The following is a 223,579-nucleotide window of genomic DNA, read 5'->3' as shown; positions in this document are numbered from 1 at the left end:
CAAGCGCAACGAGCAGCGCGCACGCCACGCCAAGTACAACAACACCGAATACAACCTGGAGCCCAACGTGAAGGGCTCTCCAGGCGGCCTGCGCGACATCCAGACCATTCTCTGGATTGCTCGTCGCGAGTTCGGCACCCTCAACCTGCAAGCCATGGTTGACCAGGGCTTCCTTACCGAAGGCGAGCACAGCCTGCTCACCGCGGCCCAGGAATTTCTCTGGAAGGTCCGTTATGGCCTGCACATGCTTGCCGGTCGCGCCGAAGACCGGCTGCTGTTCGACCACCAGCGCAGCCTCGCCGCGCTGCTGGGCTATGAGGACAACGATGCCAAGCTGGCCATCGAACGCTTCATGCAGAAGTACTACCGGGTCGTCATGAGCATCGCCGAACTCAGCGATCTGGTCGGCCAGCATTTCGCTGAAGTGATTCTCTGGGAAGGTGAATCAGGTCCGATCGTGCCGCTCAACAGCCGCTTTCAGGTTCGCGACGGCTACCTTGAAGTCAGCAACCCCGCCATCTTCAAGCGCACCCCCTTCGCCATTCTGGAAACCTTCGTGCTGCTGGCTCAGCATCCGGACATTCAGGGAGTGCGCTCCGACACCATTCGCCTGCTCCGCGACCATCGCTACCTGATCGATGACGTCTTCCGCCAGGATCTGCGCAACACCAGCCTGTTCATCGAGCTGTTCAAGTGCAAGGAAGGCATCCACCGCAACCTCAGGCGCATGAACCGCTACGGCATTCTTGGCCGCTACCTGCCAGAATTCGGGCATATCGTCGGGCAGATGCAGCACGATCTGTTCCATATCTATACGGTCGACGCGCACACACTCAATGTCATCAAGTATTTGCGCAAGCTGACCAAACCGGGCGTGGCCGAAAAATATCCGCTGGCCAGCAAACTGGTCGAGAAGCTGCCCAAGCCAGAGCTGATCTATATCGCCGGGCTGTACCACGATATCGCCAAAGGTCGTGGCGGCGATCATTCGGAACTTGGCGCGGTGGATGCCGAACAGTTCTGCAGCCGGCACAAGTTGCCGGCGTGGGACACCCGGCTGGTGGTCTGGCTGGTGGAAAACCATCTGGTCATGTCCACCACCGCCCAGCGCAAGGATCTGTCTGACCCGCAGGTGATCAACGATTTCGCCCAACTGGTCGGCGACGAGACGCACCTGGATTATCTCTACGTTCTGACTGTTGCGGACATCAACGCCACCAACCCGACGCTGTGGAACTCCTGGCGCGCGAGCCTGCTGCGCCAGCTCTATACCGAAACCAAGCGGGCTCTGAAACGCGGGCTGGAAAACCCACTTGGACGCGAAGAGCAGATCCGCCAGACCCAGCGTGCCGCGCTCGATGACCTGGTGCGTCACGGCACCGATCCGGACGACGCCGAACAGCTCTGGGCGCAGCTGGGCGACGACTATTTCCTGCGCCATACCGCTACCGACGTCGCCTGGCACACCGATGCGATCATCGAGCACCCGGCCAACGGCGGGCCGCTGGTTCTGATCAAGGAAACCACTCAGCGCGAATTCGAAGGCGGCACGCAGATATTCATTTACGCGCCGGACCAGCATGACTTCTTCGCCGTCACCGTGGCGGCCATGGATCAGCTCAACCTGAACATCCATGACGCACGCATTCTGACGTCGAGCAGCCAGTTCACACTCGACACCTACATCGTGCTGGATGCCGACGGCAGCCCCATCGGCAACAATCCGGAACGCATCGACGAAATCCGCAAGGGCCTGATCGCCGCACTACGCAACCCGGACGATTACCTGACCATCATCCAGCGCCGCGTTCCACGGCAGCTCAAGCACTTCGCCTTTCCGCCGCAGGTCACCATCCACAACGACACGCAGCGGCCACAGACGATTCTGGAGATCATCGCGCCGGACCGGCCCGGTCTGTTGGCACGGGTGGGCCAGTTGTTCCTCGATTTCGATCTATCGGTACAGAACGCCAAGATCGCCACCCTGGGCGAACGCGTGGAGGACGTGTTCTTCGTTACCGATGCAGACAATCAGCCGCTGTCCGACCCGCAGTTCTGCTTGCGCCTGCAACAGGCACTGATCAAGGAGCTGCAGCAAGAGAACGAGCAGCAACCCTCCCCCAGCAGCATCGTGATCTGAGCGAATCTCGCCACCTTCCTGCACGCCCGCGGCGGCAGGAGGGTCGCTCGGCTCAATCCCAGGGTTTTCCGCGGGTCTGCTCGACGGCTGGCAGTTTCTGCTGCATCGCAGCCTTGGCCAGGATATGTGCGCTGACAGGCGCGGTAAGGAAGAGAAACAGCGTGATCAGCAACTCGTGCAGACTCAGGCTGCCATTCTGGTTGCTGAAAAAGATCATCGATGCGATGACGACACCTCCTACTCCAAGCGTCGTAGCCTTGGTCGGGCCATGCAGGCGCGTGTAGAAATCCGGCAGGCGATACAAGCCGATCGCACCGACCAGAGCGAACAGGCTACCGATGATCAGGAAAACGCTTACCAGTACTTCAATCCAAAATGGCATGTCGCCCCCTCAATCAATGATATCGCCGTGCAGCAGGTGCTTGCCGACTGCCACGGTACTGACGAACCCCATCACGGCGATCAACAGTGCCGCCTCGAAAAACAGGTCCGAGGCCAGCCAGATACCGAACAGCACGATGAGCGCAAGGGCGTTGATGTACAGCGTGTCGAGCGCGAGCACCCGGTCAGGCATGTCCGGGCCCTGGACCAGACGGACGACGTTCAACACAGCCGCCACACCCAGCACGGCCATGCAGAGCGGAATTACGTAGGCGAGCATTCGAAGATCTCCAGCAGCGGTGCTTCATAGTTGCGTTTGACGTCGGCGATCAGCGCATCGACATCCGGCACATCCAGCGCATGCACCATCAGCGTCCGGCGATCCGGACTCAGGCACGCCGACACCGTACCCGGCGTCAACGAGATGATGCTGGCCAGGGTAGCCAGGGCAAACTCATTCTCGATCGCCATGGGCACCTCGATGAATGCCGGGCGCAGATTCTTCTTCGGCCCCAACACCAGCTTGGCGACCTGCACATTGGCAATCACGATGTCATAGAGAACCTTGAGCGTGAAAAGGCACAGCCTCAGCGGCTTGCGGATGGTTGGCACCTCGATGAGGAAGCCGCGGACCAGAAGCGGAATACCCCAGCCGAGAAATAGCCCAAGCAGAAGATGGCCAAAGCTCAGCGTGTTGTGCAGCAGCAACCAGAGCAGCGCCAGCAGCAAGGTCAGCGCAGGACTCGGTAACCAGCGGGACCTCATGCCGCACCTCCCGGAACGATCTGCAAATAGGGCGCGACGTCGAGCAGCTGAGCTGCGGTAGCCTGCATGAATGCCTGTAGCGGCCCGGCCGCCGCCACCAGAGCCACGCTCGCAAGGAGCAGCCCCGCCGTGGCGACCACTCGGATCGGATCAGCCACCTGCCCCACCGCTTCCGAAGCATGACGCCAGAACACCAGGCTACCGGCGCGACTGAGCGCGATCAGCATGCCCAGACCACCGACCAGCACGACAGCCCATAGCGCTATGGCGTCCGGACCGACGTCGATGGCGCGCAGCAGCATCACTTTGCCGAGAAAGCCGGAAAAAGGCGGGAGTCCGGCAACCGAAATCGCCCCCATGAAGAACAGCGAGCCAAGCAGCAATGGTTGGCGCAGGGCTGGCGCTGAGACCAAGTCGGTGCCTAGATCGCCGCGCTGGCGAGCGATCAGGTCGGCAAGCAGGAACAGTCCACCGGCAACCAGCGTGCTGTGCACCAGGTAATACAGCGCGGCGGCGAGGCCCACATCGGTGCCCAGGGCGATACCGGCGAGAAGCGTTCCTACCGATACCACCACCAGATACGCCAGCAGCACCTGCAGGTTCCGTGCAGCCAATGCGCCTATCACCGCAGCACCAAGGGTCAGCAGCGCCAATGGCCAGAGCCAGACTTCGACCATATTGCTCAGCTCGCCCGCCTCGCTGCCGAAAACCAGGGTAAACACCCGCACGATTGCGTACAGCCCGACCTTGGTCATGATCGCGAACAGGGCGGCGACCGGCGCGGTAGCCGAGGCATAGGCACGGGGCAGCCAGAAATAGAGCGGCAGGATGGCGCCCTTCAGCGCGAAGACCACCAGCAACAGATAGCCCGCGGCGGCAAGCAACGGCGCATCGGCCGGTTCGGCGGCGCTCACGCGGCCCGCCATATCGGCCATGTTCAGCGTGCCCAGCAGGCCATAAAGCATGCTGACACCAATCAGGAACAGCGATGAACCGAGCAGATTCAACACCACGTAGTGCATGCCGGCACGCACCCGTCTCTGCCCATGCCCGTGCAACAGCAAGGCATACGAGGAGATCAGCAGAATCTCGAAGAAGACGAAGAGGTTGAACAGGTCGCCGGTGAGAAAGGCGCCGTTGATGCCGAGCAGCTGAAACTGATAGAGCGCATGGAAGTTCGGGCCGCGCTCATCGTCACCGCGACTGGCATACAGCACGGCGAAGCCTGCCAGAACAGCAGTCACCAGCAACATGAGCGCGCTCAGGCGGTCGAGCATGAGAATGATGCCGAATGGAGGCTGCCAACTGCCAAGGGCATAGATGCGCAGCTGACCATCATCGGAGAGCAGCACCAGCCAGAGTGCTATTGGCACGAGCGCCCAGGTCGCTGCCAGCGAGAGCAAGCGTTTGGCTGGCTTGCCCATCCGGTGAGCGAACAGCAGTACCGCGCCCACGAACAAGGGCACCAACAATGGAAGGATCAACGCATGATTCATCAGCGGGGCTCCTGCCCATCGACATGGTCGGTGCGCAACTCACCGATACTGCGCAGCGCCAGCACCACTACGAATGCAGTCATGGCAAAGCCGATGACGATCGCAGTAAGAACCAGAGCCTGAGGCAACGGGTCGCCATATTCAGCGCTCTTGCCGATGACCGCCGGAACGCCGGTAGCCAGACGGCCCATGGAAAAAATGAACAGGTTGACCGCGTAGGAAATCAGCGTCAGCCCCATCACCACCGGAAAGATCCGCGCACGCAAAAGCAGATAAACACCGCTGGCGGTCATTATTCCAAGCGTAATCGCAAACACAGCTTCCATCAGAGCACCTCCCTGCTCGTCTCGTCCTGCCTGACCTGGCCGATATTGGAAAGGATCAGCAACGTCGCCCCGACAACCACCAGATAAACCCCCAGATCGAACAGCATTGCGGTAGCCAGCTCGAACTCACCGATAAGCGGCAGATGGAAATGATCGAACGCGGATGTGAGGAACGAGTGCCCGAACAGCAAACTGCCCAGCCCGGTTGCGCCCGCAATGAGCAGGCCGGCGCCGCACATGGCGTGATAGCTGAACGGCTGGCGCGCCTGAGCCCAGGCCACCCCATGGGCTATGTACTGCAGAATCAACGCGACGGCCGTGATAAGACCGGCGATGAAGCCGCCACCCGGCAGGTTATGCCCGCGCAAGAAGATGAACGCCGAAATCAGCAAAGCCATCGGCAGCAGCGCGCGCGCCAGCGCATCGAGCATCATTGGATGCTTGTCCAGCGACCAAAGTCGCCCACCTGCGTCCCGAATCGGATGGGGCAAGCGCAGCCCATAGAGCAGGCTGTAGATACCAACGCCGGCGATCGCCAGAACGGCAATCTCACCCAACGTATCGAAGCCGCGGAAGTCGACCAGAATCACGTTGACGACATTGGTACCGCCACCGCCCGAGACACTGTTCTCGAGGAAAAACGAGGCAATGCTGTCGTAAGGACGCGTTAGCACCGTATAGGCAAGCAGCGCCACCATCGTGCCGCAGCCACCGGCGAGAATGAAATCACGGAAGGCGCGCAGGCTGCTCGATTCGGCAGGCGTGCGATCGGGCATGAAGAACAGCGCCAGAATGAGCAGGATTATCGTCACCACCTCAACCGACAGCTGCGTGAGCGCCAGATCCGGAGCCGAGTAGCGAGCGAAGCCCAGGGCGACCATCAGACCGACAACGCTGAGCACCATCAACGCCACCAGACGCCGGCGATGGAACAGCACCGTCAACAATGAAGTCAGCGCCAGGATCACCATCCCCGCCACGGTAATACCGTCCAGCGGCGTCAGTGCGACCGTGCCGTGGAGCGTTTGCAGGGGAGTCAACGCGAAGACAACCAGCACCAACGTACTGATCAGCATGAGCGCGATGTATCTTTGCAGCGAGCCGTTCTCCAACAGACTGGTGATGTAACGTGCGCCAAGGGTCAAGCCGGCCATGACGCGTTCGAAGACTTCCAGCGAATCGACAGTAGGCAGCCCCTCGTACCAGCGGAACGCCCACTTGCGCAGCGAGTAGATCAGGATGCCCCCGATCAACGCCACGAAGCTCATCGCCAGCGGCAGATTGAAACCATGCCAGATCGACAGGCTGTACTCCGGCACGTTTCCGTTCAGGGTACCCGACACCGCAGCAGCCAATAGCGGGCCGACGGTAAATGCCGGCAGCATGCCCACCAGCAGGCAAAGCAGCACCAGAATCTCCACCGGTATCTTCATGTAACGCGCAGGCTCATGCGGTGGATACTTAGGCAGATTAATGGGTTCACCATTGAAGAACACGTCGTGCACGAAACGCAGCGAATAGGCGACCGAGAACGCACCAGCCAGGGTCGCAGCCGCAGGAATGGTCCAGTAGAAGCTGCCGAGCAAATGCTGATCGAGCGTCTCGGCGAAGAACATCTCCTTGCTCAGGAAGCCGTTGAGCAGCGGCACACCGGCCATCGCCAGGGACGCGACCATGGCCAGCGCAGCCGTATGCGGCATGTACTTCCACATGCCGTTGATGCGCCGCATGTCACGCGTCCCGGTCTCGTGGTCGATGATCCCTGCGGCCATGAACAGCGAGGCCTTAAACGTGGCGTGGTTGATGATATGGAAGATCGCTGCCACGGCTGCCAATCGGGAGTCCAGACCGAACAGCAGCGTGATCAGGCCCAGGTGGCTGATGGTGGAATAGGCCAGCAGCCCCTTGAGGTCATGCTGAAACAGCGCCATCACTGCGCCCAGCAGCAACGTCGTCAAGCCAGTGATGCTGACCAGATAGAACCACCATTCCGACTCCGCCAGCGCAGGATAAAGTCGCGCGAGCAGAAATACGCCAGCCTTGACCATCGTCGCCGAGTGCAGGAAAGCGGACACCGGCGTCGGCGCGGCCATCGCCTGCGGCAACCAGAAATGAAAGGGAAACTGCGCCGACTTGGTGAACACGCCAAGCAAGACCAGGATCAACGCGACGGGGTAAAGGGCGTTGGCGCGAATCAGGTCACCCGATGCCAGCACCGTCGTCAGCTCGAAACTGCCGACGATATAACCGATCAGCAGAATGCCAGCGAGCAGCGCCAACCCGCCGCCTCCCGTTACTGCCAGCGCCATACGCGCGCCCTGGCGGGCATCGGCACGATAATTCCAGTAGCCGATCAGCAGGAACGACGAAAGGCTCGTCAGCTCCCAGAACATAAGCATCAGCAACAGGTTCTCGGACAGCACCACCCCGAGCATCGCGCCCATGAACAGCAGGAAGAACCCGTAAAAGCGCCCCATCGGATCCTTCTTCGACAGGTAGTAGCGCGCATAGAGAATCACCAGCAAACCGATGCCGAGAATCAACAGGGCGAACAGAAAACCCAGCCCATCCAGGCGCAGACTGAGGTTCAGGCCCAGCTGGGGTAGCCAGTCGTAATGAATGATCTCGGTCTGACCGGCGAACACATCGGCACGCTTGGACAGCAACAGGATCAGCGCGGCCAGCGGCGCAAGCCCAGCACCGAAGGCGCAGGCGGAGCGACCAAAACGCTCCAGGAAAAGGGGCAAGAAGATGCCCAGAAATGGCAAAGCGATAATCAGCGCAAGCGCCATGAACGAGACCCCTTAAGCCACCGTTTCGGAGGCGTTCTTATCCTTGCAGGCACAGCAACTGCCTGAAACAGCACACAAATGTGCGCCCGATTATCCATACGGATGATGCCGGCGTCATGGATTCATGTATTACGAAAAACAAAAGGCGCCGCCTCCGTCCCGTTTTTTTCGGAACGGATGGCAGCGCCCAGTTCAGCTCAGGACAACAGTGAAGCAGATCAAGGGGCGACGCGACTGGTGCCACTGACAGTCATGATGCGCACCCGCTGCCCGACCCGGAACACCTGATTCGGCTCGACCGCCTGAACGTAGGCACGCATGTTGCCATCATCCTCACGAACGGTAATCTCGACGCCCTGCGTGCGGGTGATACCCTCCTCCGCAGCCGCGCCGAGCATGCCACCCGCCACCGCACCGATCACGGCGGCGACTGCACTGCCGCGTCCGCCGCCGACGCCGCTACCGGCAACTCCGCCAACAACCGCGCCCGCGCCAGAACCAATAGGCGTCTTGGTGCCTTCGATCTTGACCGGACGCAGGGATTCGATGGTTCCATAGCGCACCGTCTGAACGGCACGAGCCTCGTCTCGGGAATAGGTATCTCCAGTAAGGCTGGACGCGCAGCCACCCATGGCCAAAGCCAAGGCAGTGAAGGAAGCGGCAAAAATGGATTTACGCATTGTGATTCTCCTGCAAGCAGCTGTTTCGTTCCGGGTGTGGCCTGGCGTGACAGCGATGAAAAAGCGCTTGGCAACTCCACCATCCTGACTCAGCATTTGCCACCTTCGAGGCATACATATGCGAGTCGAACCTGGTGCGCCGGGTTCCTTCCTAAGAGACGACCCATGGATTACTTCATCATAGCTATCACCACGGTGGCCGGCCTGGCTTTTCATGCCTGGCTCATAGTCCGCTTCCGCCGCTGGGCCGATCGCGATCTGGCGCTGTCCATGGCCGGCGACGACCCGGCCAAGCGCAGCTGGATGTTACAACGGCTCGCCGATGCAAAGACCGAAAAGATCAAACGGCGGGACCTGGAGAACTGGCTCAAGCAGCAGGCCCAACGTTACTCGGCGGCATAATGAAATCCGCAGCCCAGTCGCAGCAGCACTAGCGCTATCGAGCTGAATCATCAGACCGCAGAACAGGCGCTTTCTCAAAGCAAGGGTGTGGCCTTTGCGTTACGACAGATTACCGATCACAGGGCGACGACGGCGCCAGCGTTCGCCCTACCATGTGGCATCCCTGCAAATCACGACTAGGTAAGACTTGCGCGGCTGCCGTCGCGCCTTGGATCAGGGTGCCAGGCGCTCGCGCTGCCAGCTGTTGGCGACCAGGCGGTAGTCGAGCCGGTCATGCAAGCGGCTCGCGCGCCCCTGCCAGAATTCCATGCGTTCCGGCAGCAGGCGATAACCGCCCCAATGCGGAGGGCAATGCGGAGCCTTGTCGAGGAAGCGCTGCTCAGTCTCGGCCAGCAGACGCTCCAGCGCCGCCCGGTCCGGAATGACCTGACTTTGCGGCGAGGCCCAGGCTCCCAGCCGGCTGCCCAATGGGCGGACATGGAAATAGGCATCCGATTCATCTTGGCTGACCTTCTCCACCCGCCCCTCGATCCGCACCTGCCGCTCGAGCGTCGGCCAGAAAAATGTCATGGCGGCAAAAGGCGTCGCCTGCAGCTGTTGCCCTTTGGCACTGTCATAGTTGGTGAAGAAGGTGAAGCCGCGCTCATCCAGCGCCTTGAGCAGAAGGATGCGGCAGTGCGGACGACCGTCAGCGTCGACCGTTGCCAGCGACATTGCATTTGGCTCTACCGGAGCCTGCTCCGTCTTCATCGCTTCGGTAAACCACTGATGGAACAGACCGAAAGGCTCGGCGGGGGCATTGGCCTCGCTGAGTCCGTCACGGGTGTAATCACGGCGCATATCGGCCAGGGTCTGGATCATCACATGGCTCCTTGTTTTCGAATAAGCAGGCTTCAGCGTACCAAGCGGCTGGTAGCCGGGCGACGGTCGATTACCGAGCCGGCCTGCAAAGTAAAGGTTAGCCGCCTTCCCGCATCCCGCGCTTGATTCAAGGCAACCATGCCGAACGAAAACAGGCCCGCAAGCGGGCCTGTTCGACATCACACAATCTGGGTAGCGTTATTTTGCCACCTCGGCTTGAGCCACCTGGGTTGCAGGCTGCGCGGGCTGCTCATACTGGGCAATCAACGCCAGCATCGTTGTTTGCGGTGCCAGAACCATCTCTACCCGACGATTCAGCGCACGACCTTCCGTACTGTCATTCGCGGCGCGCGGCATGTCGGAACCCAGCCCACGAATGCGCAGACGGTCATGCTTGAGCCCGCTCAGGCGGAAGATGGCCGCTACCGCACCGGCGCGCTCGCGGCTGATGGTGCGATTGATTTCGTCGGCGCCGGTACTGTCAGCATGGCCGAGCACGACGACTGCAGTCTTGTCGTCCTTCTCCACCAACTTGGCTACCCGGGTGATTGGCCCGAGGGTAACCGGCAGAAGCATGCCAGGACGGTCGGGGTTGAACGATGAATCCACCGGCGCGGTAACCACCAGAACACTTTCGCGCCGCTCCACCTCAAAACCTGTACCCACCAGAGCGTCACGCAGTTTCGGCTCATACTCGTCGAGCCAGGCGTAATCGACCTTGGCTGCAACCGGAGCGGCCACTTCGCTGGGCTTTTCGCTTTTCGAGCTACAGCCCGCTACGACGATCATGCAGAAGATCAGGGAGACGCTTTTCAGCAGGTTCATGAGCAAGTTTCCGTCAACCACGAGCGTTCTGGGAGAGGCGACCTGTCGAGGCGAGGCCACTGGTGAGTTCGAGTTGAAATTGTGGACGCAAGTCCTTCTTTTGAAAAGCCTGCCTAACCAGAAGTGACGAGTGGTTCATCGCATGCATTCCGCGACGCAACGCGCCAACGCTTGTGCACGTAGATCCATCAGAACATATGGCCCAAGAGTATTGGTCACAAAGCCGAATGCCAGCTGGCGCTCCGGGTCGGCAAAACCGATGCTGCCACCTGCGCCCGGGTGACCAAAGGCCTGCGCGCCCATGCCGAATGTGGCATTCGCAACCTCCGGCTGATCCAGCCAGCAACCCAGACCGAAGCGTGTGGCGGCCAGCAGGGTGCGATCCTCCCCGGCGCTGTGCTGGCGTGTCATCTCGCGCAGCAACGCCTCGTCGAGCAACTTGCCTTGCAGCAAACCGGTATAGAACCCCGCCAACGAACGCGCATTGCCATGACCGTTGGCGGCTGGCTGCGCCATGCGGCGCCACTCCGGCCTGTTGCCGCTGCTCATGATCGACGGCGGGTTATTGAATGCTTTGGTACTGATCGACTCCGGTTCGCTCATCAGCGTCCTGAACAGTCGCTGCGCTGAAGCATCGCCAAAATCGTTTTTGGTCCGAGTGAGATAAGCGACGCGATCGGCATCCACATCATCCAGGCCGACATGGAAATCCAGTCCAAGTGGTGCAGCCGTGCGGCGTGTGATCGACTCGCCCGGGCCGCAGCCATCGACACGACGCAGCAGCTCGCCCACCAGCCAACCATAGGTCATCGCGGCGTAGCCCTGATCAGTGCCAGGCGTCCACCATGGTTCTTCGGCAGCCAGCGCCGCGGTCATGACATCCCAGTCGTACAGTGCTTCTGCGGGCAACGGTCTACGTATCGCCGGCAAACCCGCTCGATGGCAGAGCAGCTGACGCAGGGTGATGGCGGCCTTGCCATTGGTGGCGAACTCCGGCCATACACGTGCGACAGGTTCGTCCAGCTCCAGCTTGCCCTCCCCGACCAGCTGCAGCGCAGCGACTGCGGTAAACGTCTTGGTACAGGAAAACAGGTTGACCAAGGTATCGCTGTGCCAGACCTGCTCTCCCTGGTTGTCGGCAACGCCCGCCCAGAGATCGGCGACCGTCTCGCCACCAATCTGCACGCAGAGTGCCGCTCCGCGTTGCTGAGTGCCTTCGAACAGTGAGCCGAATGCCTCGCGAACCGCTTCGAAACGAAGATCGAAATAGCCTTGAACCTGCACGTTGCCACCCTCTCGAAGTCTGTGCCTCGCATTCTTGCAACCGTCGCCTGGCAATGGAACCGCCAGGCGGCGCGGTGATGGACGAGCATCGCGCCCGGTTATCGCAGCCTGTTCAGCCGATTTCGCGGCGAAACGGCGGCAACGCATTGAGAATCGCCTTGCCGTAGCGCTGCGTTACCACCCGTCGGTCGAGCAGCGTGATGGTTCCGCGATCCGCCTCGGTACGCAACAGACGCCCACAGGCCTGCACCAACCGCAGCGAGGCATCCGGCACAGCGATCTCCATGAAGGGGTTGCCGCCACGCGCTTCGATCCACTCTGCCAGAGCAGCCTCGACCGGGTCATCCGGCACAGCGAACGGGATCTTGGCAATCACCACATGCTCGCAGTAGGCCCCGGGCAGGTCCACGCCTTCGGCGAAACTGGCCAGACCGAACAAGACGCTGGACTCGCCGTCATCGACCCGCGCCTTGTGTTTGTTCAGGGTTTCCTGCTTGGACAGGTTGCCCTGGATCAGAACCCGGCGGCGCCAATCACGCTCCAGCCCATCGAACACGTCCTGCATCTGCTTGCGTGAGGAAAACAGTACCAACGTGCCCCGGGCGCCCTCGACCAATGCTGGCAATTCGCGAACGATCGCCGCCGTGTGTGCTGCGGCGTCGCGCGGATCGGCCTTGAGGTCCGGCACGTGGAGCACGCCGGCATCGGCATGGTGAAAGGGACTCGGCACTACGGCAGTGACGGCGCCCTTTGGCAAGCCGGCCCGCATGCGATAACGATCGAAGCTGTTGAGGGCGGTCAGCGTCGCCGAAGTCACCAGCGCACCGAAAGCGACATTCCAGAGATTGCGCCGCAGTGTCTCCGCAGCGAGGATCGGGCTGGCATTGACCTCGATATCGAACAGCGCACCACCTTCGGCCAACGTCAGCCAGCGCGCCATCGGCGGACTGTCTTCCGGATCCTCGACGGTGAACGCGGTCCACAACTCCCAATTACCCTGCGAGCGGGTCAGCAAGCTGCCGAACAGGGGGTACCACTCCTCGGCCTGATGGCTGGCGATCCCGCTGCCGGTTTCACCATCCATGGCCTCTTTGAGCAGCTCGGCGATGCGGGTGAACAGGTCGGTCAGCTTGGCGAAACCTTTCTTCAACTCTGTACCCAGCTCGACGAGATGCTCCGGCACCACGCCACCGACGAAGCGATGCCGGGGCCGCTCACGGCCTTCCATGTCTTCGCCAGCCTTGAAGTCGGCAAGCTGCTCGCAGGCGCTGAACATGAACTGCTGCTGGGTACGCAGCTCGCGCGCCAGTTCGGGAATGCCCTCGACCAGTCGACCGAGTTCGCCCGGAAGCGGATGCTGCGCAAGCAGCTTGGTCAGATTCTTTTCTACCTGCCCCAACCAGTCCGCGGTCGAGCGTAGCCGGGTGAAATGGGCGAAATGACCAATGGCCTTGTCCGGCAGGTGATGACCTTCATCGAATACATAGATCGTCTCACGCGGATCGGGCAGCACCGCGCCCCCGCCCAGCGCGAGATCGGCAAGCACCATGTCGTGATTGGTGACGATCACGTCAACCTTGGTCATGCCCTCTCGCGCCTTGTAGAACGCGCACTGCTGGAAGTTGGGACAATGCCGGCCCGTGCACTGACTATGATCGGTCGTCAGCTGCGACCAGTCAGAATCGCCCAGCTCCTCGGGCCAGCTGTCGCGATCTCCATCCCAACGATTGCCGGCGAGCTTCTCGATCATGCTGGTGAAGAGCTTCTGACTACGCTCATCGACCTCGATACGAAAACCTTCTTCCTCAAACAGCTGGGCGGTCGCGCTCTGCGCCTGCCCCTCCTGCAACAACAGGTCCAGCTTGGATAAGCAGAGATAACGCCCGCGCCCTTTGGCCAAGGCGAAGCTGAAGTTCAGCCCGCTGTTGCGCATCAGATCCGGCAGGTCCTTGTGCACGATCTGTTCCTGCAAAGCGACAGTCGCGGTGGCGATCACCAGGCGCTTGCCTGCCGCCTTCGCTGTAGGAATCGCTGCAAGGCTGTAGGCAACCGTTTTGCCAGTACCGGTACCCGCCTCGACCGCGACCACCGCCGGCTCGCTCTCGCGGCGTCCTTCAGCGTCGGTCTTGATGGTGCCGAGCACCTTGGCCACTTCGGCGATCATCAGCCGCTGGCCATAGCGGGCCTTGAGCCCCTTGGCTTCGAGAAAGCGAGTGTAGGCGCCCTGGATCTGGGACTTAAGTTCGGTGCTGAGCATGGGCGCGGAGCTGTATATATTTTCAGTATTTCGATAGGGCGGCTATGATAACGCGCGCTCGCTCAACCGCCACCGGAGATTTGCCCATGACGCCCTTCGCCTTGCTCTACGCACTACACGTACTTGCCGCGACGGTTTGGGTGGGCGGCATGTTCTTCGCCTGGATGGTGTTGCGTCCGGCAGCCGTGGCGATGTTGCTGGCTCCGGAGCGACTGAAGCTGTGGGCTGATGTATTCCGGCGTTTTTTCGTCTGGGTCTGGGTAACGGTGCTGGTTCTGCCGGTGAGCGGAATTGGCATGTGGCACATGCGTTTCGGTGCGCTGGAAAGTGCGCCGCGCTATGTACACATCATGACAGGGCTGTATCTGGTGATGCTGGCGCTATTCCTGCGAATCCAGTTGCTGCAGTTGCCGACGCTCAAACGCGCCGTCGCTGGCGAACAATGGCCCGAAGGAGGCGCAGTGCTCGGCCAGATTCGCCGACTGGTCGGCATCAACCTGGTGCTGGGCCTGCTGGTCATAGCACTGGCCAGCGCAAGACCACTGTTTTAGCGGACTCTAAACAAAACAGCCGGGCGCGAGGCCCGGCTGGATCACCACCTCAGCTGAATCAAGGACGCGCTTCGACTTCGGCCTCTACGCGACGGTTGATGGCACGACCTTCCTCGGTCGCGTTATCGGCCACCGGACGCGATTCGCCGTAGCCAACCGAATTCACGCGACTACCCTCGACACCGTACTGATTGACCAGCACTTCACGCACGGCTTTCGCGCGGCGCTCGGACAGACGCTGGTTATAGGCATCGGTACCCACCGAGTCGGTGTGACCTTCAAGCACGGTAGTGGTCTGGCGATATTCCTTCATGAAATCGGCCAGGTTCTGGATGTCGCCGTAGCTGTCCTGCTTGACTACATCGCGATCGAAGTCGAACTTGACGTCCAACTCGACGCGAACCGGCTCGGACGCAGGCTCTGGTTCCGGCTGAGACTGAGGCATCGGCTCAACCGTTTCGACAACGGCAACGGTTTCCTCCTCCATGCCGTTGGCCCAACAATAGGCCGCTGCGACGCCACCACCGATCAGCGCACCCCAACCGGCATAGGAGCTGCTCTCGATAGCCCCAAGCGCGGCACCGGTCACGCCACCTACGGCCGCACATGTCGGCCAGTCCTGTTTCTGCACGCCTGCACAACCGGCCAGGAACGTGGTCATGACAATAACGGGTACTGCTGTCCGTAATGTACTCATCGATCAAAACCTCCAGTGTGGACATTCAGCCAGAACCGCCGCGTACGGGAGTCCGGGTGGCTCCGGTTACTTTCAGACTAGGCCGACAAACGGCACCGCGCTAGTCTTCACCTTTGAAACGAGGATTCTCGATTGACTGAAAACCCTGTATCGCATACGCCACAGCAAGCGCTTGCGGCGATGCTCGATCACTATGCCCCGGCGCGCCTGTTACACGTGGGGCGCAGCGATCAACCCGCTCTGGCTGCCTACGCCGAATGTCATCCGGAGTGTCAACTCGAGCGCGCCGATGTTGCTCCGCTGCCCGAAGAGCTGGCAAAGCAGCGCTATGACCTGGCGTTGTTCGCCGATTGCCTGGAACATCTGCCAAAACGCAGCGGCCTGGAGCTGCTCGGCAGTGTCCGCAACCTGAACGCCAGCCGCATGGCCGTACTCGTCGATCTCGAAGCCTGCGAATGGCAGACCACCGATTTCTATGCCTTGGCGCTGCAGGTCAGCGACCGCTTCCAGCGCGACGGACAGACCTTGACGCTCTTCACCTACGACCTGCTCCAATACAAGCAGGTTCCAGACTGGCTGAACGCCAGGTTCTGGGCGAACCCAGAAATGTTCGGCAAATACTGGTGGTGACATGAGCGATCAGCAACAACTCGACTCTAACTGCCCGTGCGGCAGCGGCAATGCGTTTAATCAATGCTGCGGCCACTATCATGCAGGCACCCCCGCGCCGAGCGCCGAGCTACTGATGCGCTCCCGTTACAGCGCCTATGTGCTGGGGCTGGTTGATTATCTGCAGGCAACCACGCTGCCGGCACAGCAGACGGCGCTGGATCTGGAGGGGATACGACGCTGGAGCCTGGACAGCACGTGGCTGGGGCTGGAGGTGGAAGACAGCCTGGTACTTGGCGGCAAGCCCGAGCATGCGCTGGTGACATTCACCGCGCGCTGGCACGATCAAGACGGCGAACATGCCCATCAGGAGCGCTCGGCTTTCGTTCAATGCAGCGGCAAATGGTACTTCATCGATCCAACGGTACCGTTGAAGGCGGGACGCAACGACCCCTGCCCCTGTGGCAGCGGTGCGAAGTTCAAGAAGTGCTGTGCCGCCTATGTCTGATCCCTGCCAAGTCGCCGCGACTTAGCGCCGCGGCGACCGAGGAGCATCACTTCTCGACGAAGGCGCGCTCGATCAGGTAATGGCCTGGATCGCCCATGCGCGGCGAGACGCTCAGGCCGAAGCTGTTCAGCACCTGGCTGGTTTCGTCCAGCATGCTGGGACTGCCGCAGATCATTGCCCGATCATCCTGCGGATTGATCGGTGGAAGCCCGATGTCGCTGAACAGCTTGCCGCTTCGCATCAGTTCGGTCAGGCGACCCTGATTCTCGAATGCCTCGCGGGTGACCGTGGGGTAATAGATCAGCTTTTCCTTTACCGCCTCACCGAAGAATTCGTTCTGCGGCAAGTGCTCGGTGATGAACTCGCGATAGGCGACTTCGTTGACGTAGCGAACCCCATGCACCAGAACGACCTTTTCGAATCGCTCATAGGTTTCCGGATCCTGGATGACACTCATAAACGGCGCCAGCCCAGTGCCCGTGCTTAACAGATAGAGGTGCTTACCCGGCAGCAGATCGTCGAGCACCAGAGTTCCGGTCGGCTTGCGGCTGACCATGATCTGGTCGCCTTCCTGCAGATGCTGCAGCCGTGACGTCAGCGGACCGTTCTGCACCTTGATGCTGAAAAACTCCAGGTACTCTTCGTAGTTCGGACTGGCGATACTGTAGGCACGCATCAGCGGACGACCCTCGACTTCCAGGCCGATCATGACGAACTGACCGTTCTCGAAGCGCAGCCCTGCATTACGGGTAGTCTTGAAGCTGAACAGCGTGTCGTTCCAGTGATGCACACTGAGAACGCGCTCAACGTTCAGGTTACTCATGTTGCGAATTCCTCGTGGTGTCGCGACGGGCGTCGTTACGTGGCGTCAGTCTAGCGATAGCCTTAATATTCGTTAAATGGATAATAAAGATATCGGTTATCGGTTATATAGATATGCATTTCACGCTCCGTCAAATCGAAGTTTTCGCCGCCGTCGCCAGACAGGAAAGCGTGTCTCGCGCTGCCGAAAGCCTTTCCCTGTCGCAGTCGGCAACCAGCACGTCGCTGGCCGAGCTGGAACGGCAGTCGGGCTGTCAACTGTTCGACCGGGCCGGCAAGCGGCTCTGCCTGAATGCACTCGGACAACAGCTGCTGCCGCAGGCCGTCGCCCTGCTCGATCAGGCACGCGCCATCGAGGATCTGCTGAATGGCAAGAGCGGCTTTGGCTCACTGGCGGTGGGTGCGACGCTGACCATCGGCAACTACCTTGCGACCCTGCTGATCGGCAGCTTCATGCAGCGCCATCCGGAGTGTCGGGTGAAACTGCACGTGCAGAACACGGCGCACATCGTGCACCAGATTGCGCAACACGAACTTGATCTGGGTTTGATCGAGGGCGAGTGTCAGCATCCGGATCTGGAGGTCCAGCCGTGGATCGAGGACGAGCTGGTAGTGTTCTGTGCGCCCCAGCATCCGTTGGCCGGCCGAGACCTGGTGGATCTGGAGGAGTTGACGTCCGAAGCCTGGATACTCCGGGAAAAAGGCTCGGGCACCCGCTTGACGTTCGAGCAGGCCGTGCGTCATCGACCGGGCAAACTGAATGTGCGACTGGAGCTGGAGCATACTGAAGCGATCAAACGCGCCGTGGAATCGGGGCTTGGTATCGGCTGCATCTCTCGGCTGGCTCTGCGCGACGCGTTCCGCCGCGGTAGCCTGGTCCCGCTGGCGACGCCAGAGCTGGACCTGCGGCGCCAGTTCTACTTCATCTGGCACTCACAGAAATACCAGACCGCAGCCATGCTCGAATTCGTCGAGCAGTGTCGCGCGATGACGTCAGGTGTCCGCCGCAGCGATGAGATCAACCTGCCGCCGATCGCCTGAACGCTGCAGCAAACACGGCCGGCATCAGCTGGTAGGGATGGAGCCCATCTGCTGTAGCAGCAAGGCGGCCTGGGTTCGTGTACGCACGCCAAGCTTGCGGAAAATAGCGGTCACATGGGCCTTGATGGTCGCTTCGGACACATTGAGTTCATAAGCGATCTGCTTGTTCAGCAGGCCATCACAAACCATCGTCAACACACGGAACTGCTGCGGTGTCAGGCTGGCAAGCCCCGCGCTAGCTGCCTTGGCCTCGTCGCTGACGTTCGCCACGTCCTGAATGTTGCTCGGCCACCAGACGTCGCCATCCAGCACAGCGCGCACCGCCTCCTGGATGGTTTCCAGAGAGCTGGACTTGGGAATGAAGCCGCTGGCACCAAACTCGCGGGAGCGCGCAACAACCGCCGCGTCTTCCTGCGCCGAGATCATCACCACCGGCAGATGCGGATATTGCCCGCGGAGCAGCACCAGACCGGAAAAGCCATAAGCGCCCGGCATGTTCAGATCCAGAAGGACCAAGTCCCAATCGGCGCCCTGGTTCAGAAAGGTTTCCAGTTCGGCGATGCTGGCCGCCTCCACCAGACGTACGTTTTCCCCCAGCCCCATGGTGAGCGCCTGCTGAAGCGCACTGCGGAACAGCGGATGATCATCGGCAATGATTATTTCGTAAGCAGCCATTGGCAGACCTGTAGTTTTTATTGGCGCTTTTCATCGGCTTGAGCAGCCGATGCCGACATGATGACGGCAGAACCCCTAGAAATTGCTTCGGGGATGGTCCGATGTGGATATTTCAGCCGGCTGAAACCGAATATCGGCCGCCCGCTACAACAAATCAAGCGGCGCAAGCATGCCCACCGATGAATAAGTGGTCAAGCGCGGCGCTTTATAGCAAAGTTTGCGACTTTTCCCGAACGAGCTGAAACATGCGCAGCCAAGCCCTCCGCGCCGACTTCCTGATGCTGATCACCGCCATGATCTGGGGCACTGCCTTTGTGGCCCAGCGCATCGGCATGGACAACATCGGTCCGTTTCTTTTCACCGGCCTGCGTTTTGCGCTCGGTGCCCTCGCGCTGCTGCCACTGGTGATCTATCAGGGCCGCACCAAGGCTCGCCACGAACCGTTCCTGCAGCGCGGCCTGCTTCTGGGTGGCTTGAGCATGGGCCTTGCGCTGACGCTGGGCATCAACCTGCAGCAGGTCGGCCTGCTGTTCACCAGCGTGACCAATTCCGGCTTCATTACCGGCCTTTACGTAATCGTGGTACCTCTGCTGGGCCTCGCCATCGGCCACAAGACCGGCTTCGGCACCTGGCTCGGCGCATTCCTCGCCGTGGCGGGCATGGCAATGTTGAGCATCGGCGAAGATTTCACCGTAGCCTCGGGCGACTGGATTCAGCTAGCCGGTGCGTTCGTCTGGGGCGTGCACGTGCTGCTGGTGAGTTTCTTCGTCAGCCGCCACGACGCCATCCGCCTGGCCTTTCTGCAGTTCGCCACCTGCGCCGTGGTGAGCCTGTTGCTGGCCCTGGTCTTCGAGGAGATCAATCCGTCCAGCATCTGGCTCGCCGGCCCAGCGCTCATCTACGGCGGTCTGTTTGCGGTTGCGGTCGGCTATACGCTGCAAGTCGTGGCGCAGAAGCACGCCATTGCATCCCACGCGGCAATCATTCTGTCGCTGGAGGCCGTATTCGCCGCCATCGCCGGCGCGCTGTTCCTCGAGGAAAGCCTGACGCTGCGCGGTTACATGGGCTGCGTACTGATGTTCATCGGCATGCTGGCAGCGCAACTTTTGCCACGCAAGCCGGAAGTATCTACGACCAGCGCTGCCGTCAAGGTCTGAGGTGCAAGCGCATCAGGGCGCGGGCTTCAATGCCAGATGTGCCGGATTTTGCAGATCCGGTTGGCGATGGTACTTGGCCCCCAGATAGTGCTCGGTAAACACATCGAGCCAGGCATCCAGGGTATTTGCCGCGGCCGAATCGCCTGCCAGATCCAGGCAGAGAGCGGCGACCTCGGCGGTGCACAGGTGGTCACTGCGGGTCGAACGGCGCAGCCGGTAGCGTGATAACGCCTCAGGTTGCAGGCTTAGCACCGGCAACCCATCCAGATAAGGACTCTTGCGAAACATCTTGCGCGCCTCGGTCCAGGTCGCATCGAGCAGGATGAAGAGCGGACGCTTGTCGGACTGTCGCTCGACCTGACCCACAACCCGATGCGCCTCGGCATATTCTCCGGGAAAGATCACCAGCGGCTGCCATTGCGGATCGGCCAGGAGAGCCAGCAGTCGCGGATCGACACCCGTACGCTGCCAGGTGAAGGCGAACGTGTCGGGAACGACATCGGCGATCAGCCAACCCGTGTTGCTCGGTTTCAGCGGCTCGATATCGTGCATCAACAGGCAGACGCCGCAATCGCTATGGATTTTCGGCAGCCACGCACAGAGACAGTGGCTGAACGGCACACGGCAACGCGCGCAACGCGGAGCACGCGAGCCACGCGCAACGAAAGGCTTGAGGCTTTTAGCCAGGCGCTCGTCGCGCAGACGGGCTACGGCATGGGGCATGGGTTGGGCTCGACGGCTGACGATCAGGCGCGGCAGTCTACAGCGGCCACGCCCCTGCCGGGCAATACCGGTAACTGAACCGCACCACAGCCAGCCGGTCGAAATAGCGCAGTCATAAGGAGACCGCCATGTACCGTCTGACTACCCTGCTCGCTCTGAGCCTCGCCTTACCCGTTGCCCACGCCGCCTCGCTGCAAGAACAGCAGCTGAGCCAGTTGCTCGACCAGGTTGCCCGTGAAAGCAGCGTCGGCACACCCCGCGCGATCAACGAAGACATCCTCGACCAGGGTTACACCGTGGAAAACAACCAGCTGGTCAACCACCTCAGCGTTCAGCCGCGGCATGCAGCGCAGATGAGGGATAACCCGGCCGACGTGCGCAGCCAGCTTGCGATCAGCGTCTGCGGCAATGAGGGGCTACGCAAGCTGATGAGCCAAGGCGCCGTGCTGCGCTATGACTTCAGCGAATATCAGAGCAACAAGCCCATTGCCAGCGAGCGCTACAAGGCGTCCGACTGCGGTCTGTAGCACCGCAACGGCCAGCGGGAGCGGCCTACTGGCCGCACTCCCGCCGCGCCTTTTCTGTCAGGCGTCGCCCCGCAATATCTGCGGATCGCCCTTGCCGGCCACCGCCGCAGCTTCATCCCGCGTGAGTAGCGCTGTGCGTGGAACATTGCGCAACCGCGCGCAGGCGGCCAGCACATTGGCCCAACTGGCACGGTTGGCGAACTGCATACCGAACTCGTCCAGCGTACCGCCACGGTTGCGATAGCCGAGTGCCGAGCATTTGCGTGCATCGGGCAGGATCGGCCAGAGATGACCGCGAGCCACTTCCGGGCGCATATGGGTCAGCAGCACACGCATCTCCATTTCGTCGGGGAACAGACGCTCCGCCACTCCGTCGCTGGCGCGCGCCTCGACTTCCCAATGATCGCGAGGCCCCCGGAACCGACCCGGCTCCTGCAGATAAACCAGGCGATAGGCACATTCGGCCTCCTTCAGACGCTTGGCGGCACGCAGCATTTCACCCAGCTGATAACTGCCGTTGGCGATTAACAGCAACGGCTCACTGCCCGGCTGCTCCTCGACCACGATGGCACCGTCACGTGCCAGCTGTTCGGACTGCGCACGATCGAAGTAGCACGGCCGATCACGCTTGGGCATGACCAGGCAAGCTAGTTCGCCACGCGCCTGATAGATCGCCGGCAGCAAGGCCAGGGCGCTGTTATGGTCGGCAGGAAACAGCACCCGCACCATGTCGTTCATCTCACCGAGCAGCGCCTCGCAGAATGTGGTGTCCTGGTGGGACTGCTGGTTCTTGCCGTTCTCCCAGGTATGCGATGTCGCGATCAGCGGCCAGCCGAGCCAGCCCGCCGGCCGGCCGATTTCTTTCTGCTGACGGGAGAAGATGATGCTCTGTCGCACCACACCAAGCATCTTCACGCAGAAGGCTTCGTAGCTGGCCACCAGATTCAATCCGCCCTGATTGGCCAGGCACGCTGAAACCACAGCCTCTTCGTTGAGCGCGGTGATGATGGCCCCATCTATCGCTTCGAGTTCGCTTTCCGGCTCAATCACCCGGTGCTTGAGCGCTTTCAGCACCCCACCCAGGCGGTTGCTCGCCAGCTCGTCCGGGTTACCGACGCGCGGCCGCAAGGAGGGGTTGGCCGCAGTCAGCTCGACGAAGAAACGATCCACTGCAGCCATCGGTGAACAGGCGTCGTCGCGGTAATTCAGCTTTGGCATGACCGGTGCCGGTGGCCGACGCAACGCCAGCGGGTTGTCACGCTCCAGCACTCGCCCCTGGCGGTTGCGTTCGAACAGTTCCAGTGCGGCCGCCAGCTCCGCCTGCGGAACGAACAACCGTGCCGCATGCTCATTGAACAGATCACGCGACTCTTCATCCTGGCTCGGGTTGCCCGGCAGCGGCAGGTTGTGTGCGGCGTTGCGGCCGGCACCATAGAAGCCGAAGCCCTTTACCGTTTCGGCAATACCGTACGGCATCGGCAGCGGGTAGTTGAGGATGCCGCGAGCCTTTTCCTCCACCCGACGTTCCAGGCGCAGTTCCATCTCCCAAAGGGTCGCAACGAATGCCGCGGGGTCGCGCCCATCGAATGGCATCGGATCGAAACCGCACTGGCTCAGATGCTGGCGGAAATCGGCAAGGCCCTGCTCGGTGCCCAGCGCGGTGCGCTGTTCGATCCGCCGCCCATTGGCGATCATTACCGGCAACGCCACACCACAATCTTCGGCACGCCACCAGCGCGGTATCCAGTCACTGCCGCGTTGTTCTTCCGCCGCACCATCGGAAAGGAAGGCCACCAGCGTCTCGCCGGGCAGCGGCATATGCGCATATTGCAGCTCGGCAAAGCCCAGATAGCCGCCCTCGGCAATCCCGCCAGCGGTATGCGGATTGACGTGGCTACCCAGTGGCGCGAGCGGGCTGCCATCGGCCGCCTGGTGGTAGCCGTAGAAATCCTGCAGCAGGCGATTCATGCCCGTCTCGCCGCCACCATAGGCCTGCGCCTGTTCCGGGTGCAGGTTGCCCGTCAGTAGATTGAGGGCATCGACGGCGGCCACGCAGTGGCCCTGCCCCATCAGCCAGGCTCGGGTACGGCCGGTCAATGCATTCAGCGCCAGATAGCCCGCATAGGCCGGCACCATGTTGAGTGCTCCACCGGTATGCCCCTCAGGGCTGCGCTTGAAATCGTCGACGGCTAGCGGCGTGCCATCCAGATGCACATGCTGCGCATAGGTCATGTGCACGACCAGCCAGAGGCCGGCGCTGGCGACGCGGTCGACCGCCTGCAGCAGGCGATAGACGCTGGCCAGATCCGCTTGGTGTCCCGCCTGCACCAGCTGATGGGCCAGACGGAATACTGCCGCCTGGGTCTCCAGCCCATGCTCGAACGGGCCAAAACCGCCGCGCCAGGCGGCAAATTCCGGTTCGGCTTGTGCGTGTTGATCCAGCTCGACGAGGCTGGGCAGTAGCTGACTCATGGGATCACTCCGTTGGTAAGCGGGTTGTGCTGTAGTCTAGGCAGGGCTCGTTTCGCTATCTCTGATATGTATCAAGTCACCAGGGCAGCCGAGCGGGCAATGTGGACATCATCGTACAGACAGGAAGGCAACATGGCTTTGCTCAGTTTTCTCGGCGCCATTCAGCAGGTAACCGGCTCCTGCTATCTCATTGAGACCCACGACGGCATCAGGGTTCTGCTTGAATGCGGCATGCATCAAGGTCGCCGAGAGGAAGAAAGCGACAATCGCGCAGCGTTCGCCTTCGACCCCACAACGCTCGATGCGGTCGTGCTGTCCCACGCCCACATCGACCATAGCGGCCTGCTGCCACGCCTGGTTGCCCTCGGCTATCGCGGCCCGGTGCATTGCACCGACGCCACCGCCGAGCTGCTGGAGCTGATGCTGCTGGACTCGGCGCAGATTCAGGAAAAGGATGCCGAATGGGAAAACAAGTGGCGCGCACGCATCGGCAAACCGATGATCCAGCCGCTGTATACCCGTGTCGATGCCGAACGCATGCTGAGCCAGCGCGAGCCACACGCGTACGGCGAGACCTTCGAGGTTGCCCAAGGCGTCGTCGTGACCTTCCATGACGCAGGCCATATCCTCGGCTCTTCCATTGTGCAGATGGACGTCAGCGACCACGGCAGAACGCGTCGCCTTGTTTTCTCCGGCGACCTCGGCAACGCCTGCTCGCCGCTGATGCATCCGCCAACCGTGCTCAAGGAAGCCGACGTTGTGCTGATGGAGTCCACTTACGGTGATCGCGACCACCGCAGCCACGAAGACACCGTCGAAGAGCTGGCCGGCATTCTGCAACAAGCGCACCGCGATGGCGGCAATGTGCTGATGCCATCCTTCGCCGTCGGGCGCACCCAGGACCTTATCTACTATCTCGGGCGCTTCTATCGTGAAGGCCGTCTGCCGCAGCAAGCGGTGTTTCTCGACAGTCCGATGGCCATTGGCGCCAATGCCATCTATTCGCACTACAAAGACCAGCTGGACCTCAACGGCATCGACGCTGCCCTTAGCGGGACCAGCGGCAAGCTGTACGCCGAGCGCTGGCTGCCAATCCTCAAGCCCACGCCGACTCCTGAAGAGTCGATGGCCATCAACCGCTTCAAGAGCGGTGTGATCATCATCGCTGGCAGTGGCATGTGTACCGGCGGACGCATTCTGCATCACTTCAAGCACAACCTCTGGCGCGAGGAATGCCACCTGGTGATCCCGGGCTTCCAGGCCCGTGGCACCCTCGGCCGCGCCATCGTTGACGGCGCCGGCAGCGTCAAGCTGCTGCACCAGCGCATCGCCGTGAACGCGAAGATCCATACGCTTGGTGGCTTCTCCGCCCACGCCGGGCAATCGCAGCTGATCGACTGGGTCAGCAACTTCGAAAACCGCCCGGAGCTCTATCTGGTCCACGGTGAGCTGGAGAAGATGCAGGTACTGCAGCAGGCCATACGTGATCGCCTGAACTGGGAAGCGCGGATACCCGAGCCGGGTGATCGAATCGCGCTCTGAAGGAGCGGGCCGAAGCCTCTGCGGTTTCGGCCCGACAGCAGCTCAGCTTGAGCCGGCTGACGGTAGCCTATAGCCTGAGCGCGACGCCCATACATGGAGAAGTTGTATGTCTTTCGATACGGACGACTACCTGTCGCGACATTTCAAGACCAGCGGCGCCGAACTGGAAAGCAAGATCGACGAACTGGTTGCCATGGTGGTTTCCGAAACCAGCCCCAATCTGCCGCTTTACCGGGAAATGCTGGTGACCGTCACCCGCATGGCTCAAGCCGACCGCAGTCGCTGGGATGCCAAGATCCTGCTACAGACCATGCGCGAAATGGAGCATGCCTTCAGCCGCCTCGACCAGTTCAAGCGGCGGCGCAAGGTCACCGTGTTCGGCTCCGCCCGCACACCGGTCGAGCACCCGCTGTATGCGCTGGCCCGACAGCTGGGCGCCACCCTCGCCCACTACAACTTCATGGTCATTACCGGTGCCGGTGGCGGAATCATGGCCGCCGCACATGAAGGCGCAGGACGTGACAACAGCCTCGGCTTGAACATCACGCTTCCGTTCGAGCAACACCCGAACCCGACCGTGGGCGGTACCGACAATCTGCTGTCATTCCACTTCTTCTTCGTGCGCAAGCTGTTCTTCATCAAGGAGGCGGACGCGCTGGTGCTCTGCCCCGGCGGCTTCGGCACGCTGGACGAAGCGCTGGAAGTGCTGACGCTGATCCAGACCGGCAAGAGCCCCTTGGTTCCAGTCGTATTGCTCGACGAACCCGGCGGTACCTATTGGAAGGACGCGCTGCAATTCATGCGCGGCCAGCTGGAGGAGAACCGCTACATTCTGCCCAGCGACATGCGCCTGATGCGCCTGGTCGACGATGCGGACGAAGCTGCGAGGGAGATTGCCAATTTCTATCGCAACTTCCACTCGAGTCGCTGGCTGAAGGACCGCTTCGTCCTGCGCATGAACCACCCGCTCAATCAGCAGGCGATGGAATACCTGAACGACGAGTTCACCGATCTCTGCGTGAAAGGCGTGTTCGAGCAACAGAACTGCTGCGAATCGGAACTGGACGAGCCGGAACTGCAGCGCCTGCCGCGCTTGAGTTTCGTCTTCAACGGCCGCAATCACGGGCGTTTGCGGGAGCTGACCGATTTCGTCAACGAGCCGGCCAACTGGGCAGCACCGCTGGCAACCGAAGATTGACGCAGTCAGCGCAGCAACGGGCTACGTCAGCAGCAGCCCGGCGCATAAATACCTAAGTCGCCGGAACAGCTCTAGCAACCAGGCGGCTGGTTCGCACCACTTCAATCAGCCGAACTACCGCCACGCAACAATCGGCTGATCAGCTCCAGCGGATAACCGCGATAGCTGAGAAAACGTCCCTGCTTGGCCCGCTCCCTCGCATCGGCTGGCAACTGACCGAACTTGCGCTGCCAGAGCTCATGCAGCTGCTCGTTCCAGTCGAAGCCACTGTCGCGCAGAGCCTGCTCAACATCCGCCCGCGGCAATCCGCGCTGGGACAACTCTTCGCGAATGCGCAACGGCCCGTAGCCGGCATTGGCCCGGCTTCTGACAAAGCTTTCGAGGTATCGGGATTCGGATAACAGGCCCTGCTCGCAGAGGCGATCCAGGGCCTGTTCGATCAGATCAGGCGGGGCGCCACGTTGGCGCAACTTGCGGGCCAGCTCGACGCGCCCATGTTCGCGCCGAGCCAGCAGATCCATAGCTACCCGCCGCACCGCGACAGGAGTATCGAGCACGGCTGGCATGGATCAGAGGTCGGCGTCAGCCAGATCTTCGCTGACTACGTTCGCCTTGCTACCGCCCGAGACCACGAGCAGCTTGTCGCGGATCTGCTGCTCGATCTCGCGGCCGATTTCCGGATTGTCTTCCAGGAACTTGGCGGCGTTGGCCTTGCCCTGGCCGATCTTGTTGCCCTTGTAGGCGTACCAGGCACCAGACTTCTCGACCAGACCCTGCTGCACACCGAGGTCGATGACTTCGCCACTGCGGTAGATGCCCTTGCCGTAGAGAATCTGGAATTCGGCCTGGCGGAACGGTGGGGCAACCTTGTTCTTCACGACCTTGACGCGGGTTTCACTACCGACCACTTCGTCGCCTTCCTTCACCGCGCCGGTACGGCGGATATCCAGACGGACCGACGCGTAGAACTTGAGCGCGTTACCACCGGTGGTGGTTTCCGGGCTGCCGAACATCACGCCGATCTTCATGCGGATCTGGTTGATGAAGATGACCAGGCAGTTGGCGTTCTTGATGTTACCGGTGATCTTGCGCAGCGCCTGGGACATCAGACGAGCCTGCAGGCCGACGTGCGTATCGCCCATCTCGCCTTCGATTTCGGCCTTGGGTACCAGCGCCGCCACGGAGTCGACGATGATCACGTCGACCGCATTGGAGCGGACCAGCATGTCGGTGATTTCCAGTGCCTGCTCGCCGGTGTCCGGCTGCGAAACCAGCAAGTCGTCGACATTCACGCCCAGCTTGCCGGCATAGTCCGGGTCCAGCGCGTGCTCGGCATCGACGAAGGCACAGGTAGCGCCCATCTTCTGCGCTTCGGCGATCACCGACAGAGTCAGGGTGGTTTTACCGGACGATTCCGGACCGTAGATCTCGACGATACGACCCTTTGGCAGGCCGCCGATGCCAAGCGCGATGTCCAGGCCCAGCGAGCCGGTAGAGATGGCCGGAATGGCCTGGCGATCGTGATCGCCCATGCGCATCACTGCACCCTTGCCGAACTGCTTTTCGATCTGGCCCAGGGCTGCAGCCAAGGCGCGCTTCTTGTTCTCGTCCATCAAATCCTCACTTGATCAAGAGGGCCGGAGGCCACAACAACTGTATAAGTAGACAGTATTAGAACATAGGCAATTTTACTCGCCTAGCCCCGAACCGGTTTTTCTCCGACCGCCAGGGCGATCAACCCTTGCAGCGCGGCCGCTACCGTCTGCTCGCGCACGGCCTGGCGATCGCCGCTGAACAGATGCCGCTGTGCATGTACCTGGTTGCCATCAGCCCAGGCGATCCAGACGGTGCCCACCGGCTTCTCGGCCGTACCGCCGCTCGGTCCGGCAACGCCGCTGACCGCCACCGCAAAGCGCGCGCCACTGTTCTGCCGGGCCCCATGCACCATGGCCTGGACGACCTCGGTACTGACGGCACCGACCTGCTCGAACAACTCCGCGGGCACACCAAGCTGGCGGGTCTTCTGCGCATTGGAATAGGTGATGTAGCCTGCCTCGAACCAGGCCGAGCTGCCGGCGATACGGGTGATGGCCTCGGCGATACCGCCACCGGTGCAGGACTCCGCCGTGGTGACCTGGGCGCCGAGGCGCTGCAGCTCCTCGCCCAGACGCGCAGCCAGTTCAGTGAGATTCATCAGCGCCTCGCGCAATCCTGAAAGTGGCCAATACCCTACACCAGCAGATCGTGGAGTCCAGCCCGCCTCGACCACGACTGGCCGGGTGGTACCTCATCCGGTTCAGGCGTCCTGGCGAACCGGCAAAACGATGCCCTCACCCCTCCGTCGTCCGCGGCGACCCACAACCGCGTCGCCATAACGCTGAATGGGATCGGCGAGGGTTCGCTTGACGAAGAACCCGAACAACGTCAGCAGAATCAGCATCGCCGCGATATAAAGCGGGCCCGGAACCGCCAGATCGCCAGCGCCGAAGCCCAACAGTTCGACGATGGCGAACACCGATGGATGCGAGAGAAAGATGATGTATCCGACGCCGCCGAGCGGCGCCAGCCAGCGCAGCCGGTTGCCACTGATGCGCGTGGCGCCAAGAAAGAGCGCAACGCCCACGCCGTAGCTGACGAAGTAGCGGTACCAGGATTCACCGAAACCCGTATCGCGCGAATAAGCGAGCACGCAGATCGGCAGCAGGAACAGATAGAACAGTCCGACCGCGATACGCGCGTAGTGCCCGGTATCGGTTGCCCGACCGTTGTCCGTCGCCTTCCACAGTGCGCCGAGAAAACATACGCTCAGCATCAGCGGCAGGGCCACCGGCAGTTTGATCTCCAGCTTGTAGCGCAGAAAGGCCAGTGACAGCGTGAACAGATACTGCACGAGCAGAAACAGCAGATCCCGTTTTGCCGAACCACCGAGGCGCAGCGCGAAGAGCAGGATGCAGAGAACGTAGAAGGTGAGCTCGATCTGCAGCGTCCAGTACAGGCCAATCACATTCTCGACGAGCACGAAGCCTTGCAGCATCGTCGCATTGATGGCGATCACCGCCGGGCTGAACACCTTGGCTGGATCGTCCCAGGGGAACATGACGCCGAGAAACAGCGACAACCAGTACAACGGAAACAGCCTGAAGAAACGCTGGTAGACGAATGCTGCGATAGGCCGCTCGTACCGGCCACGACTCTTGTACAGCGCTGCCACGACGAAATAGCCGCTCAGTGCGAACAACACCAGCACGCTGGTCTTGCCGACATCCAGCACCGCCTTGCTGAGAAGAAACAGCAGGCCGGTCATCTCGTCGAAATGGCCGTCACGCTTCATTTTTGCAATCAGATGGGAATAGGCGACGCACAATGCCGCAACGCCGCGCAGGGCATCGAGTCCGAGTAGTCGGGACATGTCTGCTGCTCACTTTGGACTTGGTGGAGAGTTGCCAGAGTTACTGCAGGGAACTGACGCGAGGAGGTCATGCATGCAAGCACTCGCTGTTCGCCAGCGGTTGCCGGAACGCGAACGATGCGAGGCAGAAACGACGATCAGGCAAGCTACCGCAACAGGCATCGAGGGCCTGAACAGTCGCAAGATCGGATGGCATCGAAAGGTACAACAGAGGTCGCGCACGCGGCGCACCGACAACCGATCGACGGGGCAGAGTTATCGGCAGCGGCGACCGACCTGTCAACGCTTTCGTCGCGCGGCCCGACAGATGACATGCCTTGGTGGATGTCGATCAAGACGCTTGCCGGTCCATTCCCTGCCGCGCAATTCAGCCCGTGGTAACCTTGCCGGCTTTCCGCGGGAATCCCTCTTCCCAACCAAGTGGCAACATAACGCCACCACTGGGACGCATGATCCGGGTTCCCTCGCCCTACAACGAGCCGCGCCGCAACCGATGACCAAACCCAACGCCGACCTCTCCGCCCATACGCCCATGATGCATCGGCGCTAAAGCTTGCAAAATAGGGGCCTGCACGGCATCCATAAGAAAAACCACACCTAGAACCATACTGGTGGACGATGAGCATCTCGGCTACTGCTTCACCTGAGGACTACTTGCGCATGTTGGGGGACTGGCCAACCGCCGTCGGCAGGTTTGTCCTAGCGTTTAGCAGCTGCGAATACTGGACCTACATCTTCCTGCAGCAGTTAGGCTCACCAGCCCTGCGTGGCGAGATGGCAAACGCCAGGTTGAACCTGCGCATCAGCCGCATCGACAGCCTGGCAGTAGCGCACAACCTGCCAGCAGCCGTTCTTGCGCGGCTTCGCTCGAACCTAGGGGCTCTCCGAAGGCTCAGCGATCAGCGCAACCTGGCCGCTCACAATGCGCCGATGGCGCACGTCTTCCAGCACGCCGAGACAGGCGAGCTGTCGATCCGGTGGGAGGTTCGGGGCGCCAACAATCCGGATGTTCTCGTCACACGCGAAGCGCTGGAGCAGTGGTTTACAGCAGCGGTGTCTCTCGATAACGCTCTGGCGGCCATATCGGGGGAACTGAGCCAGGCACTGGCATGACGCCGATTCGTGATTTCTCATCCCAAACAGGATTTTGCTTTGTTCAAAAGAAATGAGCGACTGTTCTACTTACTTCTGCTCGTCGCAACCGCGACCTGTGGCGTCATGGGTTTCTACGCGCTCGTGAGCGGAGGCGATGCCAGTGGCAAATGGTTCGCGTCAATGGGACTGTTAGCCACGGCAGCTGGGGTAGTTCAACTGGAGGTGAGCGGCCTCTTTGAGAAGATCATGGAAGTCTACGGGGACGACGATAAGTACCCCTACGGGCCGCCGTCTTACATCACCCGGCAGATCATCGACAACCCGGACCGGCCTTTCTCAACCTGGACCAGGAACACTTTGTTCTTCAGGGTCTCGACAGGTTTTTGGCTGATCGTACTCGGGACGCTGATTCAGGTCGTTACAGTCTGGATGTAAGGCCCTAGATCCTATCGCTCGTGAGATACAGCGTGCGCAGTCCGCATCAGTGCTGGCCGCTATGAGAAGCCGACTGTACTATCGGAGCGTATAGACACGGAGGGCAACGCGATGCCGGTTATTGATCGAAGAGGTCAACCGCTTCCGGACAACCACCCGCTTAAGGGCGGGGCGATCATGTTCGGCGTGAAACCGCCAAAGAACTGGCCCCGGCCAACGCCGGAGCAAGTCGAGAAGGTTGAGCGGGTAGAACCGCAGCCGAGCAGCACACAGCCGGAATAGCTCCGACCGCGCGTCAAAGTCAGCAGGTGCTGTAAGGGTCGTAGACTTCCTGCGGCTGGCCGGGGTGGTCGTAAATCCGGCGAGCGCGGTCAGCATCCTCCGCCGTTGCCCACCCTCCTCCCATGCTCGGGCGCTCCAAGTAGGCATAGGGCTTGTATATCTCGCCCTGCTGCAGCGGCCTGACGGCCTCACCTGGCCGCACCAGCGGCGCCGTAACGGCAAAGGTCAGCGCGATAGCGTCGGCAATGTCCGGTGACGGCAGTCCTCTGGCTTTAAGCGACTGCTTAGATTCCAGCAGAATCGCGTCGGCAGTCGTGTAGCTGTACTCCACGTTGACCAGGTCGCTGATGATGTCGTCACGATGGGGAAGTGCTCCGCCCTTCAACCATTCCCGCATCAGCGACCAGATCTCGGCACGCTTGTTCGCGTATCGCCGGGGGTCGTTGGCTCGGGAGCCGAACTGAACCTCGATGGGGTTGAAGCCGAGCTGGCGCAGGCGGTCGATGACGCCGCCACCCACGCCGCCACCGTCGATGGCGACGATGACGTTGGCATGCACGCGCTTGAGCAGGTTCACATGGTCGGCAACCACCGAGGCCAGGGTCATCAGGTCGACCTTGTCCAGCAGGATTGGCGGGAAGTGCCGGCCGTCCCGGCCCTTTCGGGTGAACAGGCAGCTCCGGTCGCCGCCGAACCGGGCGACGTCGACACCGACGATCACGGCCTCCTCCCGCTGTACTTCGACCTCTCGCCTCATCGCGTCCTCGACCAAGTCCTGGGGGATGAACTGCAGGCTCGAAGCGCTGGGGAAGATCCCGCGCACGCGAACCTTGACGAAGTCGCTGTCCAGGCCGAAGTCATCAATCCAGTTCTGCAGCTGCACCTTGTTCGTGATCTGCACGCTGCGGCTGTCAACGATCTGCGTGTGCCAGCGGTGACTGGCTGAGTTGAAGGCATCGTAGAAGGTCGTGCCCAGGCGCGTGGGGTTACCGAAGGCGAACCACATCGGCTCACCATCCGTCATACCGCCCTGCGCCACTTCCCAGATCTTGGCCGGGATGGCAGACGCTTCGTCGAACAGGTAGAACGGCGTGGAGTCTGCGGCGTGAAGGCCGGCGAAACTCTCGCTGTTCTCCTCACGGCAGGTCTGGGCATCGCACCGCCAGGACTCCTCAAAGCCCACGGCAACCATCCGCATGGACCCACGCCCGGTGGTAAGGTTGAACCAGTCACCGAACAGGCTGCGCTTGTTCCACTTGCTGATTTCGGCCCAGGTCTTCGACTCCAACTGAGGAGCAGTGTTGGCGGTGACCACACCTCGGGCGTTCGGCCGGGTAGACATGATCCAGCCGACCAACCAACCGGTGATCGCGGACTTGCCGATGCCGTGGCCGGAGCTGATCGCGGCGCGGATCGCATCAACTGCGTTGCGGCCATCGAATGCGCGCTCAACGACCTGACCACCGACGTGATCCAGCAGCTCACAGGCCCATGCGTCCGGCCCGTACTCACTGGCGTAAGCGTCCGCCCAAGGCTCCGGCAACTTGACGACGCGCAGCGAGGGGTCGCGGTCCCAGTCGAAAGCGAACAGTACGAAGGCCAGCGGGCGATCATAGAGGTGCGCCGCCATTGCCGGCAGCACAGTCTCCGGGTCGATCGCCGGTACAGGCCCGGGTGCGCGGGAGGGCGCCACAAAGTTGATCCGCAGCCAGCCACGGGCGATGCGGCCAACGGTGGTGTCGTCCTCCGCCAGCTGCAGTAGCTCTTCTCGGCTATGGCTGGGCGCCAGCGGGCTTTGCCTGGCGCGGTAGATCTGCTGGCGCAGGTCGCCGGCGTTGGCTTGGGCGGCCTCCGCCTTCGCCAGGCGGCGCTCGAATGCTGGCGTCATACCAAGTCCTCGGTGGAGTTGTTCGTTGCGAGCAGCGGCGCGATCTGGCGCGGCGCCCTGCCCTCGATGACCGCCAGGCGCTGCTCATGCTCCGTCAGCACGACGGCTTTCCCGTAGGTGTCGAGCATGCGCAGGAGCTTGTCGCCAGCCTCAGCGCTGATCTGCCCGTCGCCTACAGCGGCCATGATTGCTTGGGCCTTGGCCTGCATCGTCGGTGCGCTGGCAAGGCCGGGCACGGTGACCTTCTCAGCCTCCTGGCGGGGGGTGGGGGCCAAGCGCTCCAGGCACAGCTTCAACGCGTGTGGGTCGCCCAGCTTGGCCAGCTCGACGGCCTTCGCGATGATTTCGGCCTTGTGAGGCTCAATGAGCGCGCGGACCTGCTCGCCTGCGCTCGGGCCTCTCGGTCGACCGGGGCTTTTCGGCGCACTGCCGGCAAGGAATCGGCCCTGCTCGCCCCTGTCTAGTTGTTCACTGCTCAATGGTGGATTCCTCTGGTATTCGGCGCATGATCACGCGCACTGGGTTGTTGCGCCGGCGACCGTTGCACCAGCTCCAGATCGTCATCCGGTGAGGGACACCCAGGGCTGCAGCAATCTGCTTGTAGGAGAGTCCCTGTTCACGCATCGCGCGAGCTTTGGCTACCACTTCGTCGCTGTACCGGCAGGCGTGGTGACTCGTGCCCATGGGCTTGCCTCGGGCGTTGCATTGCACGGCCACGAGCTTGGTCGGCTTGTAGTCCGTCATGCCTGCGGCTCCTCCACTACGCGCTTGAAGCGAACGGGATAGGTAACGCGCCTTCTGTACCGGCAGATGTCCCGAATGGTGCTTTTGGAGACGCCGAACTTCGCAGCAAGCTCGGAATAGCTGAGGCCATGCTCTTCCCTCAGCTCACGCACCAAGTCCACATCCCGGTTGAGAAGTTTCGCCAGGTGGTGGTCCTCGCCGCACCGGTTTCCGGCCTCGGTTATGCCCACGTAGCGCCGGGCCATCTCAGCGCTTCCGGCCGGTGGTTGAGGTGAAGAAGCCGCCGGGGTCGCTGCCGATCGGCTCCATCGGTGGCTGCAACTTGTTGATCTGCTCGTCCAGCTCGCTGGCCAGGTAGTTAATTGCTGCCTGCCTGCGGGTCTCGGCTAGTAGGTCATAGGCGGCCAAGCGCAGCGCTCGACGGGCGTCGCGGTCGAGCGTGTCGACCAAGCCGATCATCGAAGCCGCCTCGTCGAACGCACGAGCCAAGGCCACTGCGGCCAGTTCCAAGTCGTCAGTTTTCATGCAAATTCCTCGAGGCAGGCCAGGGCGAACATTCCGAGCGTGTACAGCAGAACTAGAACGTCCATATCAGCGGCCTCTGGTGAGGCGGCCGGCGATCTTTTCGCGGCGAGCCAGGTCGATCACCATTCGGACCACACGCGGGTGATTGCCACGGGCGCCGTCGTCGAGGAATGCACGCAGCCGAGGGTTTTGGGATACCAGTAGCCGTGCGTCTGCCAGGAGTTCTCCGGCCTGGATACCGCCATACTCGCGGACCAACGACTGTTCGCTCTCGGCCCGCCAGGCGTCTGCCTGGTCGTAGGTCACCTGATCGAAGCTTTCCTGCAGGCCTACGAGCTCTTCTACCTGGCCGTTTCCGATTTGCAGCTCGCCGGCGAGGTCTCGGTATTCCTCGATCTCCTCAAGCACCGCCTCTCGCTGCTCCGGGTCAATCACGGCCCACTCGTCGACCAAGCGATCCGGTAGCGATTCGCGATAGGTGGTCTGCGGGTCGTATAAACGGGCGGCAACCGCGTGGTCGTCGCGCACGTCAAGCTCCCCGCCCTGCCCGTGGGGTTTGGCCTGGCTGGCGCTGTCGTACAGACGGGCGGCCAGCACATCATCCGGGTTGCTGAGCAAACTACGTTGAGCCGGTGCCGGCTTGGGCTGGCTCATGGAGTTGCCGAACAGGGCTTGGGCGCGGGCCTCCTCGGGGTTCGCAGCGGCTGCTTGGCGCTGGGTTTGGGCGGCCTCGGCGGCTGCGCGCTGGTCGGCCTGGTACTTACTCTCGAATGGGAATTCCATGGTCAGAGCTCCTCGTCCAGGTCGTCATCGGTGGGTGCGCTCAAGCACGCGTCGGCCTTGCGCAGTAAGCGTTCGGTTTGCGAGCGAACCCGGTCGATACCACTCGCAAGTTGGTCGGCATCAGTGCGGCTCGCGACGTCGATATGCACGCCGACGGCTGGCAGCCCTGCCTCGATAAGCGCGGTGCCGAGGGCAGCAGCGACAAAGGGCAGCGGAGTTACGGTGCCGCTGGAGGTGACGTTGGCCCAGCTCGGCTTATCGAGGCCTGCCTTCAAGCCGGTGCGTAGTGCGGCGTTGCGCTCGTCGACCGCGTCTTTAAGGCGCTTGGCTAGGGGCGCCAGCTGGTTGATGCCGGCCAGCAGTTGCGCGGTGACCTTGTCGATCTCTCCATCGCGATTGGTGATAGTTGCTCGGGCATCGGCTACTGCGGCCTTACGATCCTCGAAGGTCTGCTCGACCACAGCTTGGGCCTGAGCCTCGACGGCGGCCTTGAAACGCTCGATGGCTGCGGTGTGCAGGTCGAGTTCTTCTTGCAGGGCTTTGATCTCGCGCTCTTCGCGGGCTTGGAGGACCGCTTGACCCAGTAGGGCCTTGACCTCTTTGCGATCGCGGCGAGCGGCCAGCAGGCGGTCTTCGATGCTGTGCGGTACGGGCTTCACTGTGCTCATGCCAGGTTCCCCATGGTGGCGGCCTGCAGTCTTGCAAGCCGTGCGCTGAACTCAGGCAGCGAGACAGTATTGATGCGGGGGTACGAAGGCTCGATCAGCCGCAGCAGTGGCTCGGCAGCCGAGTGCAAGAACGCGCGAGCGATATCCCGGTCTGCGTTGGCGGAAACGGTCTGGGCAACGCGGGCGGGCACACCGGCTGCGGCGAACTCAGCGTGAATCGCGTCGCGTCGTGCCAGCAGGGCGCGGTCAAGATCTGCAACATGCGAGGCCACGTCGGCCAGCAGCGCGTCGATTGCAACTACGGCAGCCTGGACGGCAGCGGTTTGGGAAGTGATGGACATCTTTGGGCTCCATTGGTTGGTGCCCTAAGGATGCTTTGGCGGACGGATTGAACGTGGTCTGGTAGCGCTCCAGTAGCGCAACCAGACCAGATACTTACGGTTGCCCGAGAACAGTGGGGCGCGGCGCCTTTGGGAGGCGCTTAGCTGGCGCCCATGTTGGGGCAGCCGTATCGGCTTTGATCCTGGGAGCATTGCCGGCTGGTTCGTACTCGAATAGCCCACCCTTAAGGTGAATGCACTTGCAGGCCGCCTCGAGCTCAGGGAAACCCAGGTAGGCAAACCAGCTCGCTGCATCCTGGCGAATCGCGCGGCTGACGGCTTTGTCCGTTGTAGCTCCCGGCTCCGCAAAGTCACGGGCCCGGAGGCTATCGCCGAAGCCTCGGTCGGCCATGACGCACCAGGCAGGCCAAACGCCGGCCTTGGTTGTGCGGAAGCGATGGGGCTCGTCGCCGGTGCGGTAGATCTCAAAGCAATCGCCACGCGGATCGCAGGCGCCGGGCACCCAGCGGAAGACAATTTGCTGTCGCTGCTGTCGTGCGCCTGCTTCAATGATCGCTAGCATTACTTCTGCCCGGCTGGGGGTCACCATGAAGTCAGCCCGGACAAGATCGCGTAGCGCATTCCTGCATTGGTTCACGACCCTACTCATGTGCGTGCGCCCACAGCTTGGTCCAAGAACGCATCCAGGGTCGAGCGGCGCCACCCCTTTAACTTCCGGGTGATCGTGATTGGCTCAGGCAAAGCGCCACGCTGCCGCAGGTCGTACAGCGTGCGCACCGGGATGCCCAGGTAGGCACCTGCGTCGCGGACACGGATGAACGGATCTTCATTTGCATTGGTCATGAGAACTTCTCGTTTGCTGTGCGGGTCGGTTGGCGGCAGTATCTCGCCGCTATCCGCTGCTATGCGCACCTGAGGAAGGACCAAGAATGAGTACGAAACCCGGCCTGCAGTTGCCGGTATTGGCTATGAGCCTGGTGGTGCCGGTGGCGGCTTTTCATAACCAACCGGGTTGCGTGGGCGCGTTCATGCGCAAACACGTCGGCCATCCCAGTGGGCTCGTGTTCTTCGCCGCGATGAGCGGGGGCGAACTTCAGGAAGTGGCGGACGCACTGAAGAAGCACCTTGGCCTGGCCGAGGGAAGGGACATCGCCGCCATCGACGGCATGAACGGCCCTTGGACTGAAATCCCCTCAATTCGCTTTGAGGAGCCAGCGGACATGTACCTCCCGTGGTTCGCGTATCTGGTCGAGGAGCCAGGGGAAACACCCCAATCGCTGGCAGCAGTATAGGCAGCGGTATTGATTCCGGTATAGATCTGCCTGAAGACCCCGGAATCCGGCGTATTCGGACCGATAGTAAATAGGTGTATGCTCTTCGCGTACCCCCTCTGGGCGAATGCACAAGGCCACGTTTCTGCGCAGGAGTCTGATTAGCTGCTTCGATAATGGATTACTGTTGCCTACGCAAAACGGAGACTACCCTCCGAGGAGCCTAGGCATTTAACTAGGGAATTACATTGAAGAACTTCTTTATGGTCGCAGGACTCATTGTCTTGCTCGCAGGATGCGCATCGGGCCGGGCAGTGAGGGTTAGTGACACTGAGATTACCGGTCCTCGAGTGGTAGCCCTCAACGCACCAAGCGCGCCATGGGTAATCGAGATCCAGAGTCGCTTGAAACAAAAGGGCTTTCGCGTGCTGCGCTGGAGCTCTCGATCAAGGGTTATGGAGCAGACATCAGGAGCTAGGATTGAGTCATACAACGAGGCTGAAGCCCGCTATGTGCTCGTCATAAATGGGGCTGCACCCTACAACTGGGCACGCCGCTGCTTCGGCGGCGGGTACAACTTCGAGGCTTTAAACGTTGACCTAGTTGATACCCTCACCAACGAGACAATTCTCAACGTTAATGGCTCAGGCTATTCAGAGAATTGCCCTCCGTTAAGTGGGAGCCTCTTTGGCGACGTAGCCAACGCAATTGACGCCGCGTGGCGCCAATGAAATGCGCGGCATCCGGTAGCCCTTGCGCGCACCTCACGATTTTTCGGGGTGGCCGCGCCGTGAATCCGTTTTTCCTGCGTGCCGGTGGCGGTTTGAGGGTCTCCGAAGCGCCCAACCTCTGCCCGGTTACGCTGGTTACGCTGGTTACACCACTTCCATAAGGCTGAGGATATAAAAATGAAAAGTTGATCTTGCCTCTCTCAGAAGGACTGTAACCAGCGTAACCAGCGTAACCGCAACCCGCCTTCCTCAGACCTAAAAGCAAAAAGGCCGCTCCATTGAGCGGCCCCTCCCTTGTTGCGATACGCGATACGCTATCTGGCCGCTCCCTCCTCGTCAGCGGCCAGATTCTCCAGATACTCGCGGGCGCTCATTTCTTCCTGTTCGGCTTTCTGCAGCTCGGCCCTGATCTCGTCACCGGTTGCTTGTTTCCATCGCTGGGCGTTACGGAGAATCACCACACGGGCTGCCCGCCCGCGGATCTTTACCGGCTTGCTCAAGGCCTCGATGCTATGGTCCTCCAGAACGCGGCGATGCCCCGGCGTCAGGCAACCCCGCCCGGTGAAATCATCTCCAGCCAGAACCTGATACAGATCTGCGGAAGTGATCAGGTCACTCGGCCAGAAGTTCATCAGCATCTCGCAGTACATCCCCGCCGGCGTTTGGCTGGCTTGGGTGGCCGCCTTCTTCGCCTCGGTCAGCACGGCATGCGCGCCCGGCTTGAATTGGGAGATGTCTCGATCGCCGAGAAACTTCGCCACCGCCGCAATGAACTGCGGATTGCCCAGAGCTGCGTAGAGCTGCTCGTAGTACGCAACGCCCTTCGGGGCCGCATTGGTGCTGACGACTTCGATACGGCGGTCGCCGTTCTCCAGCGGGATCGCCGAGGTATGGTTGGAGAACATCAGCCACCGGCAGGAGTTGTACTCGACAGACTCACGCCCGAATTTTGGGTTGATGGTCCGCGTCTCCTCGTTGATCGTGCTCTTGAGCTTCTCCGAATGCGCCCATTGCGATTCACGACCACCTTCGCGGATCTCATCCACAACCGCGAGCACTTTGCGGGAGAGGCGCCCGTTGAAGCCGGAACCCAGCATGCCCACCAGGTCCAGGTTCGCAGCCACTGCGCCCGCCCAGACACGGGCAAGCACCGACGCCAGCCAGTTGCGCCCCATGCCGAAGTTCTTCGCGATGTGCAGCCAAGCAGTGTGCGGCAGCTCGCCGGGGCATTGCTCAATGTGCGCAAGCCAGTCGAGGAATCGGCCGGCATCTTTGCCGAACAGGAACTCGACATGGCCCACGAACAAGCCGACCCCTGCCGCTTCCGCATCGGCCACTTCAAGGCTTCTGTCGAATGGCTTCCACAGATTCAGAGCGAGCCGGCCGGAGGGGTCGGGTAGAACCATCTGGCCACCGGCCTTGAACGTGCGGCAGATGACCGTCTTGCGCTCGGGCGAGGCCTTCCACAACCCACTCATCGGCACCTTCTTATCCGGCGCGGGCTTCTTGCTGCCATCAGGCAGAAACTTCTCCGGCTGCGGCACGGCCTCGAACGACGCAGCATAGGTACGGGCCCATTCCACGAACGAGAGGTCGTAGTGCGGGTTGAACATATCTGCCACACGAGAGCCGTCAGCCAGAAACACGAACCGGTTGAGTGCCTGCTGCAGGGTGACCACCTCGGCCCTAGGAATCCGGTGTTCGCCTTCGCCAATGCGTGCGTTCTCTTCCCGTTGGTACTTACGGCGCGCCTGCTCGAAGGCTTCCCGACCGCCACTCTCGATGCGCGCCTTCTCGATAGCATCCATTGCCGCCTGCCTGGCTCGAGCGAATACCGACTGGTTACGGGCATCGATGGCCGCCTGCTCTTCCTCCTCCTCTGGCGTGAAAGGTTCGAGCACATCGAAATGGGAGGCAACGTAGCCCACGGCCTCCATATAGTCGCCCTGGTCGCGATTAGCGCAGTGCGCGTGCAGGCAGTGGAACCGTCCCCGCTCGAAGCCACCGACACCGGCCGGCAGGTATTGCGTGGCAGTGTCGTCGGCGCTCGGTCCGCTGTGCTCGTGCTCGAACGGGCAGGTTACGTTCAAGCGGCCATCGCGCGACTCGCTGAGCACCCAGCCGGTGGCTAAGAGGTAATCCGCCAGGTCATCGTTGGCATCGGTCTTTCGACGTGCGGACTTAAGCTGAGCACCCGCCGAGTAAACGACCTCTTCCTCGACAGCGAAGCAGTGCTTCAGCTCGGCCATGCAGGCCTCGAACGCCTCCACGCTGACCTCAGGGAAGTCATGCGGCATGCCACCCTCCCATTCGTAACGTGCTCCTTTGGGATGTGTGCCAGCGGCGATGAACTGCTGGCCATCCGCCAGGAACTCAATGGCGCCGTGCTTGGCCTTGAGAATGACCTTTGTGAACGCCCCAGGCAGCGTGAACGCGAGCAGGCACTTGGCACTGTCAGCGCGACCCCTTACCGGAAGATTCCCGAGGTGCTTGGCGATGATCTCGCGGATCTCCGCAACCTCGTCTGGCAGATCAATATCGACATCCAATGCGCGCACCGTGCGGGTCTGAATGCAGATGCCCAAGTCGGGATTCTGCTGCCAGCGGTCGATGTTCTTCGGCGTGCTGATCTTCTCAGTCCAGCCGGCAATGCCGACCACCTCGCCGGCCGTGTTGAACAGGCTGGGCACTTTGCCCAGGGCCTTGAGCTTCGATTCAGGCGATATGCGCGCGTTGGGGTTGCTCACTACGGGCAGCAGGTCCGCCGTCAGGCCTGCAACGTCTGCGAGCATGGCCCAATCGTCGGGCGTAGCGCCGTATGCGCTGGTTACTTTTCGTACAGCAAGTGATGTGCTATCGTGACCTTGCATACTGCTTTCCTCTGCTGCGCTTGGGGCGGTTGTGGTGGCCGCCTCGATGTTGTTGGACCCGAAGCCCTCTGGTTGCTCGCCTGAGGGCTTCGTTGTTCCTGGAACCGACTCCCGCATCTGGGAGGCGACTGGGCGCCTGGATGGTCCCTGCATTGCCTCGACGAAGCTGGTCATTCCTCACCTCTCGCCTGCATGTCCGCCTTGGGCTTCACCGCTGGAAAAAGCAGCCGGCCGTTGGCTTGGCGCATGGGCTCAATCCCAAAGTAGCTGCCGGTGCGCTGGATCTGCCTGCGGACGGACTCCGGCCTCAGCCGGTTCAGTGCCGCGAACTCCTCAGTCGTGAGATTGAAATCATCGTCGGTGTAGTTGGATGTGCTTCGCATTGTGTTTGCCTCCGTAGGCATGGGCGTATCGACGGGCACAGGATCGCGCAGAGATCAAGCTGTAAGCGCACCTGAGGCGGCACCAATGAAAAAGCCCGCTGGACGCGGGCTTTGATCGAGTGGATTGAGGACTATGTTTCTCGGTCCGCCAGCGCTTGCGCAGCACCCTGGGCCTGCTGCAAAAGCTCTTGAACCGCCCACAACGAGCTATTGAGCACATGTGGGTCTAGTGTCGAGCCTGTGCCCTCGTCGGTCGCTAACACTGCCGCCAGAACACCCTGAGCCTGATGTAGACGCGCCTGCAGGATCTCTAATCGATCAAAACTCATCAGCATTACTCCGATAGTTGGGTGCAAGCGCAGCAGCGCCGCAGCTTGCCGAGTTGCACACGGAGTCGGTTGTTCTCCTTCTGTGCTTTATCCCGCTCCGCCGTCAGTTCAGATAGCCGGTCCTGCGCGTCGAGGAGCAGTGCGACGGCCTGGCGCAGATCATTATCGTTGGTACGGTTAGCACGTAGCCGAAGTGGGCGCAGTAGCTGTTCGATTCCGCTGGTCATCGGGCGGCCTCCAGTTCACGCAGGGCGTGCGCCTCAATTGCATCCGCACCGGTAAATTCCGCAACCGGTAGCGCGCTCACCCACGCAAAGACTTCGGCGCTTAACCACACCAAGTAGCCGGTGGGTGTGCGGCGTGGGCGGGGGAACGTCTCATCGCGGCGGAGAAGGTCATAGACGGCCTGGCGCGACTTGTACTTGAGCAACTCCATGACTTCGGCCATGGTGAATAGCAGAGGTGCCGGAGGGTTGGCTGGCTTCTTCTGTTTCATTTGGAGGCAACCTGACTTGTTTGGACGCCTCCAAATATCTACACATGCACCCCCAAGCTCCGCCCGCCGAAACCGGAAGATGCGGGCGGACCTGTCACCTTCTGCGGATTCGGTCGACTCGCTTTCGGACTTCGTCATCGGTAGCGAGATCGTCGACAAGCTGCCGCTGGCGCAGCAACTCGACCAACGCTTTTGTCTCATGCCCTCGGCGGACAGGGTCGAGCGCCTCCAGAGCATCGAAGACGCTCACCACGTCCCTGATCTCCGCGTTGCGATCGACAGTGCCACGCAGCCCCAACGCCGCAGCAAGGGCATCTCCACGGTGCTTGCCCCCGGCCTCATCCGCCTGGAGTACGCGCGACGCCACGGCTTGGAGCCATCTCTGCAGATCGGGATCAGTGTCGCCAGCTGCCACGCGGGCCCAGAGGCTCCGCGCTGCGCTTCTGCGGCCTCGTAAAGCCTCGTCTGCGGTCTTCTTCAGGTCGGTCATGCCGTCGCTTCCACAAGCGCCAGCGGGGCCTTGCTGGCGGTCAGCCGGTCAAGTTCTTCGCCCAGCTTGGTGAGCCATTCGATCTTGGCCTCCTCGAAGCGCGCCCGGTTGTAGATGCCGGCGACGCCGGGCAGGGTGTGAGCCAGGATCGACTCACCGACTTCGTAGGGGCAGCCCAACTCGGCTAGAAGCGTCCGTGCAGTACGTCGCAGGTCATGCGGCGCCCAGTCAGCAACTGGGCAGACCCGGCGCGCTTCGTAGGCCTTCGCCTTTGAACGACCGCTGCAGCAATAGACCTCCACTCCGAGCACCTTCTGCTTGAGCGGTGCCTTGCCGGTCTTGTCGGGGAACAGATACCCGGCCTGATCCGGCATGCGAGCCAGAACGATCTGCTCGGCACGGCCAACCAGGGGCACGGAATGATCCGCCTTGCCCTTCATCCGGCCGCCGGGGATGTTGAGCCACAACACGCCATCGCGCCGCTCCAGCTCGCGGCTGTGGATCTCGCAAACTTCTCCCGAGCGAAGGCCTGTGCGAAGCACCAGCTCAAGCGCATCGCGAACGGTGCGGGAGTACGTTCGCGGCTCCGCCATCCATCGCAACAGCAGACCGGCCTCCTCTTTGCTCAACACCCGCTCTCGCTTGCTGTTGGCAACCAGGGCCGCGCCGCCGAGCTTGTCCTTCTTGCCCTGCTTCGCGAATGGGTTCGGCCCAGGAAGACGGCCAGACCCAATGGCATGGTCCCAAGCCGCTCGCAGCTCCTGGCGCACCATCCCGCCCGAGCGGGGCGCCCCTGAGCCAAAGGCGAGCAAGAGCTCATGCGCGCGCTGCAGGTTGAATTCCACTGCCGGCAGGTCCGCCACGTCTTCAAGATCCTTCGGCAACTTACCCCGGCGTCGCTGCCACGCCGCCGTGTTCCGCGCCTTCTGATCGGCTACCCAGGAAGCAAACCGAATCAGCTGCGCCAACAACCGACGGGTCTCATCGGCACCCTTAGCTTTTCGCGAAGGTTCTACCGACTCCGCCAGGTACTGCTCGACCACGTCGCCGACAGTCAGTTGCTTGACCTTCGCGGCCCGCTGCTTGGTCACCGCCTTAGCCTTCGCGGCTTTCAGTTCCTCGCGCGGGTCCGTACCATTGCGAACTGAATCTTTCAGCTCCTGCCAGCGCGAGCGGATCAAGGCCAGCGGCATCGGGCCAAGTACGCCGACTTCGACCTGGCGTAGGGCGCCAGCCGAATTCCGGTAGCGATAGAAGAAGACCTGTTGCTTACCGGTGCCGACCGCCTTGCAGCGGACGCGAAGCCCCGGATGTTCCGGGTCGGCCAGTTCGTCACCAGGCTGCATGGCCTTGATAATGGCGAGCGTTAGGGCCTTGCCGTGCAACTTGGCAGTGCCGCGCCTGGCGGCGCCAGTATGGTTTTCTCCAGCCATAGGTATAACTCCATAGGGGTATGGAGCGATTCTATACTTAAAACCATACTAACGAGAAGACACAAAACTACACTGCTGGTCATAACTAGACAGCCACAGACCAAAGAGAATTCGCCGGAATGTCACTATCCACGGGGCTTAATGGGTTGAAAGGTAGAAAGGACGCGGGTTTGGCTGGAGGTGACTTTTCTTCACATACGCCCATGATGCAGCAGTATTGGAAGCTCAAGCGCGAGCATCCGGACCAGCTGATGTTCTACCGCATGGGCGACTTCTACGAGCTGTTCTACGACGACGCCAAGAAAGCCGCCGCGCTGCTCGACATCACCCTGACTGCGCGCGGTCAGTCGGCGGGTACGGCGATTCCCATGGCCGGTATCCCTTTCCATTCCGCCGAAGGCTATCTGGCGCGTCTGGTCAAGCTGGGCGAATCGGTGGTGATCTGCGAGCAGATCGGCGATCCGGCCACCAGCAAGGGTCCCGTAGAACGTCAGGTGGTACGCATCATCACGCCGGGCACGGTGAGCGACGAGGCGCTGCTCGACGAGCGCCGCGACAACCTGCTGGCGGCGGTGGTCGGCGACGAGAAGCTGTTCGGCCTGTCGGTGCTGGATATCGCCAGCGGCCGCTTCAGCGTGCAGGAACTCAAGGGCTGGGAAACCCTGCTTGCGGAACTTGAGCGTTTGAGCCCGGCCGAGCTGCTGATCCCCGACGACTGGCCGCAGGGCCTGCCGCTGGAAAAACGCCGCGGCGTGCGCCGCCGTGCACCCTGGGATTTCGATCGCGATTCGGCGTTCAAGAGCCTCTGCCAGCAGTTCTCTACCCAGGACCTCAAGGGCTTCGGCTGCGAGAACCTGACCCTGGCCATCGGCGCCGCCGGCTGCCTGCTCGCCTATGCCAAGGAAACCCAGCGCACCGCCCTGCCCCATCTGCGCAGCCTGCGCCACGAGCGCCTCGACGACACGGTGATCCTCGATGGCGCCAGCCGGCGCAACCTGGAGCTGGACGTCAACCTCGCCGGCGGTCGCGAGAACACCCTGCAATCGGTCATGGACCGCTGCCAGACCGCCATGGGCTCGCGCCTGCTGACCCGCTGGCTGAACCGCCCGCTGCGCAACCGCGGGATTCTCGAGGCGCGTCAGGATTCGATCACCTGCCTGCTCGAGCATTACCGCTTCGAGCAGCTGCAGCCGCAACTCAAGGATATCGGCGACCTGGAGCGTATTCTCGCCCGCATCGGCCTGCGCAACGCCCGCCCGCGCGATCTGGCGCGCCTGCGCGACGCGCTCGCGGCGCTACCGCAGCTGCAGACTGGCATGCAGGACCTGGTGGCGCCGCATCTGCTTGAGCTGGCGACCAGCATCAGCACCTACCCGGAGCTGGCGGAACTGCTGGCCCGCGCCATCATCGACAACCCACCGGCGGTGATCCGCGACGGTGGCGTGCTCAAAACCGGCTACGACGCCGAACTGGACGAACTGCAGTCGCTCTCCGAGAACGCCGGCCAGTACCTGATGGATCTGGAGACCCGTGAGAAGGCGCGCACCGGGCTGGCCAACCTCAAGGTCGGCTACAACCGTGTGCACGGCTACTTCATCGAGCTGCCGAGCAAGCAGGCCGAATCCGCGCCGGCCGACTACATCCGCCGGCAGACGCTCAAGGGCGCCGAGCGCTTCATCACCCCCGAGCTGAAGGAGTTCGAGGACAAGGCGCTGTCGGCCAAGAGCCGCGCCCTCGCCCGCGAAAAACTGCTCTACGACGAGCTGCTGGAAATGCTCATCGGCCACCTGGCACCACTACAGGAAAGCGCCGCCGCACTGGCCGAGCTGGACGTGCTGAGCAACCTCGCCGAGCGCGCGCTCAATCTCGACCTGAATCGCCCGCGCTTCGTCGAGCAGCCATGCATGCGCATCGAGCAGGGTCGCCATCCAGTCGTCGAGCAGGTATTGGAGACACCTTTCGTGGCCAACGATCTGGGTCTCGACGACGCAACCCGTATGCTGGTGATCACCGGGCCGAACATGGGCGGTAAATCGACCTATATGCGCCAGACCGCGCTGATCGTGCTGCTGGCACAGATCGGCAGCTTCGTCCCGGCTGCGGCTTGCGAGCTGTCGTTGGTGGATCGCATCTTCACCCGTATTGGCTCCTCGGACGATCTGGCCGGCGGCCGCTCCACGTTCATGGTGGAAATGAGCGAAACTGCCAACATCCTGCACAACGCCAGCGATCGCAGCCTGGTGCTGATGGACGAAGTGGGCCGCGGCACCAGTACCTTCGATGGCCTTTCGCTGGCCTGGGCTGCCGCCGAGCACCTCGCCAAGCTGCGTGCGTTTACCCTGTTCGCCACCCATTACTTCGAGCTGACCGTGTTGCCAGAAAGCGAGCCAGTGGTGGCCAACGTCCACCTTTCTGCTACTGAGCACAACGAGCGCATCGTCTTTCTGCACCACGTACTGCCGGGGCCGGCGAGCCAGAGCTACGGCCTGGCGGTGGCGCAGCTGGCCGGCGTGCCGGGTGAAGTCATCCAGCGCGCGCGCGACCATCTGTCGCGCCTGGAAACCACCAGCCTGTCCCACGAAGCACCGAGAATAGCGCCCGGCCAGCCTGCACCACCCATGCAGAGCGACATGTTCGCCAGCCTGCCACATCCGGTGCTAGAGGAATTGGGGCGGATCAATCCCGATGATGTAACGCCGCGTCAAGCGCTGGAACTGCTATACAGCTTGAAAACTCGCATTTGATACGCCGCGAAAGCTGCTAGAATCGCGCGCATTTTTTTGATAAGCGGCATTTGCCTGTGCCGCCTACTCACAGGGGCGTCACCGTAACGCCTACCTGACACGCCTGAGGAGATAGCTAGATATGACCTTCGTCGTCACCGACAACTGCATCAAGTGCAAATACACCGATTGCGTGGAAGTCTGCCCGGTGGACTGCTTCTACGAAGGCCCGAACTTTCTGGTGATTCACCCGGACGAGTGCATCGACTGCGCACTGTGCGAGCCGGAGTGCCCGGCTCAGGCGATCTTCTCCGAAGATGAGGTACCGGAGGATCAGCAGGAGTTCATCGAGCTCAACGCTGATCTGGCAGAAGTCTGGCCGAACATCACCGAGAAGAAAGATGCCCTGGCCGATGCCGAGGAGTGGGATGGCGTCAAGGACAAGCTGCAGTACCTGGAGCGCTAGTACTTAGCCGAATCCAGACAAAAAAATGCCCGCATCGCTGCGGGCATTTTTATTCGTACTGCCGTTAGGCGGTGACAGATCAGGCCTTGTCGATGCCTTTTTTCAGGGTGTCTTTCACATCACCCTTGACCTGCTGGGCTTCGCCCTTGATCTCTTGACGCTGGCCTTCGCCTTTCATGCGCTCGTTGTCAGTCGCTTCGCCCACGCCTTGCTTGATCTTGCCAACGGCTTCGTTAGTGTTGCCCTTGATCTTGTCTTCAGTACTGCTCATGGCGGACTCCTAGCTTATTCATTGGTGACGTGGAGTGGACCGCCCAATCGAAACGATAGTTTCCCCCGGCCATCGGCCCAGGGATGGTTTAGACGTGACGCGATGGCATCAATCGGCGCAGCAGCGGCCGCCCCGCCAGGTGCATAAACACTGGCGCGCCGGCGATGAGGTAGAAGTAATAGGTCACGAAGCGCCAGATCAGAATCGCCGCTGCAGTTGTCGACTTGCCCACCATCGGCGTCAGCAGCGCCGCCGAGGCCAACTCTGCACTGCCCGCTCCACCCGGCAACAGGCTGAGCTGGCCAGCAGTCAGCGCCAACAGCTGCACGAGGAACGTCCACGCCCACGCCAGTTCGCTGCCCAGCCCCTGCAGCGTCAGGTACAACACGCTGAAACGCAGTAGCCAGTGCAGCGTGGTGAGACCGAATACCGCCAGCAAGATCCGGCGCGGCAGGCGAAAGCAATCGATCAGCGCGTTGCGGAAACCCAGCACTTTGCGAGCCCACCGGCGTTTGCGCGGCTGCTTCATACCCAGGCGGCTGACCAGCCAACCGTTGAGCAGAAACACCTGGCGATGAAAGCGCCCGAGCAGTGCTAGCAGCACCAGTACCCCGATGAGCAGCGCCACACTGAAACCCAGCAGGCTGGCGATATGCTCGTTCAGCTTGTGGGTCAACGCATAGAACAGCACACCTATTAATGCGCAGGCGAAAAACAGCAGATCACTCAGCTGCTCGACGGCATAGGTTGCTGTGCCCTTGGCCGGCGCCACGCCCTGGCGCATCAGCAGTGCCATAAGCGTCAGCGGCCCTCCCGCGCCGCCAGGCGTCGCGCAAATGGCAAACTCGGTTGCGACGACGATGCCGAATGCGCGGCGTTGGCCCAGTAGTCGACGCCCCAGAAGCAAGCGCAAGCGCAGCGCATTGAGGTTCCACCCTACGACTATCATGCCGAGCATCATCGCCAGCAGGCTGCCGGGAAAACTGCGCAGACGCTCGAACAGGCCGGTGCCGCCAAGCAACAGCGGCACCATGGCCGCGCCGAGCAACGCGCCGCCCATAATCCACCAACGGCGGTTCATGCCACGGCGCTCTTCGACCGATACTGGCGCAGCCAATCAATCTTGGTCATCGGTTGCCTACCTTCCTGCAGCAAGCGTTCGAGTACACCGAGCCAGTATCGACGGGAAAACTCATGGCGCATATCCACCGGGTGCAAACCCAGGCGCAGCAATGGCGCGCTGCGACTCTGCCGTAGCTGGCGTTCACTGACCAGCCAGGAAACGCCACGACGCCAAGGGCTGCGAGCGCTCCAGACAAGCCCAGGAGCGGTGATCGCGGAGAAATCGGGCAGCAGATAAAGATGGCCCGGATCGCTGGTATAGACCAAATCGCTGCTGGCCAATGCTCGCCGCGTTCCTTCGCTCATCAGCCAGGCGGGCGCGACGAAGCCGTGCAGCGGCCATTGCTGGCGCCGGAACAACTCCAGGCCATGCGCAAGGCGCTCACCCGCCGCCTGTTCGTCCAGGCCGTAGAACTCGCCTTCATGGGTGTACACCCGGCGCATGAACCAGTCCCGCGGTGTCTTCGGCGCGGGCTCGAGATCGGCGTGATAGCAGCCGTGCAACACCAGTTCATCACCGCGTTGCACGCGTTGATCCAGCAGATGGCAGAAATCCGGTTGCTGCTCCAGCGGATTGCGCTGATGAAAATCCGGGACCACCAACCAGGTGATTGGCACGCCGCCTATGGCGTCCACCGCCTCTACGAAGGGCTGGTAATCCGGCCAGGTTTCCGCAGCCACGTCGTGCAGCACCAGCGTCAGAGCAGCCTCAACCATGTACGGCTACCGGTACGTCCGCCGTTCCCAGTACAGCGTGGTAGTGCGCGAGCAGTCCTGCCACCACCGCATCCCAGGCATGATGAGCTTCGACATGTTGGCGCGCCTGCACGCCCAGCAACCTGGGGTCGTCCTCGAACAATTCACGCACGCTATGCGCCATGGCCCTCGGGTCAAGCGGCCGGCATAGGCGCCCACTGTAGAACGGCACCAACTCAGGGAGCGCTCCGGCACGCGCGGCCACCACTGGAATGCCGCTGGCCATGGCCTCCAGCGCCACCAGACCAAAGGTTTCCTGATTGCCTGCGTGTAACAGCACATCACAGCTAGCCATGTAGCGCGCCACTTCGCTGGCGGAACAGAAGCGGTCGATCACAGCGACATTGTCCGGCACCCGTTGCGGCATACTCGAACCCACCAGCAATAAGTGGTAGGGCCTGCCGAGCTGGCGCGCGGTTTCTAGCAAGATATGCAGGTTCTTCTCCCGCGAACCGCGGCCGGCAAAAATCATCAACCGGGTGTCGTCGGCCAGCCCCAGTTCGCGGCGCAGGTTTGGATCACGACGCTCGGGGCAGAAGGTATCCAGATCGACCCCCAACTGCTGCACGAATACATTCTTGACGCCTAGGTGAATCAGCTTGTCAGCCATTACTTCGCTGGGGGCAAGCACCCGGTCGAAGCTGCCGTACAGCCGCGAGACGTAGCCGTTGAAATTGGGCCCTAGCCAGCCGCCGATGCGGTTGCTGACCAACAGCGGCAGATCGGAATGATAGAAACCGATCACCGGAATATTCAGTCGACGCCCGGCGTCCAGCGCCGCCCAGGCCGTCATGTAAGGGTCACCCACCTCGATAAGATCAGGTCGCAAAGACCGCAACAGGTTGCGCCAAGGCGCACGTCTGATCGGAAAGCGATAGCCCTTGCCGAACGGCAGAATGGGCGCCGGCACTTGATAGATGCCATCGTTATGGTGGTAGTCATCGCCCGGTACCAGAATGCTATGGCGCACGCCCGAATAGAGCAGCAACCTGCGATGCTTGGCCTCGAGGTACGTGCGCACGCCACCACTAGCGGGCGCGTAAAACATGGTCACATCCGCGATATGCAAGGTACTTCTCCGGTCCGTTCCGTTGCAGAACCCGGTCTACCGCCGGCCACGCCGCCCAATGGCGGCCTGCTCCGCATCCTTGCGGAATAATTCTGTAATGAAATAGATGACCGTTACGTACAAGGGTTGTTCGCCGCGGAGCGCCAGACGGCGCCTCAGCTGTCGAGCTGCTTGTCGCCCTCGTCCTTGCCCTCGACCGAGGCGTGCTCAATGACCGCGTTCAACTCGGCACCGAACAGCAAAACAGCAGCGGAGATATACAGATAGAGCAGCAGCACGATGATGGCGCCGATGCTGCCGTAGGTGGCGTTGTAATCCGCAAAGTTTTGCACGTAAATGCCGAAGCCGATCGACGCGATGATCCACACCAGCACGGCCATCACCGAACCGGGCGTGATGAAGCGAAAGTCCTGCTCCACGTCAGGCGTAACGTAGTACAGCAGTGCCACCACCAGCATCAGCATCAGCACGATCACCGGCCAACGCAGCCAGGTCCAAAGCACCACTACCACATCACGCATGCCGACTTGCCCAGCCAGCCACTCCATGGCCTGCGGACCGATAATCATCAGTCCGGCGGTGAACAGCAGCAGTATTGCCACGCCCACGGTGTAAGCCAGTGACAACAGGATCAGCTTCCAACTCGGTCGCCCCTCCTCAACGTCGTAGGCCTTGTTCATCGCGATCATCAGCGAGCGGAAACCGATGGAGGCGGTCCACAATGCCACCAGAATACCGAAGGACAACAACCCGGCCTGTTGCTCCTGCAGTTGCTCAATCACCGGATTAATCTGCTCCATGGCCATCGGAGGCAGTGCCAGCTCGGCCTGCAAGCGCAACCAATCGAAGAAATTCTGCAGGTCGAGAAATCCCAGCAGGGCAATCAAAAACACCATGAACGGAAACATTGCGAACAAGGCGCGATACGCCAGCGCCGAGGCATAGGTCGACATGTCGTCGTCGCCGAATTCCTTGACGGTTCGCTTTAACAAGGTGAAGGCCCCGATGCCGCGGGTGTCCAGCATGGCCATTAGTATTTCCCCAGTCGGTGAATGTGCGGTCTAGAAAATGGGACGACCGCTCTGCTGGAGAGTTCGCTGCTAGTCACGCGGGCCTTGCAGGCGGCCGCGAGGTCGGGAACGATTTTAATGTGCGCCATGTCACATAGGGGCAGATTGGCATCAGGCCGTTCTGGGCCGCATTACGCATTGTGCGATGCCGCCATTACCCGCAGAGGATGACAGGATGTTTTCCAGCTATCTCTATGAAGCCGCACTCATTTATGGCCTGGTTTTCACTTCGGTGGGATTCGTGCTGGGCATGTTCTACAACAATCGCAAGGTCTTCCAACTGGAAGACAAGGTGCAGCGCCTCAAGCGCACGATAAGGCACCTGCAGAGCAAGATAGAGCCGCCTAGCGCAAGGCCGAAACCGGCCCAGCGAGCGCGTAGCGTAGGGCTAAGCACCGCCCGCTAAGGTACTGGCGGTCTCCAGGCCGACTGGCAGACGGAATTCCATCCGTCGCAGTCGGCCTTTTTATTGCTTCGATAAGCGGCGCCGATGCCATTCAAATTAGCCGTGGGGAACTTTACCGACCGACGGGAACAAGCTGCAAGCCGCGCCAGCAAGGGGCTGTTTGCCCTGCGTCAACTGGACGCCCAACGGTACCGCCCGAATCTGAAACTTTTTTTTACATCTTCCAGTCGGAGCCATAGGAGCTCAGAGGATGCCAGTCGAAAGACTGTCGCCCGAGCGATGCATCCACCAAGGGACCGAGGATGCCGCGACACCGGAGCGAGGATGAAATCCCGGTAGCGCGACTGCAGCACACGGACCAGGGAGGATGTCCGCTCCGTCGCATAGACGGCCTGAGCAGCGATGCACGTACGCTGAGCAGGGATAGGGAAAGATGCTTTTCAATTCGATGGAATTCATCGCCGGCTTTCTACCGGTGGTGTTGATTGGATTTTTCGTGCTGACCGGCTCAGGCCGACAACGGCTTGCGGTGATCTGGCTGACCGTCGTCTCGTTGGTGTTCTACGGCTGGTGGAACCCGGTCTATGTGCCACTGCTGGTCGGCAGCATGCTGGTCAACTATCTGCTCGGTGGCTACCTGCGCCGACACCCCTCACGCCTGGTGCTCGGGTTGGCGGTCGCGGCCAACGTGCTACTGCTGGTCTACTACAAGTACACCGGCTTTCTGCTCGGCACGCTGGATGCGGCGCTGGATCTCGGTTGGCGGGTGGAAGACATCATCCTGCCGCTGGCGATCTCCTTCTTCACCTTCCAGCAAATCGCCTATCTGGTCGATGCTCATGATGGCGTGGTGGAAGAGCACGACTTCGCCAACTACTGCCTGTTCATCAGCTTCTTTCCACAATTGATCGCCGGGCCGATCACCCATCACGGTGAGATGCTCGCGCAGTTCCGGGACCGCGATACCTTCCGCGCGCGCATCGACAACCTGTCGCTGGGCGCCACGGTGTTTCTACTGGGGCTGTTCAAGAAGGTGGTGATCGCCGATACCCTCGCACTAAAAGCCACGCCGGTCTTCAGCCTGGCCGCCGATGGCACTGTTCCTGCCTTCTACGACGCCTGGACCGGCGCGCTGACCTACACGCTGCAGATCTATTTCGACTTCTCCGGCTACAGCGATATGGCCATCGGCCTGGCGCTGCTGTTCGGCATCAGCCTGCCGGCCAACTTCAACAGCCCGTTCAAGGCACGCAACGTCATCGACTACTGGTCACGCTGGCACATGACGCTGACGCGGTTTCTCACCGCCTACATCTACAACCCCATCGTGCTGCGCGTGACCCGCGCACGCATGGCCGCCGGCAAGCCGCAGCCACGACGGGGCAAGATGACCGCCGGCACCTTCCTGGCGTTGGTCGCCTACCCCACCGTGTTCACCATGTTCATTTCCGGCATCTGGCATGGCGCCGGCTGGCATTTCGTCGCCTTCGGCCTGCTGCACGGCCTCTATCTGGTGGTCGCGCACGGCTGGCGGGCCTGGAAGGCGCGTCAGGGCTGGAAGCTGGACAGCGACATCTGGTGGCACAAGGCGGCGGCCGTCACGTTGACGTTCGGCTGCGTGGTGGTGGCGATGGTGTTCTTCCGCGCCAGCGACGTGCCGACCGCCATGGCGATCCTCGCCGGCATGCTCGGCCTGAGCCCGACCAGCACGGCGATGGATCGCTCCGACTTCGCCTATATCGCGGCGCTTTTGATCTTCGTCTGGGGCATGCCCAACGTGCAGCAGTGGACGGGCCACTTCCGTACCGCACTCAACTTCCAGGCTCAGCCGCACTGGACCGAGCGGCTTTTGCCGTTGAGCGCCTGGCGCCCGACGGCTATCCACGGCATGGCAGTCGGCGTACTCGGCTTCTTCGCCCTGGCAATCGCCTTTTCCATGGCGCCGACCGAGTTCCTCTACTTCCAGTTCTGACCACGACAAGGAGTCACAGGCATGGCACAACTCCCCTGGCTGCCGCCGCATCCGGATCTCTCCGGCGCGATTGGCCAAGCCAAACGTATCGATGACCCGTTGCAACGGCTACACGAAGCCGCCCGGCTGGCCACCTTTCAACGGGATTTCACCCTGACCGCACGGCTGGACAAGCTCGCCGCCACCGGTATCGAACAGCATGCCGCGGCCGCACGACTGACGCCGCTGCGGCTGGCATTGCTGTCCTCGCATACGGTCGACCACCTGCTGCCGGCGATTCGCGTTGCCGGGCTGCAGCGGCGCCTGGCGCTGTCGCTGCACGTTGCGCCCTACGGCATGTACCGCCAGGCACTGCTGGCCGATGATCCGGAGCTGAACGCCTTCGCCCCGCAGCTGGTGCTGCTGGCGCTGGACGCCCATGACGCGCCACTGCAACTGCCCTTGCAGGCCGGCCAGGCGGAGGTGGATGCCGCCGTGGCGGAGCGCGTCGATGAGCTGCGCCTGCTCTGGCGCCGGGCCCGCGAGCGCTATGCCGCGCAGGTCGTGCAACAGACCCTGGTACCGGTCGCACCGCCACTGTTCGGCTCTTACGAAGCACTGGTGCCGGCTTCGCCGCGGGCAGTCATCGAACGCTTGAACGCCGCAATCCGCGCCGCCGCCCGCGAGGATGGCGTGCTGCTGCTCGATCTGGCCTGGCACGCAGCCGCTTATGGCGACGGCCTGGCCGAACCGGTGCGCTGGCACCAGGCCAAGCAGCTGGTCAGCCCGATCCTGGCACCGCTGTATGGCGAGCATCTGGCGCGGATCGCGGCGGCCACTGCCGGGCTGTCGCGCAAATGTCTGGTGCTCGATCTGGATAACACCCTCTGGGGCGGCGTGATCGGTGATGACGGCATCGACGGTATCCAGCTTGGCCAGGGCAGCCCCAGTGGCGAAGCCTTTGTGGCGCTGCAACGTTACGCCGCCCAGCTGGCGCGTCGCGGGGTGATCCTTGCGGTGTGCAGCAAGAACGACCTGCACGTCGCCGAGGCCGCATTCGCGCACCCGGAAATGGCGCTCAAGCGCAGCGATATCGCGGCTTTCGTCGCCAACTGGGAAGACAAGGCCGGCAACCTGCGGCGCATCGCGAGCATGCTCGATATCGGCCTGGACAGCCTGGTGTTCGTCGACGACAACCCCGCCGAGCGCGACATCGTGCGCCGCGAGCTGCCGCAAGTCGCCGTACCGGAACTACCGGACGATGTCGCCGACTACCCTGCACGCATCGCCGCGGCGGGCTATTTCGAGGCCGTGTCCTTTACCTCCGATGACGCCGAGCGCGGCCGCAGCTATGCGCTGAATGCCGAACGCAAAGCCGCGCTGAACCAGGCCACGGACATGGACGGCTACCTGCGCGGGCTGCAGATGGTCCTGCGCGTCAATCGAATCGGCGCCGCCGAGTTGGCCCGCGCCACCCAGCTGATCAACAAGACCAACCAGTTCAACCTGACCACCCGCCGCTATACCGAAGCCGAAGTCGAGCGCATGGCCAGCGATCCGCGAACCATCGCCCTGGCCCTGCGACTCGAAGACAAGTTCGGCGACAACGGCCTGATCAGCGTGGTGCTGGCCCGTCCCGATGACGCACTGCAAGCCGATGAGCTGCTGATCGACAGCTGGCTGATGAGCTGCCGCGTGTTGGGGCGTCAGGTCGAGGCGGCGGTGCTGGAGGTGCTGGCCGATGCGGCAGCGGCCGCCGGCTGGCGCGTACTGGTCGGCGAATACCACCCCACCGAACGCAACGGCATGGTCGCCGAGCACTATCCGCGGCTGGGTTTCGAGCAGCGCCCCGCCCCTGCCCACGCCATTACCGATGCAAGCTTCTGGCGCTACGAGCTGGCCTCGCGCGCTCCCATCCACCACCACATCCAGGTGCAAGCATGAACGAAAAGGAAATTCTCCAGGCGCTGACCCAGGTCTTCCACGACGTGTTCGACGATGACGATATCGTCCTCACGCCCGAAACCACCGCCGACGACATCGATGGCTGGGACAGCCAGACCCATGTCCTGCTGATCGTGGCTGCCGAACAACGCTTCGGCATCAAATTCCGCACCGCCGAACTGGAATCGCTGAAGAACGTTGGCCACTTCGCCCAACTGATCCAGACCAAACTCGGAGGGCGTTGAGTCATGGCCGGATCCGTCGATACATGCCCAGGCGGCGATGCCGCCCGGGCCGAGGCAGACCGGCGGCAGGTACGCGCCGGCTACCTGCTGGGCCTGTTCGCCGGGCTGTTCGGGATGCTCGGCGGCTTTGCCGCCCTGCTCGCCTGGCTCAACCACACCGACAACCTGCCGCCACCAGCTTTTTCCAACAGCCTGTGCGTGGATGAAAAGCTGCACTTTCTACGGCACAACCCGGTCGCCCAGCCCAACCTGCTGGTCATTGGTTCTTCTGTCGCCTGGCGCCATGTCGATGGCGACGTGCTGGTCAAACAGGCGCCGGGCGTGCGGCCGCTCAACGGTGCGTTCTGTGGCCTGCACGCGAACCAATCGACCTATGTCGCCGACTGGCTGCTGGACCGCGAGCCGACCATTCGCCAGGTGGTGATGATCGTCGATCCGCTGGACTTCGCCGGCTGCTGGAAGGCCCCGGATGCGGTGTTCGACCGCGAACACGCCGACCAGTACGTCTACCAGCAGGCTTCACGCTGGGGTTACTACATGCGCTACTTCTCGCCGCGTTCGCTGTTGCGCAATGCGCAGACGGTCAAGGCGCAACGGGCCAACGAGATCGAATGGGACCCGCTGGTGTTCACCCGCCACGGCGACGGGCCGCTGGAACCCCGGGGTGATCGAGGCCTGTTCTATGGCAAGCCCGACCCGCTGGATAACAGCTGCTTCGCTGCGCTGGGCAAGCTGTCCGACCGCCTGCAGGCGGAGCAACGCCAGCTGCTCGTCGTATCCACACCGCTGCATCCGCAGTGGAAGGCCAAGGTCGATGCCGACGGCAGCTTCCTCACCCGTTTCGACGAGAAGCTGACGGCTGCCATCGCCGGCAATGGTGGCGCGCAATACTGGAACGCCGATCGCGAATGGGTCGCGCCACCGGCGGCATTCGTCGACGCCATCCACCTGCGCTGGTCGGCGGTAGAGCGCTTTTCCGAAGCGCTTGCCGAGCAACTGCGTGAGTCAGAACAGGCTAGGCTTGGCGAATCGGTATTGGCCGGTAGCGGCACATTCGGCGCGCCATAGGGTTCAAGCGAACCGCCATGCGAGGTCAAGGTCCGAGAAAGAACATACAAACAAGAACGTAAGCCAGGAGTCTGACCATGCATTCTCGTTCTTTGCTGTGCTCGTGCCTGCTCGCCGCAACCATCGCCGCCCCTGCCGTCGCCCATGCCGACATCCTTTCGCTGAAGGTGGAGAACGACATCATCGCCAGGGGCAGCGATGGTCATTACAGCAATGGCCTGGAGGTGATCTGGGGCTTCGAACCGGACGACCAGAGCTGGACGCGACTCTTCGCCGATCTGCTGCCCGGCTGGTCGGGCGCCGCGATCGATAACGTCGCCTACCGCTTCGGTCATCAGATCTACACGCCGGAGGAAATCGAAACCCGAAATCTGATCGAAGACGACCGCCCTTACGCCGGTCTGCTGTTTGCCGGCATGTCGATGTTCTCCGACACCCAGCACGACGGCTGGCGGGGCGCGCAGAGTCTGCATCTGGACGTCGGCATCGTCGGCCCGGCGGCCGGAGGCAAGCGCCTGCAGCGCGCCGTGCACAAGGTCACCAACAGCGACGAGCCGAATGGCTGGGACAACCAGCTGGAAAACGAACCCTTCGTCAACCTGGGCTACCAGCACCGCTGGTGGCTACAGGAGCGTCTCGCCGGGCTGGAACTGGAATACGGCCCGAGCGTGGGCTTCGCCCTCGGCAACCTCTACCGCTATGGCTCGGCCGGGCTGGGCCTGCGCCTGGGGCAGAACCTGCAACGCAGCTTCAGCATCCCGGCGGTGACGCCGGCGCAGAGCGGCAGCCAGTTCTTCCGACCGGGTGGCGACTTCGCCTGGTACGGCTTCGCCAACCTGGAGGGCCGCTACATGGCGCACAACATGCTGCTGGACGGCAACACCTTCGAGGACAGCCACTCGGTTGACCGCCGCGAGTGGGTCGGCGATGCCAAGGTCGGCGTGGCACTGACCTGGAGCCGCTGGCAGCTGGCATTCGCCAATGTCTGGCGCACCCGCGAATTCCAGGGCCAGCAGGAACACGACCAGTTCGGCTCGATCACCCTATCCACCGCGCTCTGACGCCCTGACGGCTGGCGTTCGCGCCCGCCGTTCAGTTGCGCGAGATGCCGTGCTTGCGCAGCTTGCGATAGAGCGTGTTGCGACTGATCCCCAGCTCTTCGGCAACCCGGCTGACCTGCCAGTGCCGCTCGCGTAACACGCTCAGCAAAGCCTCGCGTTCGGCCGACTGCAGCGGATCGCGCATTGCATCCGCCTCGCCGATCTCGGCCGGCAGCACAGCCAATACCTCATCGACGGCGATGCGCCCCTGCTCGCTCAGCGCGACCAACGTGCGCAGCAGGTTGCGCATCTGCCGCACGTTGCCCGGCCACCGGTAAGCGAGCAAGGCCTGCCGCGCGGCCGGGTCGAGGCTGATCGATTCGCCCTGGGCTTCTTCGGTCAGCAGATGGTCGAGCAGTTCCGCCTTGTCGCTGCGCTCGCGCAGCGGCGGCAACGCGACCATCAGCCCGCCGAGGCGGTAATACAGATCTTCACGGAACGCACCGCCGGCAACCAGCGCGCGCAGGTCATGATGGCTGGCGCTGATCAGGCGGATATTCAGTTCGGCCGGCGCGGCAGCCCCCAGCGGCGTCACCTTGCGCTCCTCCAGCACCCGCAGCAAGCGCGTCTGCAGCGCCAGCGGCATGTCGCCGATCTCGTCGAGAAAGAGGATGCCGCCATTGGCCTGCTCCAGCTTGCCGACCATGCCCTCGCGCCGCGCGCCGGTGAAGCTGCCGCCGCGATAGCCGAACAGCTCGCTTTCGATCAGCGTCTCGGGAATCGCCGCGCAATTGAGTGCCACGAACGGCCGGCCGGCGCGGCTGCTGGCGCGATGCAACGCACTGGCGAAGGCTTCCTTGCCGGTGCCGGTTTCGCCTTGCAGCAGCACCGGCACGTCCCGCTCGAGCACCTTCAGCGCGCGGCTGAAATCCGTGCGCATCGACGGATCGAGCAGGCACAGACCGCCCACCTGCGCCGCCGCTTCTTTTGGCGGCGCGACCACCACACGCATCTGCGGTCCGCGCAACTGGCAGTACAACCTTTGGCCGTCGTGGGTATGCAGTGGCCAGCAGGTGCCGGGCTGCGGCCTGGCGCGCTGCAGCAACTGCTCCAGACGCACATCGAGCACAGTTTCCAGCGGCTGGCCCAATAGCGCTTCGCGGCTACTGGCGAGCAGGTTCAGTGCGGTTTCGTTGATGGTCGTGATGCGCCCGTCGCCATCGAACGCCAGCAAGCCTTCGCTGAGCAGGCCGATGTATTCGGGCTGGGCATGGAAGCGCAGCAGGTAGTCGCCCTCGCAATGCTGCAGAAAGAAACAGCTCTCGATGAGCTTGGCCGACAGATTGGTCAGCGCCATGGTGTGAAAACGCCGCTGGCGCGACAGGTCCTCACGTGCCGACGACACATTGAGCACGGCGAGCAGACCGCCTTCGGCATCGAACACCGGGCTCGCCGAACAGGTCAGTGCTGCGTGCCGGCCACGGAAGTGCTCGTCACGCCGAATCGTCAGCGCCTGGCGCTCCAGCAGGCACAGACCGACGCCATTGGTGCCCTCGGTCGCCTCGTTCCACACGGCACCGAGCCAGAGCCCGGCGCGCTGAAATTCCGCCCGTTCGGCCTGATCCGCCACGCTGTCGATCACCACGCCGCTGGCGTCGGTCAGCAACACTGCGTGGCCGCTGCTGCCCAGCTGCTGGTGCAGGCTGTTCATCTGCCAGTGGGCAACGGCGATAACCCGGTCCAGTCGCTCGCGATGCTCATTGAGCCGCGGCCGCTCGATCACGCAGGGCGCGCGCGGGCTGGTGGGGTCGAGCTGATGCTGTTCCAGGCAGCGGCGCCAGGAACGCGCGATGGCGGGATCGGCAGCCGGGCCCTGGCTGGCTGCGGTGCCTTCACCGAAGCTGAGGACCTGGTGCGCATGCTGACTCAGGCGAGAGGTCATTCTTGTTGTTCTCCGCGATGTTTCGAGGCGGGTTCGCGCCCAGCATAGGCCAAACGCCGGGCCGCCGCATGCTGTGCCACGGCTGGTACAGAGTGTCACCCCCGCTGTACTGGGGATGGCACAGCGCCGCCTCGACCGGCCAGTCCAGATACGACTCCAGGCCAGCCACGACGCGGCCCAGCGCTTGCTGGCCCGCCGCTTGCTCTGCTGCAAGCACGGTATCCCCGTGAATAACAACAATGACCAGGAGAACCACCATGCGTCCCAGCAATGATGTCCCGTTCGATCTGAAAACTGACGACGGCAGCGACCTCGGCGGCGACAGCCAGGCCACTGCTGCCCGCTCGCCCACCGAACAACTGGCCGCCTGGGTCGAACGCCTCGGCCAGCGCCTGGCCCAACGCGATATCGACGGAGCCCTGGAGCTGTTCGCCGACGACTGCCACTGGCGCGACCTGGTGCTGTTCAGCTGGAACCTGGTCACCCTCGAGGGCAAGGCCGACATTCGCGACATGCTGGAAAGCCGCCTGGAAGCCACCCGGCCGGACAACTGGAAGCTCGAAGGCGAAGCGAGCCTGGCCGACGGCGTGCTCGAAGGCTGGATCAGCCTGGAAACCGAAGTCGCCCGCGGCAAGGGTTATGTGCGCCTGAAGGACGGCCTGTGCTGGACGTTGCTGACCACCATGCGTGAGCTGAAGGGGCACGAGGAGCCGCTCGGACGCCGTCGCCCGCTGGGCGCCGAACATGGCCACGGCCTGGCCGACAAGCGCAACTGGCTGGAAAAGCGCCGCGACGAGGAAGCCGCGCTGGGCATCACCGAACAGCCCTATTGCCTAGTGATCGGCGGCGGCCAGGGCGGCCTCGGCCTCGGCGCACGACTCAAGCGTCTTGGCGTACCGACGCTGATCGTCGACAAGGCCGAGCGCCCGGGCGATCAATGGCGCGGCCGCTACAAGTCGCTGTGCCTGCATGACCCGGTCTGGTACGACCATATGCCTTACCTGCCCTTCCCCGACCATTGGCCAGTCTTCACCCCCAAGGACCAGATCGGCGACTGGCTGGAGATGTACGCCAAGGTCATGGAGCTGAATTACTGGGCGAAAACCGAATGCGTGAAGGCGAGTTTCGACGAGGCCGAAGGCCGCTGGACGGTCGACGTACTGCGCGACGGCAAACCGATGACCCTCAAGCCCGCACAGCTGATCCTTGCCACCGGCATGTCCGGCGTGCCCAACGTGCCAGTCTATCCGGGTGCGGAAACCTTTGCCGGCCAGCAGCACCATTCCAGCCAGCATCCCGGCGGCGACGCCTGGCGTGGCAAGCGCGCGGTAGTCATCGGTGCCAACAACTCAGCCCATGACATCTGTGCGGACTTGGTGGAGAACGGTGCGGACGTCACCATGGTGCAGCGCTCCAGCACCCATATCGTGCGCTCCGACACGCTGATGGAAGTGGTCTTCGGCCCGCTCTATTCCGAGGATGCAATCGAAAGCGGGCTGACCACCGACAAAGCCGACATGCTGTTCGCCTCGATTCCCTACAAGGTGCTGCCGCAGTTCCATCGCCAGGCCTTCGAGCAGGTCAAGGAACGCGACAAGGCCTTCTACGACCGCCTGGCCGCAGCGGGCTTCATGCTCGACTTCGGCGATGACGAATCCGGCCTGTTCCTCAAGTACGTGCGCCGTGGCTCTGGCTACTACATCGACGTCGGCGCCTGCGAACTGATCGCCAACGGCACCATCAAGCTGAAGAGCGGACCCGGCCTCGGCGTCGATCACATAGAGGCGGATGCCGTGGTACTCAATGATGGCAGCCGCCTGCCGGCGGACCTGATCGTCTACGCCACCGGCTACGGCTCCATGAATGGCTGGGCGGCACGGCTGATTTCCCAGGAAGTCGCGGACAAGGTCGGGCGCTGCTGGGGCTTGGGTTCCGGCACCACCAAGGACCCGGGCCCGTACGAAGGCGAGCTGCGCAACATGTGGAAACCCACCCAGCAGCAGAACCTCTGGTTCCACGGCGGCAACCTGCACCAGTCACGGCACTACTCGCTGTACCTCGCACTGCAACTGAAAGCGCGCTTCGAAGGGCTGGATACCTCGGTCTACAAGCTCGCGCCAAGCTACCACCAGGGCTGACACCTCGCCCTTGGACAAACAGGCCCGCAGTTGCGGGCCTGTTTGTGCAAACCGCAAAACCTCCCGGATGCGTAGCACCAGCCCAAGAGGCGCGCATTGCAGCCACCGCGCCCAAGCGACAGCCATGTATGATTCGGTCTGCAGCGCCTGGCTCGCACGGTCGCCCGGCATTTTCAGCCAGCCGATGCCACGCATGGTTCGGAGTAGCGGACGCCTTCATGTACAAGCTGGACCTACAGAAACTCACGCTGCTGCTGGCATTGCTTGCCGGCTTCCTGACCTTCGGCAACAGTTTCTTCGCCGGCTACTTCACCCAGCGCGATCAGCTGTTCGAGCAGACCCTCGAGGCCAATCGCGCCTATGCACGGAAGCTGGCCGACATCACCGACCGCTTTTTCCTCAACAGCCGCCGCGAGCTGGCCTACGCGGCAGAATCGCTGTCGACGCGTTTCGACGACAGGCACTGGCGCGACGCTGAAACCGCCCGCCTGAAGCTCAAGGGCGACCAATTCAGCAGGGCCATCATCGTCAGTGCCAGCGGGCAGATCGTTTCGGCGTCACCAGAGAGCGCTTCGCTGGTCGGCATCAAGGTCAACAGCGTGGGCGCGACACAAGCGCTGACCCTGCGCGCCCCGCTGATAACCGACCCCTATGTGGCCACCGATGGCACCTACCTGCTTGCGGTGTCGCATCCGATCTTCGCACCGGATGGCAGCTACCTCGGTTACATCAGCGCCTCACTGTTCCTCCGCGACCGCAACGTGCTGCATGAGCTGCTTGGCGTGCACTACCACCGCGATGGCTCGTACCTGTATGTCGTCGATACCCAGGGCAACCTGATCTTCCATGAGGAGGGGGAGCGAGTCGGGCAGAACGTATCGAGCAACGCGGTGGTGCAGCGCGTGCTGCAGGGTCACGAAGGTGGTCAGCGCGTCATCAACACGCTGGGAGTGGATATGCTCGCCGGCTACGCGCCAATCCGGAGCACCGGCTGGGGCATCGTCGCCCAGCGCCCAACCGCGGCGATCACGGCAAAGCTCACAGAACTGGCGCGCACGACCCTGCTCAACGCCGTGCCCTTTGCCCTGTTCTCACTGGCGGTATTCTGGTGGCTGTCCAGACTCATTTCCGCACCGATACGGGCGCTGGCCGATACTGCCGAACACTGGGGCGCACCGGAGGCGGCAAGCCGAATATCAACCGTCAACTCCTGGTACTTCGAGGTCTCGCGATTGAAGGTCGCGATGCTCGCTGGCGTTTCCCTGCTGCAGCAGAAGATGGTCGCGCTGGAAGCGGCATCCATGAGCGATCCATTGACCGGCCTGCGTAACCGTCGAGGCATGGAGTTTGCGCTCAAGCAGTTCGATCTGCTCGACCAGCACTACGCAGCCGTGACGCTGGATATCGATCATTTCAAGCAGGTCAACGACCAGCATGGCCACGATGTGGGTGACGAGGTGCTGCGCTTCCTTGCCGAAATCATGAAGGACTGTTCGCGCCCGACCGACGTGCTGTGCCGCATGGGCGGCGAGGAATTTCTCATGCTGCTACCCGAGACCGACGCCTGCGGCGCCAGCACCGCAGCAGAACGTCTGCTCGCCCGACTGCGACAAACCGCAAGCCCGACCGGAACCCCGGTAACAGCCTCCATCGGCATCGCCTGTAGCGACAGCTACAAAACCCGTGATGCGACCTTCAAGGCCGCCGATGAAGCGCTATATCAGGCAAAAAGAGCCGGACGTGACCGCGTCGTCGTTGCCTCCACCTGAGCGCCGAACAGACACAGGTGTGACACCTGAGTCGCATCGCTGCCTCGGCCGTGCGAGAAGGCCTGTATGCGTGGCGCCGCGCACTCGATCCGGCCTGCGCGCTACCCCGCCGCAATCTGCCGTAGAGAGCACCATTTGAGATCGCTTTCTATTTGATAATAGTTTTCGTTGAGATTAGCATGCCCGCCCTCGCCCCCTTCCCTCAAGGATCACTCGATGCGGCGCCTTCTTCTCCCGATGCTCGCGATTCCCGCCCTCACCTGCCCTATCGTGGCCTCGGCCAGCAACGAACCGCCCGCTGAACCGCTGGCACTGGAGGAGATGCAGGTCACCGCATCGGCCGAGCGCGCCGACGGGCCGGTGCAGGGTTACCGGGCAACCCGCTCGGCCAGCGCCACCCGCACCGACACTGCAATCCATGAAACCCCGCAGTCGATCAGCGTCGTGCCGGCGCAGGTGGTCGAAGACATCGGCGCAACGCGCCTGGAAGACGCACTCGATTACGCGGGCGGCGTGGAACGCGGCAACAACTTCGGTGGCCAGGGCCTGACCGAGTTCCTGGTGCGCGGCTTCAGCACCCAGGAGTTCTACCGTAACGGCTTTGCGGTGAACCGCGGCTACCCCAACATGCCCGACGCCAGCACACTGGAGCGCATCGAAGTACTCCGCGGCCCGGCCTCGATGCTGTACGGGCGCGGCGACCCCGGCGGCACCTTCAACATTGTCAGCAAGCAGCCGCAGGCAGAGCGCCGCACGGTGCTCGGCAGCCAGGTGAATACCGACGGCCTTCGCCGCGGCACGCTGGATACCACCGGTGCCCTGGACGACAGCGCAGCCTTCACCTATCGCCTCAACCTCGTCGCCGAAGGCAGCGACAGCTTCCGCGACCACGTCGAAAGCGAGCGCTACAACATCGCACCGGTACTGCGCTGGCAGCTCAGCGACGACACCGCGCTGATCCTCGAAGGCGATTACCTGCACAATCGCCATCCCCTGGACCGTGGCCTGACCCGCTACCCCAACCAGGCCGGCGACCTGCCGCGCGATCGCTTCCTTGGTGAGGAAAGCGCCGGCAAGCTGACCAACCAGAACGCCACCACGCAACTGCGCCTGGAACACCAGCTGGACAGTCAATGGATGCTGCGCGGCGGTATCCAGTACCTGGACGGCAGCCTGGACGGCGGTGCAGTGGAGAACAATGGCCTCCCCACCACCGCTGTCTCCGCCGATGGCCGCACCGTAGGCCGTAACTACAGCGAGCGCTGGCTGAACTGGAATGACCTGGCAGTGCAGGCCAACCTGGAAGGTCACTTCGACGCCGCGGGATTGGCGCACACGCTGCTGCTCGGCGTGGAGTTCGATGAATACAACTACGATTCGCTGATCCGTCGCTCCGGCGGCTCGACCACCGACTTCCCCATCGATCTTTACGATCCGGTCTACGGCCAACCGCTGCCGGCACTGACCCGCACCACCACCTACGATGACGAAAACCTGAAGTCCTATGCGTTCTTCCTGCAGGACCAGATCGCCCTCACCGAGCGCCTGAAGGCCCAGGTCGGCGCCCGCCTTGAGCGCTTCGAGCAGCGTTACGATAACAAGCTCACCCCTGCGGGCAGCTGGGATCAGGCTCACAACGCCGTATCCCCTCGTTTCGGGCTGATCTACGACCTGACTGAAGCGCTGGCCGTCTACGCCAACACCTCACGCTCGTTCAAGCCCAACCGCGGCGCCGACCGCAGCAGCCAGGCGTTCGATCCGGAAAAAGGCATCGCCCACGAAGTCGGTATCAAGTACGACCTGCCGGAACATGATTTAAGCGTCACCGCGGCGCTGTTCCACATCACCAAGGAAAACGTGCTGACCAGCGACCCACTCGACAGCAATTACCAGGTCGCCGCCGGCGAAGCGCGCAGCCGCGGTTTCGACATCAGCGTGGCCGGCAACATCACCCCGCAATGGCGCGTGATCGGCGGCTACGCCTACGTCGATGCCGAAGTCACCGAAAGCTCGAGCGCATCGATGCCGGTGGGCACGCGCCTGGCCAACGTGCCGCGCCACAGCTTCAACCTGCTGGACACCTATGAATTCGCCGAAGGCCCGCTGGCCGGGCTCGGCGTCGGGATGGGCATCAAATACGTCGGCGACCGCAAGGGCAGCGCCTCGAACACCGCCTTCGACATGGACGCCTACACCACCGTCGACCTGCTCGCCTACTACCCGCTGACCGAACGGGTTCGCCTGAATCTGAACCTGAATAACGTCTTCGACGAAGAGTACGAAGAGCGCGCCTGGGGCAACATCTGGGCCTACCCAGGCGAACCTCGTACGCTGCAGGCGGGTATCTCAGTCACTCTGTAACGAAGAAGGGGCGCAGCCCGTGCGGCTGCGCCCCGGTCATGTGCCGATTCCGGCATCCAATCTCTCACATCGCAGGCAGCCCACTTGCTGGGCAGTGCCAACTTGCCCCGATACCCGCCCCCAAAGCGCCACGCGCTTCCTTCCGTGTTGTCGGAGCGCCAGCTGCCGACCAGCCTGTCAGCTGTCCAGGCGAACCAACGCCGCGATGTCGCTCATGACATCCGCCCATTCCCCTTCATCGATGTCCATCAAGCGAAAAAAGCGCAGGGTGAAAATTCCCTCGGTAGCGAAGAACGCCAGCCGAGCGCGACGCCCTTCCTCGGTTGAAGTGTCGAGTCCGGCGAGACGCTCCTGATACCAGGCCTGGGTCGATAGCAGATGCTCGGGCGTTTGCAGCAGAGCGGCCATCAGACTTGCCGCCTTGGCGTGGGATGCGGTATCCGAAATACGAGTCGCCTCCACATGTGCACGCACCGCGGTCAGCGGATCGGGCTGGTCGCCGGCGATGCGCTGGAACTGCTCCGTATAACCCTTACCCCAACGCTCGAACATGGCGTTGATCAGGTCATCCTTGCTGCCGAAGCTGTACTGCACCCCACCCTTGGTAATGCCGGCGGCCTTGGCCACCGCATCGATCGTCAGCGCTGCAGCGCCCTGTCGATTGACGATCCCTTCGGCCACGTCCAGCAGCGCATCGCGATCGATCGTTCTCTTCCTTCCCACACCCGCCCCTTTCAATTAAATACGTATGTATTTATATTTTGCCGCAACGTTCATATTCAGCCAACAGCGCTACACATCCAGACCGAGGCTCGCCCGTGAAATCGTCTCTTCGCTGGCTGGTGCTGGGCATACTGTCCAGCGCCCTCCTGCTGATCGTCATCGACATGACGGTAATCTACCTGGCTCTGCCCAGCCTGACCTACGAGCTGCGTGCTTCCGCCACCGAAAAGCTGTGGATCGTGAACGCCTATGCCCTCACCGTTGCGGGCCTGCTGCCCGGTATGGGCGCGCTGGGCGATCGTTTCGGTCACAAGCGGATGTTCATCTCCGGTCTTGTGGTGTTCGGCTGGGCATCCCTCGGCGCGGCGTTCTCACCGACGCCCGAAATATTGATTGCCGCCCGCGTTGCGTTAGCCGTAGGCGCGGCCATGATGATGCCCGCAACCCTGGCGATCATCCGTCACGTGTTCGAAGACACGCGCGAACGCGCCCTGGCGTTCGGCATCTGGGCCGCTATCGCTTCGGGTGGCGCGGCGTTCGGTCCGGTGGTCGGCGGAGTGCTGCTGGAACATTTCTGGTGGGGTTCGGTGTTCATCATCAACGTACCCATCGTCCTGCTCGCGCTGGTACTCGCGGTGATCTGGGTGCCGTCCAGACCCGGCAACCCGCAACGGCCTTTCGATCTGCTCGCTTCGCTATGGGTCATGGGCGCGCTGGTTGGGCTGACGCTGGCAATCAAGGAGGCCGGCAAGGCGGATCCTTCCCTGCTGCAAGCCAGCGTAGCGGCATGCACAGCGGTCGTTTGCACGCTGGCCTTCCTGCGCCGTCAGCGCCAGACCGCCGTACCGATGATCGATTTCACGCTATTCCGCGATCGAAGCTTCTCGGCAGGCGTGATCACCGCGTCGGTTGCCTCCGCCGCCTTGATGGGCATGGAGCTAGTGGTCAGCCAGCGGCTGCAGTTGGTGGCTGGCCTGTCGCCGCTGCAGGCTGGCCTGACCATTCTGCCGATTCCGCTCGGCGCCTTTATCGCAGGACCGCTTGCTGGGCTGGCGCTGCCGCGCATCGGCGCCGAACGAATCCTCAGCACCTCATTGGCCCTGTCGGCAGTCGGTGCCCTGCTCTATTTGCTGGGCTACGCGGGCGAGCAATGGCTGCAGATCCTATCGTTCAGCCTGCTCGGTTTTGGTGTCGGCGCGGCGATGAGCGCCGCCTCCAGCGCGATGCTGCTGCACGCCCCAGCGGATCGAGCGGGCATGGCCGCATCGATCGAAGAAGTGTCTTACGAGCTCGGGGGTGCGCTAGGCATCGCCATCCTCGGCAGCCTGATGTCCGCGGTTTACGCTGCAGCCATCGTCACGCCGGGCACGATGGCGCTCCCCGACCTGGCACTCGACAGCCTCGATGGTGCCCTGATCGCCGCAGAAGCATTACCCGAAGTCATCGCCGGCCCGCTGATCAGTCTGGCGCAAGGAGCGTTCGACAACGCCTTTGCCGCAGTGATGATCGCAGTCGTCGCCCTGCTGGGTTTCACCTCGGTCGGCATCGCCATGTGCACCCGCAAGACGCGCTAACGTCCGCTCCGACCGCCGGAAACAAAAAAAGGCCCGCATAGCTGCGGGCCTTTGATTTCATTGGTGCCGGAGACAGGAGTCGAACCTGCGACCTTCGCATTACGAAAGATCGGCACCTGTCATCGCAGAAGCTGGAAGCCAGTAAAATCGGGGCCTCCAGCTGGCCTTCGTCGTCGCTCTGCCCCGCTCTCTGTAGATTTCGGCCCGTTTTGGGACACCTCAATCGCGGCGCACATCAAAGGCATAAAGCACATCAAAAAACATCTTACAGAGTGCTTTTCAGAGTGCTACGCTATGCGCGCTTACCCCGTTCGCACAAATGACCTACGAAGACCTTAATTAAGATAGCTCGGCCCACAGTAGAGAACCCTCATTCGCTCAACGAAGCGTGACGGTTCGGCCCATAGATAGAGCTCAGGCACCCTAGAAGCGCGGATAGCAGAGAACAGGTGGATATGGCGATGACTTACACGGTACTGGCTGACGTTGCGGCGTCGGTGACAGAACTAAAAAAGGACCCAATGGGCACCATCCGCGAAGGTGGCGGCGAAACGGTCGTGATCCTCAATCGAAACGAACCAGCCTTCTATGCCGTGCCACCCGCACGCTACGAAGCCATGCTGGAGCTGATTGACGATCTGCGATTGGCTGAAATCGTGCGCGCCCGCGCTGGTGAACCTACTGTACGAGTAGATATCGATGACCTCATCGCGCAAGCCGGCGGAGCCGACTAAGTACGCCCTGGAGTTCAACACTCAAGCGCTCAAGGAGTGGGGCAAGCTGGGCAACACCATCCAGCTGCAGTTCGCCAAGAAGCTGAAAGAACGCCTTAAGAATCCCCGGATCGAGGCCGACAAGCTTAGGGACATGCCCAACTGCTACAAGATCAAGCTCCGCTCCATCGGCTATCGGTTGGTTTATGAAGTGATCGACAGCCGACTCGTCGTCACGGTGATCGCTGTAGGCAAGCGAGAGCGCAGCAAGGTCTATGGCAGCGCCGTTAGCCGCTTGTAAGCCTCCCGCTGGATGCCTGTAAAACCGGGCTTTCGTACACGAGGGCCATTGGCTAGTATCCGTTGCATAGTGTTTTGAGGCTGCAAGGGTCCCTTTCCGTCTGAACAGTGGCGCTCCTGGGTCAGCCAGCACGCCCTCCCCCTGCATGGAAGCTACTCGTATGACCCGCCTCCTCCTTGCCCTTATCGCCATCCTGCCGCTGATCTGCTCTGCGGAAATCTACAAGTGGACGGATGAGAACGGGCGCGTCCATTTCGGCGACAAGCCAAAGGACAAGGACCAAGCCGAGCAGCTCTCGCTCAAGATCAACTCCTACGAAAGCGTCAGCTACGAATCCTTCACGCCAGCTCAGGGCACGACATCGCGGCGCGTCATCATGTATTCAGCAGCCTGGTGCGGCTACTGCAAGCAGGCCCGCCAATACTTCCAGCGCAACGGCATCAGCTTTGTTGAACACGATATCGAACAAAACCAGAGCGCCCGCAGAGCCTATGATGCGATTGGCGGCAATGGCGTGCCCGTCATATTGGTAGGAAACAAGCGATTGAATGGATTTACCGTGGCAGATTTCCAGGGCATCTACCCGTGACATGTCTCCAACAGAAAATAAACCTGCTCCCTTTTTTCATCAAAATTACATCACAGAGGCAAAATGGAATTTAGAGAAATATCAAAGAAGGATGCAATCTACTACTGCACCAGACAAGAAGATCACTTCTTCGATAGAAAAGCTCACGGCATAAAAGGAGATAAAATCCAGCGAATTGCGGTTGCACTAGCAAACGCCGATGGCGGTGAGTTCATAGTCGGGGTCTCCGATGAGAAAGAGGCAGAGGACCCCAGCTTGAGATGGAAGCCCGTAGATAGTGTTGAAAAGTTTAACGAAGTAATACAAAACTTAGGGCTTCCTGAGCCGGCAATCGATTACAGATGTGCATTCCTTCGACAAAGAGGCACGTCTGGATATGTGCTGCACGTAACGATCGAAAAAGGACTTAGCGTTCACGAAACAAGCAGAAAGGAAGTTTTTGTTCGACGCGGAGCTCAGTCCCAGGAGTTAAAGGGTAACTTCAAAATCGCTGAGCTTGCTTACGCAAAAGGTCAGCGTTCATATGAGGACATCATTGTTCCTGATGCGAGCATTGATGAGCTTGAGTCTTCTAAATTCCTGAAAGAATTTGTCGGTTTCTTGCCTGCGGATAACATAGAGAATCTTGACGTTCTGCTTAAGCAGAATCTGGTCGACAAGGATTGGACCCCTCGTGTTGCCGCAGTTTTGCTGTTCTCCGAGAACCCTTCAGCAATCCTCCCAAAACAATGTGCAATAAGGATTGCTCGCTATGATACAACGGACGAAACTCCTGACCGCGACGATCTTACAGACGATGTATTCCCTATAGAAGGCCCCATTTACCAGCAATTAAATGATGCGTACGCATGTATAGAGATGCTTCTTAAAAAGCATGAGGTTTGGACTATGGATGGTTTAAAACCAATGAGCTTTCCCAGAGAAACCATATGGGAGTTATTAGTCAATGCCGTTATTCATCGCGACTACTCTATATCCGACAACATATTCGTTGGTGTTTTCAAGGACCGAATAGAAATCAGAAGCCCTGGCAAACTCCCAGGATTTGTTAAAGTATCAAATATACTAGAAAATCGATTCTCTCGAAATGCAAAGCTGGTCAGATTACTATCACGCTATCCTTCATCCCCCAACCGAGACCTGGGAGAAGGGGTAAACACAGCATTTCAAAAGATGAGAAGCATCGGAAAAAACAATCCCGAGATTATTGAGGACGGCAATTTTGTCAGAGTTTCAATCCGACACTGCCTATCGGGCGAACCAGATCAGCTCATAACAAACTTCCTACAAAAATTTGACTCTATAAACAATAGGCAAGCCCGAGATATTACAGGAATTAGAGACTCATCAAAGATAACAACCATCTTCTCCCGGCTTAGAGAAAACGGAATTCTTCACAAGAACGACGCCCCTTCCGCCGCAAACGTAAGCTGGTCTTTATCGGAGCGATGAGGTCCTCCTACATAGCAAAAGGCGCCTTGAAGGGGGCTTGAAGGCGAGTCTCCTATACCGAGAGGCAATTATTAGAGCTTTATATATCAGCCGAACCATCGCCGGGCCGCTTCGGCTGTTATCTGCTGCCCGCGTTTTGTTCTGCCAACTTTAGGTCCGCTTCGGCGTAGGCCGGGCTGATCTGACCCTTCGCGGGATCTACGTCCCCCTTCCAGATCCACAGCTCGTACTCAGGGAACGCATCTAGCAATGCGTCCATGTCCTCGATGCGCACCTTCACCTTTAGGTTGTGCGCAACAGTCCCCCAGCGTCGCCGGTCAAGGCCTGTCTTTTTAGCAACGACTGCTGGGCTGAGGTATTTCACCAACGCCCTGATGCGCTCTTCTCTCATTCCGAAAAGTTCTAATGCTCAGCGGACAAACAGTTTGTCTGCCAAAATAGTTGTCTGTATAGTCGCCCCGACAGACAACATATTTGTCTGCCAAAACACCCGTTAACCACAGTTTATGAGCATTTCAGAGGCAGGGATAGGCGATGAGTACACAGCATCTGGACCAACCACCTTTCGACGTGAGCTTCGATCTGGACGGCAGACGAGTGATCTACCTCGACTGCCGTAACGCACTCACCTGCAGCAAGGAAACATACGCTGCCATGAATGGCGTTTCGGTAGACACCGTGATCGCCTGGATGCAGAGCGGCACCATTCCCAGCGTGAAGATGGGCCGCCCTCGCCTAGTCAACCTCGCCCAAATCCGCGCCGATCTGGCCCAGGGCAAAACCGTCTTCGTGCCGGGGGATTACAAAGATGAGTAAGCCGAACGCAGACCAAACCGGCAGCAACGTCGTGCCCCTGGGCGCCGCCATCAGCAACCTGTGCAGCATCGTCACCTTCGCCTCGGCCAGTGGCATTCCGGTTGAGGAAGTCACCGAGTGGGTAGAGAACGGCACGCTCCCCAGCGTCACCTTCTCGGACTTCCGCATGGTGAACGTGGGCAAGCTGCGGGCCGACCTGCTGAGCGGCAAGGAGAGCTTCGCCGCGGGGGATTACAGCCATGACTAGCCAGCACGCTGTTGTGGATGCCTCCACCGCCCAGGACTTCATCGGCCAGACCGTGCTCGTCGAGCTGCACTGGGATGATGAGCCGGAATCCTACTGGTACTGCCTGCATATCGTCGGCATGGTGGTGCCGATGGAGGGCGTGTACGACCACGGGTATTTCCTGACCTTTGATCTCAACGCGCAGGAGTCCCACCCCAACGAAGTGTTCTTCTCGGACATTCGCACGATCAGGGCGATGCGGCACCGCGACCGGCATGGTTCCGGCAACGTACTGGGCCGTATCGCCCTTCCCAACTCTGCAAGGTCAAGGGCCGCGCTCCCGGCTCGTCGGAACAGCTTCACCGTTCCGGCGAACGGAAGCACGGGCGCAGCGCACCCTTGACGCTGCACGACCATGAACAGCCTATCGCTGGGAGTGTGGGGTAGCTTTTCCACCCCACGCTCCCGAGCCCTCGGCGGCAAGAGCGGGATGACAAGGGCAGCGCCCTTGGTGTTATTCGTCCTCGCGCGCCGCGCCCATCACTTCCTTCCGCACCTGCTTCTCGGGCTGGCCAGCCTAGTGCTCTGCATCGCCCTTGCCGGCACGCCGCCGCCAAACCGCCCTCACCTTCCCGCCCTCACCCAGGATCAACCCTGCCTGGATGACCCAACCGACCTGTTCGACTCGATTACTGGATTGAAGCTCTCTGGCGCGCGCACGGCTGCACAGCTCTACGCCGAGCGGAGCGAGCGCGTCGCCTGTGCCGGCGTGCGCGCGCCGCCCGGCTGACGTCCCTGTAACACGTCAGATAACCAGTTGTGGGTTCAGTGGCAAAAGCTCAATAAAGGTAAAACCGATGCAAGTTAAAGATTTCATCCGCGTTGATCGAACCACCGGCGAGGAAAGCAGCACCGGCCGGCTGTTTCTGGACATTGGCTATACCGGCTTCAAGGACCTCTCAGGCGTTCGCCTGCTGCGCTGCGGCGTCGATACGGTCCGCCAGCTGTACCGCGGGCTGATTCGCCCCGAGATCATGGCGCTGTTCGAGAAGCCGGGCGCGATGGTCGAGTTTGCCGGGGAAATCTGGCACTCGGGCCGTGTGGGCCGCGACTCAGGCTACCAGTACAAGCTGCAGAACGCAGACCTGGGCTTCATCCTGCTCATCAAAAACTTCAACGCCAAGCTGGAGCACATCGGGCCGCACCTGAAGATCGAGGTATCACCGCACGCCATCGACGCGCTGTCGCCGGAACGGCTGCAAGAGCGGATGGACTACTTCGCCGCTGCCGTGATGACCAACCGCGAACGCAACCAGTGTGCCGTCCACCTCGCCCTGGACCTGCAAGGCTGGAAACCTCCGGTCGATCTGGTGGCACGTCTGCATTGCCGGGCCAGGACGCACCGGGACATATCGGGCATCAGCCAGGTCGAGTGGGCCACCAAGTCCAGCGTCTACGGTCGCGGGGAAACGTCGATGTTCGGCTCGGCCAGTGGCGTTCAGCTCTGCATCTACAACAAGACCGAACAGGCCCGCGCAACGGACAAGCTCGACTTCTGGGAAAGCGTCTGGCGGCGTCGGGATTCGTTCGATGCGGCTGATCCGGACAACTACGATCCAGCCCAGGACGTGTGGCGGGTGGAGCTGCGCTATCACCATTCGGTGATCCAGCAATTCGCCAGCGGCTCGATTGACGTGAAGACCGGGGAAGCCATCGACACGGACTCCTTCGCCGCCTTCTCGGCCCATCTGGACGGCCTGTGGCGATACGGCCTGCGCCAGTTCAAGCTCATTGCTCGCCCTGGTTACTACGAGCCGATCTGGACACTGATGCGCGATGACGTGCGGGTAGATGTGGCCGTGGATTCGCTGGTCGATGACACCGAATACAAGCGGTACTACAAGACCTCTCGAGGCTTCTCAGGCAAGAACGTGGAACTGTTCCTGGGAAACTTCGTAAGCCTGCTGGCAAGGGAGCGGGTGGGCGCAAAAAAGGCGTTTGAGACGCTGCAGCAATGGGACTGTTGGCCGGTGATCCGTGACCACTACGCCGCCAAGGAAATGACCCAGCGTGACCTGTACAAGCACATCAAGGCACTGCTCGAGGAGCGCCACGTTCGCTGGGGGCGTGCTGTTTGATCACCAAAGGACCAACCGGCTGGGACGTGGATTTCTGGCTGGATAGAACAGCCGGCATCCGCAAGCGCAAGCGTGGCTTCCGCACCAAGAGCGAGGCTGAACGCTGGGTGGTCGATATGCGCCGGGAGTACAGCCATCGGGGCCGCGACCCGGGCGAACGCCTCGCCGATCTGGTGCAGGTCTGGTACGAACTGCATGGCGCCACGCTCAAAGATCAGAAGCGCTACGGGCGCACCCTGGCGATAGTCGATGCCCTGGGCAACCCGATTGCCTCCAGCTTCACCGCTCTGGACTTCAGCCGCTACCGGGCCGAAAGGCTCAAGAGCTGCACTCCGGCAACGGTGAACCATGAACACCGCTACCTGAAAGCCGTGTTCAACGAGCTGATCCGCCTGGGCGTCTGGCATGAAGCCAACCCGGTCGCCAAGCTGCGGCAACTGCGGGTCGATGAAACCGAGCTGACCTATCTCACCCTGGACGAATGCCGGTTGGTGCTGGATGAATGCGCCGCGTCGACCAACAGCCACACCCTGCCCGTAGCCAAGCTCTGTCTGGCTACCGGTGCTCGATGGGATGAAGCGGAGTCGATCACCCGTAACCAGCTGCTGAACGGGCAAGTTCGCTTCGCCAGGACGAAGAATGGCCGCGTGCGGACCATCCCCGTGCCGGATGATCTGGTGAAGCTGATGCTTGAGCGTGGCTACCCAGGATCGGGGCGGCTGTTCAGCTCCTGTCGATCGGCGTTCCGCAAAGCCTACGAACGCACCGGCCTGCACACACCCGGCCAGCTGACCCACATCCTGCGGCACACCTTCGCCAGCCACTACATGATGCAGGGCGGCAACATCCTCACGCTGCAACGAATCCTGGGTCACGGCGATATAAAGATGACCATGCGCTACTCGCATCTGGCGCCGGATCACTTCGCGACTGTTCTCAGTCATTCGCCGCTGGCGTTGCTGGAAACCCCTCGAGCGGATCGCTAGCGTTTCGCGGCCAGTGCTATACGATTGGCTGCGATTGAAACGGTGGTTGCAAGGAGGCAGACATGGGAATGGAAGATCGCGAGTGGTATCGCGAAGAACTGCGCCAGAAAGGCAAGAAGCCCTCCTGGGACAACTTCAGGGCTGACGCGGCACCCCAACCACAAGCGACTGAGCGTCCTCGAGGCGAGATAACGCGAATCAAGCGGCCCGCCAAGACACGGACGCCACCTTCCTACGTGCACCTTCAGGCGCAAGAGATTCTCGATGCTCGAGCAGAGGCCAGAAAACGAAGCCTATGGCCGATCTATGGGATCTTCGTCGCCGCCTTTGGCGTCCTGGCTTACGTCGCGTACCGCCTGACAGCGTAATCGCCGCCGGGACAAGAATGGGACACTTGTGGGACACCGGCCCAAAAACAAAAGGGCTAGCCGAAGCTAACCCTTTGATTTCATTGGTGCCGGAGACAGGAGTCGAACCTGCGACCTTCGCATTACGAATGCGCTGCTCTACCTACTGAGCTACACCGGCGCCGGTGGCGGATTATCGGGGGTTATGCGGTTGGACTCAAGCCCGTGCGATCCCCCGAGACGGCAATCCGCCGCTCATGCCTGATGCCCGTCAGTGCGGCCGCGAAGCCGGTTGGCCGTGGTCGCGTTCGAGGTCGTGCTTGACCTGGCTGGCCAATTGCTCACCCTCGGCGCTGACCATTTCGTAGCCTTCGCGGGCCTTGGCCTTGAGCTTGCCGGTCAGCTCGTCGCTTTTCTGTCCCATCAGTTCGTCTTCGCGACGGGTTGGCGGGACGGATGCGGCGAGCAGAGCACCCAGGGCGATGCCCATCGCTCCCAGGGCCAGCGGTTGCTCATTTAGCAGCTGCGAAAAGCCGCCACGAGCGCGATCGGCGGTGTGTCGCAGGCTTTCAGCGGCGTGCCGGCCAGAGTCGCTGACCCGATGGCGGGCGTTGCCCAGGGTGCTGGAGGCATCGTGGCTCATCTGCGCTGCCTTGTCCTTGAGCCCGGTGCCCTGCTGCTTGAGGCCGGAGGCCTTCGCCGACAACTTCTCTGTCATGGACGGACCAGTGGATGCGGTGCTGGCGCTGTAATCCGGGCGACGATTCTGCCCGGCCATCAGCCAGACCAGCCCGATGGAGGTCAGCAGGGTCGGCACCGGATTGGCCTTCACCGTGTCGGTGAGGTTGTGCAGGAACTCGCCACCACCACCTTTGGCATAGCCCAGCGCCGTATCGATCATCTGCCCGGGCGACAGCTTGCTCTCCAGTGCATGGACGATGTTGCCGATCTCGGCACGCTGCTGGTCGATCTCACGCTCCAGGGTGCTCGGGTCTTTCTGCGCTTCTAGGTCTACCTGATTATGCGTACTCATGCGTGCCCCCTGACGGCTTCTTTATCCTTCTGCAGCGAATGGATGGTGCGGTCGGGTTTGAACGAAGAAGCTTCGAACTTCTTCTTGCCCGCCGAAACCATGATCATCCCGATGACCACCACGACGACGCCTACGATCAAGGCGGCGAGCCACAGCTCCATCATCGTCGCGAGGAAGTAAACGGCCGACATAAGCAGAACAATGAAGCCCGCCAGCAGCACCGCACCACCGGTAGCGACGCTTGCCGCACCGGCTTTGGTAGCGCGGAGCGATTCGCTCAGTTCGGCTTTGGCCAATGCCAGTTCTTTAGTGAAAAGAGACGGCACTTCCCGGGTCAGCTGCCGCAGCAACCCGCCGACGGAGCTGTCCTGTTCGGGATTTACCGGTTCATAAGGCGTATTGAGGTTACGTTGCTCGTTCATCGATTTAGCCCTCCGGTTGTGCCCTTGCCATTGGTGCCGATGCCGTTGCTGCTGCCGGTGGTGGACGACATGTTTGCGTTGCTGACACTACCGACCGTGCCGCCAGGTGTGCCGCTGGAAACACGCGAATCGATTTCAGCCTGGCTGGGCATAGTCTCGGCGGTCACATCAGCCGGGACACCCAGCGGCGACGTGGGATGGGGTCGACTGGCGTCGGAATGCCCGTAATCGGTCGTGGGTTCGCGGGCGCCGGCGGTGTCGGCACGATGGCTCGACGCGCGGGCGAATCGGGTCAGCCCGAAGCCGAGCGCCACGCTACCGGCGATGAACAGCGCGGGATTGTTGCGCGCAAGCCGATTGACCTCGCCTACCAGTTCATCGACGCTTTTGCCGCGCAGGTTGTCAGCCAGGTTCACCATGCTTTGCGCGACGTCGGAGACGTAGCTGGAAAGCCCGGTGCTGTCCTGGTTCTCCAGCTCTGCTGCTGCAGCCTTGGCGCTCTGGGCGACCTTCTCAAGCTCGTCCGCCGCGGTGCCGCGGTAGCTGTCCAGCTGCGCCTTGCCCTGATTCTTGACCTGCTCACCGGCGTCGCGCGCCTTGGCTTTGATGTCTTCGGTGCTGGGTGCGGAACCGGAAGTTGAACTACCGGTGGCGCCCGTCTGGGTGGATGGCTGGCCGGACGGAGAGCCCGTCAGCGGGGAGTCGGTTCTGGCTTGGCCGCCGTAACCTGTGATCTCTTCATCGGGTGTCGTCATTTTGTCCACCTTTTATAGGTTCATAGGATTTGGCCGGATGACCACGGTCCGTGAAGCACAGCAATGCGGGGTTGCCGCGGCCGTGCAGTTTCAGTGCGCACACTAATGGTGACCGGACCCCCAAAATCGAGTTCCGTGATTCTCGCCAGGTGGTCGCGCGCATTGGCGCCAGGTTTGCGTGACCGCTTTGGGCGAGACGGCAAAACCGCCTACAGCACTCGCTGATAGCGATGTGCCCGCGATTAGCGCGCAAGCTGCACGCCGCGTGGGCTGCACGCCAGACGACTTCGAACAAGCGAAACGGCGGAGGTTGCGGGCTGTTTGACTAATCGGTCAGCCAGGAGAGCGATAGCGCATCCTTGGCAAGCCGACGAGCTGCACCGCGCTTGGCAAGCAGAACGCAAAAACGGGCCCGAAGGCCCGTTCCTGTTTTGCTGGGTAGTCCTTACAGCGGACCGATGCTGGTGCAGCTATGTGCAGTCTTGGCGTGCTTTTGCAGTACCGGCAGCTGCGGGCGGTGCTTGCCACTGGTGACGTCCAGCGACAGTGCGTACTCACCCCACCAGGGACCTGCTGCCCAGTAGGTGCTGGGGATGCAGTTCTGACGCAGGTAGGTCATCAGGTTGTCAGTGGCGACGATGGCCGACGGCGAGAAGTCCGGGACGCCGTGCTCACCGATGTAACCGCGCAGCTTGTTCTGCTTCAGCCATTCAACGAAGGGCTTGACGCGATTGACACCAATCATCGGATCGAACTGCTCGGTCTTGTCGAAGTAGTTACCCGAGAAGTCCTTGTCGACATACATGTGCGCTTCGTACACCAGGTTGTTCTTCGGATCGCGCATCCACGGATTGGTGATCAGCTGGGTGTTGTAGTACGGCCAGTGGAAGGCACTCGACCAACGATCACCCGCGACGTAGATCCAGCGCTTGGAGTCAACAGTACGGATTGCCTGTGCAGCAGCCAGGGCAGCCTGAGGCCAGAGCCCGTTGGTGGAGTGCGGCTCGTTCATCAGACCGTAGCCTTCGACCGCCGGATGGCTGACCACTTCCTGCACGATCTGCTTCCACACCGCGGCGAAGGAGCTGATGGGTACCTCATTGGAGCCGATCAGCTTGCCGAAGTAACGGTAGTAGTTGTGCAGGTCCAGAATCACCTTGACGTTGTGCTTCTGGGCAAAGTCCAGCGACTGCTTCAGGCGCGCCAGCTCTACTGTGTTGAGCGGAGTGCCCAGCTTGGGCTGGATGCGCTCCCAGAGGAACGGCAGGCGAACCAGCGGCATGCCCAGGTCGGCGTACTTCTTGTAGTACGACTCGGCCGGATAGGTGTAGTTGGTGCCATGGGTGCCCGGAACTACCGAGGGGCCAAAACCAGCACCGGAGAGGTTGACGCCGACCAGCAGTGGTTTGCCATTGGTGGTGTCCGGGGCTGAAGGCGCCGGAGCCGGTGTCACGGTGGTTGGCGGGGTTGTCACCGACGGCGCGGAAGGCGCGCTGCTGGCCGACTCGCTGATCACGGAAACGGTCTTTGGATAACCAACCGTGGAACCGTTGATGGCAGCTCCTTCGAGGAACACGCTCATGTTGCTGCCGACCTGCTGGGCGCGCAGGACCTTGCGCACCTGACCATCAGCGAGCCTTACCGAAGCACCCGCCTTGAACGCTGCGATGTTGGCACTGCTGGCCTGGATCGAGAAACCCGGAGAAGTGCGGTACACGCCGTTCAGCCAGTCGGTGTTCGTGAAGCTGTTCAGATTGCTGGTGGCGACCACTGAAGTTGTCGGGGCAGTGGGCGCAGGAGCGGTCGCAGTAGTAGTAGCCAGCGACAACTTGTTCGGTGCACCGACCACACTTCCATTCACCGCAGCGCCATCGAGATAGACGCTCATATTGGCGCCCGCTACGTACACCTGGGTAACTTTGCGAACCTGGCCATCTGCCAGTTTTACCGAAGCACCCACCTTGAATGCATTCTTGTTGGCGTCATTGGCTGGAATGGAGAAACCGGGTGACTTGCGCCATACCCCATTGAGCCAGTCGGTGCTGGTAAACGCATTAATACTGGTGGAATGCGCAGCGACGGTTGCCGGTGCAGTCAGCGTAGGTGTGGAAGTAGCTGGAGCGGAAGTCGCTGTACCTACGGTACTGACCATCTGCGGAGCACCAACCTTGTTACCGTCCAGCTTGGCGCCTTCCAGAAAGACGCTCATGTTGCTGCCGACGATCTGCTGACGGCTGATCGTGCGAACCTGGCCGTCAGCCAGCTTCACCGAAGCACCCGCCTTGAATGCGGCCTGGTTGGCAGCGCTGGCCGGAATGGAGAACCCGGCGCCCGTGCGCCATACACCATTGAGCCAATCGGTATTGGTAAAGGCGTTGACCTTGGTGGAGACGGAGGCAGCTGCGACAGTGGTCGAAGCAGCAGCGTAAGGAACCGTTACAACGGTGACGCCGCCCATGAGGGCAGCCATGGCGACGGAAGCGACGAGTGCCTTGCGGGCACCGGAAAACAGGTTGGTGGACATTGAGTCTCTCCGGAACTTACTACTTCAAAGGCGGAGCCTTTAAAAAGTGACGGGAGGTCGATAAGTCGTGGGCGATGCTCTGAAAGGAAGCCGCGTTGTCACAACAAACGAACCGTTCTACAAGAAATTTTCCGCCGTCCACCCCCTGAACAAACCGGTAAATCGTCTTGCGTGGCGGCTTTATAATAGGTTCTAAAAAATAATGGAAATCCATGTGGCGTAAAACTATCGCCAATAAGCCGCCATATATTCGTCATCGATATTAAGTTGCCATTATATAAATGGGTGCAGATATCGATCTGATATCACGCTTAGCCCCCTTGCTAGAGGAACTTGTCGCTCTGCCTGCGACGGTTTTTTGAATCCGCCAACTTTCAAGCGGCATTAAATCCTATGATTTTCGCCCGACGAACGGCGCAACTTATTTGCTTAAGTAAGACGGTATTAATCCCTGACGAACCCGAAAAGCCGGGCAACCGTTGGCGCGCTTATGGGGTCAAAAAAGCAAGGTCCAACAGACGCAGACGGAGGTAGCGATGAGCCATAAATTCAAAGTCGGCGATCACGTGAGCTGGAACTCGGAAGCGGGACGGGTTCGCGGTCGCATTACTCACGTTCACACGGCCGACACCGAGTTCATGGGCCGGACCCGGCGTGCCAGCCCGGATGCACCGCAGTACGAGATCAAGAGCGACAAGACCGATCACGTGGCGATGCATAAAGAGTCGGCGCTGACCAAGCTGGACCGATTGCATGACTGACGCGCTAACCGTCTGGACCATCGGCCATTCGAACCGCTCGCTGGACGCGTTCGTCGAGCTGCTGCAGCTGCACGGCATCGAAGCCATTGCCGATGTGCGCCGCTTTCCGGGCTCGCGGCGGCTGCCGCAATTCGGCAGCGAAGCGCTGCGTAGCGCATTAAGTGAAAAGGGCATCGGCTATGCCTGGCTCGAGGAGCTCGGTGGTCGCCGGCGACCTCTCAAGGATTCGCCCAACCTTGCATGGCGCAACAGCTCGTTCCGCGGCTACGCCGATCACCTGCAGAGCGCCGAGTTCGACCGAGGTTTGCATTGCCTGCTGGAGATGGCGGCGCGACAGCGTACGGCCATGATGTGCGCCGAGGTGCTCTGGTGGCGCTGCCATCGCTCGCTGGTGTCCGATGTGCTGAAAACCCGCGGCATCGAAGTGCTGCACATTCAGGATGACAAGCCGCCCGCGGCCCATCCGTTCACCGCACCTGCCAGGCTGGTCGACGGCCAGCTGAGCTATGCGGCGGGGCAAGGTGAGCCTCTGCGAAAGGAAGCTGGAAGCCGGCAGATCGATCTCGATCTGTAACGGCGTGCGCTGCGTGCGGGGGCGGCCATTGCAGCCGCCCTGCTTGGTTTAGCTGCGCTCGATTCGATCTGGATGGATGACGATACGGCCCTGTTTGTACAGGCCGCCGATGGCCTTCTTGAAGTTGCCCTTGCTCACGCCGAAACGGCGTGCGATTTCCTCTGCCGGGCTTTTGTCGCTGACATCCAGTGAACCCTGATTTTCCTCCAGCTTCTGCAGGATCAGCGCCTGCAGGGCATCGGTCGCCTCGCTGCCGACCGGTTGCAGGCTCAGGCTGATCTTGCCGTCTGCACGCAGCTCCTTGATATAGCCACGCTCGCGCATGCCGCCGCGGAGGAATTTGAACGCTTCGTTCTTGTGAATCAGCCCCCAGTGCTGGCCGTTGATGATGGCCTTGAAGCCCAGATCGGTCGCCTCGACGATCAGCAGGTCCACCGCCTCGCCGACCTTGTAGTTGGCCGGGGTCTTGTCCAGATAGCGATCCAGGCGTGCGGTGGCGGTGATGCGTCGGGTGCGCTTGTCGATGTAGACGTAGACCACACAGTAATCGCCGACCTGCAGCGGCCGCTTCTCTTCCGAGTGCGGCAGCAGCAGATCCTTGGGCAGCCCCCAATCGAGGAACAGTCCAACGCGGTTGATCTCGGCGACCTTGAGACTGGCGAACTCGCCGACCTGCACCTTGGGTTTTTCCGTGGTAGCGATCAGCTTGTCTTCGCTGTCGAGGTAGATGAATACGTTCAGCCAGTCATCCACCTCGGTCGGCGTGTCCTTGGGGATGTAGCGGTTGGGCAGCAGGATTTCGCCGTCCGGTCCGCCGTCGAGATAGAGGCCGAAACCGGTGTGCTTGACGATTTGCAGGCTGTTGTAGCGTCCGATTGCGGCCATGTGGGCGGTCCCGAATATAAAGGCGGCGATTCTAGCGCCAGTCAGCGTGGCAATGCATAGGCGATCACCGAATCACCGGCCTTGGTGCCCAGCGAACCGTGTCCGCCGGCAACCACCACGACCATCTGCCGGCCTGAGCGGCTCTGGTAGGTCATCGGCGTGGCCTGGCCTCCCGCCGGCAGACGCGCCTTCCACAATTCGCGTCCGGTCATTACGTCGTAGGCGCGCAGGTAGTAGTCCAGCGTGCCGCTCAGGAACGCGACGCCGCCAGCAGTAAGCATCGGCCCGCCGAGGTTGGGCACGCCCATCTTGAATGGCAGTGGAATCGGCGAGCGATCGCGTACGGTGCCGTTCTTGCGCAGCCAATGGGTTTTGCCGGTGCGCAGATCGGCCCCAGCCACATAGCCCCATGGCGGCGCGGTGCATGGCAGGCCGATGGGCGAGACGAAGGCCTTCAGCTCCACCGCGAAAGGCGAACCGAAATTCTCGTTGAGGAACGGCTCCTGCTCAGATACGTAGGTCGTTTCAGCGTCCTCGCGCGGGATCAGTTTCGAGGTGAAGGCGAGATAGGCCGGGGTGCTGAAGACCATCTGCCGCACCGGGTCGACGGCCACGCCGCCCCAGTTGAACACGCCGAAGTTGCCCGGATGCACCAGCGTGCCCTGGGTTGAAGGCGGCGTGTAACGGCCTTCGTAGCGCAGGGAATGGAACTGGATATGGCACATCATCTGGTCGATCAGCGTGGCGCCCCACAGGTCCTTGCCCTGCAGCTTCGGCGGCTCGTAGGACAGCGCCGACGCCGGCTGCGTCTTGGCGACCCAGTCGCCTTCGGCCGCACCCTGCGGCGCGGGTACCTCGCGCACCGGCAGGATCGGCTCGCCGGTGCGGCGATCCAGCACATAGATGTCACCCTGCTTGGTCGGCGCCACCACGGCGGGAACCGGACCGTTCTCGGTCTGGATGTCGACCAGGCTCGGTTGTGCCGGCACGTCCATGTCCCAGAGATCATGGCGCACGGTCTGGAATACCCAGCGCAACTGGCCGCTGTCCAGATCCAGCGCGACGATGGACGATGAAAAACGCTCGCTGTTCTCGTTGCGCCGACCACCCCACTGGTCCGGCACCTGATTGCCCAGCGGCACATAGACCATCCCCAACGCCTCATCGGCGCTGGAAATACTCCAGCTGTTCGGACTGCTCGCGCTGTAGGTCTGCCCCGCGGCGATGGGCTCGGTGGCATCTGGGTTGCCCGGGTCCCAGTTCCACTTCAGTTGGCCGGTATAGACGTCATAGGCACGGATGACGCCAGACGGCTCCTGAGCACGCACGTTATCGTTCACCGCGCCGCCGATGATGACCAGATCCCGCGCCACCACCGGCGGCGAGGTGGAGTAATAGAAGCCTTCTTTCGCGTGGGGCATGTTTGCCCACAGGTCGATCTCGCCGTTGTCAGCAAAGCCGGGGCAGATTTCACCGGTCTTGGCATCCAGGGCGATCAGCCGCGCGTCCGCCGTGGGCATGAACAGCCGCTGCCGGCAGGCCTGGACATCGCTGCCCTGCGGCGCAGTGTGATAGGACAGGCCACGGCAGGTCAGGTGCTGGCGGTTGACCGAGTGCGGCACCTTGGGATCGAAGCGCCAGCGCTCCTGGCCGGTTTCGGCATCCAGGGCGATCACCAGATTGTGCGGCGTACACAGATAGAGGCTGTCGTCGACCTTGAGCGGCGTGACTTCGTAGGTGGTTTCGTCCGGATCATCCGGACCACGCAGATCACCGGTCTGGTAATGCCAGACCGGTTCGAGGCGGTCGACATTCTGCGGCGTGATCTGCGCCAGCGGCGAATAACGCTGGCCGTGCTGGCTGCGCCCATAGGCATGCCAGTCGCCCGCCGGCACGCTATCGTCCGCAGCAGAGGCTTGGGCCAGCGGAGCCGGCAACATGCCCTTGATGTCGTGGCTGTCGTGTCCCACCGCATACACCGTCGCCACGCCCCAAAGCCCGACCGCCAGCATAAGCGGCAGCGCCGCACCACCCCAGGCACGAAAGCCGAAATGCTGCCAGCCGAGGCGCCGGGCGATCCACGGCGTCAGCAGCCACAGCCCGAACGGCGCGATGATGCTGCCGCGTGGCGCCAGCTGCCACCAGTCCAGCCCCACCTCGTAGACCGCCCAGCCGAGCGCACCAAGCATGAGCAATGCGTAGACCCACAAGGCGGTGCGACGTCGCATCAGCAACAAGACACCCGTCAGCAGGAATCCCGCCGCCACGATGGCGAAATACCAGGTACCGCCCAGGCTGATGACCTTGGCGCCACCGACGCCGAGTGCAATGCCAACGATGATGCAGAACAATCCGCTGATAACCACAGCCACGGCCCATCTCCCTCGATCTTGTTATCGAACCCGCCAGACTTCCGATGGCCAGCAGGCGTGGCCATCAATGAGAGTGGGACAGGCGATGGGCGGGAATGCTCCGTGGGATAAGAAGATTGGCGCGACACAGATGGTCGACGGCGGCACCGACCGTGCCGCCATGCCTGCAGATCACTCGGCCTGCAAGCCCACCTGCAGCAGCTTGCCGTCGCCGGCGTCGGTCAGCAGGTAGAGGTAGCCGTCGGGGCCGACCCGCACGTCGCGGATGCGCGCGCCGAGAGCCTTGAGCAGGCGCTCCTCACCAACGACGCGATCGCCATCGAGCCGCAGGCGGATCAGCGACTGGTCCACCAGCGCGCCGATGAACAGGCTGTGTTGCCAGGCCGCAAAGCGCTCGCCATCGTAGAACGCCATGCCGCTGACGCCCGGCGACTTCTCCCAGACGTGATGGGGCTGCTCGGTACCCTCCACCGCCTTACCCTTGGCCTCGGGGATCGGCAGCATGCTGTAGTTGATGCCGTGGGTCGCCAGCGGCCAGCCGTAGTTCTTGCCGGCCTGGGGAATGTTCACCTCGTCGCCACCGCGCGGGCCGTGTTCGTTAGTCCAGAGCACGCCGCTCCACGGGTTGAGTGCGGCGCCCTGCTGATTGCGGTGGCCGTAGGACCAGATCTCCGGCCGCACGCCCTCCTGGCCGATGAATGGATTATCGTCCGGCACGCTGCCGTCCAGACCGATGCGCACCACCTTGCCCTGGTGCTTGTCGAGGTCCTGCGAGGTCGGTCGCTGATTGTTCTCACCCAGCGCGACGAACAGATGCCCGTCGTTATCGAAGACCAGCCGCGAACCGAAGTGAACGCCGGTGGACAGCTTCGGCAGCTGGCGGAAAATCACCTCGAAGTTTTCCAGCCGGGCACGATCGTCGCTCAGCCGGCCACGGCCCACTGCGGTGCCGGCCTTGCCCTGCTCGCCCGCCTCGGCGTAGGTCAGGTAAACCAGACGATCGGAATCGAAGTCCGGGGACAGACGCACATCCAGCAGCCCGCCCTGGGCCTGGGCGAATACCTCCGGTACGCCTTCAAGCGGCTCGGAGCGGCTGCCGTCCAGCCCGATCAGCCGCAAACGACCGGGCCGTTCGGTCACCAGCATGTGCTCGCCGTCCGGCAGAAATGCCAGCGCCCAGGGATTCTCGAAGCCCCCGGCGATCTCGCGGACCGTCACCTCGCCGGCCTCACTGGGATAGCGCTGCGCTTCGGCGAAAACCTGGAACGAAGCGGCAATGGCGAAACCGCAGAGCGTGGTGCAAAAGGCATGACGCAGCATGATGGTCCTCCGGATTGTTCAACGTCGCGAAACCTGCGTTAGCGGCTTCATTGAAGACCAGACGGCAGCCTTGGTGGTTGCCAAAAACGCATCAAGAAATGACGGGGCACAAATAACTGAACAAAATTTGATCAAATCTGTATAATGCCCGGTTCGACTGATTAAAGGACAAGCGACCCATGGCTACGAAAACCACCAGCGCCAAGCGCAAACCCGAACCCGCCTCTGAAACCAGCCAATCCCTTGCTGCGCAAATGGCGGCATTCCTCAAGGCCGGCGGTGAGGTCCAGACCATCCCCAACGGCGTCAGTGGCCAGACCAACGGTCCGTCCCGCCAGATCACCATCAGCAAGAAGTGATCATCTGAACCGCTTTCGGCGAGCCTGCAGTTTGGCTCGCCGCGTTCAACCCCTCCTTTCTCGTCTTCGAGCGCACCATGACTGACCCCGTACGCCTTGCCAAACGCCTCGCCGAGCAACTCGGCTGTTCCCGGCGCGAGGCCGAGCTGTATATCGAGGGCGGTTGGGTAACGGTCGACGGCGAACTCGTCGAAGCGCCTTTTCTCAAGGTCAGCCCCCAGCAGCGTATCGAGCTGCGCGACGGCGCTACAGCGCGAGAAATCGCGCCTGTAACCCTGCTGCTGCACAAGCCTGCCGGCCTGGCGATCGACGCCGATGCCGACAGCGTGCGCCGCGTCCTGCTGGCCAGCGAACACTGGAGCGACGACCCCAGCCGCATCGAGCCGCTGCAGCGTCATCTGCTCCAGCAGAACATCCTGCTGCCGCTGGACCCCGAGGCCAGTGGCCTGACGGTGTTCAGCCAGCAGCGTGAAGTGATCCGCCTGCTGACCAGCACGCGCGACAAGCTGGAACAGGAATATGTCGTCGAAGTCAGCGGCGAAGCCGAAGAAAACGGCTTCGCGCTGCTTGCCAAGGGCATCGGCCATCGCGGCAAGATCCTGCCCAAGGCCAAGGTCAGTTGGCAGAGCGAGAACCGCCTGCGTCTGGTGATCAAGGAACCCGCGCCCGGCGAAGTCCGCCTGCTCTGCGAAGCCATCGGTCTGCGCGTACTGGCCTGCAAGCGCATCCGCATCGGTCGCCTGTCCATGGCCAAGCTGCCGGTCGGACATTGGCGAATCGTCGGCGAACACGAGCGGTTCTGACGCCTCTGACTACGCCTTCAGCAGCACCGATCGGCGGAGCGCACTTGCGTTACAGGCAACGCTGAATCAGTCTTGAGCGGCTCGTTGCGGCAGATCGCCACGACGGTTCCTTCGCCGAACAGGATCGCGATGCCGAAACTGCTGCTCTTGCTGCTGACCCTGTTTCCACTGCATATCCTGGCGGCCAAGCCTGTTGCCGTCTGGGCATACCAGCCTTCACCGCCTTTCGCCTCCGAGCACAACCCGGGTCTTTCCGAATCCCTGGTGCAGCTGCTCAATGAGCATCCGACGAACCAGGGTCTCTACGACTTCAAGCTGACTCAGCTGCCGCGCAAGCGCCTCGATGCCCGCCTTGCCGCCAACGAGCCTGGCGTGCTGCTGTGGGCCACACCCGAGTTCTTTCCCGAGCGCCTGACCGCCAATGCGAGCTGGACCCGACCACTGCTGTGCGACATTCAGGATTTCGTCTCCCGCAGCGACGCACCTTTCGACTACAAGGGGCCGCGCTCGCTGCACGGTATGCGCCTGGGTGGTGTTCTTGGCCACCGTTACCGGGAACTGCAAAACGACATCGACCGCGGGCTGATCCGGCGCGAGGACGTGCACAGCGATCTGCAGAACCTCAACAAGCTGATGTCCAGGCGCATCGACGTCGCCCTGATGCCCCGTTCCTCCCGACTCTTCTACGGTCTGACCGAGGTCGCGGACGCGCAGCTGCACGTATCGCCCAGCCCACTCTACATTTTCGATCGACATGTGCTGATGACCGCCAGCCTGCCGGCCGAGACCACGCAGTTCGTCCAGCAGCTCATCGCCGACCTGCCGCACAGCGCGCGCTGGCAGACGCTACTCAGACGCTACGGCCTGCAACAGATGAACGCGCCCTGCTCCACCTACTGAGCGAACGTAAGCGGCGCTGGCGAATCGAAGCTGGCACGGCCCATACTGGCGAAAAGAGAACGGAGTACCAATTCAGCCATGAAAAAGGCAATGCTGTTCGGCCTGCTATTGACCCTCGGCGGCTGTGCCAGCCAACCCTGTGATGAGTCCCGTAGCGACAGCTGCCGTGCCGAACGCCTGCTCTATCAGAACGATCTGATGCAGGCGAAGATCCTGATCTCCATCGCTGACGAAGACAGCTACGAATTGGCCCAGGCCCTGCTCGACCGCAGTGCGAAGCTGGATCGGCGTGGCGAGACCGAGTTCTATCAGGCCTTGCTGCTGATTCGCCAGGGCCCGGAGACTTCGGAAGTGCTGGAGCTGCTGGAGAAGGCCAAGCGCAAGGGTCATCCCCATGCGGTAGCACTGCTCTACAAGATCTATCAGGAGCCGTACCTGCTCACCGAAGCCGATGTACTGCGCGCGGAGTACTATCGCGAAGCCTACGGCGAGCTGGACGTCGCTCGCAGCGGCTATCCGTCATTCGACAAATCGCTGGAGCTGGTCAACCAACTGGTCGCGCCCCCGCCGCCATCGGTGCCATACCAGGCGCCGTGCCCGCAGCACTGCCTGGATCAGTCGCGCTAGCTACGGGCTGCGGCGTGTGTTGCGATCAGGGTGCCGGGGTTTGCGAGATGCGTGGCTCTTCCTTGCCTTCGGCCACGGCGCGGGCTTCTTCTTCGGTGGCGTAGGGGCCAGCGACCACGGTGCCGTTCAGTTCCACTACCCAGCACACGGCCCAGGTCGGGCGCCAGGCTTTGGGTACGTCGTCGCCGCTGAGGTGCTTGATCTGAGAGGTCATGGCATTTCTCCATCATTGCTGGGATAAGACGGCCGCCTCGCCGCGACAAGGCAAGCCCCATGCAATGCAGACCACAGGGCGGCGGTCTTTGCTCGTCCGGCACGACGAAATGGCCCAGCGAACGAACCCCTGGCAGCGTCACGGCTCTACACAACAGGCGCCGCACAGCGAGGAGAGACGATGCGCACCACCACCCGCCTGCTACTGCTGACGCTGCTCACCGCGCTGCTGATCTCCGGTTGCAGCCGCGCAACCCTGGTCTATCGCAACCTCGACATGCTGGTGCCCTGGTCGCTGAACGATTACCTGGACCTGGATCGCAGCCAGCAGCGCGACCTCCGCGAACGCTTGCGCCAGCACCTGGCCTGGCATTGCAGCACGCAGCTGCCGGAGCTACTCGCCAGCCTCCAGCAACTGGAACGCGAAAGCGCCAGCGGCCGGCTCGAGCGCGAGGATCTGGCGCCGCATTACCACGGCGTTCGCGAAGCCATGCACAGCATCGCCGTGGAGGTCACCCCCACTGCCACCGACTTGCTGCGTGCACTCAGCGATGCTCAGGTTGACGAGCTGCGCCGCTCGCTGGCAGAAAACCGTCGCGAGCACCGGGAGAAGTACCTGGAGCCGCCCCTGGAACAGCAGATTCGTGAGCGCGCCGAGCGCATGCAGGAGCGCCTGCAGTACTGGTTCGGACCGCTGAACGCGGAGCAGCGCCAGCGCGTACTGCTCTGGGCGCATACCCTTGGCGAGCAGAACAGGCGCTGGCTGGATAATCGTGAACGCTGGCAGCAGATGCTGCTCGCTGCCGTCGAGGAGCGTCACAGTGACGACTTCGACGCTCGCATTGCGCGGCTCTTGCAGGAGCGCGAAGCGCTGATGAACGACAGCGATCGGGCGACCCTGCAACGTGCCGAACGGGCCGGCCTGGAGCTGGTTGCCGACCTGCATACACTCGCCGACGATGGCCAGCGTGCGCACCTGACCAACCGACTCGCACAGCTGCAGACGGATTTCGGCAACCTCAAGTGCCTGCCGCCGACGGCCTGACGAGCGCGCTCGGCGCCCTAGCGTCTAGCCGATAGCAGCAGGCGACGCGCCTCGAGTTGCCCGATTTCGTCCAGCTCGATCAGCCATTGCGGCTTGCCGGCGACCAGCACCGCCAATGGCGTCCCGTCACGGTAGAGAATCCGATTGGCCGCAAGCGCTGGCACCTTGCTCCCGGGCAACAAGGTACCGAGCTGATTCAGCGGATCCACAGCCGATACCGCCAGCATTTCTCCCGTCAGCGGCCGCTTGCGCACTTCGCGCAGCAGGCCGACCGCCTCGGGCAGGGCGAACTGCTCACCGGCCACACCGGCGACAAAGCGCCCGCCGCGGATCTCTCCCCGCGCCTCAAGCCGGTGATAGCCCCGCAACAGTTCGCGCCAGGGCGGCAACCAGTCGGCCTCACGCGCCAGCAAACGCCAGAACACCACGCCGTAGCGGCGCAACAGTACACGAGCGATATGCTCCAGCGCCTCGGCGTCGACCTTGGCCGGGCGCGATGCATCGTTTGCCGTGCCCGACTTGCGCACCAGCGCCCAGCGGCCGGCATCGTCCATGCCACCGATGAAGGCACCGCCACGGCTGCGCCGAGCCGTTCGCGAGCGTTTGCTGGCAGGTGCCAACAGGCTGCGCAGACCGGCGAAGCTGTCCGCATTCACCAGCCCCACCGCCACCAGTTCGCCAAGGGCATCCTCCAGCTCGCTGCGCAGCAAATGCGCGTCATGTTGCAGCTCATCGAAGAACAGCGCGCCGTGGGTCTGCAGGCAGTCGAACACCCGCTGCGCCCGCGATGACAGTTCCGGCATCGGCGCGTCACCTGCCAGCGCGTACCAGGCTGGCAACTGGCGGCGCGGCAGCAGCACGACGGGCGTGCCACGCACCGGTCCGCCGCTAGCCTTGAGCCGACCAGCCAGGCGCGTCCAGACGATGCGCCCGGAGCGGCACAGTTCGTCCAGCCAGGTGCCGCCGTAGTCTTTCAGGCGTGTTGGCAAAAGATCGCCTTCCCAGGCCGCGGCCGCTGCCTGATAGCCCTCCAGCTGCTCCACCACGCTGGCCAGCGCCTCACGACCCTGCATACGCGTGGTCGCGGACAGATGCTGCCAGTCGGCGAGAAAACGCATGAAATCGGCACGCTCGACCGGCTCGATCTCGCGCCGCAGACGCTTGACCGTATAGCGATGGATGCGCGCCAGCAGATGCCGCTCGCACCACTCGTCCTCTACTGCGCCGGCGCTGAAACGGCCGCGCATCACATAGCCCTGACTTTCCAGGCGGATCAGCGCCATTGCGACGGCAGAGGCTGGCAAGGCCAGCGGCCGCGCAATCAACGACACGGGTAAAGGGCCGAAGCCGCTCAATCGCGCGCGGATCAACTCGACCAGCGCGTCCCCTTCCGCGAGCGGTTGGTCGTACCCGACGGGCGCCTGCAGATGCGGCTCGAACGGAGCCTGCGGATAGATCGCGCGCAACAGCGCCAGCCGTTCGAGCGGCAGCCAGAGGACGCGGTCGTGGGCGATCTGCATGCGCGTTGCACGCCGGCCCTGCGCAAGCTGATCCAGCCACGCGCGCCACTGCGGCTGGACGACGGCCTCGGCTTCGGCGATACAGCCCAGGGCCGTTAGCGCTTCGTGCATCTCATCGGCATTGCGCGCCTCGGGCCAGGCCTCCTCGCGCACCGCGGCGATCGCCTCGGGATCCAGCGCGCCGAGGTCATCGCTCGACTCCGGGTCGCTCCAGCGCCGCGCCAGCACGGCCTGAGTACGCCGCTCTTCCAGCGGCGCGTCATCGAGAAAGGCGTAGGGCCGCGCACCGAGAAGCTCCATCGCCAGCGGTGACGGCGCCGGCAGGTCCCGCGCCAACAGCTCGATCTCACCGCGCTCCATGCGGCGCAGCAGCGCGAGCCAACCTTCGCTGTCCATGGCCTCGTGCAGGCAATCGTCGAGGGTCTGGCGCACCAGCGGATGGTCGGGAATTTCGCGCTCGCCGACGATGTTTTCCAGGCAGGCCACCTGATCGGGGAACACCGTGGCCAGCAGGTCTTCACTCTTCATGCGCTGCAGCTGCGGCGCCACCTTGCGCCCGCCGGCCATGCGCGGCAGGGCCAGCGCGGTGGTGGCAATCCAGCGCCAGCGCACGCCGAACAACGGTGCATCCAGCAGCGCCTGGATCAGCACCTGCTCGGCGCTGGCCGAATGCAGGTAGCGCCAGACCTCCGCCAGCGGGAAGCTGTGGCTGGTGGAAAGCGAAAGGATGATGGCGTCTTCGGTGGCCGCGGCCTGCAGCTCGAAGTTGAAGGTGCGACAGAAGCGCTTGCGCAGCGCCAGCCCCCAGGCGCGGTTGATGCGGCTGCCGTAGGGCGAATGAATGACCAGTTGGGTGCCGCCGGACTCGTCGAAGAAGCGCTCCATGACCAGCCGCTGCTGGGTTGGCAAGGCGCCCAGGGCCGAGCGGGCGCGGGCCAGATATTCGACGATCTGCCGCGCGGCGTCGTCCGAAAGGCCAAGGCTGCCAGTAAGCCAGTCGATGGCAGGCGCCAGGCGCGAGCTGGCGCTTAAAACGACGCCCGGCGACTTGGCGGCGTCGTCCGCCGCTGTTGCGGCATCGTGCAGCCGTCGATCGATCTCATCGCGCAACCGCGCCACGGCAAAGGACAGCTCGTCGCTGCGCCCCGGCGCTTCGCCCAGCCAGAACGGAATGCTTGGTGGCATGCCCTGGGCGTCCTCAACGCGCACCCGCCCCGACTCGATCTTGAGGATGCGATACGAGGTGTTGCCCAGCTGGAACACATCGCCCGCCAGGCTCTCCACCGCGAAGTCTTCATTGACGGTGCCGATGTTCAGCCCCTGCGGTTCCAGCAGCACGGCATAGTCGGCATTGTCGGCGATGGTGCCGCCGGCGGTCAGCGCCGTCAGCCGCCCGCCGCGCCGGCCACGCAGGCTTCGTGTAGCCAGGTCGCGATGCAGATAGGCGCCGCGGGTGCCATGGCGGGTGGTGTAGCCCTCGGCGAGCATCCGCAGCAACGCCTGGAAGGTCGATTCGTCGAGCGCGGCATAGGGCATCGCCCTGCGCAAAAGCTGGAGCAACGCGCCCTCTTCCCATTCCCGACAGGCGACCTCGGCGACGATCTGCTGCGCCAGCACATCCAGCGGCACCTGCGGAATCTTCAGTGTGTCCAGCTCACCGCGGCGCACGGCGTCGAGCAGCGCGGCGCACTCGATCAGGTCGTCCCGCGAGCTGGGAAACAGCCGCCCCTTAGACACCCCCGCCACCTGGTGCCCGGCGCGCCCAACCCGCTGCAGAAAGGCCGAGATCGAGCGTGGCGAGCCAATCTGGCAGACCAGCTCGACATCACCGATGTCGATGCCCAGCTCCAGCGAGGCAGTCGCGACCAGCACCCGCAACTCGCCGCGCTTGAGCTTCTGCTCGGCGCTCAGCCGCTGTTCGCGGGCCAGGCTGCCGTGGTGTGCGGCGACCACCTCTGCACCCAGCCGCTCGGCCAGGTGGCGGGTGGTGCGCTCGGCCATGCGCCGCGTGTTGACGAACACCAGCGTGGTGCGGTGTTCGCCAGCCAACGCCGCAAGGCGGTCATAGACCAACGCCCAGACGTCGTTGCTCATCACCGCTTCCAGCGGCACCGGCGGCACTTCCAGCGCCAGGTCGCGGGCGCGGCCATGGCCGATGTCGACGATCTCGCACGGCCGCTCGACGCCGGCCAGAAAGCGCGCCACCGCATCGATCGGCTTCTGCGTAGCCGACAGGCCGACACGCACCAGCGGCCGATTGCAGAGCGCTTCCAGTCGCTCCAGCGACAGCGCCAGATGGCTGCCGCGCTTGTTGCCGGCGATGGCATGGATCTCGTCGACGATCACGCTCTGCACATCGGCGAGCATTTCCCGCCCCGACGCCGAGCCGAGCAGTACGTAGAGCGATTCCGGCGTGGTCACCAGGATATGCGGCACGCGCTTGCGCATGGCATTGCGCTCGGCCTGCGGCGTGTCGCCGGTACGCACCGCCGTGCGGATTTCCAGCGGTGGCAGGCCCAGACGTGCCAGTTCCGCCGTGATTCCGGCGAGCGGCTCTTCCAGGTTGATATGGATGTCATTGGACAAGGCCTTCAGCGGCGAGACGTAGAGCACCCGCGTCGCGTCGGCCAGGCCTCCCTCGGCCAGCCCTTGCTGCATCAGACCATCGATGGCCGCGAGAAAGGCCGTCAGGGTCTTGCCCGAGCCGGTCGGTGCCGCCACCAGTGTCGAACGACCGGCGCGGATCAGCGGCCAGGCAGCCGCCTGGGCCGGCGTCGGCGCGGGAAAACTGCGGGAAAACCAGCCCGCTACGGCGGGGTGGAAACGGCCAAGCGGACCGGCGGATGAGGTGCTCATGTCGATGAATATGGTGGCGCCCCCGGCATTGCACAAGCGACAGCCGGTCGGCGATAGGGAAACGGCCATGACATATGGCGGTCAACTTGAAACATCCGCAACGCAACGGAGACCACCATGACCACTACCCCGCTCAGCCTCGACAACGCCATGCAACTGGCCTCGGAAGCCTTTCTGCCCTGCGGTTGCGTGACCAGCGCCAACGCCGAGGACGATAGCTTCGGCTTCACCGTGATGAACGGCAATGGCGAGGAAATCACCCGTGTGGCGCAGGTGCGCGACTACGCCGACCCAATGCGCGTGGCGCAGGTGATCGAGCAGACCCGCCAGGAGCTGATCGGCAAGGGCTGCACGCTGGAACCCTGGACGATGCCCTTCATCACCGATGACAGCGCCATTCCGGAAACCACGCCGAACTACTGAGGAACGACCATGAGCGATCCAGTGCTGCTGATCACCGGCGCCTCGTCCGGTATCGGCGCCGCAACCGCGCGGCTGGCCGCAGCCGCGGGGTATCGGCTGGCGCTCGCCGCACGCTCCGAGGACAAGCTGCAGCATCTGGTCGACGAGATCGGGCCGCAGCGCGCCCTCGCCATTCGCTGCGACGTGACCGATTACGCCGCGCAGCAGGCCATGGTGCAGCAAGTGCTCGATCACTATGGCCAGCTCGATGCCGTCTACGCCAACGCCGGTATCCCCGGCAGCGAAGGCGGTTTCAGCGGCGCCGATCCCGAGGTGTGGAAAGCCATGTTGCTGACCAACGTCTACGGCGTCGGGCTGACCCTGCGCTGCAGCCTGGCTGCGCTCAAGGCCAGCCGCGGCCATCTGCTGCTCACCGGTTCGGCAGCCGGGCGCTTCGTCATTCCCGGTTCGATGTACAGCGCCAGCAAATGGGCGGTGACCGGCATGGGCCTGAGCGTGCGCGAAGAACTGCGCGGCACTGGCGTGCGAGTCACGCTGATCGAGCCGGGCATGGTCCACACGCCGCTGTTCGACCAGCCGCCGGCCTATGCCCTGCAACCCGAAGACATCGGCCGCGCAGTGGTCTACGCGCTATCGCAGCCGGCGCATGTCGACGTCAACGAAATCCTGATCCGCCCGACACCGCCGGTCGACGATGCTCAATAACCTCAGCGTTCATCGCTGCGCTGCTGCTGTTGTTGCAGACGTCCCGACTGATTGACTTCCGACCGCCCGGCAGCGTCGCCGTGGCGGTGCTCGCCGGCGCCGTGTACCCGCTGCAGCTGAATCACCTCGCCCTTCTCCCAGGCATTAGCCGCCGGATCGACCGTCGGCTGCGGTATCGATTTACGGCTGCGGCGAATGGCCTGGGTATCCACGCCGAGGCGCTGGTCACGGGCCTTCTCCAGCGCCGGATCGAGCTGACCGTCCGCGGTAAAACCCATCATCAGCGCCGGGATGCCGTAGGGCAGCTCCTTGTCGCGGTCGGTATGCCAGGTGTGCCAGGTCTTGCCATAGGTGCTGACCACTTGCTCCATCAGCTGCTTTTCCGCGATCTGCGGCAGGCCGGGGGCGACCAGCGAGCCGGACATCACCTCGTAATCGTGGCTGTGCCAGAGCTTCTTCTCGTCCTCGGGCAGTGTCGCGAACAGGCGCGCGCTGATGATGTATTCGACGCCCATGAGCTTGGCATCGCTGCCGTTGCCGTCGTAGATCAGCGCCTGCATCACGTCTTCATTCAGCCGCGTGACGTAATGGTGCGCCTCCATCTGTCCATCCATGTCGCCGTTATAGAAGTGAAAGCCATTGAGGTACGCGCTGACCGCATTCAACGGCGCCTTGCCCTGCAGCAGCTTTGCACCGGCCTCCAGCGTGCGCGTTTCTGCGCTTTTCGGCGCGCCCGCGGCGGCCGTATAGGACGCCGTATTGTGCTGCCCGCAGGCAGCCAACAGCATCGCGGAACTCAGAACGAATAACTGTCGCATGGCTCGATCCCCTGCTTTGCTCATACAGAGTGACCAGGGCGCCGCCGGTTCTTCTTCAACTTTGCCCGGCCGGCCGGCAGAAACTTTTGCCCGGCGCACCGGGTCGCTATGGGAGGCCGTTTCGGTCGTCAAACCGTAGGGGGACAGCCATGGGCAACCTGGCAGAGCAGCCACATCCGCATCCGGCACTGGCAGAGCTGGATCTCTTGCTGCAGCGCTACCGACAGGTTCGCGCCACCAGCGAGGCGATCTGCACACCGCTGCAGGTCGAGGACTACGTGATCCAGAGCACACCGGAAGTCAGCCCGCCGAAGTGGCACCTGGCGCACGTCAGCTGGTTCTTCGAAACCTTTCTGCTGTTGCCCTACCTGCCCGGCTACCGACGCCTGAACGATGCCTACGACTACCTGTTCAATTCCTATTACCAGACTCACGGCCTGCCGTTTCCGCGGGCGCGCCGCGGTGTGCTGTCCCGCCCGGGGGTAGATGAGATTTATCGCTACCGCCGGCATGTCGATCAGGCCATGGGCGAGCTGCTGAGCAACCCGCCTCGCGAGCAGGCCGCCGAGATCGTCCGTCGTGTCGGCCTGGGCCTGCAGCATGAGCAGCAGCATCAGGAGCTGCTGCTAATGGACATCAAGCACATTCTGGCGCAGAACCCGCTGCATCCGGTCTATCGCCATGACCTCGCCAAGCCGCAGCCAAGCGGCCCGGAGCGCCCGCGCTGGCACGAATTCGCTGGCGGCGTGCAGCACATCGGGCATGCCGGCAACGACTTCGCCTTCGATTGCGAAACCCCGCGCCATCGCCAGTTCGTCGAAGATTTCCAGCTTGCCGAGCGGCTAGTGAGCAACCGCGAATACCTGTCGTTCATCACTGATGGCGGTTATGCCCGCCCGGAGCTGTGGCTGTCGGATGGCTGGGATCTGATCCAGCAGGCCGGCTGGAACGCCCCGCTGTACTGGCTGCGCGAAGACGCCAGCTGGCACGAAATGACCCTCGGCGGCCTGCGCACGCTGGACCTGGAAGCGCCGGTCTGCCACATCAGCTACTACGAGGCCGATGCCTATGCCCGCTGGGCCGGGGCACGCCTGCCGAGCGAAGCGGAATGGGAAGTCGCCGCCGCTGACCAACCGCTGCGCGGCAACTTCCTCGAAAGCGACTACCTGCAACCGGTCGCCGCCCTGCCGGGGCACGACGGCCCAAGGCAACTGTTCGGTGATGTCTGGGAATGGACAGCCAGCGCCTACCTGCCCTACCCGGGTTTCCGCCCGCTGGAGGGCAGCCTCGGTGAATACAACGGCAAGTTCATGTCCGGCCAGATGGTGTTGCGTGGCGGTTGCTGCGCCACGCCGGAATCCCACGTGCGGGTCACCTACCGCAACTTCTTCCAGCCGGCGATGCGCTGGCAGTTCGCCGGGCTGCGCCTGGCCAGAGGGCTCTGAACATGGCGCTGGCAATTCATTTCCACGATCAGCTGCAACAGCCACACGACGCCTCGCTGCGCGACGAAACCCTTGCCGGATTTGCCGCGAAGCCGAAATGGGCTTCACCAAAGTTCTTCTACGATCGCCGCGGCTCCGAGCTGTTCGAGCAGATCTGCCAGCAGCCGGAGTACTACATCACCCGCACCGAGGAGCAGATCCTCGCCGGTGCGGCCAATGACATCCTCGATATCGCCGGCCCGCACAGCGACCTGATCGAACTGGGCAGCGGCGCGAGCCGCAAGGTCCGCCTGCTGCTGGAGGCGCTGCACCCAGCCAGCTACCTGGGTATCGACATCTCCGAGGACTTCCTGCTCAGCAGCACCCAGCGCCTGGCTGCGGACTACCCGTGGCTGGAGGTGCATGCCGCCTGCACCGACTTTTCCAACGAGTTGAACCTGCCGGATGACTTCAGCAGCGAACATCCGCTGATGTTCTTTCCCGGCTCGAGCATCGGCAACTTCACCCCAGGCGAGGCCGCTGCCTTTCTGCAGCGCTTGCACGACGTGCTGCCGGCCGGCGGCGGGTTGGTGATCGGCGTCGATCTGGTCAAGGATCGTGCGGTGCTGGAAGCGGCCTACAACGACCGCGCTCATGTCACAGCCGCGTTCAACCTCAACCTGCTGCAGCGCATCCGCAACGAGCTGGACAGCGATATCGACCCGTCACGCTTCATCCACCGCGCCTTCTACAACGAGGCCGAGTCGCGCATCGAGATGCACCTGATCAGCCCCGAGGCGCAGGACGTGAGCATCGAGGGCCGGCGCTTTCATTTCGATGCGGGGGAAAGCCTGCACACCGAGAACTCCTACAAGTACACGCTCGAATCGTTCGCCGCCCTGGCCAGTGCATCCGGATTCGACTGCCTTGGCCAGTGGACCGATCCGCGCGACCTGTTCAGCGTCAACTACCTGCAACGGCGTTAATCAATGACAACCCGTCAACTCACTGGTCTTGCCCTCGGCCTCGGCCTGCTCAACGCGCTCTATACATTTCCCGCCACCGCGCAAGACCCGATCCGCGTCACCCAGCTCAAGCGCTGCGGCGATCTCTTCGCCGAAGACGCGCAGAACTGGTGCCTGAGCGCCAAAGGCCTTCCACGTGGCGAGGTGCAGCTCTATCTGGATGGCAAGCGGCTGAATGCCGACACACTCCAGCGCGACGGCGACCAGCTGCGCCTGACGCTCGCGCCGGATGCAGTACGCAGCGCTCCGCTGTGGCTGGAACACGATGGCAAGCGCAGCAACCCGGTCTGGCTCTCGGCCGGCCGCAGCCAGGTGCTCGCCGCCACGCCCGACGAAGTGGCGCGCAACATGGATGACCTGACCACCTATGTCGATCTGGTCAGTCTGATCATCGAGGAGGATCACCAAGGCCTGGACAAGGCGCGCCAGCTTGCCGAGAAGTACGGCGCCGAGGTGGTCGGCGCCATCCCGCCGTTGAACACCTACCAGCTGCGCCTGCCGGTGAAGGACCTCACCGAGCGCGACGCCATGGTGCTGCGCCTGGGCAGTGAGGTGGGTGTGGATGCCGTGGTTATCGAGGAATCGGCCGCCGAGAACGACGAGCAGGAAACCGGCAAGAGCGCGGATCAGAAGCGTCCGCAGAACCGGGAGTGGGCCGCCAACCGCTTCCTCGATGCGGTGGACTACTACCGCGAACGCATTCCCGCCGGCCAGCGCGCCGGCGAAAAACAGCCGGTGCGTATCGGCATCATCGAGCGTGCGGTGGACTTCGATGCACCGCATTTTGCCGAGTACCTCGGACCCTGCGATCCACAACAACAGCGCACCTGCCTCTACGCCCGCGACGCCGACCGGCCGGACAATCACGGCAGCAGCGTCGCCGGCATTCTCGCCGCCCACGCCAGCGATGCCCGCGACCAGGGCTTTCTCAGTGCGCTGGACGGCACCGGGCCGGGCTTCGAGGTGATCGTCGAGCGCAATTCGGATGCCGGCATCACCGCCAACGTCGCAGCCTCGGTGAATCTGGTCGAGGACGGCGCGCGCATCCTCAACTGGAGCTGGGGCATCCATCGCATCGGCACGGTGGATGTGGAAGGCGAGCCGGTGGATTCGCTGCTGCGCTCCGGAATTGCCATGAGCGGCTACGAGGAGCTGCTGGAAGAGTTCTTCCTCTGGCTGCGCCGTGAACATCCCGATGTGCTGGTGATCAACTCGGCGGGAAACGGCTCGGCCCACTCCGGGCGCGACGACTATCGGCTGCCTTCCTCGTTCATTACAGAGCAGCTGCTGGTGGTCGGTGGCCATGAGCGCAACGACCAGAAAGAGGTCTCGGTGGAACACCCGGACTACGTGCGCAAGCGCAAGTCATCCAACGTCGACATGCGCGTGGACATCACCGCGGCGGCCTGCACCCGCGCCGCCACGCTCGATCCCGAACAGCGCGGCGACGTGCATTGCGGCACCTCCTACGCCACGCCGCTGGTAGCCGGCGCGGTGGGTGCGATGCTGTCGGTCAATCCCGAGCTGGCACCCGATCAGGTGCGTGAGCTGCTGCGCCGCAGCGCGATGACCATCGGCCGCGACTCGGATTTCGAGCCCGCCGAGGCGGATGACCTGACCGCGCCGATCCTGCCGTCGGAGCGTGGTTACCGGCTGGATGACAACGATGTCGGTCGCTCGGCACGGCTGGACATGCGCAAGGCACTGGAACTCACCGTGAAGAGCCTGGAGAACACCCGCTAGGTCGCTTCACTCCATGTCGCTGCACAGCTCGGCGGCGCGTAGCAGTGCGGCGGTCAGCGCGTGGCGCTCCCATTGCGGCAAGGCGGCGAAACGCGCGCGGAATTCCGGCGCCAGCAACGCTGGCGCCTCCTGCAGCAGTTCCCGGCCGCTGTCACTGAGCAGCAGCCACTGGCGGCGGCGATCCTGGTCATCGCGCTGGCGCTGCAACAGCCCGCGCTCTTCAAGGCGATCGAGCTGGCCGGACAACGTCGCAGCGGTGAGGCTGACGCGTCGGCTCAAGGCGCTCGCGGTCATCTGCCCGTCGCTCGCCAGCACCTGCAGGATCATCAGCTGTACCGGGCTCAGCCCGCCGTAACGCGCCAGCCGTTTGGCATGCACCTCGGCGTCCTGCTGCAACCGGCGCATGGCCTGGAACAGCGGCATTTCGAACGCGTCCAGCACAGCATCATTGGTTTCGCCTGAAACTGTCTTTTCGCTCATTCTAAAGCCTTCGCACGACCAGTAACTTTGACATCAAAGCATTTTTTTGCTTTGGTGTAAAAAGATGACTGAGCCGAGCCAGGCCGGATCGACGCCGCTGCGCTGGTCCGAAAAGCTGAACTTCGCCCGTGACGGGTCAGTCACACTCCCCAACGGCAAAACCGGTAAGGATCTTATGTGTGGCATAGCTGGAGAACTTCGCTTCGATAACCGCCCGGCCGATCTGGCTGCGGTTGAACGCATCACTCAACACCTGACTGCGCGCGGCCCCGACGCCTGCGGTTTCCACAGCCAGGGCCCACTCGCCCTCGGCCATCGACGTCTGAAGATCATGGATCTGTGCGAGGCCTCCGGCCAGCCGATGATCGACTCGGCCCTCGGCCTGTCGATGGTTTTCAATGGCGCCATCTACAACTACCCCGAATTGCGCGCTGAGCTGGAAGGCCTGGGCTACCGCTTCTTCTCCGAAGGCGACACCGAAGTGCTGCTCAAGGGCTTCCACGCCTGGGGCGAAGCGCTGCTGCCGCGGCTGAACGGCATGTTCGCCTTCGCCATCTGGCAGCGCGATACGCAGCAGCTGTTCATCGCCCGCGACCGTCTGGGCGTCAAGCCGCTGTACCTGTCACGCACAGATCAGCGCCTGCGCTTCGCCTCGTCGCTGCCGGCACTGCTCAAGGGCGGTGATATCGCCGGTGTGTTGAACCCGGTGGCGCTGAATCACTACATGAGCTTCCACGCCGTGGTGCCAGCGCCGGACACGCTGATTGCCGGCATCGAGAAACTGCCGCCGGCCAGCTGGATGCGCGTCGACGCCAATGGCGCGACCACCACCCAGCGCTGGTGGGAACTGCAGTTCGGCGCCCGTGAAGAGGAGCGCAACTACAGCTTCGAAGACTGGAAACAGCGCACCCTGGATACCATGCGCGAAGCGGTGGCGATCCGACAGCGCGCCGCGGTGGATGTCGGTGTGCTGCTCTCCGGCGGTGTCGACTCCAGCCTGCTGGTCGGTTTGCTGCGCGAAGCCGGCGTGGCCGACAACCTGCTGACCTTCTCCATCGGCTTCGAAGATGCCGGCGGCGAGCGCGGCGACGAGTTCAAGTACTCCGATCTGATCGCCAAGCACTACAACACGCGCCACCACCAGCTGCGCATTCAGGAAAAGGAAATCCTCGAGCAGCTACCGGCCGCCTTCCAGGCGATGAGCGAGCCGATGGTCAGCCACGACTGCATCGCCTTCTACCTGCTCTCGCGGGAGGTGGCCAAGCACTGCAAGGTGGTGCAGAGCGGCCAGGGTGCCGATGAGCTGTTCGCCGGCTACCACTGGTATCCACTGGTGGATGGCGCCGAGGACCCGGTGGCGGCCTACCTCGCCGCGTTCCGCGACCGCAGCTATGAGGAATACGCCGAGACCGTGCAGCAGCAGTGGGTGCAGGGCGACTTCTCCGGCGACTTCGTCCGCCAGCACTTCGCCCAGCCTGGCGCCGATGCCGCGGTGGACAAGGCGCTGCGCATTGACAGCACGGTGATGCTGGTCGATGACCCGGTCAAACGCGTGGACAACATGACCATGGCCTGGGGCCTGGAGGCGCGCACACCGTTCCTCGACTATCGCGTAGCCGAACTGTCGGCCCGGATTCCGGCGAAATTCAAGCTGCCAGAGGGCGGCAAGTACGTGCTCAAGGAGGCGGCGCGCCAGGTGATTCCCGCAGAAGTGATCGACCGGCCGAAGGGCTACTTCCCGGTGCCGGGCCTCAAGCACCTGCAGGGTGCGACGCTGAACTGGGTGCGCGAGATGCTGCTCGACCCGAGTCAGGAGCGCGGGTTGTACAACCCGCAGGCGCTGGAGAAGCTGCTCGCCGATCCGGATGGCCAGCTCACGCCGCTGCGCGGTTCAAAACTCTGGCAGCTGGCGGCGGTCAATCTATGGTTGAGCGAACAAGGCCTCTAATAGTGGTCGAGGCAGGCGCCCGACCACGACGGCCCCGATAACCCGCTCACGAACGGCTGCGGTTGCCACGCGCCACGGGGGCGAAGACTTCGCCCCACCGCTTGCCGGTTCGTGACTTAGCATCAAGGAACGCACCATGCAGAAGTCCCAAGCCTATGGCCAGCGTCTGTTGCGCGGACAGGCACCGTCCTACCAGAGGCTGCAGGCACGCTTCGCCGAGGACGGTCAGGAAGAACCCTGCGGCCCGGTGGTCCTGCACTGCGGCTGGGGCCGCATCCTGGTCGGCCACACCTATTCCGACCCTGCACAACTCGCCGCCGAATTGCTCAACGAGCAGGCTGGCGAGCGCGACATCGCACTGTATGTCGCTGCTCCGCATCAGGTGCTGTCCTATGCCCCGCAGCAACTCTTTCTCGATCCCTCCGACACGCTGCGTATCTGGTTCACCGACTACCGCCCGTCACAGAAGCGCTTCCGCGGTTTCTGCGTCCGCCGCGCGCAGAGCGATGCCGACTGGCACGCCATCAACGGCCTGTACCAGTCGCGCGGGATGATGCCGGTCGATCCGGAGCGCTGCACCCCGCGCGAACAGGGCGGCCCGGTTTACTGGCTGGCCGAGGACGAAACCTCCGGGCAGATTATCGGCAGCGTGATGGGAATCGATCATCACCGTGCCTTCAATGATCCGGAAAACGGTTCTAGCCTGTGGTGCCTGGCGGTTTCGCCCAGCTGCCCGCGGCCAGGTGTCGGTGAAGCGTTGGTGCGCCACCTGATCGAACACTATATGGGCCGCGGCCTGGCTTACCTCGACCTGTCGGTGCTGCATGACAACCAGCAGGCCAAGGCGCTTTACGCCAAGCTCGGCTTCCGTGACCTGCAGACCTTCACCGTCAAGCGCAAGAACAGCTTCAACCAGCCGCTGTTCCTCGGCCCCGGGCCGGAAGCGAAGCTCAACCCCTACGCCAAGATCATCGTCGACGAAGCCCGCCGCCGCGGCATCGAGATCGAAGTCAATGATGCCGAAGCGGGGCTGTTCACGCTGACCCAGGGCGGGCGCCGCGTGCGCTGCCGCGAATCGCTGTCAGACCTGACATCGGCCGTGAGCATGACGCTCTGCCAGGACAAGCGCCTGACCCACCGCACGCTGGCGCAGGCAGGCATCTGCCTGCCTGCGCAGCAACTGGCCGGCAGTGCTGCCGAGAACGCTGCCTTCCTCGCCGAACACGCCAGCGTGGTGGTCAAGCCGGTGGACGGCGAACAGGGTATGGGCGTTGCCGTCGACCTACGCGATGCCGCGGAAATAGAGGAGGCCATCCTGCGCGCCCGGCAGTTCGACAGTCGCGTGCTGCTGGAGAGTTTTCACCCGGGGCTCGACCTGCGCATCGTGGTGATCGGCTTCGAAGTGGTCGCGGCAGCGATACGTCGCCCCGCCGAGGTCATCGGTGATGGCCGCACCAGCATCGGTTCGCTGATCGAGAAGCAGAGCCGTCGTCGCCAGGCGGCGACCGGCGGCGAAAGCTCCATTCCACTCGACGAAGAAACCCAGCGCTGCCTGCGCGATGCCGGCTTCGACTTCGAAAGCGTATTGCCGGACGGACAGCGCCTGGCCGTGCGTCGCACTGCCAACCTGCATACCGGCGGCACGCTGGAGGATGTCACGGCACAGCTGCATCCCGAGCTGATCGACGCAGCCGTACGCGCCGCCCGGGCGCTGGATATCCCGGTAGTCGGCCTGGACCTGCTGGTGCCGTCCCCGGATCAACCGGCGTACGTCTTCATCGAAGCCAACGAGCGCGTCGGCCTGGCCAATCACCAGCCGCAGCCGACCGCCGAACGCTTCATCGACCTGCTCTTCCCGCTGAGCACCGCCGGCTGATCACACAGGCGTCCCGGCACCGAGCCGGGACGCCTACGCCGCGCGCCGTACCAGCAGGTCGCTCTCCTACATTCACCTCCATTCGGTGGCTGAGAAAGTCGCCGCTCAAAGGAGCTCCCATGACCGCACAACTGCCCGAACCTGATCTCAATTACATGCAACGCGTGTTGCTGGAGATGCTCGCCATCCCCAGCCCCACTGGCTTCACCGATACCATCGTGCGCTATGTCGCCGAGCGTCTGACGGAGCTGGGGATTCCCTTCGAACTGACCCGCCGCGGCACCATTCGCGCCACCCTCAAGGGTCGGCGCTATAGCCCGGACCGCGCCGTCGCCGCGCATTTGGACACCATCGGCGCCATCGTCCGCGAGATTCACGATACCGGCCGCCTGGGCCTGGCACCCGTAGGTTGCTGGTCGAGCCGTTTCGCCGAGGGCAGCCGCGTCAGCGTCTTCACTGACACCGGAGTGATCCGTGGCAGCGTCTTGCCATTGCTGGCCTCCGGGCACGCCTTCAACACCGCGGTGGACGAAGCACCGGTCAGCTGGGACCACGTCGAGCTGCGCCTGGACGCCTACACCTACAGCCGTAACGAAACCTGCGCGCTAGGGGTGAATGTCGGTGACTTCGTCGCCTTCGATCCGATGCCCGAGTTCACCGAAAGCGGCTATATCAGTGCCCGCCACCTGGATGACAAGGCCGGGGTGGCCGCCCTGCTCGCCGCGCTGAAGGCGATAGTCGAAAGTGGCCGCGAACCGCCCATCGACGTGCATCCGCTGTTCACCATCACCGAGGAAACCGGCTCCGGTGCCGCCGGTGCCCTACCCTGGGATGTCAGTGAGTTCGTCGGCATCGACATTGCGCCCGCAGCCAAGGGCCAGGCATCCAGCGAGCACGCCGTGACCGTGGCGATGCAGGATTCCGGTGGTCCCTATGATTTTCATCTGTCACGTCACCTGCTCAAGCTGGCCGGCGAACACGAGATCCCGGTACGCCGCGATCTGTTCCGCTACTACCACAGCGACGCCCAATCCGCTGTCGAGGCGGGCCATGACATCCGCACCGCGCTGGTGGCGTTCGGCTGCGATGCGACCCACGGTTATGAGCGCACCCATATCGACAGTCTCGCCGCCATGAGCCGCCTGCTCTGTGGCTACATGCTCAGCCAACCGGTCTTCGCCAGCGATTCGCAGCACTCGAACGACTCGCTGGAGCGCTTCAGCCATCAACTGGAGCACGACGCGCAGATGGAAAACGATACCCGCGTGCCGCCGGTCGACACCCTCATCGGCCGCCAGGCCGACCCGCACGACCGCAACGGCTGAGCGGCCGCCTTCCGTGACAAGTCGCGTGCTTCGGGCAAGCTGTACTTGCCGCATCACGGGTAACTCGGCAAATATAACCGGACAAGGACGTGCGGCACTCTGAAGGCGCCATGTAGAGCCCGAAGGAATCGGTACCGTCACATCGCTCTACTAATATGTGTCGCCCTGCCGCAGGGCACACACCCTTCCGGAACGAAACATGTTGCCGCGTGCATGCTTGGCTCTGCTGCTGTGTTGCCTGTCGCTTCAAGTCTGGGCATTCACGCCTGTGGTGGTCGATTCCATCGATTCCCGCCAGTCGCTGGGCGGCGGCACCCGCTATCTGGAAGACCCGGATGGCCAACTGAGCGTCGACGATGTCATGGCGCTGTCATCGGAGCGCTTTCGAGCAGTTACGGGCGGGCACGTCAACGAAGGCAAGAACGGCTCGACCTGGTGGTTACGCGCCGACCTGAAAAACCGCCTCGGCAATCCCGTCGGCGGCTTCATCGAGATCAACTATCCCCTGCTCGATCATATCGAGTTGTTCCTGCAATACCCCGACGGCAACATCAGCCGCCAGCTCACCGGCGATATTTACCCATTCGCGCAGCGGCCGGTAAAAGTCAGCAATTTCTGGTTTCCGGTCGAGCTGCCTCCAGGCGACACCACGCTACTGCTGCGGATCAAGACGACCAGCACGCTTTACGTCCCGCTGTACTTCAGCACCTACAACGCCAGCGCCGCCGAGGAGCAGGAGCTGAGCGGCCTGAGCGGTGCGTTCTATGGCGTGCTGTTCGCGATGTTCTGCTACAACCTGTTCCTTTTCGCCTCCCTGCGCGAGCCGGCTTACTTCTGGTATCTGGTCTACACCCTCAATGTCGGGCTGTTCGCCCTTTCCTTCGATGGTCTGCTGGTCAAGTGGCTGGCCGACGATGGCGGGCTGGTGGCGCTTGGCATCTATGCCCTGATGTTCAGCCACTGCCTGATCGCCATTCAGTTCAGTCGGCACTTCCTGCACACCCGCGAGCTATTCCCGCGGCTCGACCTGCTCCTGCGCTGCACCCTGTTGGCTGCGTTGGGCAGCATGATTTCCGGCCTCGTGCTGGACGTGCAGAGCTGGAGCATCCTGGCCAGCGTGACGGTGATCGTCGTGTCTGCCGGGCTACTGCTGGCCGGCGCCTTCGTCTGGCGCCGTGGCGTGCGCTATGGCGTTTACTACACGCTGGCCTGGGGCGTGCTGCTGGCGTCCTTCATTCTGGTCACGGCCGGCTCGCTGGGCTTCGAGCTGTTTGGCCTGTACGGCGCGGCAGTGGTCAAGGCCAGTGTCGCCTTCGAGCTGATCACCCTTTCCATCGGCCTGGCCGACCGCATCAACCTGCTCAAGGAAGAGGGTTACCGTTCGCGTGAGGCTGCCGAGCGGGCCGCCAGCGAGAACGAGGCGAAGAGCCGCTTCCTGGCCAAGATGAGCCACGAAATCCGCACGCCATTGAATGGCGTGCTGGGCATGCTGCAGTTGCTCCGAGAAACGCCGCTGGACCGCAGCCAGCAGTTCTATCTGGACACCATTTCCAGCTCCGGCAATTCGCTGATGGCAGTGATCAATGACATCCTCGACTACGCACGGATCGGCTCCGGCAAGCTGAGCCTGGAAGACATCGACTTCGACCTGGAAATCCTGATTTCCGAAACCATCAGGCTGTTCACCGCACAGGCGCTGGAAAAGCAACTGAGTCTGCACGTCGGACTGGAACCCGGCGTGCCGCGACGTATTCGCGGCGACCCTACGCGCCTGAAGCAGATCCTGATGAACCTGCTGAGCAATGCACTGAAGTTTACCGAGCATGGCCACGTGCTGCTCGAGGTGTCCTGTCGCGAGACACCGGATGGTGCACCGCGGCTGGTTTTTTGCGTCAGCGACAGCGGCATCGGCATGCGTCAGGAAGTGCTGGCGCAGCTCTTTGAATCCTTCTCCCAGGGCGACTCGAGTACCACCCGGCGTTACGGCGGCAGCGGGCTCGGCCTGGCGATCAGCAAAGAGCTGGTGGAAATGATGAACGGCCATATCGAGGTGCAGAGCGCGCCAGGCCGCGGCAGCCGTTTCTGCTTCGAAATTCCCCTGCAGACCGCCACCGACGTTGAAGATCCACTGACCCAGCTGCTGGCAGGCAGGCCTGCACTGCTTGCCTCGCAAGACGCCCAGGGCCTGGAGGCACTCAGCCATCTGCTGCGACGCTGGGGCATGCGCACCGAACGGTGCCTGACGCCGGATCGCCTGCCGGACTACCTCACCGATTTCACCGCCCCGCCGCTGCTGGTGCTGCTGGCGCCATGGCCGGGTAGCCCGAGCCAGTGGCTGGAGCGCCTGCGGCGGCATCTGGAGCCGAATCAGCGGGTGCTCATGCTCTACTCGCCGATTCACGAGCCGCCTCCCCTGACGCCTGATCTGCGTCTGATAAGCCTGGCGCTGCCACTGCAGAGCGCCCCGCTACGCGAAGCATTGCAGGCACTCTACGAACACGAGCCGGCAGCGCTGGCCGAAACCAGGCAGGCCCCGATTGCGCCGCCTCAAAGCGAACCCTGCATTCTGGTGGCCGAGGACAATCCGGTGAACCAGATGGTGGTTCGTGGCCTGCTGAAGAAACGCGGCTATGCCGTGCAGCTTGCCGACAATGGACGTCAGGCCGTGGATCTCTACCGTCGCGACCCGAACGCGGTGCAACTGATTCTGATGGATTGCGAGATGCCGGAGCTGGACGGTTTCGAGGCCAGCCGGCAGATACGCAAGCTCGAAGCTGACCAGCAACTGCAGGCCGTACCGATCATCGCAGTGACGGCCCATGTGCTGGCCGAGCATCGCCAGCGCGGCCTGGAGTCGGGGATGGATGAGTTCATCGGCAAACCACTGGAAAGCCGGCAGCTGTATGCTTGCCTGGACAGTTATCTGCAGAGCGGCGCGAGCTAGGTTGCGCTGCTCTGCGCCACGCTCGATCCATCCGAAGAAGCCCCATGCTCATACCCCACGACCAGCTCGAACCGGACACCCTGACCCGCCTCATCGAAGATTTCGTCACCCGCGAGGGCACCGACAACGGCGACGAAACCCCGCTTGAAACCCGCGTGGCACGGGTGCGCCGGGCGCTGGACAAAGGTGAAGCAGTGATCGTCTTCGACGCCGACAGTCAGCAATGCCAGCTGGCACTCAGGCGCGACGTGCCACGCGAGTGGCTGGACTGAGCAGCGCCCGAGTCAACCGAACAGACCGCTTTCCCGCTCCCAGGCGCAGCGCATGCGCAGGTCGCTCTGCTGCGGGCTGTGACTACCCGCCTCGGTCTGCCAGCGAAAGGTGTGCGTGCCGTTGAGCTCGGTTTCCAGATGCACCACGGCGCTGGTCCAGTACAGCTGCTTGAGCAGCTCTTCGAAGCGCTGCACCCAGAGCGTCCACTCGTATTCCACCGCCCGGTAGCTGGCGCCGAAGTGAATGACCTGGGTTTGATAGAGACCCAGCTCCTCGTTACGGCAGAGGGAAAACATCTCACGCCCGATGAAGGGCCAGGCTTCGCCCTGCGGCAGCGCTTGCACCGCAGCCAGATTGTTTGCCCGGCGTTGGCGGCTTTGCTCGGGGTCGGCGGAAGGCCAATCACGGATGCAGCCATAAACGATGGACTCAGACTCCACTCGAAACTCCGGGAACGCAGGGACGGGACGGCGAGCTTTCTAGCACAGCGTGGCTGGCGGGTCACCCGCAGCTTGGGAAGTGGTGAAACAGGCCACAGCGCTGAGTGCGTTCAGCCGCCCGCGTGCCTCGACCGCAGGCGCATCGCCAGTAGCGACATGCACGCGGCCATGCCGGTCAGGACCAGGAACGGCATACGATAGTCGCCGGCCAGGTCGCGCCCGAGCCCAGCCAGGACCGGCGTCAGGCAGGCGAGGCAATAGCCGGTGCAGAGCATCATCGCCGTGAGTCGACTGACCGCCAGCGGCGTGCTGGCTTCGTACATCGGCGAGATCAGCGCCAGGGAAAAGGTGCCGTTGAGCGCAACACCCAGGAGCATGCAGACCAGCAACGGCTGCCAGCCCGGCAGCAGCGCGATCAGGGCCAGGCATAGTGTCGCCAGCACGCCGCACGCCGCCATGATCCGGTGCCGGTTACCCAGCCGCTGCGCCAGCCAGGGCATGGCGAAGGCGCTGGGTAGGCCGATGAGCATGAAACCACTGAAGAACGCATTGCTTTGCAGCAGGCTGTAGCCCACCTCGTGATAACGCGCCACCAGCCAAGTGGCCAGCGCGTAGAACAGACCGGCCTGCAGGGCGAAATAGATGCTCAGCAGCCAAGCCCGCGGCTCCTTCCAGGGCAAACCGGCACGACTTTCGCTGGCAGTTTCCGGCTGGTTGGGCAGGCGCGACCAGATCAGCAGTGCCGCTAGTGCCGGCAGAGCCCAGAGCGCCAAGCCCCGCGTCCACTCCTGCCCCATCGCTTCGGTGGCCGGTGCCGTCACCACCACCCCGAGGGTGCCGCCGACCGCCATGCTCAGCGAATACCACGCCGCCGTCTGACCCATGCGTTCGAGGAAATAACGTTTGATGAAGCCGGACAGCAACGGCCCGGCAACGGCGATCCCCGCACCGACCAGTCCGGCGGTAGCGATCAGCAGTGCTGCGCTATGGCCGAACAGTCGCAACAGCAAGGCCGCAGCGATCAGACCGAGGCACAGCGCGATGCTGCGCTCCAGGCCGAAGCGTATGGCCAGCCGCGGCGCCAATGGCGCCAGGAGGCCCATCAGGAGCACCGGCAAGGCGGTGGTCAGACTGATCAACCCACGGGAAAGCGCGAGTTCTTCGGCGATGCGTTCGATCAGCGGAGCAAAGGAGGTAATGCCGGGGCGGAGGTTGATCGCGGCCAGCACCAGGGCCACCATCAACAGTCCACGGGAGGGGAATTTCACAAGCGATCCATAGGGTTACGGCGAAAAAAGCCTGACCGGCAACCCTACTCCCGACCCTTCCCTGAAGCAACCGCAGCGGCCACCGGAGCGGCCGGACGATCTCAGAGTGCCTTACTCTTGGCGCGTTTCTTCTCCGCCAGCAGCGCCATCTCGTCGTAGATCGCCTGCGGATTCTGCTGCTTGACCTTCCAGGCCATGCGTCCCTCATCGTGCGGCAGGATCATGAATTCGCCCTTGGCGACCTGCTGATGGATGTAGTCGGCGATGTCCGCCGCGGTAATCGGCGAAGACTCCAGCAGCTTGCCGATCTGCGCCTTCACGTTTGGCGTCGGGCCACGGAAAGAGTCCAGCAGGTTGGTCTGGAAGAACGACGGGCAGACCACATGCACGCCAACTTCGGCCTGGCGCAGCTCCACCAGCAGGCTCTCCGAGAGCGCCACCACGCCGGCCTTGGCCACGTTGTAGTTGCTCATGCCCGGCGCCTGCATCAGCGCCGCCATCGAGGCGATGTTGATGATCTTGCCCTTGCTCTTCTGCACCAGTGGCAGGAAGGCCTTGCAGCCCTTGACCACGCCCATCAGGTTGATTGCGATCTGCCATTCCCAGTCTTCCAGCGACAGCTCGTCGAAGAAGCCACCGGACGCCACGCCGGCATTGTTGACCATGATGTCGATGCCGCCGAGCTTCTCTTCGCAGGCCTGGGCGAAGGCGATCAGCTGGCTGTAGTCACGCACGTCGCAGCGCATGGTGAAGCCGTCACCGCCCGCCTCACGAACCATTTTTAGGGTTTCCGCCAGGCCACCTTCGTTGACATCGGAAAGCGCCAGCTGCCAGCCCTCACGCGCCCAGCGCAGGGCAATCTCGCGACCGAGTCCGGAGCCGGCACCGGTGATCATCATGCGGTTATGCATTGTTCTGCTGCCTTTTGTTGTTCGGGTAGTGGCAGCGAGTCTAGCGAATGCCGGCGCGCGTACCGGCATCCATCAGACTGCTGAATGCCCTTGGCAAACCCGCGGCTCATGGGGCTGACCGCGCGGTTGCGGGCAGGCAATATGGGTGCAGGATGGGGCTGTTACAGCCGGTCGACAGCCTTTGCTGCAGGGATGAAAAAGGGCAGCCCGCAGGCTGCCCTCTTGTATTGCTAGCTGGGCGTCAGTGCGCGACGGCGCCAGTAGCCCCCAGGCCAGTCTGCGAACGGACGAACTGGGCGAAGAAGCGCTCACGCTCTTCCCCGGCACGCTTGGACTTGTCGGTGACCGAGAAGAACCAGATGCCGGCGAATGCCGCAGCCATCGAGAACAGCGCCGGGTACTTGTAGGGGAAGATCGCTTCGGCAAAGCCGAACACGTCGACCCATACGGTCGGGCTGATGATGGTCAGCAGCAGTGCAGTGAACAGCCCCAGCGAGCCGCCGAACAACGCGCCGCGGGTGCTCAGGCCTTTCCAGTACATGGAAAGGAACAACACCGGGAAGTTGCAGCTGGCGGCGATGGAGAATGCCAGGCCGACCATGAAGGCGATGTTCTGCTTCTCGAAGATGATGCCGAGCAGAATCGCCACCACACCCAGAGTCAGGGTGGTCAGCTTGGTCACGCGCATCTCGTCTTCTTCCCGCGCCTTGCCCTGCTTGATCACACAGGCATACAGGTCATGGGAAACCGCCGATGCGCCGGCCAGAGTCAGACCCGCCACAACGGCGAGAATGGTGGCGAAGGCGACTGCGGAGATGAAGCCGAGGAACAGATTGCCGCCCACGGCGCTGGCCAGGTGGATGGCGACCATGTTGGTGCCGCCGACTATTGCGCCAGTGACGTCCTTGAACTCCGGATTGGTGCTGACCAGCAGGATCGCGCCGAAGCCGATGATGAACGTCAGTATATAGAAGTAGCCGATGAAGCCGGTGGCGTAGAACACGCTCTTGCGTGCTTCCTTGGCGTCAGAGACGGTGAAGAAGCGCATCAGGATGTGCGGCAGGCCAGCGGTACCGAACATCAGCGCCAGGCCGAGGGAGATCGCCGAGACCGGATCGGAAACCAGGCCACCCGGGCTCATGATCTGCGCGCCCTTCTCGTGGATCTTCACCGCTTCGGCGAACAGGCTGCCGAAATCGAAGCCCACGCTCTTCATCACCATGATGGCCATGAAACTGGCGCCGGACAGCAGCAGCACTGCCTTGATGATCTGCACCCAGGTGGTCGCCAGCATGCCGCCGAACAGCACGTACATGACCATCAGCACACCGACCAGCACCACGGCCACGTAGTAGTCCAGGCCGAACAGCAGCTGGATCAGCTTGCCGGCACCGACCATTTGCGCGATCAGGTAGAAGGCCACGACGATCAGCGAACCGAACGCCGAGAGCAAACGGATCTGCGTCTGACCGAGGCGATAGGACGCCACGTCGGAGAAGGTGAACTTGCCGAGGTTGCGCAGGCGTTCAGCCATCAGGAAGAGGATGATCGGCCAGCCGACGAGGAAGCCGATGGAGTAGATCAGACCGTCATAGCCGCTGGTGTAGACCAGCGCGGAAATGCCGAGGAAGGACGCTGCCGACATGAAGTCACCGGCAATCGCCAGGCCATTCTGGAAGCCGGTGATGCTGCCACCCGCGGTGTAGTAATCAGCCGTGGAGGTGTTGCGCTTGGCCGCCCACTTGGTGATACCCATGGTGAAGGCGATGAACACCACGAACATGATGATGGCGGTGTAGTTGGTGGCCTGCTTCTCGACCTCGCCGGTAATGGCATCGGCGAGCAGTGCAGGCGAGACTGCCAACAGCAGGGCAGTCATCAGAAAACGCAGGATCATTATTGCTGGGCCTCGTTGAGGATTTCCTGGTTGATGCGATCGAACTCACCGTTGGCACGCTGCACATAGACACCGGTCAGGATGAAGGCCATGAAGATCACGCCCACGCCAACCGGGATGCCCCAGGTGGTCACGGTGTCGGCAGAAAGCGGAACACCAAGGATCTGCGGCTCGAAAGCGATCAGCAGGATGAACGCCAGGTAAGCGCCGAGCATGACGGCCGACAGCAGCCAGGCGAAACGCCCGCGCTTGGCGACCAGCTCTTGGAAACGCGGGTTGGCATAGATCTGCCGGTAAACATTTTCATTGTTCATTGGAATCTGTCTCCACGGTCACTACCCCCTGGTGGGAGCAGGGCGGCTACTTTAGGGCCGGACAATGCGAACACCACCCGACTTTGGTCTGAAGACCGCTCTTCAGAAAGCCCGCTCTAGAGCCTTCAGGCCACGCAAACCGGGGCCTCGCAACAATTCCAAATACAAATAGTGTGGCGCTATGCCGCAGATACAGAACGTTGATTTCAGACATTGCTGGCGCGCAACCACACTGTGCAAACACGAGAACAATTCTCGATCGCGCAAGGAGACGGGCCATGTTGAAGACCGTGACGTTCACCCTGATGCACTTCTGCATCGCCTTCTCGGTCACCTACGCGCTGACCGGCAGCATCGCCATCGGTGGCCTGGTGGCAGCCGTCGAACCGCTATGCAATTCCGTAGCGTTCTACTTCCATGAAAAGGTCTGGCAACGCTTTGAGCGCAATCCCGGCGGCGCACGCAGAGTTCCCAAGCACGCCTGGCTGCATCACCAGGCATAAGATGCCGGCCACCACCAGCGGCTCGACCGCCCATATCGAGCCGTTCGCATTTCCGCATCGATCCACGGATCGAATTGCACGCGATGCTGCCAAAGCGATGTTGGCTTGCATGTGAAAGCCGATGCAGTTCTGATTGGAACGGGTGGCAGGCGAAGCACTGTCACCTCGCTACAGGCCGCGAACGGCCTGCAATGGAGAAGTACATGCAGCTGTTGTTGTGCCTGACCGCCCTGCTCGCCCTGATCGTTACGCCGCTGCATGCCGCCGATCTAAGCGTTGAGGAATACGGCTACCCACTGGCCAACCCGTTCGAAGCCACGATTGCCGGTACGCCGGCCGACCTGCGCGCAGAAGTGCCGAGCGATGACGCCATCGATCAGGCCGACTACAGCCTGCGCCTTCGTCCGGAGCGGGAATTCACTCTGCCGGACAACTTCTGGCCGGTGAAACAGTTGCGCTATCGACTGGCCCGCCAGCGCGGCCCGGCACCGCTGATGTTCATCATCTCCGGAACCGGCGCGCACTACTCTGCCGGCAAGACCGAGGCATTGAAGCGGCTGTTCTACGGCGCCGGCTATCATGTGGTGCAGCTGTCTTCGCCGACCAGCTACGACTTCATGTCGGCCGCCTCGCGCTATGCAACTCCAGGCATCAGCAGCGACGACGCCAAAGACCTGTACCGGGTCATGCAGGCGGTTCGCGCGCAACAGCACAAATTGCAGGTCACCGAGTTCCACCTCACCGGCTACAGCCTGGGCGCGTTGAATGCCGCCTTCGTCAGCCAGCTGGACGAGACCCGGCGCAGTTTCAATTTCAAACGGGTCCTGTTGCTGAACCCTCCGGTGAATCTCTACACCTCGGTCGCCAATCTCGACAAGCTGGTGCAGACCAGGGTCGACGGGATCAACGACCACACCACCTTCTATGAAGTGGTACTGGAAAAGCTCACCCGCTATTACCAGCAACGAGGCTACATCGATCTCGACGAGGCGATGCTCTACGACTTCCAGCAATCGACGTTGAAGCTCAGCGACGAACAGATGGCGATGTTGATCGGCTCGGTTTTCCGCTTCTCCGCCGCCGACATCATCTTCACTTCCGACCTGATCAACCGCCGCGGGCTGATCGTCCCGCAGGACTACCCCATCAACCAGAGCACCAGTCTCGAGCCCTTCTTCAAGCGTGCCCTGCTGTGTGACTTCGATTGTTACATCACCGAGCAGCTCATCCCCATGTGGCGCGCACAGTACGACGGCGGCAGCCTGACTCAGCTGGTGCAACAGGTCAGCCTGTACGCCCTTGAAGACTACCTGCGGCAGAGTCCGAAGATCTCGGTCATGCACAACGCCGATGACGTCATTCTCGGCGCCGGTGATATCGGCTTCCTGCGCCGTACCTTCGGTGATCGCTTGACGCTCTACCCGCGAGGAGGCCATTGCGGCAACCTCACTTACCGAGTCAACGCCCAACATATGCTGGAGTTCTTCCGTGGCTAAAGGAATGCTGCTGCCGTTGCTCCTGGCCAGTGGCCTGGCCTTCGCCGAACCACCAACGGCCGACGAGGATGGCTTCACCCATCCACTACGCAACCTGGAGTTCAATCCCGGGCTGGACCAACGCGAGTTCGAGCGGGCCACCTTCCAGGCGCTGGACGTGTACGACCCGTTCGAATCGATCAACCGACGCATCTACCATTTCAACTACCGGCTCGATCAGTGGGTCATGTTGCCGGTGGTGCGCGGCTATCGCTATGTCACGCCGCAGCCGGTGCGCACCGGAGTGAGCAACTTCTTCGGCAACCTGGGAGAAGTGCCCACCCTGTTCAACAGTCTCGCGCAGCTCAAGGCCCAGCGCGCCGCGAACGCCACGGCGCGCTTTCTGTTCAACACCATTCTCGGCGTCGGCGGCGTCTGGGATCCGGCGACCCGTATGGGCTTGCCGCGCCAGAGCGAAGACTTCGGCCAGACGCTTGGCTACTGGGGAGTGCCGCAGGGGCCCTATCTGATCATCCCGGCCCTGGGGCCATCGAATCTACGCGATGCCACCGGCCGCGTGGCCGACTTTGCGGTCGAACGGCAGATGGACTTTTTGCAGTACTCCGAAACCACCGGTGGCGAGTTGAGCCTGACAGCGTTGCGCGCCATCAATGCGCGGCATGTCACCAGCTTCCGTTATGGACAACTCAACTCGCCGTTCGAATATGAAAAGGTGCGCTATGTATACAGCCGTGCGCGCGACCTGCTGGTCGAGGAATGATCTACCGCTTCGATTCGATATAGCAGAAAACAGCAACCATTGATCGAACCTAGCTGCCTATCCTTGGCGTAATAACCAAGAGGCAAACGATCATGTCCCACCGGGAAATTCTCTCCATCACCACCGGCCGGCCCACCTCCGATGGCGCCGGCGTCAGTCTGACCCGCGTGTTCGGCGGCGCCGCACCGGAACGATTCGACCCGTTTCTGATGCTCGACGAGTTCGGCTCGAACGACCCGGACGAGTACATCGCCGGTTTTCCGCCACACCCGCATCGCGGCTTCGAAACCATCACCTATATGCTCGAAGGGCGTATGCGCCACGAGGATCACATGGGCAACGTCGGGCGGCTGGAAAGCGGCGGCGTGCAATGGATGACCGCAGCGCGTGGCGTGATTCACAGCGAAATGCCGGAGCAGCAGGAAGGCAACATGCGCGGTTTCCAGCTGTGGCTGAACCTGCCCGCCCATGCCAAGCTCGGCGAGCCGGGCTACCGCGACTTCGCACCCGCAGAGATTCCCCAGGTTCGCCTCGACAACGGCGTACAGGCCAAGGTCATTGCCGGAACCTTGAAGGCGCAAGGCATCGAGCAACAGGGCGTGGTACAGCGGCCCGATACGGAGCCCCAGCTGTTCGATCTGCACTTGCCCGCAGACAGCACGCTCTCGCCGCAGATCCCGGACGGCCATCTGTTACTGCTTTATGTATACGAGGGCGCGTTGCAGCTCGGCGATCAGCCGGTCGGCAGGGGCCAACTGGTGCGCCTGTCCGAACAGGGCGAGCTGCAGTTACATAGCGAAACCGGCGCACGACTGATGCTGCTGGCCGGCCGACCGCTGAGAGAACCGATCGTGCAGTACGGTCCGTTCGTGATGAACAGCCGCGAGGAGATCGAGCAAGCGCTGCGGGATTTTCGCGACGGGACGCTGGCCTGACAGCAGCAGATCGACTCGCGGCGCCCCTCAGCCTGCGCGCCGCCAGCGGAGCCTACCGACCGGCCGATCGCTTGCTGCGCTTCTTATAAAGGCCAGGCTCACCGACCGGGCGGGTCTTGAAGCGGCGATGTGCCCAGAGGTACTGCTCCGGCAATGCGCTTACAGCCTCCTCGACCCACTGATTGATCCGCAGGCAATCGGCCTCTTCACTCTCGCCGGGAAAATCCTCCAGCGGCGGATGGATCACCAACCGATAGCCCGAGCCATCCGCCAGGCGCTCCTGGGTGAACGGCACGACCCTGGCCCTGCCCAGCCGCGCGAACTTGGTGGTGGCGGTCACCGTGGCTGCCTGGATGCCGAACAGCGGTACGAACAGGCTCTGCTTGCGCCCATAGTCCTGATCCGGCGCATACCAGATGGCGCGACCGGCACGCAAAACCTTGAGCATGGCCCGCACGTCCTCACGCTCGATGGCGCTGGCGTCGCGGTTATGTCGTTCGCGCCCGCGGCGCTGGACGAAATCGAATACCGGATTCTTGTGCTCACGGTACATGCCATCGATGGTGTGCCGTTGGCCAAGCAGCGCCGCGCCGATCTCCAGGGTAGTGAAATGCAGCGCCATCAGGATTACGCCCTGCCCCGCCGCCTGGGCCTGTTGCAGATGCTCCAGCCCTTCGATCCGGGCCAGGCGCTGCAGGCGCGCCTGTGGCCACCACCAGCTCATCGCCATCTCGAAGAAGGCAATGCCGTTGGAAGCGAAGTTTTCATGCAGCAGCCGTTCGCGCTGCTCCTGGCTGAGTTCTGGAAAGCACAGCTCCAGGTTGCGCCGGGCGATGTAGCGCCGCGAACCGGCGAAACGGAACATCAGCGCGCCGAGCCCACGGCCCAGTTGCAGCAACAGCGGATACGGCAGCTGCACCAGCAGCCAGAGCAGCCCAAGCCCCAGCCACAACGGCCAGAAACGCGGGTGCAGGAAGTACGCACGAAACTGAGGACGGTCCATGAATAGCTCGACAGCCGATGAAGCGGCGCATTCTACCGGCAAAAGCTCGCATTGACCGAACCTCGGCGCACCAGTGATCGCTCCGCAGGCGGTTGGCGGGTTGCAGGCGGCGGCGCTCCCCGCTATAAGTCCTCGCCATTTACCGCAGCAGACAGACCATGAGCCAAGCCGACCTCACCGATCAGTCCCCAGCCTTCCAGCTCAAGGGCAGCATGCTCGCCATCACCGTGCTGGAACTCGCCAGCAACGATATCGAGCGTCTCGACGAGCAACTTGCGGCCAAGGTCGAGCAGGCGCCGGACTTTTTCAACAACACACCGCTGGTGCTGGCTCTGGACAAGCTGCCGGAATCAGCCCGCGAGATCGATATCGCTGCGCTGGTCAGCCTGTGCCGCAAGCATCGTCTGCGCACCCTGGCGCTGCGCGCCAGCGAACCGGTGCATCTGGAAGCGGCGGCCGCGCTCGATCTGCCCGTACTGCCCCCCTCCGGCGCACGTGAACGCAAGGTCGACCTGGGTTCGAAAATCCCGCCGAAACCTGCCGAGCCGACCTACCGCCCGACCCGCGTCGTCACTACGCCCATCCGCGGCGGCCAGCAGGTCTACGCCCAGGGCGGCGACCTGATCGTTCTCGCTCCGGTCAGCCCCGGTGCGGAACTTCTCGCCGATGGCAACATCCATGTCTACGGTCCGCTTCGCGGTCGCGCTCTGGCAGGTATCAAGGGCGATACCAGCGCGCGGATCTTCTGTCAGCAGCTCGCCGCGGAAATGGTCTCCATCGCCGGCCAGTACAAGGTCGCCGAGGACCTGCGACGCGAACCTCTCTGGGCTGAAGCGGTGCAGATCAGCCTCTCTGGCGACGTGTTGAACATCACCCGCCTTTAACGGATACTGCCGCGAATTTTCAAGGACCAAACGGGCAATCCTGACGCTGAAATCAGCGGAAGGTCCCGATTTTTCAATTTTTAGGGTGAATCACCTTGGCCAAGATCATCGTAGTCACTTCCGGCAAAGGTGGCGTTGGTAAAACCACCACCAGCGCCGCCATCGGCACCGGCCTCGCTCTGCGTGGCCACAAGACCGTCATCGTCGACTTCGACGTCGGTCTGCGGAATCTCGACTTGATCATGGGCTGCGAGCGTCGGGTGGTTTATGACTTCGTCAACGTCATCAATGGCGATGCGTCCCTGACCCAGGCTCTGATCAAGGACAAGCGTCTGGAGAACCTGTTCGTGCTGGCGGCCAGCCAGACGCGTGACAAGGATGCCCTGACTCAGGAAGGCGTCGGCAAGGTCATCGACGAGCTGAGCAAGAATTTCGAATACGTTATCTGCGACTCGCCGGCTGGTATCGAGAAGGGCGCGCACCTGGCCATGTATTTCGCCGACGAGGCCATCGTCGTAACCAACCCGGAAGTGTCCTCGGTTCGTGACTCCGACCGCATGCTCGGCCTGCTGGCGAGCAAGTCGCGCCGCGCCGAAAGCGGCGAAGAGCCGATCAAGGAACACCTGCTATTGACCCGCTACAACCCCGAGCGCGTTACCAAGGGCGAAATGCTCGGCGTTGAGGACGTCGAGGAAATCCTTTCCATCCGCCTGCTCGGCGTGATCCCCGAATCGCAGGCCGTGCTCAAGGCGTCCAACCAGGGCATCCCGGTGATTCTCGATGACCAGAGCGATGCGGGCCAGGCTTACAGCGACGCCGTCGACCGCCTGCTCGGCAAAGAGGTCGCGCACCGCTTCCTCGACGTCAAGAAGCCAGGCTTCCTGCAACGACTTTTCGGAGGCCGCGAATGAACCTCTTCGACTTCTTCCGTGAACGCAAGAAGAAGGAAACTCCAGCCGCGATCGCCAAAGAGCGCCTGCAGATCATCGTTGCCCATGAGCGCGGCCAGCGCACCGAGCCGGACTATCTGCCGGCGCTGCAGAAAGAGCTGGTCGAAGTGATCCGCAAGTACGTCAACATCGACAGCGATCAGGTCCAGGTAGCACTCGAGGATCAGGGCAGCTGCTCGATCCTGGAACTCAATATCACCCTGCCGGATCGCTGAGCGACACCGGTGCATAGAAACGGCGGCCCACGGGTCGCCGTCTTCGTTTGTGGAAAAGCGAATGCCTCTTAGCGCTATCGAGATCGTCCACCAGGACGCGGCCCTCCTGGTCATCAACAAGCCGACCCTGCTGTTATCCGTACCCGGCCGCGCCGAAGACAACCGTGACTGCCTGGTGACCCGCCTGCAGGAAAACGGCTATCCCGAGGCCCGCATCGTGCATCGACTGGACTGGGAAACCTCCGGGCTTATCGTGCTCGCCCGTGACGCCGATACGCACCGTGAACTGTCCCGCCAGTTTCACGACCGCGAAACGGAAAAGGCCTACACCGCCCTGTGCTGGGGTGAGCCCGAGCAGGACAGCGGCAGCATCGACCTGCCACTACGCTACGACCCGCCGACCAAGCCGCGTCACGTGGTCGATCACGAACTAGGCAAGCATGCGCTGACCTTCTGGCGCGTGCTCGAACGCTGTGGCGACTACAGCCGCGTCGAGCTGACACCCATCACCGGCCGCTCCCACCAGCTGCGGGTGCACATGTTGTCGATCGGTCATCCGCTGCTCGGTGATCGCCTGTATGCCCACGAGCAGGCCCTGCAAGCCCATGAACGCCTGTGTCTGCATGCAAGCATGTTGACGCTGACGCATCCGCAAACCGGCGAGCGCCTGCGCTTCGAGTGCCCGGCCCCGTTCTAGTAGTGGCAACATCTGCCCGCCTGCCACCCGCTCACCCAAACCGCGAGACAGGTGCCGGCGCGCTTATTCGCCAGAGTCGAATGCTATAGACTTCGTGACCTGGCAGTCCGGAGTCCGAAATGCGCAAAGCTCTCAATCAAGGCCTGATCGAATATCTGCAGGCATCCCCCACCCCCTTCCATGCCACCGAGAACCTCGCTCAGGCATTGCAAGCCGCCGGCTACCGTGCGCTGGACGAACGCGAGGTCTGGCATACCGAGGCCGGCGGGCGCTACTACGTCACCCGTAACGACTCGGCCATCATTGCCTTCCAACTGGGCAGCAAGCCGCTCGTCGAGCACGGCCTGCGCTTGGTCGGCGCGCATACCGACAGCCCTTGTCTGCGAGTCAAACCGCAACCGGAGCTGCAGCGTCAGGGCTTCTGGCAACTCGGTGTGGAGGTGTATGGCGGTGCCCTGCTCGCACCCTGGTTCGACCGCGACCTGTCGCTGGCCGGGCGCGTTACCTACAGCCGAGACGGCCGTATCGAAAGCCAGCTCATCAACTTCAAGCTGCCCATCGCGACAATACCGAACCTGGCGATCCACCTGAACCGGGAAGCCAATCAGGGCTGGGCCATCAACGCCCAGAACGAGCTACCACCGATCCTTGCGCAGATTGCCAGCCAGGAAAGTCCGGACTTTCGCGCATTGCTGGCCGATCAGCTCGGCCGCGAACACGGCCTGGTCGCCGACGTGGTCCTGGACTTCGAACTGAGCTTCTACGACACCCAGGCTGCAGCCATTATCGGCCTGCATGGTGACTTCATCGCCGGTGCCCGCCTGGATAACCTGCTCTCCTGCTTCGCCGGGTTACAGGCGTTGCTGAACACCGAGCCCGAACACAGCTGCGTGTTGGTCTGTACCGACCACGAAGAGGTGGGTTCCACCTCGCTCTGCGGCGCGGACGGCCCTTTCCTCGAACAGGTGCTACGCCGCCTGCTGCCGGATGAAGATGACTTCCAGCGCACTATCAGCCATTCCCTGCTGATCTCGGCCGACAATGCTCACGCGGTGCACCCCAACTACGCCGACAAGCACGATGGCAACCACGGGCCGAAGCTCAATGCTGGCCCGGTGATCAAGGTCAACAACAATCAGCGCTACGCCACCAACAGCGAAACCGCGGGCTACTTCCGCCACCTCTGTCTGGAAAACGAAGTGCCGGTGCAGAGCTTCGTCACTCGTAGCGATATGGGCTGCGGCTCGACCATCGGCCCGATCACGGCAAGCCAGTTGGGTGTGCGCACAGTCGATATCGGCCTGCCGACCTTTGCCATGCATTCGATCCGAGAGCTAGCCGGAAGCCAGGATCTGGCGCATCTGGTCAAGGTACTGACCGCCTTCTATAACAGCAGTCAGCTGCCCTGAACGGATCCCGCGATGAGCAGGCCAGGCTGCTCATCGCGATGCGTTGCTCCGTTTGACGATCTGTACGCTCAGGAAATGGTGCTATCGATCACCAGCGCCACTTTGCCGGAAACGGTGTTGCTAGCGAGTGCGGCAAATGCCGCCTCTACATCTGCGATGGCGAAGGTTTGCTCCAGACGCGGCGAAAGCTTGCCCTGGGCAAACAGCGGCCAGACCTTCTCCTCCATTTCTGCCAGCAGCCCCGCTTTGTAGTCGGCGTCACGGCTGCGCAAGGTCGAGCCAATCAACTGGATGCGCTTGGCCAGCAGCCCGGCAAGATCCATCTCGGCCTTACGGCCGCCCATCAGACCAATCATCACCCAGCGTCCGTCCATTGCCAGCAGCTGCGTGTTAAGCGCCGCGTACTTGGCACCCACGGGATCGAGGATCATGTCGAACGGAGCGAAATCTCGCAGCGCCTCTAGCGAGTCTCCACGCAGCACGCCACCCTGAGCGCCCAACGCTTCGCAGTAGGCCAAGCGCTCTGCGGAACCAACACTGACCCAACAGGGATTGCCAAACGCCTTGCACAGCTGGATCGCCGCCGAACCGACGCCACTCGCTCCGGCATGCAACAGTACCTTGTCACCGGCCAGCAGCGCGCCAAGCCGATAGAGATTCAGCCAGGCCGTGGCGTAAACCTCGGGGATCACCGCCGCTTCCTGCAGCGTCATGCCCTCGGGAACCGGCAGTGCGTGGCGCGCATCGACCACCACTTCTTCAGCCATGCCGCCGCCAGCCAGCAATGTGCAGACGCGATCACCCACCTTCCAGCGGCTGCGACCGTTAACTTCGGCAATCACACCTGCACACTCCAGGCCCAGGATGTCGGTAACACCGGCTGGCGGCGGATAATGCCCGGCGCGTTGCAGCAGGTCCGCGCGGTTAAGCCCAGCGGCCGCGACGCGGATACGGACTTCGCCTTCGCCGCACGCCGGAGCCGGTCGTTCGGCCCACTCCAGATGCCCCTCGATACCTTGCAATGCCTTCATGCTGCCTCCATAGTGGTTCTATCTCTGCCCACCCAACTGATCGCTCGCTGGCCTTCTTTGACCATTCTTACCATCGGGCTTGTGCTTTCCACCGCCGGACGGAAAACCGAACCGGCGCCTACTTTAGATGGCCTAATATGCGTTATTCCTTAGCCTTGCGTCGCCCCCAAGCCATGAAACGTACGCTGACCTGCACCGTTCTTGCCGTCCTTTTCGGACTCCACGCCTCCCTGGCGATGGCCAAAGCCGTCAGCACGCCGGAGAGCTGGGATTACCTGCAACCCGATCGGGACCAGGTGATTGCCAGCCTGAACGTCGTCGAACTGCTCAAGCGTCATCATTACAACAAGCCGCCGCTGAACGACGCGCGCTCCGCGAAGATCTTCGACAGCTATATCCAGATGCTCGACCCTTCGCGCAGCTACTTCCTGGCATCCGACCTCGAAGAGTTCGGCAAGTGGCGCAACCAGTTCGATGATTTTCTTAAAGGCGGAAATCTCGAGCCCGGTTTTGCCATCTACAAGCGCCACCTGGAGCGCTTGCAGAATCGCCTCAACTACGCGCTTGGCCTGCTCGACAAAGGCGTCGGCAGCTTTGATTTCACCAAAGATGAAGAGCTGCTGATCGATCGCGAGAAAGCCGCATGGGCCAAGAACATGGCCGAGCTCGACGACCTTTGGCGCAAACGAGTCAAGGACGAGGTGCTGCGCCTGAAGCTCGCCGGCAAGGAGCCCAAGGCAATCGAGGAACTGCTGACCAAGCGTTACAAGAACCAGCTGGCGCGCCTCAACCAAACGCGCGGCGAGGACGTGTTCCAGACCTACATCAACGCGTTCGCCCAGTCCTACGATCCGCATACTCAGTATCTGTCTCCAGACAACGCCGAAAACTTCGACATCAACATGAGTCTCTCGCTGGAAGGCATCGGTGCGGTGCTGCAGAGCGACAACGAGCATGTGAAGATCGTGCGTCTGGTCCCCGCCGGCCCGGCTGAGAAGAGCAAGCAGCTGGCGCCCGCGGACAAGATCGTCGGCGTCGGCCAGGCCAACGACGAAATGGTCGATGTGATCGGCTGGCGCCTGGATGAGGTGGTCAAGCTCATCCGCGGTCCGAAAGGCTCCGTCGTCCGCCTGGAAGTCATCCCGGCGAGCAACGCACCGAATGACCAGAGCAGCAAGGTGGTCGCGATTACTCGCGAAGCAGTCAAACTCGAGGAGCAGGCGGCGAAGAAGTCAGTGCTGAACCTTGAGCATCAGGGCCAGAGCTTCAAGCTTGGCGTTATCGAGATCCCGGCGTTCTATCTTGACTTCAAAGCCCTGCGCGCCGGCGACCAGAACTACAAGAGCACTACTCGCGATGTGAAGAAGCTGCTCTCCGAGCTGGAAGCGGAAAAGGTCGATGGCGTCGTCATCGACCTGCGCAACAACGGAGGCGGCTCACTGCAGGAAGCCACCGAGCTCACCGGCTTGTTCATCGACCAGGGTCCAACCGTACTGGTGCGCAACAGTGATGGCCGTGTGGATGTGCTCGCCGACGAACAGACCGGCGCCTATTACAAGGGGCCACTGGCCGTTCTGGTCAATCGCCTCTCGGCATCCGCGTCAGAGATCTTCGCAGGCGCCATGCAGGACTATCATCGTGCACTGATTCTCGGTGGCCAGACCTTCGGCAAAGGCACCGTGCAGACCATCCAGCCGCTCAACCATGGCGAGTTGAAACTCACATTGGCCAAGTTCTACCGTGTATCGGGTCAGAGCACCCAGCATCAGGGCGTGATTCCAGACATCACCTACCCCGCTGATGTTGACACCAAGGAAATCGGTGAAAGCGCACTTCCCGAGGCCTTGCCGTGGGACAGCATCCGCGCGGCAATCAACCCGGACATGAACCCGTTCAAGCCGTTCCTTGCCGAGCTCAAGGCACGCCATGAGGCACGCACTGGCGAGAACCCGGATTTCGTCTTCACCCGCGATCGCTTGGCGCTTGCTCAAGAGCTGATGCATGACACCACTGTCAGCCTCAATGAAGATAAACGTCGCGCTCAGCAGGCGGATATCGAGAAGCGCCAGCTGGCGTTGGAGAACGCACTGCGCCTGGCCAAAGGCGAGCAGCCGTTGGCCAAACTGGAGAAGGAAGACGAAACCACGCCACATAAGGAAACGGACAAACCCAAGCCCGAAGACGATGCGTACCTTTCCGAAAGCGGACGCATCCTTCTGGACTACCTTGGCCTCAGCTCGGCAATGGCCAAGCACTGAGAGCAAACAGCGCGTCCAGCTACCCAAGCGGCATCGCTGCATCGCGTAAAAATCAAGGGCCACATTCGTGGCCCTTTTTCTTTCACGGCAGAGTTTCTATAACAAGTCACCAAGCCGTTGAGCATGCTGATAGGTGTCCTTGCTCACAGCACCATCAACCAGGCTGTTGCAGGCTCATCCTCGTGCTTAGAAGCGGTACTCGGTTAAGAAGCCGTCGAGCAAGTGCCCTTGAGTGACCTCTACGGCAACGAAAAGCCGATAAGGTAACGTTGAGTCCCACTCGGTACCAGAAGACCTCCTGCTGGCACTGGCTCCCGACTGGGACGGTGCATAGCGCAGTTGCAGCATGGTCTTCTGCTCCGCAACGAGGCGTCTTACCGGCAAACCTATTGAGGACGAGGGTTTGATCTTCGTAAACGAGGATGGAGGGGCAGCGCCGTACCTTGTTTGCAACGGTGTCAGCGCACGCTCGGCATATAGACCACCTGGATGTGCAGGCCTGCCGCACTGGGCTTCAGCGGCCAAGCATCATGCGAAAAGGCAAGCAGCCCCGAGCTTCATCTGTTTGATGCAGGCGAACCGCTCACAGCCCCAGCTGCGCTGCCTTTGCCTTGTAACGGTCTGCCTTCTGGGAATCAGCGGCCAGGCCGTGACCTCCGGCACGGTACAATTGCTCCAGCCGAACGGCCGCTAGGGGATGCCCCGCTTCAGCCGCTTGGGACCACCAGCGAGCCGCCTCGCTGCCGTCCGGCCCATGTGACGCATCTTCACTCAGGCTGACGACCCCCATCTGGTAGGCAGCCTTCACATCGCCCGCCTTGGCCGCAAGGCGCAACAAGCGAACGCCCTCCTGCTTGGCACCATGACCTCGGCCGCGAAAATACAGAATATGACCGTAGAAGCTTTGCGCACCGACGTCTCCCAGAGCCGCCATACGCGCAAACTGACCTTCCATCCAGCTCCAGAGTTTCGGTTGCTGAACGGCATAACGGGAAGTCATCAACTTGCGGGCAGTTAAATAACCGAGCCTCGCACGCAGTTTCCACAGCATCAGTCTTCCTCCGGATATTCGAACTCGAACACCCGCGCCACTTCACCTGCATGCCAAGACGCAGCAGCAGTACCGTCCGCCGCTCCGGAGAAACGCCCCAGGCGCGCAGCACACTCGAAAAAGCCCGGCCGCGGTAGGCGACTAGCGCCCTGACTGATGACCAGCGCGCTACGCAGCGGGCGACCATTACGGGCATCCAGTGCTGCTAAATGCTCCAGCGCTGCGGTCAGTGTCTGCATCGCGGGGGTTGGCAGCTGAAGGCGCTCGACCAGCGCCCGGTAGGTCACCAGATGCCGCTGCCGACGTGCGGCATCAAGCTCTCCGAGCAAGGCCTGCCAGTGCTGGCGGCTGATGGATACTGACGTCAAGCGTCCCCCTCCCAACCGGTGATTTCCAATGCACGGGCCAGCGCACGGCGAATCGCGGCATCGGGCTCGCGCTCACCCGCCTCGATTAACGCCAGGTAAGCCGGACTGATGCCTACCGCACGCGCCAGAGCTTCCACGGTGAGACCCTTGGCGTCGCGCAGAAACGGTAACTGGCTAAGCGGAGGACGCGGCTGTGCATCCGGGGAAGCAGGAGCTGCTACAGCGGGTGGTCGCGCTCCGACAGCGTTGAGGAGTGCCTGGTACTCGTCCCATGGCAGAACGGCGTATTCCGGCGAGCCGTCACGCATGATGACCTGTACATTCATCCGTATTTTCCCTAGGCGTCTTCGATAAGAGGCGGAATCTTAACAGCCCGCGCCGCTCCTTGAAGCTACCAAGCTGCCGCACGCATAGCGAATCGGGAATGGTGCCGCAAAATGTCCGACGAGTGTCGACCAACGGCTGGACGATGATGTGCTCTGCCTAGACTTGCGGCGAGTCATCACCTTGAGGCTCGTCCAGCGCGGGCAATCTTAGCAGCCCTGCTTGGCGTTCGGCTGACTGCGCCTGCTTCCAGGCTTTGAACGCTTCCATCTCTCCAGACCATTTGCGCATTACCCAGCCCAATACGGCCAGATCATCAACAAATCCGAGACCAGGCAACCAGTCGGGAATGGCATCGATGGGCGACAGGAAATACAGCAGGCCAGCCACTACCGCTATCAACGCGTTCGGATTGATCGCCCTGTACTCACCACGCCACCATGCCACACAAAGCGCTTGTAGCAACGCCAGATCCTCGCGAAGCCCCTTTAGCAATCCCCGCTTCGACGATGACTTGCGTGCCACTGCGAGCAACAGCGCGGGGATTTTTCCGCGCTTGATAAGGCGCTGCGCCAGCGGTAAATATCTCAGCAAATTCCACGGAGCTTTCATCGACCCCCCTTCCAGCCTGCGTCATCCGTGACCTTGAGAATGTTATCCACCGAACCTGTGGATAACCTTGTGAACAGATTATGGATGACCGCCGCAAAAGCCCTGCCTACGGGGCCGCCCGACAGATCGGCGCTTTTTTATCCAACCGATTAAGACCTTTTAAATCAGTCACTTACGAAAACACGAAAACGGACGCTAAGCGTCAGGGCAGGACATCTGCTTTTCTATTCCGAATGTGCATAACCGAAGATTGTCAATGGCTTCACAAGCACTTTGACTGGTGGCTGCACGGGGCGTTCGGTCTAGGAATGGACAAGAGGCCGGTCGTTGCGACCGGCCTCTGCGCTGCGCTCTTACTGCACGCTGAGCTGGCTGCGGATCTTTTGCAGGGTGGCCGAGCCGATCCCTTTTACTTCAAGCAATTCGTCTACCGAACTGAAGGGGCCATGCTCTTCACGGTAATCGACGATCGCTTTGGCTTTGGTAGCACCGATACCTTTGAGCTCACGGGTAAGTGTGGCGGCATCAGCAGTATTGAGGTTCACCGACGCCTGAGTGACGGCGGCAACCGGTGCAGGTGCGGGCTGAGATTGAGTGGCGGCATGAGCGCCGAAGGAAAAACTGGTAAGCACGGCGAACGCCGCAGCGGCAAGAAAAGCCTTGTTCATGAAGATGTCCTTATCCGAGAAATGTTCTATGCGGGACTTCCTGCTCCGCGTTAGCCAATCTAGCCGCCTGCTTGCTGATGTCAAAACGAGGCTGCATTTTTGCCAACCTCGTCAAACTCCTCAGCGCATGGCGTTGAACAGGTTCAGACCACTGATTTTGACGTAGCTCTGCTGCGCCGCCTCGAGAATGATGGTCTGGAATGACAATCTGGAAAGGGCTTCGGCGTAATCGAGTTCGCGCAACTCGGCCTGGACAGCCTTGTTCACCAATGTCACATCCTCGTTATCGGTCTGTGTAGTCTCGATTACGTTGAGCCGCGCGCCGATGTTACCGCGCGCCGCGTCGACGCTAATCATGCCGTGATCGAGGTTGGTAAGCGCTACTGCCACAGCGTCGCGTACACCGGCATTGCCAGAGGATGGATCCTCCAATGCCTTACGCAGGTTGGAAATCGTCCCTAGGATGCCCTGCTTCTGCACAGCGGGGTCCAGCTGAACCTCCACCGTCTCACCGCCGACGGGAATGCCATCGAACTGGACGACCACGCCGCGGAAAACCAGCTTTTCGGTTGTTTTCTCCTGCTGATCAACCACCCCTGAAGCGAGAACAAGGTTAGGGTCGATTGGCGGATTGGCAAAGTCAGGCGCAGCTGCCAGATCGTAGACTACGTACTCAGTATCGGACGTAAACCGTACACCAACCCCAGCAGCAGGAAATGGCGGATTGCCGCTAATGGCAACCTCATCCTGCACCAATGGCGTCGAAACGCGAAGAGTCGACCCCGGTTGTCCAGTGATATCCAGGCTGCTCAAGTAACGTCCAGCATTTGTCACATTTTCGAATATCGACTTACCGCTATCGCTGATGGCTATATTCAACGAGCTGGCAATTTGCAGCTTCCGCTGCCCCTCATCGCCTTGGTAGCTATAGCTGCCGGCACCATCGCGCACGAATGGCTGCGTCTTGCCTTGAAAACCCGAAAATAGATATTCGCCACGGGCGTTACGGGTGTTCATCAGTGACAGCAATTCGTCCTCGCGCTCAGTAAGCTCCGCGGCGATCGACTTGCGATCGTCAGCGCTCAAGCCTCCATTACCCGCCTGCACCGCCAACTCGCGCACTCGCTGCAAAACCGTATTCACCGAATTGAGGGTGACTTCCTCCTGCGTAAGGCTGTTCTTCGCAGCGGTCAGATTGGAGTTGTATTGGCTCAACACGTTCTGTTGCTGCTCTAGCTGCAGAAGGCGCACCGAAGCGACCGGATCGTCTGCCGGCGTAAGAATGCGGTTGCCCGTACTGATCTGCTCTTGCGTACGGGTCGCGTTGGCATAGTTACGCTGCAACCCGGCGACGCCGTTATTGAACGCTTGCACGGTAGAAATGCGCATAGGTCGGGCCTGTTACCTGAAGGAGCTGATCAATGTATCGAACAAGGAGCGGGCAACTTGAATGATCTGGGCCGAAGCGTTGTAGTACTGCTCGAACTTGATCAGGTTTGCCGCTTCCTCATCCAGGTTTACAGCCGATAGCGAATCGCGGTTATCAGTGGCCTGCTTGAGAATTGCGCCAGTCGCTTCGCTGTCCATCCGTGCCTGGGCGGTCAAGGTTCCGACACGCTCGACCAGTTCGCCATAGCCGTCGGTGAAGCTGAAACCGGAACCAGCGACGCCAGGGGTCACGCCTACGGTCTGCTTGGTCTGCAGATCCACTAGCTTCAGGGCATTGCGGTTGTCGGAGACGCCACTCTGGTTGAAGTTGAACGAGAACGTATCGCCCGTCTCGGGCCGGCCGCTTACGGTGAACTCGAAACTGTATTGCTGCACATTGGGCGCCGTGCCCGTGGTAAGAGTCAGGTTCAGCGTATTGGTCTGTCCGGCGGTAATGCTCGAAGGCGACAGCGTGAGCCCCGCTGGCGCAGGTGCCGGGAGCGTCAGCCCGTTGCCGTCATAACTCAGCGTCAACCCTTCGAACGCCGCCGATAACGCAGCCGCATTGATGGGCGATGGAGCAGATAGCAGATTCGGCTGGCCGATCACCCCTGTCCCGCTGTTCTGCAAGGTGCTCTGGGCCCGCACCGGCGCTGCAAACGCCAGCTGATCGGCTTGATCCAGCGTCGCCTTGATATCAGAAGCGCCACGCCGGGTCGGCTGCAGGCTGAACTTGTCACCAGGTGCCGGCGGCGGATTGCCCAGTACGATCTGAAAGCCCTGGTCGCGGCCATTCTTGTCAGTGATCGACAGCGTACCGGCCGGATTCTCCGTAGCCGTCATCAGCTGGTTATCGCTCAGCCGCCTTATCTTGAAGCTGCTACCGTCATACTCCATCAGGTAGTCGCTGGTGCTGAGCTGACTGGTGTTGGTGATGTTCAGTACCGGCTGTGCACTGCTATTGCCAGCAAACGCATTGACACGCAACTTCGCCAGCGCCGGGTCGTTGTAGTCACCAAACAGCGCCGAACCGACCTGCCCCTTGAGATCCAGCCCCTGCCCCAGCTGCGTGTTGACCTGGTCGCTCACGGCAAGCGCCAGGCGGCCCAGGGAGTTCATGGTGGAGTCCAGCACTTCCTCGCGATAACGAATCAACCCGCCCAGCTCGCCGCCGGCGATCTGCGACGTGATGCCCTGCCGCGAGCCACCGCTGATGAACTGCACTTCATGCCGATTGGGGTCGCCCTGCCCTGGCACGACTTCGAGGCGCGCCACCGTGCTGCCGACAACAAGCGGCTGGCCGCTACCGATAAAGATATTGAAGCTGCTGTCATCTTGCGGAACTACAGTCACGCCGATGTAGCCCGACAACTGGCGCACCGCCTCATCGCGAGCGTCGAGCAGATCGTTCGGCTGCTTACCATTGGCCGCAGCGATGGCGATCGCCTCGTTCAGGCTGCCGATGCTGCCTGCCAGCCGGTTTACCTGATCGGTGACGGCAGACATCTGCTTGTTGGTGAAGTTGTTCTGCTCGGAGAGCCGGTCATAGACAGTATTGAAGCGCCGCGCCAGCCCCTCCGCCTCAGCCAGAACCAACTGGCGTGCCGGGATATTGGCCGGGTCCTCGGCGGCAGTCTGCAGGGCTGAGAAGAACTTCTGCAACGAGGGCGTGATGCCAGTGGTAGTGCCGGCCAGCAACGAATCGAGCTGATTGATCTGGCTCTTGTAAGCCTCCACATCCGCGCTCAGCGAAGTACTACTACGCAGCTGGCTGGTGAGGAACTCGCTGTAGCTGCGGCGAACTTCCACCAGCGTGGTGCCCGAGCCGATATAGCCGGCACCGCTGAACTGTGGCGAGCGAGTAGCCTGGGTCGCATCCTGGCGGCTATAGCCAGGCGTATTGACGTTGGTGATGTTGTGGCCGGTGATCGACAGTTGGGTCTTGCTGGCAGCCAGGCCGGAAAGGCCAATGCTCAATAGGTCAGCCATGGTTTAGCCTCTGGTCCGCATCGCGGGCACCGAATTCGCGTCGGCAACGGTCTGATAAGTCTGCATCTTGCGCGCGATCTGGCTGATCTTGCGGGCGTATTGCGGATCGGTGGCATAGCCGGCTTTCTGTAGTTCCTTGACGAAACGCTCCGAGTCGCCGGTGTTGCTCGCTACCTGGATAGCGGTCCGGTAGCGGTCGTTGTTCTCCAGCAGACTGACGAAGTCGTCGAAGCTCTGCTCGAATGAATCATAGGCGCGAAAGCCCGCCTTCTCGCGGGTGGCCTTGCCATTGACGTATTCGGTCGTCGTGACGGTGGCGGATGCACCTTTCCAGCCGGTCGCCTTGATACCGAACAGGTTGTGGCTGTTGCTGCCGTCCTTCTGGCGAATCATGGATTTGCCCCAGCCGGTTTCCAGCGCCGCTTGTGCAACCAGGAAACGTGGCTCGATCCCAAGGCGTTCGGCTGCCTTCTCCGCCATTGGCAGCATGGTGGCGATGAACTCCTGCGAGGAGCTGAAACGCGTCTTGCTGGGCGCGTTCGGAGCACCTTTCTCCACGCCGTTTATGGTCAGCGGCTTGTCCGCGGGCGGCACAAACGCGGTGGCCGGCTTCCAGTCGACGTTGACCAATGGCTGCACGGCATCGCCCGCTGGAGGAACGGCTGTGGCTGATACGTTGGCAACCTGTCGTTCGCTCAGCTTCCCAGGCAAGGCGAGCCTGCGCTGATTCAACAGCCTTGAATCATCTCGAGCAGATTCGACGCCAGCTGCCGGTTTGCTCGGCCAGGCCGCGCCCTCGGTCTGCGCAACCTGGGCGAATGGATTGTTGCGCGTAACCGTTTCGGTCTGCTTGCTGAGTTGGCGGACCAGCACATCCGCCAGGCCGATGCCGCCACCTTCCTTGGACAGACTCACCGATAGCTGCTGATCGTACATGTCCTGATACTGCTTGCTGGCCTGGCTATTCAGAGGATTGTCCTTGGCCAGCACCTCGGTAGCCGCACGCATCGACTTGAGCATCTCGTTGAGGAACAACGACTCGAATTCCTGCGCAACTTTGCGCACGTTCTCCTCGCCATCGCGGTCCTTGCCGACCTTGAGCTGGCTGAGACGATTGAGGTCGGTGTAGCTGCCGCTATCGAGACCGCGTGCTCCGCTACCGAGACGATTTTCCATATCGCTACCCTTAGATCACGATCAGGTCGGCTTGCAGCGCGCCGGCCTGCTTCAACGCTTCGAGAATGGCCATCAGGTCGCTGGGCGCAGCGCCCACCTGATTCACCGCTCGGACGATTTCATCCAGCGTGGTGCCCGGGCCGAACTTGAACATCGGCTTGGCTTCCTGCTCGGCTTTGACCTTCGAGTTGGGCACCACCACTGTCTGCCCATCCGAGAAGGGCTCCGGCTGGCTGACCTGCGGCTCCTCGGTGATGGTCACGGTCAGGCTGCCATGGGTGACGGCGGCAGGCTGAACCCGCACGTTCTGGCCTATCACGATGGTGCCGGTACGCGAGTTGATGATGACCTTGGCCACGGCCTGGCCGACTTCGACTTCGAGATTTTCCAGGATCGACAGGTAATCAACGCGCTGGCTCGGGTCGAGCGGCGCGGTCACACTGATCGACCCACCGTCCAACGCCTGCGCCACGCCAGGGCCGAGCAGGTCATTGATCTGGTCGACGATATTCTTGGCGGTAGTGAAGTCCGGACGATTGAGGTTGAGAGTCAGTGTATTGCCCTGATTGAAACCACTCGGGACCGGCCGTTCCACAGTCGCGCCACCGGGAATGCGGCCAGCCGACGGAGAATTGACGGTAATCCGCGAGCCATCCGCGCCACCGGCGTCGAAGCCCCCCACCACCAGATTGCCTTGAGCGATCGCGTAGACGTTGCCGTCGATACCCTTCAATGGGGCCATCAACAAGCTACCGCCGCGCAGGCTCTTGGCGTTACCGATGGACGAGACGGTGATGTCGATGGTCTGACCAGGCTTGGCGAAAGGCGGCAATTCGGCATGGATCGAAACCGCGGCGACGTTCTTCAGCTGGATATTGCCGCCGGCCGGCACCTTGATGCCGAACTGGGCCAGCATGTTGTTGAAGGTTTGCACGGTGAACGGCGTCTGAGTGGTCTGGTCACCGCTACCGTTCAAGCCAACAACCAGGCCGTAACCGATCAGCTGGTTGCTCCGTACACCATGGATGGTCGCGACGTCCTTCAGACGCTCGGCCTGAACGCCAGCGCAGAGCGTGAGCAAGCCTGCGAGCAGAAGCAGTTTTTTCCACATGACATCAGCTCCGGTCAGAAGGGCCACATCGGGCTCATGAAGAATCGGTCGAGCCAGCCCGGCTGGCTTGCATCGGCAAATGCGCCGGTGCCCGAATAGGTGATACGTGCATCGGCAATGCGTGTTGACGGAACGGTGTTGTCGGTGGAGATATCGTCCGCGCGCACCAGGCCCGCAATGCGCACCAGTTCGTCGCCGGTATTGAGCGTCATCCACTTCTCACCGCGCACGGCGAGGATGCCATTAGGCAGCACTTCGGAAATGGTGACGGTGATGGAGCCGGACAGGCTGTTGCTCTGCCCTGCCTGGCCAGAGCCGGAAGTGTCGCGCGACGCCTCGTACTCGGCCCCCAGATTCATCGAATTGCCCGTCAGCGGGTTGGCCATGGACACCGCCCCGCCGAACAGCGAGCCGAGACCGATGTTCGCGCTGCTGTCCTTCGAAAGCTTGGAGGTCGCGTTCTTACTGGCCTGGGTTCGCTCGTTGAGGGTAATGGTGATGATGTCGCCAACCCGATGAGCCTTGCGGTCGTCATAGAGGTTGGTCTCGAACCCAGCCTGATAGATTGCGCCGTTGTTCTGCGCCGCCGGCAACGGCGTGCGTGGCAGCACCGGAGCGTAGTACGGGTCGTTCGGTTTCGGCGCAGGGGCAACACATCCGACCAGCGCCAGGGCAGACGACATCGACACAACAATCAACAAACGGCTCATAAACACCTCAAGCCATGACAGGCCATCGAAACTACTGCGAGCAGCACGAGGCGTGCTTGCCCGTATACAACGGCGACTACGCGATCAGAGTTGCTGCGTGACGAACGACAGCATCTGGTCGGCGGTGGAAATGACCTTGGAATTCATCTCGTAGGCGCGCTGGGTGGTGATCATGTTCACCAGTTCCTCGACGACGCTGACGTTGGAGTTTTCCAGGGTGTTCTGCAGTACCGTACCCAGGCCGTTGAGCCCTGGCGTGCTGACCTGCGGTGCACCACTGGCAGCGGTCTCGAGGAACAGGTTGCTGCCCATGGCCTGAAGGCCTGCCGGGTTGATGAAGTCGGCCGTCTGCAAGTTGCCGATGATCTGCGGCTGCGGGTTACCCACGGTGGTCACCGAAACGGTGCCGTCTTCGCCAACAGTGAACGTCTGGGTTTCCGGCGGAACCACGATGGCCGGCTCCAATGAGTAACCGTTGGAGGTCACCAGCTGGCCGTCGGAGCTCAGGTGGAAACTACCGTCGCGGGTGTAGGAAACCGTACCGTCCGGCAGTAGCACCTGGAAGAAACCGCGGCCATTGATCGCCATGTCCAGCGGCTGCTCGGTGGTCTGCAGGCTACCGGCGGTAAAGATCTTCTGGGTTCCGGTCACGCGCACACCGGTACCCAGCTGCAAGCCGGACGGCAGTTCGCTGTCCTGGCTGGATTGGCCGCCGGGCTGGCGACGAATCTGATACAGCAGATCCTGGAATTCGGCACGGTCACGCTTGAAGCCGGTAGTTGATACGTTGGCCAGGTTGTTGGAAATGGTCGTCAGGTTCATGTCCTGGGCGGACAGACCCGTCTTGCTGACCCAAAGTGCTGGAAGCATGAGCTTTCTCCTCGTGCGCCGCCGGCGCCACGCTATTAGCTGAGTTGCAGTACGCGCGCCATGGCAGCCGCATCATCTTCGGCGGTGCGCATCATCTTTACGTGCAGTTCGAACTGGCGGGACAGCGCCAGGATGGAAGTCATTTCGGATACCGCGTTGACGTTGCTCGCCTCGAGAAACCCCGAAACGACTCGTACGTTTGCGTCCGGCTCGACGGGCTGGCCATCTTTCAGGCGAATCAAGCCATCCGTACCCTTTTCCAGCTGCTTCGGATCGGGATTGACCAACTTGATCCGATCCACCGTGACCACGATGTTCGGGTTTTCGCCCAGAGCCCGGATACTGATGGTGCCGTCATGACCGACGTCGATCTTCTCCTCCGGCGGAATCGCGATCGGGCCACCGTTACCCATCACAGGCATGCCGTCGGCGGTGCGTAACATGCCCAGCACGTCAATATTCAGGCTGCCGGTGCGAACATAGGCCTCACTGCCGTCTGGTGCCTGCACGGCAATCCAACCTTCCCCTTCAATAGCGATGTCCAGATCGCGACCGGTTTCCTGCAATGTGCCGGAGGTGAAATCGGTGGCGGGACGCTCGGACATGGCATAAACCCGCGCAGGATGGCTATCACCAAAAACCTGCATCGAGCGGGCCTGTTCGAAATCCCGGCGAAAGCCCGTGGTTGATATGTTCGCCAGATTGTTGGCATGGGCCTGTTGTGCCCGCGCATTCTGGCTGGCACCGGTCATGGCCACGTAAAGCATCTTGTCCATCGACATCTCCGAGACGCGAGTTTGACACTTGCTGATCTGTTGACGATGAAAAATGCAAGGCCCGTGCCATAGCCGAACTGACAGGCAACAGATTGATTTATAACACTTTTATAAACACAAAGAAGGCCCGGATGGGCCTTCTTTTAGAGGAGTGGCGGAATACTGCCGCCAGCGGCAATCACACCTGCCGCACTATTACCGCAGATTAATGATGGTCTGGGTAATCGCACTTTCGGTTTCGATGGTCTTGGCGTTAGCCTGATAGTTACGCTGAGCGACGATCAAGTTGACCAGCTGGTCAGACAGTTCGACGTTGGAGTCTTCCAGAGCCCCCGCCTGCAACGCACCGAGCGTCCCAGAGCCCGGCGTGCCAACAACCGGCTCGCCAGATTCGAACGACTGCACCCACTGGGTCTTGCCCACCGGAGTGAGGCCTTGAACGTTGGCAAAATTGGCCAGAATGATCTGTCCCTGGACCTTGGATTGGCCGTTGGTGTAACGCGCAAAGATCACGCCGGTATCGTCGATTTCCAGGCCCGCCAGCTCACCGGTGGTGTAGCCATCCTGGGCAACGCTGTTCACGGCGAAGGCACTGGCGTACTGCGTTGACTTCGAGAAATCGAGCACGATGCCGCCTGGGTTTGCCAGCGCGCCATTGGCAGACCAGGTCGCTGGGGTGGCGCCGTTGGAAATCGCTGGAATCCAGCCTCCGCTGGGCGGATTGCCCGTAGCGGAATTCAGCGTAACTTTCCGATCAGGCGAAACGCTGAAAAGTCCAGAGCCACCATTATCGATAGCTGTCAGCGCACCGGAAGCATCGAATGTCAGCCCCATGACGTAAGGCTGAGGCGGCTCCTGTGCAGGACTAGCCGGATTGCGACCATCAATGAGCACTTTCATGTCCCAGGTATTGGCACTCGTCTTGACGAAATATTGCGTCATGACGTGGGCATTACCTTGCGAGTCATAGATGTTCAGCGACGTCGAACTGTTGTAGGTCGTGGGGTCGGCAGGGTTAAAGGTTCCGTTGGCGGCAGTCAGAGCTGCTGCCTGATTGGCTGGCAACGCCTTGGCTGCATTTCCCGCAGCCTGCGCATTGGTGATATTTGTTGCATTGACGAGCGCGGCAGCGCGTGCATCTTCAGCCAGCGCTGGGTCACCGCTCACCGCGAACTCAGCGTCATATGCAGCCTGCCCTGCAGTAGTAAGCGAGGTGTTATAGGCCGCGTCATACGCAGGCTGTAATGAAGCGTCATAGGCAGACTGCCAGGTAACTGGAGACTTCTGCGTCGAGTTCAGATTGAATGCCGTATTGATCTGACTGGTCGCCTTCGGCGCCTGATTAGTAGTCTGAATTTGCAGATCACCAATTACACCATTCTGCAGATTGCCGTTTCCGTCCACAGGGAAGCCTTGCAGCTTATAGCCAAAGTTGTCGACCAGGAAACCGCTGCGATCAGTGCCGAAATAACCAGCGCGGGTATAACTTACCGCGCCGTTATTGCTGACCTGGAAGAAGCCATTACCATTGATGGCCAGATCCAGCGCGTTCTGTGTGTAGTTGATATTCCCCTGATTGAACTGCTGGGAAATATTGGACATCAACACACCGCTACCCTGAGGGTTCTTGCCAGTGCCGAGCACGGACGCCGCATAGACGTCGGAAAACTCCGCACGCGACTGTTTGAAGCCTACGGTGCCGGCGTTGGCAATGTTGTTGCCGGTGACGTTGAGATCCTTGCTCGCGGCACGCAGGCCGCTAAGACCGATATTGAAGGACATTGAATCGCTCCTTTGCCGAGAGTGCGGCGGTTATTGTCCGATGATCTGGACCTGGGAGAGGCCGATGCTGCCGATACCGGCAAGGTTGAGCATCAGCTCCCCGCCGTTCTGCCCAAGCGTGACGCTGTCGACGTTCGCCGGCAGCAAGGTGTACAAGCCCTTGGTTTCACCCTGATAGGTAGCCTGGGCCTCGAAGCGATAGGTACCCGGCGGCAAGACATTGCCGCTGGAATCCTTGCCGTCCCACATGAACGAGATGTTGCCGGCCTCCTGCTGCCCCATGTTCACACGCCCGACTGCAGCACCGGTGCTGTCGTAGATATTGACGAACACGTTGCTGCTCGAGGTTGGCAGCACAAGGCTGGCCTTGAAGGTTTCGCTGGTATCCACCACCGCCTTGTCAGTCGGCACGATCACCTTGCGGCCAACCAGCGAGGAAGCCTGCAACGCCTGGGACGACTGATACCCGGACAGGATGGTCTGCATGCTCGAGTTCAGCTTTTCAACGCCCTCAACCGTACTGAACTGCGCCAGCTGGCCGATGAACTCGCCATTCTCCTGCGGCTCTAGCGGGTTCTGGTTGTTCAGCTGAGCGACCAGAAGCTCAAGAAATTCATTCTTGCCAAGGTCGTTGCCCTTTACCTCACGATTCTCACCGAACTGATACTGGTCGAGTATCGAGCTGGTGCCACCGACGCCGTTTGTAGTGCTCATGAATGCGTTCTCGTATGAATCACTGACCCAGCGTCAGCACTTTCTGCAACATGGTCTTGGCCGTATTCATCAGCTCGGCATTGGTCTGAAAAGCACGACTGGCCGAAATCATGTCGGCCATTTCTTCCACCACGTTGACGTTCGGGTAGTAGACGTAACCGGCTTCATCCGCTGCCGGATGGTTGGGCTCGTAACGCGCCTGAAGCTCACTCTGATCCTCCACCACGCCCAATACCTGAACGCCAACCCCCGCCTGATCTTGTCCGGCGAACAGCGATTGATCGGGCTGGCCGCTGGCCTGCTGAAAAACGGTGGCGAATACCGGATGGCGCGCCCGGTAAGTCTGATCGACGCTTGACGAAACGGTCTCGGCGTTGGCGATGTTGCTGGAAATGGTGTTCAGGCGGGTGCTTTGGGCACTCATGCCGCTGCCGGCAATGTTGAATACGCTGCTAAGGGACATGGGCTACTCCTTCATTCGCCGCGCAGGGCGCTCATCAGCCCCCTGAACTTGCTATTGAGCAGGGTGAAGCTCGCCTGGAAGTCCACGGCGTTCTTCGCATAATTGGATTGTTCGATCTGCAGATCGACAGTGTTCTGGTCGAGCGACGGGTGTGCAGGCGTACGAAAGCGCAGGGACGCATCAGCGATTTCCAGCCCTTCGGCTGCGATATGTCTATCGCTGGTCCGCGTGACGCCGAACCCACCCTGGCTGCGCGCCGACTGCTCGGCCAGCACACTGCTGAACTCCAGATCCCGCGCCTTGTAGTTAGGCGTATCGGCATTGGCGATGTTGTTGGCCAGCACCTCGGCGCGCTGCGAGCGAAAGCCAAGCGCCTTTTCGTGGATACCCAATGCCTTGTCGAAACTGATGCTCATGATCTGGACCTCTGCCGGATACAAGTCTGCTTGCGCAAACTGCAGCAAAGCCCATGCCACTACATGCAACATATTGATTTACAAGGGTTAGGCTCACGACAAGGACCAGCAATGCGTCAAAAGCGGCAAGGCTTTACCGCTTGCCTGCCACAACCGCCACATTGCATGACGGTTTTCTGCCGCCTGGAGCAGCGCTCATTTCGCCTTGTAGATGATACCTGGACTGCATTGGACCATCTGGTAAAGCTCGGGAAGTCCATTAAGGGCTTCCGAGGCGCCCAGAAAGAGATATCCGCCTGGGCGCAGCGTGGCGTGAATGCGCTTGAGAATGTCCTTCTTCACGTCCGCGGAGAAATAGATCAGCACATTCCGACAGAACACAATGTCGAATTTGCCCAGCGCGGCATAGCTGTCCAGAAGATTCTGGACCCTGAACTCGACCCGCGAACGGATTGCCGGCTTTACCGCCCAACGCCCCGGTGCCTTAACGTCAAAATAGCGTTGCAGACGGTCGCTGGACAGGCCGCGCGCAATAGCCAGGCTGTCGTACTCAGCGGCTTTGCAGGCAGCGAGCATGGTTCCGGAAAGCTCAGTGGCAACGATTTGCACCCCGGTCTTCGCCTGGCTTGGGTTGCTGCGCTCGTACTCATCGATTGCCATCGATAGCGAATAGGGCTCCTGTCCCGATGAGCAGGCCGCCGACCAGATTCGCAGGCGCTGGCCGGAGCCGGTTTTGAGCATTTCAGGCAGAACTCGACTCTTGAGCACCTCGAACGGGTACGTATCGCGAAACCAGAGCGTTTCGTTGGTCGTCATCGCATCAACGACCAGTTCCCGTAACCCACCACGCGGCTGTGCCTGGATTTTGCGCACCAAGTCGCCGAGCGTCTTGATGCCCTGCTGCTCCATCAGCTTGTTCAGCCGGCTGGACACCAAATACTGCTTGTTGCTGCCCAGCAGGATGCCGCACGTTTTCTCAAGAAATACCCGGAACTGCTCGAAATCCAGATCGACTGACACCAATAAAGCCTCACCATCATGAGAGGAGCTAGCCTCAGTTTGCATCCGCCTGCCTGATCCGCTCGGCCACGCGGGCAGCGAGATCGTCAGGCTGGAACTTGGCGAGGAAATCATCCGCGCCCGCCCGCTTCACCATGTTCTGATTGAACACACCGGAAAGGGAAGTATGCAGGAGTATATGCATACCCTGCATGCGCGGATCGTGTCGCACCTCGGTAGTCAGGGTATAGCCATCCATTTCCGGCATTTCAATATCAGAAATCATCATCAGGAATTCTTCTGCCGGCTTCTTGCCTTCGTCCGCCATCCGCTTCAGATAGTTCAGCGCTTCGCGCCCGTCGTTCAACTTGACGACCTCGATGCCTATATTTTCCAGACAGCGAGTGATCTGCTTACGCGCCACTGATGAGTCATCGACAATCAGCACGCGACAGGAGAGCGCCTTGGCTCGAGTGTCGGCATCGATCACCCCCGAAGAAACCTCCTCCGAGGTGGGAGCCACTTCTGCCAGCACCTTCTCCACGTCGATGATCTCGACCAGCTTGTTGTCGATGTGGGTGACCGCCGTCAGGTAATGATCGCGCCCCGCGCCTTTTGGCGGCGGCAGTATCGCTTCCCAGTTGAGGTTGACGATTCGCTCGACCGAACTCACCAGAAAACCAAGTGTTCGGTTGTTGTATTCCGTAATGACTGCAAAGGAGTTCTGCAGGTCCATTAGCGCCGACTTGCCTGTTGCCAGCGAGAGATCGAGGATCGGCAGCGTAGTGCCGCGAATGCTCGCCACCCCGCGCACCACTCGTCCACATTTGGGCATGATGGTCAGACGCGGGCACTGCAAAACTTCGCGTACCTTGAATACGTTGATCCCATAAAGCTGCTCGCCCTCGAGACGAAACAGCAACAACTCCAGACGGTTCTGCCCCACCAATTGGGTACGCTGGTTAACCGAATCCAGTACACCGGCCATGCCAGTCTTCCTCTCTGCTTGCAGATAATTGGGGCCAGACGAATATTAGACGCGGCACGCCCCTTGCTTTGGTTGGGATATGAACGTCCATATGACCATTTTCCGGCGCAGTCGCCAGATGCTGTGCGGCTACTTGCTACTCACAGCGCTGTGCGCGATGAGTCAATTCACGCACGCATCAACCATGTCACACCCTGACCAGCTTATCGACGTGACTGAGCAGTTTCTTGAGCGCGCAGTAGTGGACTATTTAAGTCGCAGCAGCATCGATGCGCGCCACGAAATCGCAGTCAGCCGCCTGGACCCCAGACTGCGTCTGAATCAATGCGACCAGCCGCTTGCGGCGAGCTTCGCTAATTCTGCGCCCCCCATAGGACGAGTCACGGTACGGGTAAGTTGCGAAGGCCATGCCCCCTGGTCAGTGTTCGTCCCGGCGCAGGTCCGACTCTACCGCGAGGTGGTCGTAGCCAATCGATCATTACTGCGTGATACGGTATTGGCCGACGCTGATGTGAGCCTCGCCGAGCGGGACGTGTCGAACCTCAACCAGGGCTATCTGACGCGACTCGACGAAGTACTGGGCAACAAGCTCACCCGCCCCGTACAGCCAGATCAGGTGATCACACCCAACCAAATGGAGCTGGCCAAGGTCGTACGGAAAGGCGATCAGGTCGTCATTACAGCCAGGAGCGGATCCATCAGCGTCCGGATGCCAGGCGAGGCGATGACGGATGGCGTCCCGGGCAAGCAGATCCCTGTTAAAAACCAGCGCTCTGGTCGAATAATCAAAGCCCGCGTTACTGGCCCCGGTCAGGTTGAAGTTGCAATGTAGCGGCAATGGGCCTGGCGCACTTTTCCGGTGTGCGATCCGGAAAAAAAAGCTAAAGTTTGCTCTATTGTTGCCGAACACATGGCAAGCGTCCTGATTCCTTCGAGGTTTGCATCATGGTCATCGACTTCAATCGACCGAACAGCCCATTGAACGCCCCTAACGGGCGCAGCAGTGTGCAAGGTAACGAGCGTCCCACCGGCACCCCAGCAGAGCCCGCAGGCGACGCACCGAAAACCGGCAGCGCGAGTGCCAGCACTGGTGACACCGTACAGCTGAGCCCCGAAGCCCAGCGCCTGCAACAGGCGACCGACAAGCTCAACGAGCAACCTGCGGTCGATCAGGAGCGGGTATCCAAGCTTAAGCAGGCCATTGCTGACGGATCCTATCAGGTCGACAGCAAGCGTGTTGCAGCCAAGTTATTGGCTTTCGAAACGCAGCGCTGAGCCTGATCCCACTCGCGAGCACGCCCAGAGTCTGAAATGAACGAAACCACCCTGCTGGAGCAGCTGACCGATGATATCGGCATGGCCCGCGAACTCCTTGAGCTGATCGACCAGGAATTCAAAGCACTGAGCGATCGCAATCTGACGGAGCTGGAGGCGCTGCTCACCAAGAAGCAGCCGTTGCTTGCCCTGCTTGGCCAGCACGGAGCCCAACGCAGCCAGTGGCTGATAGATCAGCAGCTGAGCGCCGATCGTGCAGGACTGGAAAATGCCGTGAGCAAATACCAAGAAGGCGCCAGCATTCTGGAAAAAGCCCAGCTGCTCGAAGCCGAGCTTGAGAACTGTCGTGGCGCCAACGAGCGCAATGGCCGATTGATCCGCGCGAATCAGGGAGCACTTGGAAGCATGTTAAGCATTCTCCAAGGCAAGGACGACACACCCAGCCTGTATGACAATCGCGGCGGGGCCTCCAAAAGCAAGCAGCAGCGGCCCCTGAGCCAAGCCTGAATCAACGCACCAGGACACAACGTGATGGTTATGAAGATGCGCCAGGGATCCGCGGACCGTGTCTAGCCTATTTCTGGACGAAGAAGGTCCGCAGCCGCCGAAACTTCTTACGGCGCCCCTGGAGATATACGCCAATCTGCGGCCACTCATCGATAACAACACCCCCCTCACCCTGCGCTTTAACGAGCGTAGTCAGCGTTATCAGACCTTCCTTGTGGAAATGAATCGCGAGACCGGCTGGATTGCGCTCGACGAATTGATTCCGAATGATGGCGAGCGCTTCCTATTACAGGGCGAAGCCTTTCATATCGAAGGCTTCTATGAGGGGGCACGGGTTTCCTGGGGAAATGACGAGAAAGTCCACGTCGGCGAAATAGATGGCGCTCGCTGTTACTGGATACAGACCCCAGCGGAACTGACCTACCATCAGCGCCGCAACGCCTATCGCGCGCAACTGAAAGAGCCAGCCGTCGCCGCCCAGCTTGGTGGTGCCGCCTTACGCAAAGCATTGGAAGGCAGGCTGCTCGATATCTCAGCTACTGGCTGCAAGCTCAGCATCAAAGGCAATCAACAAGCCAGCCTGCAAACCGGACAGGTGTACGAGCTGTCAGCAAGATTATCGATAGGGACCATCCAGACAGCAGTTGAGCTGCGACATCTTGTGATTGATGAGAAGCTTGATGCTTCCCTATGCGGACTGCGCTTTCACCGCCTTAGCGGCCTCACACAACGCCACATCGAGCGCCTGGTCTATCAACTGCAGCGCGACGCCCGTCGCGAGACGGCCGAAAGCCCTTTCGGCTAACGCATCAGCGATCCCACCGCCGCAAGCGCAGCCCCAGCCTTACCGCCCTGACTGAGGAAAACTCGTCTGAACCGGCGCCACGAACGAGAAAATGGCGTCCCAGAGAGGGGTCGAACCTCCAACCTTCCCCTTAGGAGGGGGATGCTCTATCCGATTGAGCTACTGGGACGTAATCGCGCGCCGAATGTTAGCGAGCCAAACACCATTTGTCATGCCTAAGGCCGTTATTGCTGACTTCTACACGAACTCAGCCTGGCCATTCTTGCATATTGCACGACGCCATAAGGCCTGCCGTGCAAAGCGCACGCCAAACACATCCTATAATTGATATAAATAATTGATTTCAAAGGATTTTATTTACTATCAGTCTTGGCATACCTGCTGCAAAGGAGAAGCAACCTAAACGTGACGCGAAGGATGACGCTTCATGAAACAGCCGGTTTATCTCCTCACCGCAGGTTTCGCACTTGCTGCGCTGACCGCCTTGCAATTGCCAGCCGCACAAACTCCATCGCCACGGGTTGAGATGAATATGCAGCCGACCTTTCAGCGCACCAGCGCAGATGAGGGCGCTCGGGTCATCACCCTTACCGGCAGCGAAACCAATACACGTTCACAGCCTCAGCGCTGGGTTTTTTAAGACGCCTCGAAACGCAATCGTTCCAAAAAGGAGAGAGGTTCGATGTCAAAATTCGCACTTACCTGTTTAGCCATGACTGCCGCATGCCTGTACGGAGCCTTCTTGGCCCCAGAGCTTGCGAACGGCCTCGTCCAGGCGAGCCGGGCCGGAACAGGAGTCTTTGGCACGCTATTCATTCTGGCGATGCTTATCGGGCGCAGGATCAAATTTGATCCAGTGCTTCGCTAGTTGATGGAGCAGGTCCGGATCCGCATAGGGCACTGCTTCACAATAGAGGCACATTGATGGCACAGCGACTTTACTAATCGCTCAGACGACGTACAATTGGCGCCATGAAGCCGTCTAGAGATTTTTCGGTGATAAGACGGAACAGCAAGTACTGTTGGTTGTCAGACCGGTGACCACCCCGGCAATACGCCAGCACGCCCACCTGACTAACCGGTTAATTATGCGCCCTATGAAACAGGCAGTTTATTCCAGCCGCACGGCTGACAAGTTCGTCGTTCGCCTTCCCGATGGCATGCGCGAGCGCATCGCTGAAGTCGCACGCAACCACCATCGCAGCATGAACTCAGAGATCATTGCGAGGCTGGAGCAGAGTCTTTTACAGGAAGGTGCGCTGGACGATGATCTCAGCATGCGCCTGGACAGTCCTGAGCTTTCCCTGCATGAGCGAGAGCTTTTGCAACGCTTCAGACAGCTCGCGCATCGCCAGCAGAACGCGCTGATCGCCCTGATTGCGCAGGATACCGAGCTGAACAAAGAAGACGACTAATTGATCGCGTGGCGTGAGAGGCAACAGCCGCCTCACGCCGCCTGCTCTGCAGGCTCGAAGTAAAGTAGACCCCACCTCCCCTGCGCCTCACCAAACACGACCCAGCCTAATCATGGCGCAGACCGCGCTTATCGTGCCGGCAAGGCAAGACTAGACTGCGCGAGGCCGCCTCCCCCGAATCATCAAATGCGGCGACGAACGCTTCGCTGCGGCCCCGCCGCGCCATCGAATGATTGGTCATGAGAACTGCTTGTGACAATCCAGGCGAGTCCGCCGACCGCCTGGCTATGAGGGAGCTTGTTCAGCCGACGAAGTTGAGCAGAACGCCCGCTGCAACGGCAGAGCCGATGACGCCCGCCACGTTCGGCCCCATGGCATGCATCAGCAGGAAGTTTTGAGGGTTCGCCTCCAAACCGACCTTGTTAGAGACACGGGCCGCCATCGGGACCGCCGAAACCCCAGCAGAACCAATCAGCGGATTGATCTTATTCTGGCTGAAGCGGTTCATGATCTTGGCCATGAAGATCCCGGCCGCGGTCCCACCGCAGAAGGCAACCATTCCCAGGACGAGAATGCCCAGGGTCTTGATCTGCAAAAACGCCTCAGCAGAAAGCTTCGACCCCACCGTTAGACCAAGCGCGATGGTGACGATGTTGATCAGTGCATTGCGTGACGTGTCGGCCAGGCGGTCTACAACGCCGCATTCGCGCAACAAGTTGCCAAACGCGAACATACCTACCAGCGGAGCCGCATCGGGCAATAACAGGCCCACCAGAAGGCAGAGCACCAACGGAAAGACAATCTTCTCGACCTGACTGACATGACGCAGCTGCGTCATGACAATCGCGCGCTCTTCCTTGGTAGTAAGTGCGCGCATGATGGGTGGCTGGATCAAGGGCACCAGCGCCATGTAGGAATAGGCGGCCACTGCAATCGGACCGAGAAGCTCCGGCGCCAGTTTGGACGTTACAAAGATGGACGTAGGACCATCCGCGCCTCCAATGATGGCGATCGATGCCGCTTCGCGCAGGGTGAACTCCATGCCTGGAATTCCAGCCGCTGTGAGAGCCAGGGCACCAAGCAGGGTAGCAAAGATACCGAACTGCGCAGCCGCACCGAGCAACAGGGTCTTAGGATTGGCAAGCATCGGACCGAAGTCCGTCATGGCGCCGACACCCATGAAAATCAGCAGTGGAAAGACACTGGTCGGCAAGCCCACTTCATAAAACAAATGAAGGATTCCCGCGCCCTCTCCCATATTAGCGACTGGAATATTGGCCAGAATACCGCCGAAACCGATCGGTATCAGCAGCAGAGGCTCGAATCCTTTGCGGATGGCCAGATAGATCAATCCAAGGCAGACCAGGATCATCAGCGCCTGCCCTGGCTCCAGATGATAGAGACCGGTCCCTTGCCACAGCTTGAGCAACTTATCCATGCAACTCCCCTTAAGCGATGCTCAATAAGCTGTCACCGACCGAAACCGCGTCGCCAACCTTTACATTGATCGAGGCAACCGTGCCGGCCTTGAAGGCCCGGATTTCGGTTTCCATCTTCATGGCCTCGAGGATGATCACCAGGTCGCCTTCCTGAACCAACTGTCCCGGCTGCACAAGCACCTTGAAGATATTTCCAGCCAACGGCGCCGCTTGAGGTTCGCCACTGGTTGGCGCAACTGCAGCGGTGCTGGCGGCATTCGCCGGAGCGCCACCGAGGGGTTTGATACCCTCGATATCACCGCCGTCTGAAACCTGCACAACAAACGACTTGCCATTGACGTCGACGGTATACACCTCCGGCTTGCCAGGTTCGCGCGCCGGCAAATCGCTGCCATTTGGCGCGGGTTCGAACGCAGCAGGGTTGCCTCGGTTCTCGAGGAATTTCAGTCCGATCTGAGGAAACAACGCATAGGTCAGAACATCATCAATCGAGTCCGCCGCCAGGGTAATGTTCTTTTCTTGCGCCAGCCCCTTGAGCTCGACGGTCAAGCGCTCCATCTCCGGCTGTAGCAAGTCGGCAGGACGGCAAGTAATCACCTCGGCACCGTCCAGTACGCGCGCTTGCAGCGCCGAATTGAACGGAGCCGGCGCCGCTCCGTACTCCCCCTTGAGCACACCAGCCGTCTCCTTGGTAATCGACTTGTAGCGCTCGCCGGTCAGGACGTTGATGACGGCCTGCGTGCCGACAATCTGCGAAGTCGGAGTTACCAGCGGAATGAAGCCCAGGTCCTCGCGGACTCGCGGTATTTCCGCGAGGACGTCATCGAATTTGTCCAGGGCGCCCTGCTCCTTGAGCTGGCCTTCCATGTTGGTCAGCATGCCACCCGGGACCTGAGCCACCAGGATCCGGGAATCGACACCTCGCAACGTCCCTTCGAACTTTGCGTACTTCTTGCGCACCTCACGGAAGTACGCTGCGATTTCTTCGAGCAACTCCAGATTCAGGCCGGTATCGCGATCTGTCCCCTGGAAAATCGCGACTACTGATTCGGTCGGCGAGTGGCCGTACGTCATCGAAAGTGAGGAAATAGCGGTATCGACATTGTCGATACCGGCCTCGACGGCCTTCAGAATCGCGGCAGTGGACAGGCCAGCGGTGGCATGGCACTGCATATGGATCGGAATGGCGAGACTGGCCTTCAAACGCGAGACAAGCTCGAAAGCCATATACGGCGTAAGGATGCCGGCCATGTCCTTGATCGCTACAGAGTCGGCCCCCATGTCTTCGATCTGCTTGGCCAGGTCAACCCACATTTCCAGGGTATGCACCGGACTGGTGGTATAGGAAATGGTGCCCTGCGCATGCTTGCCTTGTTGCTTGACCGCGCGCAGAGCGGTTTCCAGATTGCGCGGATCGTTCATCGCATCAAAAACACGGAACACGTCGACGCCGTTGACAGCAGCCCGCTCGACGAACTTCTCCACCACATCGTCGGCGTAGTGGCGGTAGCCCAAGAGGTTCTGTCCACGCAGCAACATTTGCTGGCGGGTGTTGGGCATAGCCTTTTTGAGTTCTCGGATACGCTCCCAGGGGTCTTCTCCCAGGTAACGGATACATGCATCAAAGGTCGCCCCGCCCCAACTCTCGACCGACCAGAAGCCGACTTGATCGAGCTTAGCGGCGATCGGCAGCATGTCTTCCAGGCGAACACGGGTGGCAAGGATGGATTGGTGCGCGTCACGCAGCACCACGTCGGTAATGCCGAGCGGCTGTTTAGCAACTGTCATGGAAGGAACTCCCTGTCCAGAGTCATCCGCGTCGCGCGCGGTGTTGATGAATCGCGGCCTGGATGGCTGCAAGAGTATCCGCATCTGTTTCAGCACTCGCAGCCTGGGCAGCCGCTACCTGAAGCGGCTGCTCTCTGACGAAGCGGCCGGTCAGATAGGACATCAGGCGAATGCAAAGGATCAACAGAACGAGGAAAGCGAAGACGAAACCGATGCCGAACAGCATGAGTTCGACGCCTTCGAGCAGGAGTTGGCTGGGGGTCATCGGGAGTTCCCTTGTCAGCAGCTCAAGCTGCTTGTTATTCGCTGCGTTAGTTCGGACACGTTTCGCGACACACGAAACGGCCGAACCTTAGCCCGAAACAGCGAAACAAGGCAAACCCCAATAAAGCGCGAAAACGCCAGTTACAGCAGAAAAATTGTCGCCAATCCGAGGAAAATGAAGAACCCGCCACTATCGGTCATGGCAGTGATCATCACGCTAGCCCCCATCGCCGGGTCACGCCCAAGCCGGGCCAGCGTCATCGGAATAAGGACCCCCATGAGCGCCGCAAGCAACAGGTTCAGCGTCATCGCTGCCGTCATCACCACGCCTAGAGACCAGCTACCGTATAGCCAATAGGCAACTGCACCGATTACCCCACCCCACACCAGACCGTTGACCAAGCCAACGCCAACTTCCTTGCGCAACAGCCTGGCAGTATTACCCGTGCCCACCTGATCAAGAGCCATGGCCCTTACAATCATGGTGATCGTCTGGTTGCCAGAGTTGCCGCCGATGCCTGCGACAATTGGCATCAGGGCTGCCAGGGCCACCAGCTTCTCGATAGAGCCATCGAAAAGGCCGATCACCCGCGACGCAATGAAAGCGGTAACCAGATTGACTGCCAGCCAGGCCCAACGGTTACGGACGGATTTCCAGACCGAGGCAAAGATATCTTCCTCCTCGCGCAGACCAGCCATGTTGAGCACTTCGGTTTCGCTCTCTTCACGGATCAGGTCGACCATCTCATCGATAGTCAGACGGCCGATGAGCTTGCCACTCTTGTCGACTACTGGAGTCGATACCAAGTCGTAGCGTTCGAATGCCTGGGCGGCGTCATAGGCATCTTCATCCGGATGAAATGTCACCGGGTCACTGGCCATGACCTCCGCGACCTGTTTTTCCGGATCATTCACCAGTAGCCGCTTGATGGGCAGCACACCCTTGAGCACGCCGTCGTAATCGACCACGAACAGCTTATCGGTGTGGCCTGGCAGCTCCTTGAGCCGCCGGAGATAACGAAGCACCACTTCCAGACTGACGTCCTCTCGGATCGTCACCATCTCGAAGTCCATTAGCGCCCCGACCTGATCCTCTTCGTAAGACAGAGCCGAACGGACTCGCTCACGCTGTTGAGCATCAAGGGTTTCCATCAGCTCGTGAACGACGTCACGCGGCAGTTCGGGCGCCAGGTCGGCCAGCTCGTCCGCGTCCATTTCTTTAGCAGCGGCAAGCAGCTCGTGATCGTCCATGTCAGCGATCAGCGTTTCCCGAACCGCATCGGACACTTCGAGCAGGATGTCGCCGTCGCGCTCGGCCTTGACGAGCTGCCAGACGGTCAATCGCTCATCAAGCGGTAGCGCCTCGAGGATGTGCGCGACGTCCGCAGGGTGCAGCTCGTCGAGCTTGCGCTGCAGCTCAACGAGGATCTGTCCCGGCTCTTCGCCAGGCTCGCCTTGCAGGCCGTCCTGGCGATACTCAAGATCCTCACCAAGGCGGTAGCGCTGGAGCAATTCAACCACCTGCGCCAGGCGGTCTTGCAAGGTCTCTTGAGGCTTTTTTGCTTCTACTTCTGTCATGGCGCACTCCACCCCCGGCCGGGGAATGCGCCAGGGGAAATCAATCAATCAGTACGTGATTGGCAAACTGGAAACTTGAGCGACTACTGGGTAAGTCCATAAGGGAAGGTTGTTCCACAGACCCTAGGGGGCAGATGCGGCAATCATAACATCGCGCTCGCCGGCACGACGCGCTCAAGCGCAGCCATTGCAGATAGCCGGGATTGAACTGCGCAAATCGACGGTGGCGAAGCCGACATTCTGTCGACGCCTTCACGCCGCGGCGAGACACGAATGAACGCGCAGCTTTTATTGAGTAGCCTGAGCGACCAGTCGTTCAGTCATGGAGGACGAACATGAAAGTACTGATAGTTGGCGCAAGCCTTTTCCTAATCGCCGCCCCGGCATTTCCAGCCAGCGTGTTTCGCTGCGTTGACCAATCGGGGCACGTCACCTTCAGCCAGCAAGGATGCCCGGAAACACAACACCAACAGCGACAACAGACAGCAAACCCAACACCCGGGTCCGGCAAAGCCGTGCTGATGGCGCCTCCACGGAGCAAAAGCGATGCGGCGCGCAGCGGGAATGCCGGATTGGCCATCGTGGCAGAGAAAGATGACGGATGCGGCAACCGGGTGAGCGGAAGCGCACGACGCAGCGCGATCATCAGCAAACAGATCCGCACCGGCATGACGCGCCGGGACGTCGAAAGCGCCTTAGGCCGGCCGGAGAATGTAACCAGCAGCAACGGCCGGGACCGCCTGCGCTTTCGCGATAGCAGCGGTCAGGTGCGCACGGTCAGTTTCGACGAGCACGGCTGCGTGCAGGGCAAGCGCTGACCGGGAAGCGAAAACGAAAAAGGGCCTGCATCGCTGCAGGCCCTTCTCTTGATTGGCGCACTCAGGAGGATTCGAACCTCCGACCGCTCGGTTCGTAGCCGAGTACTCTATCCAGCTGAGCTATGAGTGCATAAGTGATTGATAGACCAGTTCACTACTGGTTTCTTGAACAACCCGCATTTCTGCATATCGTTCGAGTATGGCGCACTCAGGAGGATTCGAACCTCCGACCGCTCGGTTCGTAGCCGAGTACTCTATCCAGCTGAGCTATGAGTGCGCTGAGCGTGCGCATTATAGGGAGTAAACATTGAGGGTCAAGCACTTTGCCGTAACGCTTTTCAGTGAAACAGGCTGCCGCGAGAATCAAAAAACCCTAGAACGCAAAATGGCGGAGAAGGGGGGATTCGAACCCCCGACACCCTTTTGAGGTGTACTCCCTTAGCAGGGGAGCGCCTTCGGCCACTCGGCCACCTCTCCGCAACACGGGGCGCATAATACCCATCTTTACCCCGTTTGCAAAGCCAAAAATTACAGAAAAATTAGTGGCTTGGTTCCTGATCCTTCTCTTTCTGGATCCGTTGGTAAATCTCCTCGCGATGCACCGCCACCTCCTTGGGCGCATTGACGCCGATACGTACTTGGTTTCCTTTCACACCCAACACGGTGACAGTCACGTCGTCACCCACCATGAGGGTTTCTCCAACCCGGCGAGTCAGAATCAGCATTCCTTTCTCCTTAAACGGATTCAGTTCAGTAAACAGTCTGCAAAGAAAAATACGGAAAATATCCGTAAAACATTGAAGCTAGAGCCTTTCACCAGCTATTGACCCGCACGTGTGAACCTAAAGTTCCTTTTCGCGCGGCCCAATACGACAGAAGGCGCGGACTAGCGCGCCTTCTGCGAATCATTCCGCAGTATTGCCGGCCGGAGCGTCCAATTCAAACGCGGTATGCAACGCACGCACGGCAAGCTCGAGGTATTTCTCCTCGATTACCACGGACACTTTGATCTCCGACGTCGAAATCATCTGAATGTTGATGTTTTCCTTGGCCAACGCCTCGAACATCCGACTGGCAACGCCAGCGTGTGAGCGCATCCCGACACCCACAATGGACACCTTGGCAATATCGGTGTCACCAATGACTTCGCGAGCGCCCATTTCCGCAGCGATGCCCTGCAGTACCTGGAGGGCGTTGTTGTAATCGTTGCGATGCACCGTGAAGGTGAAATCGGTGGTGTTATCGTGCGCAACGTTCTGCACGATCATATCCACTTCGACGTTCGCCGCACTGATCGGCCCGAGGATCTTGAAAGCGACGCCGGGTGTATCTGGCACACCACGGATGGTCAGCTTGGCCTCGTCGCGATTGAAGGCGATGCCGGAAATGATGGGCTGTTCCATGGATTCCTCTTCATCAAGGGTAATGAGGGTACCCGGACCCTCCTGAAAACTGTGCAGAACACGCAGCGGGACACTGTACTTCCCGGCGAATTCGACGGCTCGAATCTGAAGCACCTTGGAGCCGAGGCTGGCCATTTCCAGCATTTCCTCGAAGGTGATCTTGTCCAGTCGCTGAGCCTTGGCAACGACCCGGGGATCGGTGGTGTAGACACCATCAACATCGGTGTAAATCTGGCACTCATCAGCCTTCAACGCCGCAGCCAGCGCCACGCCCGTGGTGTCGGAGCCGCCACGGCCCAGTGTCGTGATATTGCCTTTCTCGTCCACACCCTGGAAACCTGCGACCACAACCACACGACCGGCCTTGATATCACGCTGGATACGCTGCCCATCGATCTGCAGGATTCGCGCTTTGGTGTGCGCACTGTCGGTGAGGATCCGGACCTGATTGCCAGTGTAGGAAACTGCCGGAACGCCGCGCTTGATCAGCGCCATCGCCAACAGCGCGATGGTGACCTGCTCACCGGTAGACACCATCACATCAAGCTCGCGGGGGACCGGCTGTTCGCTTATCTGCTTGGCAAGATCGATCAGTCGGTTGGTTTCGCCGCTCATGGCCGAGACGACCACGACGATATCATCACCACCTTCGCGGAATTTCTTGACCTTCTCGGCCACCTGTTCGATCCGCTCGACGGTGCCTACCGAGGTGCCCCCAAACTTCTGTACGATCAAAGCCATTGTTAGCCGCCTAAAGCCCGTAATGGGCATTCATTAAACATACAACCCCGAAAACCACCAAACACGTCATCAGCCGGGTCTGGCATTTATCGCTATCTGATGCAGTTCGGCCTCAAAGCCCCTGCTCGGCAAACGAAAGAGCAAGTGCCAGTGCATCGTCCAGCCTGGCCGGCTCGCTACCACCGCCCTGAGCCATGTCCGGACGACCGCCGCCCTTGCCGCCCACCGCAGCTGCCGCCTGCTTCATCAGGTCGCCGGCTTTCAGGCGAGAGGTCAGGTCCTGTGTCACACCAGCGACGAGCACCACCTTATCGTCCTGAACACCACCAAGGAGAATGACGGCACTACCCAGCTTGTTCTTCAACTGGTCGACCAACGCCAGCAATGCCTTGCCGTCCAGACCGTCCTGGCGCGCCGCAAGCACCCGCACGCCTTTGACTTCGACCGCAGAGCCAGCCAGGTCATTACCTGCTGCACTGGCTGCCTTGGCCTTGAGCTGTTCGAGCTCCTTTTCCAGTTGGCGATTGCGCTCAAGGATGCCACCGAGCTTGTCCAGCAGATTGTCGCGGCTGCCCTTGAGCAGATTCGCCGCTTCTTTCAGCTGCTCCTCCGCCGCGTTCAGGTAGGCCAGCGCCGGTGCTCCGGTGACCGCCTCGATACGGCGCACACCAGCAGCCACGCCGCCTTCACTGGTTATCTTGAACAGACCGATGTCACCGGTGCGGTTCACGTGGGTGCCGCCGCACAGCTCCACCGAGAAGCCACCGCCCATGGTCAGCACCCGCACGGAGTCGCCGTACTTCTCGCCGAACAGCGCCATCGCGCCCTTGGCCTTGGCGGTATCGATATCGGTTTCCTCGATTTCCACAGCGGAATTGCGGCGAATCTCGGCGTTTACCCGATCTTCCAGCGCGCGGAGCTGCTCAGGCTTGATCGCCTCGAAGTGGCTGAAGTCGAAGCGTAGACGCTGACTGTCCACCAGCGAGCCCTTCTGGCTCACGTGCTCGCCGAGGATTTCCCTCAGCGCAGCGTGCAGCAGGTGCGTGGCCGAATGGTTGAGCGCGGTAGCCTGACGTACAGTCGCGTCGACCGTAGCCTGAACACCAGTACCGACGCGCAGCGTGCCGCTGTCGACGATGCCGTGATGCAGGAACGCGCTGCCGGCCTTGCTGGTATCGCGAACGTCGAAACGCAGCCCCTGTGCCTCGAGGTAACCACAGTCACCGATCTGACCGCCGGATTCGGCATAGAACGGCGTCTGATCGAGCACCACGACGCCCTCCTCCCCGGCGCTCAGGCTGTCGACCACCATGCCTTCCTTGAACAGCGCCAGGACCTTGCCGGTGCCCGATGTGCCCTGATAGCCGATAAAGCGCGTTTCGCCTTCGACCTTGACCAGGCTGTTGTAGTCCATGCCGAAGGCGCTGGCCGAGCGCGCACGCTCGCGCTGGGCCTGCATCTCGCGCTCGAAGCCTTCTTCGTCGAGCGTCAGATTGCGCTCGCGGGCGATGTCGCCAGTCAGGTCGACCGGGAAGCCGTAGGTGTCATACAGCTTGAACACCACGTCGCCTGGAATGACGCTACCGGCAAGCCCGGCCAAATCCTGCTCGAGAATCTTCAGGCCCTGCTCCAGAGTCTTGGCGAACTGCTCTTCCTCGTTCTTCAGCACCCGCTCGATATGCGCCTGCTGCTGCTTGAGTTCTGGGAAGGCCTCGCCCATCTCCGCGACCAGAGCGGCAACGATACGGTGGAAGAAGCTGCCTTTGGCGCCCAGCTTGTTGCCGTGGCGGCAAGCGCGGCGAACGATACGGCGCAGCACGTAGCCACGGCCTTCGTTGGACGGTGTCACGCCATCGGCGATGAGGAAGCCGCAGGAGCGAATATGGTCAGCAACGACCTTCAGCGAAGCCTGACCTTCGTTGGCGCAGCCGATGGCATCCGCCGCCGCGTTGAGCAGGCTCTGGAACAGGTCGATTTCATAGTTCGAGTTGACGTGCTGCAGGACCGCACTGATGCGCTCGAGGCCCATGCCCGTATCGACGCTCGGTGCCGGCAGCGGGTGCAGTACACCGTCAGCTGTGCGGTTGAACTGCATGAATACGTTGTTCCAGATCTCGATGTAGCGATCGCCATCTTCCTCCGGCGAGCCGGGCGGGCCACCCCAGATGTGCTCGCCGTGGTCGAAGAAGATCTCGGTGCAGGGGCCACACGGGCCGGTGTCGCCCATCGCCCAGAAGTTGTCCGAGGCGTACGGGGCGCCCTTGTTGTCACCGATTCGGACCATGCGCTCGGCCGGCACGCCGACTTCCTTGGTCCAGATGTCGTAGGCCTCGTCATCGGTCGCATAGACCGTGACCCAGAGTTTCTCCTTGGGCAGATTCAGCCACTTGTCGCTGGTGAGAAATTCCCAGGCGTAGTGAATCGCGTCGCGCTTGAAGTAGTCGCCGAAGCTGAAGTTGCCGAGCATCTCGAAGAAGGTATGGTGACGCGCCGTATAGCCGACGTTTTCCAGGTCGTTGTGCTTGCCGCCGGCACGCACGCACTTCTGGCTGGTGGTGGCACGGGTGTAGGCGCGCTTCTCCAGGCCGAGGAAGCAGTCCTTGAACTGGTTCATGCCGGCGTTGGTGAACAGCAGGGTCGGGTCGTTCGCCGGAATCAGCGAACTGGAGGCCACGCGAGTGTGGCCCTTCTCTTCGAAGAAGCGGAGGAAGGCTTCACGGATTTCTGCGCTTTTCATAGATTTCTTCCAGAGGACTGCGGCCGAACGGCTGCAAAACGACACGGCGAGGCGGGACCACCGAAAGCCGGTTCGCAACTATCCAAACGGATAGCCGGCAAAGGGCCGCATTATATCGGGCCTGCGCGCCGGGTATAGGGGATAAAGCCGATTGAATCAAGCAATTCGACGTCAGTTGCGGCCCATGTTTTCGGCAAATTCGGCGAACGCGCCGACCACCCGAGGCACATGCTCATCGTGCACATCCAAATGGGTGACCAGCCGCAGCCGCGCCGCAGGCGTCAGCCGGATACCCCGCTGCGCGCAAAAGGCCGTCAGCGCCGTCGCTTGAGCGCCCATCTCGACGTAGACCATGTTGGTCTGCACCGGCTCCACGGCAAAGCCCAGCGCCGCCAGCTCGTTGCCCAGCCATTCTGCGCGCCGATGATCGTCGGCCAATCGATCGATATTGTGCTCCAGCGCGTATAGCCCCGCCGCAGCGAGAATCCCGGCCTGGCGCATGCCGCCGCCGACCATCTTGCGCAAGCGCCTGGCTTTGGCGATGAAAGCGTCATCACCGCACAGCACCGAACCGACTGGCGCGCCCAGGCCCTTGGACAGGCACACCGATACCGTATCGAAATGCCGGGTGATCTCCCGCGCATCGCAACCGAGCTTCACGGCGGCGTTGAACAGTCGCGCGCCGTCCAGGTGCAACGCCAGATCGCGCTGGCGGGTGAAATCGCGTGCCGCAGCCAGATAGTCCAGCGGCAGGACCTTGCCGTGCATAGTGTTTTCCAGCGCCAGCAGGCGGCTGCGGGCGAAGTGGAAGTTGTCCGGCTTGATCGCAGCCTCGATACGCCGGAGATCCAGCGTGCCGTCGGCCTCCATTTCGATGGGCTGAGGCTGGATCGAGCCGAGCACAGCCGCACCACCCCCCTCGTATTTGTAGGTATGCGCCTGCTGCCCGACGATGTACTCGTCGCCACGCTCGCAGTGCGCCATCAATGCCAGCAGATTGCTCATGGTTCCAGACGGCACGAACATCGCTGCGCTGAATCCGAGATCCCCCGCCAGCTGACGTTCGAGGCGGCTTACCGTCGGGTCTTCGCCGTAGACATCATCGCCGGTTTCGGCACGAAACATCGCCTCGCGCATATCGGCGGTGGGCTGCGTTACGGTGTCGCTGCGTAGATCGATGCCGCTCATGAGCTCACCTCTGTAGGGGGTCAGGCCACTGGTGACGCCTGCGATGCGATCAGCGCAGCAGGCGCGTGTTGAGCACTTTCGAGCCTCCGCCCAGCAGCGTTTCGGTCATGGCGATGAAGTCATCGGTGCTGACGGCATCCATGCGCATCAACCCGCGGCTGACATCATCGAGTGAATGACGGCTCTTGCTACGCTGACGGATCTCCTTGTCCAGATCCTGCAACAACAGGACCGCGCGGGCAGTCACTGGGCCGGTAGAGTTTTCGGTGCGCAGACTCTCGACCTTGCGGCTCCATTTGGTCAGATGCTCGCGCACCGCCTGGTAGCGATCCTCACTCATGCCGCCGGCACGTCGCACCAGTTCGATGGCGTAGTACTCGGCCAGACCCTCGCTGATCCAGTCGCTGCGGTCGGTGTCCTTGATGCGGCTGAACACATGCACCAGCTCATGCACCAGCGAGCTGGTGCCGTTCTCGCTGACCAGCGGGCGATCGGCATGCATGTACAGGGAATTTGGTCCAGACAGCCCGCCGCGCCACATGGGATCGCCGGCGCCGACGATCAGCAGCTTCGCCGGATCGCGGGGGAACACGTTCTGCACCTGCGGCCAGACGAAGGTCAGCATCGTCAGGATATCCATGCGCCGCACGCCCTCACCGACGGGGGCGGCAACGGTAACCTCCGTTTCGCCAAGCCTGGCGCGACGGGTGCCAAGCTTGCCGGCAAGCATCCAACCGGTCGGACGGTCGAACAGTCGCTCGCGGTTCTCCACACGGAAGCGGTTCTTGCCGATACGCGGCCAGCCGGTTTCGATGCTTTTCCAGCCCTCGGGTAGCTCGAAGGTGATTCGCGATCTCAGCTTCACACCATCCACCTGATCGAGCCGTGCCGGCGGCACCAGATCATCGCCACGGAACAACGCCCAGTCGCTGGTCATCCGCGCATCGAAGCGTCCATTGTCACGAGGATGGCTGATGCGGACGCGATAGCTGAGTCGAGCCTTGCCAGGCGCAGGCAGCCAGATGCCCTGCTCCGGTGCGTCCTGCTGCCATTCGCCGTCTGCCTCGAAGTCGCTGTAATAGCCCTCGTCGCCCAGATTGAACTGCAGACGACGAACCGCCTCGCCTTTTTCCAGAATCAACTGCACCACAGCCTGATCTTCCTCGGGAAGAAAGCGCACGTGGTAATCCAGATCCACCGACGTGGCAGCGTGAGCCTGCGCACCGACAAAAAGAACGAGAGCGAACAGCGACAGCAGTCGAGCGAGCATCGAAGAGAACTCCAAGGATCGGTAAACGCGAGGGAGGTAATGGTCTTGAGACGATGCAAACGAGGCTTAGATTCAACCGGCACGGAAAATCAGATGGTCTTCCCAGTTTTCCTCGGCAACGCTGCCTTCGGCGAGCATCCGGCCCGCCTGGGAGATTCGCTCGACATGAACGGCTTCGCGGTCACCACAAACCAGATGATGCCAAAGCGGCAAATCTTTACGCTCGGCGACCAGGCGGTAGGCGCAAGTCGGCGGCAGCCATTTGAATTGAGCAGCATCGGAAGCGTTCAGCTGAATGCAGTCCGGCACACTGGCGCGCCGGTTCGGATAGTCGCTGCACTGACAGGTCTTCAGGTCGAGCAACTTGCACGCAATGCGCGTGTAATAGACTGCGCCATCTTCCTCGTCCTCGAGCTTCTGCAGGCAGCAGAGGCCGCATCCATCGCACAGCGACTCCCATTCGACCGGGTCGAGCTCGGCAAGAGTTTTACGCTTCCAGAAAGGTTCGACCTTGGCCGCCATGATTGTAACTACCGGTGAAAACCGGCAAGTCTAGCCACTGGTGGATACCAGGCCAATAGCCGGTAGGCGGATGCGGCGACCGTCCGCCACAGGGAAGACGGCCGCACCCAGGTTATTGCTTGTCGAGCATCTGTCGATGGCTACGCATTTGCTCGAGCATTTGCTCCATGTGCTCAATGCGCATATCCAGCATTTCCTTGGACGGGTTGCCCATCATGCGACCACCGCCCATTGCGCCCGGCATCTTGCCGCCCTGCTTGCCCATACCGGGTCCGGGGCCACCCATCGGGCAGCCACCCATCGCACCCATTCCGGACTGCATGCTCTGCCAATGCTCGTCACGCAGCTTCTGCCGCTCCTCTGGCGTCTTGGCAGACTGCCAGGCCTGCCGATATTCCTGCATCTGCTGCCAATGCTGCTGCCAGGCTGCATTGTCATCAGCGGGTGTTTGCTGAGCACTGGCCGACATCGCCAGACCTACCAGCACCGAACCGACAATCAAAGAACGCGCTTTCATGAACCGTCTCCTTATGCATGTGCAGTCAGAAGAGAGTAGTCCCGATCCCCTCGCTAAACCTTGTCTTCAATCAGTCCGGCGGTGACGGATTTACATCGGATCGTTCATGCGCAGCAGCTCTTCGGGGAGATGCTCGATGTAATCGTCTTCGGCCGGCGGCATCTGCAGGTGGTACCCCTGCTCCTTGATATTGGCGAGCACCTTGGTGATGTCCTCGCGCGCCAGCTGGCGCTCGGGCGTCAGTACCATTTCGAAGGCCAGCTGTGGCGCACCGAAAGCGGCGATCAGCCCCTCGGGAACGCGTTTGAGCGCATCGCGCTTTTCCACGTAGAGGTACATGCCGTCCTTGCGTGGACTTTTATAGATGGAACAGATCAGCTTCATGGTCGTTTTTCCAGAACTTCAAGCAGGGCCTGCCCCATCCGTTCGCGGCGCCAGCCACGGAGCGAATCGGGCAGTTGATAGGGGCCATCGGGGTATCCGCTTTTCAGCAACGCTTCGAGGGTTTTCTTGCGCAGCATCAGCTCCGGAGCAATATCCAGCACCTTCGCTTCGTGTTGGCCGACCGCGCGCAGCTTTTTCAGTACGGACGAGACCTCCAACGGCAATGGCTCAGGCAGCGGCGCGGGCCAGTCCTGCTCGGGCGTTGCGGCCGCCTGGCCGATCATCTGCAGCAGGGCCTCGCCATCCTGGCGCACTGTGCGTGGATGCATGTCTTCGATACGAGCAAGGGTTACCAGATCCCGCGGCTGGGTGCGCGCCAACGGCCACAGACTGGCCTCGCGCAACACGCGATTGCGCGGCTGGTTGCGAGCCCGCGCCTGCCGCTCACGCCAGGCGGTGAGCACTTTCAGCACCGCCAGTTGCTGGGGTTTCAATCGCCACGCCTGCTTCACCTCACGATAGGCCTCCTCCGGGTCGGACTCGCGTTGCAGGTTGGCAACCAGCTCCGCCCCATCCTCAAGAACCCAGGCACGTTTGTCTTCGGAGAGTTTCGGCAACAGCGCCTCGTAGAGTTCGGCCAGATGTTGCGCATCCTCGGCGGCGTACTGCACCTGCATGTCGCTCAGAGGCCGCTGCAGCCAGTCCGAGCGTGTTTCGCCCTTGGGCAGTTCGATACCAAGCACGGCCTGCACCAAGCGCGAATAGCCCATGGAAAAGCCGATGTTCAGGTAACCGGCCGCCAATTGGGTATCGAACAGCGGCTGCGGCAGGCTGCCGGTGAGGCGCAGCAGCACTTCGAGATCCTCGCTGCAGGCGTGCAGCACCTTCACCACTGCGTTGTCCTGCAGCACCGCGGCGAATGCGCTCCAGTCACGCACGGCGAGCGGATCGATCAGGTAAGCGCGCCGGCCGTCGCCGACCTGCACCAGCCCGGCAATGGGATAGAAGGTATCGACCCTCATGAATTCGGTGTCCACCGCCACATACGGCAGTTGGCGCCACTCGGCGCACAGGCGGGTCAGATGTTCATCATCCAGAACCCATTGGGTTTCGATGGCCACACGGCCCTCCTTTTCGGCTGACGACCGGCGCGCGGCCGAACGAGGCGCGCAGTATATATCGAGCGTCCGACCAGCCGGGGGCATTCATGGCCGGCGTGCACGCTGGTAGTGTTCGCCAACAATTCGCTGCGGAGTCGTCCGATGCCACTCGCCCAACTCATCACTGCCAACCAGCTTGCCAAGCGCCTGCATGAGCCCGACCTGCTGATTCTCGACTGCCGTTTCGCGCTGGAAGATCCAAACCACGGCGAACGCAGTTACCGGCAAGGACACATTCCCGGTGCACACTTCGCCGATCTGGAAAAGGACCTGTCCGACGCGGTGGTCCCCGGCGTAACTGGCAGACACCCCCTACCCGACCCACAGCGGTTGCTGACACGCCTGCAGCAGTGCGGCCTCGATGAGCACAGCGACGTAGTGCTCTATGACGACGGGCCCGGCGCATTCGCTGCGCGGGCGTGGTGGCTGCTGGTGTGGCTGGGTAAACGCGAAGGTATCTACCTGCTCGACGGCGGATTGAAAGCATGGCGGGAAGCCGGACTGCCGCTGAACGACGCGACCCCGGCCAACGAGTCCGGCAGTTTTTCCGGAATGCCCGATAGCAGCATGACTGTGGACGCCAGCTGGCTGCAGGATCATCTGCAAAGCGCCGCGCTGACGATGCTCGATGCCCGCGCCCTACCGCGATTCCTCGGTGAGATAGAGCCCATCGATCCGGTTGCCGGGCATATACCTGGCGCGATCTGCGCACCGTTTACCGAGAACCTGGGCAACACTGGCTGCTTCCTCTCGCCAGAGCAGCTGCAGCAGAGGTTCGCTCAGCTATTCGGCGACAAATCACCCGAAGCCGCCGTGGCCTATTGCGGCTCAGGCGTCACGGCCTGCCACAACCTCTTCGCACTGTGCCTGGCCGGATACCCGTTGGCGAAGCTGTATCCGGGGTCCTGGAGCGAGTGGATTACCGACCCGGTCCGACCGCGCGCCTGATCTGCGGATCACGCTGCGCATGACGCGCAGCGTGGCCGACCAGTCAGAAATCGCCTATATGGTTTTCTCCGAAGTTACATTTGTTTTCACAACCGTTAGTCGCCATCTTTACGAAAAATTGCAATTCATTGTCTTGCTACCTGTCCGAGAAAGTTGCTAGGTTCCGACCCGCTTTTATCCCGGAGTAGTAGAACAATGAAAACAACATGGTTGAAGACCGCTCTCGCGGTAGCCGTAGGCGCCCTGTCCAGTCAGGCCATGGCCGCCGGTTTCGCCCTTAACGAGCAAAGCATCAGCGGCATGGGCACCTCCTTCGCGGGCCGCTCATCTTCCGCCGACGACGCCACCACCCTGTTCGGCAACCCTGCCGGCATGTCCCGCCTGAAGCGCGAAGAAGTCAGCTTCGGCATGGCGGCGATTCATGCGAAGACGGATATCAAAGACGCTAACAGCGCACCAGTTCCGACTGGGAGCAATGATGGCGATATGGTCCCGTTCACTGCCGTGCCAATGGGTTACTACGTCAAACCGATCGATGAGAAGTGGGCCGCTGGTGTTGGCGTCTACGTACCGTTCGGGATGATCACGGATTATGAAAACGGATTCCAAGGTCGCTTCTTCGGCGACTACAGCGAAGTACGCGTAATTACCGTGCAGCCCACAGTCAGCTACCGTTTCAACGATAAGTTGTCGATTGGATTCGGTCCTACGTTCAACCGCATCGACGGAGAACTGCAGAGCGCCACCCTTAACGGCGGCCGAGTCAAAGTCACAGGCGACGACACAGCGATGGGTTTCAACGCCGGCGTGCTTTATGAAATCACCCCACATACACGTATGGGCGTTACCTACCACTCCAAGGTCGAGTTCGAACTGGAAGGCGACACCAAACTTTCAGGCGCAGGCTTCGGTCCATTTGTGGGCAAGTACGATGCGTCGCTTGACCTGACCACTCCCGAGTCAGTTGACGTTTCTGTCACCCACGATCTGAACGACGACTGGACGCTCTACGCCGGTGCGATGTGGACACGCTGGAGTCGTTTTGAAGCGATCATCATTGAGAACGAAGGCATGTCGCCAATGCTTCCGAGCTCAGTGCAAACCATCGTTGAAGAACAGGACTGGCACGACACTTGGTCCTACGCCATCGGTGCGGCTTATAAGCTGAACCGTACTTGGACGCTGCGCAGCGGCTTGGCTTTTGATCAAAGCCCCACCAATAACGTGCACCGCTCGCCGCGTATACCTACTGGCGACCGGACCGCCGTCAGCTTCGGCTTGGCCTGGAATCCTACGGACGACGTGACCGTCGACCTGGCGTACTCCTATCTATGGGAAGAAGACACCAAGGTCCGCCGCGAAAGCCCGACCCGCGGTGTTTACAACGCCACGTACGAAAACAGCGCCCACGGTTTCGGCGCTGCGCTCAGCTACCGCTTCTGATGTAAGCGACACAAAAAAGCCCCGGTTCTCCGGGGCTTTTTCTTTTCTACCTTGCCAACGCCTTTTCCACCGCCGCGATCACCCGAGGATCATCCGGCTTCACTTTGCTGGAAAAATGCGCAACGACGCGGCCTTCCCGGTCGACGACGTACTTGTAGAAATTCCAGCGCGGCGCTGCCCCGGCCTGTTCGGCCAGTTGCCGAAACAGCGGCGTAGCGTCTCGCCCGCGCACCGGCTGGGTCTGGGTCATGGTAAACGTCACGCCATAGTTCACGTAACAGACCTCAGCCGTCTCGGCCTCGTCGTCTGACTCCTGAAAAAAATCGTCTGACGGCACGCCAAGCACCTCCAGGCCTTCACCCTTGTAGCGCTGGTAGAGCGCTTCAAGCCCTTTGAATTGTGGTGTGAATCCGCAATGGCTGGCCGTGTTGACCACTACCAGCGCCTTACCCTGAAACTGGCTGCACAGATCGACGGTGTCCTTGGAGCGCAGCTTGGGCAGCTCGTGTTGCAGCAGTGCCGGGCATTCGGCGGCAACCACCGAGGCGCTGGCGAAAGCCAGCATCAGGACTGCCAGTGGGCGGGTGATATTCATGGTCAGCTCTCCGATCACGGACTCAACACGCTACTCCCCAGCCTTGCTCGCGACAATGCCTGTAAACGTCGAAGCGTGTCCGGTCAATCACAGCCTGGCCAAACTGCAATATGATGCGGCCAGCCGCTTTGCACCGAACGAGGCCGTATGCCGCTATCTCGAGTGTTCCGTTACACCTTGGCACTGCTTCTGCTACCCGGCAGCACTGCCTTTGCCGCCCAGGTGCAGGTTGCCGTCGCCTCCAATTTCACCGCTCCGATGCAGGAGATCGCCGCACGCTTCGAGCGCGACACGGGCCATCAGGCGCGCCTCGCCTTCGGCGCCAGCGGCAAGTTCTATGCGCAGATTCGTAATGGCGCGCCATTCGAGGTGCTGCTTTCAGCGGATGACACCACACCGGAACGGCTTGAGCAGGAAGGTGCTGCCGTACCCGGTAGCCGCTTCACCTACGCCGTAGGGCGGCTGGTGCTGTGGTCGCCGATAGCCGGGTGGGTAGAGGATGGCCCTGCGCAGCTGAAGGCCGGCGGTTTTCGGCACCTCGCCGTGGCCAATCCGAAGACCGCACCCTATGGCGCTGCCGCCCAGGCCACACTGGCGCGTCTCGGCCTTGCCGAAACCCTCCGCGGTCGACTGGTGCAGGGTGAAAACATCGCCCAGACCTACCAATTCGTCGCCAGCGGCAATGCGCAGCTGGGCTTCGTTGCGCTGTCTCAGGTGGCGAAGGATGGCGCGATCACCGCCGGTTCGGGCTGGATCGTGCCCAGCGACTTCCACGCGCCGATTCGCCAGGACGCCGTGCTGCTGACCAAGGGCAAGGACAATCCTGCTGCCAAAGCTTTGATGGGTTACCTGGCCCAGCCGCAGATTCGCGAGCTGATCCAGTCCTATGGCTACGGGCTGGAGTAGCAGCATGCCGCTGGACAGCGTGGACCTGGCAGCAATCTGGCTGACCTTCAAACTGGCCAGCGTGACCACGCTGATCCTGCTGCTGATCGGCACACCCATCGCCTGGTGGCTGGCGCGCACCACTTCGCGCATGAAGGGTCCGATCGGGGCCGTGGTCGCACTGCCGCTGGTACTGCCGCCGACGGTGCTCGGCTTCTACCTGCTGGTGGCCATGGGGCCCAACGGTTTCATCGGCCAGTTCACCCAGAGTCTTGGCTTGGGCACCCTGCCTTTCACCTTTGCCGGGTTGGTCGTCGGCTCGGTGTTCTACTCGCTGCCGTTCGTGGTGCAGCCCTTGCAGAATGCGTTCGAAGCCATTGGCGAGCGGCCCCTGGAAGCCGCCGCCACACTACGCGCCAGTCCCTGGGACACCTTCTTTAGCGTGGTTCTGCCACTCGCCCGCCCCGGCTTCATCACGGCTAGCATCCTCGGCTTTGCCCATACCGTCGGCGAGTTCGGCGTGGTGCTGATGATCGGCGGCAATATTCCGGGGCAGACGCGCGTGGTGTCAGTGCAAATCTACGACCATGTCGAGGCCATGGAGTACGCACAAGCGCACTGGCTGGCCGGCGGCATGCTGCTGTTCTCCTTCCTGGTGTTGCTGGTGCTGTATGGCAGCCGGCTGAAGCAAGGGTGGCGCGGATGAGCGACGCTGCAACCCAGAGCGGAATCCAGGCACGTTTTCGCCTCGACTATGCCGACTTCAGCCTGGATGTCGACCTGCAGCTGCCCGGCCGCGGAGTGACCGCGCTGTTCGGTCACTCCGGCTCAGGCAAGACCACCCTGCTGCGCTGCGTGGCGGGCCTGGAGCGCTCAGGCCACGGCGAGCTGACCGTCAATGGTGAACGTTGGCAGAACAGTGCGCAGAACCTGTTCGTACCACCACACCGTCGCCCCATTGGTTACGTGTTTCAGGAGGCCAACCTGTTCACCCACCTTTCCGTGCGACGCAATCTGGAATTCGGCATGCGCCGAGTACCGGCACCACAGCGCCGTGTGGCGCTGGAGCAAGCGGTGGAACTGCTGGGTATCGACCATCTGCTCGAGCGCATGCCGGACCGACTGTCCGGCGGCGAACGCCAGCGCGTCGGCATTGCCCGCGCACTGCTGACCAGCCCGCGCCTGCTGCTGATGGACGAACCGCTGGCCGCGCTCGACCTCAAGCGCAAGAGTGAGATCCTGCCTTATCTGGAACGCCTGCATGACGAGCTGGATATCCCCGTGCTCTACGTCAGCCACTCGCCGGACGAAGTGGCGCGGCTGGCCGACCACGTGGTGCTGCTGGAGCAGGGCCGCGCCATCGCTCAGGGCGAACTGCGCGAGACGCTGGCGCGACTGGACCTGCCGACCGCCTTCAGCGACGACGCCGGTGTGGTGATCGAAGGCGAGATTGCCGGACATGATGCCGAGTACCACCTGACCCGGCTGAGCTTTCCCGGCGGCGAAGTGCTGGTCTCGCAGCGTCCGGAAGCCCTGGGCCAGCGTCTGCGCTTTCGTGTGCACGCCCGCGACGTGAGCCTGGCGCTGCAGCGCGCCGAAGGCAGCAGCATCACCAACCTCCTGCCCGCCCGGGTCGAGGCCATGGTCGCGGCCGATACCCCCGCGCACGTGCTGGTGCGCCTCGATGCCGGTGGCACGCCGCTGCTGGCACGCATCACCCGGCGCTCGGCGGATCAGCTGGCCATCACGCCCGGTCAGGCGCTGTGGGCGCAGATCAAGACGGTGGCGCTGCTGGGCTGAGCCGAATCAAGCCTGGGCCGGTTCCGGCAGCTTGGCGATCACCTTGATCTCGAACTGGAAGCCGTACAGCCAGGTAACCCCAACCGCAGTCAGCGTCGGATGCGGCGCTGCGCCCCAGTATTCGGGCACGACGCTCCAGACCCGCTCGAAGATCGCCTGCGGATCGACCATGAACACGGTGACGTCGATGACGTCGTCGAAGGTGCAGCCAGCCGCCTGCAGAATCGCGTTCAGGTTATCGAACGCGCGCCGGACCTGCGCCTCCAGCTCCGGTTCGGGTGAGCCGTCCTCACGACTGCCGACCTGTCCGGAGACGAACAACAAACCATTGGCACGAATGGCCGGGGAATAGCGATTGCGCTCGTAAAGCGCTTGGCGTCCTGGCGGACAAACAACTTCACGCGGTGTCATGTGCAACCTCCAGCAAGGGTCGGAGCGACCCGTTGAATGAAGGCCTCACTGTAGAAGGCGCATAGCGCTGGATAAACGCGCCAGGTCGCTCAACACTATTTGCGTAATCCAAACAATCCGCGGAGTTCAGGATGGACCGTTTCGATGCGATGCAGGCTTTCGTTCGTGTGGTGGAGACCGGCAGTTTCACCAAGGCCGCCGAGACCCTGCGCATCAGCAAGACCAGCGTCACCCAGCAGGTCCAGCAACTCGAGGCGCGGCTCCGCGTCAGACTGCTCAACCGCACCACGCGCAAGGTCAACGTCACCGCCGACGGTGCCGCCTATTACGAACGCGCCCTGCGGCTGCTCGCCGATCTGGACGACGCCGAAACCAGCCTGTCCGCCGCCGCGGCAGTGCCCCGAGGACGCTTGCGGGTGGACGTCCCCAGCCCACTGGCGCGGATGATCCTGATTCCGACATTGCCGGCGTTTTATGCGAAGTATCCGGACATCCAGCTGGACATGGGCGTCAGTGATCGGCGGGTGGACCTGATCGGGGAGAACGTGGACTGCGTCGTGCGTGGTGGGGAAATCACCGACCAGTCACTGATCGCCCGCCACGTCGGCGACCTAAGACTAGGCGTCTACGCGGCACCAAGCTACCTGGCGCGCAGCGGCGTGCCAGCCCTTCCGAGCGAGCTGGAAAACAGCCACCACCGCGTTGTCGGCTTTCTCTGGGGTCGCACCGGCAAACCCACACCGTACGTCATGCAGCGGCAAGAAGAGCAGGTTCAAGTACACGGCCGCTATGCGCTTGCCGTGGACGACGGCAATGCCTGTCTGGCCGCGGGGCTGGCCGGGCTGGGCATCATCTGGCTGCCGGAGTACATGGTCAGAACGCACCTGGCCAACGGCGAGCTGGTGCCACTGCTGCAAGACTGGCGACTCGATGACATGCCGCTGTATCTGGCATTCCCGCCGAATCGACATGTCAGTGCCAAGCTGCGCGTGTTCATCGATTGGGTCGTCGAGCTGATGGCGCTGCATGCGCCCGTGCGCGACCGCAGACCGGAGGCCAGCCGCTAGAGCTGCACCGCCAGCCCCACCAGCACCGCACACTCCACCAGCTCCAGCAGCGCACCGGCGGTGTCGCCGGTGGTGCCGCCGAGGCGACGCAGCATGGCGCGCCGCGCCAGCAGGAACGTCACCACAGCCAGTGCCAGAGCGATCAGCCCGCTGCTGCCGAACAGCAGGCATCCGATTGCTACCAGGAGCAGAACGCCCTTCGCCCAGGTGCGCGGCAGATTCGTTGCCAAAGCATGGCCAAGGCCATTAGGCCGCACGTACGGCGTGCCAAGAAACAGCGCCAGCAGCACCGCGCGACCCAACAGGGGCGCCAACAGAAGCGCCACATAGTGCTGGGCCTGCAACAAAGCCAGCAGCGCCGCGAACTTGAGTAGCAACAACAGCACCAGGACCACCACGGCCACCGGGCCGCTGCGCGGGTCCTTCATGATCTGCAGCGTGCGCTCGCGGTCGCCGAAGCCACCCAGCCAGGCGTCGGCGCTGTCGGCCAGGCCATCGAGGTGCAGGCCGCCGGTCAGCGCGGCCCAGAGGGTGAGCAGCAAGGCCGCCTGTAACAGCGGCGGCGCCCCATCCAGCACAAACGCGGCCAGACAGAGCAACGCGCCGAGCAACAGACCGACCACGGGGTAATACAGCAATGAGCGCCCCTGCTGCTCGGGCTCCGGCATTGCCGGCAAGCGGATCGGCAGGCTGGTGAGAAATTGCAGGGCGATCAATAGCGGCAGCATCGGCACGTCCCTATTCGCCAACGGCGGTGAGTTCGCCCGCCGAAAAAGGGCTGAGCGGAAGCAGCTCACCGTGGGCGACTACCACCTCCATCAGCCGCTCCCGTGGCAAGCCGCGCGCGCGCGCCAGCAGCAGGCGCATCACGCCGGCATGCCCGACGATCAGCATGCGCTGCCCGGCGAAGCGTTGCTGCAGCCGGGTCATGGCAGACAGAACCCTCGCCTCGAACTGCACCAGCGGCTCACCACCAGGCGGCGTAAATCCATAGGGATCGGCCCAGAACAGGCCGAGCGCCTCGGCGCTGTGCTGCATCAGCTCCGCGGCGCTACGACCTTCCCAGTCGCCAAAATGCAGCTCGCGCAGATCTGGCTCCAGCCGCAGCGGCAGGCTGTGCTGCGCGGCGAGCTCGTGAGCGAACGCGGCACAGCGCTGCAACGGCGAGCTGACCAGCACGTCCCAAGGACCGGCATGGCCTACGGCACCACGCATTTGCTGCCAACCACGCTCAGTCAGCGCATCGTCGAGGCTGCCGCGAAAGCCGCCGCCCTGCTCGGTCTCGCCGTGGCGCAGCAGGTCGATACGGGTCGTCACGCCGACTGACCCGAAACCGCCGCCTCGGCGAAGGTGGCCATCTCGTTGTGCAACGCGCAGGCCTGCTGCAGCAGCGGCACCGCCAGCGCCGCACCGCTGCCCTCGCCGAGGCGCAGGCCGAGGTCGAGCAGCGGCGCCGCCTCGAGCGCCTCCAGCAACGCCAGGTGGCCGGGCTCGGCGGAGCGATGGGCGAACAGTAGCCAGGGCCGGCACGCCGGATTCAGGCGAACCGCGCACAGCGCGGCGGCGCTGCAGATAAAGCCATCGACCAGCACCGGGACGCCGAGCTGCGCACAGCCCAGATAGGCTCCGGTCAACGCCGCCACTTCGAAGCCGCCAAGTCGGCGCAGGGCTTCCAGTGGCGCGCCGCAGTGCGCGGCATGCAGCCGCACGGCGCTCTGGATGACCTGTTCCTTGTGTCGAACGCCGGGTACATCCAATCCTGTCCCCGGCCCGACCAAGGTTAGCGTTGAACGCGGCAGCAGCACGGCGGCCAGCGCGGCGGCACTGCTGGTGTTGCCGATACCCATCTCGCCGCCGATGAATAGCTGCGCCCCGCCGGCTGCCGCGCGCTGCGCAGCTTCCCGTCCGGCCGCCAGCGCCTGCCACAACTGCTGCTCGCTCATCGCCGGCTGCCGCATGAAGTTGGCCGTACCCGGACCGAGCCGCAGATGGCTGACGCCGTCCAGCTGCAGCGGCTCGACCGTGCCCAGATCGATCACTTCCAGCGGCGCAGCCAGCCGGCGTGCCAGCACGCTAAGTGCCGCGCCGCCAGCGACGAAGTTGCGCAGCATCTGCCCGGTCACCGCCTGCGGGAAGGCCGAAACGCCCTCCTCCATCACCCCGTGATCGCCGGCGAACACGCTGATATGCACGCGCTCCGCCTGCGGTCGTTCGCAGCCATGCAGGGCTGCCAGCTCGACCGCCAACTGCTCCAGCCGCCCGAGCGCGCCCTGCGGTTTGGTCAGCTGGTCCTGCCGGGCCAGTGCGCGCTCGCGCATCACCGCATCCAGTGGCTGGCATGCTCCATTCCACCATTCGTCCATCATGTCGCTCCTTTGAGAATCATCGGCAGCCCGGCGACCATGAAGGTCACCCGCTGCGCCCGTTCCGCCACGGCCTGGTGCAGCCAGCCGGCTTCGTCCACATAACGCCGGGTCAGCTCACCCAGCGGCACCACGCCGAGGCCGGTCTCGTTGCTGACCAGCAGAATGCGGCCCGGCAACTCGACCAGGCATTCGAGCAAGGCATCGCACTCTTCGGCAAGGCGCGGCGGATCGTCGAGCATCAGCAGATTGGTCAGCCACAGGGTCAGGCAGTCGACCAACAGACAGCGCTCTGCGCCGGCCTGCTCGCGCAGCACCCGGGCCAGCTGCAGCGGCTCCTCAACCTGCGCCCAGTGCGCCGGGCGCCGCTCACGGTGATGGGCGATGCGCTCGGCCATCTCGCCATCCAGCGCCTGGCTGGTGGCGATATAGGTAACGGCGAGACCGCTCTCCAGGGCTTGCCGCTCGGCAAAGCGACTCTTGCCCGAGCGGGCGCCACCAAGAATCAGTTCCCGCATGCTCAGCCTCCAAGCCCGCAAAGCGCGCGTAATCGCGGGGTATCCAGATGCATCTCGACCAGATCGGCCAGGCGCTCGATCTCGCGTTCGCGCAGCGCGTGGTAGTCGACGGTCTGCACCGCGTCGAGCCCGGCCCAGCGCAGCAGCGCCGCACAGGCCTCGGGCCCTTCGAACAGGCCGTGCAGATAGGTGCCGAGGATCTGTCCATCGGCACTGATGGCGCCATCGCAGCGCCCGTCGTCCAGTCGCACCGCTGGCTGCTCGAGGGCCGGGCCACTGCTGACGCCGGCATGGATTTCGTAGCCGGTAACGCGGGCGCCGCCCGGCAGCAACCGGCCGGTGACGTTGCGCAGCTGTTTTTCAGCCTCGAGCACGGTGGCGATATCCAGCAGGCCGAGCCCTGCGCTTTCGCCCGCCGCGCCTTCCAGCCCGAGAGGATCGGCAATGCGCGTGCCGAGCATCTGCAAGCCACCGCAGATACCCAGCAGCTTGCCGCCATAGCGCAGGTGCTTCCAGATGGCCGTCTCCCAACCATTGGCACGCAGCCAGGTGAGGTCGGCGCGCACGCTTTTCGAGCCGGGCAGGATGATCAGATCGGCGGCGGGAATCGGCTGGCCGGGACCGACGAATTGCAGGTCTACCTGCGGGTGCAGGCGCAACGGGTCGAAATCGGTGTGATTACTGATCCGCGGCAGCACCGGCACTACCACCTTCAGCGCCTCGCCGGTCTTGCCGGACTGGCGCACGTCGATGGCATCCTCTGCCTCCAGATGGAAATCCATCAGATACGGCAGCACGCCCAGCACCGGCTTGCCGGTGCGTTGTTCCAGCCAGTCGAGGCCGGGCTGCAACAGCGCTATATCGCCACGGAAACGGTTGATGACGAAGCCCTGCACCCGCGCCTGCTCGCTTTCCGAGAGCAACGCCAGGGTGCCGACCAGATGGGCAAACACGCCGCCCCTATCGATATCGGCGATCAGGATCACCGGGCAGTCCACCGCTTCGGCGAAACCCATGTTGGCGATGTCGCCGGCGCGTAGGTTGATCTCCGCAGGCGAGCCGGCGCCCTCGACCATCACCACGCGATAAGCCGCGGACAGCCGGCGATGCGAGTCGAGCACCGCCTGCATCGCCACGCGTTTGTAATCGTGGTAGGCGACAGCGTCCATGCTGGTGACCGCGCGGCCGTGGATGATCACCTGGGCACCGATGTCGCTGTTGGGCTTCAACAGCACCGGGTTCATGTCGGTGTGCGGCGCAAGATTCGCCGCCTGCGCCTGCACCGCCTGAGCCCTGCCGATTTCGCCGCCATCGGCGGTCACTGCGCTGTTGAGTGCCATGTTCTGCGGTTTGAACGGCACCACCGCGACACCCTGGCGTGCCAACCAGCGGCACAGCGCCGTCACCAGCGTGCTCTTGCCGGCATCCGAGGTGGTGCCCTGCACCATCAGCGTGGTCATGGATGTTGCTCCCTGAAGGATTGCAGCGCCTGATCCAGGCGCGCCCAGCCGACATCGGTCGGCAGGCCGAAGCGCAGGCTGGAAGGCTGAGCGAAAAGCCGGGTGAGAATGCCGCGACGGGCGAGAAAGTCATGCAAGAGCGCGGCGTCGGCGCTGACCCACCACTGGAACAGTGCGCAGCCACCGAGCGGCGCCAGCTCGTGGCGCCGCAGCAGATCAACCAGACGCTGGCCGTCGCAGTGCAGGCATTCGCGCTGACGCTGTTGAGCGGACTGATCAGCCAGCAGCTCGGCAGCGAGCTGCCGGGTCGGGCCATTCACCGTCCAGGGCCCGAGCAGCCTGGCGAGGGAACGCAGCAGGCCGGCATGGGCCAGGACGAAGCCCAGTCGCGCGCCGGCCAGGCCGAAGAACTTGCCAAACGAGCGCAACACGATCAGCCCCGGCAGGTGGCTGTGCGCAGCCAGGCTGTGCTCGGGCGTGCAGTCCATGAACGCCTCGTCCACCACCAGCCAGCCGCCGTAGGCTGCCAGGTCGCTGCGCCATTCGAGCAGCCGTTGCGGTGCGACCAGCTGACCGGTGGGGTTGTTCGGGTTGACCACCACCAGCACGTCGAGCTGGTCCAGGGCACGCGGTACGCTGGCCTCGCAGAGCTCGACCACGCGATGACCGGCGCGGCGCCAGGCCTCGGCGTGCTCGGCATAACAGGGAGAGATGATGCCGACTCGTGCCGAACCGCGCAGGCGCGGCAAGGCCTGAATCGCACTCTGCGAACCGGCCACTGGCAACAGCGCACGCGCGCCATAGCACTGTCGGGCCGCCGCTTCCAGGCCATCATCGGGCTCCGGCAGGCGTGTCCAGGCGCCGCTGGAAATGCTCGGCAACGGCGGATGATAAGGGGCGATACCGGTGGAAAGGTCGAGCCAATCCGAAAGCGGAATGCCGTAGCGCTGCGCCGCTGCGCGTAGACGTCCACCGTGCTCAAGCATAGAGCCAGCCACCGAACAGCAGCGCCAGCAGCCAGACGCCGACGCCCGCCCAGACCAGATCCAGCGCATGCTCGATATGCCGCGCCTGCGGAGCCTTGCCCCGCCCCAGCTCGGGCCGCGCATGCACTTCACCGTGATAAATGGCGGAGCCGCCCAACACCACACCCAAAGCTCCAGCCCCGGACGCCATCACCGGACCGGCGTTGGGGCTGTCCCACAGCGGCGCCTGGGTGCGCCAGCAGCGCAGCGCGCGCCGGGTTCGCCCAAGCAATGCATAGGTCAGCGCAACCAGCCGCGCCGGCAGGTAGTTGAGCAGGTCGTCGATGCGCGCCGCGGCCCAGCCGAAGCGCTCGAAGCGCGCGTTGCGATAGCCCCACATGGCATCCAGCGTGTTGCTCAGGCGGTACAGCACCACACCCGGCGCACCCGCGACGATAAACCAGAACAGCGCGGCGAACACCGCGTCGCTGCCGTTCTCCAGCACCGACTCGGTAGCCGCGCGGGCCACGCCCTCCTCGTCCAGCTGCGTGGTGTCCCGGCTGACGATCCAACCTACGCGGCGTCGCGCCTCTGGCAGATCGTTTCGCCACAGCGCCTGCGCCACCGGCATTGCATGCTCGCCCAGGCTGCGCAAACCCAGGGCCAGATAGAGCAGCACGATCTCCACCAGCCAGCCGACACTCGGTAGCAGGCTTAGCAGCCAGGCCAGCAAGGTCAGTGGTAGCACCGCCAGGCACCAGGCGGTCACCCCGTGGCTGCGCCAGCCGCGCGCCGCAGCCCCGTTGAAATGCTGTTCCAGGCGATCGGCCAGGCGACCGAAGGCCACGAGTGGATGCGCCCGCTTCGGCTCGCCAAGCAACGCATCCAGCAGCAGCGCCGCGCTAACGGTGAGGAAAAGACTCACTCGGCCCTCTGCGCACAGGCACTGATCAGCGCATGCAGCTGGCGTACGCCGTCTGTCAGCACCGCCGGGCCGGGGTTGAGGATGTCCGGCGACTTGATCTCGTGCAGCTGGCCCGTGCGCACCGCTGGAATCGCCTGCCAGCCCGGCCGGGCCGCCACCTGCTCCGGCCGGAAGCGGCGCCCGCACCAGGAGCCGACGATCAGCTCCGGCGCGCGGCGCACCACTTCCTGCGGGTCCTCGATGATCCGGTCCTTGGCGCGCTTGCATGAGGCCAGCTCGGCGAAGCAGTCCTCGCCACCGGCCAGTTCGATCAGCTCGCTGACCCAGGCGATGCCGGAGATCAGCGGCTCGTTCCATTCCTCGAAATACACCCGCGGCCGGCGCGGCAAGGCGGCGGCGCTGGCGCGGATGACGTCCAGCCCCGCCTGCAGTTCAATGGCCAACGCCCGCGCGCGCTCGCCGGCGTGCACCAGCGCACCGAGGGTCTTGATCATGCGCAGGATGCCGGCGATGTCGCGCTGATTGAACAGGTGCACTTCCAGCCCTTCGCGCGCCAGCTCGGCGAGCATGTCGCCCTGCAGGTCGCTGTAGCCGAGCACCAGGTCCGGTTCCAGGGCGAGAATCTGCTCATGCTTGACGCTGGTGAAACCGCTGACCTTGGGCTTCTCCTTACGCGCCTGCGGCGGCCGCACGGTGAAGCCGGAGATGCCGACGATGCGCGCCTGCTCGCCAAGCAGGTACAGCGTTTCGCAGGTCTCGGTGGACAGGCAGACGATGCGCTGCGGCCCCTTGCTCATTTCGCCTCCCAGGCATTCTCGAAAACCAGTTCGTGCAGCGGTCGTGGCGTGGTCCAGCCTTCCAGTGCCAGCATCGGTGCCGGGTAGAACTCATGCACAGGCCCGAGGCAGAGGATCGCCACCGGCTTGGCGCCATCCGGCATGCCGAGCAAGGCAGCCAGCGCGGCGGGATCGAACAGTGACACCCAGCCCATGCCCAGACCTTCCGCCCGCGCCGTGAGCCAGAGGTTCTGGATCGCGCAGGCCAGCGAGGCGAGGTCCATCTCCGGCAGCGTGCGGCGGCCGAAGATATGTTGCTCGCGGCCATCCATCAACGCGGCAACCAGCAGCTCGGCACAATCCTCGATGCCTTCCACCTTGAGCCGCATGAACTCGGCGGAACGTTCGCCGAGCGCCTCGGCCGTGCGCTCGCGCTCCTCACCGACCAGATCGGCGATGGCCGTGCGCAACTCGGCGCGGCTAATGCGGATAAAGCGCCACGGCTGCATCAGGCCGACGCTGGGGGCCTGATGCGCGGCCAGCAGCAGCCGCGACAGCAGCTCCGGCGCCACCTCGCCGCCGGCGAAATGGCGCATATCGCGGCGCTCACCGATGGCGCGATAGACCGCCGCGCGCTCCTGCTGGCTGAAGGCATGCGCGCTCATGGCTTGAGCAGCGCCGCGGCGGCTGACGGATCGGACGGCAGGTAAAAGTGGATATAGGAGGCCGTCAGCCGGCCATCTCGATAAACCGCTTCGGCTGTGCGCTTGTAGTTCGGACACTCGCCGCGAGCCAGCGGCTCGAGTGGCGACTCCAGCGCGGAATGATGGAACGTGTGGCCGCGCAGCCGCCCTTCCGGCAGCTCAACTTCCTGCAACGCCAGCGCAGTCAGACGCTTCTGCATGCGCGCCTCCCCGGGCAGCAGGCCGAGCATCTGCGCGCGCTCGTCGCCGCGGTCGGTCAGTCCGTCGAGCAGGTAGAGCATGCCGCCGCACTCGGCGAGGATCGGTTTGCCAGCCGCATGGTGCGCGCGAATCGCCTCGGCCATCGGCCCGTTGCGCGACAGTGCGCGCAGATGCAATTCGGGATAACCGCCCGGCAGGTACAGGCTGTCCACGGCCGGCAAGCGGGCGAAGCGCAGCGGCGAGAAGAACAGCAGCTCGGCGCCCAACGCCTGCAGCAGGTCGAGATTGGCCTGGTAGAGAAAGGCGAAGGCGGCATCGCGTGCGACACCGATGCGTACACCCGCCAGCAGGGGTTCGAGCGACGCGCTGGCCGGCGCGGCGAAGCTAACCGGGGCAGGCAACTCGGTGTCCGCACTGAGCGCCAGGGCATCGGCCGCGGCATCCAGACGGGCGTCCAGATCAGCCAGTTCCTCGGCCTGCACCAGGCCCAGGTGTCGGCTTGGCAGCTCCACCTCGGCGCTGCGCGGCAGGGCGCCGTACCAGCGGATCGCCTGCGGCAGGCTGTCGCGCAGAATCTCGCCGTGCCGGGCGCTGCCGACCCGATTGGCCAGCACGCCATCGAACGGCAGGTCCGGCTGGAAGCTGCTCAGCCCGTGCGCCATGGCGCCGAAGGTCTGCGCCATGGCCGAGCCATCGATGACCGCCAACACCGGCACGCCGAAGCGCCGCGCCAGATCGGCCGCCGAGGGCGAACCATCGAACAGGCCCATCACCCCTTCGATCAGGATCAAGTCGGCCTCGCCCGCCGCTTCCCAGAGCAGGCGCCGCGACTCCTCTTCGCCGACCATCCACAGATCAAGCTGATAGACCGGCCGCCCGCTGGCACGCGCGAGGATCATCGGGTCGAGGAAGTCTGGCCCGCACTTGAACACCCGCACGCGCTTGCCCTGCCGCGAGTGCAACCGCGCCAGAGCCGCAGTGACGGTGGTCTTGCCCTGACCGGAAGCAGGTGCGGCGATCAACAGCGCCGGGCAGTTTCTACTGGTCATCGCGGTCTCTCCTGCTGTTCATCGCGATTCCTCTCGTTTCGCCCATGCGTCGCGCGCAAGGAAGTGCCGCGCAGACAGTACATCCAGTACGGCAAGCGGCGCTGACGCAGCGCCCGGCGCAGGGGTGAGCGGGAGCATCAGAACTCGACGCCTTTCTGCGCCTTGACCCCCGCCTTGAACGCGTGCTTGATCAGGCCCATCTCGGTGACGGTGTCCGCCGCCTCGATCAGCCCGTCCGGCGCGCCACGGCCGGTGACCACCACGTGCTGCAGCAGCGGCCGCGACTCGATGTCGGCGAGCACCGGTGCCAGCTCCAGATAGCCGTACTTCAGGGCGATGTTCAGCTCATCCAGCACCACCAGGCCGATCTCGGGATCGGCCAGCAGCTCGGCGGCAACAGCCCAGGCTTCGCGGGCCTTGGCGATGTCACGCTGGCGATCCTGGGTTTCCCAGGTGAAGCCCTCGCCCATCACGTGGTAGCGAACCTCGTCCGGAAAGCGCCGGAAGAACGCCTCCTCGCCGGTGCTGGCCGCGCCCTTAATGAACTGCACCACGCCGACCTTGATGCCATGGCCGAGCGCACGCGCCACCATGCCGAAGGCCGAGCTGCTCTTGCCCTTGCCGTTGCCGGTGTGCACCAGCAGCAGGCCGTACTCGTCCTGCGCCTCGGCGATCTTCTCGTCGATCAGCGCCTTCTTGCGCTGCATGCGCGCCTTGTGGCGATCATCGCGTTCGCTCGATTCGCTCATACGCGGGCCTCGTCACGCTGCCCGGCCCAGGCGCGCAGGCCGACAAAAAGCACCACGGCCACGCCGACATACAGCGCCAGAGTCGACAGGTAGCGCGGGTAGTAGGTGGCGATTCGGTCGGCCAGCAACATTAGACTCGGCTCGGGGTAGCGCCCGGAGAAATAGAGGAAGCCGCCGCCAGAGAACAGATAGCAGACGAAGGCACTCGCCATCACGCACAGCGCCAGAGTTGCCAGGCTGCTGAAATGGTCACGATGCCAACGGGCGTAAAGCCGGCCGCCCAGCCACAGCGAACCGTACGCCGGCACCAGCATCCAGTAGGCCGGCGACATGCACCAGTCGCTGACACCGGCCCACTGGATCGCGGCGAAATCCAGTAGCGAGGCCTCGAGAAACAGTGCCGGAAACACCCACTTCGGCCGCACCAGCACGCCGGCGAGGAAGAACACCGCCCAGGATGCGCTCGGCAGGTTCACGCTGGCGAAGTGCTGTCCGCGGGTCATGGCCAACAGCGCAGCGAGCGCTAGGCCCACCAGCAGCTGGTATCTCGGGGCAAGCTTGATCATTGCAATCTCCTTCTGTGGGCGCGGGCGACATGCCCGCGCCGCGGTCTTACAGCGCCTGGTAGCGCACGGTCAGGTAAGCGGCCTGGCCGGGCTGGTTGTAGCCCTCGGCGGTTTCGTAGTCGGCGTCGAGCAGATTGGCGACGCGTGCCTGCAGGCGCCATTCAGGGGTGATGCGGTACTCGCCGCGCAAATCGAGGGTGGCGTAACCGGACAGCTCCTTGGTGTTGGCGAGGTCGTCGTAGCGCTGTCCCTCGGCGTGCAGGCTGGCCCCGATGCTGAAGGCACCGAGCCGGCGGTCGAGGTCAAGGTTGAATAGCTGCTTGGCCCGGCGCGCCAGTTCGTTGCCACGGTTGGCGCCGGCGGATCGGTTCTCCGGTTCCAGCAGGCTGTAGTTGGCATTCCAGTCCCAGCCGAGCAATTGGCTGCCGAGCACCAGCTCGACACCGCGAATGCGCGCTTCCTGCACGTTCGCCGGCGCGAAAATGCTGGCGTCATAGGCGATGAGGTCATCAACCACGGTGCGATAGGCATTCACTGCCCAGTGGCCCCAACCATGCTGCCCGGCAAGGCCGACTTCGAGGCTCTCGGAGGTCTCGGCATCCAGCGCCGGATTGCCATAGTCGGGGAAGTACAGCTCGTTGAAGGTCGGCGCCTTGAACGCGGTGCCGTAGCTGATGGTGCCGCGCAGCCAGTCGGTCAGCGCGTAGCCGTAGCCGATGTTGCCGGTGTCGTGCTGGCCGAACTGCTCGTTGTCGTCCCGACGCAGCGACAGCTGCCAGTCATGGCGGCCGACCCCGCCCAGGTACTGAGCGAAGTAGCCGTCGTTGTCCCGGGAATCCTCGGCATACGGCGTGGTGCCGTTGACCTCGTCGCGCTGGTGATCGGCACCCAGGATCAGCGTATGCCCCGCGGCCAGCTCGATATCGTTCTGCCAGCTGAGCGTGTCGCGACGGCTGTCGAAGCGTGAATAGAACTGCCCGTCCTGATAGGCATCGGATTTGTCTTCGCTGCGCCCGGCCTCCAGCGTCACCAGCCAGGGTTCCAGCGGGCTGAAGCGCGCACGGGTGCCGAAGACCCTCGACTCACCATCGGCATTGGCGCCGAAGCCAATATTGCGTTTGAGTTTCTTGCTGTAGGAAACCTGGTCGTAGTCGTTATGGGATTTGGCCTGCAGCAGGTTCGCGTCCAGCTCCAGGCCGTTGTCGAAGCGGTAGCCGGCGCTCAGCGTCGCGGACAGGTTGCGATAGCCGTCGGCGTCGTTTTCGTAGCCACTGGTACCTGCCGACTTGACGTTGATGCCGTCGGTATCCGAACCGCTGACGCCCAGGCTGTACCAGCCACGACCGTCGCCGCCAGACACGCCGGCACTGCCAGTGTAGGTGTCATGAGTGCCATAGCCGGCGGAGAAGAACGGCTTGACGCCCTGCCCCTGGCCCTTGCGGGTGAAGATCTGGATCACCCCGCCGATGGCTTCCGAGCCGTACAGACTGGAACGCGGACCGCGCACCACCTCGATGCGCTCGATCAGCTCCAGCGGCAGATCCTGCAGTGCGGCACCACCGGCCGTTACCGAGCCGATCTTGATGCCATCGATCATTACCAGCACGTGATCGGACTCGGTGCCACGCATATACAGTGACGTGGATTTTCCCGGCCCGCCGTTGTTGCTCAGCGAAACACCGGGCAGCTGCCTGAGCAACTCGGGCAGCGAGGTCGCCTGGCTACGCTCGATCCGCTCACGGTCGATCACGGTCACCGCAGCGAGGCTTTGTTGAGCCGTCTGTGCGGTGCGGGTGGCGGTCACCACCTGTTGCTGGAGATCCAGCGGGGCTGCGGCCAGCTGGCCGATGGAAAAGGGGAAACTGCCGAGCAACACATAGGCCGCTGGCTTGAAACGGGGCTTGCAAGTCAAGGTACAGGTCTCCGTCGTGCCCACCCGCACGACTGAAAGTCGACGAAGACAGACGGAGGAACTGCAGAAGAGAAGTGAATACCACGAAGGATACGCACCCGCCCAGCGCCCGCCGCACTGTCAGTGAAATGCGACAGGCCGGTCTCCGGGCTTGCGAGCGTACGCCTTGCGGCGTCCCGAAACCGCGCCTTCCCATGCGTTGAGCACAGTGGCTTTTAGGGTTTCTCGACTCGCCTACCGTTGCGGGGGCAGCGCCGGAATCTTCGTGAGAATGGACCGGCTTCCCTGTTTCACCCCTCCTTTGCCAAGGGGGGCACCTGAGGCGACGCGGAGGTTAGTCCAAGGCCGGGCTTGACGCAACCGCGGGGTTGTCGCAGCGCCCTGCAATCTTCGCTTGCATCTCGCCGCTTGGAACGGCGGACGCCGAAAGGCTTCGAATGCAACAATGCCCCGATCAGCCAGGACCCGTATTCGACGCCCATGACCAGCATCGTGCAGATTTCCGATACCCATTTCGGCACCGAACAAGCCAGCGTGGTTCAGGCGCTGGAAGACCACATACGCGAACACAGCGCCGACCTGCTGGTGTTCTCCGGCGACATTACCCAGCGCGCCCGCCGCGAGCAGTTCGCCAGTGCCGCCGCCTTCGTGCAACGCGTAGAAGCCAATGGGGTGCGCGATACGCTGGTAATTCCGGGCAATCACGACATCCCGCTGTACAACGTCTTTGCCCGCCTGTTCACGCCCTACGGCAATTACCGCCGGCACTTTGGCGATCAGCTGGAGCCGGTATTCGAGAACGACGACATGCTGGTGATCGGGCTGAACACCACCCATCCTCGTCGGCACAAGGACGGCGTGGTGACGGCACGGCAAGTGGAGCGGGTGGCGCAACAGCTGGCCGCTGGCGATCCGGGAAAGATCCGCATCGTGGTGGCGCACCAGCCGTTCGGCGCGATGGTGCCGAGCGATCTGCGCAACCTGCAGCACGGCGCCGAGCCCGCGCTGCAACGCTGGGCCGAGCACGGCCTGGACCTGGTGATGGGCGGACACATCCATCTGCCCTATGTGCTGCCGTTGTCCAAGCAGTACACCGGCCTCGCGCGGGAAATCTGGATGGTGCAGGCGGGCACCACGCTCTCGACCCGCCTACGCGGCACCTCGCCGAACTCCTTCAACCGGCTGAAGTTGCATCCCGGACAACAGAAGAAGGTCTGCGTCGAACGCTGGGATCTGCTCGAGGACCGTTTCGTACTGGGTTCGCACTTCAATCTGAGCTGGTGACCCTCGGCACGCTTGGCCGGGCCATCAGCCCATCGAGAGACCGATCAGATACACCCCGGCGAAGCCGATGTTGAAGGCGATAAACAGGTAGAGCATGTGCCGCAGGTAGGTGCCAAAGGTCAGCCCCGGCACCTTGCTCATCGCGACAATACCGGAGGCCGAACCGATCACCAGCAGCGAACCGCCAACCCCGACCGCATAGGTCAGCACCATCCATTCGGCGACCCCCATTTCCAGTCCGGACTTGAGCAGCGCGGCGGTCAGCGGCACGTTGTCGATCGCCGCGGACATCACACCCATCAGGTAGTTGGCCACCACCGCCGGCACTTGGTCATAGATGTGCACCAGCCCGTCGAGCACACGAATCTCCTTGAGCATGCCCACCAGCAGGAGGATGCCGAGGAAGAAGAACAGCGTCTCGAACTCCACCTGGCGCACGTATTCGAGGATGGGGTCGGAATCGTTGTCGTCACTAAAGAAGCGCGCAACGAGGAACATCACCGACAGCCCGGCAAGAAAGGTCAGCACTGGCGGAATCTGGAACAGGAAGTTGCCAACGATGGTGCTGAGAATGGTGCACAGGAAGATCAGCGCAATCGCCACGTCCACGCCACGCACATCGTTGCGCTGGCCCTGCACCGCCACCTCCCCCTGCATGCCGATCGACAGCATGGCGGCCAGCACCATCACCGCGATAAACGCCGGCACCGCCAGCACCAGCAGCTGGAGGATCGCCACCTTGCCAGCGAGGAAGATCATCAGCGTGGTGACGTCGCCGGTGATCAGCGCGACGCCGCCGGAGTTGACGGCGAATACCACCAGCGTGGCGAACTTGATGGTCTTCGCCCGATCGAGCTGCAGCGACAGGATCAACGTGATGGAGACCAGCGTCGCGGTGATGTTGTCAGCCAGGGAGGAGAACACAAAGCAGAAGGTCGCCGTGAGAAACAGCAAGGCCCGCTCGCTGATCCGCTTGGGCAGGACGAGATAGATCAGGTTCTCGATCATGCCCTTCTTATTCAGGTAGGCGACGAAGGTCATCGCCGCCACCAGGAAGATCCACAAGCCGGCAATCTCGGCGATGTTCTCGTTGAGGCTTTCGAGCACGGTTTCCCGCGCCTCGCCTGCCGGGGCGAAGATGAACAGCAGCAGCCACGCCAGAGTGCCGAAGAACAGCGTCACCTTGGCCTTGTTTACATGGGTTATTTCTTCGAGCACGACACCAAGCAGTGCCGCCACCGCCAGTGCGATCAGCACGTACGTCAGCAATACAGGCATAACTCACCTAATGGGAAAGCAGGGAAAAGGGCTTGTGCACAGCGGGCTGCGCACGGAAGGAAAATTGGGCAGCGCATGGTAGCCAAACGCCGAGATGAACGAAATCACCGCATGTCAAACGGAGACTGTTTCAGGATGTGATTTCAGAAGACGCAGTGCGTAGGGTGGCGAGGGCGCGAGTACCGACTTAGGGGTTGCGTGCCAACTGCTCGTGATCGAGCACGCGCTTGGCGCCCAGGTAGTTTTTCTGCCAGTAACTGGCGCCGAGGCTGTCCAGGCGTACCGTGCCACCGGACGACGGCGCATGGACGAAGCGGTCCTGCCCCACGTAGATACCGGCATGGCTGACGCGCCGGCCACCGCTGGTAGCGAAGAACACCAGATCACCAGGCTGCAGAGCATGGCGTCGTACGGCCGGGCCGCGCAGATTGCTCATTTCCTGAGTGGTGCGAGGAAGGTTGATGCCGGCAGCCCCGCGATAGACATAGCCGATCAGGCCGCTGCAATCGAAGCCACTGTCAGGTGTATTGCCACCCCAGCGATAAGGCGTGCCGACCAGGCCGAGCGCACTGAACAGCACATCCTCGGCAACACCCGGCATGGGGTGGGAGGTAGCGGGTTCCTGAACGACTGGCGGCGCCGATGGCTTACCGGCACAGGCGGCCAGCAGCGCAAAGAGAACGACAAGCGTGAGGCGGGCCAGGTAGTGCATAGCAGAGCGGTCCAGGCAAATGAGCCATCACTCTGCCGGCATGCGGGGCGAGACGCAACCCCCGCAAGTCGCCCAATCAGCGTTGAACCGTGTGCGGCTCCAGGTCGGTAGCCAGTGCCAGGACGCGTTTGGCTTCCATGTAGCTGGCGCGCCAATACTTGTCATCGAGACTGTCGACCCGAACCCCGCCACTGCGACTGCTGGAGGCATGGATGAACTGGTCATCGCCGATGTAGATGCCGGCGTGGCTGACGCGACCGCGGCCGCGGTTGTTGAAGAACACCACGTCACCCGGCTCCAGCTCGTTACGCTTGACCACCGGCGCGTCGAGATTGATCAACTCGCGGGTGGAACGTGGCAGCTCGAGGCCGGCCTCCTTGCGGAACAGAAAGCCGACGAAGCCGCTGCAGTCGAAGCCGGTCTTCACCGAACTGCCGCCGAAGCGATAAGGCGTGCCGACCAGCGTGAAGCCGCGCTCCAGAATGCTGTCAGCCAGCTCCGGCAGCTGGTATTCGTGCTCGTCGGTGAGCTCGGCCAGCGATTCTTCTTCGCTCTTGTCGAGCGCAGCGAAGTCGAAACCAGCCAGGGGATGATTGTGCGACAGCCGAGGCGATGTGATCTGCTGCTCGGTCTGTACGGGCTGGCCGGCACATGCGGTCAGCAGGGCGATAAGTGCGAGAGGCACGAGGGGTGCGAAGCGTTGGCGCATGGGCACGACCGTGTCGGTGATTTCAAAGTGCCGGCGACTATGCCTTCTATCGCTTCGATGATCAAATTTAATCGGACGAAATGTGACGGATTAAATGCGACAAAACGTCTACGGCCCTTCCTTCCAGCCGCACGTCGGCGAAGGGGCTGATATCGGTCGGCTGTAGATTTACCTCGCCGACGAAGCCCCCGCTCTGCCGGGCTTGCCAGACCGGTTCGAGGATGTAGCCGAAGCTCGCCGTAGTGCCGACTACCAGCACGGCATCAAAGCCGATACGCGACTGCTCCTGCAACCTAGCCAGAGCGTTCGCCGGCAGCATTTCCTCGAACAGCACCACCGCCGGACGCAGCACGCCTGCGCAGCCCTGGCAACGAGGCGGCAACGGCTCGTGCAAAAGCGACCCCAGCGGCCGCACATCGGTTTTGCCGCATGCCATGCAGGACAGCGGTGCCAGCTGGCCGTGAATCTCGATCAAGCGTTCCGGCGGACTGCCGGCGCGGCGGTGAAAGCCATCGATGTTCTGCGTCAGCACCCAGGTGCCCGGCTTGCGCCGCTGCAGCTCGGCGATGGCGAAGTGGCCCGCGTTGGGTTCGGCCGCCAGGCAGGCACGCCCGATCTCGGCGAGATACTTCCAACACAGCGCCGGATCGCGCTGCAAGGTCGGCCCGGACAGCGCGACCTCGATTGGCAGGCCGTCCTCGGTCGCTCCGTTGTACAAGCCGCCAAGACCGCGATAAGTCGGCAGCCCCGAATCGGCGGAAAGCCCGGCCCCGGTGATGATCAGCAGGCGTTCAGCAGCGCCCAGCGCCTGGGCAACCTTGTCGATATTCATGAACAGCGGTCGGCTCAAGTCGACTGAAGAAGGCCGCAAGCTGGTGCTAGCGGTGCCCGATGGCCGCGCCGCGGCCACGACTTCAGACTACGGAAGCCGACCCATGACTGCAAAGCGGAACGCCCGCAGCCGATCTACAAGCCCAGCGACATATCGAAAAGCACCGCATAGCCCATGGCACAGAACAACCATGCCGGCAGAGGCCCAAGCAGCCAGCGCCAGCCCCACCACTGCGGCACGAAACCGACACCATGTACGAAGCCGGCGGAAATGCCCCACATCACCAGCATCAGCTGCGGATGACTGTAGCCGCCCTGCCCGTCCAGCATCGCGGCCGGATGGATCAGCAGCACCAGCGCCAGCGGCGAAGCCAGCAGCAGCGAGAGCAGCCGCCCGCCCGCGCCGTAAGCGCTTCTTGCCGCCATGCTGCTCACGGCTCGGCGTCCAGGTCCTGCGTGGCTTCCAGCCACAGCGCATTGATGATGCCGAAGCTGCAGGCCAGCAGCACACCGAGAATCCAGGTGAAGTACCACATAAGTCGTTTCTCCTTGGCTGGGCGAGCACAGGGGCCCGCCCTGCTCAGTCAGTACAGGCCGTGGGGATTGGCTTCGATGGTTTTCTGATTGAGTCGGCCCCACATCCGCACGTAGCTCCACAGCGTGTAGCAGAGGATCAGCGGCACGAAGATGCAGGCTACGACGAACATGATGCCCAGGGTCTTCTTACTCGACACCGCATCCCAGATGGTCAGGCTCGACGCCGGATCGAGACTGGACGGGAAAACGAACGGGAACAGCGCGAAGCCGGCGGTACAGATGCTGCCGACGATCATCAGGCTGGTGCCGACGAAGCTCGCACCGCCGCTGTTGCGACTGGAGCCGAGCAGGGCCAGCAGCGCACCGAGAATGCCCGCGACCGGAGCGATCAGCGTGATCGGATAGCGACCATAGTTGCCCAGCCAACCCGCATTGTCCTGTACCACCTGCTTATCCAGCAGCGGATTGAGCGCGGCCCCCGGATCGGTCACTGACAGTTGGGTAAAGCCCTGGACACCAAGCATCAGCCACAACCCGGCAGCGAGGAAACCAACCAGAAATACCAGCGCGCACAGGCGTGTCGCCTGCCGCGAACGCTCGGCCAGGGCGCCATCGGTGCGCAACATCAACCAGGCGCCACCGTGAGCGCTGAGCATGCTCAGGCTGACGATGCCGCAGAGCAACGCAAAGGGGTTGAGCAGCGCGAAGAACGAACCCTGGTAGGTCGAGCGCATCAGCTCGTCGAGCTGGAACGGCAGACCGAGGAACAGGTTGCCGAAGGCCACGCCGAACACCAATGCCGGCACCGCACCGCCGACGAACAGTGCCCAGTCCCAGGCGCTGCGCCAGCGTGGGTCTTCCACCTTGCTGCGGTAGTCGAAGCCCACCGGCCGGCAGAACAGCGCGAACAGCACCAGCAGCATTGCCCAGTACAGTCCGGAGAACGCGACCGCGTAGACCATCGGCCAGGCAGCGAACAGCGCGCCGCCCGCAGTGATGAACCACACCTGGTTGCCATCCCAGTGCGGCGCGATGGTGTTGATCGCCACGCGCCGCTCGTTGTCGGTCTTGCCGACAAAGGGCATCAGCGCCATGGCGCCCATGTCGAAGCCATCGGTCAGGGCGAAGCCGATCAGCAGCACGCCGATCAGCACCCACCAGACGAGTTTGAGAACCTCGTAATCGAACATATCGTTTACCTCACACTGCGGTAGGTTCGGGGGGCACATCCTTCGCGACAGTCGGCGCGGCGACCGCGTCGCGCCGCCGCTGCACCTGACTGGCGGCGATAGCCTCAAGCTCGAAGTGGTAGCGTCCGGTATGCAGACTGCTCGGCCCGAGACGGGCGAAGCGGATCATCAGGAACATCTCGATCACCAGCAGCAGGCTGTAGAACGCCACCAGGGCGATCAGCGAGCCCCAGATATCCCCCGCGGCCAGCGTCGAAGTGGACAGATGGGTCGGCAGCACCTCGGCGATCGACCAGGGCTGACGGCCATGCTCGGCGACATACCAGCCGGTCTGCGCAGCGATCCACGGCAGCGGCAGGCTGAACAGCGCGAACCTGAGCAACCAGGGTTTGCGCTCCGCATCGCGCTTGATCGATGCCCAGCTCGCCAGAGCAAACAGCAGCAACATCAGGAAGCCAGCGGCGACCATCACCCGGAACGTCCAGAACAGGCTGAACACGTTGGGAATCGTGTCCAGCGCAGCAAGCTTGATCTGCTCCTCGCTGGCATCGACCACATCCGCGGTGTACTTCTTCAACAGCAACCCGTAACCCAGGTCGTGCTTGACCTCATTGAAGGCGGCGATGGCCTCGGCCGACTTGTCGCCGCTACGTAGCACCTGCAGCCGCTCGTAGGCGAGCATGCCGTTGCGGATGCGCAGCTCATGCTCGGCAACCAGCTGCTTGATGCCCTTGATTTCCTCGTCCACCGAACGAGTAGCAATCAGGCCGAGTGCGTAGGGAATCTTCACTTCGTAATCGGTGCGCATCTCCTGCTGGTTGGGCAGGCCGAACAGGGTGAAGCCGGCCGGCGCCGGGTGGGTGTCCCACTCGGCCTCGATGGCGGCCAGCTTGACCTTCTGCACGTCACCGATCTCGTAGCCGGATTCGTCGCCGAGGATGATCACCGAGATCGTCGAAGCCAGGCCGAACACCGCGGCGATGGCGAACGAACGGCGAGCAAAGCCCAGGTCGCGCTTCTTCAATAGATAGAAGGAAGAAATCGCCAGCACGAAGATCGCCCCGGTGACGTAGCCGGCCGAGACGGTATGCACGAACTTGACCTGCGCTACCGGGTTGAACAGCAGCGCGCCGAAGTCCACCAGCTCCATGCGCATGGTCTCGAAGTTGAACTCCGAGCCGACCGGGTTCTGCATCCAGCCGTTGGCGATGAGAATCCATAGCGCCGAGAGGTTCGAGCCCAACGCCACCAACCAGGTCACCGCCAGGTGCTGCACTTTGCTGAGGCGATCCCAGCCGAAGAAGAACAGGCCGATAAAGGTCGATTCGAGGAAGAACGCCATCAGCCCCTCGATGGCCAGCGGCGCACCGAAGATATCACCGACGTAGTGGCTGTAGTAGGCCCAGTTGGTGCCGAACTGGAACTCCATGGTCAGCCCGGTGGTGACGCCCAAGGCGAAGTTGATGCCGAACAGCTTGCCCCAGAACTGGGTCATGTCCTTGTAGACCTGCTTGCCGGTCATCACATAGACCGACTCCATGATCGCCAGCAGGAACGCCAGCCCCAGGGTCAGTGGCACGAAGAGAAAGTGATACATCGCCGTCATGGCGAATTGCAGGCGTGAAAGATCTACAACGCTTTCCGAGATCATCTCGGCCCTCCCTCGGGATTGGCATCCCGTTTATCAAGCAAATGTTCGGCAACACGTACCGAACCGTTCTCGGGAATGCTGGGAGCATCGAACCAGACGTTTTTTATGGTTATGAGGATCGCGACCTTGACCAGCAGCACCAGCACGATGTCCCGCCTGAGCGATGACTTGAACATGCCTACCTCCTTGCTCGCCCGCCCCGGCGCATTGCGCCAGGACAGCATGCTGCGATTGAAGGCCCCCTTTGGGGTCGGGAGCCGAAACCTGAACGCAGCAGTCCAGGCTCAATCGCGGCGCCCCGGTCCCACCCGTGGAAGCAGTGCTCGGGCTCGGGGCACGCAAAGTGTCCTGCCGCCCCCTTGCCGCCACAACTGCGACAGCCTGCCTCACCTGTGCGGGGCCGCTGCGCTTCACGTGCCGCTTCGCTTGAAAAGCATAGACGCACGGGTTGGCGATATGGGGCAGCGCGGTACCGAAACACCGCCATGCGGCATCCTGTCGCGCTCATGGCACGCGCAACCAGCGGCGAAAGCCATTGCCAGCAGTGGTCGATAACGGGCTCCAGGCGAAATCCCATGGCGCCGGGGGCAGCTCTTCCTCTTCCGCAGCAAGCAGACGCGTGCCTGGTCGCACCCGTGGTTTCCAATCGAAGACGTGCTCGCTGCCGCCGCGCCAGCCGAGCACTATGCCTATAGCCGGGCTGTCATCGCTGGCGACCCAGCGTGCGGCGGCGGCAAGCATCATGGCCTCGATATGCTCCGGCTCGACCAGCTCGCGATAATCTGAGGCCAGCAGCCAGCGGCAGACGCCGAGGTGGAAGGTCCAGTCCAACGCCAGCTGGCAGCCGTAGGCCCAGGTCATGAACTGGCGAAAGATCTCCAGCCCCTCGGGTGGGTCAAGCTTGAGCAGCCGCGGGCAGACATCGAACAGCGCATGCCAGTACGGCAGCAACTTGGCATCCAGATGCACGAAACTACGGGCGTTGCTGGGGTAATCGGGAAAAGGCAGCCGATAGCTGACGCGGCTGTCGGCGCGGGTGAATCGTTCCATCATGGTCATGCTGAAAGCCCCTGAATCTGACAGTGCCATCGGAAAACTCCGACAGTGATCCGTCCATTTCGCCGCTACACAGCGGCCGAAGGACGGGCGGAACTCGTCAGTGGGGTTTCAGGGCGCGCGGGGATTCAGCGCCGGCCAGTGATGCCGCGCTCCGCACCACGCTCGCTGCGGCAAGGGTGTCGCGCCTGCTCCGCGGCGGCCAAGCCAGGCCAACGCGAACAGCGCGACGATCGCGAACAGAACCGAACTGCACAACGGGCAGTCCAGCGCATGCTGAGACAGGTCATGCACATCGGTGGGAAGTGAAACGGGGCCAGCCGACTTATCGCCAGTGACGCAGAAAGCGTCCTGCCCCATGGCCAGCCCAAAGCCCACATGAGTGGCGTGGTTCAGGCTGCAGACAAATGCATTGAGCAGGATGCAGGTGAGGAGCACCCATAGGATCTGCGCACGCTTGTCTTTGACGATGGTCATGTTTCGACTTTACACCGCCCGCGTCACGACGGCGCTGCGCTAAACCGTCGCAGCCTCGTCAGTGGTTGACGGTGAATGCCAGCATCGCCGAAAGCTGGCACAGCGGACGGTCGCTGTCTGCCTGCCACTGGTTGAATGCAGCCTGCACCGCGGCTTGGTCGCGCTGACTGCTGGGCACCTTGTCGACGATCTGCTGTGCCTTGAGTGCTGCGACAACATCATTGCTGGGAACGAACGTGTCCTTGCCGGCCATGCGCAACAGCCGCGGAGCCGACAACCCGCCGAGTTGGCTGCCGTGCTTGGTCAGGTAACGCCAGAGACCGACGATGTCGCTGCTTGGCCAGTCGGCCAGCAGATTGCCGAAACTGCCCTTCTCCTTCGCCACGTCGAGCACAAACTGGGCGTTGCGCGGCACGCTCTTGAGCTTGCCCAAATGACGAATCAGCCGGGCGTCCTGCATCAGCCGCTCGATGTGCTCGCCACCCATCAGCACTACCTTTTCCGGATCGAAACCGAAGAAAGCCTGCTCGAAGGCCGGCCACTTGGCGTCCACCAGGCTGTGCTTGAGGCCGGCACGAAAGATGCGCAGGCTGATCAGCGAAAGGTAGCGATCATCCGACACGCCGCGCAGTTCATCGGCACTGCGCGGTTGCGGCAGGCGCGCCTCCAACGCCGCGGCCGAGCCGAAGCGATTGAGGCAGTATTCGTGCAGCCATTTGTAGTCTTGCATGGGTGGGATCCGGTGGTGACGGCAGCGGCACAGGGTGCCGACGACGGGCCCGTCCCGCAAGCCCGTCGCCCTCAGCTCAACCCCGTAACCGATGTGCCGCGTCACGCAGCATCTGCTCGGTTGCCGTCCAGCCCAGGCAGCCATCGGTAATGGACACGCCATAGCGCAACGCAGCGGAAAGCGGCTGACAGCCATCGAAAAGATGACTTTCGAGCATCACACCACGCAGGCTCGCGTCGCCGGCCAGGCGCTGTGCGATTACCGATTCCAGCACTTCTGGCTGGCGCAAAGGGTTCTTGCCGCTATTGGCATGGCTGCAATCGACCATGATCCGCGGCGCGATGCCTTGCTTCTCCAGCGCCCGGCGAGCGACAGCGACACTGGCCGCGTCGTAGTTGGGCGCGCCATGTCCGCCACGCAGCACCAGGTGGGTATCCGGATTGCCGCGCGTCTGCAGCAGCGCCGGATGGCCGAGATCATCGATACCGAAATGCTGGTGCGGATGCTCGGCCGACCGCATTGCGTCACAGGCGATGCCCAGACTGCCGTCGGTGCCGTTCTTGAAGCCCACTGGCAGGTCCAGCCCACTGACCAGCTCGCGATGAATCTGCGATTCACTGGTACGTGCACCAATCGCCGCCCAGCCGAGCAGGTCGTCGAAGTATCCGGCCGCCAGCGGCTGCAGCAGCTCGGTGGCAATCGGCAGACCAGTCTCCAGAATATCCAGCATCAGCCGCCGCGACAGGTGCAGCCCTTCGGCCATGTTGCCGCTGCCGTCCAGATGCGGATCGTAGACCAGCCCTTTCCAGCCGACAGTGGTGCGCGGCTTTTCCACATAGGCGCGCATCACCAGCAGCAGCTGGTCGCTGACTTCGGGCGCGAGCGCGGCCAGGCGCTCGGCGTATTCCAGCGCGGCGACAGGATCGTGCAGGGAACAGGGTCCGACGACGACCACCAGGCGCGGATCGCGACCGTCGAGCACGGTGCGGATGGCGTTGCGGTCGTTGTGGGTGCGTGCAGCAAGGGCGTCGCTCAAGGGCAGACGCTGGCGCAGAACGGCGGGGCTTGGCAGCGGCTGCGCGCTGCGACGGGCGACGCTGGCTTCGGCGGTAGCGGGTTGTTTGGCAAGTACGGTGGCGGATGCATTCATGATCTGGCGGTTCCTTCTGCCGGCGCGGGTGGTCCGCGGCGGCGCTAGTCGGGTGTTCGTTCGCGAGCTGTCTGTTGGGCGTCGAAGCGGCTAAATCGCCAGTCGTAGCGGTAATAACGGTCGGTGCGGTAGGTGGTCATGGCGTGTTCCTCGTTGCGTTGGGCCATCAGGTGGCCGAAAAAACAAAACCCCCGGTCGGGTGGCCGACCGGGGGTTCGAAAACTGCTCTGGTGGCGACCCTGCTTGCTAGGGCGCCTGTGGGGTATCAGGCGCGCCTGTGGCTAAACCAATACCCAAAGTAATAACCAGCGGCGGCAACCTGCTGCCCACGAACGACCACGGTGCGAATGGCACCGGCATCGACAACGTTGAGGGCTACAGGGTTCAGGGACATGCTGATCTCCAGAAGATGACCGAACCATACTCCGCCGGGGCTGCGCCTTTCAACCGGCACGGCAAAGAAAGTGACTGGTTCGGCTGAGGGCCTGGTTACAGACTCATCACATCGACGAAGCGCGGCGTGGCACTGTCGTCGATACGCAGGCTCTTGAAATCGAACAGGTTGCGGTCGGCCAGTTGCGAAGGCACCACGTTCTGCAACGCGCGGAACATGATCTCGGTGCGGCCCGGCGACTTGCGCTCCCATTCCTGCAGCATTTCCTTGACCACCTGGCGCTGCAGGTTCTCCTGCGAGCCACAGAGGTTGCACGGGATGATGGGAAATTCCTTCATCTTCGAGTACGCCTCGATGTCCGCCTCGTTGCAGTAGGCCAGCGGACGAATCACTACGTTGCGCCCATCATCGGAGAGCAGCTTGGGCGGCATGGCCTTCAACGTGCCGCCGTAGAACATGTTGAGGAAGAAGGTCTCCAGAATGTCGTCGCGATGATGCCCGAGCGCCATCTTGGTCGCGCCGATCTCGTCGGCGAAGGTGTACAGCGTGCCGCGGCGCAGGCGCGAGCACAGCGAGCAGGTGGTCTTGCCTTCCGGGATCTTCTCCTTCACCACCGAGTAGGTATCCTTCTCGATGATGTGATACTCGACGCCGATGGACTTCAGATACTCGGGCAGCACGTGCTCGGGAAAGCCCGGCTGCTTCTGGTCCATGTTCACGGCAACGATCTCGAACTTGATCGGCGCGACCTTCTGCAGATAGAGCAGCACGTCGAGCATGGTGTAGCTGTCCTTGCCGCCAGACAGGCAGACCATGACCTTGTCGCCATCCTCGATCATGTTGAAGTCGGTGACGGCCTCGCCGGCCAGGCGGCGCAGGCGCTTCTGCAGTTTGTTCTGGTTGACCGAGAGGTTGCCCATGTCAGGTGTCCGGGTGAGATGCGAAAGGCGCGCATTTTACGCGCAAACGGTCACCGGCCCCAGCCCGTTCGCCGTTTGCCCATTGTGAACCAGCCACGTTCGAGCGCCTCGGGTGCTGTGCTAGGCTCGCCCGATGGACGACCTCTCCCCCGCACTGGATCTGCCAGACCACCTGCTCATATTGCTGCAGGACCAACCCGAAGGCTGCAGCGAATACGCGCTGATTCAACAGCTCAAGCGCCGGCACAGCACGCACATCCCCAATCTGCCGCTGACCGACAAGCTGGTGCTGTTTCGCACGCACTTTCTGGTCTTCAACGCACTTTATCTGTTGCGCGACCGCCTCTGGGCCGAGGCCAGCGGCCACCTGCAGATCAGCCCGCTGCACATCCAGTTACTGCCTTACATGAGTGCCAGCGCCGGGCTCAGCGAGCAGGACGCCTTGCGCGAGTACTATCTGGATCTGTCCAATCTGAAAGACACCGACGAAGACGACGTCGAGCGCCTGCTGGCGAGCTTCTGGACGCGCATGCAAGGCAGCGATGAGAAGCGCGCAGCACTAGAACTGTTCGAACTGGATCGCTCCACACAACCGCTTACGCTCGACGTCATCAAGCGGCGTTATCGTCAGTTGGTGGGACTGCATCACCCTGATCGAGGCGGCAGCACGCAGCGTTTGCAATCGATCAATCTGGCGATGGAAATACTCCAGCGCTATTACCGATGACGCGATAGCTTCGAAACGCTCTAACCCCGCTGATGCATCGGCGATTGGCATTCCTATACTGCGACATAAGGTCGCACGCGCCGTCCTCGATGACGACCGCCAGGCGAAGCGACCCTCCATAAACAGAGGAGACGCTGGCATGATCAATCACGTTTGGGGTTTGTTCACTCACCCTGGCCAGGAGTGGACCGAAATCCGCGGCGAGGAAGAAACCGTCAGCCACATGTACCTCACGCATGTGCTGCTGCTCGCGGCAATCCCGGCCGTGTCGGCTTACATAGGCGCCACGCAGGTGGGCTGGAGCATCGGCGGTGGAGAGCCGGTCAAGCTGACGCAAGCCAGTTGCATGCAGCTGGCGATACTTTCCTACTTCGCCATGCTGGCTGGCGTTGCTGTGATGGGGGGCTTCATCCACTGGATGGCGCGCACCTACGACGCCAACCCGACACTTACCCAATGCATCGTCTTCGCCGCTTACACCGCAACTCCACTTTTCATCGGCGGGCTTGCCGGACTCTACCCCCACCTGTGGCTCGGCATGCTGGTCGGTACGGCGGCGGTCTGCTACACGGCCTACCTGCTTTATGTGGGGCTACCGAAGTTCATGAACATCCCCGAGGACGAGGGGTTCATGTTCTCCAGCTCCGTACTTGCCGTGGGGCTGGTGGTGCTGGTGGCGATCATTGCGCTGTCGGTGATTACCTGGGGCATGGGCATCGGTCCGGTATACGTGCGCTGACTAACTGCAATCTTCAGCCAGGCCGCCTTCGGGCGGCCTTTTCGTTTGCCCAGCAGGCCGCGCATCGTGTCCCGTGACGAAACGCTCGAGCTGAATAGGGAAACCCTCACCGCATCTGCCGTTCTAAAGCCATAACGCCGCTGCCGACTTGTTCTCCAGCGGCCCTCAAGGCAGACGGAGACTCGGTATGATCCCGCACTTAGTAACTTTGCTCACCCGCCCCGATCAGGCGTGGGCCGACATTCGCCGCGACGAAGAGAAGAACAGCTCCAACTACCTTGTCCACTTGCTGCTCTGGGCCCTGCTGCCGGCGATCTGCATGTTCATCGGCACGCGCTACGTGGGCTGGAGCCTGGTGGAAGACGAGCGAATCTGGCTCGACACCCGCAGTGCCTTTCAGCTCAGCGCGCTGATCTACATCACCATCATTGTCGGCACCTTCATCATGGGGTTTTTCCTGCGCTGGATGTCGCGAACCTTCGACGCTCGACCGACGTTCAATCAGTGCGTGGGTTTCGTTGCCTATGTCATCACCCCGTTCTTCCTCGCCGGGCTTGGCGCGCTTTACCCGACACGCTGGATTGCGATCCTCGTGCTGGTAGCCGCCGGCGCCTACTCGACCTACCTGCTGTTCGTCGGCCTGCCGAAGTTCATGCGCATCGACAACCGCAACACCTTCCTCTACGGCGCATGCACCTGGGGCGTTGGCTTGCTGGTCTTGGTCAACCTGAAAGTGCCAATGATCCTGTTCTGGATGCTCGCGCTGGACCCGACCTACGAGCGCGATACTCCCCAGAATCAGAGCTATGGCTTCGAGGAGAACCGCCCGCAAGAGGAACCGGGCGGCGTGGATAATGAGCGTCGTTTCAATGAACGCCCCACCGAGTGACGAGCGATACTGCTCGGCCCGGGATGGTTTGGCATAATGCGGCGCTCTCAGGAGTTGCCCAATGCCCGAGCGTCTCAATGCCCGTGTCGAAGCCTGCTATGCGCTGGCCGAGCAGTTTTTCAACCGACGCTTCCCGCGTCCCGAAGTGAGCTTCAAGCTGCGCGGCCAGAAGGCGGGTGTGGCTCACCTGCAGCAGAACCTGCTGCGCTTCAATGAACAGCTGTACCGGGAAAACACCGAGCACTTCCTGCGCCAGACCGTCGCCCATGAGGTGGCGCATCTGGTGGCCCATCAGATGTTCGGCTCGCGCATTCAACCCCACGGTGAGGAGTGGCAATTGATCATGCGCGGCGTGTACGAACTGCCGCCGGATCGCTGCCATACCTACGCTGTCCGCCGTCGCGCCGGCACTCGCTATGTCTACCGTTGCAGTTGCGTGGATCAGGACTTCGACTTCACCGCCCAACGCCACGCGCTCGTGGCCAAGGGCCGTCGCTATTACTGTCGACGCTGCAAGACAACGCTGACATTCACTGGCGAGCAGCGCCGCGAATAAAGCCGCCCTGGCCTTGCTAAAGCGCTCTGGCCCGCCAGCCGGCAATGACGAACAGCGCCGCCAGCAACGCCATCAGCGGCAGCCAGCCGGCATGATCCCAGACGTAGCCTGCGCCATAGCCGACCACACTCGACCCCAGGTAATAGGCGCACAGATACAGTGCCGAAGCCTGGGCCCGCGCCTGCTTGGCGTGGCTGCCGACCTGCCCGCTGGCCACCGCATGTGCGGCGAAAAAGCCGAGGGTGAACAGCCCAAGCCCGAGCACGATTGCCGCCAGCCAGGGTGTCGCACACAGGCCGACGCCGAGCAGCATCAACACCACGCCACCACGTAGCACCTGTCGTGCGCCAAAGCGAGGTACCAGACGTCCGGCCCAGCCGGCGCTGAAGATGCCGCCGAGGTAGACCACGAACAGCAAGCCGATCAACGTCGAGGACAGCCCAAACGGCTCACCAGCCAGACGAAAGCCGATGTAGTTGAACAACGCGACGAAGCCGCCCATCAGCAGGAAGCCCTGCAGGAACAAGCTGCGCAGCGTGGGATTGCGCAGATGCAGGCGAAAATTCGCCAACAGGTTACGTAGCGAGAGTGGCTGCGCCTTGAAATGCCGCGACGCCGGCAACAGCCAGACGAACAACGCCAGCGCCAGCAGGCCCAGCGACGCGATACCGCCAAGGGCCAGCTGCCAGCCGCCCAGATCGCTCAGCAGACCGGACAGCAGACGCCCAAGCATTCCGCCCAGCGCCGTGCCGCCGATATACAGCCCCATCGCGGCCGGCAGCGACTGCGGCTCGAACTCCTCGCCAACGTATGCCATTGCCAGCGCCGGCAACCCACTGAGCGCCAGCCCCAGCAATGCGCGCAGCGCCAGCAACAGCTGCCAGGAATCGACCAGAACGCTGGCCAGCCCGAGCAGGCTGGCCAAACCAAGCGCAGCAGCCATCACCGGTTTGCGCCCCCAGCTTTCAGCAAGCGCACCCGAAATAAGCAAACAGAGCGCGAGCGACAGGGTCGTCAGCGACAGCGCAAGGCTACTGCTGGCGGCGGACACCGAAAAGTGTGCGGCCAGCATCGGCAGCAACGGCTGAATGCAATACAGCAAGGCGAAAGTGGCGAACCCGGCGCAGAAAAGCGCCAACGTGGCACGCCGATAGGCAGGCGTACCGCGTCTGAGGTGAACGCTATCGTCAATCATCAGAACCTCTTCGCGAGCGCCGTCGCCCGCAAAAAAGCCGCGCAGGCTAGCACAACCTCGCGCAATAGCGCATGCCAGAGCGTCCGAAGCGAGCCGCTGATCGCCAATAGAGGGCAAATCCGTGTCAACGGTCGAAACGAACTTTGCCCTCCACGGGTCTCTGACTAGACTCCCCATATGCCAGTCGGAGTAAAACAATGACAGTAGCGCCGAATGACACCCGCCCCACCCCTACTTCGATCAAGCGGGATGAAACCCGCCTCTTCGTTTTTCTGATCGTCTTCCTGTTTCCCATCCTCAGCGTCGTGCTGGTGAGTGGCTACGGCTTCATCGTCTGGATCGTGCAGATGATCTTCGGGCCGCCAGGTCCGGCGTAAACCGATCGCTGCCGTCATTGCCCTGCCCCCAATAAAAACGGAATAACTGATGGGTACCCCCCTGCATATCGCCAGTCTGCTGGTGCACTGCCGCCCTGAGTGGCTGGCCGCGGTAAAAGCCAACCTGCAACTGTTGCCCGGCCTCGAGCTGCACCAGGAGACCACCAACGGCAAGCTGGTGGTGGTCCTGGAAGCCGAACACGAGTCACGCATCCTTGCCGCGATCGACCACATCCAGCAATTGCCTGGCGTGCTTAATGCCGCATTGATCTATCACGAAGAACTCCTCGAAGGAGACGCCTGATGAGCCTTACCCGACGCCAATTCGCCAAGGCCAACGCCGCTGCTATAGCAGCAACGGTTGCCGGCATGCCCATCGCTTCGACCGCGAGCAATCTCGTAACCGAAGCGGACGCCACCAACCTCAAGTGGGACAAGGCCCCCTGCCGCTTCTGCGGCACCGGCTGCGGCGTCATGGTGGCGACTCGAGAGGGTCGCGTCGTCGCCACCCATGGTGACGTCAAAGCGGAGGTCAACCGCGGCATCAACTGCGTCAAAGGATACTTCCTGTCGAAGATCATGTACGGCTCGGATCGCCTGACCCAGCCACTGCTACGCATGAAAGACGGCAAGTTCGACAAGCAGGGCGAGTTCCAGCCGATTACCTGGGACCAGGCCTTCGACATCATGGAGGAGAAGTACAAGGCCGCGCTCAAGCAAGGTGGCCCGGAAGCCATCGGCATGTTCGGTTCCGGCCAGTGGACAATCTGGGAAGGCTACGCCGCGAACAAGCTGATGAAGGCCGGCTTTCGCTCGAACAACATCGACCCCAACGCCCGCCACTGCATGGCCTCGGCCGCGTTCGGTTTCATGCGCACCTTCGGCATGGACGAGCCCATGGGCTGCTATGAGGACATCGAAGCGGCAGACGCTTTCGTGCTCTGGGGTTCGAACATGGCGGAGATGCACCCAGTGCTCTGGACCCGCGTGACGGATCGCCGCCTAAGCGCGCCGAACGTCAAGGTTGCGGTCATGTCGACGTTCGAGCATCGCAGCTTCGAGCTGGCCGACATCCCGATGATCTTCAACCCGCAGACTGACCTGGTCATCCTCAACTACATCGCCAACCACATCATCCAGAGCGGTGCGGTAAACAAGGATTTCATCGAGAAGCACACCAAATTCGCCAAAGGCGCGACGAACATCGGCTATGGCCTGCGTCCGACCGACCCGCTCGAGCTCAAAGCCGAAAACGCTGCGGTGGCCAACACCTGGAGTGACATCAGCTTCGAGGACTACGCCGAGTTCCTGAAAACCTACACGCTGGAATACGCCGCGAAGGAATCCGGCGTGCCGGCCGAGCGGCTCCAGGCGCTGGCCGAGCTCTATGCCGACCCGAAGGTGAAGGTCATGTCGTTCTGGACCATGGGCTTCAACCAGCACACCCGCGGTGTCTGGGCGAACAACATGATCTACAACATCCACCTGCTCACCGGAAAAATCAGCGAGCCGGGCAACAGTCCTTTCTCGCTCACCGGCCAGCCTTCGGCGTGCGGCACCGCGCGCGAGGTCGGTACTTTCTCCCACCGCCTGCCGGCGGACATGGCGGTCGCCAATCCCAAGCACCGCGCCATCGCCGAAAAGATCTGGAAACTGCCGGAAGGCACCATTCAGGAGAAGCCCGGATTCCACGCAGTGGAGCAGAGCCGCAAGCTCAAGGATGGCGTATTGAAGGTCTACTGGACTCAGGTGACCAACAACATGCAGGCCGGCCCCAACGTCATGCAGGAAATCCTGCCAGGCTGGCGCAATCCGGAAACCTTCATCATCGTTTCCGACGTCTACCCTACCGTCTCCGCGCAGGCAGCGGACCTCATCCTGCCCAGCGCCATGTGGGTGGAAAAGGAAGGCGCCTACGGCAACGCCGAGCGCCGCACCCAGTTCTGGCATCAGCTGGTCACCGCGCCAGGCGAAGCACGTTCGGACCTCTGGCAGCTGGTCGAATTCTCCAAGCGCTTCAACGTCGACGAAGTATGGCCGGCCGAACTGCTCAGCAAGTCACCCGAACTGAAGGGCAAAACGCTGTACGACGTCCTGTTCAAGAATGGCCAGGTCGATATGTTTCCCAGTGATGAGATCACGAAGGGCTACGCCAATCAGGAAGCCGAAGCCTTTGGGTTCTACCTGCAGAAAGGTCTGTTCGAGGAATACGCCGAATTCGGCCGCGGCCATGCCCATGATCTGGCGTCTTTCGAGACTTACCACGAGACCCGCGGTTTGCGTTGGCCTGTGGTCGACGGCAAGGAAACCCAATGGCGCTACCGCGAAGGCTACGACCCCTATGTCGAGGCCGGCAGCGAGGTGCAGTTCTACGGCTACGGCGACAAGAAGGCGATCATCTTCGCGTTGCCCTATGACGTGCCGGCCGAAGTGCCGGATAAGGACTACCCCTTCTGGCTCAGCACCGGGCGGGTTCTTGAGCATTGGCACACCGGCAGCATGACCCAGCGGGTCGACGAACTGCATCAGGCGGTGCCCGATGCGCTCGTCTACATGCACCCGGAGGACGCGCGCAAGCTCAATGCCCGGCGAGGCAGTGTGGTGAAGGTCATCAGCCGGCGCGGAGAAATGCAGGCACGGATCGAGACCCGCGGTCGCAACAAGCCACCGATGGGCCTGATCTTCGTACCGTTCTTCGACGCCAACAAGCTGATCAACAAAGTCACCCTCGACGCCACCGACCCGATCTCCAAGCAGACCGATTACAAGAAATGCGCCGTGAAGATCGAAGTGGTCAGCATCGCCTGAGAGGAGAGTCGCCATGAAATTTCGTTTACTGCCGCTGACTCTGCTTGCGGTGTTCGGTCTGGCCATCGCTGCCGAAACCAACTATCCGCTGGACGCTCCGGCTCCGGACGGACGCCGCCCAGGCGGGACCATCACCCAGGAGTTCACCCCACCGAAGCTGCATGACGAGGAGAACAAGGACATTCGGCGCGAGCGCAACTATCCGGAGCAACCGCCGACCATCCCGCACAGCATCCGCGGTTATCACGTCGACAAGAATGCCAACAAATGCCTGAGCTGCCACAGCAGGGCCAACAGCGCACGCGCCCAGGCGCCGATGATCAGCATCACCCACTACACCGACCGCGACCAGCAGACCCTGGCCGCAGTCGCACCGCGGCGCTATTTCTGCACGCAATGTCACGTGCCGCAGCATGATGTGAAGCCGCTGGTGGAAAACCGCTTCAAGAACATCGACGAGCTGCTGTACCGGGAAACCTCACCATCCACCAGCGGAAACTGAGGGGGCCTGGATGAAGTCGATCAAGTCGTTTTTCAAACGCTACTGGGGCGTTCTACGCCGACCCAGCGTCCATTACAGCCTGGGCGCGCTGACGCTCGGTGGTTTCATCGCCGGGATCATCTTCTGGGGCGGTTTCAACACCGCGCTGGAAGCCACTAATACGGAGGCCTTCTGCATTTCTTGTCACGAGATGGAAGACAACGTGTACATGGAGATCAAGGACACCATTCACTACAGCAACCGCTCGGGCGTACGGGCAACCTGTCCGGACTGCCACGTACCGCACAAGTGGACCGACAAGATCGCGCGCAAGATGCAGGCCTCCAAGGAAGTCTGGGGCACGATTTTCGGCACCATCAACACGCGCGAGAAATTCCTAGACAAGCGTCGGGAGCTGGCAGAGCACGAGTGGGCGCGCCTGAAGGCCAACGATTCGCTGGAATGCCGCAACTGCCATGACTTCGGCTTCATGGACTTCACCCGGCAAGGCAAACGGGCATCGGAGTTCCACTCCACCGCCCTGGCCAATGGCGAAGCGACCTGCATCGATTGCCACAAGGGCATCGCGCACAAGCTGCCCGACATGCGGGGGGTGCCGGGCTGGTGATAGCGAGATAGGTGCCACGCCGCCTAGCGGCGTGGCGTCTTTTCCAGAGCAGCAACAAAAAAGCCCTGACCGATGGCCAGGGCTTTTTTCATGCGTAGCGTAATCAGGCCTTGGGCAACGTCACGCCGCGCTGGCCTTGGTATTTGCCGCCGCGATCGCGGTAGGACACTTCACACTCTTCGTCAGATTCAAGAAACAGCATCTGCGCCACGCCTTCGTTCGCATAGATCTTCGCCGGCAGCGTGGTGGTGTTGGAAAATTCCAGCGTCACGTGCCCTTCCCACTCAGGCTCCAGCGGCGTGACGTTGACGATGATGCCGCAGCGCGCGTAGGTGCTCTTGCCAAGGCAGATGGTCAGCACATTGCGCGGAATGCGGAAGTACTCGACGGTACGCGCCAAGGCGAAGGAGTTCGGCGGAATGATGCAGACGTCGCTCTTGATGTCGACGAAGCTTTTCTCGTCGAAGTTCTTCGGGTCGACCGTCGCTGAGTTGATGTTGGTGAACACCTTGAATTCATCGGCGCAGCGCACATCGTAGCCGTAGCTCGAGACACCGTAGGAAATCAGCCGATCATTGCCTTCGGTGCGCACCTGGCGCTCGACGAAGGGCTCGATCATGCCGTGTTCCTGGGCCATGCGGCGAATCCACTTGTCCGATTTGATGCTCATGGCTGGCGTCCTGAATAGCTGAAGTTGGGCGTGCGAAGACGCGCATCTTACCGAGCCTCGTGCGCGTGTTAAAGCATAGCCACCATGCGCAGCGTAGAGCTCGTCACACCCGGGCAACGCCGCTTGGCGAAGAAATCCAAAATAAAGCTCGCTTTGCTCCAGAAAAAAGGTATTGTTACTGGGCTGCTGCTGCATGTGTCACCGTGAATCGCTACATGTTTAGATTTCGATCCAAATATCGATACGACTCCTATCTCCTTGCACACAGTGATGTTCGGACCCTTTCAGTCCGCACTTTATTTTCAAAAACTTGGTTCAAGGAGACATCAAATGTCCAATCGCCAAACCGGTACCGTTAAGTGGTTCAACGATGAGAAAGGCTTCGGCTTCATCACTCCGCAATCCGGTGACGACCTCTTCGTACACTTCCGCGCCATCCAGGGCGACGGTTTCAAGAGCCTGAAAGAAGGCCAGCAAGTTTCCTTCGTCGCTACCCGCGGCCAGAAGGGCATGCAAGCTGAGGAAGTTCAGGTTATCTAACCTGAGTCTTCTCTGAAAAAGCCCCGCTTCGGCGGGGCTTTTTTATGCCTGCGATTTATCACCCGGACGCAGGCGGTGACGCTTGGCGCCACCGCCGCTACGGTTCAGTCCTCGGAAATCACGATCTTTGGCATCGACTGGGCGATGATCTGCCCGCTCTGCGCAATCCGAGCACCGACGGTACGCGCCACTTCCTGGTAGATCATCGCGATCTGGCTTTCCGGGTCGGCTATCACCGTCGGCTTGCCTGCATCCGCCTGGCTGCGGATCGCCATCGACAGCGGCAGCGATGCCAGCAGATCGACGTTGTACTGCGCTGCCAGCTTCTCACCACCACCCTCGCCGAACAGATGCTCCGCATGGCCGCAATTGGAGCAGATATGGATGGCCATGTTCTCCACCACACCAAGCACCGGAATGTTCACCTTGCGGAACATCTCCACGCCCTTCTTCGCGTCGAGCAGTGCCAGATCCTGCGGCGTGGTTACGATCACCGCACCGGTCACCGGGACCTTCTGCGCCAGCGTCAGCTGGATGTCGCCCGTTCCCGGCGGCATGTCCACCACCAGGTAATCGAGATCGTTCCAGGCAGTCTGGGTAATCAACTGCAGCAGCGCCCCAGACACCATCGGTCCGCGCCAGACCATCGGAGTCTTGTCGTCAGACAGGAACGCCATCGACATGACCTGCACGCCATGGGCTTCCAGCGGAATGAATGCCTTGCCATCGCGAATCTCTGGGCGAGTGCCCTCGGCAATGCCAAACATGATGCCCTGGCTCGGGCCATAGATATCGGCGTCCAGCACCCCCACCCGCGCACCTTCCCGCGCCAGCGCCAAAGCAAGATTGGCCGCCGTGGTGGATTTGCCGACGCCCCCCTTACCCGATGCCACTGCGATGATGTTCTTCACATTCGCCAACGCGGGCACCTGATCCTGCGCTTTGTGCGCTCGGACTACGCAGTCGACCTGTACATCCGCGCGGCTTACACCTTCCAGCTGCTCGATTGCCATCGCCAACAGCTGCGCCCAGCCGCTGCGGAACAACCCAGCGGCATAACCCAACTCCAGCTGCACGCTGACCCGATCACCCTGTTCGTCAATCGAACGCACGCAACCGGCGCTTACCGGATCCTGATTCAAATGGGGATCGGTGTACTGACGCAGTACGGTTTCCACAGCTTCACGGGTGACGGACATGGTTACTCCTAGAAAGACCGAGCAAATCAGACAGGCATCTTACCCCGCCCGCGAGTTCCGAGCCCACCGACGACCGGACGACACTGCTATAGCGGGGCGATCGGGCAGCGCGGATGAAAAATGCGCGCCGGACCTTTATAGTTGCAGACTTTCCTTCGCAATTCCGACTGCAGATCCCCATGTCCGAAGCTCGCCAGATTCTCGTTACCAGCGCCCTGCCCTACGCCAACGGTTCGATCCACCTCGGCCACATGCTCGAGTACATCCAGACCGACATGTGGGTGCGCTTCCAGAAGCTGCGCGGCAACCAGTGCATCTACGTCTGCGCCGACGACGCGCATGGCTCGGCGATCATGCTGCGCGCTGAAAAGGAAGGCATAACGCCCGAACAACTGATCGCCAACGTGCAGGCCGAACACAGTGGCGACTTTGCCGACTTCCTGGTGGATTTCGACAACTTCCACTCCACCCATTCGGAAGAAAACCGCGAGCTGGCCGAGCTGATCTATACCCGCCTGCGCGACGCTGGCCACATCGCCACCCGCTCGGTGACCCAGTATTTCGACCCTGAGAAAGGCATGTTCCTCGCCGACCGCTTCATCAAGGGCACCTGCCCGAAGTGCGCGGCCGAGGACCAGTACGGCGACAACTGCGAGAAATGCGGCGCGACCTACGAGCCGACCGAGCTGAAAGATCCGCGCTCGGCGATTTCCGGCGCCACGCCGGTGCTCAAGGACTCCAAGCACTTCTTCTTCAAGCTGCCGGACTTCGAGGCCATGCTCAAGCAATGGACCCGCGGCGGCGCGCTGCAGGAGTCCGTTGCCAACAAGATCGCCGAATGGCTCGACGGCGGGCTGCAGGAATGGGATATCTCCCGCGACGCGCCTTATTTCGGCTTCGAGATTCCGGGTGAGCCGGGCAAGTACTTCTACGTCTGGCTGGACGCGCCGATCGGCTACATGGCCAGCTTCGAGAACCTGTGCAAGCGCCGCCCCGAGCTGAGCTTCGACACCTTCTGGAGCAAGGACTCGACTGCCGAGCTGTACCACTTCATCGGCAAGGACATCATCAACTTTCACACCCTGTTCTGGCCCGCCATGCTCGAAGGCGCCGGTTTCCGCAAGCCCACCGCCGTCAATGTCCACGGCTACCTGACCGTGAATGGGCAGAAGATGTCCAAGTCCCGTGGCACCTTCATCAAGGCGCGCACCTACCTCGACCATCTCAATCCCGAGTACCTGCGCTACTACTATGCGTCCAAGCTCGGCCGTGGCGTGGACGATCTCGACCTGAATCTCGAGGATTTCGTGCAAAAGGTCAATTCCGACCTGGTCGGCAAGGTGGTCAACATCGCCAGCCGCTGCGCGGGCTTCATCCACAAGGGCAATGGCGGTGTGATGGTCGATGCCAACCCTGAGCCCGAGCTCTGGGCCGCCTTTCAGGAAGCTGCACCGGGTATCGCCGAAGCCTATGAAGCACGCGACTTCGCCCGGGCCATGCGCGAAATCATGGCGCTCGCTGACCGTGCCAACGCCTGGATCGCCGACAAGGCGCCCTGGGCACTGAACAAGGTCGAAGGCAAGCAGGCCGAGGTGCAGGAAATCTGCGCGTTCGGCGTCAACCTGTTCCGCCAGCTGGTTATCTTCCTCAAGCCGGTGCTACCGAACCTTGCCGCCGCTGCCGAGCAGTTCCTCAATGTTGAGCCACTGCGCTGGAACGATCACGCAACGCTGCTGGCCAATCACCAACTCAACGCCTTCACCACACTGATGACTCGTATCGAGCCGGCGAAGATCGAAGCCATGATCGAAGCTTCCAAAGAAGACCTCGCCTCCAGCGAAGCCGCAGCTGCCCCGGCAGGCAATGGCGAACTGACCAAGCAACCGATCGCCGCGGAAATCAACTTCGATGCGTTCGCCGCGGTCGATCTGCGTATTGCCCTGATCGAGAAGGCCGAGTTCGTCGAAGGCGCCGACAAGCTGCTACGTCTGACGCTGGACATCGGTGATGCCAAGCGCAACGTGTTCTCTGGCATCAAGAGCGCCTATCCAGATCCGAGCAAATTGGAAGGTCGTCTGACTCTCTACGTTGCCAACCTGGCGCCACGCAAGATGAAGTTCGGCATGTCCGAAGGCATGGTCCTGGCGGCGGGCCCTGGCGGCAGCGAGATCTACCTGCTGAGCCCCGATAACGGCGCCAAGCCGGGCCAACGCGTCATGTAAACCGGCTATTGCGTGCCGGCCTCGCGACCGGCACGCAATAGCCCGACGCTTAACGGAAACGCCATGAGCGAGCCTGTAGATTCTTCCCGCTGCCCACTCTGCGGCCAGCCCAACCAGTGCGGCGAATGCAACCCGACCGCGGCTCAGCCGTGCTGGTGCTTCAGCGCAGATATTGCCGACGATGCACTTGAGCGCATTCCTGCAGCCCTGCGGAACCGCGCCTGCATCTGCCCCCGCTGCGCCCGCGGCGAAACCGCAAACCCCGATGCGCCTTGACCGCTACCTCGGCAACCGCGCGCGCTTAAGCCGCCAGGATGTCCGGCGCCTAGTGGCCGAAGGCCGAGTGATGGTCAACGGCAAAGTCAGCCAGGCCATGGACCAGGAAATTCGTGTCTTTGATCGCATCGAGCTGGAGGGAGAATCGCTGCAGGCCGGGAAGCCGGCCCGTTACCTGATGCTGCATAAGCCGGCAGGCTGCGTCAGCGCTACCCAGGATACGGAGCATCGCACCGTGCTGGACCTGATCGACGAACCGGACAAGCAGGACCTGCACATCGCCGGCCGTCTCGACTTCAATACCACCGGCCTTATGCTGCTCACCAACGACGGTCAGTGGTCCCGCCGCCTGACTCAACCAGCCAGCCTGCAGGGCAAGGTCTACCTGGTTGAAACCGAAGACGCAATTGACCCAGCGTGCGTCGACGTTTTTGCCCGAGGCATGTACTTCCGTTTCGAAAACCTCACCACCCTTCCCGCCGAGCTCGTGATACTCGCTTCAAACAAGGCCCGCCTCACCCTGCACGAGGGCCGCTACCATCAGGTCAAGCGCATGTTTGGCCACTTCAACAACAAGGTTACCGCCCTGCACCGCGAAAGCATGGGCCCTCTGATGCTGGACCCAGCACTTGAGCCGGGCCGGTATCGATCGCTGACCGACCACGAGATCGCGCAAATCTAGGCCGTTTTCGCCTGCGAGCCAGAAAAACCCGGGGTCGCCCTTCATTTCACCCAAACCTTCTGGTACAAAGGCACCCCTGAGCGGGCGTCGTATAATGGCATTACCTGAGCTTCCCAAGCTCATGACGAGGGTTCTTATTCGGGGTAAGCTCAGTCGCAGGTTCAGGCGCTCGTGTCGCTTTACCAAAGCGGGTGTAGTTCAATGGCAGAACTGCAGCTTCCCAAGCTGCTAGCGTGGGTTCGATTCCCATCACCCGCTCCAAACTCAATCGCTAAAGCCCCGTAAACACGGGGCTTTTTCGTATGTGCGTGTCCTGTGCACATTGATGTTGCGAGCACCCCAATCTAGAGATCGAGAGTGCTGCTTAACTTCTAATCAGCAAGACGAGAGCTAGCCGTTACGTACAGATGCGAGCCCCTCGCGCGTCATTGGGCCTCGAACTCTCTTCCGCCGATCAGCCTTATCTCCTCGGCAATTTGATTTAAAAGCCTTTCTGCCGTCACCCCTTCGTAGTTACTGAACGAGTCGAGTAGCACTGTGAGGGGGTGAACCTCCATAACCTCAGCGATCTCTATCATCTTCTCGATGGTTACTCCTTTCAGCCCTCGCTCCAGCATCGAGATGTGTGCTCGACTGCTAATTGACATGAACGATTCCTGGCTAAGTCCGCGAGCTTTACGAATTCTCCGCAGACTCGATCCTAGCGCTTGCCTGTAATCCATCCCGCTTTTCTCGTTGCGCAAAAACAACGATAGAGCCAGAATGCGCCCTATAGCACTACGTCCTATAGAACTCATTTGAGAGGATCGATGTATGTTCAAAACCAACGAGAGCGCCTACTTCAACCTGGCGCCTGTGTTCGGGCCCGACCATCATCACTGGAAGCTCGTAGAGCGTGAGATTGCGACCCCGTGGCTTCACGCAACGGTGATGGTGATTGATCGCGGCGTTGAATACGCGAAGACGGTCATGCCCAGTGACCTGACGACCTTTCTAGAAATGGCCAACTTAAAAGCTTCTGGTGCGCGTATCAGCGAGCTTCAGCTGATGAGCCCAGCGTGGATGAACGGCGCGGGACGGTGGCTGCTCGAACCTATTAGACAAATTGACATTGCCAGATCAGCTGACAACGAGCTGATCCATATCTATGTCACGCAGGAGGGTAAGAACTACTACGACCCTTCACGGACGCCGGCCGAAATTCTGGAGCTGACGAATCAGCACACTGTGTATTACACAAACCTCAGCTGACGCAGTGTCCTATGTTGAGCACGATCTTGATTCCTGAGACCAGCCGGTCAATCTCGCCTTATGCAAAACGACAGCTGGCCCATGCCTTGAAAGCTAACTATCCGGTTCCGGTAACGGGCTTTCTGGTAGATGCGTTTGTAATTGCTAACGCCGCTGTTGGAATCAGCTATCAACACGCCCGAAGGGAAAGTACGGGGCGGTTTGCTGACGGCCATCTCATACGAACATCGGACATCGTCGAACTGCGCCATAGCGACGGCCGCTGGTTCATAAAGACCCTTAACTCACTTTACGTCGTCGTTACCTTCAAGCAGCACGTAGGACTCCCCTCGCTTATGGCACTTCAGCGCTTAATGAAGTCGCGCATTGTTTTCACATCCAGGCAGCTTCACTAGATGCCAAATTACTGAGTAATACAGCATGAAGCTCCAGTTCCTGGACATCAGTGGAAATCAAAAAGCACTTGAAATCGCAGATTTTCTATGGGGAAAAGCGCCCGCAATCAACGGCACTGATTTGAGTCGAGACGAAATTCTGCACGAGCTACACCGGCGGAATACTACGAAGCAGTACTGCCTAGTCAAGGACTGGACTCTCGTCGAGTTAGAAATGTCCGATGAAGCGCGTCAGCATATTGAAGCTGACGGATTCGTAGCTCGGCTTATCCACGCTAATGAGGTAGTCGAAGACTCAGCTGGACGTTTTCTACCAGGTTATTGGGTCAGGAGCTCCCTGCAGCAGAGGTATGAAGGCGATGGATTTTTCGAGACCAGGAGCACCATCTACGTCCTGCTTGGCATTGGTCGGCACAAGAAAGTGCGCGATGACATCGTCTATAGCATTCGCCCGTAAGCGGAGGCAATTCATGAGCGTCACTTACAGGACTGCGGTTTGCCACGACGCTGGTGATGGTAGCAGCGACTTGATCGTGGAAATTCCTCCAGAGGTGCTTGAGGCAATGGGATTGCGGCTTGGAGACAAGCTAAACCTCGAGCTTGTCGGTAAGGATTTAGTGCTTACACCCATTCGGGATAGCTCTCAGGGCTCATGAAGGCTGGATTGCAGAGCGCTTGAGACTGAACTCCCCTACCGCGAGTGAACGCACTATGAGCACACCAATTCAACTCTGTAGTGTCTGCGATGCTCCTGTCGTGAGCACCAAGGACATGCCGTGTGGCGCTCTTGTCTCGAGTCCGCTCTACTCTGGGGATGGTTACAACGTCGTACTTTGCTCTGGATGTTTCGGTCGATGCCTTTCAGGTCTCCGCCGCGAGCGGCTAGTGCACACCATGTTTGATGACGTTCAGGAGGATCTGGACAGCTTTGGTCGAACTTCCCCCAGAGATGAAAGCTAATGCTCGAAACCGGGATCGTTTACCGAGTTGTCAACCTGGTGATTGAATCTGGAGCTCTCATCCTCGCTGAGCTTCGAAGACCGGGCGGGCCTCGCGGAAGTGGCTACAAGGCTGAAGTCGATGTTGAGATCGAGGTCATGCTGCGTCGAGGTTTAGAGCAGATCCTTTACTGCGATTTCGTAGGGGAAGAGACCGGGCGCCATCTGACAGGGCATCGTTATTGTTGGGTTGTTGACCCCAATGATGGAACCGCAGACTTTCTCGCTGGACGAGCTGGCTCCGCAGTCTCGGTAGGGCTTCTGGATGACGGAGAACCGGTGCTTGGTGTTGTTTACGCACCTGCCACTCCTCGTGGGCCAGACTGCATTGCCTGGCAGCAGGGAATGCGATTACTCCTTCGTAACGGCCAAGCCATTGAGCCGTGCGGTATGAATCGCGTCCTTCAGGGCTCAGTTGTGTTTGTCAGTTCGGCAGCAGCCTCCAAGCGTGCGGAGAACGATATCCTATGCAGCCCCGCAATCTGCGAACCGATGCCTAGCATCGCCTATCGGCTTGCTCGAGTCGCAGCTGGCGATGGGGCCGCAGGCGTTTCGTTATACCCCGTTTCGCCCCATGACCTTGTCGCAGGCCACGCACTGCTTAAGGCAGTAGGTGGCGATATCTTCGATCAAGACGGGAAGCCTATTCGCTACACCACATCAGCAGAACTCACTTACCCAGCGGGGCAATGCTTTGGCGGTCACAGCGAGGCTTGTCGAACTCTAGTGTCCCGTCCTTGGCCCACCCTGCTCCACCTTTGCTAGGAAGTAAAAGCAAAGCACTCGTACCATGATCTATTGACGCTGCGCCTGATCATGAAAATTGTCGTTTGCCAGTGGCAGCTACCAGCTCGAAATAGGCAAAGCTTGGAGTGCTCTTAGTGGGGTCACACAGTCGATGAAATGACTCCTGCTTTGCCTCGAAGGCCCGATCAAGGTTCGCAACCCCTCTTCCTGATCGGCCTGCATCAGGCGTATTGGGGTGGTAACATTAAGATTTCTCGCTTGTGGTTGGGGTGGCATGTCTTATGTCAAGATGAGCCTACCCATTCACGGGGAAGTTATTGATTCCGACATGCTCCGTCAAATCTTGGAAATTAACAGCGAAACCGAGGATATAGCAACGAAGCTTTCTCATACATTTATTGGCGATTCATTCAGCTATCTCTAATCTCAGTAACTTGATTGTTAAATTAGACCGACAAGCTCTGCGGGGGCTGCCTAAGCATATCTCAGAACGACTACGTCAATCTTCTAGCTATGCGGTTTAGGGGCGTATAGATTATTATTTATGGCAATCGATAGCAGCTCAATTAAATATTTAATAATTCATGACTGTGTTTGTGGCAATATAACAATCTGGCACTACTGTAGAGGGTTTGCACCATGTACATACGTAAACTCAAGATAAATAATCTACGCCGCTTAAGAGATTTGTCCTTGAGTTTCACATTGCCCGACGGAAGCACTCGGATGTGGACTGTTCTTATCGGTGAAAATGGAACAGGCAAAACTAGTATCCTACAGGCTATTGCCTTAGCTGCTGCGGGTGGCTTAAGAGTAAACGACTTGGCGGGAAGCTCGTTTGCTCACCTAGTTGATCGCAGGCAAAAAAATGACTTAAAAGTCGAGGCTGAATTTGAATTCACTCCATCTTCTTGCGAGAATCACAAAGCTCATCCTGGCATAGAGAAGAGCAAACTTAGCGATCATTTAACGCTAATCTCTGAAGTCACGCTGAGACCTAAGGAAACTTCCATAATGGCCAAGGCGCGCTATGGTCATGAAGATGAGTTCCCCGACTCTGATAATAACCCTCTGACGAATGCACGCTCTAAAGAGCTGCCGCACTGGTTTGTAATTGGCTATGGTGTTCAGAGGTTCCTTCCTGAGTCTGGTCGTGTTCCGGACTTGGCTAGGCCCACGGTTGATAGAATGAAGCCGCTTTTTGACTCATCTTACCCACTTACAAGCACCAGTTTTTTAAGCCATTTTGGGCAGAAGAAGAAGGCATTGGCTTATTCAAAGATATTGAAAAGCGCCATTATCAATACCGATGTTCTCCCTAATGACATAAACGATCTGGAGATGCGCGGCCAGGGTGGGGTGAGTAAAGCCTCTGATCTGCTGGAAAGAAACCGATTTCACCAGAAAATGGGGAAAGATATTGTACAGATTCCTGGCATGGCTCTCGCTCATGGCTATCAATCCACCATCGCGTGGATTGCAGATCTCGTGGGACATATCTTATTAGAAGCAGAAAGCGCCAATATAAACACAGAGGACTTTGAAGGATTGGTTTTGATCGATGAGATTGACCTATATCTTCACCCCAAATGGCAGGCACGATTAATACCTGCGTTACGAAGTACTTTTCCAAAATTGCAATTTATCGCTACTACCCACAGCCCAGTTGCTTTGGCGGCGCTGTCACCTAGTGAGATAATTAGAGTTCAATCTGATCCCAAAACCGGAGATGTCCGACAGGTAACGCCAGATTCACAAACAGGAATATGGGATGAGGTTGACAAGCCTCAGGATTTATATACTCAGCCGGATCCTCGGCTGATGACAGGCACTGAGCTATTCAATGAGTATTTTGGCCTAGATAGGCTGACGCTTAACGTCCATGGCGAAGAGATTAGAACCTATTCAGCACTAGCCAGCAATCCTAATAGGAATAAATATCAGCAGGATAAAATGCAGAAGCTTAAGGCGAAGTTGTTAGCTAATAACATTCATGACTTGGCCGAGCCGGTGCCGAGAGATAATGTAGATGAATAAAGTTTGTTAGGGATCGTCAAGCATGATTCGACTCTATCTAGGAAAAGAGCCTGCAGATATTTCCAACACCCGAAGCATTAATCTTCCGCTTGCTATTAACGCCTTCAACACTTATGGCCCTGGCTCTAAGCAGCTCACAAATGCCCTCAAAAATGGCTATCAGATCGCTCGTCCATTTCTGTACGAGCGCCAATACAAAAAATGCGCATTTTGCGAGATGCTTGTGGATGATATCAATAGCCCAGTAGAACACTTCAGACCCAAAGGGGCGGCAGAGAACAAAAAGAAGACGCGCTGGTATAAAGTTACCAGCCATTACTGGTGGATGACCTGGACATGGGAAAACTTATTTTTCTCATGCAACCGATGCAATTACAAGGGATCCAAGGGGAATAAGTTTCCGTTACGCACAGGCACTCAGCGAATTCAAGCTCCAGTGACTCCATGCCCAGCTGCCATACCTGCTGTTCATTATGATTGCTCCACTGAATCGGCTTTGCTAGTCAATCCCCGCGAAGATAATCCATTTGATCATCTCCAGTGGGCTCTAGTTGACCGTACAGCACATCCCAGGAATTGGAAGTGGACGATTGTCGGCCAAGATGAAAAAGGCGATATGACAATTGAAGTTTTCAGATTAGAGCAGCGAGTTGATCTGGTAAACAGCCATCTTCAGGTCGTTAGGGAAGCGCGAGAAAATATAGAAAATTACTTGGCGCTTGGCAGCATTCAGGACGCGGTGAACACTTGGGAAAGGACTGTCTCTAATTATATTATTGATGCCTCCAAGCCTTTTCGAAATGCTGTGTGGTGGGCCCTTAATGACATATATTCGCAACCTGAACAAATTAGGCACGGTTTTACTCCACCCCCTTTTCCTGTGTCATACCGCTAATTTTTTTGTGATGAACAACCACATCGGTTTACATGCCTGATTAGCCCTCTCGCTGCCTCCCGGACGTGGAGAAAGCTCGTCGGTAGTTGATTGCCATTGCTAGTAGCGTTTTTTCACGCCCAGGCCGGCAGCACTTGGAAACTGGCAGCAGCCGGCCAATAGTGATTAGATCATCTACTCCGAAGTATCCAGGCCATCTAGTGCAGTTAGTGGCGTAGCGCTTTCGTTACTTAAGTGAGTCACGCACAGCTTAATAAGCGCACCGAATAGAGCCAAACAGTTCTGAAGATCAAAAACAAATTTCTCAAAGTTATCCGAGGAAATCACCGCATTGTCTGCATGAGCCAGTGTGTGCCGAAGATCTTTCCAGCTTTTAACGTGTGCTTTATCGACCTCTCCGGAAGCGCCCATTTCAGTGAGAATGGTTGAAACTGACTTTGTTTTCAGGCTTCCTAAAAAGCTTAGAATAGCATTTACTCCTATCTCGGGAATGCTTGACTTTGAAGCCTTAATGAATTTCCGCGTATCACAAATTTCCATAAGGGTTTTCGCGTCCAAATCTTTATTTTCTGAGAAATAATTCTTCACCATTCCTTCGATGTTCACGCAGAGCACTAGCGCCGCAGCTTCAGTGTTTGCCGTAGATATATCTTTGAGACGATACCAGTAATTCGACAAATGATTGAGACCTTTGGGCCTAGCCTTCATGTACATCTGCAAAAAATCATGTAAGCCGGCCTCTTTTCTTGGAAAGAGATCAACAACAGGATCTGCTAATGTATATGTGTTATTGGCCACGCTTCCTTGAATGTAAGCCTCGTAGTCTTTTCCGTTCCTCGTCACTATCAAAGACGCTTCTAGGAGCTGGCCGATTGCGACACTTAACCCCTCTAAAAAATAGAACAGCGAAGATAACTCTACGATTTCTTCACTGTCTATTATCTTGATGCTTAGCCTGCTTCCTTCCTGAGTCATCTCTACAGTTTTTGTCCCCTGTGAGAGGACTAGCTTTGCCAGCTCTCTCGTTCCTTTTCCGCCCTCAATGAACTCATTAAATGGCAGTCGATAAATGCCATTTACCATTATCAGTGCGCTACCGCCGTCGACGGAGTTTCTAAGCTTCGAGACTGATATAACGTTATTGAGAGCAAGCACCAACACCGCGCCTGATGGATATGTATCTACTCCTTGCTGCACCAAGGTACGAGTATTTCTCCATATTTTGCCAGCTATATCTTCAGCCTCTAGCGTAAAGTACCGATCCTCTGGAATAATACCGATGTGATTATTAAAAAAGTAATTAGCCATTTCAGTAGAGCCTGATGTCGTCGAGCTAGAATATAACTTTAGCTTTAGAAGGTTATCGTCAAAAAACAAGCAACCTGGCCCACTGAAAACTAGCGGAGAGTTAGGTTTATTTTGTGTGAGGGTAATATTGAAGCATTCGATGGTGGCTTCGCGCGCTGATATAGAGTCAATAAGCTTCTGGCTGAACATGGTCAATCCTTCGATTATCCGAGGTCTGGCTTAAGTTACCTCTGACTTGCTTCGGGCGTCCAGGCTTGTAAAATAATTCGGCGCTTTTTCCCTGACATACGACTTGCCCTGCCCGAAACTGCGCCTTCAAGTCTGGTTGCTTATGGCCGACCCTGGCTTGCTGCGCTCGTCGAGTACCCGCCAATATCGTTAACTGCCTCCCGGAACTACACTCTATGCAATCTTAATCTTTGGGGTCTGAGTTATAACCTCCGATTAATCACCTAGAAGCATAAGCACCTGTTCTTTGTAGGCATGATAGGCACACCCTCCTTTCACTAGCCCTCTACCCAGTAATGGTAGTGATTCATTTAGCAGTGAGAAATACTCATTGGATGCAGACAAATATGGAGAGGAGAACAGTACTGCGAGTAGATAATTGCTTGGGGGTATGTTTCTCAACGGTCGCTGCATTTGCTCGACGCTTTCTCCGCGCACCAAGTTAAACCTCAGTAGAGAACTCGTTGCACCCAACAGTACAGCTGAAATGTCGTGATTATCAAAAGCAGGAATAGCTGGAGCAAAGAAGCACGCGCAGAGGTAGCGCATCACTGTCGCTGCCCAGACCGCAAAGGTCGGCTCTTCTATTGTCGGTGAGAAGACCAATTGAAAATGAAGTGGGACGACGGGCCGCTCGATAGGCTCCGCGTCTAGGTAAAAAATGTAGCTCGCCTTTGTATTGGATAGTTCCGAAACATTTCTTTGACATGAGTTTATTAGGAAAATTACCCGAACGAAGCTTCCAGTGTCGCTAATTCCGAGAACCAAACCCTCCTCATCTGTATAACTGTAAAGCCTTTCCGAACTGTCCGGTAAGGAGAAGGAAAATAAGGCATCCAGTGTTAAAAAATGGTGTTTTTCAGGTAGCTCATAAAGCATCGACTCTGTCTTTCCCAGGGCGTGGAAATTTCATTTGTAATTGATGAATGGCATGCACGTCTAGCCATACTCGCTCTATTGCGAATACCTGATACCAACCAAGTCCATGATGATCGTGCAGGTCGTGAAATGACCAGCAGATACGCTCTTCATTGAGACGAGGAATGTCTTCTACCCCATCGCGCCAGTTGTAATGGAATAGCGCGAATATTTCTAAAGCTTGCTCTGGCGTCGGGTTGAGGTAATACAACTTAAGCGGCGGCATAAAGATAAAGTCGGCTTTAAGTATCAGTTCTTCTTGCCCTTGTGCCGAGGACTCAGAACGGTAGAAGCAAATTTTGCTTTCAATCTCGAAGTCCTCCTCTGCAGCCCAGTCAGAGGGGGCAGGTCTGTTTCGGAAGTCTTCGACAAGCTTTTTTGCACGCTGAAGGCACCAATATTCCAATTGAGTGAGTTGCCTATTTAGGGCAATGAGGCGTTCAGTTTGTGCGTGAGAGAAGGCTGGAACGTTGCGGCGCATGAATGAATTGATCCTCTGCTTTCCGTCATTTTCACTACCGCCACGACAACATGCGTCGCGCCTCAATGCGACACATTTCGTCGCAGCTTGAGGCACAATCACGCCAAGCCAATCTCACATCCAGATGCAAGGGTCGCTATCGTGCCGTCCAATAAGAGCAGGGATACTCTCAGCCGCCAGTGGGAGCTGCTGAAGCTACTACCCACTAAGGGCAGTGGAGAAACTGCGAGCTCACTCCAACGCCGTCTAGCCGAGATGGGCTTTCCTACCACCAAACGCACGGTTGAGCGCGACCTGGTGGACTTGTCGAGCGTCTTTCCCTTGCGTATCAACGACAAGAGCAAGCCATATGGTTTTAGCTGGTCACCACCAACGAGCCTGCAACTGTCAGGTATCAGCGTTTACGAGGCGCTGACCTTGCAACTCGTGCAGGAAATGCTTCGGCCACTGGTGCCCACCGCCATGCTTACTGCGCTGAAGCCGCATTTCGAGCAGGCAAACAAAAAGCTAAAGGCACTAGCCCGAATATCGCCAGTTGCGGATTGGCCTAGCAAGGTCGCGAGCGTACCGGCCTATCTGCCGTTGATACCTCCTCAGATTGATGCCGCCACCCTCGCGCTCGTTCAGCAGGCGCTGCTCGAAGAGAGGGCATTCAAATGCCGCTACTACTCCGCTCATCGAGATCTGGTTAGTACACTGACACTTTCACCATTGGGCTTGGTTCAACGAGGAAACGTTACGTATCTCATCGCGACAGCGCCCCCTCATGCGGATGTGCGTCAGTTTGCTTTACATCGAATCTGCAATCCCGAACTGTTGGATATCCCTAGCGAGCCCTCCAACGGGTTCGATTTGCATGAATACGCCACGTCCGGAGCGATGCAATTTGGCGACAATGTTGGCCGCACCATAACCCTTGAGGCATGGGTGAATACTGGCCTCCTAGGGCTACTTCGGGAGACACCTATTTCCGAGGATATGCAAGCGATGTCCGATGAGGACGGAGGCTGGATACGTGCGACTGTGACGGATAGCTGGGAACTGGAATGGTGGTTGTTATCGCACACTGGATCGATTGCCGTAACAGCGCCTGAGACACTCAGGCAGCGTCTGCTCCAGCGTTTGCGTCGTGGTTTGGAGCTTTACGACGAGTAACGTCGATGTGCTTTCTAAGGCAGCTGGGCAGCTCCGGACTGCTACCCGTGTAGTGACAGCCGTGCCGCTTTGCGGTTACTCGCCTCTATGGTAGCGTTAAGCTATCAGCATTGATGGCAACTGACTTTTAGCAGGCGCCATTTCAAAAATGTTCATTCAGCGGCTGCGCTTCCCTGCGATGTAAGGTAAAAGTGGCGGCCAGCATATTTAAATTAGCTCCGAAGTATCTGCGTAGGGCCGTGACATGCACCTGCCTAATCCAGCAGATGACTGAATAGGTGCGTTGAACATACTTGAGTATTGAATTAACCACCTAAGCATCTATATAAATCAAGCACAAAAAAGGACTAAAATGACTACATCTCAATGGATTGAACTTTTTGATAATGCTTTTCAATGCATGGGGGAGCGACTTGAGCAAGTACTTCAGCTAAATAGCTGCCGAGAGCATTGGATTCAAGCCGAGATCAGCCTCCATGCATGGTTCAAAGATAAACTAGAGGTCTGGACGGATTTCCCTATTGGAGGCAACCGCAAAGCCGATTTATATGCAGAAGATGGTGATGGATCGATCTCAATGGTTGCTGAGGTCAAATGTCTCAGCGACTTCTCACAAGCCAAGTGCCTAGAGGGAGATTGGTCAGTGCGCTCCGACATTGATCGTCTTCACTCTATTCAGAGCCCCACTCGGCTCTTTGTTCTTGTGATCGAAAAAAATGAGATGGAGACAAACGTAGGACGAGCCTTACGTACGGAGGCATGGGTAGAAGGCAAGTCCCCACATGAACTTGACTTGGGATTTTGCCTAATCCGTATATGGGCTATCTGATTCCATTTTGGATCCCCTGCCGCACTTCCTGCAGGGGCTTCAAAAAATTAAAGCTATAAGCTTTTTATGCAATCTGACGAAGACAACGAATAACACCAGGGTACCTAGAGCTGCTAGGCTGCGAATGCCTGACGCTGCGCTTATAACAATATCTCTCTAGTCCCGTAAGCAATCTCAGCGCAGCCAAATTCTCCACATCCCCTTAGCACCCTCTTCAGTCCAACCACCCTCGAGTAGCGCTGACCCATCGAATGTATGCAGGGTCGCCCTGCCATCAAAGCCCACTGCATGCAGTTCATAATGCCCAGGGCCTTTCTCATGTCCTTTGTAAATGACCGGTTCGCCGTCACTGGCGTATTCGACAGTGATTACGCCGTCCTCAACCCTGACTTGGCATGGGTCATCTAAGGTGACATGAGTGGATCTATAAGTTTCCATGCGTGAGTCACGATAAAGCATGACGGGATTCCTCATATTTTGATAAATTGCGTGAGACCGCGCAGCGACTAGGCGATACAGTACTGTCAATAGCTGGTTGACAAACAGCCCGAGCCCCCTAAGAAGAGCGCTATCGCGTCTTCTCGGTTAATAATACATCTACAAGAATAGCGTTGCGCCACAAAGCAGGATCGCCAGGTTCATATTGACGAAACATCCCCTGGAACCTTCTTGGAGCGGTAGACTCAGCTAGTCCGAGCAATAGCGATGCAAGGTGATGTCTTCGACCAGTTCATTCATCTCCTGCAGAACCCTCATGAGCCAGAGCGTCACGGATCTGGACGTGCTTGCCACAGCGCACCATGGTGCCGAAGTGATCCCCTGGGCAGCCGCATACCTCGCATATACGGGAGCTCATCGTGATTGCCATTTCGCAGTACGCGGCATCGGAGGTGGTTTGAGCTGTTTTACCAAACCGCAGTGTGCCGAATTTCTCCTTGAACATCCGAATTTCCGTAGCGGCACGGCGCTCTAGTTCAGCCTGGCGAGCCAGCTGTTCGCCCAGTGCATCCAGGATGCCGAACCACCCATCGCCGCACTCAGTACGCACCGTTTTCCCATAAACGCCGGGGTAACGCAGCCGCAGGGTCTGCAGTCGCTCTGGATGCATATGCAAAACCTCATGGAATGATCTCGAGCATTCGTCGACTGCTGGAGCTATGGATTGCTACATCATTGTAGCCAGCCAAAGATTATGATCTAAAAGCGCAAATTTCCACATTGGATGGAGGTCGGACTTTCACGGGTGGCACTCCGCCCCATTGCGCTCGCACACAAAAAAAGAGCAGCTCTCGGAGAGCTGCTCTTCGATTCTATTCTCCCCTTTTATGCTTATGGGGCTTTAGGTCTGGATGATCCTTTTGCTTCTCGGGCGTGACTCTCTGTCTCTTGTCCGGAGTACCATCTTCATTTTTCCTTTTAGGGCCCGGCTTTATACCCATGGTCGATTTCCTCTATCGATTGGCTTGTTATACCCCTGCTTTTTAATTACCCGAGTCGCTTGCCGTTGTCAAACAGGTAGCGATCAATTGTGTGAAGGCCGATCTTTTATACATTAGGAATGTCAATCGCCGACCTAGCCACGCTTGAAGACCGGTTTTGGCCTTTTGTCGGCCAGAGGAGAGCTGATCCATTAAAAGTGCGAATCACCCTTGAGCTTAGAACCTTATATGACATTTGTAGTGGTCAACCCATCCCGGACAGTGGGTTAAGTTTTTCTTCGGCCACCGCAGGCGGCAGCCCGTCGTTGAATTGATGCGGTCTGATCCAGTTGTAGCGATGCATCAGGTAATGGCTGATGTCTC

General features: G+C 61.3%; 228 protein-coding genes, 6 tRNA genes, 1 pseudogene and 1 riboswitch (1 of these 236 cut by a window edge). Of the genes and pseudogenes, 101 read left to right on the top strand and 134 right to left on the bottom strand.

The genetic code is table 11. The features are described 5' to 3' along the window. Positions 1–2,140, top strand: the 3' portion of a protein-coding gene (locus BHD08_RS14595; RefSeq protein ID WP_015277600.1) for a [protein-PII] uridylyltransferase. 563 nt of this gene lie to the left of the window's left edge; the window shows 2,140 of its 2,703 coding nt (coding positions 564–2,703); its start codon lies beyond the left edge, outside the window; it ends in the stop codon at positions 2,138–2,140. Between the two features lie 52 nt (positions 2,141–2,192). Here the strand turns inward: BHD08_RS14595 and BHD08_RS14590 are convergent, their stop codons facing one another. The 7 genes from BHD08_RS14590 to BHD08_RS14560 all read right to left on the bottom strand — a co-directional run bounded on the left by BHD08_RS14590 (position 2,193) and on the right by BHD08_RS14560 (position 8,580). Further along, complete coding sequence (locus BHD08_RS14590; RefSeq protein ID WP_015277601.1) at positions 2,193–2,522, bottom strand: Na+/H+ antiporter subunit G; 330 nt, start codon at positions 2,520–2,522, stop codon at positions 2,193–2,195. A 9-nt stretch (positions 2,523–2,531) separates the two neighbouring features. Then, positions 2,532–2,801, bottom strand: coding sequence for a K+/H+ antiporter subunit F (locus tag BHD08_RS14585; protein WP_003285751.1), 270 nt, complete (start codon positions 2,799–2,801; stop codon positions 2,532–2,534). Then, the gene (locus tag BHD08_RS14580) at positions 2,786–3,286 is read right to left on the bottom strand and encodes a Na+/H+ antiporter subunit E (RefSeq protein WP_015277602.1); all 501 of its coding nucleotides are present in this window, start codon (positions 3,284–3,286) and stop codon (positions 2,786–2,788) included. Before BHD08_RS14580 ends, BHD08_RS14585 begins: the two co-directional genes overlap by 16 nt. After that, complete coding sequence (locus tag BHD08_RS14575) at positions 3,283–4,782, bottom strand: monovalent cation/H+ antiporter subunit D (protein ID WP_015277603.1); 1,500 nt, start codon at positions 4,780–4,782, stop codon at positions 3,283–3,285. The genes BHD08_RS14580 and BHD08_RS14575 overlap by 4 nt, the downstream gene beginning before the upstream one ends. After that, positions 4,782–5,108: a Na+/H+ antiporter subunit C gene (locus BHD08_RS14570; RefSeq protein WP_015277604.1), complete on the bottom strand. Its 327-nt coding sequence runs from the start codon at positions 5,106–5,108 to the stop codon at positions 4,782–4,784. The genes BHD08_RS14575 and BHD08_RS14570 overlap by 1 nt, the downstream gene beginning before the upstream one ends. Further along, complete coding sequence (locus tag BHD08_RS14565; RefSeq protein ID WP_125023154.1) at positions 5,108–7,900, bottom strand: monovalent cation/H+ antiporter subunit A; 2,793 nt, start codon at positions 7,898–7,900, stop codon at positions 5,108–5,110. The genes BHD08_RS14570 and BHD08_RS14565 overlap by 1 nt, the downstream gene beginning before the upstream one ends. A 218-nt stretch (positions 7,901–8,118) precedes the next feature. Continuing rightward, positions 8,119–8,580 (bottom strand): glycine zipper domain-containing protein, encoded by a 462-nt coding sequence (locus BHD08_RS14560; RefSeq protein WP_106155392.1) that lies wholly within the window; start codon positions 8,578–8,580, stop codon positions 8,119–8,121. A 165-nt stretch (positions 8,581–8,745) separates the two neighbouring features. Here BHD08_RS14560 and BHD08_RS14555 point away from each other — a divergent pair, with 165 nt between their 5' ends. Continuing rightward, positions 8,746–8,982 carry a hypothetical protein gene (locus tag BHD08_RS14555; RefSeq protein ID WP_125023152.1) on the top strand — a complete coding sequence of 79 codons (237 nt, stop codon included), beginning with the start codon at positions 8,746–8,748 and terminating at the stop codon, positions 8,980–8,982. A gap of 213 nt (positions 8,983–9,195) precedes the next feature. Here BHD08_RS14555 and pdxH read toward each other — a convergent pair whose 3' ends face one another. The 4 genes from pdxH to dinG form a co-directional block, all read right to left on the bottom strand. After that, complete coding sequence (gene pdxH / locus BHD08_RS14550; RefSeq protein ID WP_015277608.1) at positions 9,196–9,843, bottom strand: pyridoxamine 5'-phosphate oxidase; 648 nt, start codon at positions 9,841–9,843, stop codon at positions 9,196–9,198. A gap of 198 nt (positions 9,844–10,041) precedes the next feature. Further along, the gene (locus BHD08_RS14545; protein ID WP_125023150.1) at positions 10,042–10,668 is read right to left on the bottom strand and encodes an OmpA family protein; all 627 of its coding nucleotides are present in this window, start codon (positions 10,666–10,668) and stop codon (positions 10,042–10,044) included. Positions 10,669–10,803: 135 nt separating this feature from the next. Next, the gene (locus BHD08_RS14540; RefSeq protein ID WP_125023148.1) at positions 10,804–11,952 is read right to left on the bottom strand and encodes a serine hydrolase domain-containing protein; all 1,149 of its coding nucleotides are present in this window, start codon (positions 11,950–11,952) and stop codon (positions 10,804–10,806) included. A 112-nt stretch (positions 11,953–12,064) separates the two neighbouring features. After that, entirely contained in the window at positions 12,065–14,209 is a 2,145-nt protein-coding gene (gene dinG / locus BHD08_RS14535) for an ATP-dependent DNA helicase DinG (protein ID WP_125023146.1), read from the bottom strand. An 86-nt stretch (positions 14,210–14,295) separates the two neighbouring features. Between dinG and BHD08_RS14530 the strand changes: the two genes are divergently transcribed. After that, positions 14,296–14,760 carry a CopD family protein gene (locus BHD08_RS14530; RefSeq protein ID WP_125023144.1) on the top strand — a complete coding sequence of 155 codons (465 nt, stop codon included), beginning with the start codon at positions 14,296–14,298 and terminating at the stop codon, positions 14,758–14,760. Between the two features lie 58 nt (positions 14,761–14,818). Here the strand turns inward: BHD08_RS14530 and BHD08_RS23235 are convergent. Beyond that, positions 14,819–15,172: pseudogene (locus BHD08_RS23235) on the bottom strand (OmpA family protein); the annotation flags it as partial. 417 nt (positions 15,173–15,589) lie between these two features. Between BHD08_RS23235 and BHD08_RS14520 the strand changes: the two are divergent. Together BHD08_RS14520 and BHD08_RS14515 are read left to right on the top strand one after the other, a co-directional pair. Next, positions 15,590–16,087: a DUF6231 family protein gene (locus BHD08_RS14520; RefSeq protein WP_015277614.1), complete on the top strand. Its 498-nt coding sequence runs from the start codon at positions 15,590–15,592 to the stop codon at positions 16,085–16,087. Between the two features lies 1 nt (position 16,088). Beyond that, positions 16,089–16,574, top strand: a complete 486-nt coding sequence (locus BHD08_RS14515) for a YchJ family protein (RefSeq protein WP_125023142.1) — start codon at positions 16,089–16,091, stop codon at positions 16,572–16,574. A gap of 46 nt (positions 16,575–16,620) precedes the next feature. Here BHD08_RS14515 and fpr read toward each other — a convergent pair whose 3' ends face one another. Further along, positions 16,621–17,397 carry a ferredoxin-NADP reductase gene (fpr, locus tag BHD08_RS14510; protein ID WP_015277616.1) on the bottom strand — a complete coding sequence of 259 codons (777 nt, stop codon included), beginning with the start codon at positions 17,395–17,397 and terminating at the stop codon, positions 16,621–16,623. 113 nt (positions 17,398–17,510) lie between these two features. Between fpr and BHD08_RS14505 the strand changes: the two genes are divergently transcribed. Next, complete coding sequence (locus BHD08_RS14505; RefSeq protein WP_125023140.1) at positions 17,511–18,437, top strand: LysR family transcriptional regulator; 927 nt, start codon at positions 17,511–17,513, stop codon at positions 18,435–18,437. Between the two features lie 24 nt (positions 18,438–18,461). Here BHD08_RS14505 and erdR read toward each other — a convergent pair whose 3' ends face one another. Beyond that, complete coding sequence (gene erdR, locus BHD08_RS14500; RefSeq protein ID WP_015277618.1) at positions 18,462–19,112, bottom strand: response regulator transcription factor ErdR; 651 nt, start codon at positions 19,110–19,112, stop codon at positions 18,462–18,464. Positions 19,113–19,357: 245 nt separating this feature from the next. Between erdR and BHD08_RS14495 the strand changes: the two genes are divergently transcribed. Continuing rightward, on the top strand, positions 19,358–20,269 hold the full coding sequence (locus tag BHD08_RS14495; RefSeq protein ID WP_125023138.1) for a DMT family transporter: 912 nt from the start codon (positions 19,358–19,360) through the stop codon (positions 20,267–20,269). Between the two features lie 12 nt (positions 20,270–20,281). On the opposite strand, the gene BHD08_RS14490 is transcribed toward BHD08_RS14495, so the two are convergent. Next, on the bottom strand, positions 20,282–20,992 hold the full coding sequence (locus BHD08_RS14490) for a tRNA-uridine aminocarboxypropyltransferase (RefSeq protein ID WP_015277620.1): 711 nt from the start codon (positions 20,990–20,992) through the stop codon (positions 20,282–20,284). Between the two features lie 128 nt (positions 20,993–21,120). On the opposite strand from BHD08_RS14490, the gene BHD08_RS14485 reads away from it, so the two are divergent. Beyond that, positions 21,121–21,519 carry a PA3611 family quorum-sensing-regulated virulence factor gene (locus BHD08_RS14485; protein WP_015277621.1) on the top strand — a complete coding sequence of 133 codons (399 nt, stop codon included), beginning with the start codon at positions 21,121–21,123 and terminating at the stop codon, positions 21,517–21,519. A gap of 57 nt (positions 21,520–21,576) precedes the next feature. Here the strand turns inward: BHD08_RS14485 and BHD08_RS14480 are convergent, their stop codons facing one another. Then, a complete protein-coding gene (locus BHD08_RS14480) occupies positions 21,577–23,991 on the bottom strand; it encodes a xylulose 5-phosphate 3-epimerase (protein ID WP_125023136.1) in 2,415 nt (804 codons plus the stop codon). Positions 23,992–24,123: 132 nt separating this feature from the next. Here BHD08_RS14480 and BHD08_RS14475 point away from each other — a divergent pair, with 132 nt between their 5' ends. Then, on the top strand, positions 24,124–25,533 hold the full coding sequence (locus BHD08_RS14475; protein ID WP_015277623.1) for an MBL fold metallo-hydrolase RNA specificity domain-containing protein: 1,410 nt from the start codon (positions 24,124–24,126) through the stop codon (positions 25,531–25,533). Positions 25,534–25,639: 106 nt separating this feature from the next. Then, positions 25,640–26,731, top strand: coding sequence for a TIGR00730 family Rossman fold protein (locus BHD08_RS14470; protein ID WP_125023134.1), 1,092 nt, complete (start codon positions 25,640–25,642; stop codon positions 26,729–26,731). A 101-nt stretch (positions 26,732–26,832) separates the two neighbouring features. On the opposite strand, the gene recX is transcribed toward BHD08_RS14470, so the two are convergent. From recX to BHD08_RS14450, 4 genes are all read right to left on the bottom strand, one after another. Further along, positions 26,833–27,297 carry a recombination regulator RecX gene (gene recX, locus BHD08_RS14465; RefSeq protein WP_125023132.1) on the bottom strand — a complete coding sequence of 155 codons (465 nt, stop codon included), beginning with the start codon at positions 27,295–27,297 and terminating at the stop codon, positions 26,833–26,835. 3 nt (positions 27,298–27,300) lie between these two features. After that, positions 27,301–28,344 (bottom strand): recombinase RecA, encoded by a 1,044-nt coding sequence (gene recA / locus BHD08_RS14460; RefSeq protein WP_015277626.1) that lies wholly within the window; start codon positions 28,342–28,344, stop codon positions 27,301–27,303. An 83-nt stretch (positions 28,345–28,427) separates the two neighbouring features. Next, positions 28,428–28,925 carry a CinA family protein gene (locus tag BHD08_RS14455; protein WP_125023130.1) on the bottom strand — a complete coding sequence of 166 codons (498 nt, stop codon included), beginning with the start codon at positions 28,923–28,925 and terminating at the stop codon, positions 28,428–28,430. 102 nt (positions 28,926–29,027) lie between these two features. After that, on the bottom strand, positions 29,028–30,140 hold the full coding sequence (locus BHD08_RS14450; RefSeq protein WP_125023128.1) for an acyltransferase: 1,113 nt from the start codon (positions 30,138–30,140) through the stop codon (positions 29,028–29,030). 618 nt (positions 30,141–30,758) lie between these two features. Between BHD08_RS14450 and BHD08_RS14445 the strand changes: the two genes are divergently transcribed. Continuing rightward, positions 30,759–31,253: a hypothetical protein gene (locus tag BHD08_RS14445; RefSeq protein WP_148098507.1), complete on the top strand. Its 495-nt coding sequence runs from the start codon at positions 30,759–30,761 to the stop codon at positions 31,251–31,253. Positions 31,254–31,292: 39 nt separating this feature from the next. Next, positions 31,293–31,670: a hypothetical protein gene (locus BHD08_RS14440; protein WP_125023124.1), complete on the top strand. Its 378-nt coding sequence runs from the start codon at positions 31,293–31,295 to the stop codon at positions 31,668–31,670. Positions 31,671–31,971: 301 nt separating this feature from the next. Here the strand turns inward: BHD08_RS14440 and BHD08_RS14435 are convergent, their stop codons facing one another. From BHD08_RS14435 to BHD08_RS14395, 9 genes are all read right to left on the bottom strand, one after another. Then, a complete protein-coding gene (locus tag BHD08_RS14435) occupies positions 31,972–33,840 on the bottom strand; it encodes a terminase (protein ID WP_125023122.1) in 1,869 nt (622 codons plus the stop codon). Continuing rightward, positions 33,837–34,319 carry a hypothetical protein gene (locus BHD08_RS14430; RefSeq protein WP_125023121.1) on the bottom strand — a complete coding sequence of 161 codons (483 nt, stop codon included), beginning with the start codon at positions 34,317–34,319 and terminating at the stop codon, positions 33,837–33,839. The genes BHD08_RS14435 and BHD08_RS14430 overlap by 4 nt, the downstream gene beginning before the upstream one ends. Next, on the bottom strand, positions 34,309–34,584 hold the full coding sequence (locus BHD08_RS14425; protein ID WP_125023119.1) for a hypothetical protein: 276 nt from the start codon (positions 34,582–34,584) through the stop codon (positions 34,309–34,311). The genes BHD08_RS14430 and BHD08_RS14425 overlap by 11 nt, the downstream gene beginning before the upstream one ends. Next, positions 34,581–34,829, bottom strand: a complete 249-nt coding sequence (locus BHD08_RS14420; RefSeq protein WP_125023117.1) for a helix-turn-helix domain-containing protein — start codon at positions 34,827–34,829, stop codon at positions 34,581–34,583. Before BHD08_RS14420 ends, BHD08_RS14425 begins: the two co-directional genes overlap by 4 nt. A gap of 1 nt (position 34,830) precedes the next feature. Next, positions 34,831–35,109, bottom strand: a complete 279-nt coding sequence (locus BHD08_RS14415) for a hypothetical protein (protein WP_125023115.1) — start codon at positions 35,107–35,109, stop codon at positions 34,831–34,833. Positions 35,110–35,175: 66 nt separating this feature from the next. Then, positions 35,176–35,892, bottom strand: a complete 717-nt coding sequence (locus BHD08_RS14410) for a hypothetical protein (RefSeq protein ID WP_125023113.1) — start codon at positions 35,890–35,892, stop codon at positions 35,176–35,178. A gap of 2 nt (positions 35,893–35,894) precedes the next feature. Beyond that, positions 35,895–36,560, bottom strand: coding sequence for a hypothetical protein (locus BHD08_RS14405; protein WP_125023111.1), 666 nt, complete (start codon positions 36,558–36,560; stop codon positions 35,895–35,897). Continuing rightward, positions 36,557–36,901: a hypothetical protein gene (locus BHD08_RS14400; protein ID WP_125023109.1), complete on the bottom strand. Its 345-nt coding sequence runs from the start codon at positions 36,899–36,901 to the stop codon at positions 36,557–36,559. Before BHD08_RS14400 ends, BHD08_RS14405 begins: the two co-directional genes overlap by 4 nt. A 645-nt stretch (positions 36,902–37,546) precedes the next feature. Further along, complete coding sequence (locus tag BHD08_RS14395; protein WP_125023107.1) at positions 37,547–37,744, bottom strand: AlpA family transcriptional regulator; 198 nt, start codon at positions 37,742–37,744, stop codon at positions 37,547–37,549. A gap of 86 nt (positions 37,745–37,830) precedes the next feature. Between BHD08_RS14395 and BHD08_RS14390 the strand changes: the two genes are divergently transcribed. After that, the gene (locus BHD08_RS14390) at positions 37,831–38,193 is read left to right on the top strand and encodes a hypothetical protein (RefSeq protein ID WP_125023105.1); all 363 of its coding nucleotides are present in this window, start codon (positions 37,831–37,833) and stop codon (positions 38,191–38,193) included. A 1,024-nt stretch (positions 38,194–39,217) separates the two neighbouring features. Here the strand turns inward: BHD08_RS14390 and BHD08_RS14385 are convergent. From BHD08_RS14385 to BHD08_RS14360, 6 genes are all read right to left on the bottom strand, one after another. Beyond that, complete coding sequence (locus BHD08_RS14385) at positions 39,218–41,695, bottom strand: DUF5906 domain-containing protein (RefSeq protein WP_160128653.1); 2,478 nt, start codon at positions 41,693–41,695, stop codon at positions 39,218–39,220. A gap of 248 nt (positions 41,696–41,943) precedes the next feature. Continuing rightward, the gene (locus BHD08_RS14380) at positions 41,944–42,156 is read right to left on the bottom strand and encodes a hypothetical protein (RefSeq protein ID WP_125023101.1); all 213 of its coding nucleotides are present in this window, start codon (positions 42,154–42,156) and stop codon (positions 41,944–41,946) included. 334 nt (positions 42,157–42,490) lie between these two features. Then, the gene (locus BHD08_RS14375; protein ID WP_125023099.1) at positions 42,491–42,712 is read right to left on the bottom strand and encodes a hypothetical protein; all 222 of its coding nucleotides are present in this window, start codon (positions 42,710–42,712) and stop codon (positions 42,491–42,493) included. Beyond that, positions 42,709–42,981, bottom strand: coding sequence for an AlpA family transcriptional regulator (locus tag BHD08_RS14370; protein WP_125023097.1), 273 nt, complete (start codon positions 42,979–42,981; stop codon positions 42,709–42,711). Before BHD08_RS14370 ends, BHD08_RS14375 begins: the two co-directional genes overlap by 4 nt. A 94-nt stretch (positions 42,982–43,075) precedes the next feature. Continuing rightward, positions 43,076–43,471, bottom strand: a complete 396-nt coding sequence (locus BHD08_RS14365) for a hypothetical protein (RefSeq protein WP_125023095.1) — start codon at positions 43,469–43,471, stop codon at positions 43,076–43,078. Next, positions 43,468–44,904: a tyrosine-type recombinase/integrase gene (locus BHD08_RS14360; protein WP_125023093.1), complete on the bottom strand. Its 1,437-nt coding sequence runs from the start codon at positions 44,902–44,904 to the stop codon at positions 43,468–43,470. The genes BHD08_RS14365 and BHD08_RS14360 overlap by 4 nt, the downstream gene beginning before the upstream one ends. A 203-nt stretch (positions 44,905–45,107) precedes the next feature. Between BHD08_RS14360 and mutS the strand changes: the two genes are divergently transcribed. Next, complete coding sequence (gene mutS / locus BHD08_RS14355) at positions 45,108–47,648, top strand: DNA mismatch repair protein MutS (protein ID WP_125023091.1); 2,541 nt, start codon at positions 45,108–45,110, stop codon at positions 47,646–47,648. Positions 47,649–47,769: 121 nt separating this feature from the next. Further along, positions 47,770–48,093, top strand: coding sequence for a ferredoxin FdxA (gene fdxA, locus BHD08_RS14350; RefSeq protein WP_003285709.1), 324 nt, complete (start codon positions 47,770–47,772; stop codon positions 48,091–48,093). A 79-nt stretch (positions 48,094–48,172) separates the two neighbouring features. On the opposite strand, the gene BHD08_RS14345 is transcribed toward fdxA, so the two are convergent. The 5 genes from BHD08_RS14345 to BHD08_RS14325 all read right to left on the bottom strand — a co-directional run bounded on the left by BHD08_RS14345 (position 48,173) and on the right by BHD08_RS14325 (position 52,342). Further along, complete coding sequence (locus tag BHD08_RS14345) at positions 48,173–48,364, bottom strand: CsbD family protein (protein ID WP_003285706.1); 192 nt, start codon at positions 48,362–48,364, stop codon at positions 48,173–48,175. Between the two features lie 88 nt (positions 48,365–48,452). After that, on the bottom strand, positions 48,453–49,445 hold the full coding sequence (locus BHD08_RS14340) for a lysylphosphatidylglycerol synthase transmembrane domain-containing protein (protein WP_125023089.1): 993 nt from the start codon (positions 49,443–49,445) through the stop codon (positions 48,453–48,455). Then, entirely contained in the window at positions 49,442–50,203 is a 762-nt protein-coding gene (locus tag BHD08_RS14335; RefSeq protein WP_102820457.1) for a DUF2334 domain-containing protein, read from the bottom strand. Before BHD08_RS14335 ends, BHD08_RS14340 begins: the two co-directional genes overlap by 4 nt. Continuing rightward, positions 50,196–51,311 (bottom strand): glycosyltransferase family 1 protein, encoded by a 1,116-nt coding sequence (locus BHD08_RS14330; protein WP_125023087.1) that lies wholly within the window; start codon positions 51,309–51,311, stop codon positions 50,196–50,198. Before BHD08_RS14330 ends, BHD08_RS14335 begins: the two co-directional genes overlap by 8 nt. A 155-nt stretch (positions 51,312–51,466) precedes the next feature. Next, complete coding sequence (locus BHD08_RS14325) at positions 51,467–52,342, bottom strand: YihY/virulence factor BrkB family protein (protein WP_003285702.1); 876 nt, start codon at positions 52,340–52,342, stop codon at positions 51,467–51,469. A gap of 214 nt (positions 52,343–52,556) precedes the next feature. Here BHD08_RS14325 and BHD08_RS14320 point away from each other — a divergent pair, with 214 nt between their 5' ends. The 6 genes from BHD08_RS14320 (at position 52,557) to BHD08_RS14295 (ending at position 59,056) form a co-directional block, all read left to right on the top strand. After that, positions 52,557–52,787: a hypothetical protein gene (locus BHD08_RS14320; RefSeq protein ID WP_003285701.1), complete on the top strand. Its 231-nt coding sequence runs from the start codon at positions 52,557–52,559 to the stop codon at positions 52,785–52,787. Between the two features lie 433 nt (positions 52,788–53,220). Beyond that, a complete protein-coding gene (locus BHD08_RS14315; protein ID WP_125023085.1) occupies positions 53,221–54,759 on the top strand; it encodes an MBOAT family protein in 1,539 nt (512 codons plus the stop codon). A 21-nt stretch (positions 54,760–54,780) separates the two neighbouring features. Beyond that, positions 54,781–56,682 (top strand): HAD-IIIC family phosphatase, encoded by a 1,902-nt coding sequence (locus BHD08_RS14310; RefSeq protein WP_125023083.1) that lies wholly within the window; start codon positions 54,781–54,783, stop codon positions 56,680–56,682. Then, on the top strand, positions 56,679–56,927 hold the full coding sequence (locus BHD08_RS14305; RefSeq protein WP_015277638.1) for an acyl carrier protein: 249 nt from the start codon (positions 56,679–56,681) through the stop codon (positions 56,925–56,927). The genes BHD08_RS14310 and BHD08_RS14305 overlap by 4 nt, the downstream gene beginning before the upstream one ends. 3 nt (positions 56,928–56,930) lie before the next feature. Beyond that, positions 56,931–57,995, top strand: coding sequence for a hypothetical protein (locus BHD08_RS14300; protein WP_125023081.1), 1,065 nt, complete (start codon positions 56,931–56,933; stop codon positions 57,993–57,995). Between the two features lie 77 nt (positions 57,996–58,072). Then, entirely contained in the window at positions 58,073–59,056 is a 984-nt protein-coding gene (locus BHD08_RS14295; protein WP_125023079.1) for a lipid A deacylase LpxR family protein, read from the top strand. A gap of 31 nt (positions 59,057–59,087) precedes the next feature. On the opposite strand, the gene BHD08_RS14290 is transcribed toward BHD08_RS14295, so the two are convergent. Continuing rightward, entirely contained in the window at positions 59,088–60,977 is a 1,890-nt protein-coding gene (locus BHD08_RS14290; protein WP_125023077.1) for a sigma-54-dependent Fis family transcriptional regulator, read from the bottom strand. A gap of 257 nt (positions 60,978–61,234) precedes the next feature. On the opposite strand from BHD08_RS14290, the gene BHD08_RS14285 reads away from it, so the two are divergent. From BHD08_RS14285 to BHD08_RS14275, 3 genes are all read left to right on the top strand, one after another. After that, on the top strand, positions 61,235–63,115 hold the full coding sequence (locus tag BHD08_RS14285) for an NAD(P)/FAD-dependent oxidoreductase (RefSeq protein ID WP_256678693.1): 1,881 nt from the start codon (positions 61,235–61,237) through the stop codon (positions 63,113–63,115). Between the two features lie 218 nt (positions 63,116–63,333). Beyond that, positions 63,334–64,884, top strand: coding sequence for a sensor domain-containing diguanylate cyclase (locus BHD08_RS14280; protein WP_125023075.1), 1,551 nt, complete (start codon positions 63,334–63,336; stop codon positions 64,882–64,884). A gap of 216 nt (positions 64,885–65,100) precedes the next feature. After that, a complete protein-coding gene (locus BHD08_RS14275; RefSeq protein ID WP_125023073.1) occupies positions 65,101–67,245 on the top strand; it encodes a TonB-dependent siderophore receptor in 2,145 nt (714 codons plus the stop codon). Between the two features lie 177 nt (positions 67,246–67,422). Here the strand turns inward: BHD08_RS14275 and BHD08_RS14270 are convergent, their stop codons facing one another. Further along, positions 67,423–67,968, bottom strand: a complete 546-nt coding sequence (locus BHD08_RS14270) for a TetR/AcrR family transcriptional regulator (RefSeq protein WP_125023071.1) — start codon at positions 67,966–67,968, stop codon at positions 67,423–67,425. 95 nt (positions 67,969–68,063) lie between these two features. Here BHD08_RS14270 and BHD08_RS14265 point away from each other — a divergent pair, with 95 nt between their 5' ends. From BHD08_RS14265 to BHD08_RS14200, 12 genes are all read left to right on the top strand, one after another. Next, positions 68,064–69,542: an MFS transporter gene (locus BHD08_RS14265; RefSeq protein WP_125023069.1), complete on the top strand. Its 1,479-nt coding sequence runs from the start codon at positions 68,064–68,066 to the stop codon at positions 69,540–69,542. A gap of 461 nt (positions 69,543–70,003) precedes the next feature. Next, on the top strand, positions 70,004–70,276 hold the full coding sequence (locus BHD08_RS14260; protein WP_170910101.1) for a type II toxin-antitoxin system Phd/YefM family antitoxin: 273 nt from the start codon (positions 70,004–70,006) through the stop codon (positions 70,274–70,276). Beyond that, complete coding sequence (locus BHD08_RS14255) at positions 70,242–70,556, top strand: type II toxin-antitoxin system RelE/ParE family toxin (RefSeq protein WP_125023067.1); 315 nt, start codon at positions 70,242–70,244, stop codon at positions 70,554–70,556. The genes BHD08_RS14260 and BHD08_RS14255 overlap by 35 nt, the downstream gene beginning before the upstream one ends. Positions 70,557–70,716: 160 nt before the next feature. Further along, positions 70,717–71,145 carry a glutaredoxin family protein gene (locus BHD08_RS14250; protein WP_125023065.1) on the top strand — a complete coding sequence of 143 codons (429 nt, stop codon included), beginning with the start codon at positions 70,717–70,719 and terminating at the stop codon, positions 71,143–71,145. A gap of 63 nt (positions 71,146–71,208) precedes the next feature. Further along, the gene (locus BHD08_RS14245) at positions 71,209–72,597 is read left to right on the top strand and encodes an ATP-binding protein (protein WP_125023063.1); all 1,389 of its coding nucleotides are present in this window, start codon (positions 71,209–71,211) and stop codon (positions 72,595–72,597) included. A 534-nt stretch (positions 72,598–73,131) separates the two neighbouring features. After that, a complete protein-coding gene (locus BHD08_RS14235) occupies positions 73,132–73,413 on the top strand; it encodes a hypothetical protein (protein ID WP_015277650.1) in 282 nt (93 codons plus the stop codon). Beyond that, on the top strand, positions 73,406–73,660 hold the full coding sequence (locus BHD08_RS14230; protein ID WP_008570048.1) for a hypothetical protein: 255 nt from the start codon (positions 73,406–73,408) through the stop codon (positions 73,658–73,660). Before BHD08_RS14235 ends, BHD08_RS14230 begins: the two co-directional genes overlap by 8 nt. Next, positions 73,653–74,042 carry a hypothetical protein gene (locus BHD08_RS14225; protein ID WP_125023058.1) on the top strand — a complete coding sequence of 130 codons (390 nt, stop codon included), beginning with the start codon at positions 73,653–73,655 and terminating at the stop codon, positions 74,040–74,042. The genes BHD08_RS14230 and BHD08_RS14225 overlap by 8 nt, the downstream gene beginning before the upstream one ends. Positions 74,043–74,054: 12 nt before the next feature. Beyond that, the gene (locus BHD08_RS14215; protein ID WP_177412682.1) at positions 74,055–74,429 is read left to right on the top strand and encodes a hypothetical protein; all 375 of its coding nucleotides are present in this window, start codon (positions 74,055–74,057) and stop codon (positions 74,427–74,429) included. Between the two features lie 67 nt (positions 74,430–74,496). Next, positions 74,497–75,777, top strand: a complete 1,281-nt coding sequence (locus BHD08_RS14210; protein ID WP_125023054.1) for a hypothetical protein — start codon at positions 74,497–74,499, stop codon at positions 75,775–75,777. After that, positions 75,774–76,763, top strand: coding sequence for a tyrosine-type recombinase/integrase (locus BHD08_RS14205; protein ID WP_125023052.1), 990 nt, complete (start codon positions 75,774–75,776; stop codon positions 76,761–76,763). Before BHD08_RS14210 ends, BHD08_RS14205 begins: the two co-directional genes overlap by 4 nt. A 62-nt stretch (positions 76,764–76,825) precedes the next feature. Next, positions 76,826–77,131: a hypothetical protein gene (locus tag BHD08_RS14200; protein WP_125023050.1), complete on the top strand. Its 306-nt coding sequence runs from the start codon at positions 76,826–76,828 to the stop codon at positions 77,129–77,131. 84 nt (positions 77,132–77,215) lie between these two features. Here BHD08_RS14200 and BHD08_RS14195 read toward each other — a convergent pair. The 5 genes from BHD08_RS14195 to BHD08_RS14175 all read right to left on the bottom strand — a co-directional run bounded on the left by BHD08_RS14195 (position 77,216) and on the right by BHD08_RS14175 (position 81,844). Beyond that, positions 77,216–77,291: transfer RNA gene (locus BHD08_RS14195), tRNA-Thr, on the bottom strand. 90 nt (positions 77,292–77,381) lie between these two features. Beyond that, positions 77,382–78,143 (bottom strand): DUF3618 domain-containing protein, encoded by a 762-nt coding sequence (locus tag BHD08_RS14190; RefSeq protein WP_015277658.1) that lies wholly within the window; start codon positions 78,141–78,143, stop codon positions 77,382–77,384. After that, the gene (locus BHD08_RS14185; protein WP_015277659.1) at positions 78,140–78,565 is read right to left on the bottom strand and encodes a phage holin family protein; all 426 of its coding nucleotides are present in this window, start codon (positions 78,563–78,565) and stop codon (positions 78,140–78,142) included. Before BHD08_RS14185 ends, BHD08_RS14190 begins: the two co-directional genes overlap by 4 nt. Beyond that, the gene (locus BHD08_RS14180; RefSeq protein WP_125023048.1) at positions 78,562–79,320 is read right to left on the bottom strand and encodes a hypothetical protein; all 759 of its coding nucleotides are present in this window, start codon (positions 79,318–79,320) and stop codon (positions 78,562–78,564) included. The genes BHD08_RS14185 and BHD08_RS14180 overlap by 4 nt, the downstream gene beginning before the upstream one ends. A 445-nt stretch (positions 79,321–79,765) precedes the next feature. Continuing rightward, the gene (locus BHD08_RS14175) at positions 79,766–81,844 is read right to left on the bottom strand and encodes a glycoside hydrolase family 5 protein (protein ID WP_125023047.1); all 2,079 of its coding nucleotides are present in this window, start codon (positions 81,842–81,844) and stop codon (positions 79,766–79,768) included. A 536-nt stretch (positions 81,845–82,380) separates the two neighbouring features. Between BHD08_RS14175 and BHD08_RS14170 the strand changes: the two genes are divergently transcribed. Then, positions 82,381–82,605: a DUF2945 domain-containing protein gene (locus tag BHD08_RS14170; protein WP_125023045.1), complete on the top strand. Its 225-nt coding sequence runs from the start codon at positions 82,381–82,383 to the stop codon at positions 82,603–82,605. Beyond that, on the top strand, positions 82,598–83,179 hold the full coding sequence (locus tag BHD08_RS14165) for a DUF488 family protein (RefSeq protein ID WP_125023043.1): 582 nt from the start codon (positions 82,598–82,600) through the stop codon (positions 83,177–83,179). The genes BHD08_RS14170 and BHD08_RS14165 overlap by 8 nt, the downstream gene beginning before the upstream one ends. Before the next feature lie 48 nt (positions 83,180–83,227). Here the strand turns inward: BHD08_RS14165 and BHD08_RS14160 are convergent, their stop codons facing one another. From BHD08_RS14160 to BHD08_RS14150, 3 genes are all read right to left on the bottom strand, one after another. Next, positions 83,228–84,064, bottom strand: a complete 837-nt coding sequence (locus BHD08_RS14160; RefSeq protein ID WP_125023040.1) for a S1 RNA-binding domain-containing protein — start codon at positions 84,062–84,064, stop codon at positions 83,228–83,230. Positions 84,065–84,105: 41 nt separating this feature from the next. Continuing rightward, entirely contained in the window at positions 84,106–86,436 is a 2,331-nt protein-coding gene (locus tag BHD08_RS14155; RefSeq protein WP_125023038.1) for a glucose/quinate/shikimate family membrane-bound PQQ-dependent dehydrogenase, read from the bottom strand. Positions 86,437–86,607: 171 nt separating this feature from the next. Continuing rightward, positions 86,608–87,756: a PQQ-dependent sugar dehydrogenase gene (locus BHD08_RS14150; RefSeq protein WP_125023036.1), complete on the bottom strand. Its 1,149-nt coding sequence runs from the start codon at positions 87,754–87,756 to the stop codon at positions 86,608–86,610. 179 nt (positions 87,757–87,935) lie between these two features. Between BHD08_RS14150 and BHD08_RS14145 the strand changes: the two genes are divergently transcribed. From BHD08_RS14145 to BHD08_RS14130, 4 genes are all read left to right on the top strand, one after another. Beyond that, positions 87,936–88,115, top strand: coding sequence for a hypothetical protein (locus tag BHD08_RS14145; RefSeq protein WP_015277667.1), 180 nt, complete (start codon positions 87,936–87,938; stop codon positions 88,113–88,115). 77 nt (positions 88,116–88,192) lie between these two features. Beyond that, positions 88,193–88,918, top strand: coding sequence for an RNA pseudouridine synthase (locus tag BHD08_RS14140; RefSeq protein ID WP_125023034.1), 726 nt, complete (start codon positions 88,193–88,195; stop codon positions 88,916–88,918). 129 nt (positions 88,919–89,047) lie between these two features. Beyond that, on the top strand, positions 89,048–89,818 hold the full coding sequence (locus BHD08_RS14135; protein WP_125023032.1) for an ABC transporter substrate-binding protein: 771 nt from the start codon (positions 89,048–89,050) through the stop codon (positions 89,816–89,818). Between the two features lie 78 nt (positions 89,819–89,896). Beyond that, positions 89,897–90,445, top strand: coding sequence for a hypothetical protein (locus BHD08_RS14130; RefSeq protein WP_038661913.1), 549 nt, complete (start codon positions 89,897–89,899; stop codon positions 90,443–90,445). Between the two features lie 25 nt (positions 90,446–90,470). On the opposite strand, the gene BHD08_RS14125 is transcribed toward BHD08_RS14130, so the two are convergent. Then, entirely contained in the window at positions 90,471–90,659 is a 189-nt protein-coding gene (locus tag BHD08_RS14125; RefSeq protein WP_015277671.1) for a hypothetical protein, read from the bottom strand. Between the two features lie 180 nt (positions 90,660–90,839). Between BHD08_RS14125 and BHD08_RS14120 the strand changes: the two genes are divergently transcribed. Continuing rightward, positions 90,840–91,703, top strand: a complete 864-nt coding sequence (locus BHD08_RS14120) for a DUF6279 family lipoprotein (RefSeq protein WP_125023030.1) — start codon at positions 90,840–90,842, stop codon at positions 91,701–91,703. Positions 91,704–91,720: 17 nt separating this feature from the next. On the opposite strand, the gene BHD08_RS14115 is transcribed toward BHD08_RS14120, so the two are convergent. Then, positions 91,721–96,079, bottom strand: a complete 4,359-nt coding sequence (locus tag BHD08_RS14115) for a DEAD/DEAH box helicase (RefSeq protein WP_177412681.1) — start codon at positions 96,077–96,079, stop codon at positions 91,721–91,723. Between the two features lie 117 nt (positions 96,080–96,196). Between BHD08_RS14115 and BHD08_RS14110 the strand changes: the two genes are divergently transcribed. Both BHD08_RS14110 and BHD08_RS14105 read left to right on the top strand, forming a co-directional pair. Next, positions 96,197–96,502 carry a hypothetical protein gene (locus tag BHD08_RS14110; RefSeq protein ID WP_015277674.1) on the top strand — a complete coding sequence of 102 codons (306 nt, stop codon included), beginning with the start codon at positions 96,197–96,199 and terminating at the stop codon, positions 96,500–96,502. A gap of 9 nt (positions 96,503–96,511) precedes the next feature. Further along, the gene (locus BHD08_RS14105; RefSeq protein ID WP_125023026.1) at positions 96,512–97,207 is read left to right on the top strand and encodes an SDR family oxidoreductase; all 696 of its coding nucleotides are present in this window, start codon (positions 96,512–96,514) and stop codon (positions 97,205–97,207) included. A gap of 2 nt (positions 97,208–97,209) precedes the next feature. Here BHD08_RS14105 and BHD08_RS14100 read toward each other — a convergent pair whose 3' ends face one another. Continuing rightward, complete coding sequence (locus BHD08_RS14100) at positions 97,210–98,025, bottom strand: OBAP family protein (RefSeq protein ID WP_125023024.1); 816 nt, start codon at positions 98,023–98,025, stop codon at positions 97,210–97,212. 149 nt (positions 98,026–98,174) lie between these two features. Here BHD08_RS14100 and egtB point away from each other — a divergent pair, with 149 nt between their 5' ends. From egtB to BHD08_RS14085, 3 genes are read left to right on the top strand one after another with little or no spacing between them, the layout of a single operon-like run. Beyond that, the gene (egtB, locus tag BHD08_RS14095; protein WP_125023022.1) at positions 98,175–99,470 is read left to right on the top strand and encodes an ergothioneine biosynthesis protein EgtB; all 1,296 of its coding nucleotides are present in this window, start codon (positions 98,175–98,177) and stop codon (positions 99,468–99,470) included. A 2-nt stretch (positions 99,471–99,472) separates the two neighbouring features. Beyond that, complete coding sequence (gene egtD, locus BHD08_RS14090; protein WP_125023020.1) at positions 99,473–100,435, top strand: L-histidine N(alpha)-methyltransferase; 963 nt, start codon at positions 99,473–99,475, stop codon at positions 100,433–100,435. 3 nt (positions 100,436–100,438) lie between these two features. Further along, positions 100,439–102,217, top strand: coding sequence for a S8/S53 family peptidase (locus tag BHD08_RS14085; protein WP_125023018.1), 1,779 nt, complete (start codon positions 100,439–100,441; stop codon positions 102,215–102,217). Between the two features lie 6 nt (positions 102,218–102,223). Here the strand turns inward: BHD08_RS14085 and BHD08_RS14080 are convergent, their stop codons facing one another. Further along, positions 102,224–102,697 carry a MarR family winged helix-turn-helix transcriptional regulator gene (locus BHD08_RS14080; RefSeq protein ID WP_125023016.1) on the bottom strand — a complete coding sequence of 158 codons (474 nt, stop codon included), beginning with the start codon at positions 102,695–102,697 and terminating at the stop codon, positions 102,224–102,226. Positions 102,698–102,872: 175 nt separating this feature from the next. Here BHD08_RS14080 and BHD08_RS14075 point away from each other — a divergent pair, with 175 nt between their 5' ends. From BHD08_RS14075 to BHD08_RS14055, 5 genes are all read left to right on the top strand, one after another. Beyond that, positions 102,873–104,645: an N-acetylglutaminylglutamine amidotransferase gene (locus BHD08_RS14075; RefSeq protein ID WP_125023310.1), complete on the top strand. Its 1,773-nt coding sequence runs from the start codon at positions 102,873–102,875 to the stop codon at positions 104,643–104,645. Between the two features lie 136 nt (positions 104,646–104,781). Further along, positions 104,782–106,521, top strand: coding sequence for an N-acetylglutaminylglutamine synthetase (gene ngg / locus BHD08_RS14070; protein WP_125023014.1), 1,740 nt, complete (start codon positions 104,782–104,784; stop codon positions 106,519–106,521). Positions 106,522–106,640: 119 nt separating this feature from the next. Then, complete coding sequence (locus BHD08_RS14065) at positions 106,641–107,846, top strand: osmoprotectant NAGGN system M42 family peptidase (protein WP_125023012.1); 1,206 nt, start codon at positions 106,641–106,643, stop codon at positions 107,844–107,846. Positions 107,847–108,045: 199 nt separating this feature from the next. After that, the gene (locus BHD08_RS14060; protein ID WP_125023010.1) at positions 108,046–110,790 is read left to right on the top strand and encodes a hybrid sensor histidine kinase/response regulator; all 2,745 of its coding nucleotides are present in this window, start codon (positions 108,046–108,048) and stop codon (positions 110,788–110,790) included. Positions 110,791–110,834: 44 nt separating this feature from the next. Beyond that, entirely contained in the window at positions 110,835–111,062 is a 228-nt protein-coding gene (locus BHD08_RS14055) for a YheU family protein (protein WP_015277685.1), read from the top strand. A gap of 12 nt (positions 111,063–111,074) precedes the next feature. Here the strand turns inward: BHD08_RS14055 and BHD08_RS14050 are convergent, their stop codons facing one another. From BHD08_RS14050 to BHD08_RS14030, 5 genes are all read right to left on the bottom strand, one after another. After that, on the bottom strand, positions 111,075–111,503 hold the full coding sequence (locus tag BHD08_RS14050; protein WP_015277686.1) for a hypothetical protein: 429 nt from the start codon (positions 111,501–111,503) through the stop codon (positions 111,075–111,077). Between the two features lie 110 nt (positions 111,504–111,613). Further along, positions 111,614–112,744 carry a CynX/NimT family MFS transporter gene (locus BHD08_RS14045; RefSeq protein WP_125023308.1) on the bottom strand — a complete coding sequence of 377 codons (1,131 nt, stop codon included), beginning with the start codon at positions 112,742–112,744 and terminating at the stop codon, positions 111,614–111,616. Positions 112,745–112,872: 128 nt separating this feature from the next. Beyond that, positions 112,873–113,682, bottom strand: a complete 810-nt coding sequence (locus tag BHD08_RS14040; protein ID WP_125023008.1) for an SDR family oxidoreductase — start codon at positions 113,680–113,682, stop codon at positions 112,873–112,875. Positions 113,683–113,923: 241 nt separating this feature from the next. Then, positions 113,924–115,579, bottom strand: a complete 1,656-nt coding sequence (locus BHD08_RS14035) for a cation acetate symporter (RefSeq protein ID WP_125023006.1) — start codon at positions 115,577–115,579, stop codon at positions 113,924–113,926. Continuing rightward, entirely contained in the window at positions 115,579–115,893 is a 315-nt protein-coding gene (locus tag BHD08_RS14030; protein ID WP_015277690.1) for a DUF485 domain-containing protein, read from the bottom strand. The genes BHD08_RS14035 and BHD08_RS14030 overlap by 1 nt, the downstream gene beginning before the upstream one ends. A 278-nt stretch (positions 115,894–116,171) precedes the next feature. Here BHD08_RS14030 and BHD08_RS14025 point away from each other — a divergent pair, with 278 nt between their 5' ends. From BHD08_RS14025 to BHD08_RS14010, 4 genes are all read left to right on the top strand, one after another. After that, positions 116,172–116,396 (top strand): DUF2061 domain-containing protein, encoded by a 225-nt coding sequence (locus BHD08_RS14025; RefSeq protein WP_015277691.1) that lies wholly within the window; start codon positions 116,172–116,174, stop codon positions 116,394–116,396. A gap of 203 nt (positions 116,397–116,599) precedes the next feature. Further along, entirely contained in the window at positions 116,600–117,892 is a 1,293-nt protein-coding gene (locus tag BHD08_RS14020) for a serine/threonine protein kinase (protein ID WP_125023004.1), read from the top strand. A gap of 4 nt (positions 117,893–117,896) precedes the next feature. Further along, positions 117,897–118,652 (top strand): VacJ family lipoprotein, encoded by a 756-nt coding sequence (locus tag BHD08_RS14015; protein WP_041756710.1) that lies wholly within the window; start codon positions 117,897–117,899, stop codon positions 118,650–118,652. A gap of 92 nt (positions 118,653–118,744) precedes the next feature. Continuing rightward, positions 118,745–119,587, top strand: a complete 843-nt coding sequence (locus BHD08_RS14010; protein ID WP_125023003.1) for a pirin family protein — start codon at positions 118,745–118,747, stop codon at positions 119,585–119,587. A 52-nt stretch (positions 119,588–119,639) separates the two neighbouring features. On the opposite strand, the gene BHD08_RS14005 is transcribed toward BHD08_RS14010, so the two are convergent. Beyond that, complete coding sequence (locus tag BHD08_RS14005) at positions 119,640–120,590, bottom strand: lipid A biosynthesis lauroyl acyltransferase (protein WP_125023001.1); 951 nt, start codon at positions 120,588–120,590, stop codon at positions 119,640–119,642. A 158-nt stretch (positions 120,591–120,748) separates the two neighbouring features. On the opposite strand from BHD08_RS14005, the gene minC reads away from it, so the two are divergent. The 5 genes from minC to BHD08_RS13980 all read left to right on the top strand — a co-directional run bounded on the left by minC (position 120,749) and on the right by BHD08_RS13980 (position 124,745). Continuing rightward, positions 120,749–121,474 carry a septum site-determining protein MinC gene (gene minC / locus BHD08_RS14000; protein ID WP_015277696.1) on the top strand — a complete coding sequence of 242 codons (726 nt, stop codon included), beginning with the start codon at positions 120,749–120,751 and terminating at the stop codon, positions 121,472–121,474. Positions 121,475–121,569: 95 nt separating this feature from the next. Continuing rightward, positions 121,570–122,385 carry a septum site-determining protein MinD gene (minD, locus tag BHD08_RS13995; protein WP_015277697.1) on the top strand — a complete coding sequence of 272 codons (816 nt, stop codon included), beginning with the start codon at positions 121,570–121,572 and terminating at the stop codon, positions 122,383–122,385. Further along, positions 122,382–122,639, top strand: coding sequence for a cell division topological specificity factor MinE (gene minE / locus BHD08_RS13990; RefSeq protein ID WP_003301267.1), 258 nt, complete (start codon positions 122,382–122,384; stop codon positions 122,637–122,639). Before minD ends, minE begins: the two co-directional genes overlap by 4 nt. A gap of 61 nt (positions 122,640–122,700) precedes the next feature. Next, a complete protein-coding gene (locus BHD08_RS13985; RefSeq protein ID WP_015277698.1) occupies positions 122,701–123,336 on the top strand; it encodes an RluA family pseudouridine synthase in 636 nt (211 codons plus the stop codon). Between the two features lie 119 nt (positions 123,337–123,455). Further along, positions 123,456–124,745 carry a M18 family aminopeptidase gene (locus BHD08_RS13980; RefSeq protein WP_015277699.1) on the top strand — a complete coding sequence of 430 codons (1,290 nt, stop codon included), beginning with the start codon at positions 123,456–123,458 and terminating at the stop codon, positions 124,743–124,745. Positions 124,746–124,813: 68 nt separating this feature from the next. On the opposite strand, the gene BHD08_RS13975 is transcribed toward BHD08_RS13980, so the two are convergent. Beyond that, positions 124,814–125,776 carry an NAD(P)H-quinone oxidoreductase gene (locus BHD08_RS13975; protein ID WP_125022999.1) on the bottom strand — a complete coding sequence of 321 codons (963 nt, stop codon included), beginning with the start codon at positions 125,774–125,776 and terminating at the stop codon, positions 124,814–124,816. A gap of 173 nt (positions 125,777–125,949) precedes the next feature. Here BHD08_RS13975 and BHD08_RS13970 point away from each other — a divergent pair, with 173 nt between their 5' ends. After that, positions 125,950–128,034: a carboxy terminal-processing peptidase gene (locus BHD08_RS13970; protein WP_015277701.1), complete on the top strand. Its 2,085-nt coding sequence runs from the start codon at positions 125,950–125,952 to the stop codon at positions 128,032–128,034. A gap of 583 nt (positions 128,035–128,617) precedes the next feature. Here BHD08_RS13970 and BHD08_RS13965 read toward each other — a convergent pair. From BHD08_RS13965 to BHD08_RS13880, 18 genes are all read right to left on the bottom strand, one after another. Next, entirely contained in the window at positions 128,618–129,085 is a 468-nt protein-coding gene (locus tag BHD08_RS13965; protein ID WP_015277703.1) for a sel1 repeat family protein, read from the bottom strand. Further along, positions 129,085–129,453 carry a hypothetical protein gene (locus tag BHD08_RS13960; RefSeq protein ID WP_015277704.1) on the bottom strand — a complete coding sequence of 123 codons (369 nt, stop codon included), beginning with the start codon at positions 129,451–129,453 and terminating at the stop codon, positions 129,085–129,087. The genes BHD08_RS13965 and BHD08_RS13960 overlap by 1 nt, the downstream gene beginning before the upstream one ends. After that, entirely contained in the window at positions 129,450–129,779 is a 330-nt protein-coding gene (locus BHD08_RS13955; RefSeq protein WP_015277705.1) for a helix-turn-helix domain-containing protein, read from the bottom strand. Before BHD08_RS13955 ends, BHD08_RS13960 begins: the two co-directional genes overlap by 4 nt. A 157-nt stretch (positions 129,780–129,936) precedes the next feature. Continuing rightward, a complete protein-coding gene (locus tag BHD08_RS13950; protein ID WP_015277706.1) occupies positions 129,937–130,389 on the bottom strand; it encodes a YkvA family protein in 453 nt (150 codons plus the stop codon). Between the two features lie 353 nt (positions 130,390–130,742). Beyond that, the gene (locus BHD08_RS13945; RefSeq protein ID WP_015277707.1) at positions 130,743–131,057 is read right to left on the bottom strand and encodes a helix-hairpin-helix domain-containing protein; all 315 of its coding nucleotides are present in this window, start codon (positions 131,055–131,057) and stop codon (positions 130,743–130,745) included. 120 nt (positions 131,058–131,177) lie between these two features. Continuing rightward, a complete protein-coding gene (gene flgL / locus BHD08_RS13940) occupies positions 131,178–132,446 on the bottom strand; it encodes a flagellar hook-associated protein FlgL (protein WP_125022997.1) in 1,269 nt (422 codons plus the stop codon). A 12-nt stretch (positions 132,447–132,458) separates the two neighbouring features. Next, positions 132,459–134,474, bottom strand: coding sequence for a flagellar hook-associated protein FlgK (gene flgK / locus BHD08_RS13935; RefSeq protein ID WP_125022995.1), 2,016 nt, complete (start codon positions 134,472–134,474; stop codon positions 132,459–132,461). Between the two features lie 3 nt (positions 134,475–134,477). Continuing rightward, complete coding sequence (gene flgJ, locus BHD08_RS13930) at positions 134,478–135,650, bottom strand: flagellar assembly peptidoglycan hydrolase FlgJ (protein WP_015277710.1); 1,173 nt, start codon at positions 135,648–135,650, stop codon at positions 134,478–134,480. Positions 135,651–135,660: 10 nt separating this feature from the next. Beyond that, positions 135,661–136,761 carry a flagellar basal body P-ring protein FlgI gene (locus tag BHD08_RS13925; protein ID WP_125022993.1) on the bottom strand — a complete coding sequence of 367 codons (1,101 nt, stop codon included), beginning with the start codon at positions 136,759–136,761 and terminating at the stop codon, positions 135,661–135,663. A gap of 14 nt (positions 136,762–136,775) precedes the next feature. Next, complete coding sequence (flgH, locus tag BHD08_RS13920) at positions 136,776–137,471, bottom strand: flagellar basal body L-ring protein FlgH (protein ID WP_015277712.1); 696 nt, start codon at positions 137,469–137,471, stop codon at positions 136,776–136,778. 84 nt (positions 137,472–137,555) lie between these two features. Next, positions 137,556–138,341 (bottom strand): flagellar basal-body rod protein FlgG, encoded by a 786-nt coding sequence (gene flgG / locus BHD08_RS13915; protein ID WP_125022991.1) that lies wholly within the window; start codon positions 138,339–138,341, stop codon positions 137,556–137,558. A 35-nt stretch (positions 138,342–138,376) separates the two neighbouring features. Beyond that, positions 138,377–139,117, bottom strand: a complete 741-nt coding sequence (gene flgF / locus BHD08_RS13910) for a flagellar basal-body rod protein FlgF (protein ID WP_015277714.1) — start codon at positions 139,115–139,117, stop codon at positions 138,377–138,379. 195 nt (positions 139,118–139,312) lie between these two features. Next, positions 139,313–140,899, bottom strand: coding sequence for a flagellar hook protein FlgE (locus tag BHD08_RS13905; protein ID WP_125022989.1), 1,587 nt, complete (start codon positions 140,897–140,899; stop codon positions 139,313–139,315). 30 nt (positions 140,900–140,929) lie between these two features. Then, a complete protein-coding gene (gene flgD, locus BHD08_RS13900; RefSeq protein ID WP_038662040.1) occupies positions 140,930–141,613 on the bottom strand; it encodes a flagellar hook assembly protein FlgD in 684 nt (227 codons plus the stop codon). Between the two features lie 19 nt (positions 141,614–141,632). Continuing rightward, positions 141,633–142,076 (bottom strand): flagellar basal body rod protein FlgC, encoded by a 444-nt coding sequence (flgC, locus tag BHD08_RS13895; RefSeq protein WP_125022987.1) that lies wholly within the window; start codon positions 142,074–142,076, stop codon positions 141,633–141,635. A gap of 11 nt (positions 142,077–142,087) precedes the next feature. Beyond that, entirely contained in the window at positions 142,088–142,492 is a 405-nt protein-coding gene (flgB, locus tag BHD08_RS13890) for a flagellar basal body rod protein FlgB (RefSeq protein WP_125022985.1), read from the bottom strand. 195 nt (positions 142,493–142,687) lie between these two features. Then, positions 142,688–143,557: a protein-glutamate O-methyltransferase CheR gene (gene cheR, locus BHD08_RS13885; protein ID WP_375708256.1), complete on the bottom strand. Its 870-nt coding sequence runs from the start codon at positions 143,555–143,557 to the stop codon at positions 142,688–142,690. Next, positions 143,547–144,479 carry a chemotaxis protein CheV gene (locus BHD08_RS13880; RefSeq protein WP_015277719.1) on the bottom strand — a complete coding sequence of 311 codons (933 nt, stop codon included), beginning with the start codon at positions 144,477–144,479 and terminating at the stop codon, positions 143,547–143,549. The genes cheR and BHD08_RS13880 overlap by 11 nt, the downstream gene beginning before the upstream one ends. 91 nt (positions 144,480–144,570) lie before the next feature. Between BHD08_RS13880 and flgA the strand changes: the two genes are divergently transcribed. From flgA to BHD08_RS13860, 4 genes are all read left to right on the top strand, one after another. Beyond that, the gene (gene flgA, locus BHD08_RS13875) at positions 144,571–145,311 is read left to right on the top strand and encodes a flagellar basal body P-ring formation chaperone FlgA (RefSeq protein WP_125023306.1); all 741 of its coding nucleotides are present in this window, start codon (positions 144,571–144,573) and stop codon (positions 145,309–145,311) included. A gap of 113 nt (positions 145,312–145,424) precedes the next feature. Next, entirely contained in the window at positions 145,425–145,754 is a 330-nt protein-coding gene (flgM, locus tag BHD08_RS13870; protein WP_125022983.1) for a flagellar biosynthesis anti-sigma factor FlgM, read from the top strand. A 36-nt stretch (positions 145,755–145,790) separates the two neighbouring features. Next, entirely contained in the window at positions 145,791–146,261 is a 471-nt protein-coding gene (locus BHD08_RS13865) for a flagella synthesis protein FlgN (RefSeq protein WP_125022981.1), read from the top strand. A gap of 58 nt (positions 146,262–146,319) precedes the next feature. Then, the gene (locus BHD08_RS13860) at positions 146,320–147,066 is read left to right on the top strand and encodes a flagellar brake protein (protein WP_125022979.1); all 747 of its coding nucleotides are present in this window, start codon (positions 146,320–146,322) and stop codon (positions 147,064–147,066) included. 92 nt (positions 147,067–147,158) lie between these two features. Here BHD08_RS13860 and BHD08_RS13855 read toward each other — a convergent pair. Next, positions 147,159–147,235, bottom strand: a tRNA-Arg gene (locus tag BHD08_RS13855). A 258-nt stretch (positions 147,236–147,493) separates the two neighbouring features. Between BHD08_RS13855 and BHD08_RS13850 the strand changes: the two genes are divergently transcribed. The 3 genes from BHD08_RS13850 to BHD08_RS13840 all read left to right on the top strand — a co-directional run bounded on the left by BHD08_RS13850 (position 147,494) and on the right by BHD08_RS13840 (position 148,481). Continuing rightward, positions 147,494–147,706 carry a hypothetical protein gene (locus BHD08_RS13850; protein WP_125022977.1) on the top strand — a complete coding sequence of 71 codons (213 nt, stop codon included), beginning with the start codon at positions 147,494–147,496 and terminating at the stop codon, positions 147,704–147,706. A 42-nt stretch (positions 147,707–147,748) separates the two neighbouring features. Then, a complete protein-coding gene (locus tag BHD08_RS23335; RefSeq protein ID WP_125022975.1) occupies positions 147,749–147,934 on the top strand; it encodes a PA3371 family protein in 186 nt (61 codons plus the stop codon). A 220-nt stretch (positions 147,935–148,154) separates the two neighbouring features. Continuing rightward, a complete protein-coding gene (locus BHD08_RS13840; RefSeq protein ID WP_041756717.1) occupies positions 148,155–148,481 on the top strand; it encodes an Arc family DNA-binding protein in 327 nt (108 codons plus the stop codon). A 301-nt stretch (positions 148,482–148,782) separates the two neighbouring features. Here BHD08_RS13840 and BHD08_RS13835 read toward each other — a convergent pair whose 3' ends face one another. From BHD08_RS13835 to mgtE, 4 genes are all read right to left on the bottom strand, one after another. Continuing rightward, positions 148,783–149,919, bottom strand: a complete 1,137-nt coding sequence (locus tag BHD08_RS13835) for a sodium ion-translocating decarboxylase subunit beta (protein ID WP_015277727.1) — start codon at positions 149,917–149,919, stop codon at positions 148,783–148,785. A gap of 10 nt (positions 149,920–149,929) precedes the next feature. Beyond that, positions 149,930–151,708, bottom strand: coding sequence for a sodium-extruding oxaloacetate decarboxylase subunit alpha (gene oadA / locus BHD08_RS13830; protein WP_125023304.1), 1,779 nt, complete (start codon positions 151,706–151,708; stop codon positions 149,930–149,932). Between the two features lie 22 nt (positions 151,709–151,730). Next, entirely contained in the window at positions 151,731–151,973 is a 243-nt protein-coding gene (locus tag BHD08_RS13825) for an OadG family protein (protein WP_125022973.1), read from the bottom strand. Between the two features lie 140 nt (positions 151,974–152,113). After that, the gene (gene mgtE / locus BHD08_RS13820) at positions 152,114–153,550 is read right to left on the bottom strand and encodes a magnesium transporter (protein ID WP_125022971.1); all 1,437 of its coding nucleotides are present in this window, start codon (positions 153,548–153,550) and stop codon (positions 152,114–152,116) included. Positions 153,551–153,885: 335 nt separating this feature from the next. On the opposite strand from mgtE, the gene BHD08_RS13815 reads away from it, so the two are divergent. Beyond that, the gene (locus tag BHD08_RS13815) at positions 153,886–154,368 is read left to right on the top strand and encodes a DUF4124 domain-containing protein (protein WP_125022969.1); all 483 of its coding nucleotides are present in this window, start codon (positions 153,886–153,888) and stop codon (positions 154,366–154,368) included. 53 nt (positions 154,369–154,421) lie between these two features. Here the strand turns inward: BHD08_RS13815 and BHD08_RS13810 are convergent. The 12 genes from BHD08_RS13810 to rnd form a co-directional block, all read right to left on the bottom strand. Next, a tRNA-Arg gene (locus tag BHD08_RS13810) sits at positions 154,422–154,498 on the bottom strand. A 70-nt stretch (positions 154,499–154,568) separates the two neighbouring features. Beyond that, positions 154,569–154,645, bottom strand: a tRNA-Arg gene (locus BHD08_RS13805). Positions 154,646–154,754: 109 nt separating this feature from the next. Continuing rightward, positions 154,755–154,845 (bottom strand) — tRNA-Ser (locus BHD08_RS13800). Positions 154,846–154,907: 62 nt separating this feature from the next. Then, complete coding sequence (gene csrA, locus BHD08_RS13795; RefSeq protein ID WP_003283978.1) at positions 154,908–155,093, bottom strand: carbon storage regulator CsrA; 186 nt, start codon at positions 155,091–155,093, stop codon at positions 154,908–154,910. A gap of 180 nt (positions 155,094–155,273) precedes the next feature. After that, positions 155,274–156,512 (bottom strand): aspartate kinase, encoded by a 1,239-nt coding sequence (locus BHD08_RS13790; RefSeq protein ID WP_015277732.1) that lies wholly within the window; start codon positions 156,510–156,512, stop codon positions 155,274–155,276. A gap of 112 nt (positions 156,513–156,624) precedes the next feature. Continuing rightward, positions 156,625–159,249, bottom strand: coding sequence for an alanine--tRNA ligase (gene alaS / locus BHD08_RS13785; protein WP_125022967.1), 2,625 nt, complete (start codon positions 159,247–159,249; stop codon positions 156,625–156,627). Positions 159,250–159,420: 171 nt separating this feature from the next. Then, positions 159,421–160,437 (bottom strand): low-specificity L-threonine aldolase, encoded by a 1,017-nt coding sequence (gene ltaE, locus BHD08_RS13780; protein WP_125022965.1) that lies wholly within the window; start codon positions 160,435–160,437, stop codon positions 159,421–159,423. Between the two features lie 49 nt (positions 160,438–160,486). After that, positions 160,487–161,707, bottom strand: a complete 1,221-nt coding sequence (locus tag BHD08_RS13775; protein WP_125022963.1) for a hypothetical protein — start codon at positions 161,705–161,707, stop codon at positions 160,487–160,489. Positions 161,708–161,779: 72 nt separating this feature from the next. Beyond that, positions 161,780–162,229 (bottom strand): YcgN family cysteine cluster protein, encoded by a 450-nt coding sequence (locus BHD08_RS13770; RefSeq protein WP_015277736.1) that lies wholly within the window; start codon positions 162,227–162,229, stop codon positions 161,780–161,782. Positions 162,230–162,341: 112 nt separating this feature from the next. Next, positions 162,342–162,746, bottom strand: a complete 405-nt coding sequence (locus BHD08_RS13765) for a hypothetical protein (RefSeq protein WP_015277737.1) — start codon at positions 162,744–162,746, stop codon at positions 162,342–162,344. Between the two features lie 90 nt (positions 162,747–162,836). After that, the gene (locus tag BHD08_RS13760; protein WP_015277738.1) at positions 162,837–163,130 is read right to left on the bottom strand and encodes a YcgL domain-containing protein; all 294 of its coding nucleotides are present in this window, start codon (positions 163,128–163,130) and stop codon (positions 162,837–162,839) included. After that, a complete protein-coding gene (gene rnd / locus BHD08_RS13755) occupies positions 163,127–164,251 on the bottom strand; it encodes a ribonuclease D (RefSeq protein ID WP_125022961.1) in 1,125 nt (374 codons plus the stop codon). The genes BHD08_RS13760 and rnd overlap by 4 nt, the downstream gene beginning before the upstream one ends. 141 nt (positions 164,252–164,392) lie before the next feature. Between rnd and BHD08_RS13750 the strand changes: the two genes are divergently transcribed. Together BHD08_RS13750 and BHD08_RS13745 are read left to right on the top strand one after the other, a co-directional pair. Next, entirely contained in the window at positions 164,393–165,238 is an 846-nt protein-coding gene (locus BHD08_RS13750) for a sulfurtransferase (RefSeq protein ID WP_125022959.1), read from the top strand. Between the two features lie 195 nt (positions 165,239–165,433). Then, the gene (locus BHD08_RS13745) at positions 165,434–166,681 is read left to right on the top strand and encodes an OmpP1/FadL family transporter (RefSeq protein WP_125022957.1); all 1,248 of its coding nucleotides are present in this window, start codon (positions 165,434–165,436) and stop codon (positions 166,679–166,681) included. A gap of 46 nt (positions 166,682–166,727) precedes the next feature. Here the strand turns inward: BHD08_RS13745 and BHD08_RS13740 are convergent, their stop codons facing one another. Further along, positions 166,728–167,276 carry a glutathione peroxidase gene (locus tag BHD08_RS13740; protein WP_125022955.1) on the bottom strand — a complete coding sequence of 183 codons (549 nt, stop codon included), beginning with the start codon at positions 167,274–167,276 and terminating at the stop codon, positions 166,728–166,730. Positions 167,277–167,423: 147 nt separating this feature from the next. Here BHD08_RS13740 and modA point away from each other — a divergent pair, with 147 nt between their 5' ends. From modA to modC, 3 genes are read left to right on the top strand one after another with little or no spacing between them, the layout of a single operon-like run. After that, positions 167,424–168,182, top strand: a complete 759-nt coding sequence (gene modA / locus BHD08_RS13735) for a molybdate ABC transporter substrate-binding protein (protein WP_125022953.1) — start codon at positions 167,424–167,426, stop codon at positions 168,180–168,182. Then, a complete protein-coding gene (gene modB / locus BHD08_RS13730) occupies positions 168,163–168,867 on the top strand; it encodes a molybdate ABC transporter permease subunit (protein WP_177412680.1) in 705 nt (234 codons plus the stop codon). Before modA ends, modB begins: the two co-directional genes overlap by 20 nt. Next, the gene (gene modC, locus BHD08_RS13725) at positions 168,864–169,961 is read left to right on the top strand and encodes a molybdenum ABC transporter ATP-binding protein (protein WP_125022948.1); all 1,098 of its coding nucleotides are present in this window, start codon (positions 168,864–168,866) and stop codon (positions 169,959–169,961) included. Before modB ends, modC begins: the two co-directional genes overlap by 4 nt. A 6-nt stretch (positions 169,962–169,967) precedes the next feature. Here the strand turns inward: modC and BHD08_RS13720 are convergent, their stop codons facing one another. Next, a complete protein-coding gene (locus tag BHD08_RS13720; RefSeq protein ID WP_125022946.1) occupies positions 169,968–170,372 on the bottom strand; it encodes a RidA family protein in 405 nt (134 codons plus the stop codon). Between the two features lie 131 nt (positions 170,373–170,503). On the opposite strand from BHD08_RS13720, the gene BHD08_RS13715 reads away from it, so the two are divergent. Further along, a complete protein-coding gene (locus BHD08_RS13715; protein ID WP_125022944.1) occupies positions 170,504–171,439 on the top strand; it encodes a LysR family transcriptional regulator in 936 nt (311 codons plus the stop codon). Here BHD08_RS13715 and BHD08_RS13710 read toward each other — a convergent pair. The 13 genes from BHD08_RS13710 to btuB form a co-directional block, all read right to left on the bottom strand. After that, entirely contained in the window at positions 171,436–172,167 is a 732-nt protein-coding gene (locus BHD08_RS13710) for an adenosylcobinamide-GDP ribazoletransferase (RefSeq protein ID WP_125022942.1), read from the bottom strand. The genes BHD08_RS13715 and BHD08_RS13710 overlap by 4 nt on opposite strands. A 10-nt stretch (positions 172,168–172,177) precedes the next feature. After that, the gene (gene cobC / locus BHD08_RS13705) at positions 172,178–172,756 is read right to left on the bottom strand and encodes an alpha-ribazole phosphatase family protein (RefSeq protein WP_125022940.1); all 579 of its coding nucleotides are present in this window, start codon (positions 172,754–172,756) and stop codon (positions 172,178–172,180) included. Beyond that, entirely contained in the window at positions 172,753–173,802 is a 1,050-nt protein-coding gene (gene cobT / locus BHD08_RS13700; protein ID WP_125023302.1) for a nicotinate-nucleotide--dimethylbenzimidazole phosphoribosyltransferase, read from the bottom strand. The genes cobC and cobT overlap by 4 nt, the downstream gene beginning before the upstream one ends. After that, complete coding sequence (cobU, locus tag BHD08_RS13695) at positions 173,802–174,320, bottom strand: bifunctional adenosylcobinamide kinase/adenosylcobinamide-phosphate guanylyltransferase (RefSeq protein WP_125022939.1); 519 nt, start codon at positions 174,318–174,320, stop codon at positions 173,802–173,804. The genes cobT and cobU overlap by 1 nt, the downstream gene beginning before the upstream one ends. 2 nt (positions 174,321–174,322) lie before the next feature. Further along, positions 174,323–175,780, bottom strand: a complete 1,458-nt coding sequence (locus tag BHD08_RS13690) for a cobyric acid synthase (RefSeq protein ID WP_125022937.1) — start codon at positions 175,778–175,780, stop codon at positions 174,323–174,325. Then, positions 175,777–176,766, bottom strand: coding sequence for a threonine-phosphate decarboxylase CobD (gene cobD / locus BHD08_RS13685; protein WP_015277753.1), 990 nt, complete (start codon positions 176,764–176,766; stop codon positions 175,777–175,779). The genes BHD08_RS13690 and cobD overlap by 4 nt, the downstream gene beginning before the upstream one ends. After that, a complete protein-coding gene (cbiB, locus tag BHD08_RS13680; RefSeq protein ID WP_125022935.1) occupies positions 176,759–177,670 on the bottom strand; it encodes an adenosylcobinamide-phosphate synthase CbiB in 912 nt (303 codons plus the stop codon). Before cbiB ends, cobD begins: the two co-directional genes overlap by 8 nt. After that, the gene (locus tag BHD08_RS13675; protein ID WP_125022933.1) at positions 177,667–178,467 is read right to left on the bottom strand and encodes a cobalamin-binding protein; all 801 of its coding nucleotides are present in this window, start codon (positions 178,465–178,467) and stop codon (positions 177,667–177,669) included. The genes cbiB and BHD08_RS13675 overlap by 4 nt, the downstream gene beginning before the upstream one ends. Beyond that, positions 178,464–179,111, bottom strand: a complete 648-nt coding sequence (bluB, locus tag BHD08_RS13670) for a 5,6-dimethylbenzimidazole synthase (protein WP_125022931.1) — start codon at positions 179,109–179,111, stop codon at positions 178,464–178,466. The genes BHD08_RS13675 and bluB overlap by 4 nt, the downstream gene beginning before the upstream one ends. Beyond that, positions 179,108–180,400 (bottom strand): cobyrinate a,c-diamide synthase, encoded by a 1,293-nt coding sequence (locus BHD08_RS13665; RefSeq protein ID WP_125022929.1) that lies wholly within the window; start codon positions 180,398–180,400, stop codon positions 179,108–179,110. Before BHD08_RS13665 ends, bluB begins: the two co-directional genes overlap by 4 nt. Positions 180,401–180,537: 137 nt before the next feature. Further along, on the bottom strand, positions 180,538–181,149 hold the full coding sequence (gene cobO / locus BHD08_RS13660) for a cob(I)yrinic acid a,c-diamide adenosyltransferase (RefSeq protein ID WP_044316366.1): 612 nt from the start codon (positions 181,147–181,149) through the stop codon (positions 180,538–180,540). After that, positions 181,146–181,715 carry a hypothetical protein gene (locus BHD08_RS13655; protein ID WP_125022927.1) on the bottom strand — a complete coding sequence of 190 codons (570 nt, stop codon included), beginning with the start codon at positions 181,713–181,715 and terminating at the stop codon, positions 181,146–181,148. The genes cobO and BHD08_RS13655 overlap by 4 nt, the downstream gene beginning before the upstream one ends. A 46-nt stretch (positions 181,716–181,761) precedes the next feature. Further along, entirely contained in the window at positions 181,762–183,627 is a 1,866-nt protein-coding gene (btuB, locus tag BHD08_RS13650) for a TonB-dependent vitamin B12 receptor (RefSeq protein WP_125022925.1), read from the bottom strand. A 118-nt stretch (positions 183,628–183,745) separates the two neighbouring features. Further along, a riboswitch (cobalamin riboswitch) is annotated at positions 183,746–183,963 on the bottom strand. A gap of 144 nt (positions 183,964–184,107) precedes the next feature. Here btuB and BHD08_RS13645 point away from each other — a divergent pair. Continuing rightward, positions 184,108–184,911 carry a metallophosphoesterase gene (locus tag BHD08_RS13645; RefSeq protein ID WP_125022923.1) on the top strand — a complete coding sequence of 268 codons (804 nt, stop codon included), beginning with the start codon at positions 184,108–184,110 and terminating at the stop codon, positions 184,909–184,911. Positions 184,912–184,935: 24 nt separating this feature from the next. Here BHD08_RS13645 and nhaD read toward each other — a convergent pair whose 3' ends face one another. From nhaD to ttcA, 15 genes are all read right to left on the bottom strand, one after another. Next, a complete protein-coding gene (gene nhaD, locus BHD08_RS13640) occupies positions 184,936–186,189 on the bottom strand; it encodes a sodium:proton antiporter NhaD (RefSeq protein WP_125022921.1) in 1,254 nt (417 codons plus the stop codon). A gap of 187 nt (positions 186,190–186,376) precedes the next feature. Beyond that, positions 186,377–186,901, bottom strand: a complete 525-nt coding sequence (locus BHD08_RS13635; RefSeq protein WP_125022919.1) for a C40 family peptidase — start codon at positions 186,899–186,901, stop codon at positions 186,377–186,379. Between the two features lie 76 nt (positions 186,902–186,977). Beyond that, a complete protein-coding gene (locus BHD08_RS13630; protein WP_015277764.1) occupies positions 186,978–187,610 on the bottom strand; it encodes a C40 family peptidase in 633 nt (210 codons plus the stop codon). 67 nt (positions 187,611–187,677) lie between these two features. After that, complete coding sequence (locus tag BHD08_RS13625) at positions 187,678–188,442, bottom strand: NAD-dependent protein deacylase (protein ID WP_125022917.1); 765 nt, start codon at positions 188,440–188,442, stop codon at positions 187,678–187,680. 134 nt (positions 188,443–188,576) lie between these two features. After that, on the bottom strand, positions 188,577–188,867 hold the full coding sequence (locus tag BHD08_RS13620) for a cyd operon YbgE family protein (RefSeq protein WP_125022915.1): 291 nt from the start codon (positions 188,865–188,867) through the stop codon (positions 188,577–188,579). Between the two features lie 5 nt (positions 188,868–188,872). Continuing rightward, on the bottom strand, positions 188,873–188,977 hold the full coding sequence (gene cydX / locus BHD08_RS13615; protein ID WP_003292563.1) for a cytochrome bd-I oxidase subunit CydX: 105 nt from the start codon (positions 188,975–188,977) through the stop codon (positions 188,873–188,875). Positions 188,978–189,025: 48 nt separating this feature from the next. Next, entirely contained in the window at positions 189,026–190,168 is a 1,143-nt protein-coding gene (gene cydB, locus BHD08_RS13610) for a cytochrome d ubiquinol oxidase subunit II (RefSeq protein ID WP_015277767.1), read from the bottom strand. Positions 190,169–190,178: 10 nt separating this feature from the next. Further along, positions 190,179–191,819, bottom strand: coding sequence for a cytochrome ubiquinol oxidase subunit I (locus tag BHD08_RS13605; RefSeq protein ID WP_125022913.1), 1,641 nt, complete (start codon positions 191,817–191,819; stop codon positions 190,179–190,181). Further along, positions 191,816–191,995 carry a cytochrome oxidase putative small subunit CydP gene (cydP, locus tag BHD08_RS13600; protein WP_015277769.1) on the bottom strand — a complete coding sequence of 60 codons (180 nt, stop codon included), beginning with the start codon at positions 191,993–191,995 and terminating at the stop codon, positions 191,816–191,818. Before cydP ends, BHD08_RS13605 begins: the two co-directional genes overlap by 4 nt. Positions 191,996–192,323: 328 nt before the next feature. After that, a complete protein-coding gene (locus BHD08_RS13595) occupies positions 192,324–192,878 on the bottom strand; it encodes a putative natural product biosynthesis protein (protein WP_041757037.1) in 555 nt (184 codons plus the stop codon). Positions 192,879–192,986: 108 nt separating this feature from the next. Then, entirely contained in the window at positions 192,987–193,352 is a 366-nt protein-coding gene (locus tag BHD08_RS13590; protein WP_125022911.1) for a DUF2946 family protein, read from the bottom strand. Positions 193,353–193,410: 58 nt separating this feature from the next. Next, positions 193,411–194,082, bottom strand: coding sequence for a DNA-3-methyladenine glycosylase I (locus tag BHD08_RS13585; RefSeq protein WP_125022909.1), 672 nt, complete (start codon positions 194,080–194,082; stop codon positions 193,411–193,413). A 76-nt stretch (positions 194,083–194,158) separates the two neighbouring features. Further along, complete coding sequence (locus BHD08_RS13580; protein WP_125022907.1) at positions 194,159–195,232, bottom strand: 3-deoxy-7-phosphoheptulonate synthase; 1,074 nt, start codon at positions 195,230–195,232, stop codon at positions 194,159–194,161. Between the two features lie 265 nt (positions 195,233–195,497). Next, positions 195,498–195,626 (bottom strand): hypothetical protein, encoded by a 129-nt coding sequence (locus BHD08_RS23230; protein ID WP_017244708.1) that lies wholly within the window; start codon positions 195,624–195,626, stop codon positions 195,498–195,500. A gap of 95 nt (positions 195,627–195,721) precedes the next feature. After that, positions 195,722–196,546 carry a tRNA 2-thiocytidine(32) synthetase TtcA gene (ttcA, locus tag BHD08_RS13575; protein ID WP_015277775.1) on the bottom strand — a complete coding sequence of 275 codons (825 nt, stop codon included), beginning with the start codon at positions 196,544–196,546 and terminating at the stop codon, positions 195,722–195,724. Positions 196,547–196,679: 133 nt separating this feature from the next. Between ttcA and BHD08_RS13570 the strand changes: the two genes are divergently transcribed. From BHD08_RS13570 to BHD08_RS13555, 4 genes are all read left to right on the top strand, one after another. Next, positions 196,680–197,273: a DNA-J related domain-containing protein gene (locus tag BHD08_RS13570; RefSeq protein WP_125022905.1), complete on the top strand. Its 594-nt coding sequence runs from the start codon at positions 196,680–196,682 to the stop codon at positions 197,271–197,273. A gap of 139 nt (positions 197,274–197,412) precedes the next feature. Next, positions 197,413–198,012: a Yip1 family protein gene (locus tag BHD08_RS13565; protein WP_015277777.1), complete on the top strand. Its 600-nt coding sequence runs from the start codon at positions 197,413–197,415 to the stop codon at positions 198,010–198,012. A 187-nt stretch (positions 198,013–198,199) separates the two neighbouring features. Further along, positions 198,200–198,901, top strand: coding sequence for a Yip1 family protein (locus BHD08_RS13560; protein ID WP_125022903.1), 702 nt, complete (start codon positions 198,200–198,202; stop codon positions 198,899–198,901). Positions 198,902–198,962: 61 nt separating this feature from the next. Beyond that, positions 198,963–199,457, top strand: a complete 495-nt coding sequence (locus tag BHD08_RS13555) for a SprT family zinc-dependent metalloprotease (RefSeq protein WP_015277779.1) — start codon at positions 198,963–198,965, stop codon at positions 199,455–199,457. A gap of 16 nt (positions 199,458–199,473) precedes the next feature. On the opposite strand, the gene BHD08_RS13550 is transcribed toward BHD08_RS13555, so the two are convergent. Continuing rightward, positions 199,474–200,652, bottom strand: coding sequence for an MFS transporter (locus tag BHD08_RS13550; protein ID WP_125022901.1), 1,179 nt, complete (start codon positions 200,650–200,652; stop codon positions 199,474–199,476). A gap of 197 nt (positions 200,653–200,849) precedes the next feature. On the opposite strand from BHD08_RS13550, the gene napE reads away from it, so the two are divergent. The 5 genes from napE to BHD08_RS13525 are packed head-to-tail and all read left to right on the top strand — an operon-like array spanning position 200,850 to position 204,946. Then, a complete protein-coding gene (napE, locus tag BHD08_RS13545; protein WP_106155542.1) occupies positions 200,850–201,029 on the top strand; it encodes a periplasmic nitrate reductase, NapE protein in 180 nt (59 codons plus the stop codon). A gap of 49 nt (positions 201,030–201,078) precedes the next feature. Then, on the top strand, positions 201,079–201,333 hold the full coding sequence (locus tag BHD08_RS13540; RefSeq protein WP_125022899.1) for a chaperone NapD: 255 nt from the start codon (positions 201,079–201,081) through the stop codon (positions 201,331–201,333). After that, on the top strand, positions 201,333–203,837 hold the full coding sequence (napA, locus tag BHD08_RS13535) for a nitrate reductase catalytic subunit NapA (protein ID WP_125022897.1): 2,505 nt from the start codon (positions 201,333–201,335) through the stop codon (positions 203,835–203,837). Before BHD08_RS13540 ends, napA begins: the two co-directional genes overlap by 1 nt. A gap of 13 nt (positions 203,838–203,850) precedes the next feature. Next, positions 203,851–204,339 carry a nitrate reductase cytochrome c-type subunit gene (locus BHD08_RS13530; RefSeq protein WP_015277784.1) on the top strand — a complete coding sequence of 163 codons (489 nt, stop codon included), beginning with the start codon at positions 203,851–203,853 and terminating at the stop codon, positions 204,337–204,339. Positions 204,340–204,349: 10 nt separating this feature from the next. Further along, complete coding sequence (locus tag BHD08_RS13525; RefSeq protein WP_015277785.1) at positions 204,350–204,946, top strand: cytochrome c3 family protein; 597 nt, start codon at positions 204,350–204,352, stop codon at positions 204,944–204,946. A 103-nt stretch (positions 204,947–205,049) separates the two neighbouring features. Here BHD08_RS13525 and dcd read toward each other — a convergent pair whose 3' ends face one another. Further along, entirely contained in the window at positions 205,050–205,616 is a 567-nt protein-coding gene (gene dcd, locus BHD08_RS13520) for a dCTP deaminase (protein WP_003302346.1), read from the bottom strand. A 330-nt stretch (positions 205,617–205,946) separates the two neighbouring features. Here dcd and BHD08_RS13515 point away from each other — a divergent pair, with 330 nt between their 5' ends. Continuing rightward, complete coding sequence (locus tag BHD08_RS13515) at positions 205,947–206,156, top strand: cold-shock protein (protein WP_003282211.1); 210 nt, start codon at positions 205,947–205,949, stop codon at positions 206,154–206,156. Positions 206,157–206,260: 104 nt separating this feature from the next. Here BHD08_RS13515 and apbC read toward each other — a convergent pair whose 3' ends face one another. Continuing rightward, positions 206,261–207,355, bottom strand: a complete 1,095-nt coding sequence (gene apbC, locus BHD08_RS13510) for an iron-sulfur cluster carrier protein ApbC (RefSeq protein ID WP_125022895.1) — start codon at positions 207,353–207,355, stop codon at positions 206,261–206,263. A 179-nt stretch (positions 207,356–207,534) separates the two neighbouring features. Between apbC and metG the strand changes: the two genes are divergently transcribed. From metG to BHD08_RS13490, 4 genes are all read left to right on the top strand, one after another. Continuing rightward, positions 207,535–209,577 carry a methionine--tRNA ligase gene (gene metG / locus BHD08_RS13505; protein WP_125022893.1) on the top strand — a complete coding sequence of 681 codons (2,043 nt, stop codon included), beginning with the start codon at positions 207,535–207,537 and terminating at the stop codon, positions 209,575–209,577. A gap of 63 nt (positions 209,578–209,640) precedes the next feature. Further along, positions 209,641–209,853 (top strand): cysteine-rich CWC family protein, encoded by a 213-nt coding sequence (locus BHD08_RS13500; RefSeq protein ID WP_015277788.1) that lies wholly within the window; start codon positions 209,641–209,643, stop codon positions 209,851–209,853. Continuing rightward, positions 209,843–210,535: a pseudouridine synthase gene (locus BHD08_RS13495; protein ID WP_125022891.1), complete on the top strand. Its 693-nt coding sequence runs from the start codon at positions 209,843–209,845 to the stop codon at positions 210,533–210,535. Before BHD08_RS13500 ends, BHD08_RS13495 begins: the two co-directional genes overlap by 11 nt. A gap of 187 nt (positions 210,536–210,722) precedes the next feature. Beyond that, positions 210,723–210,796: transfer RNA gene (locus BHD08_RS13490), tRNA-Gly, on the top strand. Between the two features lie 164 nt (positions 210,797–210,960). Here the strand turns inward: BHD08_RS13490 and BHD08_RS13485 are convergent. Further along, on the bottom strand, positions 210,961–211,257 hold the full coding sequence (locus BHD08_RS13485) for a helix-turn-helix domain-containing protein (RefSeq protein WP_125022889.1): 297 nt from the start codon (positions 211,255–211,257) through the stop codon (positions 210,961–210,963). Positions 211,258–211,348: 91 nt separating this feature from the next. On the opposite strand from BHD08_RS13485, the gene BHD08_RS13480 reads away from it, so the two are divergent. The 7 genes from BHD08_RS13480 to BHD08_RS13450 all read left to right on the top strand — a co-directional run bounded on the left by BHD08_RS13480 (position 211,349) and on the right by BHD08_RS13450 (position 216,858). Continuing rightward, the gene (locus BHD08_RS13480) at positions 211,349–211,786 is read left to right on the top strand and encodes a hypothetical protein (RefSeq protein ID WP_125022887.1); all 438 of its coding nucleotides are present in this window, start codon (positions 211,349–211,351) and stop codon (positions 211,784–211,786) included. A gap of 11 nt (positions 211,787–211,797) precedes the next feature. Then, positions 211,798–212,181, top strand: a complete 384-nt coding sequence (locus BHD08_RS13475) for a hypothetical protein (protein WP_125022885.1) — start codon at positions 211,798–211,800, stop codon at positions 212,179–212,181. Positions 212,182–212,206: 25 nt separating this feature from the next. Further along, entirely contained in the window at positions 212,207–212,638 is a 432-nt protein-coding gene (locus BHD08_RS13470; RefSeq protein WP_125022883.1) for a DUF6957 family protein, read from the top strand. Next, positions 212,532–212,837, top strand: a complete 306-nt coding sequence (locus tag BHD08_RS23520) for an AbrB/MazE/SpoVT family DNA-binding domain-containing protein (RefSeq protein WP_375708255.1) — start codon at positions 212,532–212,534, stop codon at positions 212,835–212,837. The genes BHD08_RS13470 and BHD08_RS23520 overlap by 107 nt, the downstream gene beginning before the upstream one ends. Before the next feature lie 303 nt (positions 212,838–213,140). Continuing rightward, positions 213,141–213,944: an inositol monophosphatase family protein gene (locus BHD08_RS13460; RefSeq protein WP_125022879.1), complete on the top strand. Its 804-nt coding sequence runs from the start codon at positions 213,141–213,143 to the stop codon at positions 213,942–213,944. Positions 213,945–214,565: 621 nt separating this feature from the next. Further along, positions 214,566–215,963 carry an AAA family ATPase gene (locus BHD08_RS13455; protein ID WP_125022877.1) on the top strand — a complete coding sequence of 466 codons (1,398 nt, stop codon included), beginning with the start codon at positions 214,566–214,568 and terminating at the stop codon, positions 215,961–215,963. A gap of 22 nt (positions 215,964–215,985) precedes the next feature. Beyond that, entirely contained in the window at positions 215,986–216,858 is an 873-nt protein-coding gene (locus BHD08_RS13450) for a hypothetical protein (protein ID WP_125022875.1), read from the top strand. A gap of 174 nt (positions 216,859–217,032) precedes the next feature. On the opposite strand, the gene BHD08_RS13445 is transcribed toward BHD08_RS13450, so the two are convergent. Both BHD08_RS13445 and BHD08_RS13440 read right to left on the bottom strand, forming a co-directional pair. Beyond that, the gene (locus tag BHD08_RS13445) at positions 217,033–218,355 is read right to left on the bottom strand and encodes a hypothetical protein (RefSeq protein WP_125022873.1); all 1,323 of its coding nucleotides are present in this window, start codon (positions 218,353–218,355) and stop codon (positions 217,033–217,035) included. Between the two features lie 907 nt (positions 218,356–219,262). Beyond that, positions 219,263–219,793, bottom strand: a complete 531-nt coding sequence (locus BHD08_RS13440) for a hypothetical protein (protein WP_125022871.1) — start codon at positions 219,791–219,793, stop codon at positions 219,263–219,265. A 141-nt stretch (positions 219,794–219,934) separates the two neighbouring features. On the opposite strand from BHD08_RS13440, the gene BHD08_RS13435 reads away from it, so the two are divergent. Together BHD08_RS13435 and BHD08_RS13430 are read left to right on the top strand one after the other, a co-directional pair. After that, entirely contained in the window at positions 219,935–220,948 is a 1,014-nt protein-coding gene (locus BHD08_RS13435; protein ID WP_125022869.1) for a YafY family protein, read from the top strand. Positions 220,949–221,300: 352 nt separating this feature from the next. Continuing rightward, positions 221,301–221,777: a hypothetical protein gene (locus BHD08_RS13430; protein WP_125022867.1), complete on the top strand. Its 477-nt coding sequence runs from the start codon at positions 221,301–221,303 to the stop codon at positions 221,775–221,777. A gap of 174 nt (positions 221,778–221,951) precedes the next feature. On the opposite strand, the gene BHD08_RS13425 is transcribed toward BHD08_RS13430, so the two are convergent. Both BHD08_RS13425 and BHD08_RS13420 read right to left on the bottom strand, forming a co-directional pair. Then, on the bottom strand, positions 221,952–222,236 hold the full coding sequence (locus BHD08_RS13425) for a hypothetical protein (protein WP_125022865.1): 285 nt from the start codon (positions 222,234–222,236) through the stop codon (positions 221,952–221,954). 271 nt (positions 222,237–222,507) lie between these two features. After that, entirely contained in the window at positions 222,508–222,885 is a 378-nt protein-coding gene (locus tag BHD08_RS13420; protein ID WP_125022863.1) for a hypothetical protein, read from the bottom strand. Positions 222,886–223,579 lie beyond the last annotated feature (694 nt).

This window comes from Pseudomonas sp. SCT, assembly GCF_003864275.1.
GTDB classification, from domain to species: Bacteria; Pseudomonadota; Gammaproteobacteria; order Pseudomonadales; family Pseudomonadaceae; genus Stutzerimonas; species Stutzerimonas stutzeri_AE.
The sequence above is the reverse complement of the archived record's forward strand: the minus strand, read 5'-3'. Positions and strand labels throughout refer to the sequence as shown.

Excerpts from the sequence above, each read along its gene's own strand:
- BHD08_RS14590 (WP_015277601.1), bottom strand. The coding sequence starts at position 2,522 with ATGCCATTTTGGATTGAAGTACTGGTAAGCGTTTTCCTGATCATCGGT.
- BHD08_RS14585 (WP_003285751.1), bottom strand. The coding sequence starts at position 2,801 with ATGCTCGCCTACGTAATTCCGCTCTGCATGGCCGTGCTGGGTGTGGCG.
- BHD08_RS14580 (WP_015277602.1), bottom strand. The coding sequence starts at position 3,286 with ATGAGGTCCCGCTGGTTACCGAGTCCTGCGCTGACCTTGCTGCTGGCG.
- BHD08_RS14575 (WP_015277603.1), bottom strand. The coding sequence starts at position 4,782 with ATGAATCATGCGTTGATCCTTCCATTGTTGGTGCCCTTGTTCGTGGGC.
- BHD08_RS14570 (WP_015277604.1), bottom strand. The coding sequence starts at position 5,108 with ATGGAAGCTGTGTTTGCGATTACGCTTGGAATAATGACCGCCAGCGGT.
- BHD08_RS14565 (WP_125023154.1), bottom strand. The coding sequence starts at position 7,900 with ATGGCGCTTGCGCTGATTATCGCTTTGCCATTTCTGGGCATCTTCTTG.
- BHD08_RS14560 (WP_106155392.1), bottom strand. The coding sequence starts at position 8,580 with ATGCGTAAATCCATTTTTGCCGCTTCCTTCACTGCCTTGGCTTTGGCC.
- BHD08_RS14555 (WP_125023152.1), top strand. The coding sequence starts at position 8,746 with ATGGATTACTTCATCATAGCTATCACCACGGTGGCCGGCCTGGCTTTT.
- pdxH (WP_015277608.1), bottom strand. The coding sequence starts at position 9,843 with ATGATCCAGACCCTGGCCGATATGCGCCGTGATTACACCCGTGACGGA.
- BHD08_RS14545 (WP_125023150.1), bottom strand. The coding sequence starts at position 10,668 with ATGAACCTGCTGAAAAGCGTCTCCCTGATCTTCTGCATGATCGTCGTA.
- dinG (WP_125023146.1), bottom strand. The coding sequence starts at position 14,209 with ATGCTCAGCACCGAACTTAAGTCCCAGATCCAGGGCGCCTACACTCGC.
- BHD08_RS14530 (WP_125023144.1), top strand. The coding sequence starts at position 14,296 with ATGACGCCCTTCGCCTTGCTCTACGCACTACACGTACTTGCCGCGACG.
- BHD08_RS14515 (WP_125023142.1), top strand. The coding sequence starts at position 16,089 with ATGAGCGATCAGCAACAACTCGACTCTAACTGCCCGTGCGGCAGCGGC.
- fpr (WP_015277616.1), bottom strand. The coding sequence starts at position 17,397 with ATGAGTAACCTGAACGTTGAGCGCGTTCTCAGTGTGCATCACTGGAAC.
- BHD08_RS14505 (WP_125023140.1), top strand. The coding sequence starts at position 17,511 with ATGCATTTCACGCTCCGTCAAATCGAAGTTTTCGCCGCCGTCGCCAGA.
- erdR (WP_015277618.1), bottom strand. The coding sequence starts at position 19,112 with ATGGCTGCTTACGAAATAATCATTGCCGATGATCATCCGCTGTTCCGC.
- BHD08_RS14495 (WP_125023138.1), top strand. The coding sequence starts at position 19,358 with ATGCGCAGCCAAGCCCTCCGCGCCGACTTCCTGATGCTGATCACCGCC.
- BHD08_RS14490 (WP_015277620.1), bottom strand. The coding sequence starts at position 20,992 with ATGCCCCATGCCGTAGCCCGTCTGCGCGACGAGCGCCTGGCTAAAAGC.
- BHD08_RS14485 (WP_015277621.1), top strand. The coding sequence starts at position 21,121 with ATGTACCGTCTGACTACCCTGCTCGCTCTGAGCCTCGCCTTACCCGTT.
- BHD08_RS14480 (WP_125023136.1), bottom strand. The coding sequence starts at position 23,991 with ATGAGTCAGCTACTGCCCAGCCTCGTCGAGCTGGATCAACACGCACAA.
- BHD08_RS14475 (WP_015277623.1), top strand. The coding sequence starts at position 24,124 with ATGGCTTTGCTCAGTTTTCTCGGCGCCATTCAGCAGGTAACCGGCTCC.
- BHD08_RS14470 (WP_125023134.1), top strand. The coding sequence starts at position 25,640 with ATGTCTTTCGATACGGACGACTACCTGTCGCGACATTTCAAGACCAGC.
- recX (WP_125023132.1), bottom strand. The coding sequence starts at position 27,297 with ATGCCAGCCGTGCTCGATACTCCTGTCGCGGTGCGGCGGGTAGCTATG.
- recA (WP_015277626.1), bottom strand. The coding sequence starts at position 28,344 with ATGGACGAGAACAAGAAGCGCGCCTTGGCTGCAGCCCTGGGCCAGATC.
- BHD08_RS14455 (WP_125023130.1), bottom strand. The coding sequence starts at position 28,925 with ATGAATCTCACTGAACTGGCTGCGCGTCTGGGCGAGGAGCTGCAGCGC.
- BHD08_RS14450 (WP_125023128.1), bottom strand. The coding sequence starts at position 30,140 with ATGTCCCGACTACTCGGACTCGATGCCCTGCGCGGCGTTGCGGCATTG.
- BHD08_RS14445 (WP_148098507.1), top strand. The coding sequence starts at position 30,759 with ATGAGCATCTCGGCTACTGCTTCACCTGAGGACTACTTGCGCATGTTG.
- BHD08_RS14435 (WP_125023122.1), bottom strand. The coding sequence starts at position 33,840 with ATGACGCCAGCATTCGAGCGCCGCCTGGCGAAGGCGGAGGCCGCCCAA.
- BHD08_RS14425 (WP_125023119.1), bottom strand. The coding sequence starts at position 34,584 with ATGACGGACTACAAGCCGACCAAGCTCGTGGCCGTGCAATGCAACGCC.
- BHD08_RS14420 (WP_125023117.1), bottom strand. The coding sequence starts at position 34,829 with ATGGCCCGGCGCTACGTGGGCATAACCGAGGCCGGAAACCGGTGCGGC.
- BHD08_RS14415 (WP_125023115.1), bottom strand. The coding sequence starts at position 35,109 with ATGAAAACTGACGACTTGGAACTGGCCGCAGTGGCCTTGGCTCGTGCG.
- BHD08_RS14410 (WP_125023113.1), bottom strand. The coding sequence starts at position 35,892 with ATGGAATTCCCATTCGAGAGTAAGTACCAGGCCGACCAGCGCGCAGCC.
- BHD08_RS14405 (WP_125023111.1), bottom strand. The coding sequence starts at position 36,560 with ATGAGCACAGTGAAGCCCGTACCGCACAGCATCGAAGACCGCCTGCTG.
- BHD08_RS14400 (WP_125023109.1), bottom strand. The coding sequence starts at position 36,901 with ATGTCCATCACTTCCCAAACCGCTGCCGTCCAGGCTGCCGTAGTTGCA.
- BHD08_RS14395 (WP_125023107.1), bottom strand. The coding sequence starts at position 37,744 with ATGACCAATGCAAATGAAGATCCGTTCATCCGTGTCCGCGACGCAGGT.
- BHD08_RS14390 (WP_125023105.1), top strand. The coding sequence starts at position 37,831 with ATGAGTACGAAACCCGGCCTGCAGTTGCCGGTATTGGCTATGAGCCTG.
- BHD08_RS14385 (WP_160128653.1), bottom strand. The coding sequence starts at position 41,695 with ATGCTCGCAGACGTTGCAGGCCTGACGGCGGACCTGCTGCCCGTAGTG.
- BHD08_RS14380 (WP_125023101.1), bottom strand. The coding sequence starts at position 42,156 with ATGCGAAGCACATCCAACTACACCGACGATGATTTCAATCTCACGACT.
- BHD08_RS14375 (WP_125023099.1), bottom strand. The coding sequence starts at position 42,712 with ATGACCAGCGGAATCGAACAGCTACTGCGCCCACTTCGGCTACGTGCT.
- BHD08_RS14370 (WP_125023097.1), bottom strand. The coding sequence starts at position 42,981 with ATGAAACAGAAGAAGCCAGCCAACCCTCCGGCACCTCTGCTATTCACC.
- BHD08_RS14365 (WP_125023095.1), bottom strand. The coding sequence starts at position 43,471 with ATGACCGACCTGAAGAAGACCGCAGACGAGGCTTTACGAGGCCGCAGA.
- BHD08_RS14360 (WP_125023093.1), bottom strand. The coding sequence starts at position 44,904 with ATGGCTGGAGAAAACCATACTGGCGCCGCCAGGCGCGGCACTGCCAAG.
- mutS (WP_125023091.1), top strand. The coding sequence starts at position 45,108 with ATGATGCAGCAGTATTGGAAGCTCAAGCGCGAGCATCCGGACCAGCTG.
- fdxA (WP_003285709.1), top strand. The coding sequence starts at position 47,770 with ATGACCTTCGTCGTCACCGACAACTGCATCAAGTGCAAATACACCGAT.
- BHD08_RS14345 (WP_003285706.1), bottom strand. The coding sequence starts at position 48,364 with ATGAGCAGTACTGAAGACAAGATCAAGGGCAACACTAACGAAGCCGTT.
- BHD08_RS14340 (WP_125023089.1), bottom strand. The coding sequence starts at position 49,445 with ATGAACCGCCGTTGGTGGATTATGGGCGGCGCGTTGCTCGGCGCGGCC.
- BHD08_RS14335 (WP_102820457.1), bottom strand. The coding sequence starts at position 50,203 with ATGGTTGAGGCTGCTCTGACGCTGGTGCTGCACGACGTGGCTGCGGAA.
- BHD08_RS14325 (WP_003285702.1), bottom strand. The coding sequence starts at position 52,342 with ATGGCCATGCTGGACACCCGCGGCATCGGGGCCTTCACCTTGTTAAAG.
- BHD08_RS14320 (WP_003285701.1), top strand. The coding sequence starts at position 52,557 with ATGTTTTCCAGCTATCTCTATGAAGCCGCACTCATTTATGGCCTGGTT.
- BHD08_RS14315 (WP_125023085.1), top strand. The coding sequence starts at position 53,221 with ATGCTTTTCAATTCGATGGAATTCATCGCCGGCTTTCTACCGGTGGTG.
- BHD08_RS14310 (WP_125023083.1), top strand. The coding sequence starts at position 54,781 with ATGGCACAACTCCCCTGGCTGCCGCCGCATCCGGATCTCTCCGGCGCG.
- BHD08_RS14305 (WP_015277638.1), top strand. The coding sequence starts at position 56,679 with ATGAACGAAAAGGAAATTCTCCAGGCGCTGACCCAGGTCTTCCACGAC.
- BHD08_RS14300 (WP_125023081.1), top strand. The coding sequence starts at position 56,931 with ATGGCCGGATCCGTCGATACATGCCCAGGCGGCGATGCCGCCCGGGCC.
- BHD08_RS14295 (WP_125023079.1), top strand. The coding sequence starts at position 58,073 with ATGCATTCTCGTTCTTTGCTGTGCTCGTGCCTGCTCGCCGCAACCATC.
- BHD08_RS14290 (WP_125023077.1), bottom strand. The coding sequence starts at position 60,977 with ATGACCTCTCGCCTGAGTCAGCATGCGCACCAGGTCCTCAGCTTCGGT.
- BHD08_RS14285 (WP_256678693.1), top strand. The coding sequence starts at position 61,235 with ATGCGTCCCAGCAATGATGTCCCGTTCGATCTGAAAACTGACGACGGC.
- BHD08_RS14280 (WP_125023075.1), top strand. The coding sequence starts at position 63,334 with ATGTACAAGCTGGACCTACAGAAACTCACGCTGCTGCTGGCATTGCTT.
- BHD08_RS14275 (WP_125023073.1), top strand. The coding sequence starts at position 65,101 with ATGCGGCGCCTTCTTCTCCCGATGCTCGCGATTCCCGCCCTCACCTGC.
- BHD08_RS14260 (WP_170910101.1), top strand. The coding sequence starts at position 70,004 with ATGACTTACACGGTACTGGCTGACGTTGCGGCGTCGGTGACAGAACTA.
- BHD08_RS14255 (WP_125023067.1), top strand. The coding sequence starts at position 70,242 with ATGACCTCATCGCGCAAGCCGGCGGAGCCGACTAAGTACGCCCTGGAG.
- BHD08_RS14250 (WP_125023065.1), top strand. The coding sequence starts at position 70,717 with ATGACCCGCCTCCTCCTTGCCCTTATCGCCATCCTGCCGCTGATCTGC.
- BHD08_RS14245 (WP_125023063.1), top strand. The coding sequence starts at position 71,209 with ATGGAATTTAGAGAAATATCAAAGAAGGATGCAATCTACTACTGCACC.
- BHD08_RS14235 (WP_015277650.1), top strand. The coding sequence starts at position 73,132 with ATGAGTACACAGCATCTGGACCAACCACCTTTCGACGTGAGCTTCGAT.
- BHD08_RS14230 (WP_008570048.1), top strand. The coding sequence starts at position 73,406 with ATGAGTAAGCCGAACGCAGACCAAACCGGCAGCAACGTCGTGCCCCTG.
- BHD08_RS14225 (WP_125023058.1), top strand. The coding sequence starts at position 73,653 with ATGACTAGCCAGCACGCTGTTGTGGATGCCTCCACCGCCCAGGACTTC.
- BHD08_RS14215 (WP_177412682.1), top strand. The coding sequence starts at position 74,055 with ATGAACAGCCTATCGCTGGGAGTGTGGGGTAGCTTTTCCACCCCACGC.
- BHD08_RS14210 (WP_125023054.1), top strand. The coding sequence starts at position 74,497 with ATGCAAGTTAAAGATTTCATCCGCGTTGATCGAACCACCGGCGAGGAA.
- BHD08_RS14200 (WP_125023050.1), top strand. The coding sequence starts at position 76,826 with ATGGGAATGGAAGATCGCGAGTGGTATCGCGAAGAACTGCGCCAGAAA.
- BHD08_RS14190 (WP_015277658.1), bottom strand. The coding sequence starts at position 78,143 with ATGAGTACGCATAATCAGGTAGACCTAGAAGCGCAGAAAGACCCGAGC.
- BHD08_RS14185 (WP_015277659.1), bottom strand. The coding sequence starts at position 78,565 with ATGAACGAGCAACGTAACCTCAATACGCCTTATGAACCGGTAAATCCC.
- BHD08_RS14180 (WP_125023048.1), bottom strand. The coding sequence starts at position 79,320 with ATGACGACACCCGATGAAGAGATCACAGGTTACGGCGGCCAAGCCAGA.
- BHD08_RS14175 (WP_125023047.1), bottom strand. The coding sequence starts at position 81,844 with ATGTCCACCAACCTGTTTTCCGGTGCCCGCAAGGCACTCGTCGCTTCC.
- BHD08_RS14170 (WP_125023045.1), top strand. The coding sequence starts at position 82,381 with ATGAGCCATAAATTCAAAGTCGGCGATCACGTGAGCTGGAACTCGGAA.
- BHD08_RS14165 (WP_125023043.1), top strand. The coding sequence starts at position 82,598 with ATGACTGACGCGCTAACCGTCTGGACCATCGGCCATTCGAACCGCTCG.
- BHD08_RS14160 (WP_125023040.1), bottom strand. The coding sequence starts at position 84,064 with ATGGCCGCAATCGGACGCTACAACAGCCTGCAAATCGTCAAGCACACC.
- BHD08_RS14150 (WP_125023036.1), bottom strand. The coding sequence starts at position 87,756 with ATGCTGCGTCATGCCTTTTGCACCACGCTCTGCGGTTTCGCCATTGCC.
- BHD08_RS14145 (WP_015277667.1), top strand. The coding sequence starts at position 87,936 with ATGGCTACGAAAACCACCAGCGCCAAGCGCAAACCCGAACCCGCCTCT.
- BHD08_RS14140 (WP_125023034.1), top strand. The coding sequence starts at position 88,193 with ATGACTGACCCCGTACGCCTTGCCAAACGCCTCGCCGAGCAACTCGGC.
- BHD08_RS14135 (WP_125023032.1), top strand. The coding sequence starts at position 89,048 with ATGCCGAAACTGCTGCTCTTGCTGCTGACCCTGTTTCCACTGCATATC.
- BHD08_RS14130 (WP_038661913.1), top strand. The coding sequence starts at position 89,897 with ATGAAAAAGGCAATGCTGTTCGGCCTGCTATTGACCCTCGGCGGCTGT.
- BHD08_RS14125 (WP_015277671.1), bottom strand. The coding sequence starts at position 90,659 with ATGACCTCTCAGATCAAGCACCTCAGCGGCGACGACGTACCCAAAGCC.
- BHD08_RS14120 (WP_125023030.1), top strand. The coding sequence starts at position 90,840 with ATGCGCACCACCACCCGCCTGCTACTGCTGACGCTGCTCACCGCGCTG.
- BHD08_RS14115 (WP_177412681.1), bottom strand. The coding sequence starts at position 96,079 with ATGAGCACCTCATCCGCCGGTCCGCTTGGCCGTTTCCACCCCGCCGTA.
- BHD08_RS14110 (WP_015277674.1), top strand. The coding sequence starts at position 96,197 with ATGACCACTACCCCGCTCAGCCTCGACAACGCCATGCAACTGGCCTCG.
- BHD08_RS14105 (WP_125023026.1), top strand. The coding sequence starts at position 96,512 with ATGAGCGATCCAGTGCTGCTGATCACCGGCGCCTCGTCCGGTATCGGC.
- BHD08_RS14100 (WP_125023024.1), bottom strand. The coding sequence starts at position 98,025 with ATGCGACAGTTATTCGTTCTGAGTTCCGCGATGCTGTTGGCTGCCTGC.
- egtB (WP_125023022.1), top strand. The coding sequence starts at position 98,175 with ATGGGCAACCTGGCAGAGCAGCCACATCCGCATCCGGCACTGGCAGAG.
- egtD (WP_125023020.1), top strand. The coding sequence starts at position 99,473 with ATGGCGCTGGCAATTCATTTCCACGATCAGCTGCAACAGCCACACGAC.
- BHD08_RS14085 (WP_125023018.1), top strand. The coding sequence starts at position 100,439 with ATGACAACCCGTCAACTCACTGGTCTTGCCCTCGGCCTCGGCCTGCTC.
- BHD08_RS14080 (WP_125023016.1), bottom strand. The coding sequence starts at position 102,697 with ATGAGCGAAAAGACAGTTTCAGGCGAAACCAATGATGCTGTGCTGGAC.
- BHD08_RS14075 (WP_125023310.1), top strand. The coding sequence starts at position 102,873 with ATGTGTGGCATAGCTGGAGAACTTCGCTTCGATAACCGCCCGGCCGAT.
- ngg (WP_125023014.1), top strand. The coding sequence starts at position 104,782 with ATGCAGAAGTCCCAAGCCTATGGCCAGCGTCTGTTGCGCGGACAGGCA.
- BHD08_RS14065 (WP_125023012.1), top strand. The coding sequence starts at position 106,641 with ATGACCGCACAACTGCCCGAACCTGATCTCAATTACATGCAACGCGTG.
- BHD08_RS14060 (WP_125023010.1), top strand. The coding sequence starts at position 108,046 with ATGTTGCCGCGTGCATGCTTGGCTCTGCTGCTGTGTTGCCTGTCGCTT.
- BHD08_RS14055 (WP_015277685.1), top strand. The coding sequence starts at position 110,835 with ATGCTCATACCCCACGACCAGCTCGAACCGGACACCCTGACCCGCCTC.
- BHD08_RS14045 (WP_125023308.1), bottom strand. The coding sequence starts at position 112,744 with ATGGTGGCCCTGGTGCTGGCCGCGATCAACCTCCGCCCCGGCATTACC.
- BHD08_RS14040 (WP_125023008.1), bottom strand. The coding sequence starts at position 113,682 with ATGCATAACCGCATGATGATCACCGGTGCCGGCTCCGGACTCGGTCGC.
- BHD08_RS14035 (WP_125023006.1), bottom strand. The coding sequence starts at position 115,579 with ATGATCCTGCGTTTTCTGATGACTGCCCTGCTGTTGGCAGTCTCGCCT.
- BHD08_RS14030 (WP_015277690.1), bottom strand. The coding sequence starts at position 115,893 with ATGAACAATGAAAATGTTTACCGGCAGATCTATGCCAACCCGCGTTTC.
- BHD08_RS14025 (WP_015277691.1), top strand. The coding sequence starts at position 116,172 with ATGTTGAAGACCGTGACGTTCACCCTGATGCACTTCTGCATCGCCTTC.
- BHD08_RS14020 (WP_125023004.1), top strand. The coding sequence starts at position 116,600 with ATGCAGCTGTTGTTGTGCCTGACCGCCCTGCTCGCCCTGATCGTTACG.
- BHD08_RS14015 (WP_041756710.1), top strand. The coding sequence starts at position 117,897 with ATGCTGCTGCCGTTGCTCCTGGCCAGTGGCCTGGCCTTCGCCGAACCA.
- BHD08_RS14010 (WP_125023003.1), top strand. The coding sequence starts at position 118,745 with ATGTCCCACCGGGAAATTCTCTCCATCACCACCGGCCGGCCCACCTCC.
- BHD08_RS14005 (WP_125023001.1), bottom strand. The coding sequence starts at position 120,590 with ATGGACCGTCCTCAGTTTCGTGCGTACTTCCTGCACCCGCGTTTCTGG.
- minC (WP_015277696.1), top strand. The coding sequence starts at position 120,749 with ATGAGCCAAGCCGACCTCACCGATCAGTCCCCAGCCTTCCAGCTCAAG.
- minE (WP_003301267.1), top strand. The coding sequence starts at position 122,382 with ATGAACCTCTTCGACTTCTTCCGTGAACGCAAGAAGAAGGAAACTCCA.
- BHD08_RS13985 (WP_015277698.1), top strand. The coding sequence starts at position 122,701 with ATGCCTCTTAGCGCTATCGAGATCGTCCACCAGGACGCGGCCCTCCTG.
- BHD08_RS13980 (WP_015277699.1), top strand. The coding sequence starts at position 123,456 with ATGCGCAAAGCTCTCAATCAAGGCCTGATCGAATATCTGCAGGCATCC.
- BHD08_RS13975 (WP_125022999.1), bottom strand. The coding sequence starts at position 125,776 with ATGAAGGCATTGCAAGGTATCGAGGGGCATCTGGAGTGGGCCGAACGA.
- BHD08_RS13970 (WP_015277701.1), top strand. The coding sequence starts at position 125,950 with ATGAAACGTACGCTGACCTGCACCGTTCTTGCCGTCCTTTTCGGACTC.
- BHD08_RS13965 (WP_015277703.1), bottom strand. The coding sequence starts at position 129,085 with ATGCTGTGGAAACTGCGTGCGAGGCTCGGTTATTTAACTGCCCGCAAG.
- BHD08_RS13955 (WP_015277705.1), bottom strand. The coding sequence starts at position 129,779 with ATGAATGTACAGGTCATCATGCGTGACGGCTCGCCGGAATACGCCGTT.
- BHD08_RS13950 (WP_015277706.1), bottom strand. The coding sequence starts at position 130,389 with ATGAAAGCTCCGTGGAATTTGCTGAGATATTTACCGCTGGCGCAGCGC.
- BHD08_RS13945 (WP_015277707.1), bottom strand. The coding sequence starts at position 131,057 with ATGAACAAGGCTTTTCTTGCCGCTGCGGCGTTCGCCGTGCTTACCAGT.
- flgL (WP_125022997.1), bottom strand. The coding sequence starts at position 132,446 with ATGCGCATTTCTACCGTGCAAGCGTTCAATAACGGCGTCGCCGGGTTG.
- flgK (WP_125022995.1), bottom strand. The coding sequence starts at position 134,474 with ATGGCTGACCTATTGAGCATTGGCCTTTCCGGCCTGGCTGCCAGCAAG.
- flgJ (WP_015277710.1), bottom strand. The coding sequence starts at position 135,650 with ATGGAAAATCGTCTCGGTAGCGGAGCACGCGGTCTCGATAGCGGCAGC.
- BHD08_RS13925 (WP_125022993.1), bottom strand. The coding sequence starts at position 136,761 with ATGTGGAAAAAACTGCTTCTGCTCGCAGGCTTGCTCACGCTCTGCGCT.
- flgH (WP_015277712.1), bottom strand. The coding sequence starts at position 137,471 with ATGAGCCGTTTGTTGATTGTTGTGTCGATGTCGTCTGCCCTGGCGCTG.
- flgG (WP_125022991.1), bottom strand. The coding sequence starts at position 138,341 with ATGCTTCCAGCACTTTGGGTCAGCAAGACGGGTCTGTCCGCCCAGGAC.
- flgF (WP_015277714.1), bottom strand. The coding sequence starts at position 139,117 with ATGGACAAGATGCTTTACGTGGCCATGACCGGTGCCAGCCAGAATGCG.
- BHD08_RS13905 (WP_125022989.1), bottom strand. The coding sequence starts at position 140,899 with ATGTCCTTCAATATCGGTCTTAGCGGCCTGCGTGCCGCGAGCAAGGAT.
- flgD (WP_038662040.1), bottom strand. The coding sequence starts at position 141,613 with ATGAGCACTACAAACGGCGTCGGTGGCACCAGCTCGATACTCGACCAG.
- flgC (WP_125022987.1), bottom strand. The coding sequence starts at position 142,076 with ATGTCCCTTAGCAGCGTATTCAACATTGCCGGCAGCGGCATGAGTGCC.
- flgB (WP_125022985.1), bottom strand. The coding sequence starts at position 142,492 with ATGAGCATCAGTTTCGACAAGGCATTGGGTATCCACGAAAAGGCGCTT.
- cheR (WP_375708256.1), bottom strand. The coding sequence starts at position 143,557 with ATGCAAACTGAGGCTAGCTCCTCTCATGATGGTGAGGCTTTATTGGTG.
- BHD08_RS13880 (WP_015277719.1), bottom strand. The coding sequence starts at position 144,479 with ATGGCCGGTGTACTGGATTCGGTTAACCAGCGTACCCAATTGGTGGGG.
- flgA (WP_125023306.1), top strand. The coding sequence starts at position 144,571 with ATGACCATTTTCCGGCGCAGTCGCCAGATGCTGTGCGGCTACTTGCTA.
- flgM (WP_125022983.1), top strand. The coding sequence starts at position 145,425 with ATGGTCATCGACTTCAATCGACCGAACAGCCCATTGAACGCCCCTAAC.
- BHD08_RS13865 (WP_125022981.1), top strand. The coding sequence starts at position 145,791 with ATGAACGAAACCACCCTGCTGGAGCAGCTGACCGATGATATCGGCATG.
- BHD08_RS13850 (WP_125022977.1), top strand. The coding sequence starts at position 147,494 with ATGAAACAGCCGGTTTATCTCCTCACCGCAGGTTTCGCACTTGCTGCG.
- BHD08_RS23335 (WP_125022975.1), top strand. The coding sequence starts at position 147,749 with ATGTCAAAATTCGCACTTACCTGTTTAGCCATGACTGCCGCATGCCTG.
- BHD08_RS13840 (WP_041756717.1), top strand. The coding sequence starts at position 148,155 with ATGCGCCCTATGAAACAGGCAGTTTATTCCAGCCGCACGGCTGACAAG.
- BHD08_RS13835 (WP_015277727.1), bottom strand. The coding sequence starts at position 149,919 with ATGGATAAGTTGCTCAAGCTGTGGCAAGGGACCGGTCTCTATCATCTG.
- oadA (WP_125023304.1), bottom strand. The coding sequence starts at position 151,708 with ATGACAGTTGCTAAACAGCCGCTCGGCATTACCGACGTGGTGCTGCGT.
- BHD08_RS13825 (WP_125022973.1), bottom strand. The coding sequence starts at position 151,973 with ATGACCCCCAGCCAACTCCTGCTCGAAGGCGTCGAACTCATGCTGTTC.
- mgtE (WP_125022971.1), bottom strand. The coding sequence starts at position 153,550 with ATGACAGAAGTAGAAGCAAAAAAGCCTCAAGAGACCTTGCAAGACCGC.
- BHD08_RS13815 (WP_125022969.1), top strand. The coding sequence starts at position 153,886 with ATGAAAGTACTGATAGTTGGCGCAAGCCTTTTCCTAATCGCCGCCCCG.
- csrA (WP_003283978.1), bottom strand. The coding sequence starts at position 155,093 with ATGCTGATTCTGACTCGCCGGGTTGGAGAAACCCTCATGGTGGGTGAC.
- BHD08_RS13790 (WP_015277732.1), bottom strand. The coding sequence starts at position 156,512 with ATGGCTTTGATCGTACAGAAGTTTGGGGGCACCTCGGTAGGCACCGTC.
- alaS (WP_125022967.1), bottom strand. The coding sequence starts at position 159,249 with ATGAAAAGCGCAGAAATCCGTGAAGCCTTCCTCCGCTTCTTCGAAGAG.
- ltaE (WP_125022965.1), bottom strand. The coding sequence starts at position 160,437 with ATGAGCGGCATCGATCTACGCAGCGACACCGTAACGCAGCCCACCGCC.
- BHD08_RS13775 (WP_125022963.1), bottom strand. The coding sequence starts at position 161,707 with ATGCTCGCTCGACTGCTGTCGCTGTTCGCTCTCGTTCTTTTTGTCGGT.
- BHD08_RS13770 (WP_015277736.1), bottom strand. The coding sequence starts at position 162,229 with ATGGCGGCCAAGGTCGAACCTTTCTGGAAGCGTAAAACTCTTGCCGAG.
- BHD08_RS13765 (WP_015277737.1), bottom strand. The coding sequence starts at position 162,746 with ATGAAAGCGCGTTCTTTGATTGTCGGTTCGGTGCTGGTAGGTCTGGCG.
- BHD08_RS13760 (WP_015277738.1), bottom strand. The coding sequence starts at position 163,130 with ATGAAGCTGATCTGTTCCATCTATAAAAGTCCACGCAAGGACGGCATG.
- BHD08_RS13750 (WP_125022959.1), top strand. The coding sequence starts at position 164,393 with ATGCCACTCGCCCAACTCATCACTGCCAACCAGCTTGCCAAGCGCCTG.
- BHD08_RS13745 (WP_125022957.1), top strand. The coding sequence starts at position 165,434 with ATGAAAACAACATGGTTGAAGACCGCTCTCGCGGTAGCCGTAGGCGCC.
- BHD08_RS13740 (WP_125022955.1), bottom strand. The coding sequence starts at position 167,276 with ATGAATATCACCCGCCCACTGGCAGTCCTGATGCTGGCTTTCGCCAGC.
- modA (WP_125022953.1), top strand. The coding sequence starts at position 167,424 with ATGCCGCTATCTCGAGTGTTCCGTTACACCTTGGCACTGCTTCTGCTA.
- modB (WP_177412680.1), top strand. The coding sequence starts at position 168,163 with ATGGCTACGGGCTGGAGTAGCAGCATGCCGCTGGACAGCGTGGACCTG.
- modC (WP_125022948.1), top strand. The coding sequence starts at position 168,864 with ATGAGCGACGCTGCAACCCAGAGCGGAATCCAGGCACGTTTTCGCCTC.
- BHD08_RS13720 (WP_125022946.1), bottom strand. The coding sequence starts at position 170,372 with ATGACACCGCGTGAAGTTGTTTGTCCGCCAGGACGCCAAGCGCTTTAC.
- BHD08_RS13715 (WP_125022944.1), top strand. The coding sequence starts at position 170,504 with ATGGACCGTTTCGATGCGATGCAGGCTTTCGTTCGTGTGGTGGAGACC.
- BHD08_RS13710 (WP_125022942.1), bottom strand. The coding sequence starts at position 172,167 with ATGCTGCCGCTATTGATCGCCCTGCAATTTCTCACCAGCCTGCCGATC.
- cobT (WP_125023302.1), bottom strand. The coding sequence starts at position 173,802 with ATGGACGAATGGTGGAATGGAGCATGCCAGCCACTGGATGCGGTGATG.
- cobU (WP_125022939.1), bottom strand. The coding sequence starts at position 174,320 with ATGCGGGAACTGATTCTTGGTGGCGCCCGCTCGGGCAAGAGTCGCTTT.
- BHD08_RS13690 (WP_125022937.1), bottom strand. The coding sequence starts at position 175,780 with ATGACCACGCTGATGGTGCAGGGCACCACCTCGGATGCCGGCAAGAGC.
- cobD (WP_015277753.1), bottom strand. The coding sequence starts at position 176,766 with ATGCTTGAGCACGGTGGACGTCTACGCGCAGCGGCGCAGCGCTACGGC.
- BHD08_RS13675 (WP_125022933.1), bottom strand. The coding sequence starts at position 178,467 with ATGAGCAAGGGGCCGCAGCGCATCGTCTGCCTGTCCACCGAGACCTGC.
- bluB (WP_125022931.1), bottom strand. The coding sequence starts at position 179,111 with ATGAGCGCGCATGCCTTCAGCCAGCAGGAGCGCGCGGCGGTCTATCGC.
- BHD08_RS13665 (WP_125022929.1), bottom strand. The coding sequence starts at position 180,400 with ATGACCAGTAGAAACTGCCCGGCGCTGTTGATCGCCGCACCTGCTTCC.
- cobO (WP_044316366.1), bottom strand. The coding sequence starts at position 181,149 with ATGAGCGAATCGAGCGAACGCGATGATCGCCACAAGGCGCGCATGCAG.
- BHD08_RS13655 (WP_125022927.1), bottom strand. The coding sequence starts at position 181,715 with ATGATCAAGCTTGCCCCGAGATACCAGCTGCTGGTGGGCCTAGCGCTC.
- BHD08_RS13645 (WP_125022923.1), top strand. The coding sequence starts at position 184,108 with ATGACCAGCATCGTGCAGATTTCCGATACCCATTTCGGCACCGAACAA.
- nhaD (WP_125022921.1), bottom strand. The coding sequence starts at position 186,189 with ATGCCTGTATTGCTGACGTACGTGCTGATCGCACTGGCGGTGGCGGCA.
- BHD08_RS13635 (WP_125022919.1), bottom strand. The coding sequence starts at position 186,901 with ATGCACTACCTGGCCCGCCTCACGCTTGTCGTTCTCTTTGCGCTGCTG.
- BHD08_RS13630 (WP_015277764.1), bottom strand. The coding sequence starts at position 187,610 with ATGCGCCAACGCTTCGCACCCCTCGTGCCTCTCGCACTTATCGCCCTG.
- BHD08_RS13625 (WP_125022917.1), bottom strand. The coding sequence starts at position 188,442 with ATGAATATCGACAAGGTTGCCCAGGCGCTGGGCGCTGCTGAACGCCTG.
- BHD08_RS13620 (WP_125022915.1), bottom strand. The coding sequence starts at position 188,867 with ATGGCGGCAAGAAGCGCTTACGGCGCGGGCGGGCGGCTGCTCTCGCTG.
- cydX (WP_003292563.1), bottom strand. The coding sequence starts at position 188,977 with ATGTGGTACTTCACCTGGATTCTCGGTGTGCTGCTGGCCTGCAGCTTC.
- cydB (WP_015277767.1), bottom strand. The coding sequence starts at position 190,168 with ATGTTCGATTACGAGGTTCTCAAACTCGTCTGGTGGGTGCTGATCGGC.
- BHD08_RS13605 (WP_125022913.1), bottom strand. The coding sequence starts at position 191,819 with ATGATCTCGGAAAGCGTTGTAGATCTTTCACGCCTGCAATTCGCCATG.
- cydP (WP_015277769.1), bottom strand. The coding sequence starts at position 191,995 with ATGTTCAAGTCATCGCTCAGGCGGGACATCGTGCTGGTGCTGCTGGTC.
- BHD08_RS13595 (WP_041757037.1), bottom strand. The coding sequence starts at position 192,878 with ATGACCATGATGGAACGATTCACCCGCGCCGACAGCCGCGTCAGCTAT.
- BHD08_RS13590 (WP_125022911.1), bottom strand. The coding sequence starts at position 193,352 with ATGACCATCGTCAAAGACAAGCGTGCGCAGATCCTATGGGTGCTCCTC.
- BHD08_RS13585 (WP_125022909.1), bottom strand. The coding sequence starts at position 194,082 with ATGCAAGACTACAAATGGCTGCACGAATACTGCCTCAATCGCTTCGGC.
- BHD08_RS13580 (WP_125022907.1), bottom strand. The coding sequence starts at position 195,232 with ATGAATGCATCCGCCACCGTACTTGCCAAACAACCCGCTACCGCCGAA.
- BHD08_RS23230 (WP_017244708.1), bottom strand. The coding sequence starts at position 195,626 with ATGTCCCTGAACCCTGTAGCCCTCAACGTTGTCGATGCCGGTGCCATT.
- ttcA (WP_015277775.1), bottom strand. The coding sequence starts at position 196,546 with ATGGGCAACCTCTCGGTCAACCAGAACAAACTGCAGAAGCGCCTGCGC.
- BHD08_RS13570 (WP_125022905.1), top strand. The coding sequence starts at position 196,680 with ATGGACGACCTCTCCCCCGCACTGGATCTGCCAGACCACCTGCTCATA.
- BHD08_RS13565 (WP_015277777.1), top strand. The coding sequence starts at position 197,413 with ATGATCAATCACGTTTGGGGTTTGTTCACTCACCCTGGCCAGGAGTGG.
- BHD08_RS13560 (WP_125022903.1), top strand. The coding sequence starts at position 198,200 with ATGATCCCGCACTTAGTAACTTTGCTCACCCGCCCCGATCAGGCGTGG.
- BHD08_RS13555 (WP_015277779.1), top strand. The coding sequence starts at position 198,963 with ATGCCCGAGCGTCTCAATGCCCGTGTCGAAGCCTGCTATGCGCTGGCC.
- BHD08_RS13550 (WP_125022901.1), bottom strand. The coding sequence starts at position 200,652 with ATGATTGACGATAGCGTTCACCTCAGACGCGGTACGCCTGCCTATCGG.
- napE (WP_106155542.1), top strand. The coding sequence starts at position 200,850 with ATGACAGTAGCGCCGAATGACACCCGCCCCACCCCTACTTCGATCAAG.
- BHD08_RS13540 (WP_125022899.1), top strand. The coding sequence starts at position 201,079 with ATGGGTACCCCCCTGCATATCGCCAGTCTGCTGGTGCACTGCCGCCCT.
- napA (WP_125022897.1), top strand. The coding sequence starts at position 201,333 with ATGAGCCTTACCCGACGCCAATTCGCCAAGGCCAACGCCGCTGCTATA.
- BHD08_RS13530 (WP_015277784.1), top strand. The coding sequence starts at position 203,851 with ATGAAATTTCGTTTACTGCCGCTGACTCTGCTTGCGGTGTTCGGTCTG.
- BHD08_RS13525 (WP_015277785.1), top strand. The coding sequence starts at position 204,350 with ATGAAGTCGATCAAGTCGTTTTTCAAACGCTACTGGGGCGTTCTACGC.
- dcd (WP_003302346.1), bottom strand. The coding sequence starts at position 205,616 with ATGAGCATCAAATCGGACAAGTGGATTCGCCGCATGGCCCAGGAACAC.
- BHD08_RS13515 (WP_003282211.1), top strand. The coding sequence starts at position 205,947 with ATGTCCAATCGCCAAACCGGTACCGTTAAGTGGTTCAACGATGAGAAA.
- apbC (WP_125022895.1), bottom strand. The coding sequence starts at position 207,355 with ATGTCCGTCACCCGTGAAGCTGTGGAAACCGTACTGCGTCAGTACACC.
- metG (WP_125022893.1), top strand. The coding sequence starts at position 207,535 with ATGTCCGAAGCTCGCCAGATTCTCGTTACCAGCGCCCTGCCCTACGCC.
- BHD08_RS13500 (WP_015277788.1), top strand. The coding sequence starts at position 209,641 with ATGAGCGAGCCTGTAGATTCTTCCCGCTGCCCACTCTGCGGCCAGCCC.
- BHD08_RS13495 (WP_125022891.1), top strand. The coding sequence starts at position 209,843 with ATGCGCCTTGACCGCTACCTCGGCAACCGCGCGCGCTTAAGCCGCCAG.
- BHD08_RS13485 (WP_125022889.1), bottom strand. The coding sequence starts at position 211,257 with ATGGATTACAGGCAAGCGCTAGGATCGAGTCTGCGGAGAATTCGTAAA.
- BHD08_RS13480 (WP_125022887.1), top strand. The coding sequence starts at position 211,349 with ATGTTCAAAACCAACGAGAGCGCCTACTTCAACCTGGCGCCTGTGTTC.
- BHD08_RS13475 (WP_125022885.1), top strand. The coding sequence starts at position 211,798 with ATGTTGAGCACGATCTTGATTCCTGAGACCAGCCGGTCAATCTCGCCT.
- BHD08_RS13470 (WP_125022883.1), top strand. The coding sequence starts at position 212,207 with ATGAAGCTCCAGTTCCTGGACATCAGTGGAAATCAAAAAGCACTTGAA.
- BHD08_RS23520 (WP_375708255.1), top strand. The coding sequence starts at position 212,532 with ATGAAGGCGATGGATTTTTCGAGACCAGGAGCACCATCTACGTCCTGC.
- BHD08_RS13460 (WP_125022879.1), top strand. The coding sequence starts at position 213,141 with ATGCTCGAAACCGGGATCGTTTACCGAGTTGTCAACCTGGTGATTGAA.
- BHD08_RS13455 (WP_125022877.1), top strand. The coding sequence starts at position 214,566 with ATGTACATACGTAAACTCAAGATAAATAATCTACGCCGCTTAAGAGAT.
- BHD08_RS13450 (WP_125022875.1), top strand. The coding sequence starts at position 215,986 with ATGATTCGACTCTATCTAGGAAAAGAGCCTGCAGATATTTCCAACACC.
- BHD08_RS13445 (WP_125022873.1), bottom strand. The coding sequence starts at position 218,355 with ATGTTCAGCCAGAAGCTTATTGACTCTATATCAGCGCGCGAAGCCACC.
- BHD08_RS13440 (WP_125022871.1), bottom strand. The coding sequence starts at position 219,793 with ATGCGCCGCAACGTTCCAGCCTTCTCTCACGCACAAACTGAACGCCTC.
- BHD08_RS13430 (WP_125022867.1), top strand. The coding sequence starts at position 221,301 with ATGACTACATCTCAATGGATTGAACTTTTTGATAATGCTTTTCAATGC.
- BHD08_RS13425 (WP_125022865.1), bottom strand. The coding sequence starts at position 222,236 with ATGCTTTATCGTGACTCACGCATGGAAACTTATAGATCCACTCATGTC.
- BHD08_RS13420 (WP_125022863.1), bottom strand. The coding sequence starts at position 222,885 with ATGCATCCAGAGCGACTGCAGACCCTGCGGCTGCGTTACCCCGGCGTT.